The sequence below is a fragment of the Fusibacter sp. 3D3 genome, assembly GCF_001748365.1.
GTDB lineage: Bacteria > Bacillota > Clostridia > Peptostreptococcales > Acidaminobacteraceae > Fusibacter_A.
In genome coordinates, this window is the sequence record NZ_BDHH01000001.1 from 1 (window position 1) to 230,686 (window position 230,686).

Genomic DNA, 230,686 nt, shown 5'->3' on the forward strand with positions numbered 1-230,686 from the left:
GTTCACAAAATTATCGTTAAAAAAGACATCGATGCCGACAATGAAACGGCTAGCATCATCAATAAGGGCAATAATGAACACTTTGTGTTTCTTACCGTCTTGCGTTTTAAGATAAGGTCCCACACTGGTATCCCCACACCAAACTTCATTGATATGAGGGCGTTCATAACGTCGCATGTCTTGATTGGTAGTGGTCTTTTGATGGATCGCAAGGTGCTTTATAAAGCGATTGACCGTTGATTCTGATAATTCAGAGGGTTTTATACTCCCAGTTTCTCGAAGCTGCCTGAAAATTGCAGCAGAAGACATACGCGGGTAGTTGGATTTAAGGTATTTAATCTGTTCTTGAAGCTCATCATCAAGTTTGCGAGACTTTCCCGTATCCGATCTAGAGGCAGGTAGTAGTGCGTCGAAACCGCCACGTTGATAACTGTTATACCAATGTTTAATGGAAGCGGGTGCAAAATGCTTAATGGTGCCCTTTGGGGTACTGACACCTTTACTTGAGGCATCACGAAAGAAAGCCTCCTTAGATTCGTATTGATCAGATAGACCAGAAATAAGTGGAGCGATGATAGAATAGCGCATCAAAGCGATTGCATGAGTTTGATCGTGAGTCATAGTATGTTCCTCCTTTAGAATTATCTTCATTATAGGAGCAAATATAAAGTTGGTCGTGTTAGGTTATGTGGGTTTTAGAAAAAGGAGATTAGGCGTTCGTTTAATCTGCATAAACTGGCGATTGAAGTTTGAAAAAGAGCGCTTTACTAAATTGTTTGAAGGGCAAAGAGGTAAAGAAGCAGCAAGGAGGCGGTTTAACCAATGACAGAGATATTGTTTAATAACATACCGAATATTGCTCTCATCGATAGAGGGCGTGTCTTCCATGATAGGCGTAAAGTCATCAGAGCGTTTATGGCAGTTTATAATACGAACTTGGTCATGGAGAGAGATCTGAGAATAAGGGACTATGGAGGCTAATAGAATGGCATGAGTTGTTTTACAAAATGAACAGATGACACGTCTGATGCGTAAGGTTACTGAAGCATCTTCATACTTAATATCACGGTTATAGTAACCATGAATAGACATGCATCCCGAATGGCCACAAATACATCCCAACTGATGATTCTGAAGATTATTTAGGACATTATCGTATAAAATTTGAGAAATAGGATTGCAATTATCCGTTAAAATCGTTATCATATGAATTGTTATAGACGAGGTCTATCTCCTCTCTGTAATGAGTTTCAGCAGAAGTCAAACTTTGGTCGGGGAGACTTCTGTTGTATGAATGAAACTTAATGTATTCATGATAACATAAGAAGTTAGCGAATAAAATAATTTGATGCATCATGCAACAGATTAAAATGTCCACTAACTTCTTTTATTTTGACTGAGATAGGGTTATTCAAAAGTAAATAATGTGCGGGATAACATTAAATGAAGGTAGACAGTGGTCGTTGAAAGCTTAGAATGACCAAGCAGTTTTTGAATAACGACAACATTGGTTCCGGCAAGAAGCAGATGTGCCTGAAAGCTGTGTCTTAAACTGTGAATCGTGGCTTTTTTAGGAAATCCTAAGAGATCACACTTGGTCCTAAACACCATTTGAATGTTCCGCGTCGTCAATGGTTTGCCTTTTGAGAAGCTTTGAAAAAGGTAATCTTTAGGGTGATATTGCTTGTAGTAAATTCTTAAAAGATCAAGAGCACTTTTTGAAAGCAGTGTATAGCGTTCTTTGAGTCCTTTGCCATCTCTGACGCGAATGCGCATCGTATCTGAATGAATATCAGAGACTTTGAGGTTCATAAGTTCCCCAACGCGCAAACCCGAAGAGTAACAGACTACAAGCATGGTTTTATGCTTAAGATTTGTGACAGAGTCAAAAAGTGCGTGAATTTGTGCGGGTGTTAAAGCAATTGGAAGCTTAGACGGCTGTTTCACTCTAGGAATATCGACCATATTCCATTCACGACCAAGAGTAGTTTCGAAGAAGAATTTAATGGCACTGTAGTTTGAATTTACATAAGATCGACTGAGCTTTCTACTGGTAATTGCATCATGTAAAAATTCGCGCACATGATCATAGGTGAGATTCTCAGGTGGCAAGTTGTGAAATCCTGAAATTTTCTTAACCCCTTTAAGGTAGACAACAACGGTCTTTGGACTTAAACCTCTGAGTTCCATATCCATTTGCATTTTAGATAATAATTTAGACATAAAAAATAGCGCCTTTTCTTTTAGATTCAGAATAAGAATATCTAAAGAAAGCACTATATGTCTAGGGCAAAAAGATTTAAAAAGTCACCGCGGTAGCGGTTTCGTCCAACAGAGGATTCTCAAAATGCCTTTATTGGCATGCCTCATGCAAGCCTGAGGCAAGAGTCACGCCAATTCTCAGCTAATCGCTTGTCACCGTTTTTGTGAACTTGGATCAAAAACGTCGCCAAGCGAACGCCGAGACCGAGACACTTCGAGAATCCACGGGACGTTAGCTGAAATCAGTCCTGAAAGGGGGTAATGATTTGAAAAATACAGATTCAATAAAATTTGAAAAAGCTTTAATATCTCAAGACCTTGAAACAATAAGAACCGTTCCAAAATCAGATTTACATAATCATTTTGTATTAGGTGGAAATAGACAGTTTTTAAAAAATAAGACTGGTAAGCTGATACTTCCAATTAAAAAGACTCTAGGCTCTATGAATGAAATGCATCATTGGGTTTCAGAGAATTTAGGTGAAGATTATAATACTCCAGATATGAGAAAACTGCTTGTTGAAGCAACATTTGTACAAGCAAAAGAAGATGGAATAAAGATACTTGAAATAGGGGAAGATGTATGGGGACTAAATGAATTTTTTAATAATGATATTGATGAGCTTATATCAACATTCAAAGAAGCAAATAGAAGAATTTCTCCTGATACTGAACTTAGACTGCAAATTGGATTATCCCGTCACTGCAGCATATCCTATTTAGAGAAGGTACTTGAGCCATTTTGGGGAAGATCGGAGTTTTACTCCATCGATATATATGGAGATGAATTTTCTCAACCAATTGAGAATTTCAAAAATATATACAGAAAAGCAAAATTAAATGGATTAAGATTAAAGGCGCATGTTGGAGAATGGGGTACAGCCAGTGATGTGATTCAAGCAGTTGAACTGTTAGAGTTAGATGAGGTTCAACACGGAATATCTGTTGTAGAAGATGAATATGCAATAAAAATGATAAAAGAACGCAATATCCGAATGAATATAACCCCAACGAGCAATGTCAAATTGGGACGTGTAGGGAGCATAAAGGAACATCCAATTAGGAAAATGTTTGATAAAGGAATAGATTTAACAATAAATTCAGATGACATATTAATTTTTGATAGTGAAGTGAGTCAAGAATATTTGACATTATTCAGAGAAAAGGTATTCAGTGCTGATGAATTAGATGTAATCAGATTAAATGGATTGAAGAATATATAGACTGACTTCAGCTAACATATACTGATGTTTCTGATGCGCACAAAAAAATAACGCCTCAAGTCACACTTTTCAGCGCATCAGGAACGTCATGTTGAACGAAGCCGCGTACCATTACCTTTGGGTATTGAATATTTCCTTCTTTATATTATCTCAACACCCATGCAGCATTTTAGAGATATACAAGCGTGCCATTGCAGTAGAATCATCAAATTTTACGCCATAAGGACACAGTTTCCCCCTCCCCATTGTTAACTAAGATTTCAATATTAACTATAAATAACGAGGAGAAAGTATTATTGATTATATGTATTGGGTAGTTGAGTATGATGACAGTTCTATCAACTATATAAGATTCACTGATGGAGTTGAAGGTAATCCATTTTTGGACTAATGGATAGAATAAACTGTACAACAAAAGACCCCGGATGAGCTCTCATTATTTTATCTCCTGAGTTTTCAGGATAGATATCTTTTTTATTGTACTACATTTCTTTTTATTGTACTACATTTCTTGCAAAACTAACTTCCGTTTAAGCATCGTAAGCGGAACTTAATTTTTCATTTAAGATTTAAACTAAAGCCTTAAAAATCAATTGTTTTAGGCTTGACAATATAGGAAGAGAACGAATTTAAATTAACATTTAAGTAATTTTATAGTATGTGATAGCATGCTATTGTTCCAATTAGGACGTTTTTTGTTCCAATTAGGCCATATATGCTAAAAGCATTATGTTTAATGGTATAATGATCTTGCGATTCTTCGTAGATTTTCCTCTATTATGGATGTGAAATTTACTGGAATCTAGGTTATATGACGCACGCGTCATATGTGGAAAAAAAATAAGGAGAATATAAGTATGAAAAAAGTAATGTCATTTATGTTAATTCTAAGCATGTTAGTAGTAGGTTCATCTCTATCTTTTGCTCGAGCACAAAACGATTCAATACTCTCTGATGAATCAAATCAAAGTTTTCTGGATTCAATATTGGGTGGAAACTTGATGTATACACTTAGGTCAGAACTACCTTCAAATTTTGTATACTCAGGAACAGACAAAACATTTTATACTAAGAATATTTCTGATTATGGCGAAAGCGGAGGCCAACTGTATGAATCAGCAGAACGTGTTATAGGAAATAATATGTACTTAAAAACAGGAGCTACTGGTTTAAATAATGAAAATGAAAGCTGGATTTATATTGGAAATGAATTCATATTTTCTGGTGCAAGCTCATATGCAACTGTTTATGTTACAGGAAATTATAATGCGTATTTAGGCGTAACTGCTACAGGGTCAGCTACTGCACAATATAACCTAGTTGCAGAAGTCTATGATATGGAAAATGGTTCAAGGGTTGGAAGTAGAACGATTGATTCTTGTAGTATTGCTGGCATGGCAGATATTGAAATCCGATCTGGCTCGATCAATAAAGGAATCCCTGTTAATTTCATCAGTGGTCATGCATACAAAGTTATACTTAAAGCTGAAGCAGTCGCTAAAGCTGATATGCTAGCACGTGCATCCATAGATATATATGAAAGCCCTTACAAAATTACACTATCTTCAATTAAAGTTGGATTCTAATGAGGGTAATTGAAATGATTCAAAACTGGACCCGAAAAAATAGAAGATGGATTATAAAGCTATTCATCGCATCCATTATACTTACGATTATTTTTAATTTAGTTCTATTTATAATGTTCTTACAATCTGGCGCTGAGATAGGATTAGACTATTTAATAAAACCTTTTCCAGCATATTTTGATAGCTGGTTAATGATTTTTGTAACGCTCATAATTTACAGATATATCATACATTTTTTTACACACCTATGATGGTTAGAGCTTTTCAAATCTTAAATTTAAAAAAGACGCTCATCAGTTTTCTTACTGGTAAGCGTCTTTTAATTCATAACTGTTAAAATTTAGGGATTTTACGTCACATTAAAGTGTTATAATATATTGATAAATGCAATAACTTTAAATGAATCGAAAGAAAGTTCGGAAATAGAAAATATTTCCATATGCTTAAAGAAAAATCATTGCGACTTGAATTTTGAGCACAAATCAACTAACTTTGGAAAAAACCGTAGAATTGACCCACTTTTTCACTTAAATCTGACCCACCCTTGAATTATTAATGGGTGGATCAGGTTTCTTTATAAATTCTAATAAGCAAACCGTTACATAAAGCCCATAATATCATCACACAATTTACATGCAAATATACATGTAAATATGATATGATTGTATTAGAAGAGGTGAGAATTATGATTGCAAAAAAATTAGATTTAAGAAATGCCCTTGACCATATTATATCGGTATCGGACTTAGGAAGAGGAAAGGCTTCAAAAGTTATTCAAGACGTGGAAAGAAACAAAGATCAATACATTGTTGTAAAAAATAATAGACCACAAGCAGTGATATTATCAGTCGATGAATATAATAATTTGATGGAAACTCGTGAAGAATTGGAATTGTTATTGATAGCAACAAAACGAATTAGTGAAAATAATCATGATGAATATACGAGTTTAAAAGTAGTCATGGAAGAACTTGGAATAGCTGATTCTGAGATAGATGATCTTGTTGAAAGCGTGGATATTGAATAATGTGGGAAGTAAAATTTTGTGAAGAGGCGACAAAAGATTAAAGAAAATTGGATAATAGTATTGCAAAGCAAGTTTTAGCGGGAATAAAAAAAGTGAGCCAAAATCCATTACGACAAAGTGAAGGCGGATATGGAAAACCGCTAGGAAGCCATAATGCAACTGAATTGACAGGATTTTTTAAAATTAAATATAGAGGAATAGGGATTAGAGTCGTATATACAATAGTAAGGCAGAAAAATGTAATGAACATAATTGTTGTTTGGGAGTTTAGACCATGGATGGTTACTCCAATTTTTGCAACATCGAGTCGGGGACAAAAGAATCATAAGTTTAGTACAAAGATGGTTGAAAGCTGGAGTCATGGAAGATAATAACTTTACAGAAAGCGAAGCCGGGGTTCCGCAAGGTGGTTCCATAAGTGTTTTGCTTAGTAATCTTTATCTTCATTATGTATTAGACTTATGGTTTGAAAAGATTGTAAAACCCAAACTCAAAGGCGAAAGTTATTTGATACGGTATATAGACGATTTTATAATATGCTTTCAATACCGAGAAGATGCACTGCAATTCCCAAAATCACTTGAAATCCGATTAGCAAAATTTTCACTTACACTAGAACCTAGTAAAACGAGAATGGTTGAATTTGGACGATTTGCTACCAAGCAGTCAAAGCGATGGAAGGAAAAGTTACAAACTGTATATTTTCTAGGGTTCACACATTTCTGTACGAGAAACCAGAAAGGAAATTTTATGGTGGGTCGTAAAACAGAGAAAACAAGGTTAAGTAGAATCATCAGAAAAGTATGTGATAAAATAAAAGTAATACGTCATTGGAGCATAAAAGACCAGATGATTATAATAAACCAAATTTTGCAAGGACACTACAATTATTACGGAATGGGCGGTAATTATCAAGGGTTAAGAAAAGTGTATGACAAGGTCAAAATTTACTGGAGAAAAATGCTAAGTAAGCGGAGTTGGAAAGGCAAGATAACGTGGAAATTATTTGAAAAAAATCACGAAATATTCCCGCTATTGCAACCAAAAGTTAAGATATCATACAGGAATATGCAAACTTACGCGATGCTGTGAAGCAAGGTCATATTTTGAAGAGCTAGGTGCGGGAAATCCGCACGCCTGGTTCTGTGGGGGTCTGGGCTATGAATTGCATAGCCCTTCTACCCAGAGAAAGAGGGCGCAATCCCTCTGACTTACCCGACTTCAGAACATAAAAAAATGTCTCCATAAATTAAAGAGACAAATCTATAAAAGATTTAAAAAATCTTCTAATGAAATATTTACTTGTTCTAAGATACTTTTTAAAGTGCCTCTAGCAATTTCGGAATGAATTGGAATTATAACAACACGAACAGGGAATGACTGATTTTTATATTTGGTATGACTTCCTCTTTGAGAAACTTTTTGAAATCCGATTTTTTCTAAAGCTCGAATAATTTCTTTAGGAGCCAATATTGGATACTTTGAACCCATTAGATAGCAACCTCCAATGTAGTTATTAGTGTTTGATGATTTTCAATGATTGCATCATCATCTTCATAATATAGTTGGACAGCTTCAGTTAAATTTGAAATGGCATCTTCAATAGTTTTTCCCTGTGAAGCTACATTATTTTCAATACATTTAGCAACGTACCAATCTTCTTCTTTTTGAATTATAGCTGTTATTTTAACTAACATAATATCACCTCTTTATATGTGGTATGCTTATACACATTATATCATTAATATATGAGAAAATGAAGCTTGAGCAAAAAACTCACTGAAGAATATGGCAGGGGTTACAGCCGAAGTAATCTATGGTTAGAGTGTCAAAAAACAAAAAGTTCAGCAGCTAACACCATATGATGCGTTTACGGAAAATACGTGATGTCGCATATATTTGAGGGTTCGTGCGAAACTGTTTTTTGACACTCTAATTAGTTTTAGAGAATAAGAGTTTAAGCTTTTTTATATCACAGGGTCAAACCCTATGGAATTTATCAATAAATAGGGCTTATTTTTCAATCTTGTTGAGTAGGTTAATCGCAAATAAATTTTGTACTTTTTGTAAAAGATGCTTTGGTTTAGAAACTGCAGTTGTTATAATAAAGGGGTATAGTCCGCCTACTGCACAAACAAAGAACATAATTTCAGGAGGGTATAGAGTTAGGAATGACCAAGTTTTGGTGATTAAATTCTCTAGACGTTGTGCTGCATATACAGAAAACTGATTACTTTTTTCTGTAGTCGTATTGAAGTTTATAATGATAACAAAGGATGTGATTTTATGGCAATTCAATTTAGAAACTATACTACTGAAGTGGGTATTACAGGAGACAATTTTAAGGTAAGAAGTTTTTTATTACAATTAGGATATTCAGAGTTTAGCTATGCAAGATGGGATTGGATGACAACACATAGTTACCTGGACAAAAATGCTGTTGGTAAAATCGGGCTATGGGAGGATGAGGACAGACTTGTTGGTATTGCAACATTTGATACAAGACTTGGAAGTACATATTGTTTGGCCTTTCCTAATTACGCTTATTTAAAGAAAGATATGCTGATATATGCAAAAGAACATCTTACTGGCTCAGGTGAATTTGGCGTCGTAATTTCTTCAAATGATCTAGCTTTTCAAGATATTGCCGCTAGTCTTGGATTTACTGCAACAATGGACAAAGAAGAGGATGCAATTTTTTATTTTGATAAAACATCGGTAGAGTATCAACTTCCAAATGGGTTTCATATAACAACCATGAAAGAAACCTATGATGCTTATGAGTATTTAAGGGTATTATGGAAGGGGTTTAATCATGAACTTAATGGTGAAGGAAATTTCACTTTCACGGATGAAAAGAATCAAGGTGTTCATGCTGAAATGAAGCGTCCAAATGTTGACTTAAATCTTAAGGTAGCAGTTGTTGGGCCAGATGGTCATTTTGTTTCATATTGTGGCATGTGGTATGACGAAAAAGCTGGCTTTGCAGTCATAGAACCTGTTGCAACAGATCCTGAATATAGAAGAATGGGTTTAGGAAAGGCTGCGGTTTTTGAGGGGATTCGCCGCGTCGGAGAGTTAGGTGCAAAGAATGTTTTGGTTGGTTCATCACAGCAGTTTTATTACAGTATTGGTATGCGACCATTTGCGGTAGCATCGGTGTGGAAGTTACTGGCATGATGCAATGCTAGTGCCACTTTTCCCCTAAGGGTCAAAAGGAGCGACTTCGGTAATCACGGAAATGTTAATCAACATGCTATTGAAATAGGCATAATTTTTTGTCTTACAATTTAAAAATATAAATTCAAACGCTCTAATTCATTATTAAAATAGAGATTATTCACCATAAAATACTAATATAGCGAGGTCATTATGAAATTTATTAGAAACCCAGAGAATATTCATCCACCATTAGCAAAATATGTTCATCAAATTGAAATCAACGGAAATTACAGATGGCTTAATTTATCAGGTCAAGTTGGAATGGACCTGAACGGTATGCTTCCAGATGATCCAATGGAACAAATGGAGCTTGCATTTTTGAATATAAGAAGGAACTTAGAAGCTGCAAATATGGAGATTTGTGATTTAACAAAGCTTACGTTCTATATGGTAGGCGAATTTGAGGCTCAAAAACGTAGAGAAAGTATAAGTCGTTTTCTAAATGGAGTTGAAATCTGCATGACTATGATATATGTCGCTGGTTTGGCAAGTAAAGATATCAAAATAGAGATAGATGCTTGGGCTTGTAAAGCAGTTGATTAGGGAAAATGCTGAAATTGCCTAGTTGGCACAGTGTTTGCGGTGCGCAAGTCCAGCGCCAAGTTGCTCTAAGGAACAACAGGCAACTTCGTGAACACGCCTCTCATTATAGGAAAAATTTTTGCAAAAGATTTATGTAAAAAAAAGAAACTGAGAATTACTCGATTTCAACAATACCATAAATAATATCAAAAATTTCACGCATTAAACTAGAAGGCAATTGTTCATGAAAAGTGGCGTTACTAAAATTAATATCAAGGGCTTTAACTTGTTCACACATTATAAAACCAGAAGTTGAGGTTTTGGAATCTAACGGAACATGAAGAGGAAAATTTCTGTTAGTATTTGTTATTGGACAGACTAAAGCCATTTTTGTTAATTTATTATATGTTAGATTACTTACAACAAGTACTGGTCGTCTTCCTCGTTGCTCATGTCCAGCTTGTGGATCGAAATCTAAATATATGATATCGCCTTGATTAGGTATATAAGACATTATAGCACCTCTCTACCAATTGAATTTCCAGTATCCCACTCGGAGCATTGATAATTACCATCGTAATCTTTGAGTCGTTCTTTGAGTGTTTGATGTCTGTGAAAGGGTTCAAGGATAATGCATCCATCAACAACTTTAATGTCTAAGTCTTCATCAGAAGAAATATTTGCGTTTTCGAGAATAGATTTTGGAATTCTTATCCCTTGACTATTACCCCATTTTTGGACTTTAGCAAGCATAAAAAGTCTCCTTTCAAAGTTAATTATAGAGATAGTATATACTAAGTATATACCTGAAATCAAGTGAAAATATACAAAAAATAAAATGAATGCTAAAATTCATCCTATAACACGTCACTGGAAATCATTCTGATGTCACAGCCCTTTTCGAGGCAAGGGCAGAGCCACTTTTGCTCTAAGGGTCAAAAGGACTGATGGCTTTAGTCACGTCAGCTGTTGTTAAATGTAGGTAGACCATAGTTGTTGAAAGTTTAGAATGACTAAGCAGCTTCTGAATAACGAGGATATGGGTTCCAGAGAGCAGTAAATGAGCCTAAAAGTTATGTCTTAAACTGTGAATCGTGGCTTCTTTAGGAAATCCCAAGAGATCACACTTGGTCCTAAACACGATCTGAATGTTTCGAGTCGTCAATGGTTTGCCTTTTGAGAAGTTTTGAAAAAGGTAATCTTTAGGGTGATATTGCCTGTAGTAAATTCTTAAAAGATCAAGTGCACTTTTTGAAAGCAGTGTATAGCGTTCCTTATTGCCTTTGCCATCTTTAACGCGAATGCGCATTGTATCTGAATGAATATCAGAAATTTGGAGGTAAAAAATGTATAATAAAATATATGAATTTGGAAGAAATCATAAAAAGCTGAGTATTTTTATTCCTATGTACATAATATTTATATTTATCACTGGAATAGTTATGGGAATTTGTTTTGAGAACAACAATTTATGGGATGATGGTATTAAAAAATCAAAACAATAAAGAAAAGAAGCATAACAAAATTCAAAAGAATACTTTAAAAGCTGTGCAAATTAACTGCAAAAATATTATCCCTTTCGAGTAGCAATGAGTCGAGATTTTTGAGATGGATTTTGCTTAGCGATCTATCACATCTTCTAGATACAAAACCGGAAGGTTTTTATCCGATGCACGTTAACACAATTAGGAAATATATTACTCAATTTCAATAATGCGGTAGACAATATCAAAAAAATCACGCATTAACCCCGAAGGCAATTGCTCATGAATACTGATTTAAAAAATAAAATTGAAGGGTGGTAAATTATATGTTGAATAAGTCACCAAGCGGTAGTCTTTGCCCCTACTACTATATGGGAGGAGAACTACATCCGCTTAAATACGGGAGTTATTTCAATGAAAAAGAATTGTTGCTTTCGATAATGGAGGAAGAAGAGCAATTTATTTTAAATTCAACAGGAAGAAAGAATGGCGAATTTGGATTGATTTATATGAAACAAACCTTGATGACGAAATCATTGAGAAACTTGTTGTTCATTTGCAGAACATTAGCCACAAGATATTTAAGCTGTGTATTGTGGGATGCGTACCCAAGTACAAGCGGAATATTAACCGGTGGATCAAAACCATGGGTTTTGAGTTGTTCGATCAAGTAGGATACTTCAAAGATCCCGAAGAGGCAAAACATTGGCTTATTGGAGAAAAATGATCTTTAAGGTTTAAGACTCGGGGAAATATGACTGAAACCCGATGATCAAAAGGTACAAGGAACTTTCTAAACGACTGTTATCAAATGAAAAAAATAAAAAAAGGCGTGTGAATATGAATTTCAAAGAAAAAAACAAGCAAATTAATAAAGAAGCAAAAATAACAGTGGGACTATATGTATTCTTTTTCATATGGTGGTTCGGTTTTGCTTATGGTATAGGTTTAAAGGATGTATCAGAGTATAAATATATACTTGGTTTCCCTTCTTGGTTTTTCTACAGCTGTATACTGGGATATGTGATGATTTCAGTACTATTAGCATTCGTTGTGAAAAAATACTTCAAAGATATTGATTTTGAAGAAAATGAGAAGGAGACAAAATAATGGGTAATTCAATGATACTGATACCAATGATCATATATCTTGTATTAATGTTTGCGGTTGCTATTTACACCCATAAATGCTCTTCTGGTAGTGGCAAGTTTGTGGAAGAATACTTCATTGGCGGTAGATCAATGGGCGGATTTGTGCTTGCGATGACTCTTATCGCGACTTATTCTAGTGCAAGTAGTTTTGTTGGAGGTCCTGGAGTAGCCTATTCTTTAGGATATGGGTGGATACTTCTTGCCACGATTCAGGTGCCTACAGCATTTTTTACGCTTGGCGTTTTGGGAAAGAAATTTGCAATTATTTCGAGAAAAATTAATGCAGTAACTGTAACGGATTATCTAAAAGCGAGATATAACAATAAGTTTATAGTAATATCGACTTCAATAGCGATGATTATTTTCTTTGCGGCTGCAATGGTGGCTCAATTTATTGGTGGTGCAAAGCTATTTCAAGCGGTTACTGGATACTCATACTTTACGGGACTGGTGATATTTGGAGTTACAGTGGTTATTTATACAACAATAGGTGGTTTTAAAGCGGTTGCGATTACAGATGCAATTCAGGGTATTGTAATGGTTCTTGCAACCTTATTCTTGCTTGTTGCCATTATACATGCAGGTGGCGGTATGGAAGCGATTACAGCTAAAATGATTGTGGCTAATCCAAGTGCCCTTACGCCTACAGCAGGTGGGCAAATTCCAATTCCATTTATGTTGTCTTTCTGGGTGCTTGTTGGATTTGCAGTACTTGGATTACCGCAGACCACTGTAAGATGTATGGGATTTAAAGACTCCAAATCACTTCATAGAGCTATGGTAATCGGTACAGTAGTCGTAGGATTCTTAATGCTAGGGATGCATCTTGTTGGCACTTTAGGCGCCTATGTGGTACCAGGACTAGCTGGAGATGGCGCGATACCTGGAATTACTGTAAAAGTATTACCGCCAATTCTTGCAGGTATATTCATCGCAGGGCCATTAGCTGCAATCATGTCAACCGTTGACTCAATGCTTATACTGGCATCTGCTTCTATCATTAAGGACCTCTATTTGAACTATGGCAAGGGCAATATTAATGAAAAGAAACTCAATAGAATTAGTTTTATGACCACTGGCGTAATCGGTATAGTCGTCTTTATTTTTGCGATTAAACCACCATCCGTTATTGTATGGATAAATTTATTCGCATTTGGCGGTCTTGAAGCAGTCTTCTTTTGGCCTACAATTCTAGGCCTTTATTGGAGAAAAGCAAATACTGATGGTGCGATTATGTCAATACTTACAGGCCTTGCATCATTTTTTATCTTTACAATATATAAGATAAATCCATTTGGAATGCATCCGATCGTACCGACACTAGCAGTTGCCCTAGTTACTTTCATAATAGGATCCATGTTTGGTAGAAAAAATGATGAAGAGACCATAAAATTATTTTTTGGTGAGTAACTGAAGAGAGCATATTAGATAAAAAAGGTTTTATTATCTAGAATGCCGTTAACAACAACGTCCAACCTATCACTTTCTGGAAATCGTTCTAATGTCACTATTTTTGATAGGCGAGGATATGCGCCACTTTTGCCCTAAGGCTCAAAAGGATGAACTTCGCTAACAACGAAAACGTTAGCTAACATTCCAACGCGATTATTTGTATAAAAGAGGCATATATGTCAGGAACCAGATTTTTGTTTATTACTAAAGATTTACAAATTTATAAAGTGCCTATGCCAAGAAATTATATATATAAGGCGATCCCATCACTGCACAATCAAGATGTACTAAAAGTTATTTTGCATTATGAAACAGAGAATAGAAAACCTAGTAAATTAGTTTTAGTATCTTTTCAAAGACTCACTTTAGATCATAATGGGCAGTATGAGCTTACAAATGATGAAATTCGTGAGGGCTCAAGAAATTTTATTGAATTTGCTTATCATACTCCTGAGTCATTAAGTGAAACTGACCAACCTTTACCTATACCAACACCGGTAGCATTACCGACACAACTAGAAAAAGATTGTTTGAAAGCGTATATAAAAAAAAATATGCCTCAACTAGTGGGAGCGGGATTTTATATAATTGAAAGAGAAGTTGAATCTCGTAAAAAGATAAATTTAGAGCATAAGAATTTAGTCCTTAATGCTTCAAAATTAAGGCGTAAGAAGGGAATCAAAGCGTATACTCAGTCCGCTTCGCTACCTTCGTAACACTTGCACAATCCTATCGGATTGCATTCAGTGGGCGTTTGGACTCCCACTGAATTAGGAATATGAACCCCCACTTTGAGAAGTGGGGGGCATCTCCTCAAGGGTTATAATAAACCATTATTTTATAGGGGGTAAGCATTATGAATATAAGAAAAATCACAGGGGATAAAAAAGAGTATATGGACTTATTATTGCTGGCAGATGAGCAGGAAAGCATGATAGACGACTATCTTGAACGTGGCGAAATGTTTGTTCTGGATGACAATGGCGTAAAGGCTGAATGCGTGATTACCAGAGAATCGGATGGCATTTATGAGCTTAAGAATATTGCAGTCGTGCCTGATTGCCACCGAAAAGGCTATGGAAAAAGATTGATAGAGTTTTTATTTTCCCATTACCCTGATTGCAAAACCATGCTCGTGGGAACTGGTGACTGTCATTCTACTCTTTCTTTTTATAGTATCTGCGGTTTTACAGAATCTCATAGAATAAAGAATTTTTTTACAGATAACTATGACCACCCCATGTTTGAAGATGGAAAACAACTGGTTGATATGGTTTATCTGAAACGAGAACGATAAATTCCAATTTGTAGTTTGATTTTCATGTCACGAATTGAGTAATAATGTGTTATATTATAATAAAATAAATAAGGAGACTCACTATGAAAAAATTCGCGCAAGAATATACATTAAGCAATGGGAAAAAGCTTGTTTTGAGAACGCCCCAATTAGGCGATGAACAAGGTCTAATAGATCAAATGAAAATTGTGGACAAAGAAACTAAATTTTTGGCGCGTGGAGAAGGCGAGTTTAATTTCACATTGGAACAAGAGCGAGAATTTATAAGCGCATGTTTAGATGACGAGAATCGATTTTTTTTGGTGGCTGAAATTGAATCGAAAATTGTAGGGAATTGTTCAGTTGGGTTAATATCAAGTAATAAAAGGTATCTTCATAGAGCATCAATGGGAATTGCAATATGTAAGAATTATTGGAATAATGGGATTGGAACTAGGATGATGAATGAATGTATAAATTGGTGTAAGAGCCAAGGTCTTGAACAATTGGAATTAGAAGTAGTTACTGAAAATAGTCGAGCTATCCCAGTCTATGAAAAATTGGGATTCAAAATTTATGGAACAAAGAAGCACGCTATGAAATATGCTGAGGGGACCTATGCAGATGAATTTTTTATGATACTTTTTCTAAATGAATAGATGATTCAATGCGAAGGCTATTGATTCTTGGCTTAGATAAAAATGATGTGCCAATACAAAAAGCGTTAAAGTATATGGCATTATTTTTATTAGGCGAAACTGAACTCCGTGATCGAAAAGAGAAAAAACATGATTGGGAATTATTAACGAGGTTATTTGTTAGCACCTGGGTACGTATAATTGACAGTAATAATAGTATTGCAAATTTAGAAGCTCAAAAGTGGGCAAAAGTCATATCAGCTGGATTTGAAGGTGATATATTCAAGTTTTAAATTTATAAGGGCTCACAGTTTGTTAAGTGAGTATGATGGATATTCTTCAAAATCCTCTTTTGTTAAAGAGTGGCTAATAGAAAATATAGAAGAAGAGGGTCTGTGGGATTTTACATCTAAAACGAAAGATGGTATTTATTTTCCGTTATCTGACAGTTGGAGCGAAGCTGTAAACCGAAAATATGATAGTACATATATTGTATTGAAATTAATCGAAAACATGGAGATCAAAAAAGATTTTTCCACTCTATAATGCAAAGTAAATACAAGAGGTGAAATACATGAGAAAGACGCTTCAGGATGTAGCAATTTATTTAAAGGAAATTGTGGTGCCCGAAACGCACGAAGCATATGCGATCAATTCTGCATATACAAATGTTTCAGTTGAAGAAAGCATACATGAGGGCGTTTTGGCATTCAGAGCATTTTTGATTCAACTTTACGATGTTTTATACACCAAAGGCGATGTCTATGATAATAGCAAAAAAATTGCCCATGAATATGAAAATCGCACCACACTATCAATCTGCATTGCCAGTTCCGATGTGTTTCGGTTCCAATCTTTTCTCACATCGTAAGGCGGTTATGATGCAACCATTATCTTGGAGGTTATATGCGCACAGAACAAAAAATGGTAAATTTGATATTAAAAATCGCTAAAGAGGATAAAAGAATTCGTGCAGTGTTTATGAATGGTTCAAGAACAAATCCAAATGCTATAAAAGATATTTTTCAGGATTATGATATTGTATATGTTGTTGAGGAAACAAAGTCATTTCGTGAGGAGAAAGCGTGGATTGATCAATTTGGTGAGCGCTTATATATGCAGTATCCTGAAGAAAGCTCATATTATCAAAATGACATTGAAAACTGCTACGGATGGCTTATTCAGTTTACGGATGGCAATCGTTTGGACTTGCATGTATGCACATTAACTCATGTGCTTAAAAAAATTAAGGCGGACAGGCTTTGTAGAATACTGCTGGATAAAGACAAGTGCTTGCCGGATATGCCAGAAGCTACAGATGAGGATTTTTGGATAAAGAAACCGTCAGAAATTCAATTTAGGGATACATGTAATGAGTTTTGGTGGTGCCTTAATAATGTTGCAAAAGGTTTATGGCGAGAGGAAGTCCCCTATGTAATGGATATGTTAAACAATGTAGTCCGTCCACAATTAATCCGTTTGTTAGAATGGAAAATTGGATTTGAAACTCATTTTACAGTCAGTGTGGGAAAGTCTGGAAAGTATATGTACAGATGGTTGGAAGAGGATCAGTGGCTTTCATTTTTGAAAACCTATCCGGCTGGAGTTATAAAAGATATTTGGGAAGCCGTATTTATTATGTGTGATTTATTTGATGATGTTGCCAAAGAGGTATCTTGTACTATGGATATTGATTATAATAAAAATGAAGCGAGTAACAGCATGAAGTTTTTAAAAGATGTTTACTTATTACCTAAAGATGCTAAAGCAATATATTGAAAATGAGTAATAGTTTGGATTCTGTCTGTCAGAAAGAGGCTAAAGTGAAAAATAAATTTCAAAATATATCAACAATGTCATACCTATTAGATGATAAAAAAAAAACTGGATAGTAATCAGCTTAGGTGTATTGACTTCATTAGTTTTGGTAGTAATGATTTTTTAAGCAGCAATCCATTCGCAGGTAGATGTGTGAAGCGTGAATTAAGAGTAGGTAATGTATGTGTATGTTTTAAGTGTGTGGCATGATCGATTGATTATGAGCAGGGAGATTTTTTATGGAACTGGTTAAAAATAATTTTAAGGCTCTTATAATCCATCTTTGTAGTATTCCATTTTTCTTGATTGGAATATTTATATTCGTATTGGCATCACCACTTTATAAGGTGAAAAGTGTCAGTCTTATGATTATGATTCTTTTATATTTGATTATATTTATCCTTTATGAAGCGACGTTGATCCGATATTTAAAAATTTCAGTGATCAGAAGGCACGATTATTTATCGGGTATTTTGGTCGCTATTGTGGGCGTAATCATTTGGCTAATTTTGTATTTATATCATATAGATTACTTTGATGTATTTCAAGAAAATGAGATATGGATACCCTACAATATATATATTTTTTTATTATGGCCGATTAGATTTGGCATAAAAAATCCTCAAAATTTACTGATATTGGGGCTTTTAAATGGTTTATTTGCGCCATTAGCGTTATTAATTAAGAGAAATAGAGTAGATTGCTCAGAGGATAAAGCTGAAAAATATGGGGAAGATCAAATAGAACGTTAGAGTATCAAAACAAAAGGAGAGAAATTAGTTGAATAATAAAAGGTACTTACGCGCATTGGGAATACTCTTTTTATACTGTTTATTGATCATGCAATGGCCCTATACACAAAGATCTCTATTAACCTATATAGTGCCTCCGCTTCGCATTAATAGCAGCACTTTTTTCTTGTCGGGGCTTATTAGTTTGATTATAGTCATTTGGATATACAAGGAAATCGTAGCCAGTAAACAGTTTCAAACTTCAAACGGGGTTATATTTATCATATTCATTTTCATAGTATTGCCATTTTGCACTCGGACAATAAATTTTGTGAACGATCCAATTTATTATTTACATAATGATGTTGGGTCTATAGAGATTGAAGAAAGTGATATTCGTTTACTTCAAGTGGATGACAATGAGTATATCCATATCAATATTAGAATAAGAGGGCATCGTAGATTGGATGAAACTTTTAAAGTTAATATTGAATTGGACAAAGAATTGCTGGATTATATTGAGTTTATAGAGGCAGATGATGACGAGAAGCCTTACCGTATCATGGCTGGAGAGCGAAAACATTTTGAATTCAAACTGCCAGTTAAATTTAAAGGGGATCATAGCGATATACCTATCAAGAATAGATTGGATGACTTTGATTATGTGATTAATTTTGTCGGTGAAAATAGTACCCGAAAACATATAAGAAATGATCTGTATTAAATGTGGTATGGCTAAAATGATTGGGATGGTGGAGGAAATTAAAATGAAGGTATATTTTGAAACAGAAAGACTGATTATTAGAGAACCTATAGCGGAGGATTTCGATTCAATTTGGGCAATGAGAAACGACGAGGCTGTAACTGAATTCACGGGTGGCCTCACAAGATTATCTCGTGATGAAGCCTACCAAAAACATCTAAAAAGATGTGAGCAGTATGATGATACCGCAAAAGAATATTCAGTAGTTTTAACCTAAAAGCCGAGAAGTCTCCTTCCTCTTAGCCTTCCTTGCTCAGGGAGTGAGAGCGTAGGTGGGAGATGAATCGGTGGTTTTTGCCTTTGAAATATGCTGCAGAAAATGCTATAATGTAATCAGTAGTAGTATACAAAGGAGGTTGGAAATAAATGAAAATGGATAATAATAATCATTCAGTGTTTTTGATGTATTATCATCTTGTGCTAGTAATCAAATATAGACGAATGGTCCTTGACGATGCAGTATCTGAAAGAGCTAAAGAAATATTCGAATATATCGCAAAAAATTACAATATAACATTGCTAGAGTGGAATCACGAMAGTGACCATATTCATATACTGTTCAAGGCACACCCAAATAGTGAATTATCRAAGTTTATTAATGCTTATAAAAGTGCGAGCTCAAGGCTACTCAAAAATGAATTTCAGTCAATTCGTAAAAAAYTATGGAAAGCATATTTTTGGTCAAGAAGTTACTGTTTACTTACAACTGGTGGCGCGCCTATTGAAGTCATCAAGAAATATATAGAAAGTCAAGGTGAAAAGCATTGAATAAAGCGTTCAAATTTAGAATATATCCAAATTCAGAACAAGAAGTGCTCATAGGTAAGACTTTTGGTTGTGTGCGTTTTATCTACAATAAAATGCTAGGCGATAAAATAGAATATTACAAGAGGACAAATCAAAAACTGAAAAATACCCCCGCACAATATAAAGCAGAATTTGAATGGCTAAGAGAAGTCGACAGTCTAGCACTTGCTAATGCGCAAATGAATTTGCAAACAGCCTATAACAACTTTTTTAGAAAGCCTAAAACAGGATTTCCTAAATTCAAGTCAAAACGAAATAATAACAAAAGTTATACAACTAATTTTGTAAATGGAAATATCAAGTTAGAAAATGGTTGTATTGTTTTACCAAAGCTTAAAGCTGTGAAAATCAAACAGCACCGAGCTATTCCTAAAGAATACAAACTTAAAGCWGTAACGGTAAGTCAAACTGCAACTGGGAAGTATTTTGCAAGTATCTTATATGAATATGAAGTGACTATAGAAACAGTTCAGCCTAAAACATTCTTAGGGTTAGATTTTTCCATGAAAGCACTTTTTCTATCTTCCGATGGCATATCAGCAGAGTATCCTAGATATTACAGACAGTTGCTAGAACAACTCAAACGCGAACAAAAAAAGCTATCTCTGTGCCAAAAGGGCAGTAAAAATCGTAACAAGCAAAGAATAAAAGTAGCGAAAATTCATGAGAAAGTGACGAACCAACGAAAAGACTTTTTACACAAGCAGTCAAAGCAGATCGCCGATGCTGTTGATGCGGTGTGTATTGAAGAATTGGACATGAAGGTGATGTCACAAGCGTTGAATTTTGGTAAAAGTGTTATGGATAATGGGTTTGGGATGTTCGTGTCTATGCTTAATTACAAGTTGATGGAACAAGGAAAACACCTCGTCAAAATTGACAAATGGTTTCCAAGTTCTAAAAAGTGTAGTGTTTGCGGGATAGTGAAGAAAACATTATTGCTTTCAGAGCGGACATATCATTGCGAAGATTGTGGCATGACAATGGATAGGGATTACAATGCAAGTATAAATATCAAAACGGAAGGTATACGCTTATTATTAGGGTAAACGAACTCATCGAACCGTGGGGCACACGGGGATAGCTTGCTTATGCTGTAGCCGTTAGGCTACTCGAACAAGAAGCCCCCACTTCTTCAAGTGGTGGGAGTATGTCACTGGATATGATCTTTGAGGAAGCTTTTTTTATTGATTATGCCTTTATCACTATTGAACTGATGAGTTTTGAAGACAACATCAAAAGAAAACATCTCCAATTGAACGTTGGATCATTGAGAAAACGATAATAGATATCCTTTGAAACGATCTATTATTTTCGTTTAGAGTGCAAAAAACGATAAAGATTTTTATTTTGAAAGACCAACATAAAGAGAAATTTAAAGACTCCATAAGCACTAATGCCTATAGTTTTATCAATACTCTACTTCCAAAGAAACTGCGCTATTCGTAGCTTCTTGAATATGTGCAAACTTGTTATTTTGGTCTTTTCAGATGAGTCAACTTCTCTTAATAGTTCATTCTTTTCGTTATTCAAAGTGATCAACTTCTGTATGTTTTTCATTTTCTCGATCTTGTTCAAGTACTTTAACTCTTTTCTTTAATGCCCTTATACTCGTATTTAAGTACCCAATATACAAAATCGCTCCAATAAAAAAAATCACGCCCCACATACCTTCAATTTGACTTATATGGTATATAAGAAACGCACTTATAAACATTATTACTAAAACTTTAATAGCTATATAAATTGAATTAAAATTTTATAAAAATCATCCGATATATATCATAACCAAAACTACTATGTGAGGATGAACCCTATGAATAAACGCAAGCCACTAACTCAAGAACAAATAAAAGAACTTTTAGAAGCAATGAGGTCATCAAAAATAAAACGTGAATATCGTCGAATTCAAGCTATCTATTTATACGGAACAGGAAAAGAGGTCGGAGAAATCGCTGAAATAACACAGTTGACTCCTGTTACGATTTCAAGATTATATACAAAGTATCGTAGTATAGGTCTTAGTTCAATCCCAGATGCTCCACGCAAAGGTAGACCAAGTCGGTTAACCGAAGAGCAAGAGGCTACAATAAAAGACCTCATTTTAAACAAAACCCCCGCCGATGTTGGTTTTGTAGCTAATTTCAATTGGACAGCTGGAATTGTAGCAGAATATATTTTGAGAGAATTCAAAGTTCAATACAGCATCAAAGGTATCACGTTGATATTGTCTAGACTGAATTTATCATTCACACGTCCTACGTACACGTTAGCTAAAGCTGATCCCCTAAAGCAAGAGCAATTTCGCAAGGCATTTATTGATGTTAAAAAAAATTGATAAACGGTGAAATCCAACACATACTATTCGAGGATGAATCTATGATTCGAGATTACCAAGCGATCGGAGCTACATGGTTTGAACGCGGCAAACAAAAAATCATAAAGACGTATGGAAAGCATCGTGGCGTAAAACTAGTGGGCTGTTTAGATTATGAGAGTGGAGATATCTATTGTGAAGAGCACGAAACATACGATGCACAAACATTTCTTGGTTTTCTGAACAATGTACTTGAACGGTATTCTGGTAAAATTGTTATGGTTCTTGATAATGCAAGGATACACCACGCCAAGTTACTTCAGCCTTTTCTTTTAGAAAATTCCCATCGACTTGAGTTAATGTATCTACCTCCATATAGTCCAAATCTAAACTTGATAGAAGGTCTCTGGGGTTGGCTTAAAGAAAAAGTCATCAACAACGTTTTTTATAACAAGACATATGAGATTAGAAAGAATGTCTCTGCTTTTCTAACAGAAATTGCAAAACATCCACATATTATTATAGATCGGTTATGTGTCCAATTGTAAATTATTAAAATTTAATTCAACTTATATAGATAACTTTTATTCATTTTCAGCCTCCACAAGTTAATCACTATGTACATTTATTTATTAAAAGTTTCATCCAGCTTCATTGCTTTTTCGTCACTGTCTTCGGTATCCTTGATTACAAGTTCTATTTGTCTACCCTTGATCCCGCCGGAGTGATTTATTTCATCAATTGCGATATCAAGTCCATTTATACCTGAACTTGAAAGTTTAGAATTCTCTCCCGACAAAGTTGCATTTTAAGGTTATTGCGCTTCATTTTCACTCGCCCCTTTTCATACCTTTCTTAATTTGATAATATCCAACTTATACATAGTAAAAACCAGCTGATTGTAATCAATCAACTGGTTTTGTGAATGGTGATCCATCCGCGACTCGAACGCGGGACACCCTGATTAAAAGTCAGATGCTCTACCGACTGAGCTAATGGACCCTGATGGCTGGGGATACAGGATTTGAACCTGTGCATAACGGAGTCAAAGTCCGGTGCCTTACCGCTTGGCGAATCCCCAATAAAATGTGGGGCGACTGATGGGGTTCGAACCCACGCATGCAGGAGCCACAATCCTGTGTCTTAACCACTTGACTACAATCGCCATATTTAATGAGTTGCTTCACTTTTGCTTTTGAAAAGTGGTGCGTCCGAAGGGACTCGAACCCCTAACCCCCGCCTTAGAAGGGCGGTGCTCTATCCGGTTGAGCTACGAACGCATTAGTGGTCGGGGTGGCAGGATTTGAACCCGCGGCCCTTTGGTCCCAAACCAAATGCGCTACCAAACTGCGCTACACCCCGTCGGTCACTAACGAATTTTATTATACATGACTCTATATCAAACGTCAACACCTTTTCAAAACTTTTTTAATGTTGCATTAATCTGAAAATTACAATTACTTTACATGGCCTAAGAGATTCATTTCCCCTGTCATTCCAACGGATAGAACACCCCCGTATTAAAGCCATATATGCTCACACAAGACACTTTCTTCTCGAATGATTATTATCCCCATAGAAGGCCTTACATGTCCCCTTGGACTCGTAGGGCTACCAGGATTGAAGAGCACAATACCTTCCTCTTTTACATTCAAAGCCATATGCGTATGGCCAAAACAAACCAAATCTACTTCACTCGACTTTGCTTTGAGATAAATCGTCGTCAAAGTATTTTTGACGTTATAACGATGTCCATGTGTCAGCAAGACACGTTTACCTTCCACCACTAAAATTTGATCTTCGGGTTCGAGTGCATGCAAATCACAATTGCCCTTCACAATATAAATCTCTTTCTTTAAAAATTTTTTTAAAAGTTTTCCGTCCTTGGCATAATCCCCTAAAAACCAGAATGCATCCACCTCTTGATCGAGGTGGATTAATCTGTCCTTAATATGAGAAATATGCCCATGAGTATCGCTTAATACGCAAATTTTCATAGCATCACCTAAATTTGTCTCTCTTTTAAAAGTGCTTTTAGCTTTACAAGCGCATTGGCTCTATGGCTTAACTTATTTTTCTCCTCTGATGTGCACTCTGCGAAGGTCTTATTGATTTCAGGGACATAAAAAAGAGGATCATAGCCAAATCCGCCATTGCCTTTCAACGCTGTACCGATTATACCCGAGACTTCACCTCTGGCCACAAGTTGGTCACCATTTTCAAAGAGCATGGTAATCACAGTGACAAACCGCGCCGTTCTGCTTTCGCTAGGAACGTCCTCAAGCGCCTCTAACAGTTTTTTATTGTTATCTGCATAACTCACATGATCTCCAGCATAACGTGCCGAATAGACACCAGGAGCGCCATCCAGATAGTCCACTTCAAGTCCAGAGTCATCTGCGATGGTGATCATTTGTTTCAAATCCATTACCGCTTTCGCTTTTATATAGGAATTCGCCTCAAAAGTTTCACCGTCTTCAACGATTTCAAGATCACCAAGACCAACATCTGCCAATGTCAAAAGCTCGAAATCAAACGCTTTTAATATTTCTTGAATTTCTTCAAGTTTGTGCTTATTACTTGAAGCCAGTATTGCTTTCTGCCTCATCACGCAATCTCCTTGATTTTATTTGCCTAAAATTCAATATCATACTTGTTTTAACGCTTGTAACTGCAAGTCAGTCAATGCTCTAATACCCATTTCACCAAGCTCTAAAAGCTCAAACATCTGCGCTTTTGTAAAGGGCTTTTCTTCACCAGTGCCCTGAATTTCAATAAGCTCTCCCTCACCCGTCATGACGAGGTTCATATCCACATGTGCTTTAGAATCCTCTTCGTAACAAAGATCCAATACGATATTGGATTCATAAATCCCTACGCTGACAGCAGCCACACTTGTCTTTATCGGATTAGATTTAAGCACATCGTTATCCAAAAGGGTTTGAATGGCATCTTGAAGCGCCACGTACGCCCCTGTTATAGAAGCGGTTCGCGTCCCACCATCTGCCTGAATGACATCACAATCGATCCATATGGTCCGTTCCCCTAAAGCTTTTAAATCTACGACAGATCTCAGAGAGCGTCCAATCAGCCTTTGTATTTCTTGACTTCTCCCATCTATTCCTTTTGTATTTCTGGATTTTCTCGTCCCTGTGGCGCCTGGAAGCATCCCGTATTCTGCAGTGACCCACCCCTGCCCTGTTCCTTTTAAAAAATGGGGTACTTTTTCTTCTACGATCGCCGTACAAAGCACTTTGGTGTGCCCCATCTCCACAAGGACAGCGCCTTGTGGATGCATAACATAATGCCGAGTGAACTTGACGGGTCTCAATTGATCATTTCGTCTTGAATCTATTCTCAAAATTTCTGCCTCCTATTTTATAAACTGCTTAATACCCTCCACAATCGCTTTTGCCGCTTTTTCGAGATATGCTGTGGTCATCATTTTATCTTGCTCTTCTGGATTACTGATAAACCCGAGTTCACATAACACCGATGGCATTTTTGTCTCTCTGATCACAACTAAGTTTGGTCGCTTAACAATGCCTCTGTTTTTAGCCCCAAGCGTAGAAACCAATTGTTTTTGAATGAGGTCTGCAAGCCCCTTTCCACCGCTCATACTATCAGATGCATAGAGCACTTCCACACCTGATGCCGTCGAATTTGTTGTTGCATTGATGTGAATACTCACAAATAAATCTGCATTTAAATCATTGGCAATGTCTGCACGGTCATATAATCCAATGTACTCATCCGTCGATCGCGTTAAATATACTTTAAAACCAAGTGATTTTAATTGATTTTCAAGTAAAAGGGTTGCCTTGAGGGCTAAATCTTTTTCCTTGGCCTGCGTTCCAGTTGCGCCCGAATCATGACCACCGTGGCCTGCGTCAAGTACAATCAACATATCTTTATAAATTGAATTTTGAATCGCTGTATTCGAAAAGGCAAAAGAAATTTTACCATCCACTGTATTTTGCTGATAAGTCGTATTTGGAGATAGCGTGATATCCATTTGGTATTGATCCCCAGATACCTTCATTTCTATCGCTTCCAAAAGTTGATCTCTAACAGGGTATTCAAATGCCGATAAGTCCGAAAGTGCCTTTGGAATTTCCACTCTGAGGACGCGGGTTTCTTTATTATAGGCAATATCGTAGTTGCCCGCTTTAAGCAACCTTACATCCAGAGTAGATCTAGAATTGTTAAGTTTTACGTAATCAAAATTATTAAGTGGATTTTGGCTGACGAACACTAATATCTGAGTCCCGTCGTTCTCCACATAAATATCATCATGAGTGACCTTTTCATTGAGTTCAATAATGACCCTTGACACTTTATCCTCAGAAGTATAAAAATCCGAATCCGTATACTTGCTGGTGTCTAGCTGGCTATATCCCAAAGAGGCAATTTTGCCTTGATCGACAGGAACCACTTGCATTTGTCCCGCGTTGATCTTCATATAACTGTTGATGACATCTACCATAATTTGATTGCCAACAACATTGATATTGTAAATAGGGTCTTCACTGGTATCGATCACCACCGTATCTGTTGAATAAATTTTATCTACAGATACATTATTAACCGTATTGACAAGTTGAATCACCATCTCACCTGTCTTTTCGTCAAAGAAGATATTATGCCCTTTCTTTTGATCCAAATACACCACTACCCTTGTGGTTGGTGGATTAGAAGATTGACTGCTGATCTCTACTTTGTCGATCCCAAAGATGCCATCTGTCACACGATAGGTGCCAATGCCATCTTTCAACAATGATTTGTCTTTTAAATCAAACTTGGTGTTTTGAAGGTCAATGATGATTTTATCTTGCGCCCCAACATCCGCTCCTGAAATATTAAAGCTCGTTGCAACCACTTCACCCGTTACTTTCATTCTAATTTCAGGGAATTGTTTCATATAATCTAGATTAATGTCCGTCAAAGTCTGAACAGGTCTGTTAATTGCCACTGTTCTGGTCCCTGCAATCCAACTTACATCTAGCCCTAATTGTGAACTTATAAAATTAACAGGAACGTAAGTCTTTGTCTTGCCTTCGTACTGAAGCAATATGGGCGGAATACCATCTGGTAATTTCGTTTGTTTGCCATTTACAGTGGCATTGGCATTCCCAATCTGCATAACAATGGTTTTTTCAGCACTTACAATTGTGACTTCCTGCGTCTCTTGCTTCCAAGAAATCTGAGCACCTAGTTTCTCTGTAATAAAGCTAATGGGCACTATGGTTCTTGAACTTCCATTCTTCTCGTATACAATCGCGGGCACGTCTGTGATGACATCTTCACCAGCGAACATGATATTTACAGGATAATAAGACCCCGATGTCCCAGAAATCGGATCCACCAACTCCACTTGATCCGATTCAAAATATTTGTTGGCAAACGTAAGCGGCATCATACTGCCTAAGATGGCTACAACCAACATTAAAACACTCATTTTTTTTAATTTTAAATTTCTCATTATTTTCATTCGCATATCAACCCTCGTCTTCTGTCACAATTTTTGTAGTCTACCATTAAACTACAGCATAAAGTTCATCCCCTACAGGGGGTTCTATTACATCGCATATTGCTTCATCAGCTTCCTCACCAAATATCAATAAGCGATCGGTTGCCGCTGTTAGTATACCAATTTTAGAATAGGGTATTTCCGCCTCTATCATTGCCTGTTCAAAGGCAGGCGCAATTTCCTTGTTAATACTCATGAGCATAGACCCGCTAGAAATCAATTTTAACGGGTTTATGTTGAAAAACGCACAAATCTTTTGAGTGACCTCATGGATTGTAAATTTGTCATTATAAATCTTACAGCCCAATTTACTCGCTTCACACATTTCATATACAGCACCTAAAATGCCACCCTCTGTGACATCGTGCATTGCAGATACCTTTAGTTGTTTCCCAATCTCGCCTTCTCTCATCACACTGATCTGTTCTATAAAGGACTGCGCCAGTTGGATTTCATGTTTCGTTAGAACCTCTTTAAGAGTCGTTTCTTTTTCTCGCGCGATTATTGCAGCACCTTCTAATCCCACCGTCTTTGTCATATACAAATATTCACCCGAATTTGCACCGCTTGTCATAATGAGTTCCTCCGCCTTTGTACGTCCGAATGCTGTTACTGAAACAACGATTCGATTGACCGCATTCGTGATTTCAGTGTGACCACCTATAATTTCTATATTCATCGCATTAGCCGTTTTATTGGCATCTGCTACAATCTTTTGTATATCCTCCAGAGCCGTTCCCTCAGGACAAAGTAGTGTGAGTAACAATGCCACAGGCTCCGCACCACTGGATGCAATATCATTGACACTCACATGAACTGCAAGTTTACCGAGTTCCTCTGTGGCACCAGTAATCGGATCAGTCGTCACGACACAGGCATATTCTCCAAACTGAATTGCCGCACAATCCTCACCCACTCCAGGTCTAATTAATATGTCAGACCTTTTGGGTTTAATTTCATCTATTATAAAATGCTTTAAATCCTCATTTGTCAATTTCCCAATACTCATTATATACACCTCATTTTTTTGTCCTATTGCACTATGATAACCCCTATATTATATCACACTGGTTGCTAATGACGAATGAATGTCATGAATTTATAATACATTTTCAATCGAATTTCAGATGCAACCCTTTTGATATGCTGGACGCACTAAAAAAGAGTGCCTCAAAATGAATTGAGACACTCTTAATTTTAAATCATGATTTATTTGGATTACTCCGTAATTTCAGCAAATCCGAAGAACCAAGTCGATCTTGTTGTCATTTCCCATCCAACCACTTTTTCTTTTACCATCAAGGTATTTGTATAAGTGTAAACAGGGATATTTACATATTGCTCTTCCATTAAAGAAGCCGCTTTGTATAACATTTCAAATCTTTCTTGACCTGGAGCTGTTCTAGCAGATTCGATTAAAGCATCATATTCAGGACTTTTCCAACGTGGGTAGTTCATTGGTGATTCCGATAAGAACATACCAAGGTATGTCATTGGGTCAGAATAGTCGCCTAACCATCCAGCTCTGGCGATTTCGTAGTTACCTTCACGTCTTGTATCTTGGAATACAGCCCATTCTTGGTTTGTCAATGTGATGTCTATGTTTAAGTTTTGTTTCCACATCTCTTGAATAGCTTCTGCGATTTGCTTATGGCCTTCAGAAGTATTGTACATAAGTTCTACTTTTGGGAAACCTTCGCCATTAGGATAGCCAGCTTCAGCTAACAAGGCTTGAGCTTCTTCGATTTGAGCTGTTTCAGCTAAACCAAATCCGCCTAATTTTTCACTGAACAAGTTACCATCTGCATCATAAGAAGCAGGCGATACCATGTTTAAAGCAGGTACTTGACCGCCTTTAGTTACGGTTTCGCAGATTGCTTTTCTATCAATTGCAAGCGATAACGCTTTTCTCACATTGATATTATCCATAGGTACTTTTTCAGTATTTAAAGAATAGTAGTAAGTACCATCTTGAGGTAAGATATAGAACGTTGGATCTTCAGCAATTAATCTTGGGATCTCTTCTGTTGGAGGTGTTAAAAGCGCATCAATTGATCCACTTTCGTAAGCTGTCAAGTAAGTTGACGCCTCAACGATCATAAGAGCTTCGATTCTTTCAAGTTTCACTTTATCTGCTTGCCAGTAGTTCGGGTTTTTAACAAGAACTAATCTGTCTCCACCAATATAAGATTCAAGCATAAAAGGACCATTTACGATTGAAGCTGCTGGATCAATCGCCCACGCACCATCAGCACCTTTAGCTACTGCATCTTCTCTTACTGGGAAGAATGTGTAGAATGCTGTTAAACCTAAGAAATAAGGTGTTGGTGCTTTTAAAGTAACTTCAAAAGTTTTTTCATCGATTGCTTTGAATGAATCTACGTTTGCTTCGTCAAAGATCCAAGCGTATTCCGATGCTGTTTCTTCAGCTAAAACTCTGTTCCAAGACCACTCAAAATTTTGAGCTGTAATGGCTTGACCATCAGACCATTTTGCATCTCTTAATTTAAAGGTGTAAACCAAACCGTCTTCGCTCATAGTATAGCTTTCTGCTATAGCGGGTTCTAATTTACCGTTAATTTCTCTCATTAAACCTTCAAACATGTTATTGATAACATGTCCGCCGTCTGAAGCAGCATTTAAACCTGGGTCAATGGTTTTAGGTTCTCCACTGATATTCCAGTATAACACTTGCTCTACTTCAGCCGCTGGTGTTGCTGCTGGTTCTGCTGCTGGTGTAGCGTCTGTTGGTGTTGCTGCTGGTTCTGTTGGTTCTGCTGGCTTAGAGCCACAACCGATAAACATGCTTGCAACTAACATCACAACTAACAATAAAGCTAAATTTCTTTTAAACAAAATAATCCCCTCCAATGTCTTTTTGAGTTTTGCATAAGATAGGCGCCTTCTATAGCACGTCTTTATGATGCTCTGAGCAAATTCTCTCTGAGCATCTCCTCTCATACAATTTCTTAAAACTGTTAACATTCTATATAAACGTGCTTGGACTTAGCTCTAAGCAACATTTATACCACTTTTGTCTTTGTTACACATTTTTAATCCTATCGTTAACTTTTTTTAACATAACCATATTATAATATATATTTTTAGATTTTTCAAACTAAAAAACAGTTTGAACACAGTAAAAATTTTGTTAATTATTAAACAACTTCCATTTAAACTTTTTCATCCATTAAATGACAGGCCACAAAGTGTTCTGGCGACACTTCTTTGAGTTCTGGTTCAATCTCCTTACACTTATCAAAAGCATAAATACAACGCGTTCTAAATCTACAACCAGAAGGCGGATTGATCGGACTTGGCACATCGCCTTCGAGAATAATCCGTTGTTTCGCTCTTGTCACTTCTGGATCTGGGATCGGAATCGCCGATAATAAGGCTTGAGTATAAGGATGAAGCGGTTTTTCATAGAGTTCATTACTGCCTGCGATCTCTGCCATTTTTCCGAGGTACATAACGCCGATACGGTCAGAAATATGCTTAACCATGGAAAGGTCATGCGCAATGAAGAGATAAGTCAACCCAAATTCTGTCTGTAAGTCTTCAAGCATATTCACAACTTGAGCTTGAATTGAAACATCCAGCGCCGAAATAGGCTCATCACAGATGATAAAATCTGGATTTACAGCAAGTGCTCTGGCAATACCAATACGCTGTCTCTGTCCACCTGAAAATTCATGTGGATATCGACTCGCATGCATTTTACTAAGGCCTACGCGCTCAAGCAGTTCAAAAATTTTTTCTTGTCTATTATCCCCAGAAGCCAATCCGTGTATATCCAGTGGCTCGCCAATGATATCCGAAACCGTCATTCTCGTATTCAATGAAGCGTATGGATCTTGAAAGATCATTTGAATTCTCTTTCTAAAAGGCTTAAGTTCATGTTCGCTCATTTGACCAATTTCAGCACCATCGAAGATGACCTCGCCATCAGTGACATCATAAAGCCTGATGATGGTTCTACCCGTTGTGGATTTGCCACAGCCGGACTCACCTACCAAGCCAAGTGTTTCGCCTTTGTAGATTTTAAAACTGATATCATCAACCGCTTTGACATATTTGATATTTCTGCGAATAATGCCTTTATCTACTTTAAAATATTTTTTGAGGTTTTTGACCTCCAATAAGACTTCTCTTTCAGCCATTATTTGCCACCTCTCTTTACGCCACCAGTGGTTTCAACCGTTGGTGCCTCTGGATCTAATAACCAACATGCTGCACGGTGCCCCTCATTTGTCGTATAGAATTTTGGCAATTCTTTGATGCACACTTGCATTGCATATGGACATCTTGTGGCAAAAGGGCATCCTGTCGGTGGATTTAATAAATCTGGTGGTGTCCCAGGAATCGGAATCAATCGATGCTTTTCATTGAGATCTAGTCTTGGTATAGATTTGATGAGTCCCATGGTGTATGGATGACTTGGATTATAGAATACATCTTCAGCTGAGCCTTCTTCCATGATTAACCCACCGTACATAACAACAATTCGGCTACAAACATCCGCAACAACGCCTAAATCATGTGTGATTAAAATAATTGCGGTGTTCACTTTATCTTTCAGTTCTTTTAAAAGTTCTAAAATTTGTGCTTGGATCGTAACGTCAAGTGCCGTTGTAGGTTCATCTGCGATGAGTAGGTCTGGTTGGCACGAAAGTGCAATGGCAATCATTGCTCTCTGTCTCATGCCACCTGAAAATTCATGCGGAAAGTTATCTACCCTTTGATCAGGTGATGGAATGCCAACCAACGTAAGCATTTCTATCGCTTTTGCTCTCGCATCCGTTTTAGATAACCCTTGATGTTTGATTACAGCTTCCATAATTTGGTTTCCGATAGTGTAAACTGGATTAAGGGAAGTCATCGGATCTTGGAAAATCATTGCGATTTGATCGCCTCGAATCGCCATCATTTCTTTATTGGATTTAGGGACTATATCTTCCCCTTTGAAGATAATTTGTCCAGATTTAACTTTACCAGGATGTTGTAGCAATTTCATGACAGAAAGTGAGGTCACTGATTTTCCACTCCCTGACTCTCCAACGATGCCTAATGCTTCGCCTCTATTCAGGTGAAAACTCACCCCTCTGATCGCCTGTACTTCACCTAAATGCGTATAGAAAGAAGTATACAGGTCTTTTACGTCTAATAATTTTTCACTCATTGTAAGACTCCTTCCTATTTACGTAATCTCGGGTCAAGGGCATCTCTTAAGCCATCGCCTAAGAAGTTAAACGCAAGGACTGTTAAAGAGATAAATAACGATGGATACATTAATTGATAGGCATAAGATCTCAATCCAGGAACTGCATCATTTGCAAGTGTTCCCCAAGAAGCCATCGGTGCATTGACACCAAGACCGATAAAGCTTAGGAATGCCTCCGTAAAGATTGCACTTGGAATCATCATAGCAAGCGAAACGATAATTGGACCAAGCGCATTTGGAATAAGGTGTCTCACCATGATTCTCCAAGTACTCGCACCAATGGTTCTCGCTGCAAGCACGAATTCTTGCTCTTTAATACTGAGCACCTGTCCACGAACGATACGCGCCATATTGACCCAATAAACTGAACCCAGTGCGATACAAATGGTTTTAAGCCCCGGACCAATTACGACCATCAACATGATGACATATAGCAACAGCGGTACTGTGGAAATAATATCGACAATCCGCATCATGACGTTGTCTACTTTACCACCAATGTAGCCTGAAATACCACCGTATAAAACGCCGATGAAGAATTGGACCATGGTTGCAATAAAGGCAATGAGGAGTGAAATCCTTGCGCCATATACCAATCTTGCAAATAAATCTCTGCCGAGTCCGTCAGTGCCAAATCTGTAGACGCCGTTGCCGATTTTGCTCGTTGGCACGGTGTAGACTTTGTCATCTACAAGCAGTTGAAATTTAATGGCATTTGGATCGTTTGACTTTTTCGCTTTTGCTGCGAAACTGTAATCTACAGTGATATTTTTGCCCTCTAGCGTATAATGGTTTTGCTTTTTCAGCATATCTTTATTGGCTGTGGGCAATTCTAGCTTTTCGATGATTTTACCATTATCTTTAATTTGATAAAGCGTATATTCTTTATGAACATATAAAGTGATCCCATCACCAACATCAAACACTTCTAACTTAGGTGGTAAATTGGACATATCCAACTTTTGATCTGAATAACGCCAATCTGTAAAAGCATTTCCAAAACCTGCATATAAAATCAATAAAAGAATAACGCCAAGGCCTAACATCGATAAGACATTCTTTTTCAGACGTCTCCACGCATCTTGCCAGTAGGTCAAACTAGGGCGAATGCTTTCTTTCATGGTTTCTTGTTTTGAGAGTTTATCCCATTTATTCGACATTGCTGTTCCCTCCTAATCGCCTAATTTTATTCTTGGATCGATAATACCATATGCAATATCCACGATGAAGATCATAACGATTGCAAATGCTGCATAGAATATAGTGGTGCCCATGATCATCGTATAATCACGATTACCAACACTTTCTACGAAGAGTTTACCCATCCCAGGAATAGCAAATATCTTCTCAATAACAAATGAACCTGTTAAAATCGCTGCAATAGTAGGGCCCATGTAAGTGATAACAGGAATGAGAGAATTTTTAAGTGCATGCTTGAAAATAACTCTGAATTCGGATAGGCCTTTTGCTCTCGCAGTTCTGATATAATCTTGTTGCATCACTTCTAGAAGACTTGATCTCGAAAGTCTCGCTACAAAAGATAGTGAAAATCCAGCAAGTGCCAAGCATGGTCCGATATAGGCCGTTGGTTCTCCAAGACCATAAGCGGGTACCCACCCCAGTTTCTCGGCGAATACATAAATAAATATGGTGCCCACTACAAAGTTTGGCACAGCTACCCCCAAAGTCGCCAGTATCGTCACGATATAATCGGGGACTTTATTCTGATACAGAGCAGATATAATACCTGCCGGTACCCCAAACAGGATAACGAGTAAAGAAGCAACACCACCTATTTTGGCAGATATCGGAAAACCCTCTTTAATTTTATCGAATACAAAAATACCTGGTCTTGCAAATGATGGACCAAAGTCTAACACAACCACGCCTTGAAGATAGTCCACATACTGCTTCCACAAAGGATCATTTAGATGATATTTTTCGTTTAATGCCTCGAGTACTTTTTCAGGTAATGCTTTCTCTCTTGAGAATGGCCCCCCTGGAATCGAATGCATCAAGAAGAATGTGATTGTAATTACGAACCACAATGTAACAACCATAGATATTAATCTTCTTATAATGTATTTGCCCAAACCCTTACACTCCTTTCGAATTTTCAAAAAAAAATCACATGTTTTAAAATACAATGCCACCCTCTTCGCCAATCTTACTAATCCCATCTACTTTGACACGTTTTTTTTATTCAATTGCATTTTAAGTTGAATAAATAATAATAATTGCAGTTATCTGAGTAAAAAATGTCATCTCATTAGAATAGAAAAATATGAACAGTGTGTGAATAGAAAAGTATTTCTGTAATGTGTTTGTAATAATGATACCCTATATCGCTCTATTTTTCAATGTTTCTACGCATTTTCAAGTGTGAATATATTGTAACAAATCTGCCATACAAGTTTACATCTAGGGGATAGGACATTTAACATCCCATAAAAATTAATTTATACATTATTCAAATAAATGAATCTCAAGACAATGTCATTATTCATTTTCGAAAGATATTAATTTAATTTAATTTGCTGATTTCTTTTCCGAAATAAATACGATTAAAAAAAACCTCAGCACCATTCAAAAAAAACAAAATGCTTCACCTATGAGATCGGCTACAGATTGTTCTTTTTTTGAATGACGATGAGGTTCAATTAAGGGTTCAAATTAGGACTATTGCTCTATAATGCCTTTAAAATAGCATCAAATTCTGTTTCTGAGATGATTCTTATCCCCAGAGATTTGGCTTTTTCTGCTTTCGATCCTGCATTTTCTCCAGCGACGACAATATCGGTTTTTTTAGAAACGCTACCACTCGCTTTACCACCTTGAGATTCAATGATGCCTTTGATTTCATCTCTCGTGTATTTTTGCATCGTTCCGGTGACCACCACTGTCTTTCCTGCGAAGACACCTTCTTGATCTATTCTCTGCTCACTTTTCAGATCGACACCAAGTGCTCTCAATCGCTCGATTTGATTTCTAAATTCAGAATTCGAGAGTGTACTGAGCAAACTATTCGCCATTTTATCTCCAAAATCACTAATATGGGTAAGCGTCTCAAAATCTGCTTTAAGCAGTTCTTCTAGTGAACCAAAGTATTGAGCAAGTGATTTTGCCGCCTTTTCTCCAATTAGGGGAATCCCAAGACCATGAATTAAGCGATAAAGATCATTTTGTTTACTCTGTTCGATTGCTGCCAACATATTTTCAACGGATTTTTCGCCAAGGCGTTCGATTGCCACAAGTGCCGCTCTCTTCTGATCTAGGCAATAGATATCTGGAATGGTTTCAATCAAATCATTTTCAATGAGCAGATCGATGACAGACTCGCCCACACCGTCAATGTTCATAGCACTTCTTGAAACAAAATGTGTCAATTTGCGTTTAATTTTAGCTGGGCATTCCGCATTGGGACATCTCACCGCAGATTCGCCCTCGATCTGAATCACAGCGGTTTCACAAATCGGACATTGAGATGGAAATGCGTATGCCTTTGTATCATCAGGGCGTCGATCTAGCTTAACACTGACGACTGCGGGTATGACGTCACCCGCCTTTTGGATGTAAACCGTATCGCCTACTCGGATATCTTTCTCAGCAATATACGCTTTGTTGTGAAGTGTCGCTCTGCTGATCACAGAGCCCGCCACTTTTACGGGGTTGAATTCAGCAAGAGGCGTTAACACACCCGTTCGGCCAACTTGGACTCTGATCTCGTTGATGACGGTTTCTGCAAGTTCTGCTGGGAATTTATAAGCGATTGCCCATTTGGGACTTTTCACAGTGACACCAAGGTGCCTTCTCTGTTCAAAGTCGTCTACCTTGACCACTAAACCATCAATTTCATAAGACAACTGATGCCGTTCATCAATCATTTTGTCACAATACTGAATGACGGATTCCATATCGTCGAACTTAACTGGGGTCACCATTTTAAAACCCATCGCTTTAAGCTGCTCAAAACTTTCAAAATGAGAAGCAAGAGCAAGGTTCTCACTGCTTGCGATCACCTCAAATACAAATATATCCAGAGGTCTTGCCGCTGCTATTTTGGAATCTAGTTGCCTAAGCGATCCCGCCGCCGCATTTCTCGGATTTGCAAACGCCTCTTTGCCCAAGAGCGTCTGAGTTTCATTTAATTTCTGAAACCCACTTTTAGGCATGAAAACTTCACCTCTTACTACAAGGTCAACGGGTAAATCCGAATTGAGTTTCATCGGTATAGATTTTATCGTTTTTATATTATGGGTAACCTCTTCACCTTCTATACCGTTCCCTCTGGTTGCCCCCGTCACCAACGTACTGTTGACATATTTGAGTGCAACGGTCAACCCGTCTATCTTGAATTCGACAACATAGGAAACTGGACCTGAAACTTCCTTCTTCACACGCTTATCAAACGCTCTCAAATCTTCTGCATTAAAAGCATTGTCAAGACTGAGCAAAGGCGTGTCATGTATGATTTTAGTAAATCCCGCGAGGACTTCACCCCCTACACGCTTGGTCGGCGATAATGGCGAATCCAATTCTGGATATTCTGCTTCAAGTGCTTTAAGGGACTTCATAAGCACATCATATTCGCCATCCGTTATTTCAGGCTTATCTAGAACATAATAATTGTAATTGTGTTGCTCCAACTGTTTTCTCAAAGATTCAATTTCTCTTTGGATTTCTGAATGCTCTCTCATAAAAAATGCCTCAATTCATTTCCTTATTCTACTTTTCAGTTCGCTTTTTTTAATCCACTTTTCTAATAGGTGCTAGGCCAGAGTGAATTTTCTTGATGCCACAACTGTCAAATGCAATGGTAAGTGTCTCACCATCAGAACCCACAGTTATGACAAGACCCATGCCGAATATTTTATGGTTGACTTTCGCACCCGCAAAATAGGTCGAAGATTTGCTTTCACTTACAACGGGCTTTTCCGCACTTGACACACCAGAAGTTTTTCCAAAAAAACTCTGCTTGCTCTTTTGGACATTTTGACTAAAATAATTGTCTTTTTTGGGTTTTAGAGGGGTATCAAAAATGGGCATCTCGTTTTGCTCAGAGAGATTTTCAAGTATGCTTTGATCCATTTCGCTTAAAAAAGGACTGGGTTGTCTGGGTTCAAATCGACCATACTGATTTCGATTTCTGGCATGTGTCACGAATAAGCGCTCTTCAGCCCTCGTAATCCCCACATAACAAAGGCGTCTTTCTTCTTCAAGTTCTTCTGGATCGTCCATTGCTCTAAAAGAGGGAAATAAATTATCTTCAAGACCGACTAAAAAGACCACGGGAAACTCTAGACCTTTTGAAGCGTGCAAAGTCATCAACAAAACGCCATCTTCTTGTTCTTCGATGTTGTCTTGGTCACTCCTGAGCGATGTCTCGGCTAGAAAATCTCTTAAATTTGGGGATTCACTCCGTTTTTCGAACTCTTCTATGACGGTTTTAAATTCGTAAATATTGTCGATTCTCGCATCTGCTTCGATGCTTCTTTCACGTTCATAGAGCGAAATGATATCGAGTTTTTCTAAAAGCTCATCGAAAATTTGTGACACAAGTGCCGAATCAAGTTTGGCTTTTAGACTCGCTATAATCTCATAAAATTCCACTAAGCCCTTTTGCGCCTTGGCGCCAATGCCTTCAATTTGAGATAAGTGTGGTATACATTCAAGCAAAGAAAGTGTTCTATCCGCCTGAAACTCTTGTATCTTTTCGATGGTTTTGCCACCAATGCTGCGTTTGGGTTCATTGATGACCCTTACAAAACTCACATCATCACTCGGGTTGACGATGAGTTTCATATAAGCCAGCAAGTCCTTAATCTCTTTACGTTCATAGAACTTTAACCCGCCAATCACTTTATAGGACATGCCACTCAGGATCAATTGATCCTCAAAAGAGCGAGACTGTGCATTGGTTCTGTAGAGAATCGCAAAATCAGAGAGTTTATATTCTTTTTCTCTTACAAAGGTTCTAATGCGTTCGATGATGAATTTCGCTTCATCTTTCTCATCATAACCTCTAAAGTAGCCTACTTTTTCACCTGCATCCTGGTCTGTCCAAAGTGATTTATCTCTCCGGTTTGGATTTTTCACGATGACACTGTTCGCAAGGTCGAGTATATTTTTCTTCGATCTGTAATTCTGTTCAAGTTTAAAGATTTGTGCCCCAGGAAAGTCTTCTTCGAATTCTCTAATATTTCTAATATCAGCACCACGCCATTTGTAAATCGACTGATCCGCATCTCCCACGACAAAGAGATTTCTATTTTTGGCCGCAAGGTATTGAATCAACGTATACTGAGCTCTATTCGTATCTTGGTACTCATCCACATGAATGTACTTAAATTTATTTTGATAATAATTGAGCACATCTTGATTTTGCTTGAATAATTCGATTGTTTTCAGCATTAAATCATCGAAGTCCATCGCTTGATTTTGTTTGAGTTTCGCTTGATATAAATAATAGAGCTTAATAAAACCCTTTTCTCTATAATCACTTGCATTTTGCATGTCATAGAGCTCTGGTGTAAGCATATCATTTTTTGCAGCCGATATTTTAAATTGACTGGTCTTAAGTGGTGTCTGTTTATCATCAATATTAAGTTCCTTATAGCACACTTTTAAAAGCGCCTTTTGATCTTGCGTATCATAAATAACAAAATCACTTGTATAACCAATTCGCTCTGAATCTCGTCTGAGAATCCTAACACAGATTGAGTGAAAGGTGCCAACCCACATTTGAGAAGTCACTGGTCCTATAAGTGATCCAATTCTTGTTTTCATTTCACTTGCCGCTTTATTGGTAAAGGTTATGGCCATAATCCCTGATGGAAAAATGTCATGATTCTCTATTAAATTTGCAATCCGATGTGTCAGAACCCTTGTCTTTCCAGAACCAGCGCCCGCCACAACCAGTATGGGCCCATCCACGACCTCAACGGCTTTCCGCTGCACATCATTTAAGGTGCTTAAATCCATTTGTTACCTCCCTTGTTTCCTTTAGATTAGAAACCGTTCACAAGTGACTGCCTTAATTTCCAATCCTCATTTCGTAATTATGGTTATATGATTAAATTAATGAGCAGTCCCTGTATTTCACCCACTTTTTTTAATATGTTGATTTCTTTGTGTTCTCTCTTTAAGATCAAATCTGTAAGTTCTGTCAATTTAGCATCTACTTCGACTACGGTTCTCATGACTTTATTTCTACCCGTTCTTGAAAAGCCTCTTCTTTCCCTGATTTCAAAACCCTTATGGACGGTTTCCTCAATAAAATCTTTAATCATCTTTTTGTATTCAAATAAAGTCTCCACAGTCCTGTTTTCCACAAGGGCTTGGCCTTTGCGATCAATTTCATCAAGGGCTTTCTGAAGGGCTTCTTTTTGTCTGTCATAATCTTTATGGGCTAAAATTTCTGTGAAGCTGATTCTATTTACTGCATCAACAGACGTATTGTCCATTTTCTTCGATGCGCTGCTACTTGTCGATTTAGATGTTTTTGATGGTTTGCTTACTTTCATATGATCCTCACACTCTCTATAGTCTCATATATTATACAGGATTCTCAGCATAAACAAAAGGCTGTCCTTTAAAATGCAGTGAATAGATTGAAATGTAATTTTTCAACATACATCCACTATTCTTTATTTCTTAATAACCATAAAAAGTAAAGAGCAGGAATCTGTAAATCCCCGCCCCAACTATATACTTAGAACTCTATATGCCGATTGACAAAACAAATCTCATTCAAACTATATAAGCTTTCTTCTTAACCGTTGAACATCACTCTCATTAATTCCAATACTCTTAAGATAACTCAACACGTTCTTATAATGATTGTCAATATAATCTATCAATCCAAGCAAATCATTAGCATCAATATTAAAGTAATATTCAGGCATATTTGTATCTCTTTTCACTTCCATTGTATTCACAATTTTAGTTAGCCTTTCTTTACTATATATAAAGTCCTCTAATATTAACTCATTACTGACATCTAACAGTTTTAGAATCAGCATTGTAATTATGCCTGTTCTGTCTTTACCTGATGAACAATGATGAATAATTGTTCTGTATTTTTCATCTGCAAGGATTTTGAATATCTTTCTGATTGCAACACGATTATGGTCAATCATCCATATATACAATTTAACTTTAGTATCTGGAAAATCATCATTGAGTCCGTTTAAATAGATATCATGATAATAATCTTTCATAGGGATCGCATAGTAGTCAATGCCTTCATAACCAATAAAAGAATTTGGATCAAATTCCATTTCAGCCTTAGTCCTTATATCAATAATACAATCTACATTAAGATTTTTCACTGTTTCAAACCCTTTTTTTGTTATCCCACTTAACGAAGCTGATCTAATGAATTTTCTTTTAGAAAGAACATTATCATCCTTATTCATAACACCGCCAATATCACGAGTATTATAAGTCCCTTCTATTTCAATATCTTCATACGCTCTCAAAAAATCTATTCCCCTTCTCATCCCTCGACTTATCTGTAGACATTAACTGATTTCATCAATCATTCTTTTGTAAATATCATTAGTTCTATACAACTCGTGATGTTTTCCTTGTGCTATACATTCGCCATCGTGCATTACAATAATCTGATCTGCATTTAATATTGTAGACAGCCTATGAGCTATATAAATTGTGGTTTTATCCAGTCTATATTGATCAATCGTTTCGATTATTTTGGCTTCATTCTCAATATCTAGTGCCGACGTAGACTCATCAAACACCAAGAGTTCCGGTTTATGAAGCATTGCTCTTGTAATTGCAAGCCTTTGCCGTTGTCCACTTGAAATAGTTGAACCATTATCGCCTAATATTGTTTCAAACCCATTGGGTAAATTATCAATATAATCTAATATTCTCATATCTTGACTGATTGCTACGACATCTTGTATAGGAATATTAATATTGCCTAAGACGATATTATCATATATTGAATCTGGATAAATATGAGGTTCCTGAGCTACATATCTAACAACTGATATAAAGTCACTCTCTGAATAATTCTCTATCGCATTTCCATTTATCATAATTTCACCACTGCACGGATTCAGTAATCTAACAAGCAGTTTTGCAACTGTTGATTTACCACTCCCACTTTCTCCAATTATAGCAATTTTCTCTCTTCCCTTTAATTTGAAGCTCAAATTTTTAAGAGTGTCCTGTTCCGATCCACTATATCTGAAGTTGACATTTTTTAGAACAATATTCTCTATATTTTCTAGCGTGTAATGTCCATAGCCTTCTTGCTCTTCACCATGGATTTCATTCAATATTTCACTAGATGCATTGGCTGATCCTAATTTTACGATCGAATCATACACTGATTGTAGACTTGCCAGCAATAAACTCGTATATTGGTACAGTATAACAAATCCGCCTATGGATACACTTCCATCTATTATTCCAAATGCACCTATTGATAATATGATTAAACTTAAACTCCATTTTAAAGGTAATCCAACTAACATGGCGTTATTTATCACCTTACATTCTTTCATACTTGCTCTATAATAATTCTCAAATTTAATATCTATTAGATTTTTGATCCAAATACTTTTATTGAATGCAATTATTTCTTTAGTTCCTGATACACTCTCTTCAATAGAAGAGAGTAATTTATTATGTGATTCTCTGACTTGTCTCGACTCGTTTTTAATTGCACTTGAAAATTTAATCGAGATCCCGACATATACCATCGAAACCACTAAAGCCGTGATTAATGCCATAGGGCTGATTATGTACATAGCAACAGCGACAAATAGTATGCCCACAACACCTTCCACAAGAAAAGGTATGCCCGTATATGCCACACTAGATGAAACTTTCTCTATGTCATAATTTAGTATATTTGTGTATTCGCCAATTTTACGCATTTCATATCGCTCCTTTGGGAGCCGTAAAATATGCGTTAAAGTTTCTTTAACTAAGTTTTCATTCAATTCAAATGCTGCTTTATTACAAAACATAGAAAATCCAAAAAATAATAGACACGGTAAAAGCCAGACAAATGCTAATTCTATCATTATTGAAAAAAATAGGGCCTCTTGCTGGCCGACAAACAATACATCTATGGCCTTCTTTTGCACCCACTCTAAATATACTTTGCTGAAACTATCGAGGATAATTAATAATAAGCCTAGGATGTAATAAGCCTTTCCTTTTTTTAAAAATCTCATGCTCCAGGCAAGACTCATCAAACCACCCCCTCTTTAATCCACTGATAGAATTCACTTTTTTTTTCAATAAGTTCTTCGTATTTACTAGTTTCTACTATTTTCCCATTTTTAAGAAAAATAATTCTATCAGAATACCTAGCTGTTGATATTTTATGTGTTATCGTTAAAACTGTTTTTCCCTTTATATAATTTTTCAAAGATTTTAAAACATGTTTCTCAATAATATTATCAAGTGCAGATGTTGGCTCATCCATGAATATCACTTTAGGATTGTGTGCTATCATTCTGGCGATCGATAATCTTTGCTTTTGACCTCCTGAAAACGATATGCCATCTTTGCCTAAAATAGTGTCGTAACCATCTGAAAGTTTACTAATTTCATCATGAATATGCGCAACTTTACAAGCTTCTATTATGTCATCCATTTCAATTTTAAGATTTCCCATTCTTATATTTTCTTTAATTGATGTATTGAACATATAGGTATCGGAAAACACCACACCAACTATATTTCTAAATTCTTCTGGTGGTATATTAGAGACACACTCACCATCAAGCATCACTTTACCGCCGTAAGGCTCATAAAATGCTAAAGCAAGCGCAAACAGCGTCGACTTTCCGCTACCACTTGAACCAACAATAGCTATTTGTTCACCGGCTTCAATTTTCATACTAAACTTATTGAATATCGAGTTATTACCGTCATATCCAAAATCAACATCCTTAAATTCAATTTCACCAGATCGTAATTGATTTCTATTATCTGTGTACTTGTGATCTTTTTCAAGTTTAAGATAATCATATATCCTTTCAGCATGCTTGGATACATTTACCAAATCATTCATTCTACCCACTGCTATAACTGCATATCGATACAATATGATGAAGTAAAAGCTGTTCGCTACAAATGAGCCCAGAGTCATGCTTCCCTTCAGCAATGCAAAATAACAAACTACATAAAATAAAATATTAGCAAGTGCTCCAAAAACAATATTTGTTCCAATTGATAAAAATCTCCAAAACAGAAATGAAAGTTTGTATTTTTTATAAATTTTGAATTTATCAATAGTGCCACCAACGGACCAAATTCTATGACCATTTGTTTTAATATCATCGAATGCATGTAAAGTATCATAGACTTTTTGGTCAAAGTCATATTTTGATTTAGCTTGTTCTTCTAAATATTTAAGTATTTGCTTATTTATGGATGGTCTTATTGCAGAATATAATGCAAAGCAAATCATCACAATTATTATGAGCCTAAAATCTGACTTTAATAGCATTACAACGCAAATAGATATGATCACAACCACTTTCAGCAAGAAAGGCGCAATTTCGCCATAAGTACGTGTCGTTGCTTGGATATCTGTCGTAAACATAGAAAGAGTTCTCCCCACCGAGTTATCGGTGAAATATGCCACACCCAATTTGTAGTTCTGTTCTATCATCTCCTGAATAAGAACACTCGTAACGCTTTCTTTTATAATGCGTTCATATTTATTTTGTAAAAAGGTGGCTATCACAATCAAAACAACAAAAATGGACAAAAATATAATACAGCGAAAAAGTAGTTCCACATTTTTATCGGGAATCACATTATCAATTATAATGTTGATGAATTTTGGAATCACCAATTCGCTGACCGTTAAAAAGCACGTGACAAAAAAAAGTACTATAGATGTGACTTTAAACAATTTAAAATGATTAAATTGCCACCTTATTACTGATAATAATTTAGTCTTACTCATTTAAAATTCACATCCCTTCGCCTTTTACAATTCAACTGCTAAAGAAAGACCTGCATTTTCGATAACATTTTTTGCATAATCAAACTTCACTATATTTCTTTTCGAATTATATATCGGATAGGATTCTCGAAATACAGCCGGTGTCATATTGATTGTAATAACATTTGCACCTGCATTGAAAGCATCCAATTGTCCATTTTCTTTTAATAGCTCAAATGCACTTACGGATGGTATTAACGCAGATTCCAACTCTAGCCTCATTATTGCTAAATAATTAAGTACATTATTGATCTCGGCATTGTAAACACCCTCTAGCACAGATTGGGAAGGCACAATAAAAGGGGAAACACTCGCAAGATTACACTCGAGTTTTTTCATTAGCACAAGATCTTTATACAAATCCTCCTCTGACTGACCTGGAAGTCCATAAATATTTCCACTTCCAATATCATAGCCTACTTTCCTCAAGGTATTTAGGTGTTCTAATCTTGTGTTTATACTCTCACCATTTTTCATAGTTCTATAATTCTGTTTATTACTTGTCTCAAATTTCATGATATACTTGTTCGCACCAAGATCATAAAATTGTTGATAGTCCGTTCGCGAACGATACCCCATGCATAAAATTATGTTCTTTATCTCTTTTTGTTTGGCATATTTAATGATTTCGTAACTATTCAGTCGTCTAACCAAATATAATATTTTTCGACTGATTTGCTAATGCAGATTTAATCGCAGAATAAGCATGAATACCTCGCTTACTCGCAGTCCCTATATAAGAACATTATTGTTGCAAAAGTATCTGCTCCAGTCTTAGTTCTGAAACATCCAGCTACCTTTTGTTTTACTTTTATCATACGTATATCTTGTTCAGCTAAATTATTTGTAAATGGAATGCTGAAGTCATCTACAAATAGGCAGACTTCACCCTTGTATTCAACAAAGCGATTGATGAGTGCGCCTATCTTTCCTTGTTTAGGTCGACCGCGTTTTCCTGACTTTGATTTTATAGGATTTTGAATGATCGCTTTTTCAAAAATACGATCATATTTTTCRGAAAAATAATTTAGACAATCATCACTCAAGCTAATTTTAGCTCTTGAAATTGCAATGTCTTTAGCCTTCTTCATCTGAAGAAGCAGTTCAATTGCTTCCAAAGCCCACAATTGGCATGGATTATTTTCAAGAATTCCCGTTAGCTCGCGGATCAAATGCGCATTACACATTGCATGYGAAGCATCTGTGTATTTGAAGTAAGACTTCCAAAAATCATGTATTGCTATACCAGAAAAGTTAGGYAGAACACCACTGGAGTCCATACCAATAGTACCTCGTTTCTCTTCAACTGATAAATACGTGAACGATTCATTTGAAGCACCGTGAACCCAGTGTAATTCTTGGTTAACACGTAATCCAGTTTCGTCAAAGTGAACGTGAGGCAAATCGCAAATAGTCTGGCGTATTATCTCGACAGTATCCTTTAATTTCAGACCACACTCTTTAACCATTGAAAAGATAGTACCCGTACTGATTGGAATACCAAAAACTGCACTTAAAATGTCATGAGTACGTTTAACCCCCATCATGCCTGATGTGTTAAGTGCAATAACGAGTGCTTCTAAATTATCTCCGTACTGCATAGTGCTTTTTACATTACTAGGAAAGGTACCCGAAATCACACGATTACTTTTAACCTAGGTTCCCTAAATGTATAACGATAAAACACGAATAAAATCTAGTAAAATAAATGGTTTAAGCCATTTTTGTCTTGATATTTACCTCGTTATATATTATAATATATAACGAGGGCGGTGATTACGTTATGGGGATTATATATCAAACAAACAAGAAAACTGGCATAACATATGCCTATCAAAATGAATCGTATTGGGACAAGGAAAAACAACAGTCAAGAGCAAACAGAAAGCTTTTAGGCAAGGTAGATTCTGCATCTGGTACAATCATTCCTACTCGTGCCTACAAAAAGATGAGTCAATCAGTTGAATCGTCATCTGTTAAACCTGGGCCTGTTGCAATGACAAAGTATCAACGCTCTTTTTTTGGCGCTACTTATCTGTTTGACCAGATTGGAAAATCTCTCGGGATTACAACCGATCTCAAAAGTTGCTTTCCTAATGATTATAAAAAGATTCAATCCATTGCTTATTATCTTATACTAGAAGAAAATAACTCCATGAGTCGTTTTTCTCATTGGCAAAAACTCCACATACATCCATATGGTGAGGATATAGTTTCTCAGCGCAGCAGCGAATTATTTCAATCTATCAATGAAGAAAATAGAATGCGTTTTTTCGAGAAGCAAGGAAAACGACGTATTGAAAAGGAATACTGGGCTTTTGACACTACTTCAATATCTAGCTATTCTGAAACGCTCAGTCAAGTGAAGAAAGGACGAAACAARGAACATGATCGATTGCCCCAAATCAATCTTGCGCTATTGTTTGGTGAAGAATCTGGCTTGCCATTTTACTACCGAAAGCTGGCTGGTAACATCACAGATGTTAAAACTATCAAGCAATTGATGAGCGAATTTGATGTCATGGGATACAAAAAAGTTCGCATCGTTTTAGATAGAGGTTTCTATAGCAAGAAAAATGTTGACTTGCTCTACAAAAACCATCAAAAATTTCTTGTTGGTGTTAAACTTGGACTGAATTATATAAAAAGCGTTCTTGAAGAAGAACGTGCAAATTTGAGGCTTTGGTCAAATCTTAAAACCCAATTTGGTACTTATGGCATATGTCGTCAAATCGACTGGGACTATGAACAAGAACGTCCTTATAAGGGAGATACCATTAAGGATACCCGTCGTGCTTATCTATTGCTTTTCTATAATCCAGAAAAGGCAGCAAAAGATCAGTCTGATATGAATGATTATCTCACTCGTCTCTATAACGATCTGATAGATGGAACGCGCAAGGATTATTGCGGCAGGGATTATGACAAGTATTTCACCGTAACAGAAACGCCAAAACGAGGACGAAAGGTTGTTCCAAAAGAAGAAGCCATGAGAGAAGCCGCTAACAACTATGGTTACTTTGCATTACTCTCCAATGAAGTCAATGACCCGTTTGAAGCACTATCCATTTACCGAAGCAAAGATATCGTAGAGAAAGGGTTTGGCAACCTGAAAGAAAGACTAAATTTTAGAAGAATGCAGGTTTCATCCGAATTATCTTTAAATGGCAAGCTTTTTGTTGGATTTATAGCCCTTATTTATCTTTCCTATGTAAAAAAGAAAATGCAGGATGCAGGACTTTTTGATAAGTGGACACTTCAAGGCTTATTAGATGAACTCGATGTAATTGAACTGTTTGAGGCACCCACGCATGGTAGAGTCTTAGGTGAAGTTACTGAAAAACAGACGGAACTCTATCATGCATTAGGAGTTGAACCACCCTCGTTATAAATTTCGGGAATGTAGGTTTTAATTGGACATTCATAGGATAAAACCTGATGGGCAGTCACTTTAGTTTCAACGCAAATATCTACATCATATTTGGTTTCGGAAACGCCACATACTTTGCAAAAACCAAATCTGGGACATCCCTCACATTGGTCAGAGTGATATTGTATTGTTTCATCTGGTTCTTTCATAAGTTTAAAACCATTCCCTTGGTGCCCTTTCTGACCACCAGGTGATTTAACAGAAGGTTTTCTTAAACTCTTTGGCTTAGGCTTGTTAAGACCATCACTTGAAGGTGGTTTAGAGCTGTTGTTACTATTTTTATTCAACCGTTCTTGTTGAACTTTAATTTTTTCTTTAAGTTTATCATTAACAGTAGCTTGTTCTGAAATCGTTTCGCTTTGAGCGTTAAGTTTTTCAGTTTGAGCATTTAGCTTTTCAGTTTGCGATTTAATCATTTTACTTTGAGCCGCCACTGTAGTCGTGAGAGTGCTAATAATTGATGTTAAATCATCAATTTTCTCAATGAGCTCTTTAATTGTTTTAGAATGTAGATTTTCACTCATTTTCACGACTTTCCTTTCTGTTTTATCTACTATAATTATACCATTAATCAGCAGATAAATACAGTGTTTTCAATGGATTGAAGCCATTTTTTTATTAATAACGAATTGGGGTTCACAGTGTTATCAGTGTTGTTTTTTCTAGTTGTGATGTGACTTATTATGATGATTTTTACTTGATATTAGATCATGTGACTGAATAGTTACCAAAAATTTTTGACTTTGTCACCACTTATTTTTGCACGGAAACATTTAAGTATAAGTATACCGGTGTTGTGATTGCTGGATACGGTACAGGGAGTACATTTCCTGAGTTAACGTCTCTTGAACTGGAAGGCAGTATTAATGGCTTTATTAAATACCGAATCATTGAAAGAATTGCCATCAATAATTCAAGAAGTTTTGCCGCTGTCCCATTCGCTCAAAGCGATGCGATACTTTCAGTTTTCAATGGCGTCAGTCCCAAGTATCGGGAACGACTAGGCGATATTGTTGAAAGTGCAAATACTCACAACAGCTCTTCCTCCTTTTTATTTCGAAACACCTTACTCAATGATATTGATACATTTTCTATAAATGAGTATCGCAACCCTATACTTGAGCATGGTTCAAGTTTTCGACTTCACGAACTAGTAGAAATCAGTGAATTCTTATTAAAATTCGCTTGTTTCAGAAGCAAATACAGTAATTCTGATGAGCTTAGTACGGTATCTGAACCTATTAAGATTGCTTCGATTACTAAATTCTCTGGTGTCAAATGGGAAGTTCTTTAAGTTCTATTTGCGTGTCCTTCGAGTAATTTTAATATTTCTTTTCATAAAAAATCCTCAAATACTTATACTTGATTTTACAATATCAATTATAAGTATTTGAGGATTTTTAATTTCACACTGCTAAAAAGACGATCATTCTTATTTATTAGATTCTATTGTTTTTTAATCTGCCCCTGCTCCTTCTCGAGCTTTTCGACGGTTGAACTGATCAAGCCAATAAGCGCATAGATCTGAGGCGGTATGTTATCTCTGAGATCGTTTTTGATCATATGTTTGAGCTTCCCAGGATCTTCTTCGATATGTTTACCTTCTGCCTGAGCTTCTTTTATAAGCGCTTCAGAGACAGATGTAAAATCATCCATTTTATAATTGCGTTCATACGAATTTAACGGCTTGAACTTATTCATATTTTAAAATCAAATCCTTTCTTTTCATCGTATCGATAAGGTTCACTTGGTGCGATTTCACCGGTTAAAGCAAATGGTTTTTCTGCTTTATAAGACTCAAAATTGGCGATGTTAACTTCATAACCAATCGCGTTAACCTCTTGTTCAAGACCACTAAACGCCTTTGAAAACGCTTCAACATGGTCATTCATTACCGTGATGGCTACCTTTTCATCTTTAATCTGAATCTTAATGCCCGTCTCTCCAAGATGTTTCAGCGTCATGCCAAAGTAGAGTTCAGAATTTTTATAATCCAAGGTTTCATTGTTATTATTGCCTGTCATATAAACTTTCATATTATTAATTTCAAGGTCATCTTCAAAGGGTAAATTGAAAAATTGAAAACGTTGTCCACCTTGTTGGTTCTGACCAGAATCATTCATCATCTGTTGACCTGTAAGGCTCATAAGAGTCTCTTCAATATTCCGGTTTGAACTGTCTTCTTTCATGAGCTTGAGCAGGATTTCTTTAATGTTCTCATTAATATGATCCATTTTGGTCGCATCTGGTTTCTTAGAAAGTGCCTCTGCCGTTTCAACCTCATGATTTAGACCAAGGCTTCTTAACACCTCTAGGATATCACGTGCTGAGCGGTCACCACTTAAATCTTTTTGGGTATCTAAAATTTTAGTCACTTCATCTTTTATAGTCGTTGATTTAGATTGAGCTCTTTCCTCTTGCGGTTTTAATATTTCAAGGGCTTCTTTGACGCGTTCAGTGGCAAAGCTTTGAATTTTTTTAGGATTCATATTAATTTGTATCTTTTGGATTTGTTCGTGTGTCTCTTTCAGAATGCTCATGGCTTTATCCATATCACCACTTGCAAGATACTTCTGAGCATTCGCAAGTTGTCCTGACATCACCAACAGCTTCTTTTCTGTAGGCATATCTGTATATAAAGAAACTTCACTTTTCATAATCGTTTTTTCGAGGAGGTTGATTGCCTTTTGCACAGATTCTTGTGTAGGTACTTGGGCAGGATTTGTTAAATCAATCAAATCGTTTTTCGTAGCTTCGAAAGCAGCCTGTAATGCGGTTGATTTTTCTGTGATGGTCTCAACAATAAAGGTTTTGACATCAAATGACTGTAAAATGTCTTGACTTGTTTGTGAAATTGCGCCGAGCATTTGTTCTAAGGCAGAAATGATTGTCGCTTCATCCAATTCGGGTGTATCAACCTGAGCACTTACATCTGATTCAGAGGCACCCACATCATTTTTAGAGTCTCTATCAACACCATCCGGTGCGCTTTCATCTGTGACCTTGGTATTGCCAGATTGCACTTGATCGCCAAGTACGCCTTTTAAGAACTCGCTAATGACATTTTTAACCAATTGATCTCCATTCACGATTGTAGCTAACGCGTTTGAAACATTTGAATCTTTATTATTTTCTAATCCTGATACAAGCTTCTTTAAGGCAGAAAGTAGAGCATCTTGATCTACTGTTTCGCTACTGCCGCCCTTTTCAGATGATGTAATGGCATCAATAAGATCCTGAATACGCACTGCATCATTTTGAAGATTCAAAGTTCCGCTGCTTAACGCCATAGCTTGATCTGGGTTTACACCAATCGCCAAAATTGATTTGATTTGCGTAGGTGTTAACGCCGCATCCTTCACAAGTAAAGTCATGGCATCTGATAAATCTTTTAGACCACCAGATTCCAAAACACCTTTAAGTGTGTCTCTATATTGTTCGGGAAGTGTGTCAATGATCTGTTTAGCCACTGCTTTAACAGCATCCTCGATACTTGCCCCCCCTTTTATAGCAGCTTTAAGCGCCTCTTTTAGATTCTCCGGAAGTTTTAAATGGTCAATGACATCGTCTAGGTTTTTACCCTCCGTGCCACCAGCTTCCTCGCTTTTAGGGATTAAAATTTCTATGTCCATATCTGGATTTTCCGTGAGCGCACTGTGAATCGTCTCTAAATGCTCTTCATCTATGTCAATCCCTTTATAAAGGGCGATTTCAACGGTATTAAGTTTATCACTCAATGGTCCATCTGTTTTCTTTACAAAATCATCAATCGTTTTGACTTCTTTCTCAGATAAATCCACTTGATATTTGGATGCCAATTGATTGACGCCCGGTGTTTTACTTTTAAAGCCTTCTAATACTTTTTCACTGGTATTTTGTTCTTTTGACTTCAAGTCATATTTGGGATCTGATTTCAGTGACTGTAAAAGTTGATTTATTTTCATGGGAGTCTCCTTTTAGCCTTATAGGATTCCTACTATATTTTTCATTATTTTTTCCTATAAGGTTTATCGGCAAAAAAAGGGATTCTCATCAGTTCAAAATGGAGATTATATGAGCACAACACCATAAATGATTTTTAATTTTCATTCTCTTTAATCAATAACATTACTTTTTCCATATCACGATCGCGTTGATTGATGTAATCCCATATGTCATAATGCGTTTGATCATCTGGATATAAGGCATCTTCCTCATTTTTACTGGTATCAACTCTTTGAGCGAACTTAGTCGCTATATTATATTCTAATTGTGTGTTAGGGAGGACAAAGGCTTTAACTTCTCCGCTAGCAGTTGGCTTTCCTCCTGAGGGCTGACCTATTACTATGCCAATATGCCGATCTGAAATTAATGTTGCAAAATTCACTGCTCCTGAAAACGAGGCGTGATCTATCAAGACGTATACGTTGCCATCAAATACGGGCATTTGATCTTTAGAATCACTGAGATAGTCGAGGAAAGCATATGCAACCTGATTATCGCCCCCACCATTACCCCTTAAATCAACAACTATATTGTCTATTTTAGCTTGGTTTATGCTGTCAAACATTTTTTTGAGAAATAACGCATATTGCTCATCGTATAGGCATTCAATTAAAACAAAATGTGCTGTATTTGTATTTTTGTCAATGCTAAAACTATAACTATTTGCTCTCCCTGTCACCGTTTCATACGCATCATATTTAGGATATAAAACTTTAAATCTTTGCGCATCTGTAAATTGATCGTAAATATAATCCTCTTGAGATAACCTAATTGTTTTTATGCCCTTGTCATCTTTGACTTTTACTTCAATGCCCCCTTTGGAGGTCAATTCTGCACCTAGTTCTTGTAATTTTTCAAGTTCAATATAACGCCTTTCAAAACACTCATAGGTCCAATAAGTATTTTCAGCTGAAAATTGGGCCTTATAGGCATTGAAGATCGTTTGCATTGAAACACCGCCGATCTCTAAAATTTCTTTCCCATCATTTGCTTTTTTAGGACTTGTAAGTATATAGAACTTATCGTCTATTATTTTTATAACATAGGGGATTTCAGGTCCATGAGCCATATAGAAATGATACGTATGCCCATCATTAAGTTGAGACAACATTTGAGCAACGATAACACTGAACTTATACAACGGCATTGGTTTTGAGATCGTCTCTTTTGCTTCTTCAATGGCTTGCCTAATATATTCGGGCATCCTTCCAAGAGCCATTGGATAAGTATATTTTATACTTTCTTCTAATTGAATCAAATCCGCATTCATTTCTTCTGTGGTGAGCATTCTCTCAAAAGCAATTGCTTCCGGTGTGGCCTTAAAAACAAAAGAAGAACTCTTGTTGTCAAATCCTCTAAAAAATAGTGGTATTAACAAAACTAATACGAATAAAAAAATTACAATTCTACGCCAGTTCATTATTTTTGGCCTCCTCAATACGAGTATCTAGAATATTAAAGATCTATTTTTTTGTGTTCTACAATGCTTTTTCAAACATTTGATTAAGCGCATTTTCAAATTCCAGCTTGTACAGATATTTATCAGTTTGAGCATGAGATTATTGATGTATTTGTGGAGCAAGTTGCAGATGCGATGAATTTATTCAGTTAGACAGTGTGAACATATATTGAAACAGCATATTCAAAGATCTCAACAGATTAATACTCTATTGAGATCTTTTTTTATTACTATTTAGTTATTTAAAAGGATCTATTCCTCGATATCTTTGATAAGTAATAAAACATATCCAAATACAAACTGCCACTACCATTGCAATTAAAATATTGGCTCCCATATCTCGGTTTCCAGTTTTGTGACAGAATAGAAAAAGTGCTATACATGGAAAAACGATCAAATCAAGTACAAATGCCTTCATTTTCTTTGGCCTAAAAATCACACTAGGAGCATAGAGAAAAGGCGCCAGAAAGATACTGTTGATATTTAAATATCTAAAGATTGGGTACAAGATTACACCGATTACTAATATAACTCTAAGAATAATTAATTTTTTGTCCATAATGACCTCCAATATTTTGATTAAAACTTTTCCGAGGACTTGCCTTTCGGCTTTCCCTCAACGTAAACATAGAAAAACTGGACAGAATATTTTTTACTAAATGGTGACCTAACATATTATATATTTTCTTTCTATCACTACTAGAGTGCAAAGTTCTTTTTGTCTTTTGCACTTCAAGAGTATACCTTTATACCTCATTATTGTCAATATTTCCAAAAGAGTAAACAGCTTTTCTTCTTAGTTGCTTTGTTTATCAGCGATCTTATCAAGTGTAACAACACCTGTCAATTCAACCATCTGATCAAACGGAGAGATTTTTGCTTTCCGAAACCCCAATAAGCCCCGTTTGGTTAATCATATGTAATACCCGTTTTGTTGTTGTTTAATAAACAGCCCGTAAGGCTTTCACTTCTTTAAGTATATTTCGTCATATACAACAGAGAAGATATAAAAAAAAGCCCACACCCTGTGCAGACTTTATCTTTTCAATATATTACATTCTTCACTATTTGAATTCATCCCTCTAATTCCGTTTGAACAACTTGCTGCTCTTTCCTTCTCTGAACATGTTGTCCATGCAGTGTGGTTATGGTAACGGAGGCAAGTACAAGTGCACCACCGATAAATTGTCTCACTGAAATCACTGTTCCGAGGTAGAAATAACTGAAAATAATCGTAACAATCGGCAAAAAATTAATAAAGATCGAGGATTCTGTAACCCCCAGTAAATCCATCGCTTTGGCGTAACAATAAAACCCCAAAACTGAGGCAATAATACTTAAAAAAATCAAATGCGCAATCACTTCAAATCCAATCGCATGCCATCTATTCGACTCAAAAAATACCAACGGTATAAAAAATGGAATGCTGTATAGAAACTGATAGAAGATAATCGTCAGATAAGAATACTTTTCAAACAAAGGCTTAGAGGCAAGTGAATAGATCACCCACGCGAAAACCGCACCAACCATCATCAAGTAACCGATGCTTTCTTGCATCTTAAAGAATTCACTAAACTTAATATCCACAATAAAGACTACCCCAAAGACCGACAACAACACCGCAAACAAATCCAGTCCTTCAATTTTTCGTTTATAAATAAGCGCTTCAAATATCAAGGTAAATACAGGGATGGCAGCGATAATCAGTGCTGCCGGTGATGCTGAAATATATTTAATGCCCGTATTTTCAAAAAAGAAATAGAGACCTATGCCCACACCACCTGCAAGCAAAAAAAGAAATCGATCTTCAGATTTAATTTTAAGGGGCTGTTTAGTCACCTTCATCGCCACATACAAAAGTGCTGTAGCAATCACAAATCTAATCGCACCTATTGTCATAGGGCCTAGAACTGCTAATAAAAATTCGGTACTTACAAAAGAAATGCCCCACGCAACCACGGGGACTAAAATGCTGAGTAAACCTTTAGTTTTTCTTGTCATTAGCGTCACCTTCTCCGAGGTCAATTATATCACGAACATCGTGACAGTGACAATCCTCAGATTTAACCGAACAGCTCATACACTTCCCTGCTTTTATCTGCTTTACAGATTTGCGAATAATCTTAAATGCATAGAGCGCAATTAAAAGGCCAATGACTATGGTAATAAACGTTCCCATGACAACCTCCTGTCATAACTCAACACTGTGTTAAAAGAGCAACAAGCCCACTCTGTAAAATGCAAAAGCGACGACCCAAGCCACTACGAATTGGTAAACCACCGAAAATCCCGTCCACTTCCAAGAATTCGTCTCTCTTTTGATAACCCCTACCACAGCGATACAAGGCGTGTAAAGTAAGACGAAGACCATGAAAACATAAGCCGTAAGCGGTTCAAAAGTACTTGATAATGCGGTCAAAAAAGTAGCAGAGCCATCTGTTACGCCTAGAACAATCGCCATGTTGGAAATAATCATCTCCTTAGCAAGCATCCCAGTGAGTAACGATAGTGAAATTTGCCAAGAATCAAATCCAAGTGGCGCCATAATAGGAGCCATAGCCTTACCAATACTCGCACCAAAACTTTCATGAATAGGAACCATGCCTGTCATATTAAAATTAAGTGTGAACCAAAGGATCACTGACGCCGCAAAAATAATAGTCCCTGCTTTTACCAAATACCCTTTTACACGTTCCCAAACATGAATAAGGAGCGATTTAAAGTTTGGAAGCCTATATACAGGCAGCTCCATAATGAAATGGGATTCATTTTCCCTGAATATGGTTTTCCTAAAAATAACCGCGACCAACAGTGCGACCACAATGCCAAGTACATACAGCGAAAAAGTCACCAATGTCTCATAGCCTTTGAAGAACACAGAGGCAAAGAGCACATACACAGGAAATCTAGCGCCACAGGATACAAAAGGATTGATCAAAATACTCAAGAGTCGATCTTTTTCATTTTCAATAGTCCTTGTAGCCATAATCGCAGGCACGTTACATCCAAAGCCTAAAATCATAGGCACAAAAGTCCTACCGTTTAGACCGAATTTGGACATCCACTTGTCCATAATATAGGCCACTCTAGCCATATAGCCGCTATCTTCTAAAAGCGAGATGAAGAAAAATAAAATCGCGATGTTGGGCACAAAGGTCAAAACGCCACCTACACCACCGATAATACCGTCCACCACAAGTCTATTCATCCACTCCGCCACGCCGACACTGGATAATAAAGCATCGATCGCAGGCCCTAAACGATCTGAAAAAAACACATCAATTGAATCTAAAAAAATGCCACCCACTTTGAATGTCATATAAAAAACAAAAGCCATAATGGCTAAAAATACTGGAAATCCAATATATTCATTTAAAATCCAATTATCAAGTTTAGCCGTTTGGGTATCATAAACCACTGGTTCTTTCATCATGACGTCTTTTAAAAGTGCATCTATATACGCATAGCGCTTCGCTGAGACCAAGCCTTCAGCATAATGCCCTGCTTCAATCTCTTTTAAAAGGGGACTGCCATCTGAATATTTTACGGGCTTGGATTGAGCCATCACGATTGCTTGATCCAATAGAGCATCGATGTTGAGCTTATTTTGAGCAGAAATTAAAACAACCGGGAAACCCAATTGTTTACTCATTTTTTCAATATTAATTTGAATATCTTTTTTTTCGAGTTCATCCATCATATTAATCGCAAGTACCATCGGGGTACTCAGCGCCATTAATTGAGTGGTCAAATACAAGTTTCTTTCTAACAAAGTGCCATCAACTACATTGATGATCACATCTGGTTTTTCATCTAATATATATTTTCTAGCGACAATTTCTTCTATACTAAAGGGTTCCAAGCTGTAAATACCCGGCAAATCAACCAAGTTGCATTCATGCCCTTTATATTTCTTTTTGCCCTCTTTTTTTTCAACCGTCACACCTGGCCAGTTTCCCACATAGTGGTTCCCACCCGTTAGCGTATTGAATAAAGTGGTTTTTCCTGAATTCGGATTACCTGCTATTGCCACATTGATAGGCTTCATGACATCACGATCCTTCATTATACACTCGCAGGTGTAACATCTAACATGGCAGCAATTTGATCAGAAATTGCAAGTCTTGTGCCTCTTATTTCAACCACCATCGGACCATTTCTCGTCTTTAAAACAGGCATAAAACGCACGCCATCTGTCAAGCCCATATCTCTTAACTTGCGCTTTAATTTATCACTACCATTTATTGTATTTAATACAACGTGCTTACCAATCACCGCATTTGTTAAAGCCATAATATTCTCCTTTAAGCTGATAATGAATCTCATTCACACCTTAATTGTAGCACGAGTGATAATTACTGTCAATGTAAGTGTGCAAAAAAACACGCTATAAACATCTCTTTTCAATGGCCTGAACCGCAGCAACTGCACTTGAAAACGCCCATTGTAAATTATAACCGCCTGTGTCCCCGTCCACGTTAAGCACTTCACCTACAAAGTAGAGACCCTCAACGATTTTAGAAGCCATCGTCTTTGAATCTATCTCAGTAGTATCCACACCACCAACTGTGACCATCGCTTGTTTAAAGCCCTGTAGTGCATCTACTTTTACTTCAAACTGCGTCAGCCATTTGATGAGCGCTTTTCGATTCGGCTTTGAAAGAGTCCCCATTTTCTCTTGACCTGTCAATCCAAGTGCTTTGAGTAACTCAGATTTAAACCGATCCAAGAGTTTAATTTGATTGAGCCAAAATGCCAATGGTCGATCTCCTGCTGTCTCTAAAAATAATTTTTCAGCTGCATCAGAGGACATCCCAATCAAATTGAGATAGAGCAGATCATCCTTTTCAAGATAACGGCTCTTGTTCAAAACAACTGGGCCACTTATGCCAAAATGGGTAAATAACAAATCGCCTTTATAAACGGCTCTTTGAGTGTACATGCCATCACGCGCCTTTAACATGTTGTGTACGAGCTCAACTTCTTTGAGCGCAATACCTGACCACTCAAGCGCACTGATCTTGCCAGACACTACCCCTGTCAAACCTGGCCTCGGTTCAACCACAGTATGCCCAAGTTTACGCGCAAAAGCATAGCCGTCACCTTCGGTCCCAAGTGCGGGGTATGATCTCCCTCCCGTTGCAATCATAACATTTAACGCTTCATAAAGCTGACCCTCCGTTACGATTTTAAAAGTGCCCTCACTTTTATAAAGATCCAGCACAGGTGTCTTTTGAAGCATTTTTTTATGCCCCTTGCAGTCAATATCCTCTTTAAGTGCTTTGACAACCGCTTTGGCATCCAATGAAACTGGAAAAATCTTTCCATCTTCTCTTTCAAAGCACTCAATGCCAAGACTTTCAAAATAAGCGACGGTTTGCTTGTTGTCAAAACTTAAAAGTGCGGGCTTTACAAATTTTTTTTGATCACCATACATGGCTAAAAAATGGCTCATATAACCGCTATGCGTGAGATTACATTGTCCCCCACCGGATACCATTACCTTTAAGCCCGGTCTATCCTTTTTCTCTAGAAGCAAAATATTTATGTTTTCAGCTTTTGAAGCGGCAAACAAACCGGCTGCTCCAGCACCGATTATGATCAAATCATAAACCATTGATAAAATCTCCTCACTCTTTTTTAGATAATGCTTTTCTAATGCCCTTGTAACACGATATAATGGTAGCATTGGAGGTGTTGATTCTGAATATCCAAGCAACCGAAGCTTCTAAAATGATAAATGCTCTAAGAAACGGCGTAGCGCCCATAGGTTTAACAGACCATTTAATTTTCGGCAGAGAAAAAGAACTGAATGAATTTAAGCGTTGTTTTTCTGCTCTTAAAGAGGGCGAGAGCATTGTCAAAATCATTACGGGTGAATACGGCGTCGGCAAATCACACCTTGTTAATGCCGTTAAGAATTTAGCGCTAAAGGATGATTACCTCATTGCCTCATTCCAAGTCAATGATGGCTTTAGATTAAATAAAATTGACGATCTTTACTATGCCATTATGCACAATCTGTACATGAAAGGGACACAATTTGAAAAAACTTCATTTAGTGAAATTTTTGATCTGTGGATTGAAAATCTTCAAACAGCACCCTTTCCAGATCGAAAGAGAGTGGAAATAAACTTGGTCTGCCAAGAGCTCTCAAAGTACAATACAAACTTCGCACGCGCATTTTTGATGTTCATGCGCGGCCGAATTCAGCGCAACCAAGAAATGCAAAATATAACCACCGCTTGGCTCACAGGTGAAAAGAATATTCCCTATGAACTCAAACACAAATACGATTTGGTCGGCTATGTCGATAAGACAAATACCCTTGATTTTTTAAAAGCATTTTCAAAATTAATAAATCTCTTAGGTTATAAGGGTTTAATCATCTTTATTGATGAACTCGATCAGGTCATCTCCGAAAGAAGCGACCTCAGAACACTTGCTTATAATAATTTAAAGCATCTTATTGATTTAACAACTTCTGGTGAAATGACACACAGCATGTTTGTCTTTTCGGGAACGCCTAATTTATTAACCGATTCTGAAAAGGGCTTTATGTCCCTTGAATCGCTTGCTCAGCGTCTCAATCTTCCACTTGACCACACCCTAGAGGATCCAAGACAAACCCTTATCCATCTTGAAAAATTACCAGAAAGTGCACTCTTACTACTGACACATAAAATACTTGAACTCTATAAAATTCAAGAAGAGCCCATAAAAGAACTCCCCACTCCACACCAAGTGATTGAACAGACTGATGCCTTCAATCTAAAAACAACGCGTCATTTTGTAACAAAGAGCATACAATATCTAGACACCTTTTTAAAATAGAGAGCCCATGACCTCTCTATTTTTTTGCCTTCGCTTTAAACGGTTAAAAGTTAAAAACATCACTCTGGTATCCTGATTATGATTCTAGTGAACTGATTCAACTTTGATTCTATTTTGAGACTGCCCTCTTGCAGGCTAACTTCTTTTTTCACTTGGGTCAATCCCATGCCCAAGTGGGTTTCAACATCTGTTGTAATATTATTGTACTCAATGCCTCGTCCATCATCTTCAACCGTTATTTCGATAAAAGCACCTAAACTTTCAAATTTCACTTTTACAGTGCCATATTCACTTTTATTCTTTCTAAAGCGATCCCCTGGCTTTTCAATCCCATGAATAATGGCATTGTCCATCAGATAGACTACACTTTTAAGAATCTCTTTACAATTTGCATGATTTAAAACAGATTCATAACCTTCTACGACAATTGGATTCACTTTTTTACCTAATTTCCTAGCCAAATCCGAAATATACTGATCGTACTTTTTAATACGTTTTTGATTCTGTTCATGTTTCATCTTAAGCACTAATGCTGTCGCCTTTTCATGTCCTGGCAGGCCCAATAACATTTTTTCAAGCTCAATAAAATCGGATTCTTCAACTAAAATGAAGTGTTCTTGCTTCATAACATCTGCATTTAGAACCCCTTCAAGCAGTTCTAAATCACTTGATAAAATTTCATCCAAATCAAATGTTTCTTTCTCATCCAATACGCTTTGAAATTCAGTTTGGTCTACTAAAACCGCCACGAGATACTTGGGATCTTTGGTAATCTTGTATTTTAGGCTCAAAACACGCCCGTTTATGCTCACTTTACTTGACAGCAAATCTAGATAAAGTCGTTTGTCACTTTCAGTTTCCGCCTCAAAATACCGCCCTAAAATCGTTTCTGCATACAATTTATTTTCAAAATCATCTTGGTAGATCACATCAGTCATTTTTCTATGCTTGATATCGACATCAAAAAAAGCTTGCAGCGCCTCATTGTAGACATGATCTATATACAAATCCGATGTAAGCACCATCATGCCCTCTTCTACGGCATTTACCATCTCTTTGAATTGTATTTCGGTTTTATCCGATCCATAGGCTTCTTTTAAAGGCACTATATTATCCGATTTAGAGGTCTGTTCGCTACTACCAGTTCTGGAAAAGCTTCTATAAATCAATATAACAAGAATCGGAAGCATCCCCAAACTTGAAGTCATAATACCACTCAAATTCAAATAAGCCATTCCTAAAAAATATGCAAATATAAGATTCACTTTCCACTGGATCTTATACCGATTGCATATTAACGCAGAAGCTAAGATCAGAGCCAAATGGCCGTACCCAATAAAAGGCATATAATGAATCGGGACTATTGTCACGCCTGCTGCAAATAAGATCAAATATATTTTACCAAATGCTTTTGCAAATGACATAAATCGATCATTGCCTTTATATCCATAAGTTGCAAACAAAGTCGAAATATATGCAAGTAAAAAGATTTGAATACGCATATATTCAAAATGAGAGAAAGCAACCGTTTTCTCAATTTCAGATATTGTAAAATTAAGAATAAAAGCTAGAACCAACAATTCAAATAATATGCCTTTTACTTTAACTTGACCTGACACCCTTTGCCAAATCAGAAACATAAAAAAAACAAGTGCGAATGCCAATACAAGGCTATCCAATAGCCAAACTAAATATTGATTTCTTTCATAAGCCGTGAGCGCACCTAGATAAAGTTTTGATGCACTGGAAATCCGATTTGAATCTTGTTCAAAATATATAATAATTGTGATTTTCGAACTGTTAGGAATAAAGAGATAACCGTCTTTAACGCTTTGATGTTTTGAGATAGAGAGTGATTTTTCATAATGCATTTCATTAATATACAAGTCAAAACTTTCATCAAAAAACGCATTGTTAATTACCAGTGGTTTTCCCACAAAGGACTCTGGTATTGTAAAAGTCTTATAAAGCGTCCCTCTAACTTTACTTTTCGGATTACTTTCACCGAATTGATCCAATGAAAAATTGCTTTTCCCTGTGGTTGAATCGAAAGCATCTGGTTTAATCCAAAACGCATCCACGTAAGTCCATCCGTCAGACAAACTTATAATTTGATTTTCCCCAAATTCGAGTTTTTCAATCGTCGTATCACCAAAAGAAATCCATAGATTTAAAAAGATGAATACGAATAAAACGACCCCAACACTTTTTTTCATAATTTTTTTCCATTCTCTTTTTTATTTATTCTAACATAGTTTAACAATATTTTCGTCAAATTTGTGATAACAATTGCCTATTTCACTAAGGGTTTGGTATAATTGAACTGGTTACAATTACAAATCGTTTTAACAAAATATTTTTGGGGTATATATGCTTTGTTTTACCAGTCTATTCAATTATGAGAGAGGTGTTTTTATGAAAGGAACCGTAGTCAATATTTGGCTCAATACGATTTCATCTATGTTTGGAGAAAACCATAGAAATGAAATTATGAAAAAGGAAGGCTGGAATCCATCGAGAATGATTACGCCTTTAGAGGAAATTGAGGATGCCAAAGTATTTTCGCTTATGAAGGCTTTTGCCACGAGCAAGGGCATGAAAACAGAGGATATGTGGCGCAAACTCGGGCAAAACAACATCGAATCATTTTACAAATGGTTTCCCTCGTACTTTGATAAAAGCTCCGCTAAAAGCTTTATGATGCTCATGGATAAAGTGCATACTCAATTGACAAAGATGATTCCTGGTGCTAAGCCACCGAGATTAATGCCTGAAGAAATTGATGATAAAAACGTCATCATCACCTATAAATCCAAACGTGGACTTGTGGATTATCTCATGGGGCTTATTGAAGGCGCTGGTAAGCACTTTAACGAAAAAATAGAAGCCAAAATACTGGATAAATCCGTGGGTTCAGATGGTGTGCATACCGTTAGAGTTCACATAACCTTTGAAAAAGGGACAAAGACGGTTCGGCATTATGGCCTTTCCAAATTATTTTCGCTTGGATTTATAAAGAGCGCGCCTTTTAAAATTGCTTTGATGCCAACACTTTTGTCATTGGGATTGGTGCTTGGTCTAGATGGATTGTCTAATATCCCTCTTTTGATTGCAACCCCTCTTTCAGTGCTCATTTCAGGTGTTCTTATAGGCAGTGTCATTCTTAAACCTTCTATGGATATTTCCGAAGAACTTGAAAAAGTTGGTGATCTCAATTTGAGAGATGATCTAGTCGTTCGAACAAATGACTACCATGAAGCCATTTTCAGTGCGCTCTCCACTACAAAAGACAAACTCCGTGAAGAATTCACTTATTTTAAAGGTGGCATGGATGATGTCTATTCCTTTACAGATAAATTTGCACAAGTTGCAAAAAACATGGGGGAAGTATCCGATCTTATCTCTAGAGCTGTACAAGAAGTTGCAGAAGGCGCAATTCATCAAGCTACTGAAACCGAAAGTTCTGTCAGCATCTTAGCCGATAATATTGATATTTTAAATGAAATCAGCGCTAAAGAACTTGAAGGTAAGGAAAGTTTAGAATCTGCTGTGAAACAAATTGAAATTTCAGTGAATGACCTTGAAAAAGTATCTGAAAATCTCAATCAAGTTAAAAACAACTTTGCAGGTGTCAATGTCCAAGGCACTGAAATCAGCAAAAAAATCAAAGATATTATTGAAATTGTAAGCACGGTTGAAAGCATTGCGGAGCAAACAAACCTCTTGGCGCTCAATGCCTCTATCGAAGCTGCACGTGCTGGAGAAATGGGCAGAGGCTTCAGCGTTGTCGCCGAAGAAATCAGGAAACTTGCGGAAGATTCTAAAAATGCAGTCAACACCATAAACAGTAGTTTGCATGAATTTACAACGGGTGTTAACAACATGGTGAAGCAAGTCAACGATCAATTTATTGAACTGGAAAACGGCACTCAAACCATGGCTACTGTTGCTTCGGATAGTAAAGTGGCTTCAACCAGAATTCATACCGTATCCAGTTCTATTGCAGAAATTTCATCTAAGCTTTCACTGGAGACTGCTAAAATCAATAAAGTTTTTGAAAACATGCATACTTTAGCGGCTATTGCCGAAGAGAATTCAGCGACTTCACAAGAGATGAGTGCCAATGTCACAAACTTCTCTACTGAAATTGTAAGCTTATCTGAGAATATAGATGAACTTGAAAAAGTCGTCTTATTCCTTAAAGACGAACTCAAACGCTACAAGCTCTAGACTAAAGCACTCTAACAAAGGCCTCTGCAAAAGTCATATTTGATTTTCGCGGAGGCCCTTTATACATGTTTTGGATTGTTGTAAATATCTATTTTATAATAGAAGAAACTGCTCAAAATAAGTCTAATCGCCATATCCAGACCAATGGCTAGAAATACCATATTGACTGAAAAGTCAAAAACATATGCTGATAATAATGCCATGGGTACCCTTACACCATATAAGCCTATTGCAGCTGTATACATTGGAATTTTAGTGTAGCCTGCGCCTCTAAGTGCACCGCCCATAACACCCGCTAGGTTCTGAGGAATCTGCGCAAATCCGCATATAATCATGTAAATGATCGCAATCTGAATTAAGTTAGCATCAGAAGTCATCACCCCCAACAACGCACTTGGCAATAAGATTAAGATCCCCCCACCTAAAATTGAAATCAGTAATACACCCCATGTAATCTCTCTAAAGTAATTTCTAGCAGAGTCCATATCCTCTGCACCGATAAACCTTCCAACATAGGCTGTTGCTGCAATTCCAAATCCTGCGGCTGGCATATAGGCGATACTTTCCGCCTGTAATCCCAGCTGATAGGCTGCATAGACGTCGTCTCCATAGGTCAAAATAGCTCTTATGAGTAAAATAGAGCTCATTTGCCAAAAAAGAGATTCTAAAGCACTTGGAATTCCAGTTCTGTAGACACTTTTAAGAATATCTTTTGAAAACTTGAATATATTTTTATAATTTAAACCGTATAGAATGCCCGACTTTTTAAGTGCTAATACAATGCCTAAAACCGCTGCCCAAAATTGACCCAATACCATGGCATAAGCAGCGCCTTTTAACCCCAGCCTTGGCATGCCCAGCAAGCCATTCACTAATATAATGCCAAAGACGAGATTGAGCACATTCATAACACCGCTTATAATCAATGGCGTTATCGCATCGCCCTTTCCCTGCATAGCACCTGAAATGACAATGACAAGACCTAAAAATGGCAAGCCACAAGCCACAATTTTGAGAATTTCACTCCCCACTTTTAAGAGTGCATCTTTGGCGCCAAATATTTGAAGCCAAGATTCTGGAAAAGCCCACATGGATATGCTAAAGGCGATTGAGACGATAAAAATAGACACCAGTGTCTGTCTAGAAGCTTCTCGAATCCTCACATGGTCTTTGCGCCCTAAAGCCTGTGCGATAACCACTTGTGCGCCTATAGCAATTCCTTTATAGATCGCCCAGACGATCCCACGAACTCTTGTACTCAACCCCATTGCACCAATGGCGATGAATCCTAAATTTCCAATCAACGCCATAGAAACAAGTCCCACCAACATCTCTAAGATATTCGCCATCATAATGGGTAAGATCATCTTGGCAATGTCAACTCTTATCGATTTTCTCATTTTTTTATTTTCTACAATTTCCACGGATATACCCTCACATTTAATTCGCCTCACTAAATAGTAACGCTTTTTCATGCAAACATAAAGCAAAAAATAAAAAATGCTCTGCATTATGTCTAAAATTTAATACATCATGCAAAGCATTTTATAGCTCTCGGGTTTTATAATCTCATTCATTTCATTCTATAAAACTCACACCGTTTTTGCAGGCATCCACTTCTAAAAAATCAGCAATGGAAGCCGCCATATCGGAAAGTGTTTTTCGGTCTCCTAAATTTCGAGCACTACGTCCTTTTTGGTAAGCGAGTAAAAAAGTATTTTCTCTTGTGTGTTGACTGTGTAAGGCACAAGGATCGTTGCCGTGATCTGCACTTATTATGAGTAAATCCTCACAGGTCATTTTCTCTATAATCTTTCCAATGCCTTCATCTACTTGCTCTATCAGATTGGCGTACAAATTCACATCTTGAGCATGTCCAGCCAAATCGGTTTCTTGTACAGTTGCTGCGATTAAACCTGATGAAGTGGTCTCCAAAGCCTCTAAAATACTTGTCAATACCAAAGAAGTCTCAATTGCCACAATCCGCTTTGCCCTTTCACCAATAATCACATCTTGCATTTTACCGATTAAAACGACCTCTTTTCCTGCACGAATGGCAGCACTTTGAACTTGTTCTTCCGGATTGAGCCCCAACCCCAGATGTCTTACTTGGTAACCCTGATGGTAAACACCTGATTTTGGTGAATTAACACCAATCAACCCATCTGCTCTGCGCTCAACACAGGACAATATCCACTCCACTGAAATACCTTCTCCACCCAGCGCAATCACGCGATTTACTTTCGTGAGTTCACGTACGATTTTGCCGATCGCCTGAATTTTTTCAAATGAAATCACATCAATTGCACCTGTCACATTATAAATCTGACCATAATCCGTTTCAATATTGTCCGCCACAATGACAGCATCCTCTACTAAAAGAAATGGCATCGTTTGATCTGGAATGACCACTTTATACCCTGAATCCTCTAATCCCTGTTTAACCGCCTCAATGACACCTACAAAGGGCATTTTTTTTGCGGGCAGAGGTTTCGTTCCCATAATTTCTTGGTGACCTAAATAACTATCTGCCCCTTCATGAAGCAATGCACAGCGTCCGTAGCTTGCAATAGGGTGCGTTTCAATGATAGCGTCATGTGAAAGCACAGAGCCTATGCCCATTTTCTTTAAATTTGGTATTTTAAGATTCGGCCTATAATCCAGAATATGGCCAAATGTATTGGCACCTAAATCCTGAGGTCTCACATCTGCCACATCTGCCATGGCTCCTATGCCTAAACTATCTATAATTAATAAGATCGCACGTTTCTTCATTTTGCATCAATCCTTTTTTCTGCCGAGCGCATCGTAAATGCCAATAAGTTTAGGGGCGCCACTCTGAATGCCTTCAACTAAAGCGACGTTACTCCGCGTCATAAAAATTTGTGTTCTAAAAGCATAAATAACCGCATCTCCTATATGACTCTGAATATCTTTTACATCTACCTCTGCATAGTAATCAATCATTAAAGGTGAGGGCTCTTTTGCCTTAACCACTATTCCTTTTGATAAATCGTCTCTAGGAACCACATAAGCTTGATTGACACCCGATCTTTGGTAAAATCCACCCCCAAATACATACGCCGATTGGTCCACATAATGCGATATTTCAGTGAGATAAATCATCGCTGGTTTTTCAGGTAAATCCATAATAGCATGTAAAGGTGTGGTGCCCGTCAAAGCATGACCCGGTTCAGCATGTGTGCCGCCTAGTTTTGCGAGCATTTCGAGGGTATTAACTGAATTTGCACTGGGTAAGTTAATCTGCTCGAGTTTTATGGATAGATGCGTTTGAATTAAATTTGCCGCTTTTAGTACTGTCTTTACATTTTCTGTTGCCACCACTTCCCCTTCACTGTATAAAAAACAGGGAAATGCCGTTAGACCAACCAGTGACACATTTGACATTTCACCAATGGCTTTAGCACTGCTCAGCCACTCTGCCTCTAAAAAACCACCCTTTTGGCCTTCGTAAAGGTGATCCTTATTGCCAACAACTCTCATGAGCAATTTTTGAGTAATACCTATCTTTTCAGCTTCCCTAGAAATACTTCTGGCCTTCTCGAGTGAAAATACAGTAATCACCTCAGGTCTATAATTTAAAATTTCAGCAATCATGTCCTCTGGAATTTGAACCAGATGCCCCACATGGCCAAGTGGTATCCCTTCCTTCGCCAATGCCAATGCTTCCCAAGCATCAACGGCAACGATATGATCAATGCCCTGAGCCATTACTCTTCTTGCTATTTCTGAATTGCGCCCAATTTGCTTTGTCATCAAATAAAGGTGAACACCTTGTTTTTTAGCTTCTTCAACTAATAATCTCGCATTGTTTTCCACAGTATCCAGATCAATTACATAAGTATCTGGTGTAATTTGCTTTTCTTTGCGAAGCATTAAAGCAGCATCAATCAAGGCTTTATTTCTGGCAATTGTCTTCTCTAAAAACATATGACCTCCTATTTTTCTGCCTGTTCAATTGCTTTTTTTAATACATTTATCACAGAATCCGCCCCTGCTCTCATTGGATTTATACGAATCATGGAATGTTCAAGTGCAGGGTCCGCATTTCTAAAAGTTGCCGAAACCCTATAAAATTGAGCAACCACTTCATATTTAGATTCAGCCCCTACTGGATAGGGTGCACCTCCTAATTGCTCGCATTGCTTCAACACTGCTTTTGCAATAGGCTTTTCAAACTCAACGAGCAATACCCGAGATTGTGCATTGGCAATATAGACATTTTTAATGCCTTCAATTTCACCTTTGAATAATCTCTGATAGATCTTGTCGACCTGTTCCGCTTGAATCGCCAGCGCTACGGGTGTATATACCAACGCCCTAAGTGCTTCTAAAGCTTCATGTCCCTGAACCTGACTGCCACCTGAATAATTTATCTTTCTAATGCTTTCGATAAGCGTTTTCTGCCCCAAAACACAACCAACACCCTCAGGCCCTAATAATTTGAACATCGAAAAAGCACTGGCATCAGCGCCCACTTGTATCCCGATCTTAGGTGCTTTCATTACAGCATAATTGTCATCTACAAGAATATTGATTTCTGGATTGATTTGCTTTAGTTTCTCGACAACTGCTTGAAGCTCATAAGAATCTTCTATGCGCTGTCTCGAATGCTGAACCAGTGCAAAGGACGCATCCTTACATGACTGCCACTGATCTTCATTCTCCAAATTAAAATCGATCACGACGGGCGTCAAGCCCATACTTTCAATGATGACTTTTGTGGTCGGGTAAATTGGGGCATCGTGTATGACTATCTTATCAAGAGGTTTATTTAAGACATTAAAAACATTTCTGATAGCACCCGTCCCTGAACCCCGAACTAAAATTGCGGCTTCTGCATCAAAGCATTTTGCAAGAACAGCCTCCACTTTTCGAGTCATCTTCGGAGCACCTTCTTCTAGAGAAACCCCTAAATCTCCCTGTGTTAACATCTCGCTTCCTGGAATCGTCTCCTGAATACAACTGACAAGGTGAAATTGCATTTCCATAGCTTGATCGATTGTCATAGGCACAATGGGATATGTCTTCATATTATTATCATTCCTTTCGCATCAATATTCTCTTTGGATTCTCCACTAACATTTTCCTAACGGCTTCATCATCAACACCTTCAGCCATCAATAAAGGTAAAAATACCTCCACCAAATAGCCGTATCCAATGCCGCCATTAGCCTTTAAATGAGATTTTCTCGTCATATCTTGGGACAAAACAATCTGATCGACATGTCCCCGCTCTATCAAATGGGCGATGTGTTTAGCTCTGATTTCATCTGAACCATAATTCAACTTTCCGATCGTATCAAATGCCAAAACAGCGCCCTTATCTGCAATTTTTAAATGGTATGCCTTTTCACAATTTAAATCCACATGGCCAATGACCACTTTTGATAAATCAACACCAAATTGACTCAAATACTCTAATTGCTCAACGCCATAGGTGCCAAGTGTGGTATGTGTTGCAATGGGAGCACCTGTCTCCAAATGCGTTCTTGCTGCAATTTCAAAGACTTTCTCCTCTAGAGGCATCATCTGATCCTTACTCGTACCGATTTCACCGATAACCTGAGCCCTCACAGAGGTGTCCTCTATGCCCGTTATTATTTCACGAACCAACTGCTTAACAAGTTCTGTGACTGTGCTTTGGGTTACACGCTCTGGCAAGAAGGGCTCCTTATAAAACCCCGTGCTCATGATAATCTGCATTTCAGATGCATTGGAAATACGCATGATCTGCATGAGATCTCTGCCCATCCCGTGATTAGTCATCTCTACAAGGGTCGAAATCCCTAATTCCTTTAAAGTTTTCATCTCATCGATAACTTGATCTACAGCATTGTACTGGGTATCTGGATCGCCTTTGACCCTTGATAAGTCCAAGTACAAATGCTCATGAAAATAAGTTTTTCCTAAATTTTCAGGTGTGATTATACCCTGAACACCGTAAATTGACATATCATACCTCCCTTCCAAAAGCATTATCCCTAGACTGCTCATGCCCTAGAAAATAGTTTTCATACAGCGCTGGTCTCTTAAAACACGCCGCAATCTGCATACCGAGTTTCATCAATCTTATGCCAGTTGCTCTGCCCGTTTTGCTGAGCATTACAAGTCCTGTTGCGAGTTCACCGGTTGGAATCGTAATCGCTGTGGCGTTTATCATATTTGCAGATTTAACCAAATACTTGCCCGATTTAGAAACTTCATTTTGCCCTGTTTCTCCCCACACCCCCATGATTGAATCCCCATAACCATATAGATCTATTGGACCTTCAAGCGTCATCATAACATCGACCCCATCCTCAAACAATTGATTCATAAAAGAAATGCTTTCATGACGATTTTGAAGATTTGGAACCCTTACCTTTTCAATCGAAATATACTCTGAAAAATTACGGATGAGAGGTTCAAGGGAATCTGTCATATCTCTTCCATTTGGCAAAATAATACTGCCTTCAACTGGAATGGCTACGCGCAGGGGCATGAGTGCTGAAACTGAAACTGAGGCTGAAACTGAGATTGAGGCTAGCTCATCAGCCCATTCCGCATCAGTGATATCGCATAAAATTCGAATGGCCTGAACGCATTGTGAATAAGTATGCGAAATGACTCCAATCCCAGGTACAAAAGATAAACCCTCTGTGGATACTTTCTTATCATGGCCCATAAGACCAAGGCCTTTTCCCATAATGGAATAGAGTTGAGTACTAATGGCAGGTGCCAATACAGAGCCACCGCCGTCCGTGCCAATCGCCAAATCATTTATACCTTTCAATATATTAATGCAGCCACCACTTGAAGAACCCGTCATCAATTTCCCAGTCAAAGGATTGATACAACTTATATCCACTGCACGTCCTCGATCTGACATCGAGTCCACTGTATGAAAAATAAACTGTTTTTCTTTAGTCAATTTTTTCACCAAATCTCTAGAAATTTGATTCGTATTTTTTACACCAAATAAGGTGACAGGCTCCTGCCCTTCAATTAAAGCACTTGCCACAGCCTCTATCATGTTCTTTTGAAAAGAGACAACCGTTCCCCCCTCTTCTTCCTTTGCTCTTATCATGGCATTCATAATGCGATTTAATTCGCTTTTTTGCACATGCTCACCTCCTAAATTTCAAGCTTTTTTCAATCACAAGCTTGCATTTGAATTCTCCTTTGACGCTATAAACACATTTATGGATGACTTTAAAATCTTGAAGGAAGCTGGGATCACTTCCTTCAAGGCTCTAAACTACGCAACAACAAACAATCCTATCAGTGCCAATAGATTTACAAAAATACCGACTAAAATCGCTGCAATAGGTCCTACTGCCATTCGAACAAAAGGCTTTCCTGCAATTTCATTTAATATATAAAGGCCTACTACTAGGAAATATCCAATTCCTGGTGCCATGGCATTTGCAGCATTCATACCACCAACTAACAAGGCAATTTCAAGTAATTTAGTCATTGCCATTCGAATATTATCACCTGATTTTCTAATGCCAGGGAATTTATCGATAAAATGTGCGATTCGATCTAATAATAAAACTTCACAGCCGATAACCACAGCGCCTATTAAACCTGCTAAAATCGGATTTCTAACAAATAGACCCACAGCAAATACAAAAGTCATTCCAACAGGTCCATAGACCCCTGTGACGATTGCAGTGGATGCTACCAGTGGAATAAAACCAATACCACGTGCAAGTGAAGCAAATCCGGCATCAATGAATTGACTTTCTTTCATAAGATTTAATGAAATCGGATCTCCTGCAATCAGATTGGAAGCAGTTGCTGCGGCAACCAAGCCCCCCATAAGCATCAATATCGGCAGATTTTTTCGAATACGCTTGACGCGCTCTGCAAAAATCGAGACCAAATCAACGGTTTCTCCTTCCTGTTTTTCTCGCATTGCGAAAATCAGCAGAATGGTCATACCGATAATTAAAGCACTTCCTTGAGGGTTTAATTTGATTGTAGCAGTGCCAAGGCTAATACTTCCAAATAAAGCCGCGGCCTGATAAGCCATAACAGAAACGAATAGATTTATAATGCCTTTTTTTACACCGTATTGATACGCAGTTGCAAGCGCTGGAAACGCTGCGAATGCAACAACTACAGGCGTTCCGACTTCGCCTAAGCTTCCCAAGAAATTCACTGGTAACAATTCAAAAGCCTTAACGACGCTTTCAAGCCCAAGTAAAATGCCAATGCCATATAAAGCACCTATTACACCCGAAATGATTAAGCCTTTTTTCCCATCTGGTGATGATGCGCCTATGATATCTGTGCCAAGTAAAATGCAGTGAATTAGAATAATATTTGCTGCCAATGAAAATGGAATTCCAAAACCGATTACCAAACCAAAACTCATTGCAAAGGTAGTGGCAGCTAACTCTTTTCTGGTCATCCTACCTTCAATGTGCTCAGGCATAATCGGTCTGAGACCATCATTAAATACCGCAATCCCTTTGTTTGCCATGATTGATGCCAATGCACCTAATAAAGCCATTAAAATGATGTTCATTTTTGTTCCCCCTTTTACGATTATTTTTTCTTGAGAATTTCTCTCACAATTACAGCCAATGCTGCTTCTGCATGATCTCCTGTGAAACCAAATGCAACTTTGCCCTCTTCCACCGCCTTTACAATATCAGCTTCCTTTGGCGGTCGCCCTGGCATAGAAACCGTTGCACATTTGTTGACTGTCAACAGGGCTATCGCCATACTCAATGCGCCTCCGCCACCGGTGTGACAAGCGCCGACATAGAAATCGGCTTTTTTAGTCTGAATGGCTAAAGCGGCCTGCATATCCGACATAACGCTTACTTCTACAGCATCACCTCCCATTTCTTTGATGATCTTGGAAATATCATCCTTGCGAATTGCACCACCCACTACAAATCGAATCATTTCATACCTCCTTTTTCAATTACTGTACAAAAATGCGCTGCAATATAGCCAATTTCTGCTTCGGGAATGCACCATCCCATATGAGCCTCTACGACTTCAAGATACTTGGATAACGCTTTATAACTTGGTGTTTGAGCAATCTGCTCCAACAGAAAATCATCCATTTTTTCAACGGTTTCGCCTCTTTCAATTCTCGAAAGTGCTGTTGCAAAATGCGTCACTAACATAGCACCATTCTCTTCATCAAAGTTTAAATGGTATTCAGATTCCATTTTCTTTGCAAACGCCACAATAGCACTTTCCATTTTTCCTGTGATCTGCCCCGCATTCTTTAAAATTTCAAGTCTTTCATAAATTGAATTTTCCATAACGCCCCTTTCAATATACGTTTTTCCGTATATTCGTTTTAAAAAAATTAATAGATCGGTATCATATCATTATTCATCACTTTTTTTTGAACCTCTTCTACCATTTCTAGATCAAGCAATCTTTCCATGATTCTTCCGATCACTTTTGTTTCATTGCTTACAACGATAACTGCAACATTTCCTTTTTTATCCATCTCAATCGCCACAGGATTTTTTAAAGGCTGAATGTACACCTCTAATTTTTTTTCGAAAATTTCATCTCCATTCCAAATGGCTGCATCAATTTCATTCATTTCAAGCTTTTGTATGATTTGATTATAAGGTGTTGCCACATAAGTTACCTTTAGGGATTTGCACTCTACTTCAGTCAATTTAGATTGATCTAGAGAAACACTGTCAAATCCTACTCGCATACCATTTGTAATGCGCTTGTGTTTTGGATCTCTAAAAATCACCACATGTTTCCCCACATAACTTTCCGATTTAAACTCATGGACAATCGATAAGTTCGGATTTTCATTTTGATGAATCTCAGCAGCGAGCTTAGAGATAATAGCAAAGCTGTACTTCCCAAAGTTAAGTGCTTGAATTCTTTTCTCTGCACCCCTCATAAAAGATAAACTAAAGGGAATTTCTTTATTTTCAAAGACCTTGTAAAGTCCCGTTGCCAATCCTTCATATCGCTTAGAATACGGTAATGGCATTGCGCCTATAATAACACCAAAGTCAGAGTACTCCCAAAGTTTTTTGTGATTCGTTTTAACGAGAAAAGTGCCTAAATGTCCTCTAGATTCCAGTGAAATACAGCCGTCATCTTGTAAAAACTTCATAGCCGATTGAACAGTGCCACGCGAGCTCTCTAATAGATCCACATATTCCGTAATCGTACGAATGCGATCCCCTACCTCATAAGAAAAAAGCTCTTGTGAAAGCATCTTTATCGCTAACCCATTCTTTGACATTAATCTGTTTGTACTTAAATCCACTGATTCACCCTCCAAATTACATTATACAATATATTGTACATTGACTTTATCATATTTTTTCCTGTGATGCAAGAGGTAAAATAAAAAATCTCTGAAATGAGATCGGCTATGAGCCCTTCTTATTTCAGAGATTTACGACTTACTAAACAAGTATTCTGTAGATTAACGTGTTAAAATCGGTGATATACGTTTGTAAAGCATCATGGTCACCAGTGAAACAACCAATCCTTTAAAGAGGTTAAAAGGAACAATCCCATATAACACCAATGTCAATATGCTGTTGATATTAGGATTTATAATTGTGCCCATACCAACGATCGCATCAATCGGCATAAAGTTGGTGTAAAAAGGGATCAAGACGAAGTAATTGGCAAATGCGCCCATAATGGCCATTGCTAGTGTGCCCACAAGCAATCCAATCACAGCACCCGCTTTTGATTTCGCTTTTTTATAAATAAGCGCTGCTGGTATCACCATGGCAATACCAATTAAAAAGTTAGCGATTTCACCCACACCACCAGTAGATGTTCTGAGTAAATGCAAGGTGTTTTTAATCGCTTCGATTGCAATTCCAGCCACTGGGCCAAGTGCAAAAGCACCAATAAGCGCGGGTAGATCACTGAGATCTATCTTTAAAAACCCTGGGAAAATTGGAACTTGAATCTCTATAAAATAGAGAATAAAAGAAATAACACTGAGCATTGCAATTTTGGTCATCATTTTAACAGATATTCTTTTTGCTGTCGTTGTCGTCATATATAGACCTCCCATAAATATTATTGGCTTTACGGGCATAAAAAAACCCTAAAGCATGCACTTCAGGGTAAAATAGCATTATAATAATAAACCTCTTCTTTCATCCAGACTATACTGTCGGCTCTGGAATCTAACCAGATCAACCTTTCGGCTCGCGGGCTTTACCGCCGGTGGGGACTTACACCCCGCCCTGAAGATTATTACATGTTTAGTATAGCACCACTGAGGGGGGGATGTCAATATGGCTTTTGAGGCAACAAATTTTAATTTTCACTAATATATTTTGAAAACAACTCGTATTAGTGTTTAAATTCATAAATCGTGGTAATATATAGCATATGTATTTCATTACAGTGTAGAGCAGTTTATACATCACATAACAATTAAAGCTACATACTTTAAAGATTACATGTTTAGACTTTAATTGAAATCAATTTTAAATATCTTCCCTAATTAATTGTTGCTTCTTCATACTTATCACAATCTTCGTTTAATTGATTACATGATTCGTTTTGTATGTATGAACTTTACCCTGCACCATCCACTTAAATGATTAAGAAGGGGTGTAACATGTGGGATAGTTCGATGGATTGGAAAGAACATTTTAAGAAAAAACCGGTTACCACAGCAAAAACCGATGAAATTGGACAGAGTGATCAGGTAAAAACTCTTCCTAAATCAACTGAATGGAAAAAACCTAAAGAAAAAGAAGCAGAAGAAAATGATGTGAAATTTGGACAACAAGGTGTTTCTAAATTTTTTAGCACTCAAGGAAAGTTTAAAGGTGTTGAACTAACCCTTGTTGCAGAAGAATTAAAATCAAAAAAACGTTCTCCTGATGAGCTCCCCATTGAATACATTCTACGTGATGGTGTAAAAATAACATTAAATAATCGCTCATTAACAGCCTTAACACTTGCAGGCTTAAAACCAACAAATCTAATTGACAGAACCGGGAATGTTTATTTAGAAAAACAGTTAACTGAAAGATTAGCTGAAATGGGTGGAATACCGGGTGAATCGATGCAAATTAGAAAGACAGGAACAATCGCATATTTACAATAAAAAAATGGAGGTTATATGAAACCAATACAATTACCGAGGCCTGTTAGTCAATGCGATGAATCTCCTCGTGTTGAAATGATAAATGGGGATGTGATATTAAAGTATGAAAATAGTGAATATGAAGAACAAATTGTTATTAATTTTAAGGACGTATATGGATTTAAGTATACTGAAACAGAATATATTGATACTTTAGAATATATTTTTGGTTGTGTAGAAATTGAGAACTCTTTATGGATAGAATCTTTTTTAAATGCATGGGAACTTAGAGAAAGAAGTAGAGATGATGCTTTCGGAGGAGAACCCTCAAAAATCATCCATTATAGACTGTGTTTTGACGAATATGGTATGTATGATATACTGTGTAAACATATGGAGTCAGAAAAGTCGTAACCTAACTAAGCAATGGTGAGAATCTTCTTACCATTGCTTTTCATTTTTGAAGACCTCTTTTACTGGATGTCCATTTATAATTTTCTGACCTCAGATATTACATGAATGCTTTTGAACCTTCTAGGTCAAGTAAAAGCTATTTTAAAGATACTCTTAAATCTAATTTTAGTGTTGCTCCAATATTCAGAAAAAGGGCATATAAGGTTTAGTTCAACTAAAATGGTTTTTAAAATGTTTATCATATATCCCCACCCACGATATGATATACTATATCATTATGATCATTATTCGGAGGTAAAACATGACATTTAACTACAAACGCATCGCCTTGCTGTTTATTCTAACGCTTTCAGTCATTTTATATACGGGTTGCGCCACAGACACAAGCGATTCTCCAAAACTTAAAATTTCCACAGGAATCTTACCCATTAAAGCTTTTACAGCAGCGATTGGTGGATCATATGTGGAAGTTGAAGCACTGATCCCAGTGGGCGCCAATCCGCATAATTATCAGCCTTCTCCAAGCGCCATGAAATTTTTATCCGACGCTAAACTTTATATCTATGTGGGCGTGCCTACAGAAAATGAGAACATCATGCCTAAAATTAAGGATTTTAACACTCAAATCGAAGTCCTCAATTTACAAGAAGCACTTGCAGAGGTTCATCCCTTTTTAACAGGCGAAGCGCATGACCACGAAGCTGAAGATGAAGCCCATGTTGAAGATCACCCCGAAATGATTGAATTTGAATCTCAAATGTTAGACCCTAGTTCAGAAATTGGCGCGTATGCTGATTACGATCCTCATACTTGGGTATCCCCTAAAAGAGCGATTACAATGGCTGGTAGCATTAGAGATACCTTGATCCAAATGGATCCCGATCATGAAGCCGATTATCAAGCCAATGCCGATGCATTGATTCAAAAATTATCTGAACTTGATCAGACCATTCTGGATAAAGTTTCAACGCTTGATCAAAAGACCTACCTGATCTATCATTCTTCCTATAATTATTTTGCATTTGATTATGGTCTATCTTTTATTTCAATAGAAAATGAAGGTAAATCGCCTACAATTCAAGACATTCAAAATGCCATAGACATTGCAAAGGAGAATCGCATCAGTACGCTTTTTTATCAAAACGAATTCTCGGTAGAACAAGCAAAATCTATCTCCGAAGAAATAGAGGGCAATGCAGTTCCCCTTGAGCCATTATCTGAAAAATACTTTGATTCAATGGCGCTCTTAATTGAACACTTAAACTAGAGAGGTTTAAAATGCCAAACGAACGCGTCACAAAAGACTTACAACTAAAACTCCAAGATATCAGTGTCTCCTATGGGCGCAATGTGATTTTGAACCATATTTCAATTGATATCTTTAAAGGGGATTATATCGGCATCATCGGTCCAAATGGTGCTGGGAAATCCACCTTGATTAAAGCCATTTTGGGCTTAATCCCTCTTCAAAAAGGGGCTATTCAAAAATCGAACACCTTACGCATTGGCTACGTGCCTCAATATTCTCAGTTTGAAAAGAATTTCCCCATCACTGTTATGGACACTATTTTGATGGGTTCCATTACACCAAATTCCGAATTTTTCCATAGACATTCCAAATCAGAAAAAGAAAAGGCTGTCGCTCTTGCCGAATTTTTGCATATTGAAGATTGCCTTCACAAGAATATCAACAATGTCTCTGGCGGGCAAATGCAAAAATCAATGATTGCACGTGCTATGATACAGTCTCCAGATATTCTGATTTTAGACGAACCCACTTCTAACGTAGACAATAATTCACGAAATGAAATCTATGATATTTTACGTGATATCAACAAAACTCAAGACACAACCGTTTTGCTGATCAGTCACGATATCGGTGCTATTTCTGCGTATGTAAAATCTGTGGCTTGCTTAAATCAAACCCTTCATTATCACCCCGAACGTGCATTTACAGGACCAGAAATTGAGCGTACTTTTGATTGCCCAATCGATTTAATTGCTCACGGAGCGCCGCATCGCGTTTTAGAACAACATGATATTGTAGACTTAACCACTGGGAGGCCTCAATGATCTTAGCAGATTTTATCCAGTATGACTTTTTGAGAAATGCTTTGTTAGGGGGCATTTTAGCCAGTATTTTATGCGGTATTATCGGAACGATTATTATAGAGAAGAAACTGGTTATGATGAGTGGCGGTATCGCTCATGCCAGTCTAGGCGGTATTGGCATTGCCCATTTTTTTAATTTTGATTATTTAATAGGGGCTTTGTCCTTTTCCTTTTTGTCCTCACTGGTCATATCGGCTTCTAGGAAAAAAGAAAAAGCCTATACGGACACGATCATCGGGATGATTTGGTCCTTTAGTATGGCCGTCGGCTTGCTCTTCATCTATTTAAAGCCAGGATTTCCGCCAGACATAAACGGTTTTTTATTTGGCGACATATTAACGGTGTCCAATAGCAATTTAAAATTTATTGCTTTTGCACTTGTGGTAACTTTAGTGGTGATTCTTTCACAATTTAACTACTGGAAGTATTTCTTGTTTGATGAAGAATATGCCTCTGTTTTAGGCATCAACGTTGATCGTTATACGATTGTACTCTTTGCACTGATTTCACTTGCCATTGTCTCGTTGATTAAACTTGCGGGTATTATTCTGATCATCGCCCTTTTGACAATCCCACCCATGCTTGCTAAACTGTTTTTTAAAAAGTTCAATCAGGTCATGATCGCTGCTGTGATCATCAGTATTGGCTTTATTATTTCGGGATTATTAATCTCCTACAGTTTGAATATACCCTCAGGTATTACCATTATTATTGTCAGCAGCTCTTGCTTTTTCTTTGCAAAACTCATTAAAACAAAGTCACTTTTTTAAGCCATAGCAAAGCCCGCTTCTCTACCTTCATAACCCTTGCGCAAGAAAGCCCTTTCAAAATAGAGGATTTGCTATTTTGAAAGGGCTCTTTTTTGGGTTTATAAATCCACGGATACTTGTGGTTTAGTCTTGATGATTTGATGTTGCCAGTTGCCTGTAAGATAAATGCCGTAGCCAATCAAACATATCAGTAAGTTGCTTGAAACCATTGCATACCAAATAGAGGAAGGTCCAAATCCAGGGCATATTCTGAGAAAAAACACCATTGGAATCCGAATGCCCCACAGCCTTCCCATCATAATGATCATCGCTGAAAGGGTATGCCCTGACCCTTGAAATGTCCCTACAAGTATTTGGAATACACCCATAAGTGGGACTGACATAATAAGAATTCTTAAGTATTCCGTACTATTTTGAATGATGGCCTCATTAGTGGCAAAAGCTTCAACGATATTTCTGGCAAACGGCCACATGATCAACCCACTGGTCACCAAAATAAACGTGGATAGAATTGCACTTGTTCGAACCGCCTCTTTCGCCCTCTGCTTATTATCTGCCCCCAAGTTTTGGCCCACCACAGTGGCAAGTGCGCTGCCTATCCCCATTGCAGGCATCATGATCAATGAATTAATACGGTTACCAATGGCAAATGCTGTTAGCGTCACTTCTCCAAAGGAAATGAGAAAGACATTTAAAATTGCAAAACCAAAAGCCGTTGTGGCCTGGCCAATTGAAGAAGGCAGTCCTACGCTTATAATTTTCCATATAATCTCCATATCCCATTTGAGCTCTTTCAGCGTAATTTTAATGCCTTTATCTTTTACAAAGAGCGTGCTCACCGCATAAAGTGCAAAAACAGTTTGCGCAATAATCGTTGCAAGAGCAGCTCCGGAAATCCCCATTTGAAACTTGAATATAAAAATCGGATCCAGTATCATGTTTAAAAGAACCGCACTCCCTCCGATAATCATTGGTGAAATGGTGTCCCCCTGCCCCTGCTTGATACTGTTATAGGCTTGTAATAAAAAAATCGCAGGCATCCCTAAAAATGTAATCGAAAGGTAGGTGGTTGCATTATCATAAAGCGATCCAGTAGCCCCCATCCACTTTACAATATGACCACTAAGTCCAACGCCTATCATAGCAAGAATCACTGCCATAGCAAATAAAAAGCTCACCACTTGCCCTGAAATAAGCCTTGCTTTTTCATGCTTATCCGCTCCAATATATTGGGAAATTAAAGCACTTGCTGCAATGGACATCCCTATTCCAAATGCCATTACCATAAAATTAATCGGCCATACCAACTGTATGGCAGCCACCTCATTGCCCCCTAATCGGCCGACAAAAAATGTGTCCGTAAGATTATAAACCGTTTGGATGAAATTGTTGATCATAACAGGCACAGACAAAGCCCATATGACTTTTTTCATATCACCTTTTAAGATCAATTCTCTTTTTTCTGAATAGTTCATAGCGTCCCTCCGTCATATACAAATAGTATAGCACAGGATCATTCGCGACTCAAACATTTCGTGTCACTAATTATTTTCAAATTATTAATAGATACGCTCTTTAAACCTATTAAATTTCTGTTATAATATCTATAACTAGCTTTTGACACTATAACTCAAAACTCAAGATAAAAAGGAGGGTCCAATGATTGTTGGAAATTTTAAGGATTTAACAGCTTCAGAAATCACAAGTAATGAAGCAAAAAATGCTGCTATGAAGGTTTTAGTATCACCTTCTGAAGGTTGGGAAGACCATGTTATGCGTGTTATCGAGCTCGAAGCAGAAGGTTTTTCGCCAAAGCATCAACACGATTGGCCTCATATCAATTACGTCATTGAAGGTGAAGGTACGTTACTGATAGAAGATACCTTACATGAACTAAAAGCTGGAAGTTATGCTTTCGTCCCTTCCAATACGTTACATCAGTTTTCTAATACAGGTCCAAGTCCGTTAAAATTTATCTGCATTGTTCCTGTCAAAGGTCATAAATAGTGTTTATTTGAGACACTAATATGACTAAGGCGACTCTAGTATCGAACCTACAGTTGCTTGTCCGAGTCCTATGGAAATGACATCAAAAGGAGCCTATGATTATATGAAATATATTAAGAAATCGATTGAAAGACCCGCCACAGATTTAAAAGATCTTAAGATGAATGTCGCAAACATTATCGAGCAAGTCAAGCAAGATGGCGATGATGCTCTATTGAGATACAATGCCAAATTTGATTTAAACACAAGAAAATCACTTAAAGTAACAGCCGCTGAAATCCAAAATGCTTATGAGCAAGTTTCAGAGGTTCTCATTAACGATCTTAAAATTGCCAGTGATCACATAACCCGTTTTGCCAAAGCTCAGAAATCTACGATCAGTGATCTGCCTACTTTTACTGTGGCGCCTGGTATAGAACTTGGACATCGTGTCGTGCCTATTGAGTCTTGTCTCTGTTACGTCCCTGGAGGCAATTATCCCTTGTTTTCATCGGCACTGATGCTGGTTATTCCAGCTAAAGTCGCTGGTGTAAAACGTGTCGTTGCCTGTTCTCCCGCTGTAAAAGGAACCGAACAAATCGCACCTGAAACACTTGTTGCACTGGATATTGCAGGTGTTGATGAAATTTACGTGGTGGGCGGCGCACATGCCATAGCTGCGTTTTCCTATGGCACAGAGCGTATCAAACCCGTTGACCTCATCGTGGGTCCTGGTAACCAGTATGTCACAGAGGCCAAGCGTCAATGCTATGGTCAAATCGGTATTGATTTTGTGGCGGGTCCCAGCGAAGTCATGATTTTGGCAGATGAACATGCTGATCCAGAAATTCTTGCAGCTGACCTATTGGGCCAGTCCGAGCATGACCTTTTGGCGAAGGGCATCTTAGTCACTACAAGTGAAACAATTGCCGTACAGACCTTGCAAGCTGTTGAAAGTCAACTCGAAACACTGGAAACGGCTGATATAGCACGAAAGTCTTGGGAAGTTTTCGGTGAAATCATAGTGATCGATCGTTTAGAAGAGGGCATACAGCTCTGTAACCAACTCGCACCAGAACATCTCGAACTTGTCATCCAGACGCCAGAAGCCATTATAGATCAGCTCTATAATTATGGTTCCCTCTTTATTGGAGAATGGTCTGCTGAAGTCCTAGGCGATTACATTTCTGGTACAAATCACACTTTACCGACCTTAAAAGCCGCAAGGTATACAGGGGGTGTCTATGTGGGCACTTTTCTTAAAACATTGACACATCAGACGATTAAGCCAGATGCACTGAGGAAGATTGGCCCTTCTGCCTATCGAATGGCGAAATCCGAAGGCCTTCATGCACATGCGAACGCAGTGGACATCAGACTAAAAAAATTATAGAATTTCATTTTAAAACTATTAAAGGCGTAGTGTAGAGATATAATCATCCCCACACTACGCCTTTAATGGTTTTTACCATTAATACAAAGTTTTTATCCCTCTATTTTACTCTAATGACTTCATCTCTGATGGCTCTATAAAGTAAGAACATCCTCTTCCTATTAACTTTTTATCGCGAACAATATGACTCAATCTTGCTATTGTATTAAAATCAGCATGAATCGTTTTAAAAACTAATCTAGTCATTGTGAAATCTTTGTTTTCTAAAAACTGATCAATCTTAGATGTTAAATCGTACGGACTAATTAGAAAGAACTCATCAGCCCATTGAAAAACACAATCTTTATATGGCGAGATCGAAAACAGTTCAAAAGATGTTTCAAAATCATACCTATCAATGAATTTATTATTTTTCCAATTATCTCTTTCTTTCCAATTATCCCCATCTAGGAAATGAATATAAAACGATTTATCTTTATTGCTAAATATCCTTAAAATTTCCTTTACGCTTTCATTATTTGTTCTCAGTATTCCAATAGATTCTCCAACTCTAACTTTTCTTTTAAGGTATTTTGGATTAGTCAGTGTCTTATATGATTTATTACTCATACTCAGTCCTCTTCTGTTTTAATCATTTTTTACTGTAATAACTGCTGATCATATACTTTATACTTGCAGCATCATGATCAATAGCATCAGACCATGAAATTCCATTTTTATTTGAATAAGTTGACATCACTTCAATCAATTTTTCTATGTTACTACTATTTATTGACATCCCATCATTAAGTTGAATTTCTGATAGCTTCGCATTGCTATCACTAAACCAAGAGCTCACTGTAACTTTATCGCCTGTTCCAAATGTGGATATGATCAAATCTGAATTAGCACGTCTAAACATGATCCTATCCATATATTCATTAAAAACAGCCACATCATTTCCGCTAACATCATAGATCAGGTCGCGTCCATCTTTTCTATCAAATAAATATCGGTCATCACCTGTCCCGCCATAAAGTACATCATCACCAAGACTTCCTGATAAAGTATCATTGCCTTCTCCGCCCATCAGCACATCATCTGCTCTAGTTCCATATAATATATCGTTTGTATTTTTTCCCAAAATGCCATTTTTATAATTTTGAGATGCAATATCAAAGGTTCCGTGTTCAAGTTCCAATTTTTCTATGGCATTAGATTTCGAATTAAATTGTGATTGAATTGTGATCATGTCATTAGATTTATTATCTGTTATTATCAAGTCGTTACTTTGTTCATTTAAAAGACCATCAAAACATAATTCTGCATTTGCATTTTTGAACATCACGCCATTTGCACTTGTCGTTTCTGCATAAAGGTTAACTGATAAATTTGAATAATATATATTCCCATACTTCTTAGCTAATGCGCTCAAATCTGCACCTAGTTCAATAATTCTATCTCTTTGACGATTACCTTTGTAGGTGATAGAATCTAAAACTTCATTACCATACACTAAATCTGCTCTAAATGAACTTTTACCTTCAGCATCAGTATCAAGGCATTCAAGTGTAAATTGAACCTTTGATGGATCTTTACTAGAAAATTTACCAGTATCATAGACCATTGCTATCTTTGCATGTCCTCTTGTCATAACTTCACTAGAGCTAATACTTTGGACAACTTCAACATCCCCGTCACTTGTTTCAACTGTCCACTTATTTATCTCAGTATCAACAAGGGGATCATATCCTGATGAACTTACCACTGAATTACCATCGTTTGCAGATATATATAAACAATTGTCTGGATGCCCTCCTGATAAAGCACTTTTGGTGTTCAATGCACTTACTCTAAAAGTGTTGGCAACAACATTTATCTCAGATGAAGCCACTTTGGAAAGTTGTCCATACTTTTTTTCTCTAACTAAACTTACCTCATTTAAATCTCGTTGTGCTATTATTATAGCATCTGAAGTTCTACTCGAATCCGTTAGATCCACATTGTTATCTGAGATGATATCCTTTCCGAATCCATCTTGAAAATAATATCTATCAGCCCCTGTACCACCCTCAAGAATATCATTTCCAGATTCTCCGAATAGATGATCATTCCCTGATTCTCCATATAATACATCATCACCAAAACCACCATAAAGATAGTCATCACCTATACCGCCAGCAAGTCTGTCATTGCCATCACCAGCATGTAATGTGTCATTTCCCCATTCACCAGCTAACGTATCGTTATCTTCTCCACCATATAGTAAGTCGTCACCAGCTCCACCTCTTAATATATCCTCTCCAGAGTTACCGTATAACACATCGTTGCCAGCTTCACCACAAAGTTCATCATCTCCTGAATCACCATGTAATTCATCTGATCCTTCTTCTCCAAAAAGAATATCATCATTAGAACCACCATAAAGGTGATCATCACCAAATCCTCCATAAAGACCATCTCTATCATTTCCACCATAAAGGTGATCATTGCCACTTCCTCCGTATAGTTGATCTCTACCATCTCCACCATCAATTTCGTCATAATCTGCGCCACCATAAATTATATCATTTCCAGCTCCCGCAGTGATTTCATCATAATCATTTCCACCATATATTTGATCATCTCCATCTCCACCATGAATTTCATTTTCACCATCTCCGCACTCAATATAATCATTTCCAGATCCACCGTCAAAATAACCGCCCCCGCCTTCTCCATAAATTTTATCATCGCCTGCACCACTCTCAATATAATCATTCCCTGTTCCACCATAGAGTTGATCATCGCCTTCATCTCCATAAAGATAGTCATCGCCTTCATCTCCATAAAGATAATCATTTCCTTGAAGACCATGAACGACATCATTGCCACCTTTACCATGAATTTCATCAACTATTGATAAATCCGAACTACCTGTCAATTGATTATTAAACGCATCGCCTTTCAAAATTTTAGAAATTGATTTTCTCAACAATACATCTTTTCCCCAAGTCTCAACAACTGTAGCTCCATTCTTAAATACAACTGAATCTAGATTCCCATTATTTAAAAAATCTTTTAATATAATCTGATTCGCCGTCTTTAACTGCTTCATAATTATTGAGCCATTTTCTCTCGTCACCTCTAAATCTTCGGATGAAATATCAATAAGTTCAATAACGTCCATCTCTTGATTGATATTAAAATCAATTATAGTATCTTTCCCAAAATCACCCACAAACTTATAGGTATCGGCACCCGCACCTCCTACTAAATAATCATCACCTTTGCTTGCATGTATGATATCGTTACCATTTCCTGCATAAATTCGATCCACATTTTCTGTTCCGAAAATTGTATCAGCTGATCCTGTCCCATATATCATAATTTTATCCAATATTTGTTGCAAACCAAAATTTTCTTGATTTCTAAATATTATTGACCCGATCGTACCAGAAGTCTTAAAATAATCTTTTATAAAAACTTGATTTGGGGTATTTTTTTGTTTTATATATAAATCCCCATTATTGTGCATTTTTTCAAATGTAAAATCTGAAGATAAATTATCTTTAAACCAAATCGTATTATTATGATCATTATCAATTACTGAATTTTGCCCGAAATCGGATCCAAATACGTAGACATCATTCCCATTTCCACCATATAAAGTGTCGTTTCCGCCAAAACCAGTTATCAAATCATCTTCTGAAGTTCCGACAAGCATTTCTGATCTGTCAGTACCACCACCAAAATTGATGATATTTTCAAAATTTTCTTTTTTCAAAATTTCATATTGACCGTTGCTTTTCAGAAAATTGATCTCTTCAATTGTATTTTTATTTGAGAAATAATCTCTGATACAAGTTACAGACTCTAAATTTCTATGCGAAATAATCAAATCAAAATTATCTCTGCTTATTGTGGCATCCTCATAAAGAAAATCAATTTTTACAATGTCCTTTTCAGCGAGTGAAGTGCCATCTTCAACGATGATTGAATTAGAATTTTCTGACCCGATTACATATAAATCCGATCCTTGATTACCCTCAAGATAATTGTCTCCACTATCACCGACTAAAGTATCCTCTCCCAGTCCACCATATAGATAATCATTACCAGAACCGCCATATAATCGATCGTTTCCAGAATTTCCTCTTAGAACATCATCAGATGTTTCACCATATAGAACGTCTGAATCGGATCCACCAATTAAAGTATCTTGACCAGAGCCTCCATATATTTGAGTAGCCCTATTTGAAGCGATTACAGTATCATTACCCCCATACGCCTTAAATTCGGTTTCATTTACCTTTAAAGAAACCCTGTCAAAAGAATCTGATCCTGTTCTCAACACCATTGATGAAACCTGTTGTCGATTAAAAATTACATTGTTCTGGAATTGCATATAACCAGGCTCAATAGATGCCTTAAAGTAATCTTTAATGGTTATCATATCTTGACTGTTTTTCAATTTAATTTGCAAATCATCGTTATTTATTTCTCTTATGAAATTGAATGCATCTGAAGTGTGATTATTAAATTTGAATTGACTGTTTCCATTTACATCAGCAACTGTATCCCTTCCAAAATTAGTGTTAAATTCATAAACATCGCTTCCTTGACCACCGCTGAGATAATCACTTCCAGTACCGCCGTTTAATAAATCGTTCGAATCTCCACCATAAATTGAATCATCTCCATCATCACCATAAAGATTATTATTGCCACTACCGCCATCTAAAACGTCATTTCCTGACCCTCCATACAATTGGTCTGCACCATTTTCGCCATATAGACTATCATTACCACTACCTCCAAATAAGGTATCGTTTTCACTACCGCCATGAAGGATATCGTTATCAAAGCCACCTTGAAGAACATCATCTCCAGAGTCACCGTATATTACATCGCTACCATTACCACCATCGAATGTATCATTTCCCTCATTACCATAGAGATAATCTATACCATCTCCACCAGTCAACATATCATTACCGCTACCACCATATAATTGATCATTGCCGCTATCTCCATATAGCAAGTCATTTTCTGAACCACCATAAATCATATCATCATCTGTTCCGCCAAAGATTGTATCTCTTCCAGCCTCTCCGATAATAATATCTTTTCCATTGTTTCCGTATAAAAAATCATTACCATCCCTACCTGCAATTCTATCGTTTTGACTAGAGCCAAAAATGATATCATCCCCAGATTCACCGACACCTATAGAATTATAATTATTTAGATTTAAAACAATACTGTTTCGATCAGATCCGTTTCTCGATAAAAATTCGACTTGTTGACCATCACTATACCATCTAAGTGCATAACCAAATATATCAGCCGCAAATTGAGCCCCAATATAAGTTTTAGATTCATCCTTTTGGAGAGATCCACTATATCCAATTGTCCATGTGGTTTTTTGATATTTTCGGATATTTGTTCCAGGCCAATATTCCATAGGCGTAGAACTCTCATTTGAATAACTGCCCTTTCTTAAAATACCTTCATAACCTTCAATGTCCTTGAAACTAATTTCTGATGGTAAAATACTGCCACTATATCCAGGAAAGTTAAAATTGGATTCAACATGCCATTTGGTATTTGCTTCTACACCATATCGATCAAAATAGCGCTCTCTTACATTGCTTACAACGTTATTGAAAGATTTAAAGAAAGAAAATCTTTTGACATCTATCTCATCCTCTGCAACTGAAGTTGATACTTGAGCGACTTTACCATTGGATTCAAGAATTTGATACCAAGATACTCTTTGATTCGTAAAATCTGCACAATATTCTAATCTTTTACCGTTAGGTAGACCAAAAACACCTATGTTAGATGTGTCATTCCAAGCAACTGTACCATTCCCCATGTATCTCAATAAATCATTTATTTGAACTCTTGCTCTACCATAAACAATATCTGTTTTACTATTATCCACAATTGTATTTCCGTTTTTAATAATAACAGGATTGCCTACTGTGCCTGTTTTTGCACCATAATATACTGTTGGCGCGTTTATTACAGGCACATTTTGATCCGATGCAAAGACTTCCCCTAGATTATAATAATCACTTTTAAAACTTGCGGTGTAAGTTGACGCGTTCCAAGATAAATTTGCATCCAACGCATCTGTAAAAAATTTTAAAGGAACCATCATTTCTCCATTTTTAAGTTCTGGCGCTGTTTCTAAAGAATTGGATAATACGCTTTTAAGTGTATAAGTACTATTTCCAACTACTGCAGTGCTTGTTTTTCCATTAGGATAAGTGATTATAATCGTATTTCGATTCGGCATACTATAACTTAATTTAATTTGACTTTTGCTGTTAAATATATCCATAAATTCTTTGGCACATACCATCGCTCTATTCGTCTCTGGTTTGATATAAGCATCTTTTTGCATATCAAATTTAGCACCATTAAAATCGATTATAACGTTATTTGCATTTCCAATTTCAACAACTTCATTTGAATTATTTATACTTCCAGAACCTGAATCATATGAGCTTGCGGTCTCCAGTAAAGCTGTATTATTTATAGCATCCCAACTGACATTGAGATTAAATATTTGTGCCAACACTTTTAAAGATGCCATCATGGTATTGTCACTTTTATTAGCAATTTCAATAATTTCAGGTTCAACTGGCATTGTAATCAGATTTCCATGAATAGATGCATCTTTAATACCAGTCCCTTTTTTATGATCATTATAATCTATCCAACTCGTCTTTCCATTCCACGTAATATATGCTCTTTTTTCAGCCGTATTCCAAGTGATGTTTGCACCTTCCCCCATGGTGTTTACAAATTCTTTAACCGAAACCATAGTATTTCCATTTTTATTATATGCATTATAAAGTGCATCAAAATTTCTGCCATTTATTTTAACATGCACAGAGGGATAATCTAAAAGTCTCTTCATCCCATTCTCTTCTATGATGTAGTATTTTAAATTTTCAGAATCAACGACTGGTTTTACGCCTTGATTTCCAAGAAGCAAATCGCTGATTAGATAGTCCCCCCCTGCAGTCTGATCTGAACTCATTAGGCTAATACGTTCAACTTTATTATCATCACTTTCAAAATAACCTTCTATAGTAACCTTGTCATACCATATACCATCACCGTCATGAGCTCTTATAATCAAGTTAACGCCTGATTGTTGCGTTTTAATCTGAGTGAGATCATAATCTCTCATTAGAATTGTATCTTCTTGCTTAGAAATTGGTCCCGCCGACATCTTTACAGTTTGGTTGTAGACTGGTTGAGACATCATCATGCTTCCACCTTCTACAGGCATATCTTCTTTGCCGCTACCAGATTCAAAAGCTCTACGGATTGCATCATCGACTGTTTCAGTATTTGTACCCTTTGAAATTATAACTGCTGTGCCCCGATCTCTACCTACATCCACTTTTTCTGTAACATTAATTCTCTGCAGATAGCGCACAGGGGTGTCTTTTAAATTGATTACAGAATCTTTGAATATAATTCTTTTAATATTGTTCACAACTTTATCGTCAAAATAATCTTTTATGACAATTTTTCCAATTTTATTTTGATTCATCATGGCAATAACCAAACTGTTTGTTGAATTGCCATTTTGATCGATCTCTCTAAACTGACGCACATCACTACGATTGAGTCCTTCTAAATAGAGCGCTTCATATCCATCTGAACTGTAAATTGCATCATTAACCAACGTTTCTTTACTATAATATCCAAATGAATCAACATCTGGCAGTATTTTTTCTAATCCTCTGCGGACATCATACTCCTTATTACCAACAATAATTTTTTCCACAGAATTTTGTTTATAGATTTCATTTCCCTTTCCATTTTCACTCATTCCTCTAAAGTATTTTGATATTCTTAATGAATCATCTGGTTTTCCTATGAATTTCAAAAGTAAATCAGCGCCTGATTTTAATAATAAAATATCTTCTGCATTAATATCATTTAGATTAACCACATCATTATTAACAAGTCCCAAAATCGTGTCTCTTGGATAGTTTTCCTCGATGATTGTATCATTTCCATCACCTGATTTATATATGTAGGTATCGTTTCCTAAACCACCTATTAGAGTATCCTCTCCAGAGCCACCATATAATTGATCATTTCCTAAACCACCGTCAAGAGTATCATCTCCATCATAATAAATTTTAGTTGAGTCATTACCGCTTGAACTCCCTCTATCGCTTCCCGTTAAAGTATCATTTCCATCAAGCCCATAAAGTTCGTTCTTCGAACCACCTCTTGCTGTGATTCTATTATCAGCATTATTGCCCTTAATTATGTTTTGTGTGTAGCTGTCTGCTATCACATTATTCATGTTATAATCTAATGTGCCTTCGATCTTTTCAATTCTATCAACAAAAATATTGATTTCTTTATCTTTAGTTAACAGCTTATACTTGTCCAATTCTATGTTTGCAATTTGTTTAGATGTTTGAGCTACAACTAAGCGGCAAAAAAAATCCATTCCCCCTGCAATTGCCATACTAGCAGGTATGCTTGGCGGAAATGCTATCGTCAACAGACCCACTGCTGCTTTAAGCATATTCATTGCATTTTTTTCATCTTCTGTTGCACCATTCAATAATGCCTCACCATATAAATTTTTAATATTTTCATTTAACATGTGCTTATCTGCTTCAAAATTCAGCACTATACCCGTTCCGCCTGTTGTTGTATCCACTAAATTTCCAGCTATTTTGTCATAAATGCCTAAACAAGACTGAGCACTTGATTTCACTAAATTTCGCATTTCCTTTGATAAACCCTTAAATGGCATCCCATGTAGCCTCTCCGCTATACCCGAAAGACCACCAGCAAGTAATGCCGTTTTAGCCGATTCTAAAATATCAATGGGGAAATCAATCTCATTTTGAGGTACATATGCAAAACCAATTAGATTTTCGGGCACTTTATCGCCGTCTGAGACAACACTGTGGCTTTCACCATTGTTCTTATAGATGCCTACTAGTTTTCCTGTAGTAGCATCAAAATCTATTTGAGCTGTTTTGTATTCTTTGTAGTAGTCATTGTAAAAATCAGTAATTGTGTCTACAGCTATCTTATTTTCGTATGCCATCTTTATTTGATTTGCTTTTTCTTTATCCGTATACGATGTATTTCTCATGATTGGGTCTACTATATCCTGCATCATTTCTTTTATTGTCAACATCGCATCTTCAGAAGAATGTCCATATGTGTTTTTTAGCGCTTGAACTAAAGCATTATCTGAGTCTCTTACTTTTTCTTCATATAATGCAAATTTAGCGTCACGATACGCCTCAATAAATAGACCACTTTCTTTGTAGTCTTTATTTCTCGCATCTAAATCTGTGTAGCCTTCCTCATACACTATGATGCTTATACTTTGGCTGTCGTATGTGTTTATGTTATTAGGGTTATTTTTCAGTTCTAAATTAATCTCATTTAATGCATCCTCTAATTTTCCTAATTTTACACTCATGACTTTATTCTCCTTATTCTATAAGTTTATTTTGCTTTGCTTTTTCAAAGAAACTCTCTACAGTCGCATTTATAATACTTTTATAGTCACCTGTAACCCATAATAGGAAATCCTTTTTTTTAGCTCTTGTATCTAAATAGTGAAATCCTTCCGTCTCTTCTCTTACGTAATACATATCTGAGTATATATTGGATAAAGTAGTGCGCTCTCTAAAATACGTTTCAGTGATCATATCTCTTTGAAAAAGGTCTATAACTATCTTTTGTTCTGCTTCTGGCAACACATAAAAGAAAACAAATAATCGTTCTCTCTCCCAAGGTTCATCCCCTTCTACATAATTCATTTTGAGTAGATCTGTTATTCTAGCCGTTATTTTTTGAAGTTTTTCATAATCTATTTCTTCTCCTTCTTCAAGTAACAGATTTAAAGTTATGTCATAGCAACCTTTATAACCCTCATTTATAATGCTCATATTATCTGGATTTAGAGACAGATCAAAATCAAAGACATCTGGATCGCGCCCCCTTCCATTTTCATCATAAATAACGACATCTCTATTCCTAGGAATAGCAATATGGACAATCTTTCCGCCATACCCTTCTTCATCTACTATCTTTTCAATTTCCTCATATAATGCTCTCTGGGCATATATTTGAATACATCTACTTTCTATCTCTGTTGCTGGAAATTTCATTGTTGGATCATTTTCAGGTGCATAATAAGTACATGATCGTTCTTTTAAACTATAATCTAGATCTGCTTTTACAAGGGCTACGTTATATTTCTTTTCAAGCTGTTTCACCCGCTCGTCTTCCTTATCCCAACGTGTAGAGTTTGATCCTAAATCACTCATAAAATTTCGTCTTTTAATCACATTTTTGTCCTTAATTTTTTCAAAAGGATTATCAAAATGCCTTAATTTACTGAGTTCAATTTCGGTTATTTCAGAAGTCTTTAACTGAATTTCTTGATACATAAAATGCTTCACACCATTTTCCTCTAAATAACTCACATAATCTAATAACTGATTTCCAGTTTCTCCATTATAATTTTCTGATACCATTGTATAAATATCAAATTTCAATACTCTAATATACTCCGCTGGATCATCTGCAACCTCTGAGACACTTATCTCACCATCTCTAAATTTCTTAAGTGTTGGTAAATAATATTGATTATAGGACTTTGTAAAATAAGGAATCTCAATCTTATCTGAAAAATAGGCTTCTAGACTTTTATTGCAAGCTACATCTAGTACTGCAATTTCTTCACTGAAATCTTCAAAGTAAAGACTTGGATCACTGTATTCCTTATCAAACTCGGCTTTCATAGTTGCAACGACATTTTCAACATTTGCCTTTGCTTGCTCATCAGCATGATCTATCAAGTCACTTGCAGCGATAACTGTTCCAGCGGAATTTGGACGATTTGACCCTAGATAGAAAAATGTGCCGATGACTACGAATAGTATGATGATTAATTGAACTTTACTCTTTGTACTTAAATAACTCTTTTGTGACATGTATACCTCCTGATTTTATGGTTTAAATCTTTGCTACCTTAATTCAAAACTCTCTTTGATGTAATCTGCCGCTGGAAGAAAAAACTCAATAATCCGTCTTTTACCTGTTTTCACCTCCACTGTGACAGTCATCCCTGAACTGATTTTCATCTCTTTCCCTTGAATATTAAGTGTTTCCTTTGAGGGTTCTACCTTAATTTTATAAAAAGAACCTTGATTTTCGTCTTGATAAGCATCTGGACTCACAAAAGTGATAACGCCTTCTATAACACCGTATTTTTGAAATGGAAAAGTATCTACTTTAATATCTACAGGTTGTCCTTCATTGATAAATCCAATATCCATGTTTGCCACGCTGGCTTCTATCACCATTGGCGTATTACTTGGTACAAGGGTCATTATGGGCGTTGATGCCGAGACGACACTTCCAATTGCATTACCTCCAAGTCCATTAACTTGACCACTCACAGGAGCAATAATCGTATTCATTTTTGAGATGTTCTTAGCTTTATTCATTCTGCCTTCAGCTTCTAAAATATCTTTTTCTTTTTGAACAATAAGATTTAGCAATTCTTCTCTGTATTTTTTCCTTTCAGAAATGATATTTTGTTCAATTTGCTCGGTTCTTTCAAGTGTGCCATCCATGTTATACTTTAACCCAGCTAATTCATCTTGAGTCATTTCCAATTCATCTTTTTTAAGCTGCAAATCATTATTAGGAATACTGCCTGATGCACATAATACTTCAAGGTTGCTAACATCCCTTTTTAATATACTTATTTTTTTTACCGTGATATTATAGTTTGAGTTAGAAGCATCATAGGTGCTTTCTAAAGATGCTTTTTCAAGTTCAAGAATTTTTATTCTATTGTCTAGATTATTAATCGCTTGCATTCTAAAATCAATTAAATATCCTAAAAAGGGCTCATAAACTGCTTCTGCCACAATGTCCATCTCGGCAGGTGTTTCTCCATTTAGCTCTCTTTCAAGGACCATTTTCTCAAGTTTCAAATTATCATAGGATTGTACTGAAATTTCTTGATCAATATTTGAAAGGGTATTGTCAAGTTCTATCAATATTTGTCCTTCTTCTACTTGATCACCTTCATCAACAGTTATATTTACGATAATCCCACTTTCTGGTGTTTGAATAATTTTCACTTTACCATCTGGAATGACTTGACCTCTTGCTATGGCTACTTCATCAACTTTTCCAATAATTGACCATCCAATTGCCAGAACAATTATAGCGAATATAATCCAAATGGTTAGCCAGCCTATAGGGGAAGATGGAGTTTCAATAATTTCTATGGCAGAGGGTAAAAAAGCTCTATGCAATTGTGCTTCCCTTTTTTTCACAAAGTGGTACCTCCTTTTCTTCTATTGATTGCTGACTAAATAAATAATGATATAAACCTTGCTTCCTCATAAGATTTTTGTGATTGCCCATCTCTATGATTTTGCCTTTATCCATGACCATAATACCATCAGCACCTTGAATTGTTGATAGTCTATGGGCAATAATAAGCACTGTACGCCCCTTGCATATACGGGTTAAGTTCTTTTGAATAATCCGTTCTGATTCATAATCAAGTGCTGATGTTGCCTCATCAAATATCAATATTCTTGGATTTGTCAGCAACGCTCTTGCTATGGCGATTCTCTGTCGTTGACCGCCTGAAAGTGAGGTCCCTTTTTCTCCTACTTGTGCATCGTAACCTTCTTGTAATTCCAATATAAACTCATGAGCCCCTGCAATTTTAGCAGCTTCTATAATCGATTCCATTGAAGCTGTTGGATGGTGAATACAAATATTGTCTTTTACTGTTCCTGAAAACAGAAAGTTCTCTTGTAAAACAACACCTATTTGTCTTCTAAGCCAAGAGGGATCTGCCATAGCAATGTCTACGCCATCTATAAGTATTTTTCCGCGTTCAGGAATGTAGAGTCTCTGTACTAACTTTGATAGAGTACTCTTCCCTGAGCCACTTCTACCAACAATTCCAACTGTAGTTCCAGCTTTTATATCTACAGATAAATCTCTAATAATTTCTGAACCATCCAGTCTATATCTAAAGCACACATTTTGAAAGCTAATCTCACCAATGATTGCTGGCAATTTAATTTTTTGCCCGTCAGTACTCGGTTCTGGTTTAGTGTTAAATATATCGCCTAGTCTCTCTAACGATACACTCGTTTGCTGAAAATCTTGCCACATCTGTACAATTCTAAGAATTGGACCACTTACATGACTTGACAACATTCTAAAGGCTATTAATTGTCCTATACTAATCGCATTTGCCATCACCAAATGTGCACCTGTCCAAAGTATCGCTAAATCCATAGAGCGTTGAATAAATTGACCAATAGCATTTGCATTTCCACCCAGTATAGAAGTCTTGAACGAAGCTGTAGTATACTCAGAAATTTTATCTTCCCATCTTTTTTGCGATAAAGGCTCCAGAGCAAACGACTTTATAGTCTGAACGCCAGATACGGCTTCCACTAGAAATGACTGGGATTCAGCACCATATGTAAATTTATCCTCAAGTCTCGCTTTGAAAAGTGGCGTAACAATAAGAGAAAGTAATACAAACAGCGGTAAAACAAACAAAACAATTTTAGTCAATGCTGAGCTATACAGCCACATAACCGCTAAATAGACCACTATAAACATAATATCTAAGACACTCGATAACGGTGCTCCCGTTAAAAATCTTCTAATATTTTCGACTTCTCTTACTCTTGCAATAGTATCTCCAACACGTCTACTTTCAAAATATCTAAGTGGTAACCTAAATAAGTGATCAAATAACCTTGAGCTAAGTATGACATCAATCCGATTGGTGGTATGTGTAAAAACATAATTTTTTGCCATCCCCAAAATCATTTCAAAAAATGCGATAATCATTAACCCTATCATTAGCACATTCAAAGTTGAAAAACTTTTATGCATAAGGACTTTATCCACAATAACTTGCGTTACCAAAGGAGCACCAAGTCCTAACAATTGTAATGCTAATGCACCCACTAAAACTTCAATAAACGCTTTTTTAAATTTAACAATTGAAGGAATAAACCACTTCAATCCAAAGGTTACCTCTTTGCTAATGAATTTTCTGTCAACTGCTAAAAGTGTTATCCCAGTATACTCATTTCTAAATTCTTCCATCAACATCAATTTGGGGATTTGCTCATCTGGGTCCATATAGAGTATCTTATCTTCTCTAATTTGAGCAAGGACCATAAAATACCCTTCTTTCATTTGAACCATCGCAGGTAACGGTATTTTTTCTAGTCTAGTGGTCTTATATTGATGAATTTTAGCTTTTAGTCCATATTTTTTACAGATCAATAATAAATCCTTTTCACTGACTTCACCTTCAAGTCCAAATTGATGTGATATCTGATCTAAATCCATGTTAACCTTGTTTAAGTTTCCTAAGACTAATAAACTTTTTAGAGTTTTTAACGCTGTACTTTTTTCTTCAAATTTCATATAATAGTTTGAGTCCTTTCTAAAATGTATTGAATTATTTGTGCTCAACTCTATTTGTACACTTGTATACATTCGTATAAAATTTTATTGACAAATAAGAAACCAACATTAATAATAATATCATATATAGGATAAAATTCCTTGTAACTTTTCAACAAAATAACACGAATTTAACAATTCGTTTTTGTTAAATTAATTTAACGCCTATAGAGTCTTGAAACCCCACTGCACAAGTAATACAATGGATGGGTGGAGGTGTCAAATGAATACCAATGATAAACTTAGATTAATACGAGCGGAAATGGTGCAATCGGGTATAGATGCATACATTATCCCCTCCAACGATCCGCATAACAGCGAGTATTTACCTGAATACTATAAGACCAGACAGTGGTTATCGGGATTTACGGGATCTGCAGGAACAATCGTCATCACCCAAACACATTGTGGTTTATGGACGGATGGGCGCTATTTTTTACAAGCTGAAGATGAACTTAAAGGTTCCGAAATTGTACTTTACAAAATGCGCATGCCAAATGTCCCAACCATTCACGAATGGCTAAATCAAACCATATCACATGGATCAACGGTTGGTTTCAATGGATTTCAATATTCTGCTTATGATGCCGAACTGATAAAAAGTGAACTTAAGGATAAAAAGATCAAACTTGATTTCAGAACGAACATTGTGGATAAAATTTGGCTCAACAGACCTTATCTCCCCAGTGAAAAAGTGTTCATACATGATGAGCTCTATGCGGGTGAGTCAGCAAAGCAAAAAATAGAGCACATACGTGCAAATATGCTGAAAAATGACTGTGAATATCATTTGATCAACAAATTAGATGACATCGCATGGTTACTCAACTTGAGAGGCAGTGATATCAAAAACAATCCCTATTTCTTGTCCTACGTTCTGATTGACAAAGAAACAACGTACCTGTACATCGACATCTTGAAGCTAAATGATAAGATTATCCACTATTTACACGAAAATAATGTGAGAGTCAAAATATATGAAGATATTTGGGATGATCTTCAAGAATTAAAAGAGGGCAAGCGCATTGCTTTGGATAAAAAAGCAATTCCGTATCAGTTTTATCACGATATTGATAGACGCTGTCAAGTTTTAGATCAGCCCAATCACAGTACCGCTTTAAAGTCTATTAAAAATGAAATTGAGTGCAATCATCTTAGGACATGTCATATCCACGACGGTGTCGCAATGCTTCGTTTTATGAAATGGCTTGAAGAAACAGTGCCCACGGGTGCAGTAACCGAAACACTTGCTGATGAAAAACTCACACAATACAGAATGGACATCTCTACATTTTTCAGCCAGAGTTTCGATACCATTGCAGGCTATAAAGATCATGCCGCATTGATGCATTACAAAGCAAAAAAAGAAACCGAATATACCCTTGAGCCGAGTGCTCTTTTCTTGGTGGACTCTGGAGGCCAATACTTCAACGGCACCACTGATATCACAAGAACATTTGCACTGGGCCCCCTAACCGATGAAGAAAGAACAGACTATACTTTGGTTTTAAAGGGCATGATTCAGCTCAGTAAAGCCATCTTCCTCGAAGGCACTACTGGTACAAATCTAGATATTCTCGCTCGAAAACCCATGTGGGATCGTGGCATAGACTATAAATGTGGCACAGGACATGGTGTTGGCTTCTTCATGGGGGTTCATGAGGGTCCACAGGGACTTTCTATGGTTTCAAATACAATCCCATTAAAACCTGGCATGATTCTTACAAATGAGCCTGGCATCTACAAATCAGGTCGTCATGGCATTCGTATAGAAAACACTTTGTTGATCGTACCCTTTACGACGACTGAATTCGGGGCATTTTATCAATTTGAGACTTTGACGAAGACACCTATAGATACACGCCCAATTCTAAAAGAACTTTTAACGGAAGCAGAAATCAATTGGTTAAACGATTATCATCAGGAAGTTCATCATGCATTGCGTGCACATCTCTCTATAAAATCTGAAATCAGTTATCTTGAAAAAGTGACGCAGAGGATTTAACCTCAGAGCATTTTTTCTGACTAAAAAGGCCCCCTATATGAGATGGTTCGACAATCCGCAGGCAAAGCCTAGAACTTCTTGTCGCACCATCTCATATAGGGGGCTGATTTTATTTGAAATTTTATCTGAAATTACAGCTCTATTTTATCGCCAATATCAGTCCTGTAAAATGACTTAGGAAAATCAATGCATTTTGCAGCTTCATAAGCACTCTTTTGGGCTTGCTCTAAGGTATTGCCCAGTGCTGTAACACCCAAAACACGCCCGCCATTAGAAAGCAGTTTATCCTCACTCGACTTTGTTCCACAATGATAAACCGTTGCATTTTCAACCTCATGCGTGCCTTTTATTTCAATGCCCTTCTCATAAGCATCTGGGTAGCCTTCAGAAGCTATGATCACGCATACCGCATGTTCTGGCTTCCATTTGAGTTCAATTTGATCTAATCGTCCCGCCACAACAGCCTCAAAGACTTCCATCAAATCATTTTCAAGTCTCGGTAGAGTGACCTCTGTTTCAGGATCCCCAAACCTCACATTGTACTCAATGACGTTGATCTCATCGCCTTTGATCATAATGCCTATAAATAAAATACCCTTGAAATCAATCCCATCTTCATGAATCCCCTTGATGAACGGGTCCAGTAATCTCGTTTTGATTTTAAGCATCATTTCATCATCAATAATCTGACTTGGTGAATAAGTGCCCATACCGCCTGTGTTAGGGCCTAAATCATGGTTAAAAGCCTTTTTATAGTCTTGTGCGGGTGCCATAGGTAAAATCGTCTCTCCATCAACAAAGCAAAGAATAGAGGCTTCTATACCTGTTAAAAAGGCTTCGAGGACCACTTTATTGCCTGAATCTCCAAAAATTTTATCTGACATAATTTCTCGAAGTGCCTTTTGAGCTTCCGCTTTGTTTTGTGCGATGATCACACCTTTACCTGCGGCGAGTCCATCCGCTTTAATGACAACTGGAAATCCAAATTGGTCCAGTTCCTCAATCGCCTTTTCCACATCGAGGTATTCTTTATAAGGTGCTGTTGGAATCCCGTGTCTGATCAAAAAATCCTTCGTAAAAGCTTTACTGCCTTCGAATTGCGCCGCTTTTTTATTAGGGCCAAAAATCTTTAACCCTTCAGCTTCAAAAGCATCCACAATACCTGCAACAAGCGGTGCTTCCGGTCCAACAATGGTCAAATCAATCTGCTCTTTTTGAGCAAAAGCCAAGAGTGACCTCGTATCTTCCATATGAATATTGACACATTCGGCGATTTCCGAAATTCCTGCATTCCCTGGCGCTACAAATATTTTTTCAACCTTTGGGCTCTCTAAAATTTTATGACAAATGGCATGTTCTCTGCCACCACTGCCGATAATGAATACCTTCATGTGATCACCTACTTTCAATTTACTAAAGCCTCTTTTTTTAGTGTTTAAAATGACGCATGCCTGTGAAGACCATTGCGATCCCATATTGATTCGCCATATCAATCACTTCTTGGTCTCTTATGGACCCCCCAGGTTGAATAATCGCTGAAATACCTGCTTTCGCAGCCGCAACAATGGAATCTCCAAATGGGAAATAGGCATCTGATGCAAGAACCGCCGCTTTGGTTGGAAAATTGGATTGTCTTATGGCATTTTCCGCTGCCCATACGCGACTGACTTGTCCCTGTCCTATTCCAAGGGTTTGACCATCTCTCGTAATCACAATCCCGTTTGATTTAGCATGTTTACAGACTTTCATTGCAAATTTTAGTTCTTCAATTTCTTTTTTGGTTGGAATGCGATCGGTTACAATTTCAAGGTCTCCATCGAACATCGAACGGTCTGAATCCTGTATGATCATGCCACCATGAATTTTTTTCATATCGAAACTGAATTCAGAAATGGGCTTGCTGATATTTTCAAGTTTTAAAAGTCGAATGTTTTTCTTCGTCGTGAGCACTTTGATGGCTTCTTCATCAAAATCGGGTGCAATGACAATCTCAACAAAGATTTCATTAATTTTAACCGCTGTTTTATGATCAATCGGTCTATTCGCTGCAACGATACCGCCATAAATAGACTGAGGATCACAGTCATATGCTTTTTGATAAGCGTGTAAGATGTCAAACCCAACACCTACACCGCAAGGGTTTGAATGCTTCACTGCCACTACCGCAGGTTGTTCAAATTCTTTTAAGAGTGCTAGTGCGCCATTTGTATCATTTATGTTGTTAAACGAGAGTTCTTTGCCATGCAATTGAACCGCCTGTGCTAAAGTACCTCCTGTTGAAATAGCCTCTTTATAAAATGCACCTTGCTGATGCGGATTTTCGCCATATCGAAGATCTTGTACTTTTTCAAAAGTAACGGTTAATGTCTCAGGAAATTTCTCGCGATTGCCTTTTTTTCTCAAGTATTCTGCAATCATCGCATCATAATGTGCCGTATGCGCAAAAACTTTAAGGGCTAAATCATACTTAGTCTCATAGTCTGCGTCCCCATTGGCTTTTATCGCTTCTATAGCTTTGTCATAATCACTTGGATCAACGAGAACCACCACATCTTGATGATTTTTAGCCGCTGATCTGAGCATGGTCGGTCCACCGATATCGATGTGCTCTATAGCGTCTTTAAGCGCAACATGAGGCTTTGAAATTGTCTCTTTGAACGGGTAGAGATTAATCGCCACTAAATCTATCGTTTGAATGTCCAGTGATGCCAGTTGCTTCATATGATCTGGATTATCTCTCATGGCCAAGATGCCACCATGAACCACAGGATGTAAAGTCTTCACTCTGCCATCTAAACACTCTGGAAAATTTGTAATCTCACTGATATTTTTAACGGGGATGCCAGCATCTTTAATGGCTTTTTCAGTGCCACCTGTTGAAATAAGCTCTATGCCCAGTGCATCAAGCGCTCTCGCAAACTCTATAATACCGGTTTTATCCGAAACGCTTAAAAGTGCTCTCTTAATCATTTTTTGCCTCCTCAAGACCAATTTTCACTTGTCCCATTTGTATTGCTTTAATTGTACTCACAAGAAGATGATGTTCCACTTTCAGAATGCGCGCTGCTAACGTTTTAGCTGTGTCCTCTTTGAAAACAGCGACACGTTCTTGCTTAATAATCTCACCTGTATCGACACCTTCATCTACAAAGTGTGTCGTTGCACCCGATTCCTTTTCTTGATTGAGCATTACGGCCTCATGCACATGCTCGCCATAAAACCCCTCACCGCAATATTTGGGAATCAGTGAAGGGTGAATGTTGATAATCCTCTTTTCAAATTGCTTGATTATTTCAGGTGATAAGATGCTCAAATAGCCTGCTAAAACAATGAGATCAATCGATTCACTTACAAGGACTTCTAGCAGTGCACGATGCCTCAATGAGATCTCTTTATAATTCCCCACGCCAATATAAGCTGTTTTAATATTGTGCTTTTGGGCACGTTCAAGACCAAATGCATTTTTGCGATTGGAAACAACCACTTTGATTTCTGCATCAAGTTCACGACTTTCAATGGCATCTATAATCGCTTGGAGATTTGAACCCCCACCGGATATCAAAACCGCTATTTTTAGCCTTGACATAACAGAACGCCTTCATGACTGTCTGTGACGGTTCCGATTGAATAGCCTGTTTCTCCAAGCGATTCTAAAAGCGCTAGAGTAGACGCTTCATCTTCTTTTGAAACCACCAAGATATAGCCAATGCCCATATTGAAAGTGGCAAACATTTCTTCCAAATCGATATTGCCTTGTGTCATCATATAATCGAAGACAGGTAAAATTGGCCAAGTGCCCAGATGGATGTCAACACCCAATCCTTTTGGGATTATTCTAGGAATATTTTCAAAGAAACCGCCGCCTGTCATGTGAACCATGCCTTTGACAGTTGCTTTTTCAAGGACTTTCAAGATACTTTTAACATATATTTTTGTAGGTTTGATCAACACATTGCCAAGTGTGTCGCCTAATGCTTCTATGGGGTCTTCTAATTTTAAATTCAGTTTATCAAAGAAGAGCTTTCTCACAAGACTGTAGCCATTGGAATGAATACCCGATGAAGCTAAGCCAATGAGAACATCATCCGATTTAATATGGGCACCTGTGATGATTTTAGCTTCGTCCACAACACCCACTGCAAAGCCTGCCATATCATATTCGCCAGCTTGATAGAATCCAGGCATTTCAGCCGTTTCACCACCCAGTAAAGGCATCGCCGATAATTTGCAACCATCGGTAATCCCTTTTACAATCGCAGCCGCTTTTTCAGCATCCAAATGGCCCGTTGCCAAATAATCGAGGAAAAATAAGGGCGTCGCGCCTTGACATAAGATATCATTCACGCACATCGCCACTAAATCTTGACCTACCGTGTCGTGCTTGTCCATCATAAACGCAATTTTAAGTTTAGTTCCCACACCATCCGTCCCCGCCACGAGCACGGGGCTTTCAAATTGACCACTTAATCGGAGCAATCCCCCGAAGCTTCCGAGATCCCCTATGACATCTGCGTTAAAGGTCTCTTTAACATGTTTCTTCATCAATTCTACAGCTCTTGCGCCTTCTTTTACATCAACGCCCGCCTCTTGATAAGTTAATTTATTATGACTCATCACAAACTCCTTCATTTATCCGTTATTTCTCACTAGCATTTTTCAAACATGTTTTTGTCGCCTTCTTTTGGGACATCCATCGGATAGTCGCCATTAAAACAAGCTGTACAAAGTTCGTCTTTTCTCATGCCAATGGATTCTACAAGGCCTTCAACGCTTAGATATGCCAAACTATCTGCCTCAGTCATTTCTCTAATGCCTTCGACTGTATGTGTTGCGCCGATAAGCTGGGCACGGTTTGGTGTATCGATTCCAAAATAGCATGAATGTGAAACTGGTGGTGAACTCACTCTAATATGAACTTCTGTAGCCCCTGCTTCCTTGAGCATATTGACAAGTCTTCTGCTCGTTGTACCTCTCACGATGGAATCATCAATGAGGATCAATCTTTTGCCTTCTATATTTTCGCGCATGGTATTGAGTTTTAATCTCACGGCGAGTTCTCTAGATTTTTGATCGGGTTGAATGAAGGTTCTCCCCATATATTTGTTCTTAATTAATCCAATATCAAAGGGAATTCCTGATTCCTCTGCATAGCCAATGGCAGCGGCAATCCCTGAATCTGGTACGGCGATAACCATATCAGCTTCAACTGGGCTTTCCTGAGCTAAAATCTTGCCCGCTTTTTTACGCGTGATGAACACATTTTTCCCATCGATAATGCTGTCGGGTCTTGCAAAGTAAACGTATTCAAAACAGCAAACCGCTTTGCGTTTGGTCACATCATACATAATAGACTCTATTCCATTTTCATCGATTACTACGATTTCACCCGGTTCAATGTCCCTTACAAATTCAGCACCAACGACGTCATGTGCGCAGGTTTCTGATGCAAGCACATAACCGCCATCCATTTTAGCAAGTGAAAGCGGACGCAAACCATACGGATCTCTTACGCCAACGAGCATATTATCTATAATAATCACAAGGGCAAAGGAACCCTTTATTTCTTTTACAGCTTCTATAACAGCTTCTTTCATGCCTAAATGATAATTCTTAGCAATTAAATTTGCAATGACTTCAGAGTCAATCGACGTTTGAAAAATAGACCCTTCGTCTTCAAGACGATCTCTTATTTCGCCTGCATTCACCAAGTTGCCATTATGTGCAAGCGCAATACTGCCCCCTTTGTATCTCACCACAAGAGGCTGTGCATTTGAGACATAACTTTCACCCGTCGTTGAATACCTGACATGACCAATCCCAATATCCGCTGGCAATCGATCTAATATCTCACTGGAAAAAACTTCTTGGACAAGGCCCATTTCTTTATAATACTGCATCTTTCTATCTTTAAGCACTGCAATTCCAGCACTTTCTTGACCTCTATGTTGAAGTGCAATCAGCCCAAAACACAACATCTGTGAAATGTTTTCCATGCCGGGCGCATACACGCCAATAACACCACACTCTTCTTTCAATTTATCCAGCTCTAAAAAATCAGTCATTTCATCCTCCTCATGACAGGTATTACTTTTCAAGTCTACCTAATACTTGCTGATAGGTATCTTCAACATTGCCTAAATCTCTTCTAAAACGATCTTTATCCATCTTCTCGTTCGTATGAACATCCCATAGACGGCAAGTATCAGGACTGATCTCATCTGCCAATATAACTTCACCTTTGAAAACACCAAATTCGAGTTTAAAATCGATGAGTTTAAGGTCTCTTTCAAAGAAAAATGCTTTTAAGATCTCATTAATCTTAAATGAATACGCTTTTATCACTTCAACTTGCGCTTCTGTTGCAAGTTCAATCGCAGCGATGTGGTATTCATTGATCATCGGATCACCAAGTGCATCATCTTTATAGCAAAATTCTAAAACAGTTTGTTTCATTGGAACGCCTTCTTCAAGGCCTAATCGCTTAGAAAGTGAACCTGCTGCAACATTTCTCACAATAACTTCAAGTGGCAATATTTTGACTGCTTTTACATACTGCTCACGCTCATTCATCAAGGTTTCAAAATGTGTTGGGATTCCTTTTTCTTCAAGCATTTTAAAGAGCAATGCACTCATTTTATTATTGACGATTCCTTTGTCGTGAATTGTGCCTTTTTTTACCCCATTAAAAGCCGTCGCATCGTCTTTGTATTCTACTATATAGTAATCTGGATTTTCTGTTTTATAAACTTTCTTTGCTTTACCTTCGTATAACATTTCTAACTTTTCCATCTTCATCCTCCTAATTGATCCATCGATCTTATTTATATATCCATATTATCTGATTATATGCCTTATATTCATGTGTTATATATCTTTATGTTGATCTCCAAATGTTGATCTCCAAATGTTGATCTCCAAATGTAGTTCACTGTTAAGTTTCTAGTAAAGTGACTGAATGCCTGCATCTTTTTCGATGACTTGATCTGCCATAGTGAGTCTATAAGCTTTCATTTTCGCCCTTAATTCTGGGTATTTAATGGATAGCATTTGAATTGCTAAAAGCGCTGCGTTCTCTGCGCCGTTGATGGCAACTGTTGCCACCGGTATGCCACTCGGCATCTGCACGATAGACAGTAGAGAATCAAGACCGTCCATTGTAGAAGATTTAATTGGTAATCCAATGACAGGTAACGGCGTTACACCTGCTATAACGCCTGGTAGATGTGCCGCTTTTCCAGCTGCACCAATGATAACTTCAAAACCATTTGCCTCAGCTTCCATCGCAAATGACACGGCCAAATGCGGTGTTCTATGAGCGGATAAAACTCTCGCCACAACTTCAACATCAAACGCCTTTAAAACTTGAATGCTCTTTTCAACCACTTGAAAATCTGAGTCGCTACCCATTAAAATTGCTACTTTCATATTCGCCTCCAACGCTTAAACTTTTTATGATTAAAAAAACCTTCTAACTTTCGTTAAAAGGTTTTAGACATACTAAATGAAACCATCTTGGAATTGGCATTGAACACTAATTGGATTCACTTTACCGAATTGATTTAAAGTTTTCACGTTCTTTGCCTCCTAAAAACCGATACTCAGTCCGCTTCGCTACCTTCGTAACCCTCGCCTCAATGATACAGAGACTATGCCGCAACAGTGTACTCAGTCCGCTTCGCTACCTTCGTAACCCTCGCCTCAATGATACAGAGACCTATGCCGCAACAGTGTACTCAGTCCGCTTCGCTACCTTCGTAACCCTCGCCTCAATGATACAGAGACCTATGCCGCAACAGTGTACTCAGTCCGCTTCGCTACCTTCGTAACCCTCGCCTCAATGATACAGAGACCTATGCCGCAACAGTGTACTCAGTCCGCTTCGCTACCTTCGTAACCCTCGCACAAGCCGCTGGCTTGCAACTCAACGGAAGAAACTCCGTTGAGTTAGGAAGAGGATCCCCCACTTTGAAAAAGTGGGGGCCATCTTCCCTCGGGTTAGATTCATCATATAAAAATATCCCCTTGGCGTCAAGGGGATAACGAATTATTTTCTTGTAAATTTTCTTAATATTCACGTTTGATATTAGGAACGCTAATATTTACTATTAGTTCTTCTACTTTATACGTCTTTTTGCGAGTTTTCACAAACATTTAACACTAAAGTCACTTTAAACAAATCACCGTCAACGACGATGTCAAGGCGGCCTTTTTGAAGTTTCATAAGATCACCTGCTATGGCGAGTCCAAGTCCGAAGCCTTCCTGTGTTCTGGAAACATCTCCTCTCACAAATCTTTCCATCAGTTCATTGTTCCCAGTCAAAAGCATGTCTTTTGAAATGTTTTTAAATTCTGCAACCGCATGTTTGTCTGTATTTTTAACCAGAATGAAAACTCTAGAATCGGGCAATGCGTACTTAGCGATGTTCGACACCAAATTTTGAACCACACGCCAAAGCTTTAAAGAATCTGCTTCCACATAGAGGGGTACAGTAAGTTCAGTGGTAATTAAATTTAATCGATGATTTTTAAGTTCTTCTTCAAACTCGCCAAGAACCTGTTGAATCAATTGATTGATATCTAATACTTCCATATTGATCTCAACATTGCCAGAACTTACTTTGCTCACCTCGAGGACGTCATCGATTAACCGTTTCAAAACACCCGCTTTTTCATCAATCACTTGAATGTATTTTACTGTTTCTGCATCTTCAATCTCCTTATTTTTAAGAAGAGATGTGTAATTTACAATTGCAGTGAGTGGCGTTTTTAAATCGTGCGATACATTCGTGATGAGCTCTGTTTTCAAGCGTTCACCTTTTATCGCTTCTTGAATTGCCTTTTTTAAATTTTGTTGAAGGCCATTGATTTGATTTGCAAAATTATAAAATAAGGGCGAAATGGATTCTGACTCCATCGGCTCTGAAACATCACCGTCGGAAACATACCGCATTATAATTTGAAGACTTTGAAGATTTCTATAGACTAAATAGAAACACAAAGCATTGAACAGAATCCATAAAAATAGACTTAGAATCTCATAATCTAGGGCAAAAATCATCCCCAATACATAATTGCCAAACCCATAAACAAAAGCATAAACAATTACACGTCGCCTAAACGTTTTACTGCGCGATAAACGCTTTAAAATTCTCGTAACACCCTGAAAACCTTTTTGAAAAATCATATAGACCATTGTATTTTTTAACAAACTGCCTTCTGATAAGGCCCTTATTAGAGAAAGCGTAAACTGTAATCCTATAAATACCCAGAGGAAAACCATCGCTATATTTGCGATTTCTATCCATTGTTCTCTTTGATGCGCCACCATGATAAAAGGATCAAAAGTAAAAAATTCTAAAACTTCAATCATAATAGGAAATGAGCCTAAAATCATAACGCTCTTTATATCATTTGGAATATGATCTGAAATACTTTTCTTTGAGTTTTGGCTTTTAATCGCGCTTATGACCAAATAAATGAACAGGAAAATGCCTAAAATAATCACACCCATTATCCCTGCGTAAAGACTGCTTCTACTCTCAAGAAAAGGGACAATTGCTTTGTATTGATCCGTCAATTCTTTAAAGACATCATTGGATTCAACAGGCACTTGTAGAACAAATACCCCTTCCCAATTTCCAATAGCTTTCGCATTGTCTAAAATAGTACTTCTGGAATAGCTTTCAAGATAGATAATCTTCCCATTCCTGATCTCTGTAGCCTCTATCTTATTGCGATCTATTGTCAACCGAAAAGCGTAATCAGATAAGCTTTCCTTATTTTTAAGAGCACTTAAATTGCTATATTGTTCCCCTGTACTATTGTTTTCAATATAATATCTGAAGCTGGACGCGTCCAATAAATTGCTCTGAATCTGATACCATCTTGAAATTAAATCATTGTAATCATATGATTGATTTTCTGCGGCCATTTTTTCTATGGCTTCAGTAGACTTTAAAACCAGTTCTTTTTCAATCACATTATGGACACGTCTTTGAAATTCATAACTAAAATCCTCCGATTCATATAACCCCGAATAATAAAGGTCTTCATAATGCCCAATAAACAAGAAACTAAGGCTTACCACAAGTACCAATATGGTCAATATAATTTTAACCACTGTTTGCGTAAGCGAACTTCTAACCAATGTCTTCAATTTTGTAGCCAATGCCCCACACCACCTTTAAGTATTTTGGATTTTTAGGATCAATTTCTATTTTTTCTCTGATACGCCTAATGTGAACCGCTATCGTATTGTCTGCAGCAATTGCATGATCTTTCCAAACCTTTTCGTAGATTTCATTTATGGTATATACTCTCCCCTTATTTTTGAGTAAGAGTTCTAGAATACCGAATTCTGTGGCCGTCAGTGAGATGATGTCGCCATCCACTGTGACTTCCCTCTTGATTGGATTTAGAATTAATTCTCCTGTTTTGTAAATATTCCCGTAAGTTTCTATCGTTTGACTTTGTCCGCCGAGTTTCGTATAACGCCTCACTTGAGAGCGCACCCTAGCGATGAGCTCTAAAGGGTTATAGGGTTTGGTTAAATAATCATCCGCCCCCAAGTTAAGACCCATAATCTTATCTAAATCCTCTGATTTTGCAGTGACCATGATAATCGGGAAATTGTAGTCCATCCGCATTTTTCTCATAACCTCAAATCCATCCATTTCAGGCATCATAATATCAAGAAGAAGCAAGTGAATTTCACTTGACTCTATGTATTTTAGAGCTTCCCTCCCATTATATGCCTTTAAAACATGATAACCTTCATTTTCTAAAAAAATCTCTACTGAGTTGACAATGGCCATGTCGTCATCACAGATCAATATGGTATGCTTCACTTTATTTCCCCCTTCATTTATTAAGATTGCGCACTCTAGAGATATCATACCAAAATATTATGACAAACTGCTTCACAATATTCTTACAAATTTCTTAAGATCACGATCTGCCAAACTATTAAAAAAAGAGTGTCAAAATCCAGTTTCGCTCGAATAATCTACCCTTATGTTCTATCGTATACATTCCGTAAACGCATCATAGGGGAGATTGTTGCTCAACTTTTGGTTTTGACACTCTAATCTAAAATTCTACTTTAAATCTTTGGGTTTACGCCAGCACACTTTACACCTGCTCGCCTTACGCCTCCACACCAAATGCAATGCTTGTCTCATTTAAGTAAGCTTCATCAGCATCCAAAACATAAATTTGATTTGGATAGCCTTGCGTTTCAAAACAAATGGCTTTATGTGTCCTGTATGGGCCGTTATTGGAATAGATCACCACAGCTTCTTGATTCGTCGTAATGCTCATAACACGACCAGACTTTGGATCTTTATAAACCACATCGGGCATCTCTTCATCCACTTTAAACTCTATACAAAACGGGTGATCTAAACCCTTTTCAAGTGCTTTTTCAAGGGTTGCACTGTGCGTAAAGTCAAAGTCAGAATCTAAACAACTCACTAAATCTTCGATAGGCAGACCATGTGCGTCTATTGCTTTATAGTATTCCGCATTGACAAAGAGTTCATGTTGTCCAATCTCATCTAACACGGCTCCAGACAAGTTGTAATAATTATGATTGGTAAGGTTCAGGGTACAACTTCTATCCGTCTCCGCTTCATAGATGATCTTTAAGGTGTCCTCATTGCTCAATCGATAAATCGCTCTTATGTTAATATTGCCTGGAAAACCATCTTCGAGATGACAATGGTGTGTTTTGAGAATAACTTCTTCAAACTCGCAAGTGGCCCTAAAAGATTCAAGTTTCCAAATCTTTGCGTGAAGACCATTGGGCCCGCCATGAAGACAGTTGATATCATTATTGACTGGCACTTTATATGAAATGTCATCCATTATAAATGCCCCATCTCTTATACGTCCAGCTGTCAGTCCAATACTGGCATTTAAATAATATGGATTTTCGATATAGTCTTCAATATGATCATAAGTCAACAAAATATTCTCGAGTTTTCCAGTTCGATCTGGTGTCACAATACTCAGTAGAGTCCCCCCGAGCGTCAATAATTCCACAGAAATATCATTTTGATTTTTAAGTTTTATGCGATGGATTTCTTTTCCAAAATGTTCACTTAATTGCGCCTCTTTTATCACTTCAACACTCATACTGTCACCTCCGTTTATTCATATGATACAACCCTTTAGCGCTATAGGCCACAGCCTCTTTTCAAGAAAGTTAACATGCCCTCAGATTTTGATTTATACACACCTGCATCCCTTAAAACCAAAGCAAATTTATGGCCAATCTGATCTTTTAAGTACAACTCCATTGCAATGCGCTTTTCAGATATGTTTTTAGTCTGATCGGCAAGGATCGCATCTATTTCAGGCCTTAACTGCATAAGCCAAACCACATGCTTTTCAATTTCAGAATGCGCCGTACACGCCTCAATATCCAATTGACCCGCCTTTATAGCCATGTTTATAATCTCGTCCATTTCCTGAACCAATCGACTTGGCAATACGGCAAGTCCCATGACCTCAATCAGACCAATGTTCTCTCTCTTTATGTGGTGATGTGCTCTATGCGGGTGAAAAAGGCCCTCTGGATGCGCCTCTGTCTTTCTATTATTTCTAAGTGCGAGATACATTTCATATATCTCGCCATTTTTTCTAAGAATCGGCGTAATGGTGTTATGGCGTTCGTCTGTATATGCGAAAAGCGCTACACTTTCGTCACTGTAATCGATCCATGATTTTAAAATAAGATCCGAGATTTCAATAATTTGTGCTCTAGACTTCGAGCAAACTTTTAATACAGAAAGTGGCCAATTGAGGACTTCAATCACTACATTTTCATAAGTTTTGGGTTTATGGACATGCAGTGTTTGGGCACGCATCATAGGCATTTCATAGCATCCCGCTTGATAGTGATCATGTGTGAGAATAGATCCCCCAACGGTGTGTAAGTCCGCATTTGAACCAATAAAGTAATGCGGCATGACGTCCACAAAATCACAGAGTCTTATAAACGTATGTCGATCAATTTTCATGCTTCGATGTTCGTGACAGAGCACAATTGCATGTTCGTTATAATACACATATGGTGAATATTGGAGGTACCAAGGTTCGTGATCAAGTGCCATCTCAACAACACGGTGATTTTGCCTAGCGGGATGGTTGATATTGCCTTGATAGCCTGCATTTTCAACGCACAATAAGCACTTCGGATATTTAGAGGCCTTTACATTTTTTTGCAGTGCAATTTCTTTGGGATCTTTTTCGGGTTTCGATAAATTGATCGTGATATCTAAGGCACCATACGGAGAGGTTGCCTTCCAGTTTACATTTTTGGATACTCGATCCATTCTGATGTAAGTTGACGCATTCGATAGCGCATAAAAATACTTTGATGCAGCTTGAGGAGACTGCCTATGCTTTTCATAAAATAGCCTGTTGACTTCTGACATTCTCGGCATGAGCTTTGACATGATTTCAGCTTGAAAACTCTCGACTTCATACAAAAACTCCAATGAACGACCGAGTGCTTTCGCATCTTCTGTAATCAAATCCAAAAGTTTATAAATTTCAAATAAATCTTCAAAGTGCCATGGTTCTTTATCTTGTGATGCCGCAAGAACGGCATCCAAATCAGCCTCTATGCCGAGTAACTTCCACAGCTCATTCCGAGCCACAAAAATATCTGTCTTTTGAATCAATTCGTGAGCAACGCCATAATCCAACAGCGTCTCAATATGCTTAAAAACTTTCATGTATTGCTCCTGTTCCATCCGAAATTTCAGCTATATAAAAGTCAGCTTTTAACCCAGTCTTATCATTATAAGATCTACCCACTTTCTCAATATAATAATCACATTTGTCTTTTTCAACAAGTGCGATGGCACAGCCTCCAAATCCAGCACCTGTCATTCTTGCGCCTAAAACACCCCTAATGTTCCGACTAAGGTCTACGATGATGTCAAGCTCTTTACAGCTCACCTGAAAATAATTTTTAAGGGATTCGTGAGAACTGTACATCCACTCGCCAAACTCTATGAGATTCCCACTGCTCAGCGCTTTTTTACTTTCATGCGTTCTAAAATTCTCCACGACCGAATGATACGCGCGCTTGTAAACTGCATCATCACTCAAAAGCTCTGCAACTTCTAAAAATTCGATGGGGGTAAGATCACAAAGATATTTGATGGGTCTTTTATGGAATCCTTTTTGAATTAACTTAAACGCAATTTCGCATTCTTTTCTTCTTGTATTATATTCTGAATCCACAAGACCGCGTTTTTTATTGGTGTTGATAATCATCAAACAATAGTCCTTTAATGCCGCTGGCACGAGTTCATAGGTCAAGGTGTCACAATTCAAGAAAACCGCGTGATCTTTTGCCCCTTGAGCAATCGAAAACTGATCCATAATCCCACAGTTGACGCCGTTGAATTCATTTTCAGATTTCTGACACAAAAGTGCAATTTCAGTTTTAGTGAGCCCAAAAGATAAGTAATCATTGATCAGAGTCGCCGTCAAAACTTCAATTGAAGCAGAGGATGAAAGTCCTGCCCCGTTTGGTAAATCACCATAAAATAGTATATTGAACCCGTTTTCGATCGCATGACCCCGTTTTATAAATTCATTGAATATCCCCATAGGATAATTTGCCCAATCCATTGCGGGTTCATTTTCAATTTGATCAAGTTCAAAAGATAGAATCCCCATCTCTTCAAAGTTCATCGACATGACTTTAACGCTTGAATCCTGTCTTCTAGAAACCACAGCGTATGTCCCCAAATTAATCGCACAAGGTAAAACCATCCCCCCATTATAATCGATATGCTCACCAATCAGATTCACGCGTCCTGGTGAAAAATAAGTCTTAACGGCTACTTGTGTTTTAGACTGCGAAAGATCTTCTTTATAAATATTATAAAACTTATATTTTAATGTGCTCAATTCCATTCAATCACCTCTATTTTGGATAGCCATTTGGCTTGCTGACATGAAAACGCCAAGCGTCTTCAATTATTTCTCTGACATTTGTGTGCTTTGGTGCCCATTTCAAAATAGTCTTCGCTTTATCGGGCGATGCAATAAGGACTGATGGATCCCCAGTTCTTCTAGGTGCTATTATGGTTTTAATGGGTTTTCCCGTAACTTCCATCGCGACTTCAATGACTTCTTTTACTGAGAAGCCCTCTCCGCTGCCAAGATTAAAAATATTGCTCTCATGCCCTGCTCTGAGATAATTTAGTGCCAATAAATGTGCATGAACTAAGTCAATCACATGAATATAGTCCCTAATACAAGTCCCATCCTTTGTGGGATAATCATCTCCATAAATGGAAATTGCCTCTCTCTTGCCTAAAGGTACTTGCAAAACAAGCGGAATGAGATGTGTTTCAACGGTATGTGCTTCGCCAATATCACCTGATTTATCGGCTCCAGCAACATTGAAATACCGTAGCGAAACAAATTTTATACCGTGAGCAATATCTGCCCATTTGAACATTTTTTCCATCATAAGCTTGGATTCCCCATATGGATTAGTAGGAAGCGTTTCATTGGCTTCCGTGATCGGTACGATTTGAGGTTCTCCGTAAACTGCAGCCGTAGATGAAAAAATGATTTTTTTTACATTATAATCTCTCATAACCTTTAATAAAACATTTGCACCATAAACATTGTTTTCAAAGTACTTAAGCGGATTTTCACAGGATTCTCCCACCAGTGAATTGGCACTAAAATGCATGACAGCCTCTATTTCATGTGCTTTAAATACTGCGGCAAGTGCCTCTTCGTTTCTAATATCCACCTGATGAAAAAGCGCATTTTCATTAACAGATCCCAAATGTCCGGTCTCCAAATTGTCCACCACCACAACGGACTCGCCATTTTCAATTAACATTTTTACCGCATGGCTTCCAATATAGCCTGCGCCACCTAAAACTAGTATCATCACAGTCTCCTTTTTTAAATCAAAGCGTATTTCTAAAAATATCATATCACAACCAAAAATTATTTCAATATCGTCAAGTAAATATTTATCTGGAATTTAATAAATATTTACTTAAATAAAACAAAAGCCATTTGACTCTAAATTCAAGTCAGATGGCTTTTAATAGCTTTTAATCGTTTTTAAACGTCTTTTCAGTTAAAAATTTCCAATACTTTTTCGGCATAAAATTCATTTGGCATTTTGGGTTCTTTCTCTCCGTTATGGCAATATGATCAAAGTATCGCTTCCAAAGTTCCTGATACTTTGCTTCCTCTTCTGAAAATTTGAGCTGCTCATAAGCCTCTATTGACTGTAAGAACCATTTGATACCATCATAGAAAGCCCCTATTCCCCTCTTGGTGTCATGAATGACCCACAGTTGGTCCTTAAGGCGTTCGGCGAAATGTGGCGCGAGTATCCCCGTCAAATCGTAGGTAGGCTCATACTGCGCGTAGTAGATGTCTTGATCGAGCTGTGCAAATCTCAAAAGTCCAAGCATCAAGTGTGATTCTCTTGCAACGGCTCTATAGCATTTATAGAGATTAAAAATAGCTTCATCACTTAAACACTCTATGGCGTTACACCCAAGTTTATAAGCTCTTTTTAAAAATTTAAACAGTAGGGTGCCATAATCAGGCGATTCATAAAGATAACTGTAAAGCACCACTTTGAAGCCCTCTTCTCCAAAAGTATCCATGATTGATCTTGCTACTTTATATGCTTGATCGCGGTCACAGATCACCATTTGATAGGAACACCAGAGTTTCATTTGGTATGTCTTAGCGTACAAGAGCTGATCCTTTTCAACACTGGCTTTATTGTGAAACATCAGGTAGATTCCAGTCAAAACGCCCTCGAAGCTGCCATCATGTAAGTAATCCATAAGTGTCACCCCCAGTTGTGATTATGGGTGTCTTTATGCCAAATGCCTCTGGATATAAGTCACTGAGGCTCATCTGGCTCTGCTTAGGTTTATCCAGTAATATTTGTTTGAGCCTAAAAGGTTCTAAATCCCCAGCACCGAAATATTGCCCTTTGCATGTAATAAAGTACTTTGCACGTTTTAAAACGACACCCATTTTTTTAAGCGACTCATAGGAAACAAATCCAAAACGCCTCGCCGCCATAATGCGTCTTGCAGAAGTATTCCCAATGCCTGGTATTCTTAATAATTCTAGAAAGCTCACTTGATTTACTTCCATCGGAAACAAGTGCATATTTCGGAGCGCCCACTGACATTTGGGATCCACCAGCATATCTAAATTTGGATGTGCTTCATTCACGATTTCATCCGCTTTAAAGCCATAATATCTCAAGAGCCAATCCGCTTGATAAATACGATGTTCTCTTTGAAGTGGTGGCACTTTATGAGGCACTATATCGGGATGGTTGTTCACAGGAACATAAGCTGAATAATAGACCCTTTTGAGTGCCATCTTATCGTATAGCGCTTCTGAGAGCTTGACGATGTGATAGTCTGTCTCATTTGTAGAACCTACGATAAGCTGCGTCGATTGACCTGCTGGTACAAACAATTCTTTATGACGCTTTTCAAATTTATGCTGATCAATCTGATTTTTTATGAGTTTCATCGGCCCCAGTATGGATTGACGATCCTTTTGAGGGGCTAATAATTTAAGTCCACTGGTTGTAGGTAATTCGATGTTAATGCTCATACGATCTACATAGAGTCCCGCTTCTTTGATCAGTTTATCATCAGCGCCAGGAATGCCTTTTAAATGGATATAGCCTTGAAAATTTTCCTCTGTTCGCAACCGCTTCACGACCATTAAAAGCCTTTCCATGGTATAGTTGGGATTCCGTGTTACGGCTGAACTCAAAAATAAACCTTCTATGTAATTCCGTCTGTAGAAGTTAATGGTTAAAGCCACAATTTCTTCTGGTTCAAATTCAGCACGTGGAAAGTCATTTGACAACCGATTGACGCAATAGGCACAATCGTAGGCACATTTATTGGACATCAAAATTTTTAGAAGTGAAATACATCTTCCATCATCACCCCAACTATGGCAAATGCCCGCTTTAGTGGCATTGCCAAGGCCACCCGTATTGGCCCTTTCACTGCCACTAGATGAACATGATACATCATACTTGGCAGCATCGGCTAATATTTCAAGTTTTTCATAAATTTCCATGACATCCTCCAAATAGAACGTGTGTTCTTGTTCGATTATATCATATCTGTTTCATATTGCAAGTATAGAGTGTCAAAAACCAAGTACTGAATTCATACATAAAAAAAACAAGTGCTTTAACCATTGAAAGCACTTGTTTTTTTATTTCATTTGTATTTTTGGATTCCATTGTAAAATGCTTTACTTGTAAAAATATTCTCCGTCAATGATGGTATACAGATCATCTGCTTTGCTTGAAAACGGTCTGTTGTTGAAGTAGAGACAATCTCCGACATTGTTCTCACCTGTCAAAGCTTTCTTTGCTGCAACAATACTGGATTTTGAAGGCTCAAGCGTTAAAAAACTACTCTTGTGCGCAGGGGGGAATTGTTTGTAATTACCTTCCTGATAAATAACGTCGTACACTGTAGCGGGAAAACTAGCGCTCTTTACACGATTTAAAACCACATTTGCTATGGCAAGTTTCATCGCTGGTGAAGTCGAACGCCCTTCAACATCAATGATTCTAGACAACCAAAGCAAATCCTCATCGGTATAAGTCAAAACCACTTTATCTGCCTCATCTAGCTTAAACTGATCACTTTGAATCGTAAGCGTTAAATTGCGATCATTCCAAATAAAAGTACCTGACAGCTGCTCAATCAGAAAATTTAAAGGGGCATAAACGCGATTGTTTACATTAATTGTTGGTGCTTCCATCGTCAAAGTTTCATTGTTGATAATCACTTGAGAGGACTCTAATTCAAAACTCATATATTTTTCTTGATAGTTTACCACCGCTAATTTTGCATTATCGAACCAATGGGTTTCGCCTCCATACCGCAAGGAAAAATCTGCTACACATGCATACAACTGATCATTTTGGACAATAATCAAATCATCATTGCCAATCGGTTGATCATTAATGATCAAAGTCACTTCACTTGCAAATGTCACCGAAGAAAGTAACATTATACACAACAGCAACATGGTCATCTGCCATTTCAACCTCATAAGACCTCCTGAATTGTTTTTTTGAATATGACCTATTTTATCACATTCGGGGTTTAATTCAACCCTTTGGTCTTTATCTCAGTTTTCATGATCAATCAAACGCTTCTCATATCAATGCACACAGCTTTTATTACAATTTGAAGTAGTTGACGCCTGCTTCGAATATTTTCAGATCTGACTGCCCATAGATATTCTTGTAAAGATGTTTTCCCACACGTTCAACATGTCCCATTTTACCTAGAATACGACCATCTGCCGAAGTAATGCCTTCTATCGCCATGACAGATCCATTGATGTTAAAATTGCCGTCATAAGTGGCTTGATGCTTCGAATCCACATATTGAGTCGCGATTTGACCGTTTTGTTTAAGGGTCTCCAGTGTTTTTTCATCCGCATAGAATCTGCCCTCTCCATGAGAAAACGCCGTTTCAAAGACATCGCCCGCTTCTACATTTGCAAACCAAGGTGATTTGACAGAGGATACTCTCACATGAGCCATTCTCGCCACGTGACGCCCGATTTTATTAAAAGTCAATGTCGGCGCGTTCTCATCTAAAGTCCTGATTTCACCGTATGGTAAGAGGCCAAGCTTCACAAGTGCTTGAAAGCCATTGCAAATACCGATTACTAGGCCATCACGCTCATTTAAGAGTTTCATAAGTGCTTCTGCAACTTTTGGATTTCTGAAAACCGATGCGATAAATTTACCAGAGCCTTCTGGCTCATCCCCAGCACTAAATCCACCCGGAATTGCAAGCATTTGACTCTTATTGATTTTTTCAACCAGTTCATCAATGGATGCCATTGTCGCCTCTGGTGTCAAATTTCTGAATAAAAATGGGTCTGCCACTGCGCCAGCTTTTTCAAAAGCACGTTGTGTATCCCATTCGCAATTTGTGCCTGGGAATGCAGGGACGAGCACTCTTGGTTTTGAAAATTGTGCTTTAGGCACATATATAGAGCGCTCTAAACAAGTAATGGTCTCGCAGTTGCCTTGATCCTCATGAATTTTAGGGAATATTGCCTCCAGTGGTCTTTCCCACTCTGCCATGAGTCTATCCAGCTCCAGTGCCACTTCATTGACGGTAATGGTTGGCGTTTCAGTGGTTTTTCCAATGATTTTTGCAAATGATAATCCGCTTAAAACCGTCCCTTCTTTGATCTCAAAAACAATACTGCCATAGGCCTCTTCAAACAAATCCAAATCCGTTTCAAGCGTAAACCCAATTTCGTTTCCAAAGGCCATTTTGGTGAGCGCAAGTGCAATGCCACCCTTGCCAACTGCATATGCAGATATAATTTGTCCTTCTAAAATGGCTTTATGAATTTCGCTGTAAGCCTTTTTCAAGTTGCTAAAATCCACGATTTCAGTTGCATCTCTCTCTGCGTAAAAATACCCGATCGCATTGCCACCAGATTTTAATTCTGGTGATATAATTTCACAGCCTTCTGCTGTATTCACTGCAAATGAGATCAGAGTAGGCGGGACATTGATGTCTTTAAAAGTGCCTGACATAGAATCTTTACCACCGATAGCTGCTGTGCCCATTTGGCTCTGTGCATAACTTGCACCCAGTAGTGCAGAAAACGGCTTGCCCCATTTGACAGGGTCATTCCCTAATTTTTCAAAGTACTCTTGTAAGGAAAGTCTTACCTTCTCATAAGCCCCACCACTTGCAACCAGTTTTGCAATGGAATCCACCACAGAATAAATGCCACCATGGAAAGGAGACCACTTCCCAATGCGCGGATCATAACCATGAGCCATCATAGAAACCGTATCGGTTTCACCCGAAAGCACTGGAAATTTTGCCACCATGGTTTGAATTGGCGTATTGTAAGTTCTACCGCCAAAAGGCATTAACACTGTGCCCGCACCAATCGTGTTGTCAAAACGCTCTACCAAGCCCTTTTGTGAACAGTTGTTGAGGTCTTTTACGGTTTCAATCCACTTGTTTTTAAGCTCTACTGTCTTATGAGATAAATCCGCTCTATTGGCATTAAAAAAGGTCTCATCCGAAGGCGCAGACACGATCACTGAAGTCTTGCCTTTTACACCATTTGTATCTAGAAAAGCTCTCGATAGGTTTAAAACTTCCTGCCCGCTCCATGTCATAACGAGTCTGCCATCATCGGTAACCTTGGCAACCTCTGAAACTTCTAGATTTTCATGATCACAATAAATGATAAAAGTTTCAACATTTTCAGGTGAGACGACCACAGCCATACGCTCTTGAGATTCAGAAATTGCAAGTTCAGTACCATCAAGACCGTCATATTTTTTCTTAACTGCATCCAAGTTAATCCTTAAACTGTCTGCCAATTCTCCAATGGCAACAGATACGCCGCCTGCTCCAAAATCATTGCATCTTTTAATGAGCCTAGAAAGCTTCGGATTTCTAAAAAGTCTTTGAATTTTGCGTTCTACAGGTGGATTGCCCTTTTGCACTTCTGCCCCACAGGTGAGTAAGCTCTCCTCGTCGTGCTCCTTAGAAGATCCCGTAGCGCCGCCTATACCATCTCTTCCCGTTCTACCCCCAACTAATAATATGATGTCGCCCTCAACTGGCTTTTCTCTAACCACATTTGCTTTTGGGACAGCACCAACCACTGCGCCAACTTCCATGCGCTTTGCTAAAAAACCATCATCATAGACTTCGGATACCATCCCCGTTGCAAGTCCAATTTGATTGCCATAAGCGCTGAAACCTGCTGCTGCTTTTTGAGTGATGATCTTCTGCGGCAGTTTGCCTTCAAGCGTGGCTTCAAAAGGTACCGTAGGATCAGCTGCACCCGTTACACGCATTGAGTGATAGACATAGCTTCGCCCTGAAAGAGGGTCTCTAATCGCTCCTCCAAGGCAAGTTGCGGCACCCCCAAAAGGTTCAATTTCAGTCGGGTGATTATGCGTTTCATTTTTAAACATCAAGAGCCATGGTTCTTTTTTGTCGTCTATTTTAACATCTACTTCTATGCTACAGGCGTTGATTTCATCGGATACATCCAAATCTTCAAGGCCCCCTACTTTTCTAAGCGTTTTCATATTGATCGTGGCAAGGTCCATCAGTGTGATGTCTCTTTTACGATCTTCATAAACCACTTTGCGCGCTTCAAGATAAGCTTTGTAAGCCTTATTCAAAACAGGTGCAAATGCACCTTCTTCAAATTCAACCGACTCAATTTCAGTTAAAAAAGTGGTATGTCTACAGTGATCTGACCAGTAAGTGTCAATCACTCTAAGTTCCGTAATCGTTGGATTTCGATGTTCAGTCTCTCTAAAATAATTTTGAATAAAGGCCACATCTGCCACAGTCATTGCAAATCCCATTGTGCTTTTAAACACTACAATTTCCTCAAATGACATCTCTATAAAATTTTCAACTGTTTTAACCGGTTGTGGTTCTTGTGTTTTCATTTTAACGGTTTCTGGGCGTGTAAGTGGCACTTCTCTAGATTCCACAGGATTGATAAGGTACGTTTTAATCCTTTCGAATTCAGCGTCTGATATTATACCTTCTAAAACGATAATGCGTGAAGTCACAATTTCGGGTCTATTCTCAAGTGTCACGATCTCTATGCATTGCGCAGCGGAATCTGCTCTTTGATCATATTGTCCTGGAAGAAGTTCAATCCTAAAAGCCCTACTGTTTTCAGGCAATTTGAAAGTTGTTTCAGTGACATTATCCACATTTGGCTCCGACAAGATTAAGGCTTTGATTTCTGCAAGTTTATTTGCGTTGACGCCTTCCATATCATAGACATTGATGATGCTTACCTTTTCGAGTGTATTGACATGAAGTGTCTGTTTAAGATCATGCCCGATTGCCTGTGCTTCTACATCAAAATTCACCTTTTTTTGAACCAAAATCCGCTTTACTAAACTCATATTGTCCCCCTTGGTATGCATCATAATCACATTTTCTTGCTCTCTCATTTTATCACAGGGCTATTTATAAATAAAATTAATATTATTAATGACTTTAATTAGCAGTGCTAATCATGAATTAACTCATTCTTTTTAGGTATAAAAAAAGGGCCCAGAAGTAGGAACCCTTTTGCTTCATACTCTAAACTCAATCTCAAAAACAGCCCCTTTTACACCATTGTAAGCCTTTATTGTGCCCTCATTTAAATGAACTGCACTCTTAACAATAGCAAGTCCCAATCCATGATTGCCCTCACTGCCTTTAAAAAAACGATCAAAGAGAAATTCAATTTCACTCGCTTTAAACCCCTTGCCATCATCTGATATACTGATTTTTACAACTTCCGTCATTTTTTCAACCTTGATTTCAATCCAATACTGGGCATGTCTTATGGCATTGCTCAAAAGATTTGAAATGGTTTTTTCAAGTAAGGCTTCGTCTAGGTATAGCTTTAGAGAATCTTCACAGACTAACTTGACTTGTTTATGGGCTTTAAGCGCAGCACCCGCAGCTCTCTCTACAACATCAAGCAAGAATTGCTTAAGCTCGACATCAGACTTTTGAACACTGACTGAGGTACTCTCAAGCCTTGAAAGCGTAATGAGCTCATCTACTAACCCTTTTAATCGAATACTCTCATCTGCAATAATCTGAGCAGGATGTGTAACCTCTTTAAAGACACCCCCTACAAGGCCTTCTGCATAGCCCTGTATCGACATGAGTGGTGTCCTGAGTTCATGTGAAACGTTTTGTAGAAAATTACGTTGAGTTTGATCTTGTACTTCTAACTTAAGGCTCATTTGATTAAGGCTGTGCATCAGTTGATAAATCTCTGCTGTATCTTGATGTACAGAAAGCTTGTCGTATTTGCCACTGGATATTGCGTCCGCATAAGAAGAGGCTTCCATGATGGGTTTGGAAATACTCGCTGCTATTTTTTTAAAAAGGATACTACTGATCAAGAGCGTTACACCGACAATACTCAATAAGATTAAGTTAATACGCCTTAACAAAAGATTTGCAGCGTTAAGGGAAGACACGTAAACGGCATGGAATGTTTTACTCGTAGGCCTAATTGCAGATAAATTCCCTGATGTATTTTTAGGTGCGTTATCTGGCGTACTTTCAGATGTGGGTTGATTAATCTCAATTTTTGCGCCTGCGATTAAATACGTCATTTGATTGACCGTTACACGCTGAATACCGTCAATTTCCTGCATGAGCACGGCCTCTTTCGCCGCTAAAATGACGGGGTCCGTTTCTGCTCTATTTGAAGGGAATATTAACTCACCTGTTTTGGAGAAGATAAAAATATCCGTATTGTTGGCCATCCTTGAAACCTTAAAAATTTCATTGACAAAATCGATCTGGTCACTGAAACGCTTTCGATCCGTCTCATCCGAAAAGTCTAATGGCCGCTTTATCAGTTGTTGTTTAAGCATCAAATTTGTCGCCACAAGTGTATTGCGAATCTCATCGCGTGCATTTTTCTCCGTATACAGCCGCATGGCAATATTAAATACGATTAAAATGACTAAGGGCAATGCGATCATAAACCCAATATAAGGCATCATAATTTTGCGTTCAATAGTCCATAGTTTTTTAGTTTTATTCATATGAGCCTACTCTCCTTTGACCTGACGCTCTAACTCAAGCTTAAATCCAAACCCCCATACCGCACCAATTTTCACATTTGAAAAACTGAGTTTTTTTCTAAGCCTCTTGACCACGTCATCGGTGGCACGTGTATCCACATCAAAATCAAATTTCCAGACATTTTTAAGCAGTTCATCTCTAGAGATAGCACGCTCTTGGTTTTCAAATAAATAGACCATAAGTGCAAATTCAGTTGGCGTTAAATCCAAAGGCGCTTCTTTACAATAGACGACTCTCTGATCTACAGAAATCGTTAAATCGCCATAACTTAACAGCGGATTGGCTTCATAATGCCCCTGATCAAACTGCATGCGCCTAAAGATGGCATTAACGCGTGCCACAAGTTCTATTGGTGAAAAGGGTTTTACCAAATAATCGTCACTTCCTATGGTGATCCCAGTAATGCGATCCAGCTCACTATCCCTTGCAGACACTATAATAATAGGGACATTGTGTTTTTCTCTAATCTTACTACATAAAGAGAGGCCATCCATTTTGGGCATCATAATATCAATTATGATCATATCTGCGGGTTCTATCATAAAGGCATCATAGAGCGCTTCTCCATCTTCGAAGGTCTTTACTTCAAAGCCGTCATTTTTTAGAAAACTCATGATCAGCTCTCTAATGTTTTTTTCATCATCTGCCACATAGATTTTTTTTTGCATGAAACTCACTCCATTCTTTAGATTTATCATACCATAACGCGACTTTAGTAAAAATATTGAAATGTGCTTTACCTCTAATTTGCCACAGTTTCACCTTTGATATGACCATACGCCTCTGTTAAACTATCCCTATAGAGCAGCTAAAATCAGTTTGCTTAACAACCGAGATGAAAGGAGAACTTAAAATGAAAAAAGAATTTATAAAAAAAATAGCCGTATTTGCTTTAATTGGTGCAATGCTCATGCCAACAATGGCTTTTGCTGATAATACGGCAAATACCGTCACAGCGGTTCCCGCAGACACCACCACTACTGAACGTCCAGTTAAAGGCGATTTAAAAGACAGACCTGAAACTGATAATAAGTATATGCCAAGAAATGGCGAAAGAGGCTCACAAATGGGTGACCGTTCACTTGAGCTTGTCATCTTATACGCTCCAGAGCTTTTAGACAGCTTCGAAGCCGCTTCTGACTTACAAAAATCAATTCGAGATTCTATAATGGCACTTCAGAAATCTAAAAACGAAGTCAAAGAAGCGGATTATAAAGCATTATTAAATACACTTAAATCCCGTCTTGAAGCCGGTACGTTGACAAGAACAGAAGCTCAAACTCAAATTGAAACATTTAAAGCAAACGATCCAACAGATCGAGAAGCTCTAAAAGCCGAACGAGATGCTCTTAAAACAACTTATGGCATTGACAGAGATTCTCAAAAGACATTGATGACAACACTTAAAACGGCTATAGCCGATGAAGATGAAGCTGCTATCAAAACAGCTTTAGCAACTATGATCACTCAACTTCAAAAACGAGCTGAATACGATCAAGCTTATTACAACTTGCTTTCAGCTCAATAATTGTATCGCGTTTGAATAAAAATAGCCAAGGCCATCTCTTAACTTTTAAGAGGACCTTGGCTATTTTATTCATGATGATCTTATCTTAATCACTCTATTGTGACGATCGCTTTGTAAGCTTCAAGGACTCCAAATTTTTTATTGACGATCCTTTCAAAATGATCTATCGCTAAATAGCTATTGGCCTCATAGATCGCCATCCCAGTCGAATCGTCTATAAACCCCTTTACATCCCCTTTCGTGTAAAGGACACGTCTGTTTACAGCATCCCAAGAAATGGCATACCCATAATGCAGCATCGTCGCTTTAAACGGCAAGTAATAAGTGCCTTTGTCATTGATAATTGTTTTATCAAGGTTAACCTTTTGCTTTGCTTCCCAGAACGTCCACACTTCAGAGGATTGACTTGGATCAATGAGTGCTTTTAAATCTGCCTCAGAATATCCAAAACTCACATCATTGTAATCAATGGGTATTTCTTTGATTTCATTATTCCACATATCTGAAACGATCAAAGTATTGTTCTTAATCGTCAGTCCCGTTGGCGTATTATACCTTGCGGTTTTTATATCGCCATTGACATTCCCACTAAAGAGCACGCCTGAGTAAGTTCTAACCATGCCATCATCTGTAATCACTCTAATTACGTGATTCCAGGAATCGGCCACAAATAGGTTGCCTTTCTCATCTAGAGCAAATCCCTTTGGAAAATTAAACTTTGCCTCGCCGGCCATGCCGTTGACAAGTCCAGTATTGACGTATCCTGTTTCTAAATTGAAATCGCCCACGCTGCCTGCAACGAGAGAGATGACTCCATCCTTAACGCGTTTAACGGCTTGATTGCCACTATCTAATATATAGAGCACGCCTTGAGCATCAAATAACAAATCGCTCGGTTCATTGAGCTTGCCTGAAGTCAACGTCTTTCCATCTGGCGTAAATGAAAGCGTTTCAACAGAACCCTCTTTACGGATAACCCGTATGCAACTGTTTAAAGTGTCCGCCACATAAAGTTTGCCCTCCGAACTCATCGCCAAAGCTGAAGGCAAGTTAAACTGTGCGACACTGGCAGCGCCATCTGTAAAGCCAGCTGTTCCAGTCCCAGCGATTGTGGACACCGCACTGGCTTCAATCTTTCGAATGACATGATTGCCTGTATCCGCCACATAGATGACGCCCGATTGGGTGACCAAAAGACCTCTGGGTTTATTAAATCGCGCCTCAAGTGCCTTTCCATCTAAGAGGCCTCCCCTAGGTAAATCCATATTGTTCTTCCCATCGAAGCCACCTGCCACCAGTTCAAGACCAGTGGCCGTTACTTTCTTTATCATATTATTATAGGTGTCGGCCACATATACATTGCCGAGATAATCCGTCGCCAATCCATAAGGCTGATTTAGACCCAAGGTTAAATCACTTTTTATTTCTGGATCCACTGGCGTAATCGGTTTTACGTCCACTGCAAACACAAGGGAAAACTGTGTCGCGACGATCATGATCATCATAAAAAGTGCTGTTTTTCTAATCGCTTTCATCGTTTCCTCCTTTAAGGTAGCTCAATTACCCATTCAATACCATCAAATACAAGAATTACCTCTTGAGCATATATTGGCGCTGTATGGGCATCATCACCATAACTGTTCGTTATGTTTCTCACATGGCTAATTGTAATTTTATCCTCTATTTGAGGCGGGCTATTCAATACAAGTTCCAATGATTTGTGATCGGTGCCAACGGCCTCTGATATGACTGTAATATTACCACTCAAAACGTCAATTTGTGCAGGCTTATAAGCATTATCGAGATGATTCCAAGACTCTATATAGTCTGTATAGGTTATCTTAACGCTCGTGCTGGATGTCGTCTCCACACAGGAAACGCTTGTTGTGCTATTTATTCTCACAATGGAACTCAGTGCAATCGCATCATAAGGGTATGAATGCTCCGCTGGTAATACATAATTTTCTCCATGATCCGATGAAATTGCGAAGCCACTTTCTACCCTTAACGCAGCAATACCACTTTCTGGAGTAGCCGAATTGTAGAGGTATTTAGATAGCCTGCTGATAAAAGAAGGTATTGTATCTTCTACATCGCCAAGTTCCAAAGGTTTAATAAAGATTTGATCTCCTAAAACACTTGTCGTCCCATATAGATCCATAGGGACACTTGCATAGATCCCAGAACTCATGAGTTTCAATTTAGATACATCGACTACATCACTTTCATTCATCGGCTCTGAAAACTTCACTGAAATGAATTTTTCGTCATAAGGCAGTGATAAATCCAGTGTGGAATCCATCAAAACTGGTCCTGCTTTATCGTTGACATGAATGCCATTCGTCGCTGAAAGCGAATGGTCATAAAGACTTTTGATCATTCCAGAAGAGAGTATGTCAAGTGTCCCTTCTGCCGCTGTGTTTCCAATATCACCTTCAGCAACAGCAAAATAAACAGTTGCATCATCTGTCAAATCTAGTCCAACAGGGCTTATGAGCATACTGGTATCCACAGCACTTGGCGAAATTAGAGTTGAATTTACGATTGCCCCTACATCCACAAAGGAAGCATCTTTAACCGCTTTGTCAAAGACCAATTGAATGAAATCGATTTTTCCATTTTCATCATAATCCACCGTGTTAGCCTCTAATAGATTTAAATAAGGCGAATCCATAGTCCAACCCGAATCGTAAACGAGATTAAATTGAGTTCTCTCTACACTTTCATTTGTAACCAAAGTTTGGATACTTTGATAATCCAATAAACTTAAAATGTCGATTACAAACATATCAGTCGTAAGCAAAGGGGCCTGCATTTGAACGACAAAGCTCAGAGAGATCTCATCGAAGACACCCGCGTTATAGCTATAGCTCATAATTGTTCTATTGTTATTGCCACCAACGAAGCCTACCATATCACTAAGCATTCCCATATAATCTGTCGCACTACTGTTATCTAAATAGTCGTCAAATATGAGGCTAATGCGGTATTGATTGGATCCAAGGTCTGTCAAATCAACCGTCTTAAGGGTTGTTTTAACCGAATCCAATATATTGCCCTGCAAAGCTATCTTTTGACCCGTTAAAACCGTTTGATTGCCAATTTCATCTGCAATCGTCAAGCCATCACTGTAATAGAGATAAGTGCTCTCTTCTGCAACGACATACTGCGTGATATTTTGGATCGTATTATAATCTAGCCGCTCTATTCTGAGTTCATTTCCGAGATCACCCGCATTCATATTCATCATGCCAAATGCGATTGGATTTGCATCATTATGCGTACTCGCACTGGCATTGATGATTCTCAAATCAGGCGTTTCAAAACTGCTTGAATCAAGTGGTTCTGATGCGATGAGTTTGATCATTTTATCATCCGCTGTCCCAGCAAACGAATGGATTCCAGCAACAATCACAGGTGCTGCATGATCTGTTGTCGCCAAGTTTATGATAGCATCATTTGAAAAACCGTCTAAATCTTTGATCGTTCCAGAAGGAATTGTCAGTGTCCCTACCCCACCTGTGTTATATGAAATACTGCTAGAAGTGTGGTCCAGTTTTAAATAGATCACGGTATCATCCACAACGTCAGCATAAGTGCCTGTGAGATTGGTGACAATCGCCGAATCATCTACTGGGTCTAATGACGCGCCTGATTGTAAAACAATCCCATTTTCTGCTGTGAAAGTCGAATCATCCACAGGATTATTGAATGTCACTTCTAGATGATCCACCAAGCCATCACCATCTGCATCTAGGGTTGCAGCCCGCGTTGCATAAAAATCACCTACAGGTGCCATATCCATCGTCCAAGCATCTGCCGAAGCATCGTATTGGTAAGTTCGTGTGGTTTGCTCTGCACTATCAAAATAATCCGTTACAGGATATCCGAACAGATCGTAGAGATGACTGTAGCTAATGGTTACTGCGTCATTGTTCGCAAGTGCACCTCCGAAAACAGTCACATGGAAATTGATATTGATTTGACCTGTACTTCCGAATAAATATTGAACGTCAACAAACTCTGCGTTTGCGTTTGAAAAAGAGCCATGCAAGAAAATTTCAGGCGTGCTGGTCAACGTCTCCATTTGTGCCGCAGATAAATAATCATCCAATTTAACCGTGAATAAATAATCTGTATTTGGCGTTAAGGTTTGTACCGTTACATCTGAAACCATCGTTTTCTGACTATCCGTCTCAAGTCCTAAGAGACTGATGTCATTTTGAAGCACTCTTTGATTTCCATTTATATCTGAGACGTAGGTAGACACTTCACTGTTCATCTTCAAGCGAATGCTTTCGTGACCGTCTAAAGCTGCATTTTTTACATAGTGAACCGTTGGATAATTCAACTTCTGAGCTTCAACATAAAGCGCTGCAGTTGAGCTCTTTTCATAGCCAATTGCCTGTGCTTCACCATAAGAAGTCCCCGTAGTGGCTGCAATTCTAACGTTTTCCCAAAGATTTGAACTCAAATTAGAAATAGGCTCTGAATAGACCAGTCTAATATATTTATCTTTTGCAGTACCTTCCAAAGAAATCATTGCACCTAAAACCACTGGTGCGATCTTATCTGTTGTGATCAAGTTAGTGACAGTTCCAAGGGATTCACCTGTCTTTGATTGAATCATGCCCACATGAGGTACATTAAAATAGCCCATTGGAATTGTATTAATTGATTTCCCAGTTGTATCAAGGTTGAACACAAGAACGGAATCATTGCTTACATGGGGTATGCCAGAAATGTGATCTGTCGAAATTTTTGACAAATCAATGGCGCCCAGCGTCCCGCCTGATTCTATATAAGCGCCACTTGATGAGACATAAGTTGAATCACTCACATCTTGATTAAAAGTCACGACAATATGATCTGCGATGCCATCACTTAAAGTTGCATCGACGATTTCAACTTTTGTCACTTCCAGCGCTAAGGTTTCAACACCACCGTTATCAGCATCACCATCATCATTGCCTCCGGAACCATTGCCACCACCTGAACCTGGAAGTTGAGGTATTTGAGGCACTTGAGGTATTTGAGGCACTTGAGGTACTCGAGGCACCACCGCGTTACCACCTGCACCCCCTGCACCCCCTGCATCTGATATTAAATCATAAATAATGCTTGGAGGTTTTTCTCCTAAATCCACATCATTTTGAGGTTCTTGTCTTTTCTGTTCAATGAGTTGGTCTAAGCCATCCGTGATGCTTGGATCGTAAGCATCGGGTTCGTCCGCTACAATTTCAAGTACAAACAAATCCAAGTTTTTCACTTCAATTTTTTGAGCTTTTCCGACTTTGCTGACCACTTCTTGAATATTAATTTGCTCAATCGCTTCACCCGCATTTAATCTACTCGTAATTTCATCAGAAATACCTTGGATGAATGCTGGATCAAGTAACAACGTTTCGTTTGCATTTGCAAAGAGTTCAACATCTTGTGTAGCAGGTGTCTCACCTGATTCACCTTGCTTTGCCACTTGTGTCTTCATGCTGACTTTACCTTCTAGAACCACCAGTTCAGTACTGCTTTTTTCCTTTTGCTCTGGTGTGGGTGAAATCACATATTTGACATAGAATTTTGTGCCTTTTGCCCCCATAACAGCCGTAGGTGTTTCGATTTCAAAGGAATCATCACCTGCAAGTGGTTTGCTAAGAGATGCCCAAACTTTTCCTGTGAATAGCTTGATGTTGGTCGAATCGCCTCCAGACTCAGCTTCTGACATGAGTTCACTTAAACTCATATATGTTTTTTCGCCGACCTTTATATACTTGTCCTTGTCAATTTGAAGTGCTATAGAAGCACCCTTTCCCGTTATAATGCGATCGCCATGTTCTAGTACCGTATTCACTTCAGGCGTAAAAGCCTTCTCGCCTCCTGCTTTTAAAACGGAAACGATTCCCGTTACTTCCACAACTGAAGCTGTTTTGTATTTCACCGCAAAATCAAGTGGTATGCCCACAAAGATTATCAGCATTGCCAAAGTAACTGCAAAAACTTTTTGTTTCATTCTTTTGCCCCCCTTATTTTATTGTCTACCTTTCCAGTACCCTTTGAGTGGTGCTTTGATTATTACCTACCCTTAACATCCAATTCCGCTCATTGATCACCGTGGGTTTATACCCAATTCCTGTGATATTTCTCTCTAAATATTTTTGTTTTGCTTTCATTATATTCTATTTTACGCATTATGCATTCTATTTTAAATAAAAAATACATTTTCATCATGAAAATATTACATTTTCAAAAATATTTGATATAATATTCATAAGTCCTACTAATCAATTTTTAAATAAACATAACTTAAACTTCTCATTCGTTTTACATAATCATAACCTGATTATAATATAGAAAAAGGAGTATTTGAATGGAGCTCTATCCCAATATCAACTTCGAACTCTACAAATTTTTTTACTTTGCCGCAGATGAACTCAATTTTTCTAAAGCTGCACAAAATCTCCATGTCACTCAGTCTGCGGTCAGCCAATCTATAAAGTCTTTAGAATCGCAACTTGAAGTGACTTTATTTTTTAGGCAGGGTCGTAATATTCGTTTGACCTTTGAAGGGGAAGTGCTCTTCAAACACATTGAAAAAGCCTTTAACTTTATCAGATCTGCAGAAAATTCTCTTAATAGCATCAAATCACTCGATGAAGGCACCGTTTTTATCGGTGCCAGCGATACCATTACACGTTATTTACTCCTCTCGAAAATCAAAAGTTTCAATGCAATTTATCCAAAGGTAAAACTATCCATTAACAACAGACCTTCTCCAAGATCCGTGGAACGCTTAAAAAATGGTGAAATTGATATCGCCATTATCAATCTCAATCCAAATGTAGACTATGAGGGCCTTGAGGTTACACCTTTTAGTACCATCGACAATATATTCATCGCAACGCATACTTATCTTCCCATGATACCCTTTACTAAACTTTCATTAAAGGAGGTCAGCGCACACCCACTTATTTGTCTTGAAGAAAAATCAACGACGCGAAAAATTCTTGAAGAATTTTATAAAGCGAATCAACTCAAAGTTCATCCATCGTTTGAATTTGGTTCTTTAGAGGTCATCTTAGAAGCTGTAAAATCCAATATGGGCATTGGTTTTGTTTCAAAAAATGTAGCAGAACAGGACTTGAACACGGCAATCATTAGAGAAGTTCAGATTATAGAAGAGATTCCTCAGATAAATGTGGGTATATTAACCAACAAGAGTAAACCCCTTTCCTTAGCCACTCAAAAGTTTTTGAATATACTCCTTGAAAAAGAAAGTTAGGTGATCAAATGCAGCCACATGAAATCAATCAATACATTCAAGAAAAAGGTTTTTTTTATTTGAATGAGGGTGAATTAGATGTCCATCTTTTTCACGAAGGCACATTTTACAAAAGCTACGAATTCTTAGGTGCACATGCCATCAATCGATTTGATGTAAGTGCCGTGCGTTTCGTCGTCTGGGCACCTAACGCGCATCAAGTGAATCTCATAGGCGATTTCAACGATTGGGATACATCTAGACACCCTATGCAACGCATCCAAAAAAGTGGTCTATGGCAAATCTGTGTGGTAAACGTTCAACCTTTTGACAGTTATAAATACCATATCATTGGTCCTGATCACAGCATTCACTACAAGGCAGATCCCTATGCATTCCATGCTGAAGAACGCCCAAAGACTGCTTCTAAATACTATGATCTGTCCGGTTATCAATGGCATGATGACGCTTGGCTCAGTAACCGCGACCAAGTAGATCATTATCACGGTCCTCTGAACATTTATGAAGTCAATTTTTTATCTTGGCGTCAAAAACACGATGGCAAACAATACGCTTACCAAGACCTCGCACACGAATTAATCCCCTATGTTAAAGAGATGGGGTACACACATATTGAACTCATGCCTATTATGGAACATCCGTATGATGGTTCTTGGGGATATCAGCTAACGGGTTACTTTGCCCCAACTTCCAGATATGGAACGCCTAAAGACCTCATGTTCTTCATTGACCAATGTCATCAAAACGATATTGGCGTCATTTTAGACTGGGTTCCAGGACACTTTTGCAAGGATGCGCATGGACTTTATCACTTCGATGGGGGCTCATGCTTCGAATCCAGTGATTACGAGCGTGCGCACAATGATCAATGGGGCACTGTAAACTTTGATTACAGCAAACCTGAAGTAAATACCTTTCTAATCTCGAATATATTCTACTGGCATGAATTTTACCATGTGGATGGCATCCGAATTGATGCAGTTGCCTATATGCTCTACCTCAACTTCGGGGGACAACTTCTCAAAAACAAATATGGAGGCGTTGAAAATTTAGAAGCCCTTGACTTTATCAAAAAAATGAATCAAATTGTATTTCAATACTTCCCAAACACCTTGATGATGGCAGAAGAATCCACTTCATGGCCTATGGTTTCACGCCCTATTTCAGATGGCGGTTTAGGCTTCAATTACAAATGGAATATGGGCTGGATGAACGATATCCTTGAATATATGAAGCTTGATCCGGTCTTTAGAAAAGGATTCCACAAGGCACTGACTTTTTCACTCACTTATGCCTTTTCAGAAAACTTCGTCTTACCTCTGAGCCACGATGAAGTTGTTCATGGTAAAAAATCTCTGCTCAACAAAATGCCGGGTAGCTATGAAGAAAAATTCGCGGGGTTAAGATTGCTCTATACCTATATGATGGCACATCCTGGTAAGAAATTGCTCTTTATGGGAGGTGAATTTGGTCAATTTATAGAATGGAATGAATGGCAAGCACTTGATTTTCACCTGCTTGATTATGAGTTGCATCAAAAATTAAAACATTTCGTGAAAGACCTCAACTGGACCTATCGTCATAATAATTGCTTTTACGAACTGGATACCAGTTATGACGGCTATGACTGGATTGAAGCTGATAATTCAAACGAGAGTATTATTTCCTTTGAGCGTGTTAACAGACAAGGGGAACGATTAGTCATCGTCCTCAACTTTACGCCAATTGAACGTAAAAATTATCCTGTTGGCGTTACCATTCCTGGGCAATATGAAGTCATTTTAAACTCTGCTTCTGCTAAATATGGTGGTACGGCCTCTAACAGTTCCAAAACGTACACTTCTAAAGAAGAACTTATGCATCACCGATTCCACGCACTGAGAATCACACTCCCCCCTTATGGTGGCTTATATTTTAAATTAAAGGAGGACTAACTTATGAAAGAAGGCAAAATGATTGCAATGCTCCTTGCAGGTGGTCAAGGATCAAGACTAAAACTGTTGACAAAAGAAGTCGCTAAACCTGCAGTTCCCTTTGGTGGCAAATATCGGATTATCGATTTTCCGCTCAGCAATTGTTCCAATTCAGGCATATTTGATGTGGGTATTTTAACACAGTATAAACCTTATCAGTTAAATTCTCACATAGGCATCGGTAGTTCATGGGATTTAGATAGAAGAACTGGTGGCGTCAGAGTACTGCCCCCTTACACCAATGAACAAGGTGGCCGTTGGTATAAAGGCACTGCCAATGCTATCTATGAAAATATTTCCTTTATCGATGAACTCAGCCCTGAATTTGTACTCATTCTCTCAGGAGACCATATCTACAAAATGGATTACTCCGTGATGCTCGAATATCACCAAGAAAAAAAAGCGGATGTTACCATTTCGGTTGTGGAAGTGCCTTGGGATGAAGCTTCGCGCTTTGGGCTCATGCATGTCAATCCAGATATGTCCGTCATAGAATTTGAAGAAAAACCCAAAAAACCCAAATCCAACCTAGCTTCAATGGGTATTTATATTTTCGACTGGAAGGCACTTAGAAAATATTTGGTTGCGGATGAAAAAGACTCTAATTCAAGCAATGACTTCGGACATGATATCATCCCTAAAATGATGAACGATGGTAAAAAACTTTTTGCTTATCAATTTGAAGGATACTGGAAAGATGTGGGCACCATTAAAAGCTACTGGGAATCTAACATGGATCTCTTGGCTGAAAGCAATACGTTAGACCTCTACGATCGCGATTGGAAAATATATTCTAAAAATAGACATTTGCCACCTCATTATATCTCCAAAGACGCCTCTGTTGTGAACTCACTCATAAATGAAGGTTGTCGCATAGAAGGCAGCTTATATAATACGATCCTTTTTAACGAAATTAGGGTTGGTAAAAACGCTAAAATTGTCAATAGTGTTATCTTGTCAGGTGCTGTCATTGAGGAGGGTGCTGAAGTTTATAATGCTGTTGTCATGGAAAACGTCATCGTTAAATCGGGCACTAAAATAGGCACAAAAGACGATACAATCGTCTATCTTGTTTCCAAAAATAAAATTATCGAATCTTAGAAAGAGGTGACAACATGAAAAACTGTTTAGGAATTGTAAATTTAAGTGAAATAGATAATAATTTTGGCGTATTGTGCCAAAGCAGACCCACTTCAATGCTCCCCTTCGCTGGCAGATATCGTGTGATCGACTTCATTCTATCCAACATGGTTAACAGTGGCATTACAGGTATTGGCATTTTTACAGGGAATAAAGTGCGCTCTGTCATGGATCATCTAGGGTCAGGAAGTTCTTGGGATCTCGACCGTAAAATAAACGGCCTGTTTTTATTCACACCTACTTATGATTATACTGCCACTTATAAACGCGTAGGGGACCTCGACTTATTTTATCAAAACAATTCTTTTATTAAATATGCTAAGCAAGAGCATTTGTTTTTATCCAAAACTTATATGTTGGCCAATATCGATCTCAATGAGGCCTATGAAGAATTTGTGGAATCGGGGGCAGATATTTGTATGATCTACAAGCCTGTTGAAGATATCAATCAGGCTTATATCGGCTGTGATATGATTCATCTTGATCAAAAGGGGCACTTTGAAAGTGTGGGTACAAATCTTGGGAAGAACAAAAAATTCAATTTATCTCTTGAGATGTATTTTATAAAAAAAGAGATCTACTTTGACATCTTGTTTGATGCCATTGAAAAAGGGTCAGCAAATTTTTTAAAACAAGCACTTTTCAATAATCTCCATAAATACAGTGTAAGCACCTATCAATTTGATGGACATGTCTCCTGTATCAACAACATTAAAAATTATGCGGATGCAAATTTTGCAATTTTGGATTCTGAAGTATCCAATGATCTCTTTTTTAAACACGGACAAATCTTCACAAAAGTTAAAGATGAGCCCTCCACGTATTATAAGTCACACGCAAAAGTTAAAAACTCTTTTATCGCAAATGGTTGCCAAATTGATGGCTATGTTGAAAATTCCATCATTTTCCGTGGTGTCAAAATCGAAAAAGGCGCCATCGTCAAAAACTCAATCATCATGCAAAAGGCTGATATTCAAAAGAATGCTCATCTGAATCATGTCATTCTCGATAAGCGTGCCAAGATCGGTGCAGGTGTCACATTAATTGGTGAACCCAATAATCCTTATATGGCAGGCAAAAAAGCCTCTATTGATAAGGAGGTCCTCTAAATGAAAGTTATCTTCGTGGCTTCTGAAGCTGCCCCCTTTGCTAAAACAGGGGGACTCGCTGACGTCGCTGGGTCATTGCCCAAAGCACTTTGTTCTACAGATGTTACCGTGGACGTTTTCTTGCCGCTTCACGCTAAAATCAGTACTGAATTCAGAAAGGAAATGTCATTTGTCGGCGAAACCGAAGTCACGCTGGGATGGCGTCACCAATACGTCGGCATCTTTAAGATGCATTATGACAGCGTGACCTATTACTTTATAGACAATGAATTCTATTTCAAAAGACACATGCTCTATGGCGATGGGGATGATGCAGAGCGCTATATCTATTTTTCCAAAGCAGTCTTAGCGGCATTAAAACTGATGGATATTAAACCCGACATCATACACACGCATGACTGGCATACGGCTGCGGTCAACGTCTTGCTTGATTATTATAAAAAGCATGATCCCTTTTACGATCATATCAAAACGGTTTTTACAATTCACAACTTAAGATATCAAGGTGTCTTTGATCCCTTTGTACTTGGGGACATGCTCAACTTGCCACAAGAATACTTTCATGAAGATGCGTTAAAATTCTATGATGGCATCAACCTTTTAAAAGGCGGTATTGTATATGCCGATCACATCACTACAGTGTCTAAGAGTTACGCGCAGGAAATAACCTATCCCTACTTTGGTGAAAATCTGGATGGCATTATCCAGAAGTATCAACATAAATTGACTGGCATTGTCAATGGGATTGATTACGAGGTTTATAATCCCAGTACAGATCCCAATATCGTCATTCATTTTGATAAACGTTCTCTCAAAAGAAAAAACGAACTCAAAATGCATCTCCAAATAAAATTTGGGCTTCCTGTTGATCCTAACATTCCTATGATTGCAATTGTTTCAAGATTAGTAGATATGAAAGGGCTTGATTTAGTGGACCATATTTTAGAAGAACTCTTGCAAGAGGACATCCAATTAGTCGTCCTAGGTACTGGCGAGAAAAAATATGAAGATCTGTTTAAATACTATCAATATCGCTATCCACACAAGCTATCTGCGCGTATTTACTTTGATCAATATGAGTCTCATGCAATCTATGCAGGCACCGATTTATTTCTGATGCCGTCACTCTTTGAACCCTGTGGCCTCAGTCAACTTATAGCCCTGCGATACGGTTCTATTCCTGTAGTGCGTCAAATTGGAGGCTTAAAAGATACCGTAATTCCTTATAACAAGTTTACGGGCGAAGGCAATGGTTTTTGCTTTGTCAATTATAATGCACATGAATTCTTATTCACCATAAAAGAAGCGCTCCAACACTATAAGGATAAGTCCAATTGGCATTTGATGATGAAACACGCTATGTCTGCAGATCATAGCTGGAAAACCTCATCTAAAGAATACCTTGAGATATATTATAAAATATTGGGTATAAGGCATTCATAATTTAAATTTATGGGGTGAGAAAATGAAACTTACAGAAGATAACTTTAAAATGGATTACATGGCGGCTATAAAGGCCACAACAGCAAGACAGATTGAAGATACTTCCTCGCTTGAACGATATAATGCGCTTGGTCAAATGATCAAAGACTATATAGGCAGTTTGTGGGCAAATACCAATGCCACCTATCGTGCCGATGAAGTTAAGCAAGTCTACTATTTTTCAATGGAATTCTTGACGGGGAAATTTTTAGCAAACAATCTACACTATCTCGGCATTTATGATGTCACCCGAACGGGTTTAAAGGCATTAGGCATTGATTTAGAGGATCTCATAGAAGTGGAAATGGATCAAGGTCTTGGGAATGGAGGCCTCGGCAGGCTAGCGGCGTGCTTTTTAGACGCGATGAGTTCGATTTCTATTCCTGGACACGGTTGCGGTATTCGTTATAAAAACGGTCTCTTTGAGCAAAAAATCATCGATGGCAACCAAGTAGAATTCCCAGATAGATGGCTTGTCAACAACAACGTTTGGGAATACAAACGCCCTAACAAAGCCGTCGAGGTGAAATTTAACGGACACGTTGAAACCTACATGGAAGAAGACAAACTCTGTTTTAAGCACACGGGTTATGATGCCGTGAGAGCGGTTCCCTATGATACGCCTATTTTAGGTTATGGAAATAACACCGTAAACACCTTGCGATTGTGGTCCGCAGAAGAAATCGAAGATATTTTCAACTTTGAATATTTCTCTAGGGGTAATTATTTAAGTGCTTTTGAGAAGAAGCACTCCGTGGAAATCATCACACAAATTCTATACCCTAACGATGCCTACGACGAAGGCAAACTCCTCAGGCTCAAACAAGAATATTTCTTTGTATCTGCAGGCATTCAAAGCATTTTTACTTCTTTTAAAAAATTAAAATTGCCAATCACAGAATTCAGCAATCGGGTTGCAATTCATATTAACGATACGCATCCCGCACTTGCCGTCCCAGAACTCATGAGAATCCTCATAGATGAGGAATCTATAGACTGGGATACAGCATGGCGGATCACAACCAACTGTATTTCTTACACCAACCATACCATTATGGCCGAAGCACTGGAAAAATGGCCCCTATACATGATGAAAGATTTATTACCTCGTGTGACCATGGTCATAGAAGAGATCAACCATCGCTTTGTGGATTCACTTAGAAATATCTATCAGTATACAGATGAGTATAAAATAAACCAAATGGCTATTATTAATGACGGCATTGTTAAAATGGCACATCTTGCCATCGTTGGTTCACATAGTGTAAACGGCGTGGCGAAACTTCACACAGAAATTCTAAAAACAAGAGAGCTGAAAGATTTTAACAACATTTATCCGACGAAATTTAACAACAAAACCAACGGCATTATGCATCGCCATTGGCTTCTCAATGCCAATCCTAAACTTACAGACTTAATTGAAGAAACTATTGGTGATGGCTTTAAAAAGAATCCGATTGTCCTGAGAGACTTGTTAAAACATAGAGATGATAAAGCCTTTTTAGATAAGCTCTACGATATCAAACATCAAAACAAGGAAAACCTCACTAAATTTATTAAAGAAAAATTGGATATCGCCGTGGATCCCTACTCTATATTCGACATGCAAGCGAAGAGAATTCATGAGTATAAAAGACAACATATGAACATACTTCATGTAATGCATCTCTATAACCAACTTAAAGAGAATCCAAATTTAGATATGCCTCCAAGAACCTTCATCTTTGCAGGCAAATCAGCTCCAAGCTATTATGTGGCGAAACAAATCATTAAACTCATAAACACCGTCGGCAATGTAATCAACAACGATAAAACCATCAAGAATAAACTCAAAGTTGTCTTCTTGCCCAATTACGGTGTCTCTCTGGCAGGCAGAATGATCCCTGCTGCAGATATCAGCGAGCAGATTTCAACAGCATCCAAAGAAGCCTCAGGCACAGGTAACATGAAATTCATGATGAATGGGGCAATAACGCTTGCCACGCTTGATGGTGCCAATATCGAGATCATGAAAGAAGTCGGTGAAAACAATATCGTCATTTTTGGCCTGCGTGATGAAGATGTCTACAACTACTACAAAAACGGTAACTATAATGCTTTTGAAGTATACAATACGGACCCTGCTCTTAAAAAAGTCATCGATCAATTGGTGAATCATTTTTTACCCGTGCCTAGAGATGAATTCATTCCAATTGTCGATCGCCTATTGAGATTCAATGATGAGTACTTTATTTTAAAAGATTTTGAAGCGTATCGCGATGCGCAAGAACGCATTGGACTCTACTATCGCAATAAACCACACTGGATGAAAATGTCACTTACCAATATTGCCTGCTCCGGCGCATTTTCGGCAGATTATACCATTGACAAGTATGCTTCAGGCATATGGAATGTCAACCGCAAACCCTTAGACTTTAAATTATAATAAACTAAATGAAGGTGATTCTATGGAATATCCAGTAACAGGACGAAAACTGGGGTATCAATATGCCTCGGCCGAAACCGAATTTAATGTTTGGGCTCCTACACGCAATCATATAGAGGTGGCCCTTTACGATCATCCTAATGCACTTAATAGAACCTTGTATACTATGACCAAGTTAGAGGATGGCGTTCATACAGTGAAGATACCTGGTGATTTGCATGGGAACTTTTACACTTATATTATTGAACACGAACTTGAAGTCACAGACCCCTACGGCGTTTCAGCATGCGCCAACAGTTTGAGAACAGCTGTTATTGATTTAAAGCAAACAGACCCCGAGAATTTCGCGCATCATGCTATTCCACGCGGTAACCAAAACTGCGATGCCATTTTATATGAACTGCATATAAAAGATTTTACGGGCGATCAAAGCTCTGGTGTTCAGCATAAAGGCAAGTTTTTAGGACTTACTGAAAAAGGAAGTCAACTAGACGGTTACGTCACTGGACTAGATCATCTTGTGGATCTTGGGATTACACATGTACATCTCATGCCTATAAATGATTATTTATCGGTGGATGAACTCTCAAATGCCCCAGATGAATACAACTGGGGTTATGATCCCGAACATTTTAACATCCCTGAAGGCAGCTATGCAACAAACCCTAACGACCCTGTAACTCGCGTTAAAGAACTTAAACTAGCGATTCAAGCCCTCCATGAAAAGGGGTTAAAGGTCATTTTAGATGTGGTCTATAACCATACTTTTAGAGGGGCACAATCCAATTTTAACGCTCTTGTTCCGAACTATTATTATCGCGTCACTGACGACGGCATATTTTCCAATGGCTCTGGGTGTGGCAATGAATTCGCGTCTGAAAGACCCATGGCAAGAAAATTTATCATAGACTCCTTATGCTATTGGGTAAGAGAATACAAAGTGGATGGGTTCAGATTTGATCTCATGGCGCTGATTGATATTGATACGATTAAAATTGCGATTAGCGAACTTAAAAAAATAAATCCTGAAATCATGATTTACGGTGAACCTTGGACCGGAGGCCTGTCACTACTTCCCGATATCAAGCGTGTTTATAAGGGGGTTCAGTGCAACCAATGTTTTTCACTTTTTAACGATGATTTTAGAAACGCAATTAAAGGTGATAACGATGGTACTGGTCATGGTTTCATTCAAGGCAACAAAGATGCGGAGCATGGGGTCAAAGTCGGTATTTTGGGTTCTGTTCCCTATGATCAAGCTTATATTGGCTTTGCCATGAATCCCTGCGAAACCGTGAACTACTTTAATGCGCACGATAATTTAATCATATTCGATAAAATTTCCAAATCCATGTCCGGAAACGCTTATGAAGACTGGATTAAGATGAACAAACTCTGTTTTAACATTATGATGTTGTCTCAGGGGATTCCCTTTTTTCATGCTGGGAATGAGTTCCTAAGGAGTAAAAAAGGCAATCATAATTCGTATAATGCACCGCTTTCAATAAACGGCATCAACTGGCAGGATAAAAAAAATCACTACGCTTTTTTTCTCTATGTAAAGGATCTTATTGAGCTCAGAAAAACCTACGGCTGTTTCAGATTAAAAGATACTGAGCAGATCAAAAATAATATTCACTTTGTAGATATAGAAGGTCCTGGACACAATGCAATCGTGTATACCATCCATGTGGATAATGAGATGGCTTATGATTGCCTGTTGATCGTTCACAATGCACATTACGAAATTTTCAAACTGTCTATCTCCGATGTTCTTAGATCTATGTGCTGCGAACTTGAACTGGATGTCACTTACAAGACCACCGATGTCGAAATTAAACAAATCTTCAATGAAAGTGGTCTACTTCATAATCCACTTGTCATTCCAGATGTGGCAAAACATGTCGTTGGTGTAAATCCATACAGTTCCGCAATTTACACTTTTAAAAAATTAAAATAACACAATGCCTTCTCATAAGCGACTTAGAATGCATTGCTTTACTGATGATGACGATTTCTATATTCTAAAGGCGCTATGCCCGCATATTTTTTAAAAACAGATGCAAAGTGATTTTGATAGTTAAATCCAACAGCGATTGAGATATCATACACAGATGCATCTGTTTTTATTAGAAGCTGTCTTGCTTCATCAATCCTAAGCTTGAGAACATGCTCTGATAGCGTCTTCCCCGTTTCCTGCTTGAGACATCTTGAAAGGTAGCTTTCTGAGATCGATAGTTCTTGGGCCAAAGATTTTAAACTTATTTTCCTTCTGAATTGCCGCTGTATGATCGTCAATGCCTCTTGCACTAAAATACCATGTCTCACGGATGATTTAATTTCATTTTGGTTTCTGATCATCTCTGCCATCTCATCTAGAACTAATGTTTTTAACACTTCACAGCCATCATTATCTTCTATCTTTGCAATTACATTGCTAAAATTAACGATTTGATTCTCTCTATTGCCATACACTTCAATCATCACATTGAGAAAGAGTGTCATAAAAACAATCAACGCATTTTTAAATTCTCTTAAGTCAGACTTGCCGACAATTTTTTTTAAGGGTATCTCATAAATCACTACCAGCAAAGTGCGGACAGCGGGTGCATTTTGACGCCCTAAAAAAAACTTTAAATCCACAAAATAATCATAAGGAAATCTGATATAGTTGATGTCCTTTTTACGATCATATATATCAATGTTGCCGTATTTTCTTTTTAAAGTTTCCACGATATAGGCGTTATCTTCCGCATGAGCCCGTAAGCATGCTTTCATGTTTTTTATCCTCTGCATTTTCAGATTCTCCTGGGTGTCTCTATATTTCTAAAATCCTAGCTAATTACAATTCTATCATAAATTCAATATATTTCAATTTAGTACGGTTTTTTATCTAAAAGTACTTTCTTTTATCCACTACAGTCTCGAATAAGCGTTATAATATAGGTATGCATTTAATGATGCGATGAGAACGCGTTGCGTGGGGCGCTTACGCGAAGTTCGAATGGATTTGACTCATATAGCTGTAAACTAATTTTTTCGGGGAGATTATAATGAAATTAAACTTATCAGCAAAAATAATTTTAAATGCAATGCTGCTTGTCCTAGTAATGGTCCTAGGCATTAGCGGTATTGCCATTACCAAGAGCAAGCATGCCGTTGTCACAGAAGTTGAAAAAGCAATGCTTGAATACGCCAAAGAGAGTGCGGCACATTTAAAAACAAATATGGATCTTCGATTGACATCCCTTGTAGAACTTGCAATGCGCGATAACGTTCAACCGATGCTCTTTAGCATTCAAAAAAACGAGATAAAAGATGAAATAGAGCGCCTCGGTTATCTAGATATGGCTGTTGTCACACCAAACGGCGAAGCCCATTATATATTAAGCGATGAAACGACGAGCCTTGCAGATCGAGATTATGTAAAATCAGCGCTTTCTGGTGTCCCTACGATCTCTAAAGTCTTAGTCAGTAAAGTCACTGGCGGTCTTGTGGTTATGGAAGCCGTTCCAATTATGGATAAAGAAAAAATAGTCGGTGCTCTAATTGGCCGCAGAGATGGGGTCTCTCTATCAGAATTTACAAATGGCATCAAATTTGGTGAGACGGGTTATGCCTTTATTCTGGGACCAGATTCAACGATTTATGCCCATCCAAACCTAGACTTTGTAACAGATCAGCGCAATGCCTTTGCTGAAATTGATTCCAATGGTGATCTTAAGCCCTTTGGAGAAGCCCTTAAAAAACTAGGAGAATCTCCCTACGGTATGGCCAACTACGAGCTCAGTGGAAGTCATCGTCTTACTGCCATTACAACCATTCCAGGAACGGATTGGATCTTGGGAATTGGTACACTTAGAGATAGCGTCTTGTCTGGTGTCGATACGCTAACACTGTTTCTAGTGCTCATAGGTGCACTATTCATCGTTTTGGGCATCGTGGCATCCTATATGCTTGGGAAAAGCATTGCAACGCCTATTGTAACACTGTCCGTTCTCATTACTGAGTTCGCACATTATCGACTTAGCCTAGATGAAAACCATAAGGTGCACCATCTCAAGAAAAGAACAGATGAAATCGGTCAAATTGCCAATGCCTTGATTGAAATGCAGAGCAATTTAGTCCATCTGATAAAAGAAGTGTCCACCGCCTCACAGCAAGTAGCAGCATCTTCTGAGGAACTCTCCTCCACAAGTCAACTCTCTGCCGATACGGCGAGCGAAATTTCCAAAACCATAGAAGAAATTGCGCTTGGTGCTACAGATCAAGCTATGGAAACCGAAAAAGGCGCTCTCAATATAAACGATATGGGCATACTTCTTGAAAAAGACTTTACACAGATGCATGAACTCAATGAAGCTGCAAGAGTCGTCAATCAATTGAAGGAAGAAGGTACGATTACTGTAAATGCACTTCTCTTAAAAGCTGAAGAAACTAAACACGCAACCTTATCGATTGAAAGTATTATCAAGTTAACCCATGAAAGTGCTACCAAGATTGATCAAGCCAGCAGTATGATTGAAAATATTGCGGGGCAGACGAATCTATTGGCACTCAATGCTGCTATTGAAGCTGCAAGAGCGGGCGAGAGCGGGCGTGGCTTTGCTGTTGTCGCAGATGAGATCAGACACCTCGCTGAACAATCAAATGCTTTTACAAAGGAGATTTCAGCGATTATAGGGCAATTGACTGAAATGATTACGCAGGCAGTTAATACAGTCCAAACGGTCAAGGTAAGTGTAGAAGAACAAAACATAGGGGTCAATGATACCAAATCCAAATTTGAAGGGATCTCCATTGCCATTGAAAAAATGCGTGCCGTTATTCTCAATTTAGACCATTCATCCAAAGGAATTTCCATCAAGAAAGATGAGATCATCGGTATTATCAATAACCTGTCTGCTATTTCAGAAGAAAACGCTGCCAGCACTCAGCAAGCTTCTGCTTCTGTAGAACAACAAACGGCATCACTTGCAGAGATCGCAGATGCATGTGATGCATTGGCTCATTTAGCAGAAGATATGCAAGCCAGTATTACTAAATTTTCATATTGATAGAAAGTTTGAGTGTCAAAAGTTAGTGCATCTCTCAATTAAAAAAACAGGTTCATTTATCGCGTTTTAATGCGATAGATAAACCTGTTTTTAATTCACTTTGCATTTAACCACAATTCGATGCCCCTATTCCTGTCGCATAGACAGAGTAGCTATACCCATTCCAGCTCACAGAAATTTCACCCATGGATTCATATAAGTACTTCTCTATGATAAAAGTAACCCCATGAACCGTTTCTTTTAAATCTTCTTCTGTTGCTTGGTCTAAACCTAGACCAAATGTGGGGCCACCTCAGCCCATACCTGCAATATAGATTCTTACTGCTTGAGGTTTATCCGCCTGTTTTTTCAAAACCTCTTGAATCCTTTCACAGGTGTCTTGATTTACTTTAAAAATCATAACACGCCTCCGTAAAATAGAATTGTTCTTCTCTCTTATTATACCTTAAGTCAGATCACATAAAAAGAAAAACCCCCTAAGCAGGGGGTTAATTTTTTGTGAACAAAACGACTCATCTGAGTCGTTTATAAGTCAATGCTATTATTTAACCACAGCTTGAGCATGAACCACAAGCAGAAGGTTGAACGTTAACGGGTTGAACTGAATAACCATTTCCTACCCACTCTACTTTGACTTCTCCAACTGAATCAAATACAGATTTCTCAAGAACAAAGTTAATGCCGCTGATTTCTTCAACTAAATCACCTTCATTTTGATTATCTAAACCAAGACCAAAACTTGGACCACTGCATCCCATCCCAGCAATAAAGATTCTGATGTTTTGTGGCTTATCTGCTTGAGCTGCTAAAACTTCTTGAATTTTTACGCAAGTCTCATCATTTGTAGCAATATACATTATAATCACCTCCATTAATGACATTATATTATAATTCCGAGTAAATTAGTATAGATAAATTAAAAATTAAAACATTATTTACAATTTGTTAGATTTTAAGGTCAATTTTTATCATAATATGAATCCAATTGGCCTGAAGATTTCAATTTATGGAAGGCTTGATTGAACCGAACAACAAAAGATTCTGCTCTTGGATCTGCTTTATTAATCATCAGATGATCGCCATACGAAGGCTCAGAAAACGAAAATTCACTTCTTTTAAAGGCGTTCATATCTTCTGAAAAATATCTGTTTATAAGGGCTGAGGCCACTACGGGATCTATCGGTACCGTTTGAATTCTACCCTCTTTTAGCTTTCTAAAGCACTCGAGTTCATCTATAGACAGGTCATATTCAAGCCCGAGTTCATCATATATCTGGGTATAATAATAGCCGTATATGGCTCCGACTTTATATTGTTTTAAATCTTCATCACTGTTGAGTTCAAAGGGTGCATCCTCCTTTTGATAATAATAGAAATACAGTTTTCTGTTGGTCGCATCAATCAGGCTATCTGAGAAAAAATACTGTTCTTCTCTTTCTGCCGTTTTAAAATAGGGGAATATGCCAAAAGCACTCCCTGAGTTTAAAGCGTATACCCCTCTTGACCATGACATAATCTGCACTTCATAATCAACTTCCATCTCCTCTAAGATCTTAACCATGATCTCATATTCGAAACCTTTAGTCTCGCCATTTTCTGTATAAACATACGGTTCATAATCTCCCGTTACAATGGTATAATGATCCAGATTAGGCTCAAACTCCACTTTATCCGCTAAACTATATTGAATCGTTTTTATGGGAATTATAGTATGAGCAACCTCTTCTGCTGTGTTCAGCCATAACCCTATGACGATCGTCATCAAGCTCAAAATTATGAGGAGCATATTAGGCGCTACGTTTAAGTGCTTTCTATTGTTCAAAAGTGAGCACCTCCAAAAAAGCTTCGACGAGCTTGCTGTCAAATTGAGTCCCTTTTCCTAGGATGATTTCATCGATAGCCTGTTGACGCGTTAGGGGTGTTTTTCGATATGCTCTTGAACTGGTCATTGCATCATAGGCATCCGCTATGCCAATAATGCGTGCAGATAGTAAAATAGACTCTCCAGATACGCCATTATTATAGCCCTTGCCATCATAACGTTCGTGGTGTTGAAGGACGATTTGAGCACTTTCTGATAAAAACTCAATATCTTTCATAATCTGATAACCGATATCGCTGTGACGCTTAATATAATCAAACTCATCTGCAGTTAATGGCGTCTCTTTGTTTAAAATTTCCATAGGAACGCCAATCTTACCAATATCGTGAAGAATCGCTGCCATATGCAGATTTCTTTTATCACGCACGCTCATACCTATTTTGTCCGCAATGAGTATTGCATATTTTTGAACGCGATCACAGTGCCCTCTTGTATAAGAATCACTTGCTTCTATGGCATTGGCAAGTGCCATGATCGTCTCTTGATAGTTCTGGTCTAATGTACTGACCAAATTTTCAAGTTCCTCATTCATAGCCGTTGTTTCTTCATAGAGTGCTTGAATCTCATCATGATTCAATTCAATCTCATTGATATGAGCTTTGAGCTGATTTTGCATACTCAATATTGTGTTTTCCAGTGTTCCTATTTCATCTGTAGTATTGATCCTCAACTGATTATCCAGATTTCCGCTCGCTATATTATCCGCAACTTGAGCCAAATTTAATAGTGGTTTGGTAATCATTGAAGAAAGCCATAACACAATCCATCCCAAAACCGAGATTTCTAAAAAGCCCAGAAAAATTTCATACAAAATAGCCTCATACTTTTGCTGTTTGTAAAACTGATCTGTGAAAGATATCGTGATATCCCCAATATATTGATCATTGAAAAAGATTTGTCTTGAACGGCTCAGAAAGGTTTTTGTTTGCTCTGCATAAAGCTTTGTCTTTTGAACAATCACCGTTCCATTTTGATCTTTAATGGCAACCTCTGCAACATTTATATCTAATATCAAAGTCCCTGCAATATCTTCAATGTTGCCAATATCAAAATCCCAAAGAGGTCTTTTGACTGCACTTGAGCCGATATCTACCAAGGCATTTATATTATTAGTCATCTCTGCGATCATATTCTGACTTTTTACAAAATAGATCATCCCTATTCTCAATGAAGTCACTATTAAAATAACAATTACAATATAAAATGTTAATCTACCCCTAATACTTTTAAATTTCATAGTTTCCCTCTATTACAAATATTAATTTTTTATAACATTTAAGTCTATTGTAACTCACTTCCTTTTATATTTCAATGCTATAAACCCTATTGAACCACGATAAAAAAGAACAGCAAATCCAATACTTGCTGTTCTTTTAGAAGTCCAATCCATGGTTAGGGTGTCAAAAGTCAGTTTTGCATTAACCCTCTACCCTATGCTGTATCGCGTGCTTCTCGTAAACGACATCATAGGGTAGAGGGTTGCTCAACTTTTGGATTTGACACCCTAACCATCCCTGTTACATTTTAAATTTGCTAATTTCTTGGTTGAGTTCAATCGAAATTTGATTTAACTCTTGAGCTGCTTTCGCCACCTCTTCAACTGCAAAGGTCTGTTGATCCATGGATGCCGTAACCTCTTCAGAAGCAGCCGCAGTTTCTTCTGAAACTGCTGAAATATTTTCGATGCTGTTGACGATTTGTTCTTTGTCTTCATTGACACCATCGACAGAAGTGCCAATCGCCTTAATGTTGTGGTTGATCAATTCATAAGCTTGTCTAATCGTCTCAAAGGCATCAATTACTTTCACAACGGCATCATTTTGTTTTGTTGAAATAGCTTTTAAAGAAGTCATGCTCTCAACAGATTTCGAACCATCTGCCTGTATATTGAGTACGATGCCCTTAACTTGATCTGCAGCATTTGCAGATTGTTCTGCCAGTTTTCGGATTTCTTCTGCAACAACTGCGAACCCTCTACCGTGTTCTCCTGCACGTGCCGCTTCTATTGAAGCGTTAAGTGCTAATAAATTGGTCTGAACAGATATCGCAGAAATTGAGTCTAGAATCGCGCCGATTTCAATGGTTCTCTCATTTAATTGCAAAATCACCTTTTCAATATCATTATTTGCATTAATCGAATCGTTATTGCGCTTTCCAAGTTCATTTACTGAAGCAACGCCATCATCATAAGCCTCACCTGTTTTTTGTGCCGATTTAACCATATCCGCAGTGTACTTGTTCAGCTCTTCAAATTTCTCAGATAAAGATCTGGCAATCGTTGCACTGTTCTCAGCATCTCTCGCCTGGTCTTGCGCCCCTTTGGCGATATCTTCGACGGTTTTAGCCACTTCATCAGCAGAGGCACTGACCTCTTCACTTGTAGCCGCAAGACTTTGAGAAGAAATGGTCAAATGTCCTGAAACATTTTGAATATTTTGAACCAGTTTTCCTAAATCTTCTAGTGTTTCGTCGAAATATTGGCTCAAAATACCCATTTCATCCTTAGAAGTCACTTTAGAAAGTGATCCCAAATCTCCCGTTCTGGCTTTCTGCATTGACTGGATTAATTTTTTAATATTTTTATTGATTTTAGAGGTGAAAAATATAATAATGACAATTGCAATGACAATTGCCACCACAGATACAATTATAATAAGCAATATAATCATCAAAATATCAGCTTGAATTTCGTCATAATAAAGTGTCGACACTACGGACCAGTTTACATCCTTAAGCCTATAAATGGCAGCATATTTTTTCTTTTGAACGCCATTTTCATCATAACTATATTCAACTCCAGTGCTATTCAGATCCTTTAAAGATTCCTTGATTTCGGTAGTCACAAGTTCTGTTCCTATTTTTTCGACAGCTTGGTGTGTCATAATAATATTATTCGATGCGATAATAATAGGGTATCCCTTATCACCGATTTTGATATTTTTGGTCTGTTCATTTAGAGTGCTCAGCGCAATATCTGCCGCCACAACGCCTATAAACTTATTGCTATTATCGTAAATAGGTTGACATGCCGTTACCATCATTTTGTCCACCGTATCGTCAAAATAAGGATCTGTCCACATAAATTTCCCCGCCGCTTTCGCTGCGATATACCAATCCCTAGTTCTCGGATCATAGTCTGCGCCAAGATCACCATCAGGTCTCATGATTGTCCGGTTGTCTTCTGTGCCTAAGTAAATAAATAAAATATCCGGATTGGCATCCACATAAGTTTCCAGTATCTTTAATAAATCCCGCTCTGCTGTTGGTGAGGACATCATCTCTTTCGCAATGGGTTGATCTGCCAGTGCTCTGATAATAGTCTCGTAACCTTTAAGATAGTTTTCAACTGAAATACCAATTTGCTTTCCAAGATTATTGACCGAGTCCTTTTGTTTTTCCATGAACATCGATTTCACCTTTAGAGCTGTTCCTGTTCCTACAATCACCTGTGATAATACAATCACAAATACAAAAATCATCAAAATGGATTTTCTCAAACTGCGTTTTACTTTGATCTCATTCATAAAACAGCCCCCTCTTCTCACGTAGCATCGTTGTCATTCTCTAAACCGTCCTTATTTGTCCTAAATGCCCTATTCATAAAATACCCTTCTACGATTATATCAATCAAAGGTCCCTCCCGTCAATTCAATGCTCTTACAGGTTTAAAAACTAGTTCTAATGCTCTACACATCTGGGACGTTATCTCTGTGCAGATGAGCCGTTATAGCGTTATAGCGCTATACTAATTTTTGTTTACATTTCAAAACATTTTGCCTTGACATGGATCTCTTTCGATTATATAATGGACGTAAATTAAACATAAAACAAGTACTATTAGACATGTGACTGGTTGAGCAGGCAGGATCTAATCGATGAATGATGAATATCATTTATTGGTTTAGGTCCTTTTTTTGTTTAAAAAATTGAAGGGGGAAAGACTATGAATTACAAAAGTACTGCAAAAGAAATACTTGAAAACATTGGTGGAAAGGCTAACATTGCTCATTTAGAGCATTGTTCCACAAGACTTAGATTTTCACTGCTAGATACCTCTAAAGCCAATGTGAAAATGCTCGAAAAAATCGACGGTGTTATTGCTGTTAAAATGACCGGTCAATGCCAAGTGGTCGTTGGCAATGAAGTTGTAGAAGTCTATGACGAAATCATGAACTTGGTAGGTCATTCGCTTTCTGCATCAAATACGTCTAAAGCATCTGGAGAAAAGCTCAAACCGGGTGCTTATATATTAGATTTTATTGTTGGTATTTTTCAGCCATTAGTGCCCGCAATTGCTGGTGGTGGTATATTAAAATCTCTATTACTGCTCTTATCTTTGCTTGGCATCATGGATGCCACAGGTCAAACCTATATGCTCCTCTCCTTTATTGGAGATGCGCCTCTTTATTTTTTACCTATTTTGGTCGCTGCCACAACAGCAAATAAACTCAAAGTCAATTATCTCGTGGCCATTTCTGCCGCAGGTGCATTGCTCTTACCTAAGATGCTATCTACCTTGGGTGAAGGTGCTGTGCTCTTTGGGATCACACTTCAAAACATTTCATATCCCTATCAAGTTTTGCCTGCAATCCTTGCAATCATCTTGTATTCATTTGCAGAAAAATTCTTTACTAAAGTATCTCCAAAACCCATTCGAATTTTCTTTGTCCCTATGATGTCTCTACTGGTTACAGTCCCATTGACTCTACTCTTTTTAGGCCCTTTAGGATTTAATCTTGGACAAGGCTTTACACACATTATTCTCTTCTTGTTTGCTAAAGTAGGTTGGATTGCAACTGCACTTCTTGCCGCAGTCTTACCTTTCATGGTTGCAACAGGTATGCATAAAGCTATGATTCCATATGCTGTAACCACTATGGGTGAACTGGGCAAAGAAATTCTCTATTTACCGGCTTCACTTGCTCACAACATCTCAGAAAGTGGCGCTTGTTTCGCTGTTGCCATTAGAACAAAAGACAAAACAAAAAAATCTGTCGCCATTTCTGCTGGTATCTCTGCACTCTTTGGCATCACTGAACCCGCACTCTACGGTATTACACTCCTAAATAAAAAAGTTTTAGGCAGCGTTATTGCTGGGTCCTTTATCGGAGGCGCATATATCGGCATCACTGCTGTAGAATCATTTGTTCTTGTAGGGCCTGGTCTTGCAAGTATGTCCATGTTTATTTCTGAAACAGCACCAAAAAACTTTGTTCACGCTGTTATTGGTATGATTATCTCCTTTGTTGTTGCTTTTATCAGCTCATTTGTGCTCGGCAAAGAAGAGGATACTGTAAGCGCTAAAACGATCGAAGACGTCCTCTTTAACAGTCCAATTATTGGTCAAATGATTTCACTTTCAAAAGTCAACGATGACATTTTTTCTTCAAAAGTCGTTGGAGATGGCATCGCTGTGATGCCTCATAAAGGTGAGTTATACGCACCTCTTGACGGTAGAATCGAAACGGTTTTGGATACTCAACATGCCATTGGCTTAAAAGCGGATAACGGCGCAGAAATTTTATTTCACGTGGGCATTGATACGGTTAGACTTAAAGGCCAATATTTCGAATCTAAAGTCAAAGTAGGCGATAGGGTTAAAAAAGGTGATCTTCTTTTAAAATTTGACCTTGAGAAAATTAAAGAAGCTGGATTTGATCCTGTAACCATTGCTGTTGTAACGAATCAAGAAGTTTATAAATTGGATATAAAATCAAAAGACACCGTCAATCCAACAGATCATATTATGACGATTGCTCTGGCATGATATGATAAAATAGATATGATCACAAGAGGAGTGTAATTTATGAATCCTAAATTTCCAGAAAATTTTCTATGGGGTGGCGCGCTTGCTGCCAATCAAGTAGAAGGGGCATGGAATGCCGATGGTAAGGGCATGTCCGTGGCCGATGTGGCAATGTATCGCTCAAAAGTAAGTGTAGATGACTATAAAGGTCATTTAGAAATCTCAAAAGCGCTCATTGAAAATGCCATGCAAGATGATGACATTAAGAAATATCCCAAGCGCAGAGGGGTTAATTTCTACGAATACTACAAAGAAGACTTGGCTCTATTTGCCGAGATGGGTTTTAAAGTCCTTCGGATTTCAATCGCATGGACACGGCTTTTCCCAACGGGTGAGGAAACTGAACCCAACGTTGCTGGTGTAAAGTATTATAGAGATTTGCTCACTGAAATGAAACGCCTTCATATTGAACCCATTGTCACCCTTTCGCATTATGAGATGCCGCTAGCACTCAGTATGAAATACAACGGCTGGGTGGCGCGTAAAGTCATGGATCACTTTGTTAGATTTTGTAAGGTTTGCTTTAATGCCTATAAAGATTTGGTCAAATACTGGCTTACCTTCAACGAAATCGACAGCATAGACAGACATCCCTTTATCACAGCGGGAATCATTCCCGAATTATGTGACGGCGGCAATGAAGAACAGGCTATTTATCAAGCGCTTCATCACCAGTTTGTGGCATCTGCTCTAGTGACTAAAGACTGTCATGAAATGATTCCCGGTAGCCAAGTGGGCTGTATGCTCACTAAATTGACCACTTATCCGAACACCTGTAATCCTCTGGATGTGGAAGCCACGCTCAAGAAAAACCTTCACAATTATTTTTATGCGGATGTTCAGATCTTTGGCGAATACCCTGTCATGATTGAAAAATGGTTTGAGCGCAAAGGCATTCAAATCGTTATGGCACCTGAGGACAAAGCCATTTTAAAAGAAAATACTGTCGACTACCTGTCCTTTAGCTATTATATGTCCCTTACAGAGTCTGTGGATCCAGAACTTGAAAAAGCGTCTGGCAACACCATTATGGGCGTTAAAAACCCCTATCTGCCCTCTTCTGAATGGGGATGGCAAATTGATCCACTCGGTATTAAAATTTCACTGATTGAACTCTATGACCGCTATAAAAAGCCCATGATCATCGTGGAAAACGGCGTTGGCGCCAAGGATGTGGTTGAAGCCGATGGGTCTATTCACGATCCGTACCGAATTAAGTATTTTAGTGCACATTTTAAGCAAATGAAAGCCGCAATAGACGAAGGCGTTGAACTCTTTGGCTATACGAGCTGGGGGCCGATTGATATCATCAGTGCAGGGACTTCTCAGATGTCTAAAAGATACGGTTTTATCTATGTGGATCAAGATGATGATGGCGATGGCACTCTAAAGCGAAGCCGTAAAGATTCTTTCTATTGGTATAAAAAAGTCATTGAAAGTAACGGGGCCGACTTGGATTAACGCTTCTTCTTTCAAGCAGAAAGGGGTATGTAGTGATTAAGATTAAGAAAGTTTTGAATTCAAGTGTTGTCTTAGGCGTTGATGACCAAGGCAAAGAATTTGTGCTCTTTGGAAAAGGGATCGGATACGGGCAAAAAATTGGCGCACTCATAGCAGATCACCAAGCAGATCAAATATTTATGCCTGTGGATAATTTTAAAGCAAAAGAATTGCTGGATTTATTAGATGCCATGCCACCTGAATTTATAGATTTAACTCAGAAAATTGTCAGTCACGCAGAAAAGAAGCTCAACACAAAACTCATTTCAGGCATCTACTTTACCTTAATGGACCATATGAATTTTGCAGTTGAACGTTACAGAAAAAACATCAACATCACCAATAGAGTCTACTGGGAAATTAAAAATTATTATACAGAGGAATTTGAAATTGGTCTTTATGCCATTGAGCTTATGAATCAAACTTTTGATATTCGCTTGCCAAAAGAGGAAGCGGCAAACATTGCATTCCATATCGTCAACTCTCAAACTGAAAAAAGCGAATCTCGTGACGGTATGAAATATGCCAAGATGATCGGCAGTATCGTGAATTTAGTAAGGTACACGCTCAACATCAATCTGGATACGGAAAATGTCCATTATACACGGTTCATCACACATGTTAAGTTTTTTGTAGAACGCTATTTTGATGATCAAATGATCGATGATAAGGATGACGCCCTCTTTGAACAGATTGCAAATCTATACCCTCAAGCCATGAATGGTGCTTTTAAAATCAAAGAGTACATCCAACAAGTATACGGCAAGTACATTCCAAACGAAGAGCTCACTTATTTGGCAGTCCATATTCATCGGCTTATTAGTTATAATCAACTTGGGTAATGTGCTCGATTTATAAACTGGTTTTCCCACTCCAACAGTAACTAAATGCTCAAAAAAGCACTCTCCTTATGCTGTATCGGAGAGTGCTTTTCTATAATAATGCCCTTTTCTTTACTGACTATGGTTTAAATCATTCCCTGATGCTAAAAACGCTATCTTTAATTTATATCTCTATCTCTAATATAGAAGAACTCAAACATTTGCCATGCTTATCTATGGCAAGTGATCTTGTAACGCCACCACCAAGCGCTTCATACATCACAAAGTTAAGTGCACCTATATTTGGAAGCTCATAACGCACCACTTTACCCTTAACCACATGCTTAAAATGTGCTTTGACCACTTCTGCAGTAACCTTCTCTTTAATAAGCGCATAATCTTTTTCATCATATGCAATTAATGAAATGTTAGAAATGTTGCCTTTATCGCCTGTTCTTGAATGTGCAATCTCCCAAAGTTTCATGACATCACCTCCTTGAGCACGATCTCTACAGCGATGTCTTTCTTTGGTACCAAGATAGAAGCGACTGAAACAACCTCGGATACTTTTTTAGTCGCACCACCGCCACCAGCAGGGCCATTGGTATAGAGGGTCTCCACTTCATTCGCCACTCTCTCAGCCTCTCCTTTTGTCTTTGTTCTTGCAGCAACTCTTAGCCTAACTTCATTTGGACTTGATGGCGCATTTGAAACAGGTCCTGCAAATAAAGCATTTATACCGATGATATCAAATCTGATTTCATCGTATTGAACCGCCGTCATTTCGAGTCTTTTTTTCACAATTTCAAGTGCGAGTTCAGCACGCGCTACACAGTTAGGGCCGCCATAACTCATTTCGCCTTCACCTATAAAACAGTCTTTATAGCCTAAGCTGACTTTGTATGTGTCTGTCTTTGCCTTGCCTTTACCGCCTTTAACGGCAACTAAATCTGGCGCAATTTCTTGAATAGAAACTTGTGAAAAATCTGCAACACAATCCGGTGTAAAATAATTTTCTGGATCGTGAATCTCATAAATCATCTGCTCTTTACAAGTATCCACGGTCACCATGCCACCCGTACCTTCGAGTTTAGAAATCGTTACATCTCCAAGTTCATCTACTTCTGCAATTGGAAAACCAATATTCCAAGGTTCAAAAACATCTTTTTTACCAGGGTCAGCATAATACCCCCCTGTAACTTGAGCACCGCATTCTAGCAAATGTCCCACAAGTGTACCTTTACCCATTTTTTCAAAATCTTCAAGATTCCAACCAAATTCATGCACAAGTGGTGCAAGGTAGAGTGCTGGGTCGGATACCCTTCCAGTGATAACCACGTCTGCACCTTGCTCTAAAGCTTTTAAAATACCCGCTATTCCTAAATAAGCATTTGCCGATATCACAGTGCCATCAAGCTCTTTAAGCGGTTTTCCCGTCTCCCATACCACTGCCTCTTGATATCGGTCTAAGTGATCCATAACATCATCTCCGATAACTGCAGCGATCTTGAGCCCTTTAAGGTTCTTTTCTTCTGCAATTCTTTTGACCACTTCTAAAGCACCAATTGGATTTGCAGCGCCCATGTTGGTGATAATCTTAACTTTGTTCTTATATGCTACAGGTAATGCCCTTTCCATTCTATATTCCAAAAGACCATCATAGCCCTTTGAAGGATCTGACATCTTAATTTGTTGAGCAATCGCAATGGTTCTCTCAGCCAAGCATTCATAAGCAATATAATCTAATTGACCTTTTTCTAAAAGTTCAATAGAAGGTTCAACTCTATCGCCTGAATAGCCTGCGCCGCCGCCGATTCTTATTTTCTTCACTATTTTTACGCCTCCTTGATTCTGTTTAAAAGAAGATACTCAGTCCGCTTCGCTTCCTTCGTAACCCGACTGCAAGCCTTAGACTTTCCGTCTGACTAACGGGGATACTCAGTCCGCTTCGCTTCCTTCGTAACCCGACTGCAAGCCTTGGACTTTCCGTCTGACTAACAGAGATACTCAGTCCGCTTCGCTTCCTTCGTAACCCGACTGCAAGCCTAAAGGCTTGCAAGCCTTGGGAAAATGACCCCAAGGCTTTAGGAAGTGGTAACCACTTCCTTCGGGTTATATCCCGATAACCCCTGTGATGATTGCAACGAAAAGCATGACCAGTGTTGTTAAAAATGCATATGGAATCGTCTTCTTTTGATGATCCCCTAGGTCAATGCCTGTTAATCCAATTAAAAGGAATGTTGATCCTGTAAGTGGACTCACTGGGAATCCTGTCGTCATTTGTCCTAAAATAGCCGCTCTACCAACGCTTATAGGGTCCGCACCAAACTGAGCAGCCGTCGATGAAAGCACAGGCATAACGCCAAAGTAAAATGAATCTGGATCAAATAGCAAACTGGCTGGCATAGCAATTATACCTGTGAGTAGTGGAATTCTTGCGCCTAATGCTTCTGGAATAGCAGATACTGCAACTGTTGCCATCGCTGTAATCATCCCAGTACCCTTTAAGATTCCTGTAAAAGTGCCCGCTGCAAATAGGATTGAGGCCATCATCAAGGCTTCCTTTGCATGTGCATCAACTCTATCTCTTTGATCTTTCACGTTAGGATAGTTCACGATGAGTGCCACTGTAAACGCCAACATAAATACAATGTGTGGTGGCAATTTGCCTGTAATCAAAACCGCAATGGCCACAACGATAGAAAGTATATTGAAAATGAATAATTTAGGTCTTTCAAGTGCTAATTTTTGAGCATCTACTTCAAATCCAACTTCAATTTCACCATTAACTTCTTTCATGTGTTTGCGTTCTTGTTTCCCTAGAAGATAAGCCACAAAAATAACGAAAACCAAACCACAAGCCACAGGCAACAATAAAGGTTTAAAGAGCATCATAACATCAATATTAAGTGCAGATGCAGCTCTTAACGTTGGTCCTCCCCAAGGTAAGATGTTCATAGTCCCAGCTGATAACGCCACAATGGTCGCAAGCGTCGTCCGTCTCATGCCAAGTGCATCATAAAGCGGCAGCATCGCAGGTATGGTCACTAAGAACGTCACCGCACCTGATCCATCTAAGTGGACAAGCATGGCTAGAATCGCTGTCCCAATTGCAATTTTTACAGGATCCTTACCCACCAGTTTTAATATCTTGTTGATGATGGGTTTAAAAGTACCTGCATCTGTTAAAATTCCAAAAAATAAGATTGCAAAAATAAACATGACCCCTGTTGGTGCAATCGACTTGATACCATCGGTCATAAACGTACCGACATCAGCAGAAAAACCTCCAATAATCGCTGCCAATACAGGTACAACAATCAAAGCCACTACTGGTGATGCCTTTTTCGTCATAACCAAAGCTAACAAAACGACGATGGTTAAAAAACCTAAAAGTGCTAACATAAAAACCTCCCAAATATTTATTCATCTAGACACTTTTTTATTAACGCAATTTACATGCCAAAGAAAAAATCCCTAAATTATAGGGATTCATCAAGAGCGTTTCTAATATTTTAGAATATTAATCCAATATCATCTAAGGGGACGTCAATACCCGCTATCATTAGAGTTATCCTCTGGTTTCTAAATAATTAGAAACCAGAGCAAGACGTTTCTAATTATTTAGAAACATCTTTTAATTTATTATATAAGGTCGCTAAGGATATGTCTAAAGCTTCTGCTGCAAGCCTTTTTCCATCCATATCATGTCCAAACAGGTCAAGTGCATTATGGATACTTTGAATCTCAATGTTTTTTAATGTAACTGAAAGTTTTTCGAATTTTACAGTTTCAGGATGATTCTCTAAATAGTATTTTTGTATTCTGCTTGGAAGATGTGTGTAGTCAATTTGATAATCCGTCATCATGTTATAGGCAAATTCAACTGCGTTGACGAGTTCGCGGATATTCCCCGGCCAATTATAACCACAAAGCATTTTCTGAGCTTCTTCCGTCAAATCAATTCTTCTCTTTGCCTCATTTTCTTTACGCTTTAAAGTCATTCTAATCAAAGGCTCAATATCGCCTTTACGCTCTCTTAAAGGCATTAATTCTATCGGGAAAACAGCAATTCTATAGTAAAGGTCTTCTTTAAACAAGCCTTTCTGCACAAGTATCTCTAGCTCTTTATTCGTCGCCACAATCACTCTGACATCAATGGGTATTTCTTTAACGCTTCCAATACGTCTCACCGTACTTTCCTGCAAAGTTCTGAGAAGTTTGGACTGCAAACTGATGTCCATCTCCGAGATTTCATCTAAGAAAATGGTCCCTGTATTGGCCGCCTCAAACAGTCCAATTTTACCTTCTCTAGTCGCCCCAGTAAACGCACCTTCTGAATAACCAAAGAGTTCACTTTCCAGCAAACTATGACTCATCGTCGCACAATTAATGACGATAAAAGGCCCTTCTTTTCTGAGGGAATCGTTGTGAATCGCCTGTGCATAGAGTTCTTTTCCAGTGCCACTCTCACCGCTAATCAGAACAGTCGTCTCTTTCTTTGCTATTTTTTTAGCCAAATTCTTGATCATTTGTGATTTAGGATCTTCTGAAATAATATCGTCATAGGTATACTTCGCTCTTTGAATGGCATTCATTTGTTTTCTCAGAATATCGATTTCCTTTTTATAATGGCTGATCTCATTTGAGAGCTCATAGACATCTCCAATGGCTTTCACCAGAGAAATCCCTCCAATCACTTCGCCATTTGACATTATAGGCGACATATTGACCATATACTCCACGCCATCTTCCATCCTCAAAGCTCTCAGAATTTTTTCACCACTGGCTATGACATTAGGCAGTCTTGCACCTGGTCTTACGGATAAAATATCATTCCCTACGATCTCGTCATATTTGACGCCAGTTATACGGGTATACGCGGGATTGATATACTGAACAATGGCATTTTTATCTATAATCAATACACCATCATAAATCGCATCTAAAATCACACGACTGATGTCTCCATGCCCAAGTATATGTCCATGAGTGTCATTTAAATCAACCGTCTCCATCTTCGAATTCCTTCCTCATTGTCTATAATCTGCTTTTAGTTAGCATTATTATAACATAAAAGAAACACAAAATGATTACGCCATCCATCCCTCTCGCATAATATACCCGCCATTATGCCCACCTTCTGGGCCTAGTTCCACAATATAATCTGAAGCTGAAATCAACAGTGGATTGTGCTCAATGGCAATAATCGTCGCCCCATGATCCGTCATTTCTTTAAAAATAGGAAGTAACCGTTTGACATCCGTATCCTGTAGTCCAGTGGTTGGCTCATCTAGTATATAGACAGCGCCTTTAAGTTTGCCTTCAACCAAAGTCTTCGCAAGTCTTATTCTTTGAGCCTCTCCGCCTGAAAGTGTAGAAGCACTTTGCCCCAATTTCAAATAACCTAGACCTACTCTATCAAGCATTTTCAAAATACTAAAGATTTGAGGTACATCTTCAAAGGCTATTTTCGCATCTCCAATCTCCATATCCAGCACATCTGCAATCGAATGCCCTTTATAAAATACCTCGAGAATCTCTGGCTTATAGCGCTTTCCATGACAGCTCTCACACACGCTATAGAGATCGGGCATAAAATGCATCGGTGTTATAATCTCGCCAATCCCCTTACATTTATCGCATTGTCCCTTTGAGCTGTTAAAGCTAAAATGTTCCTTTGTTAATTGCATCGCCTTGGCATGATCTAATTTGGCATAAAAGACTCTCATCAAATCCAATACCCCCGTATAAGTCGCTGGTGTTGATCTCGAGTTCCTGCCAATGGCTTGTTGGTTCATAAGGTCCACCGACTCAATATGGTCCACCCCTTTTAAAGCGTTGAACTGCCCCTGCTCCACATCCATTATACCTATTTTTTTACACAATGCAGGGTAAAGTGTTTTAGACACTAAGCTGCTCTTGCCTGAACCGCTCACCCCGATAACAGCAGTCATTTTAGAGCGTGGTATTTGGAAATCCACCGATTTAAGATTATACGTTTTAGCGCCGTTCATTTCAATCCAGTCTATTTTTGCCTTTTGCTCATGAGGGGTGGCTACTGTAAGTTCGAATTTAAACTCATTTTCAGATTCAACCAAACCTTCAACCGATCCTTCAACCGATCCTTCAACCGATCCTTGAACCGCTTCTTCAATTGCGCCTTCATCTGATACGCGTTCACGATTTTGAGATTCCGCCCTTATCAGCTCGCCACCATAATGTCCAGCCCCTGGTCCGATCTCCACAATATAATCTGCCCGATCTATAAATGCTTTTTTATGCTCCACTATGACCACTGTATTTCCAGAAGCTTTGAGTGATTCTATCGACTCTATAAGGAACTTGTAATCCTTTGGATGAAGCCCTTTTGAAGGTTCATCCATGATATACAAAATATTGGAAAGATCCGATCCAAATTGGCTTGCAATTTTCAATCTTTGCAGTTCACCCCCTGATAGAGTGACTACACTTCTATCAAGGCCTAAATAACCCAGCCCTACCTCTTCAAGTCGCTTTAGCTTCTGAAGCAATTCTATAAAAATGGATTTCGTTTTAATTTTTTTTTCTTCAGAGAGATTAAAATAGACCGCATGACACCAACGCTTTAAATCAGCCACAGACAAATTTAAAGCTTGAGGGTATCTGATGTGCTCAATATTCACAAGTCTTGATGCCTCAATAAGCTTTTCACCATGACATCTTTTACAGGTCTCCTTTTTCAAAAAACGCTCCATATGACGCATGGTATTATCTAGGGTACTATCCTTTAACAACCGCCATATCGTATTGAAAACACCCTCTACCGGTCTTGAAATCGTGCCCTTTCTGCCATTTGAATTCTCATAAGTCAAACTCACGACCCGCCCATTGCTCCCATAAAACAGCTGTGCTTTATATGCCTCTGATAAATCTTTAAAAGGCACTTCGAGATCTTCATTCATATCTGCTGCCAAGGCCAAAGCTTCACCGCGCATCCAATTGGCATTGGGTTTTTCGCGATGCTTTCTTAAATTGCCCCACCACTCCGAAGCACCCTCTAAAATAGACCGTTCTGGGTGCGTTATGATCCGTTCCACATCGATTTGAAAATCATAACCTAGCCCTTTGCAGTTTGGACACATATACTCTGGATTATTGGCACTGAAATCGGAAGGTGTCATTGAAAAAAATACACTGCCACAGGTTTCACAAATTAAATCCTCTGGAATCACTCTTTGGCACTGCGGACAAACGCGTTCTCCAATGGTCACATAGAGTTGTTTTAGAAAATCACTGGCTTTAGAAACACTTCCCACTGTGGATCTGGGATTTCTCCCTATACTCTTTTGCTCAATGGCGATTGCTGGCTGCAAGCCATGAATTTTAGAAACATGGGAGTGAATCTTTGCCAATTGTGACGGCGCATTTGACATTAATAGATCCATGTACTGTTTTTGACTTTCTGCAAATAGCGTATCAAAGGCTAAGCTCGATTTACCACTGCCACTCACACCTGTTATTGTGGTGATCTTTTCCTTAGGGATGCTGAGTGATATCCCTTTTAGATTATGGGTTTTAACCCCTTCTAGTACAATTTGATTCAAAGGATAATCACTTGCTTTCATTTCATTTAGCAGCACTTTGGGTTCAAGTGCTTCAACGTAGAGATCCGATGCCACTAGAGTGCTCAGTGTATCCAAATTTTCTTGAGCACTCTCCAGAGAAATCTGCACCGCTTCATAGGTTTGGAACACCTTATAGGGCGTCCAGTGGTCCACCCATTTTGGGACTCTATTTTCTAAAAAATCACAGGCGACATACGGCGAAATCTGTAAAATATGAGAATTATCAAAGCCATCAAATCCCAACACATCTATCTTTTGTCCTTCTACATCCACAGCCACGACTTTTACCACTGTAGATGCAATTGGATTCGGTCTAACAGGTGATCTCGTGGCAAATATTCCGCATCTGGGACTGTTGGGATACGGTGGATTACACATTGTCAGCTTTCTGTACTCAGACTTATCAAATCGATCAAACCACCAAATCACGCTCAAATGATCCCCTCGACGCACTTTTTTTTCTATAGTCTTAAAATCTACCGCACCTATGCTACAGATCTTTAATGACTCCACATTGTCATGCCTTACGAACTTTCCGATGGGTTCATGAGTAAAGCGGATATACGCAGAGGGATTTTGAATGATATGGGGTAAATTAGAATCATTTTTGCCGGAATTAGGCTCTCTAATCTGATCTTCACATGGAAAATAAGGTTTAATATCAATTAGTAGACCTTCTGGCATCCATGCCGTATTGAGTGCCACATTTAAAGAACCCCTTTTGGGTGCACACGCTAGAACTTCAGCACCTTCCATGTGAATGCCATCATCCGTCATCCAAAATATCAAACAATTGCTAAAAAGATCCAGATGATTTAATGCCATCTTATAGCCTTCCTCAATTTCTATTTTCAATTGTCTTTTGGCCTTCAATGGCGATAACACGCTTTCACGAACAACACCTATTGGTAATAACTCAATTTTTTTCATACACACTCCCGCCTTTAGCATCAAGCTATTGGTACATAAATTTCAACAACCCTGCTTTCATTTTGGATTTCATCATGAGGTGGATAGTGTTCAAAGTTCATGCGATCATCTGGTGTTAAGTGATGATCCGGAATACATCTCAGCAACATCGTGTTCCATGCAGCTTGATATGCATCTGGTTTGACATTAAAACGTCCTATTGCATATTTCCCGCCTTCAATTTGCATCAATCCAAATTTACCATCGGGCTTGATTTCTTGTTCAATAGAAACACAAATGCTCATCCTCAGTTTTTCGTCCTCAGTGAGTTCGCTGAAATCATGATACAGTACAAACCATCGGTTTTTACCATCGAGCACCCCCAGATGCTTCGCATAAGTATACAATTCATTAAACAAATTCCCGAACAACCTGCTGTCGCCTTTATAGCGCCCTACATGTCTGATATATAAGACCCGAACAGGGCTCATAACCTCAATTCTGAAATCCATGGGCTCATTATATGACAACTCTGAGTTTAACACTTTTCCATTATTGCGCATTTCATCGACGGTTTCTAATTCAGAACTTTTTCTCATTGCAGAGGCACTCATCCCATAACATTCTTTCAGTGCTTTTGCAAATGAAGCTTGGTTGGAAAAGCCACTTGTAAGAGCGATATCCTGAATGGTTCTTTTGAGATCTGTCTTAAGCAAAAACACGGCTTTTTCAAGCCTTAACCGCTTTATATAACCATAGAGACTTTCACCCGTGACAAGCCTGAATAGCCTCTGAAAGTGAAACTTTGAAAAAGAGGCTATTTCTGCCAACATTGCAACGGTAAGTTCAGCCTCTAAATGTGTCTCGATATAATCCTGCACGAGGTTAATACGCTCTGTATAGACTTCTATAGAACGCTCATTGAACCGATTGATTCGGCTGGGGCGTTGAAATACCATATCCAAATATCGATTGATCTCTAAAGCCCTATTTAAAGGGAGTTGCATCGTCCCATAGATCGCCAATCCATCAATCAACGCCATATATTGCAGTGCATCCCCTTGGCATGCATTCCAATCACTGTTTGGCAACCCCTTCTTAAAAATGGCCGATATCGCAGAATGGTAAACTTGGTAAACCTCTTTTAAAAGGTTTTTAAAATCCGGATTGGTCCCCATCCTGCCGAACATCTGCATCATAATGCTTTGGCTCTCTGCAATCGAAAATGAATCCATATATTCAAGCTCATTTTCACCTTCAGGTAATTCTGCACACAGTTCATAGGCCTCTTCTAAGTGCCCAATACTGGTCAAACCAATCACGCTCAGGATTGTATACGCATCCATTTCACGCTCTATCAGTTGTGTTATCCCACTAGAAAACTGCACCAAAAAAGCTTTACAGGATTCATTGATGAGCATCTCTTTGTTTTTAAAATAATACGCAACTACCCCTTTAGAGACCCCTGCACGCAAAGCAACTTTATCCAGTGTGACCTCTTCAAACCCTTTATTGGCTATAATCCAAAGCACTGCACGGATCAGTTCCCTTCTCCGTATGGGTTCCATTCCTACTTTTGGCATTGATTTCTCCTTTACTTAACTCACATCGTATCCTCTTTGAGATAGGCCCTAAAGTGTTTTGAATTGCCATTTAATTTGGTTTCAATAAGAGGCTCATCTTTGATCTCACTACAATTATACACCCTTGAGCTTTAGCCATTTCTTTTGTCAGTAGTTCTGAAACAATTTTACTATTACCTGTTCCAGAAAAATAGTACAGGGTTGTTCTTTGAGTTTTCACTGGGCACCTCTTTGATTCTGTATTTATTCTGACCGGTCGGTATAAATAAATTTTAATCCATTTTTTTTGTAAAATCAATAACAAGATGATTTTGTTGTCTAAAGAAAGGGGCTGTCGAGAAATAGATAGCCAAAAAATTAAAAATTTTGAAATTCAAAAAGGAAATCCTCCCACCAATGCCGAATAAAAATAGTGGGAGGATTTTTGTACGAAAAAAAGAGGGTCTAGACACCCCCTTAATCTCGTTGAACTTTGTCTTGCGACATTTGTACAAATAACCAAAAATTGTATGATTATTATAACCCTTGAGGAGATGTCCCCGACTTCTCAAAGTGGGGGGGTACATATTCCTAATTCAGAGGGAGTCCAAACTCCTTCTAAATGCAATCCGATAGGATTGTTCAAGTGTTACGAAGGTCGTGAAGCGGACTGAGTATACGCTTTGATCGAATTTTTCAAATTAGGGCAACAGGTAATTCATTTTAATTTATATCAATTAAAGATTCCCAATGTCGGCCCTGTTCATACAGCAAAAAAAATGATAGGAGAATTAGATTTTTCAAGGCTTTTAGAACGTTATCATCATGTTTGTTAACGAAAACTGGGATAGTCTCAAGAGCGAGTCGCATGAAAACATCCATAGTGAAAAAGGGATACTCAACAGTCAAAAAAGAATTATGAAATCCTTGCTTCTTCAGGTTTTTGTTAGTTTACATTTTTAGTGGCTAAATCGCGATTTATCCGATTGCCCCTTTTTGATAACATGTGTATTCTAAAATTATGCGTTAATCTTATCTGCAATACATTAAGTTTATTTCATCTTTGAACTCTGCCAGAACCATCCCCAGCCATTAAAGTTTCAACATCTTTTATACTCACTTGATTGAAATCACCTTCAATCGTATGTTTAAGGCAACTTGCTGCTACTGCAAACTCAACTTGCTCTTGAGGCGTTTCTCTTTCCATCAAAGCATAGAGCAAAGCACCTACGAAGCTATCGCCCCCACCTACACGGTCCACCAGTTGAATCTCATATTTTTTAGAGAAATAACTTTTTTGATCCGTATATAGAAGCGCTGACCAGCCATTTAGACTTGCCGAGTAACTCTCTCTCAAAGTGATCGCCACTGTATGACAACCATATTTTTCACTGATTTCTCTTGCTACTGCTTCGTATCCTGACTTATTCAATTCTCCAGCTGTAACATTTGTATTCTTTGCCACTATACCAAGCACTTTTTCAGCATCCTCTTCATTGGCAATACAGACATCTACATACTGCATAAATTCAGTCATGACAACCTTTGCTTTTTCAGTTGACCATAAATTCTTTCTATAATTGAGATCACAACTCACCGAAATATTTTTTTCTTTGCATTTCTTTAAGGCTTCTCTTGTTATTGCGATACATTGCTCTGATAATGCTGGGGTTATTCCCGTTGTATGAAACCAAGTGGCCCCCTCAAGAATCCGATCCCAATCGAATTCTTTTGGATTAGCCATTGAAATCGCACTGTACATTCGATCATAGATGACTTTTGAAGGTCTTTGCGAAGCGCCCTTTTCCAAATAGTACATCCCTAATCGTTCGCCACCAATAACGATATCAGAAGTCTCAACATCATAGCCTTTTAAGACCCGCAAAACAGATTTTCCGAGATCATTATCTGGCAATTTTGAAACAAACCCCGTTCTGATACCATAATTCGCGAGAGAAACTGCTACATTAGCTTCTCCACCTGCATAGGTCACTTCGAAATGAGTGGCTTGAACAACTTTTTTATACCCCACAGGGCATAATCTCCCCATGATTTCACCGAAACAAATCACTTTCTTCATAATGAGCTACTCCTATTTTTCACAAATACTTTCGACTTCTCCATCAATGCTTTCAACAAGCCGAACAGCCAGTGCTTTCAATGCATCAAATTGCTTATCTTTGATCAATTCTTTATTAACTAAACTTGAGCCAATACCCACACCAAGACAGCCAGCTTCTATAAAAGATTTAGCGTTTTTTTCATCAATACCGCCAACAGCCAGTAACGGAATATGACTCATTGGCGATTTGATCGCTTTGATATAATCTGCACCAAAATTACCTGCTGGGAAAACCTTTGCAAATGATGCTCCCGCCTGATATGCATTTGTAATCTCTGAGGGTGTCATCACACCAGGAATTGCAACCACGCCTAACTCGACGCTTCTCTCCACAACACTCTTGTCAAAATTAGGTGATATGATATATTTTGCCCCTGCTTTAACCGCTAAATCTACTTGTTCTAGGGTCATCACTGTACCTGCACCAATACAAACTTTATTGCCTAAAGCTTGATCTAACATTTTTATAGACTCATAAGTCTCCTCTTTGCCATTTTCACTGGACTGATTGAAAGTGATCTCCATCAACCTGATACCGCCTTCATAAAGTGCCTTACAGGTTTCAATCAAATTTGATCGGTCAACATCTCTAAATATAGCAATTATTTTATACTTTTCTACCCAATTTATTACATTCATTAGAACACCTCTCTCGAGTGAATTCATGAATCATAAATGCTCATCTTTGCGCGTCCAATTTTTGATTTAAAAGCTCCAGTGTATTAAAATCAGCTTTAATAAAAGTTTCAAATTCTGATTTTGATTTATAGTCATAGTTTAAATTCAATACTTTTAACGTCGCTATAAATTCTTCATCCTGAGATACTTTTTGAGCAATATCCAGTAGCTTTCCTTTTATATTCTCATCCACATGCTTCGGAATACCCAGTCCACGCCATGTTCCGATGCTAAAATCATAACCCGCTTCACTAAAAGTCTCAACCTCTGGAAACTCAGATAATCTTGAATCCGAAAGAACGGATAAAACTTTCACCTCGCCTGCATCAATATGCGCTTTGACTTCTGAAAGTCCTGCGATCACAATATCCGTTTTGCCACCTAAAAGATCTACTAAAGCAATTGAAGTTCCATCATAGTATTTATAGTCAAATTGAATCTGTGCGCTGTTTTCAATCCCTTTGGCTGCAAGATGCCATACGCTACCTTCTCCAGCACTCCCAATAGAATACTTTTTTTTAGAATCTCTAGCACTTTCTATAAGTTCATCAATTGTATGCACCAGAGAATCTTTGGATACAACAACTATGCCCTGCTCTGAATTGAGCAAGGTTAACGGGTCAACATCTTCATAACTAAAATCTATGAAGTCAAATACAGCAAGTGTATTGAGTTCAGAGGTCACCATTGTAAGCGTGTACCCATCATTTAAAGCAAAAATGCCTTCTCGCATGCCACGACCACCGCCCTCACCGACTTTATTGACGATGATGATCGGGTAATCTAAATATTTCTTAGCAACTCTGGCAAATGCTCTTGCAATACTATCGGTACCTCCACCTGGTGCATAAGGTACTACTAAATAAATAGATTTACTTGGGAAAACGACTTCATCTGCTTGAGGGCTTAAAGGTCCTTCTAAACCAATCCGTGAAGTATTCTCCTCCACATCCAGTTTAATGCGACTCTCGGTTGTAGACTTAGAGCATGAACACAAGAAGATTGTTAGTGCTACTAACATACTTATATGAGCAATTCTGAGCCATTTACTTTTCATACTATTATCCTCATCATTTAAGACTTTTGTTCACCTTTATCGTAGCAAACCTTAATCTCAAAGTAAAGATGATCCATTATTCACTCATTTTCATTTTCTCATCTAATTTCCTTTGTTTAATAACAGATGTTGCTATTGATATGACTGCTGCTAAAAGTAGTATGGCACTAATAGGTCTCATAAAAAATATGTCCATACTGCCTTTAGAGATAACTAAAGCTCTTCTCAAATTACCTTCTGCCATAGGCCCTAATATAAGCGCTAGAAGAATAGGGGATACGGGAAATTCAAAACGTTGTAAAAAGTATCCCAAGACTCCAAATCCAATCGCTAAGCCTACATCGAACATACTATTTCTCATAGAATATGCGCCTACCAAAGAAAGTAAAAAGATCACAGGTAATAAAATGTTTCGATTAATTGTAATCACTTTTGCAAAAAATTTTACACCAAATGTCCCAACGATGAACATCACTACATTTGCCACCATCATAGATGCAAATACACTATAAACCACATCTAAATGATCTCTATAAAGCAATGGCCCTGGTCTTAACCCTTGCATGATAAATGCACCGAGTAAAACCGCGGTAACTGCATCTCCAGGAACCCCAAGTGATAAAAGTGGGATCATAGCACCACCTGTACAGGCATTGTTAGAAGCTTCTGCTGCTGCAATACCTTCAATGGCACCTTTTCCAAATTCTTCAGGGTGTTTTGAGGTTCTCTTTGCCTCTCCATACCCAACAAAAGCCGCTATATCACTCCCTGCACCTGGAATTGCACCAATAAAAGTTCCCATAATGCTAGATTTTATAATGGTTTTCGCAGATATTTTTATATCAGCTCTACTTGGTAACAGCTGCGTGATTTTAGATTCAATTTTAGGCTGTGTAACGATGTTCTCCACACCTTTAAATACTTCTGCAAGTGCAAATAAGCCAATTAAAGTGGGAATAAAACTTGGGCCTTCAAAAAGATCCATTATTCCAAATGTAAATCTAGGATAAGCACTAATTGGATCAAGTCCTACTGTGGCAATAAGCAAGCCAAACACACCCGCAATCAATCCTTTTAGAATAGAGCCTCCCGAAACAGAAATGATAATGCTAAGTCCAAATATTGAAAGCGCAAAATATTCTGCAGGACCGAATTCGAGTGCTAGCTTAGAAATTTGAGGCGATAAAAAAGTCATGATTAAAGCCCCTGTAAAACCGCCTACAAACGAAGAAAAAACAGACATGCTCAGCGCTCTTCCTGCTTCACCTCTCAGTGTCAATGGATATCCATCCAAAAGTGTTGCAGCAGCAGCTGGTGTGCCTGGGGTCCGGATCAGTATTGCTGATATAGACCCCCCATAGATGGCGCCACTGAAGATCCCCAGTAGCATTGCCATGCTACTTTCTATAGGCATTCCAAATGTAAAGGGAATCAACAAGGCAATGCCCATTGTCGCTGTTAAACCTGGTAAAGAACCTACCATGATCCCACCTGTCACACCTAAAAAAACAAGTATTAGGACTGATGGTTGTAATATATTTGCAAATCCATTTAGTAATAAATCAAAATTCATACAACCTCCTAGAAGAATATACCTGTCGGTAATGTAATGTGTAAAACAGACTTAAATATAAAGTACACCGCAACGGATACCACTACAGATATGATTGACATTTTTACGTATTCTTTATTCTTTAGAAGCAACATCAAAAAGAATAAATAGAGCACGGATGAGATCATAAATCCTAAAATCTGCAGTAAAGACACGTACACAATTGTTGCAAGGAATGAAGCAAACGAACGCATAATACCAGGTGATTTTAAATCTATGGATTCTGTTTTATCTTCAGTTTTACTCACCAATGACTGAATAATTAATATAATACACAACGCAAACAGTCCTAACGAGAGTATAATCGGAAAATAGCTTGGCCCCACTAATGTAGAGGGTGATTCGGGAAATAATCGTGCAGTAAAAAATACATAACTACTCAGTATTAGGCCTATTATGCCCATGGCGAAGTCGTTTTTTTTCATATAGCCTCCAAAAAGGGTTGAAGCTGCTCGTCTCTCTAGACCAGCAGCTTATATTTTTTACTTTGCCGCCAATCCAAGGCTTTTCATTACGGTTGCAACCTCTTCAGCATTTGTTGCAATAAATGCTTTAAAATCGTCAGAATTTTGGTAAGCAACCACTAAACCTGAGTTTTTAGCATACGCAACAAATTCTTCTGATTCTAAACCTTTTTTAAAAGCCTCCGCTAAAATTGTCTTTATGCTTTCTGGGGTTCCTGTTGGAATAGCTATACCTCTCCAAGTTCCAAAAGAAACCGCATAACCTTGTTCTTTCATAGTTGGTACATCAGGGAAAAGTTCTAACCGTTCATCTGACATAACCCCTAGAATTTTAAGATCTCCAGCCTGTACTTGACCTTGAACTTCCGCTGCACTTACAGATACAGCATCGATGTGTCCGCCTACTAAAGCTGTGATAGCAGGTGCTGCGCCTTCAAAAGGTACATATGAAAATTCTACATCAGCTTGTTCTGCTAATAAACCCGCAGCGATGTGCCATACTGCACCAGCGCCAGAGTTCCCAATATTGAGTTCCGCAGGGTGTGCCTTTGCATATTCTATAAACTCATCCATTGTATTATAGGGTGCATCTGCTTTAACTGTAACCGCCGCAGCATCCATATTCACTCTCAAAAGCGGATCAAGATCTGCACTTGTAAATGGCACCAATCCTTGTGGTGGCAATGAATTCAACTCGAAAGTAATCATTCCAACTGTATAACCATCATTTGGTGCTGATATAATAGCCGCATGCCCTATAGCACCACCACCACCTGTTTGATTAGCTACCGTGATCGTTTGACCAAGTTCCTTTTCCGTTGCTTGTGTTAAGCCTCTTAAAACAGTATCTGTTCCCCCACCTGCTGACCAAGGACAAATCGCTGTAATGCCTTTTTCAGGGAAATTTGCAGCTGACTCTGCGTTTTCATTTGTGCCTTTGTCCGTTACTGATTTGCCACACCCTGCCAATAGTGATAACATTAGTACCAACATTAACCCCACACTCATTAATCTCTTCAACATAAACGCCTCCTACAATAATCATTTTTTTAGTGTTCGCCTTCATTTGTTCTAAAGCCATGCCCTCGATAAATCTTTGCGAATATTCATTAGATCTTGTAGGTATGATTATATTAAAAATGTCCCGCCTATTCATAGGCATAATATTGACATGAAAAGTTTGACACCTTCACTATTCTTATGTCAAATTTAACCCAATGTTATTTTTAGGTTTGTAAAATGTAATTTTTTTTACCTTTTAATGATTTTTTTTACCTTTTCAATCAATATAATTTAACCTAAGTGAATTTTGTTCTATAATTAATATAATCCTTTGGCGACATCTCCCCAGTTCCATGGGCGTCCAAACTCCCACGAAATGCAATCCTAACGTTTTGCGCAAGGGTTCAAAGCGGACTGAGTATACGCTTTGATAATGCTTTACTTTTCATAAGAGGTTAAAATGTCTGTTTTAAAAAAGAACCCGCATTTTTTGAAATTTCAAAGGCAAAGACAATATTTGAGGACGCGCATTATCGTCATCGTTCTTATTGCTATCCTAATCCCATCCATCATGTTTATGTTCTATACTTACTCCATTTTTAAGGATTATTTTTATTCTATTTATGTGGAAGGTTCTATTAAGCAAACATTGAATCACCTCGGAGACAGTGTTATTAACAATCTCAGAACACTGGATAACACACAGCATATTTTACTCTCAAGCCAGACGATTCGAACAAGTTTGTATGAATTAAATCACGCCGAAAAGTCATACTATTTGACCCAAAAAGTGAAACTTAATATCGAAAACGAATTAAAATACATTCTCAGTAACGACTATGCTTTTAACCATGATCTCATTGATTCTGTGTTTGTCTGCTCTAGTCATACTTACTTTTATTTGTTGAGTGACTATTTGCCTAATGATACCATTTTAAAAGAAGCACAGGAGTTCCACACAAACTATACTAATGATAGCAAAGAAGTCATTCGCTATTACCCAACCCATGGCAAAATCTACTTTTCCAAGACAATCACCGATTATGTTACGGATTCTGTTCTTGGAATGCTGATCATCGGCGTAGATTATAAGGCACTCAAAGGTTTTTTTGATCAAAGCGACCATAAAGAATGGACAACTGCCATATTTGATAATCAAAATATTTACAGATTTCATACAGATCCAAATCAAATTGGCATCACAATCCCCGATGATATTTTCACGCTTTCTAAAATGTCAAGTATCAATCAACTCATTGATTTGGAAGGCGATTATCTCGCCATCACCGAAGAAATTAGGGATTTAAACTTTAAAGCGATTACTTATGTGCCAAAATCACTATTTCAATCCGAAATTTGGAGAGCACTCCCTGATTATATTTACTTTGTTTTATTCAGCATCCTTATCGCCGTCATCGTAGGCATCTATGCTGTAAGCTATATGACCGTGCCACTAAAAAAAATAACTGAACATATAGAAGAAACGATTTCAAGTCATTTCAAGACAAAAATGCCAACTTACAAATACAAGGAACTAAATGAACTGAGCTGCGCTTACAACGATATGATTGACCAAATCCAGTATCTTTTCAGCGAAGTCTATGAAAAACAAATACTGGTCCGCGAGAGCGAATTAAAAGCACTTCACGCGCAAATTAATCCGCACTTTATGTTCAACGTCCTAGAATCCATCATTTGGGAAGCTCGCCAAAGTGAAAATGAAAAGATTGAGCAAATGATCACTGCTTTAAGTCAACTATTGCGCAATAATTTAACGTTCAGCAATCAAGATAAAGTCACACTTGAACAAGAATTAGATTATGTCAATTTCTATCTTTATCTACAGACCCTTCGCTTTAGCAATCGATTGAAAACTAAAACTAATTTGTGTTCGGATGACTTACTCAAATATAAACTTCCAAAGTTTTCGATCCAAACGCTCATTGAAAATGCTATTATTCATGGTATTGAGTGTAAGATGACGTCCAGTTTTATTTCAATTAATGTCAAAGAAAACGACAGTGATCTTATCATTACGGTTCAAGATGATGGTGTTGGTTTTGACGTAAGTCAGCTTAACTGGCTTTCTTTTAAAGAAGCTAAAACCTCTGTTGGAAGCCATGTGGGGCTTAACAATATTAACAACAGAATCCGATTACTTTACGGTAGCCCATATGGCATTACCATCACTAGTGAAGCGGGTGTTGGTACACTCGCCAGAATAATCATCCCAAAAGATATGGAGGTTTGATTTATGTACAAGCTCATTGTTATTGATGATGAAGAGACCATTCGAAAAGGCCTTATAGAGTTTATCGATTGGCAAGCACTTAAAATTGAGGTTGTTGCAGATTTTGAAAATGGACTAGAGGCCATTGAATATATAAAAAATAGCCAAGTAGATCTTATCTTCAGCGATATCAGGATGCCTGGTGCCGATGGCATTGATGTTGCCAAATATATTTCTATAAATGCGCCTCAAATAAAAATCATCTTATATTCTGGTTATTCTGATTTTAAATATGCACAGTCTGCCATTAGGTATAATGTTTCTGATTTTATTGTGAAACCATCTTCTATAGAAAATATCACTCAGGCAATCCAAGAAACGATTCTAAAACTAGAATCACTTACTCAAAACAAATTGCATTTACAAAAGCTTGAATCTAAGCTTAAAATCATCAATTTGCAAGAGCATAACGATTTGATCAAAAATGTATTAATGGGCCAAATTAATCCTGAAGAATCTAGCAAAAAACCGCACCTCCTTGTTTTTTTTGCATCCAATTATCGCATTATGCTCTTTAAAATTCAAAGCCAGCATGAATCTACCTATGCACAATCATGTAGTTTTATAGAACAATTGCTCGATGATTTTTCACAAGATTTTATTTCATTTGATGTGCGCCTATATGGTGCTTTACTAAAAAAAGACAATGTTCATGAGATCGAGACGTTACAGCGTAAATGCGAAGAAATTTATGATTTTGTACATAAATTTGTCGGTGTAGAAATCTCTATTGGTATCAGCAATGTACATCATGCTCTTATTCAGGCCCCCATAGCCTTTCAAGAAGCTCAAAGATGTCTGAGTTACACATTCTATGATAAAAGCCCCCTTGTGCTTTTTAGCACCATTGAGGACTTCAAAATTAAACCTTCATACGTTGACCTTAACCTTGATAATATAAAGTGCTATCTTTCAAAAGATAAACAGGTTCAAGCGCTTCAATCTATTCAAACTTTATTCCAAACTTTAAAAGAAAATACAGAGCCCATCGACTATATTCGTTCTATTGCCGTAGCGATTTACTCTATTTGTATGGATACGGTGAACAAGAATTCTTTGAATATAGATGATATTTTCTTAGATACTAAACCCTATCAAGAAATAATATCGGCACATTCTGTGGATGATTTATCTTCTATATTATGTATTTTAATAGAGAAGATCATCGCTTATCTCTCCGAAAGCAACAACAACTATATTATCATTAAGGCCAATAAGTATATCGATAAACATTATAATCACCCCATAAAACTCATGGACATCGCAAAACATATTCATGTAAACAGCTCTTATTTAAGCCGTGTCTATAAAAATAAGACCACCAAGACCATTTCCCAACATTTGAGAGAAGTCCGAATTGATCAGGCCAAAAAATTATTGAGTGAAACAACAACCAAAACTTACACCATAGCAGAAGATGTTGGCTTTGAAGATTCCGCTTATTTCTCTTTTGTTTTTAAGCAACATACAGGGTTATCCCCAAGCCAATATAGGAATGAAAATTCAGGTCTATAGATGTCCCTTAACATTCAGGTCTGTAGTCTATCCAGCTTCTATGGCTGCATAAACGTCTTTTTTCTCCTCAATCAGTCTCCGCGCAAATTCTATTTTACTGTTTAAATAATACCCATAGGGTGAAATACCAGTTGCTTCTTTAAATGCTCTGATAAACTGGAATTTGGACATGTTAAATTCATTACTTAACACTTCTAATTTCAAAACATGATTATAACCCTCAGGGAGATGTCCCCCACTTCTCAAAATGGGGGTTCATATTCCTAATTCAGTGGGAGTCCGAACTCCCACTGAATGCAATCCTAACGGATTGCGCAAGGGTTACGAAGGTAGCATAGCGAACTGAGTATACGCTTTGATTTTGACGCAATGATTTCTTTAGATTTTTTTATCCTCAATGGATCTTTCTTTTATTTATAACACATTTCTGTCTAAGAGACACTCTCTGCAACTTGTATGCGCAATTCACTGCAAAGCACATCGTCTTCATGATTGAGAATGGCCTTTGAAAGATTAAGAATGTTTCTTTTCAATTGCGAATTGTAACCGATCAGCTCTTTAAATAAAATGAGTTCTTTTTTCCCCAATATTTGAACTGGCCTACTATAATACAGCAAAACAAAATTTGGAATCACTGTCAATGTGAATAAAGTAACTTTAGGATTAACAAATTGCCTGATAAACCCTGATTTGAGAGAAACTACTTCCGAATTTTCTGTTGTATTTGAATTCATATGATAAACTTTATACGCCAAATAAAACATATAAAAACTTCCAACAATCTTCATAGTATATTATTGCAGGTAGATCAAGGCAAGTTAGTCGCCATAGTACATTTCTGTAACTTCGTCAAAGTATTCTTGCATGAGTCCAAAATACACGCCAAACTCTACGGCATTTTCTTCTCTTACATATACGATTTCTGAATTTTCTGGATGTGCGGCTTCAATAATTCTCAGAGCAGCTTTCTCGCTTTTTTCTGGAATCGGTTCTAGCGTAACCATTGTCCCTTTTTGCAAAGTACCGAGTGTTTTTGACAACGTGTAATTTGGGTAAGTGATCTCTTTTAAAATGAGCTCTCCCTGCTTGTATTCATATAAGCCCGTCGCAAAAATGTCATACTGCAAAACCTCTAGTTCAATGTGCCCCTTACCCTCTGACTCGTGATCAAAATATTGTGAGGTCTGAATGCTTATACATGTCCAGTCTTGGGTTTTAGGATTATAGCGACATAACGCACTGGTAAAATCTGCACTGGGACCAGCATCGTAGAGAATCAATTCTCTTTCACCATCGGTGATATCAATATCTGTTACAAGTGCCCCCATGTAAGAATCGTCCCAAGGTGCCCATTTGCTTTCTCTGTCAATTATTTGAGTCAATATGGACTCATCCACTGTTATGTTTTCCTTAATGCCATCCCCATCAAAATCTACATGGATCTCTCCTATGGATAACATCGCCTTTTGTTTCTTTAGAAACTCTATGTTCGCTTTTTCAATATCCGAAAAGTTATTTTCACTAAAGTGCTCATCGGCTTTATACCAGGATTGACTTTCAAAATACCGTTTCCAATATGCATCGTTAAAGGTATAGCCTCTTCGTGCATAGATTTCGTTAACGCCAACGCGTAACATGAGATGATCATAGCCAGCAACGTCTTCTAATTTCAACTTGATCTGATCGCTGTTTTCAAATAAATAGCCCGAAGGTGGAGCAAGCGAAGACGAATTTGCTGTGGTTGAAGCGTCTTCAAGCGTTGTTGTTTCAGTTTCTTGTGGTGCCTGTGAATCTGTCTGTTCAGATGCATTTGAGGGCACCTCTGGCGCCGGCGATGTCTTATCCACTGTTGTTAGTTTTCCACAAGCTGTAATCGATAGCAAACAGATTAAAAGTGCTATAGAGGTTAGATAATGTTTTGGTTTCATGTGACCTCCTGATTTTGTTAAGTCGAATTTCTAATGATGTCAATTTTAACTCAGTGCTTGGAACTCTTTTAAGTTTTATTTACTTGTACATAATTATACCGTACAAGAGTTGATGCGGCCACTGCTTTCTTCAAACAACATTAATGCATTTATAGTCAATTTTTCTAAAGACTTTAAACTATATTTATGCTATATTCTAGTAGACAACTCCGATCATTATTTGCACCATTTTTCGCACTTCATCTTTAGATTGATTCAATCTGCTGATATAAATACTATTTCAAAGGAGAATGAAAATGATTGATTTTAACAGTAACACTATATTTAAGCTATCTCCCGTTAAAGATGGCAAAATATTACCTACAATAAACGAATTTTTAATTGATGGAGAATCTGTTCTGTCTGTATTTCAAACCATAAGAGATCAAGTCGTATTTACAAACAAACGTGTTATTGCCGCTAATGTACAGGGCCTTACTGGTAAAAAAGTAGATTACACTTCAATTCCTTACAGTAAAATTCAAACTTTTTCGGTTGAAACGGCTGGCACTTTAGACCTTGACTGTGAAATAGAGCTTTATATAAGTGCAGTGGGGAAAGTTAAATTTGAAATCAAAGGTAATTTTGATATTGTTAAATTTAATAAAATCATCAGTTCATACGTATTGTAAAAAAATTTAAAAAACCTTACAGACTTCTAATGCAAAGTTTGTAAGGTTTTTCTATTTATTTAACCCGCTATGAATAGAAAAAGCATTTTAGATCAGTGCTCACCACGTGACATACTCCCACCACTTGAAGTGTGGGGGCTTCTTGTTCGAGTAGCCTAACGGCTACAGCATAAGCAAGCTATCCCCGTGTGCCCCACGGTTCGATGAGTTCGTTTACCCTAATAATAAGCGTATACCTTCAGTTTTGATATTTATACTTGCATTGTAATCCCTATCCATTGTCATGCCACAATCTTCGCAATGATATGTCCGCTCTGAAAGCAATAATGTTTTCTTCACTATCCCGCAAACACTACACTTTTTAGAACTTGGAAACCATTTGTCAATTTTGACGAGGTGTTTYCCTTGTTCCATCAACTTGTAATTAAGCATAGACACGAACATCCCAAACCCATTATCCATAACACTTTTACCAAAATTCAACGCTTGTGACATCACCTTCATGTCCAAATCTTCAATACACACCGCATCAACAGCATCGGCGATCTGCTTTGACTGCTTGTGTAAAAAGTCTTTTCGTTGGTTCGTCACTTTCTCATGAATTTTCGCTACTTTTATTCTTTGTTTGTTACGATTTTTACTGCCCTTTTGGCACAGAGATAGCTTTTTTTGTTCGCGTTTGAGTTGTTCTAGCAACTGTCTGTAATATCTAGGATACTCTGCTGATATGCCATCGGAAGATAGAAAAAGTGCTTTCATGGAAAAATCTAACCCTAAGAATGTTTTAGGCTGAACTGTTTCTATAGTCACTTCATATTCATATAAGATACTTGCAAAATACTTCCCAGTTGCAGTTTGACTTACCGTTACAGCTTTAAGTTTGTATTCTTTAGGAATAGCTCGGTGCTGTTTGATTTTCACAGCTTTAAGCTTTGGTAAAACAATACAACCATTTTCTAACTTGATATTTCCATTTACAAAATTAGTTGTATAACTTTTGTTATTATTTCGTTTTGACTTGAATTTAGGAAATCCTGTTTTAGGCTTTCTAAAAAAGTTGTTATAGGCTGTTTGCAAATTCATTTGCGCATTAGCAAGTGCTAGACTGTCGACTTCTCTTAGCCATTCAAATTCTGCTTTATATTGTGCGGGGGTATTTTTCAGTTTTTGATTTGTCCTCTTGTAATATTCTATTTTATCGCCTAGCATTTTATTGTAGATAAAACGCACACAACCAAAAGTCTTACCTATGAGCACTTCTTGTTCTGAATTTGGATATATTCTAAATTTGAACGCTTTATTCAATGCTTTTCACCTTGACTTTCTATATATTTCTTGATGACTTCAAGGGGTGCGCCACCAGTTGTAAGTAAACAATAACTTCTTGACCAAAAATATTCTTTCCATAATTTTTTACGAATTGACTGAAATTCATTTTTGAGTAGYCTTGARCTCGCACTTTTATAAGCATTAATAAACTTCGATAATTCACTATTTGGGTGTGCCTTGAACAGTATGTGAATATGGTCACTGTCGTGATTCCACTCTAACAATGTTATATTGTAATTTTTTGCGATATATTCGAATATTTCTTTAGCTCTTTCAGATACTGCATCGTCAAGGACCATTCGTCTATATTTGATTACTAGCACAAGATGATAATACATCAAAAACACTGAATGATTATTATTATCCATTTTCATTTATTTCCAGCCTCCTTTGTATACTACTACTGATTACATTATAGCATTTTCTGCAGCATATTTCAAAGGCAAAAACCACCGATTCATCTCCCACCTACGCTCTCACTCCCTGAGCAAGGAAGGCTAAGAGGAAGGAGACTTCTCGGCTTTTAGGTTAAAATAGGATTAAAAATACCCTCAACAACTTTTGATGCCGATAAAAGATGTTCATCATACTCAAATTCAATTTCCAGTTCTTCGAGAATTGGAAAAATAAATTGAATCACTTCTTGATTCTTAAAAAAGATGTTTTTAGGTTTCTTTTCTAATGTCATTAAGAGTTCATAAAAGTAAGTTTGAAATTCGAGTTCAGATGCCATAGGCTCCGAAATATGATGCCCGATGATTTGTTCACTTTCTCGATCAACAACCACCAGAACAGAAGGAAAATAGCCTAAGTAATCGCTATCTTCTTCAAAAATAGGATTTGGCAAATAGAACTGGTCGACTTCCCAGTGTGCTTGACTCAATTTGACTTTTTTCTTGAGTTTTCTCATAGAAAGCTCGTCATAATAACACGCAATATATAGGGACTGATTTAACAGTGCTTCTATCTGCTTGAACTCATAATTTACTTTGCCATTTTCAGAAATCGACATCGAAAAAAGTTGATCTTTCTCAAGCCAATCTCTCAATTGTTTATTTTTCTTCAAATATTTAAACATACCAAGTGCCGCATCAAGGAGTTCCGTCATGTCAATGAGTTCAATCACTTCAAGTGGACATGGCAACATACCTGAATCTTGAACTCTTAAATAAGGCAGTTCTTTAACCCCCTTAAAAGAAACCCCAGACCTCGTAACAAATGTCATATCAATTTCATTTAATTGATCCTCTTGATCAAAATGAAGTGCAATATAAGATTGGCTCGTAGCGATCTGATGAATGTCTTCATTGGGTTCAACAAACATTTTGAAAGAAGCTTGAAGTCCCTGAAGCCCTTGATAAAATATCACCCCTCGACTTATCTCTCCGTGGCCCATAACGCTGACATAATAATTGTCTTTATCCTTATGCCCAAAACTTTCCAGTGCAAGTTCGAAAATATCAGTCTCTGAGAGATATGACCATGGTTTTTCCTTGTAAACAGCCGCTGCTTTTTTGTAAAATTCATTTAGAATAGCATCACATTCATCTTCATCAAGCATATCCACGCCAAGAAAGTAATCATGATCACTCATGGTTTCCAGAAGTTCATCCATATCAGAATCCTCTAATTCTAAGGTGTCAATAATTTTGAACCCATTTTTATCCATTGAATAGCCTCCATTCCTATCGTCTAACTTTTATATACTTATACTGTCATCGTGATATATACTTCTTATTCCAGTCCAAATAACTCAGATAAATCTGCTTCAGCAATTTCACGGTCGCTTTTCTTGCCTGCATTTTTAAGCATATTTTCAAGCCTGCTCTCCATGGATTTCTGGATGAGTGCTTGTCCGTCTAAGTTTCTGAGTTCAAAAAAGAGCATGGGGTCTTGATCTAATTTGGCGCCAATGCCATACAGTACCGCTGCCACATGCTTGCACATGTAAGCCCAATCGGGACAACTGCAATTAAAGTGAATTTCATTAGGGGATGGAAACATGCCATATTGTTTATCGATAAATAGGACCTCTAACGCTTTTGGAAACTTGCCCTCAAAGAGTTGTTCCAGAGAATCTATTCTGTGATTGCAGAGTTCTACCACACGCGCCCACTTTTGACTGCTGAGCGCATCAATGGTTATGTTCACCTCATAAGGTTTTGAACCACTGCCTTGAACTTTTGCCTTCACAATGCCCTTGGTTATTTTTAAGTCTAAAACACTATTGTTGCGCACATAACTTTTGCCTCTTGCAATTCGATTGCTGTAATCGGCATAACTTTCAAGATTCGAGTTCCAGGATTTGCCCCACCAGTTTTTAGCAATCGTTCTCCCCTCGATGATAATAGGCTCAATATCTGGATTTTTCTTTTTTAATTTTTCATAAGCCCGAATGGCTTTTTCTTTCTTTTCTGCCACAGATTCATATTTTGGAAATCCATAGTATCCCATTATACATCACCACCTAGCGCAAACATCTGCATCAATTCGGCATTACTATACTCTGTAAGCCATTGTTCCCCATTTGAACTCAAGATGTCTCCCGATAATTTTTGTTTTTCTTCAATGATTGCATCAATTTTTTCTTCAATCGTGCCCTTAGTGACAAATTTGTGAACCATGACATTTTTAGTCTGCCCAATTCGAAAAGCTCTATCTGTTGCTTGATTTTCAACTGCTGGATTCCACCAACGGTCAAAGTGTATCACATGATTTGCCGCTGTTAAATTGAGGCCTACCCCACCTGCTTTAAGCGAAAGCACCATGTAAGGGATGTAATGTTCACTGTTGAACTTTGCCACCATTTCATTGCGTTTTTTTACGGGTGTCCCTCCGTGAAGTACAAATCCCTCTTTTGAAAAGATTTCACTTAATAAGTCTGCAATAGGTTCTGTCATTTCTCTAAACTGTGTAAAGACAAGAACGCGTTCTCTTTTTTCATGTATGGTTTCACAGATGGCTCTCAATTGCTCAAACTTACCACTATACGCCTCTTTGTACTCTTCTCTGCCCAAATACTGATCTGGATGATTGCAAATCTGTTTAAACTTCATAATACTAGATAAAACAAGTCCCTTTCGCTCAATGCCTTCCGCTTCTTCAAGTTTCTCAGAAATTTGTTCTAATAACTGTTTATAAAGTGCAATCTGCTTTTTAGATAAAGTCGTATATGCATTCATTTCCAGTTTATCTGGTAAATCTGCTATGATGCGCTTATCCGTTTTTAACCGCCTCAATATAAAGGGTTGAATCATTTTGCGAAGCTTTGCATAACCTGTCATATTATCCGCAAGTTCTTTCGTAAAGTTTGTGAACTCTTTCGTGGTACCCAGTAACCCTTGATTTAAAAAATCAAACAGGGACCAAAGATCACCTAATTTATTTTCAATCGGAGTGCCCGTCATCGCGATTCTCATTTTAGATGGAATTGCTTTAATCGCTTTTGTCTGTTTGGTTCCTGGATTCTTTATGGCTTGCGCTTCATCTAAAATCAAATAGTCCCACTGTATCTCCTTGAGCGCTTCTAATCGAACCGCCATCCCATAAGTGGTGATATATAAAAAAGCTTCTTCTCTAATTTGAATCGTTTCAGCGTTTTTCAAATCACTTTTATGAAGGATCTGATATGGCATTTCAGGTGCAAATTTCTCAATTTCATTCTTCCAATTGCCGATTAATGATGCGGGTAACACAAGAAGTGCGGATTTGGCATTACGATTTCTTTGATACTCTAAAAACGCAATCATTTGGACGGTTTTTCCAAGTCCCATATCATCTGCTAAACAAGCCCCAAATCCAAGCTGTGACATCTGATTAAGCCAGTGATAACCTGTTTCTTGATACGCTCTTAAATCCGCATGAAATGAGGGTGCCGTAGCGACTTTTTCGATTTTAGTGGGATTGTTAAGCCCCTCCTTCACCGATCTGAGCCATTGTCCGTTGGATACTGTGATATCGAGTTCATCTTCTGGAATCTCCAAAAGCGCGTGTACATTTAATTCCAGTCTCATGGCTTCACCAAGAGATAAAAACTTATCCTGTTTTAAACCCTTTATTTTATTAAAAGCATGAAGTACAGCTTCCAGTTTACTTTTATTGATTTCAACCCATTTGCCTTTATATTGAACAAGACCTTCGCCCATTTCTAAAAAGGCACGTAATTCTTGCGCCGTGATCTGCTCATCACCCATGCGAAGCGTGGGTTCAAAATCCATAATGGCATCGAGTCCGACCTTTGAAGGTTCTTTAGCACCTACTGCAACGGATACCCCAACTGCATTGTATTTCTTCTTCCACCAATCTGGAACTCTACACATGATGCCCGCTTCTTCGTAAATTTCTATTTCTTTCAAAAGGGTATAGGCCTCTTCCGCTGTGATTTTTAAAGGTGAAAACAACTCGCCACTTTCGAGCAAATTTGAAATATAAGCACTTTTTTCAGCAGCCTTAATTACCGTTGAAATAAGCGAAAACAATTTTTTTTCATCACCATCGAATTCTGCTAATGCATTTTTAAGAGGCGTATGTACCGCACGCTTGCTTTTAACAGGCTTTGTCGAATAAGTGGCCATAAAGGCAAACGGATAGTCACCTTCTTTATTTTCCACCAGATGAAAAAAGATTCTTCCCGCCACATTTATATTAGCATTGTGTTCTGCAAAATAACGGGCTACAGTCCCTTCATATGTTTTAATTTCTACTTTAAAAACATCCAGCAAGTGTTCCCATAAGCCTTTAATCCAGTGCTCATCCACATATTCCATGCCAATTACAAAGGGGATTTCCTCTTTTAATTTTTCTAGCTCATCTGCCATGAGCTCAACTTGAACCAAATCTCTATTGAACTCAATTTCCGATTGCTGACTGAGTTTTTTGATCAAAAGTGCTGTAATATGGTAAAGATATTCAATTGAAGGTGAAAACCAACTCTCTTTTTCTAAAAATCCCAAGTGAAATAAGGCACTGTATTTATCATTTTCAAATGCATCAGTCCATTTTTTAATGTTTTCATCTGATTGATTTTCAATTTCATCCATTACAAAAGCTTCTGGTAAAAAGTAAGCTTTCAGCAAATGCATCTCTTGTGCTTTTAAACGTGTCATTTGTATTAATCTCCCATTTATTTAATCATTATCTGCTAATAACTTGGTTATTCAAATTCAGCCATCCAACACTTCACAGCATCTGATGTCATGCGCAGATTATTAATCAATCTATAACTTATGATACTCGGCGGACTGCTCTCAAGCAAGCGTTTTCTTTGGGCTATGATATTTTAATTCCTAGGGGGACAACTACGACTTTTGATAATGACTATTTATCTAGTGAAAAACTCTATGAGTTTTATCATGAGAGCATTTGGGATAAGCGGTTTGGGAAGGTTTTAGATGTTGAGGTGGTTAAGGGGATTTTGGTTCAAAATTAGAAACTGTCTTTCAGCATAGTATCATTCTACATCTCGATTATACGTCCCTTTTTCCTTTCATCTATCCCACAATTGCAACACTTACAATAATAATCCCCCAACAATCTCGCGAATAGTTGGGATTTCCCCAAGTATCAGAAAAGCCAGTACAATCCCATAGACGGTCTCTAATGATGAAACGATATCCGTTAAGATGGGCTTTACTTGAATAAAAAGCAGAAACGTCATAATCACGTTTCTGCTTTTTAACTGCTCTTTAAAAAAAAGCGGCTTAAGAAATGTAATAAATAGAGGAAAGATCGCAATTGCAGGCAATATGATAAATTTAGCAAACAGCCCTGCCATACCAAACAGGAAAACAGATTATAGCATTTGACTGCTTGAATTATAATGCCCTATTTGAGTTGATCACTTAAGCTTATAACTAAAGTTAATTATTCTTATCACCTAAAAATAAAATCTAAGCAATCTTGTCTTAGAATACGCCCCAGCACTTTCCATGCTCTTTTTCGAGTTGTGATTGTAGTACCAACACCCTGAACGTGCCTTTCGGCCATTATTTTCAACAATCCCTTGCAAGTGCTTTAAGTTAATGGTTTATCTGTATAAACTGAAAAGTAGGCTTGTTTTTCTACTTTGGTAAAATGGTCGATACAGTGACTCAAGAAGAATTCATCCCCTGTTACTACGAAAGCATTCGTCACCTGTTCAAAATGTTTAATCCTTTCAAAGAGTTCTTGTCCCTGATTGGCATATGCTTCTACCACATGGAAAAGCGTAATCATGGATTCGTTATGAATGGCGAAAAAGCCCACGGGCTGATCTTCACTCACAAACTGATAATGGCGACTCGCCAATATGTGATCTTCCCAATAAGAGTCAATCGTAATATTATTTTGCGATATATACGCTCTTACCTCTAGTTCAATATCCGACCATTCACACTTTTTACATTGAATCATTTTAATAGTCCTCCCTTGCACGTTTTATAATCGTATTTTTATGTTCTTTCTTGGTATGATAGTGACTCTGCGCTTTATCCATTGCCCTTGTCTTTTGTTTAAGCTTTTGATCCAGATGCTTTTGTTCGTTTTGGAGTTTTTTCCAACTTTCCCAATGCGCCTGCTTCAGTTGACCTGATTTTAAAGCCTCTTGAATCGCACAGCCCGGTTCATGTCTATGACCACAGTTGCTAAAACGACATGACATTAACAACTGCTCTATGTCTCCAAAAAAATGAGACATCCCCTCTTCTGCATCCCAAAGCGCCAATGACCGCATTCCAGGCGTATCCAGTATCAGACCCCCCTCCGGCAGAAGAACCAACTCTCGATGAGTGGTGGTGTGACGGCCCTTGCTATCGTATTCGCGGATATCTTGTGTCTCTAAAATTTCAGAGCCCATTAGAGTATTTACCAGTGTTGATTTTCCAACGCCGGATGATCCTAAGAGTGCCACTGTGACCCCCGCTTTAAAATAAGGTCTTATGGCAGCGATACCCTCACCTGTGAGGGCGCTGATCGCATGGACATCCACACCCACCGCAATCTCGTTGACCTTCTGAATATTTTCAGCAAAGTCATCGCAAAGATCACTCTTTGTCAAAACAACAACGGGTGTTGCACCGCTTTCCCATGTGGCGATCAAATAGCGTTCAAGTCTTCTAGGATTAAAGTCTTTGTTGAGCGACTGCACTAAAAATACAATATCCACATTTGTTGCCACGATTTGTTCTTTAACCTCGACGCCAGCAGCCATCCTCGAAAACTTTGTCTTTCGATTCATAAGACTTTCAAAATGGGCTTCGTCTTCCTGATAATCATCTGCCGTCATTAAAACCCAATCGCCAACAGCGAGCTGGACATCACTTTGTGTAGGTCGCCCTAACCATTTCTCCCCGTGTTCTGTGATGACTTTAAAGCGTTGACCATAATCCAGTAGAATTCGCCCACGGTGTAATTTTTTTTGTGAATTTTGAGACTTATTTAAGATTTCTGTCCATCGTGATTCCAATTGCATGTTCCAGCCATATGCGTTTAAAGTCATTATTTCTATATCATTTTGTTTTTTCAAATTTGCCTCCTTGGCAGTATAAATAATTTTCCAAAATATGGATTGTTGTAGGTGTAAAAAACCCGCAGAACGCTCTTCTGCGGGTTGTACGGATCAATTACTTTTTCGGCTAAAAAAGGGCATAAAAAAACACGCCTTCTTCGCGCGCACATTTTCCACGTTATAGATTGCTCAATTTTTGGTACTGCACCCCTCTGTAGGACACAGAACCCTTTATTCAGTTAATGTTTTAAGACCTCAATTAACGATTTTCTCATAATAATGCTCCTTTCTTCGTGTTCATAGCAACACACTAGAATAATGCTACTTCTTCATCATAAAATACACTTAAAGTTTTGTCAAGTATCCGTTTTATTACGAAATACAGATGAGAAAAAGGCGTCTATAAAATCACGAACATTTTTTTATATTTTTTTTGCTTCGTTCTATTGACTAACGGACATTAAATCATTAAAATATTTTACTGTAAGGTATTATAAAAAATACGATTCATTTTCAATCGCTTTGAATTGATGAATTTAACCCTAGGAGGCAAAATGAAAAAAGATGCTCAGATCTATGATATCGACGGTATACCCCCGTTAAGGACGGCGATCCCACTCGGTTTGCAACATGTATTGGCCATGTTTACAGGAAATGTGGCACCCCTTATTATCCTTGCTAACGTGCTCGGGTTACCCGTCGAGGAAAGATCATTTCTCATCCAAGCGGCTATGTTCGTGGCAGGCCTTACCACTTTGATACAGCTCTATCCTATAGGTCCAATTGGCGCACGTCTGCCAATCGTTCAAGGCACTAGTTTTGGTTTCTTGCCTACCTGTATTGCCATTTCAGCGAAATACGGTCTTGCGGGTATCTTAGGGGCAACTTTTATCGGTGGATTTTTTGAAATGGGCCTAGGTGTTTTTTTAAAGCCACTTAGAAAGTACTTTCCACCCGTTGTTACAGGCACTGTTCTATTATCCATCGGTCTTTCTTTACTGCCTACTGGTATCAAATACTTTGCGGGTGGTGCTGGCGCACCCGATTTTGGTTCGCTTTCTAATCTGCTACTGGGCACTATTGTGCTCGTTACGATCTTATTTTTTAAACAATTTACTAAGGGCATCACGAGTATGTCTTCTATACTCATCGGCTTATTCGTCGGCTATCTTGTGGCAATTCCCATGGGAAAAATAGATTTTACTGCTGTTAGTACTGCTGCATGGTTTGCATTTCCAACGCCTCTTAAGTTTGGGATGACCTTTCATTTAGATGCGATTATTGCGATGCTCTTGATGTATATTGTAACTGCTGTTGAAACGGTGGGCGATATTTCTGGGATCACCATGGGGGGCGACAATCGTGAGGCCACTGACAAAGAACTTTCTGGCGGGGTTATGGCAGATGGTCTTGCGAGTTCTATTGCCGCTGTTTTTAATGTGCTCCCCAATACTTCTTACAGCCAAAACGTCGGGATCGTTACTTTAACAGGTATCATGAGTCGTTTCGTCGTTGCGATGGGTGCCGTTTTCTTAATTGTTGCAGGTTTGTTCCCTAAAATTGGTGCGGTTGTTGCGATTATGCCTTCAAGTGTTTTAGGTGGCGCAGGAATCGTCATGTTCTCTATGATTGCCATCAGTGGGATCAACTTGATTACTAAAGATGCGCTTAAGGGTAAAAACAGCATCGTTGTTGCGGTTGCACTTGGCCTTGGATTTGGTTTAGGTTCCGTTCCAGAAGCACTGGTCAATTTACCTGAGACATTAAAATTGATTTTTGGTGGTTCAGGCATCGTGGTTACAGGTCTTATCGCCATTTTTCTAAACATCATCTTACCTGAAGATGAGAGTGTATCCGCCGAAAGTTTAAAGGAAAATGCGGCTTAAAGCGTAAATTTGTAAATTTTATTCATATCTCAAAGCATCAATCGTGTTCAGCTTAGCCGCTTTATTGGCTGGATAAAGGCCAAAGAAAATGCCAATTAGAGCTGAGAAGAGGAATGCGCCACAGACGACTTTGATGTCAATGACTAAAGGCACATTCATGAGTTTTGTGCCTATAAATGCAAACCCAATACCCAGTACGATGCCGATTAACCCGCCGATACCAGATACGATAATGGATTCAATCATAAATTGAGCTAAAATTGCCTTCTTTTTAGCGCCTATGGCTTTCCTTATGCCAATTTCTCGTGTTCTTTCTGTCACCGAGACGAGCATGATGTTCATAATGCCAATACCGCCAACGATTAGGGATATCCCTGCAATTGCAGCCACAAAAGTCGTGATCGTGCCAGTAAACTTGTTCATCATCTTCATCTGGCTTTCCATCGTTTGAACCTGATAATATCGCTTGCCAACGGCATCGTGCTTTTTCTCTAAAATGTTGGCAATCCCCTCAACGGTATTCTGGACATTGGCCTCTTTTTTCACATTGAGTTCTAGACTGGTAAAACTTTCATTTTCGTTGATTCTAGCCCCAATGGGCAACAAAGTATAGGCATCGAATGTACTTTCCGAAGCTCTCGATAACGCTTTTGAATCTTTTGAAAATACACCAATAACTCTAAAGGGTTCCGTTTGACCATTTACATCGACTAACAGCATCTGGCCTAACGGGTCTTCATTACCAAAATAGTTTTTAACCATCTTTTGAGCAATGACAATTTGTTGACTCTCATTCGCGATGTCTTTCTGATTAAAGAATCTACCTTGAACGATGTTCATATTTTCAATATGTTGATAAGTTTCATTCACAGCGGAAAACGAGATTTTATAGGTGTTTTTTCCTTTTACAATAGAACCGTTAAAACTTTCTACAGGAGAAATACCTTCCAGCTTATCGCCATATATCCGTCTGATCATTTGGATATCTTCAGCAGTTATATAATAAGTGCTATAATCTACGTCATTGCTTTCATCTTCATAGCTGCTGCCCACGTAGATCATTGCACGGTTGGTCCCATAGCTTGAAAATTCTTTAGTCATCATCGCTTTATTGCCATTCCCTAGAGTGACCAGTGCAATCACTGAGGATATCCCTATGATGATCCCTAGCATGGTCAGTAAAGTTCTCATTTTGTTCGCTTTAATGGCGGCAAAGGCCATTTTCATACTTGCTTTTATATTCACGTTTTCACCGTCTTTTCATCTTTAATAATGAGTCCGTCTTTCACTGTGATGACTCGATCCGTTTGTGCTGCGATTTCTGGCTCATGGGTGACGACGACAATCGTATGCCCCATTGCATTTAAATCTTTCAGAATGGACATCACTTCATCTGTTGTTTTAGAATCCAAGTTACCCGTTGGCTCATCCGCTAAAATAATTGCAGGGTCGCACACTAAGGCTCTTGCGATGGCAACCCGTTGCCTTTGCCCCCCAGAGATCTCATTGGGTCTATGCCCCGTTCTATTGGAAAGTCCTACCAGTCTCAACGTTTCAAGCGCTTTCTCTCTTTTGTTTGCATCTGAATATTTGCTGTAGATTAAAGGCAGCTCTACATTTTCAACGACAGTCAATTTAGGTAGCAAGTTAAAGGATTGATAAATAAAGCCGATCTTTTCGTTTCTGAGCTCAGATAGAGCATCATCTGAAAGGTCCTTTGTCATTTCACCCTCTAGTTCATAAAAACCATCCGATGCGTTGTCCAAGCAGCCTAAAATATTCATTAAAGTAGACTTTCCAGATCCAGAGGGCCCTATAATTGAAACAAATTCCCCTTTTTCAATGTGCAGATCAACACCCTTTAAGGCTTCAAATACGATATCACCCGTTTGATAAACTTTCCTCAAGTTTTTGATTTTAATCATACCCGCCTCCTAATCTTAATACAGCCCCATACTGCTCGTGTCTTCAGATACAGAATCTGATTGCTTTATTTCAACCTCATCGCCTGTGTTAACTTCATCGCTGATAATTTCCACAACAACATCGTTGGTGATGCCTGTTTTTATGGTGATCTCCTTTGTGGTGCCATCTGCTTGTTTCACAGTGACATACTCTTCACCGTTTTGCCTTTGATTAACAGCTTCAATGCCCACTGCTTTTACAGCACTTTTTTCTGAAGTGATCAACTGCACATTTACCGAAAAATTGGGTCTCAATTCAGGTGCTACTTGATCCAGTGTAATTTTAATTTCTACATAAGCTTGCTTTTTACCCTCAAGAGTCTTAGATCCAGGTGAGATAAAAGTCACTGTGCCATGATATTGTTTTCCTTTTGAAGAATTTGCTGTAACCACTGCTTGTTGGCCGATCTGAACTTTGTTAAAATTGGCTTCTGGAATATTCGCCGATATCACATTTTTTTCAAAATCAGAGATCACCATGATATTGGTTTTAACCGCTTCACCCTCTGTCGCTATAATTTCAGTGACCACACCGTCAATGGGTGCTTTTATGTTTGTATCTTCTATTTTTTTCTCTATTGATCCAATTTCATTTGTTAAGGTCTCAATTGCCTTTTTTTGAATAAACAAATCTTCTTTTCTATTGGAATTATTGACTTGATAAAGCGCATTTTCATGTGTTACTTTAGCGTTTTCATAAGCCGTTTGACTACTCTCATATTGACTTTTACTGATAATGCCAGAATCCAATAAAGCTTTGTCCTCATCCAATTTCTTTTTCGCAGTTTCCAGAGCTTGTTCTGCCGTCTTTGCAGTATTAATCAAAGTGATATCACTGCCCTTTTCAAGTTGCTTCAATTTAGCCTGATCGATTTCCAGTTGTATTTTCTTAGCCTTTAGCTGATCTGTTAACGACACTTTATCCATTTCTGCGATCACATCGCCCTTTTGCACCCGATCGCCAACTTTTACACAAATACGCTCTAAGACTTCCTCTCCAAGTGGTTTGACATTGCGCGTTGATTCAGTGACAATTTTTCCGTTTACATAAATGATATCTTGTATATCTTGCGCCTTCACTATAGTCGTAGGCACATTAAACTGTGCATCGCTGTTTCCACTACTGGAATTCTTTAAAATTAAAAAACCGCCTACTAAGATTATAGGCGCTAATAATAGAATCAATTTCTTCATGTTGCCTCCTCATTTACTTTATCGATACGTTAAGTCTAACCTTATTTTGTATCCAAACGATATCCAAGAAGTATAGATGCTGTAATCAATCTATATATAAGATGAACTGTTGGCTTTTAGTTGCTATAATAGAATCAGGAGGTGCTTATGTATCAGATACTGGTCGTTGAGGATGAAGCGCGCTTAAGAGAATTCATCAGTTTATACTATAAAGCAGAAGGTTATCACGTCACTGAAGCAGAAAATGGCGAAGTGGCACTGGCCCTTTTTAAAAAAAACACCTATGATTTAGTGGTTCTGGATATTATGATGCCTAAGATCGATGGTTATGAAGTCTGTCATCAAATCAGAAACAAGTCAGATGTCCCCGTTATCATTTTGACGGCCATCACCACAGAAGAAAGTGAATTGAGGTGCTATGACCTCGGTGCTGATGACTATGTGACAAAACCCCTAAAAGGTAAAACGCTCGTGGCAAAGTCAAAGCGCCTACTGGAAAGATATTTGAAATCTGAAGTATTCGCCTATGAACACTTGTCTTTGGATTTCAAAAGTAGACTCTTAAAAGTGAAAAATGAAATTATTGATTTAACGCCCAAGGAATATGAGCTTTTACATCATTTGATCGCCCATAAAAATATAGCACTCTCAAGAGAAAGCCTTTTGGATGCGGTGTGGGGCTACACTTTTTATGGTCAAACTAGAGTTGTTGACAACCACATTAAGAAAGTGCGCCAAAAATTGGGGGCCTATTCTTTTTTAATTCAAACTGTATCGAAGGTAGGGTATCGATTCTATGTTCAATAAATGGATAGACAAAATCACCTCTAAAATCTCCACAAAGATTTTTTTATTAACCGTCTCTATTGTCATCGTCATTTTGCTCATTCAAAGCTTCCTGTATATATTTGTTATTGATGAAGCTCACTATTTTACTAAGAAGAACGTTCTTGAAAAAGGATTCAAGACCTTCTTGAATGATATCAAAGATAAGCATTATGATTTGGAGTATATTAATCTTGCCACAAGGGATTACATAAAAGCCACTGGCAATCCCATTATCATCATGCAGGGCAAAACGAAAATCTATACCGAAGCACCTATAGAATCCTTCACAAATATAATCACGGTTACAAAGGAGACTCAATCATACAAAATAGTATTCGATGAAGACATCCTTTCCAATATTTCAAGTGATCAGGTTAATATTGCTGCCACGAAAATTTCAGATCATTATTATTTTGCATTTGTGATTACAAGTGATGATTTGAGCTTCGACGCCATGGCGTATGATGATGATGATGAAAATATAATCGTTTTAACCCAAGCCAAAATTGTCGATTATCAATTTGCACCCTCTGATATAAATATGAATTATATGAATTTGTATCAAGAATTTTTATATTTTGATAATCAGTATGAAGAAACTCCAATCGAAGTGATTCAAAGCTTTAACTACGATCATTATGACGTGAATGCAACTACCCTTTATAACGGGACCCATTATTTTAACAATGGTGAAATTTTTTACGTTTTAACTTCTAGTACGATTATCGACTTACGTGACCAACTTAAGTTCATCGCTTCGTTTAATTACTTTTTATTTTTCATAGGATTGGCACTGGCCATTCTACTCTCAAAAGTGATTTCTAACACTCTATCAAAACCCGTAATCCAGTTAACTGAAAATGCAAAGAAGATGGCGCATTTAGATTTTTCACAGAAAACGGCGATCCATACCCATGATGAAATTGGCTCTTTAGGAACAAGTTTAAACACCTTATCCGATCAATTAAAAGCAAATATTTTAGCACTTCAGTCTAAAAATGAAGAGCTCGAAATCAACTACAGGCTCAAAACTATAGAAGAGCAACGCGCTAAAGACTTAATCCTTCATCTGTCCCATGAACTCAATACCCCTTTGGGGATCGTGTCTGGCTTCAACGAAATTTTAGCAGATGGCATTAACGATAAAGAACCCCTTTACTATCATGATGCCATCGCAAACGAACTGGAAAGGATGAATACCTTGATTGGCGATATGCTGGAACTATCCGTTCTTGAAAGTGGACAGTATCCATTGACATTCGAAGAAGTTGACGTGCCTGCCATCATTCACGAACGCATATCGCATTTCGAAGAAATTTTCAATGCCAAAGGCATCAAGCTGACCCTTGACTTATCTCAAGAAATTGTTATGGCCAATTTTAAAAAAATGCATCAAGTGATCAACAATTTTATTTCAAATGCATCAAAATACACCGATGCCGATGGCAAATATCATATATATGATACGCTTTCAGGGGATAAGGTCTATTATTACTTCGTCAATACCACTTCTATAGATGTGGAAAATGTGTCGATTTTATGGGAAAAATTCTACCGTACTCAAAAAACGAATGCTCGAAGTGAAACGGGTAGTGGTATTGGTCTATCCATAGCCAAAGAGATTCTGAGCCTTCACGAGAGCGATTTTGGGATCATCCAAGGGGAAAAGACTTTGTCATTTTATTTTTCACTGAATCGAATTCCCAAATCATGCTGAATGCGTTTTATGATATAATAGAAGAAAATACCATTTGGAGGACCTTATGAGACCCAGTGCTAAAGTGACTATCATGAATACCTTTAGACAGCTCATTCAAAATAAATCTATCGATAAAATAACGGTTACCGAAATCTGTGAGAAAGCCGAAATCAATCGTCAAACTTTTTACAATCATTTCAGTGATCTGTTTGATATTTTTAAGCACCTTTTTCAAGCCGAAATTTTTGAAGAAATTGCTCAAAATAAAACCTTCGAGACTTGGTGCGGCGGCTTCCTAGCGACACTTAACTATTTAAAACTAAATTCTCGCATGATTCTCAATGCCTATGAATCTTCCTACCGCTCTGAGGCGGATGTCTTCTTTGTCGGCATCTGCAATCAGCTTTTGGATCGCGTGGTGGCAGAATGCATGGCAAAACTGAATATTGATCTTATCGAACAAGATTTGCGTTTTATTGTCAATTTCTATAGACATGTCTTTACGGGTCTTATGATGGATTGGGTAAATGAAGGTATGAAAGAAGTGCCTGAAGACCTCCTTAAAAAACTTCAAATTATGATTGATGGCAGCATTCCAAGATCTGTTGAGGCTTTTGCTGAAGAAGAAAAATATTATTGGGGAACACGCTGTGCCCCTAAACTTTAGACAAATAAAATGGCGTGTCCATAAAAAGTGTCGATATAAGCTGAACTCTATTTTGTTCAACATCAAAGCGTATACTCAGTCCGCTTCGCTACCTTCGTAACACTTGCACAATCCTATCGGATTGCATTCAGTGGGAGTTCGGACTCCCACTGAATTAGGAAATGAACCCCCACTTTGAGAAGTGGGGGTTCATTTCCTCAAGGGTTATATCGACACTTTCATTTTTTTGTCTATTGAATGCCCTTTGATAAAAAATATACAATACACATGTGGCATAATACTATTTTTTATGGAGGTTTAAATCATGTTTACATTTAATTATGCAGAGGGGGCCACGCTTTTAGGGGTGTGGGGTGTTTGGCTTGTTGTTTTTGCTTTACTCTTTGGCTTTAATGAAGTGGCGAGAAGATCTAAATGGATTGGCCTATTTAGTTTTGTAGCGCTTCCAGCGTTTTTATCAATACTCTGGTTTACGTCAATGAAGGATACGACTTATACAGACTGGTTCCACTTGGCTAAAGTTTATTCTTCAACCGCAGGCTGTATTGGCTTTTGGTGTATTCGTCATGTCCGTTTTACTTCAAAACGCACTGGTAAAGCATGGCGCTTATCGGATAAGAAATGGGCACTTTGTTTTCCACCACTTATCTTAGCGATCAATATCTTGGAAGCCGTTCTGAGAGACTTTGAAGTGGGGATGCACTATGCTGGCGGTGGCATTTTAGCCGATGAAGCGATGTACGTTTTAGGGGGCCCTTGGAACTATATGAACGGTATTGCAGGTCTTTTAAACATCATTGCCATCACAGGATGGTTTGGCATCGTCATCCGCAAAAAAACAAAAGAAGACAGCAGTATGGATATGCTCTGGCCAGATATGCTTTGGTTCTGGATCATCGCATATGACATCTGGAATTTTGCTTACACCTACAACTGTCTTCCAGGTCATTCTTGGTACTGTGGATTTGCACTTCTTTTGGCCCCAACGCTTTGTGCCTTCACAGTCGGCAAAGGCGCTTGGCTACAACACAGAGCGCAAACTTTAGCGATTTGGTGTATGTTTGCACAAACGTTCCCTTCCTTTATAGACAAAGGACAGTTTGTCGTTTCATCCACTTATAACCCAACCATTATGTTCGTTGTTAGCTTTATAGCACTTGCATGTAATGTCGTTCTCATTAGCTATATGGTTTATAAAGCAAGTAAAACTAACCGTAACCCATATCTTGGTGAGCTTTATACAGATCTTGCTAAGTACAAAGAAATCGCTGCAATGGCAGAATAATTGGACTTCAATTTTAAAAAATAAAACATAAAAAGAGTTGGATTATTAGCCCTAACTCTTTTTATATTTATTCGTTTCGCCCAGATTAGTGGCAGCAATGGTCAACCTATTTTAAGCGATAAGACCATAATGTCTATATTATCTAAGAAGGATCTTTTACAATCGTCTTTTATAATACCCATTTTATTAGGAATACTCCCTTAAAATCATATAAAATCTGCCCGCATTGGCGTAAAGATATCTAAAAGAATCCCAGCTTTAAGACACACACAACCATGGATAACCGCATCCGTCTTAAGCATAGAATCGCCTGCTTGAACAACCTTTTTTACACCCTCAATTTCAAACTCAAATTCGCCACTGATAACATAAGTAATTTGAGTATGAGGATGAGAATGAAGACTGCCAACGGCACCTTCCTCAAATTTATTTTCAACACACATAAGGCCATCATTATAGGCTAAGACACGTCTCTCCACACCTTCTGTCGCTTTAAACGGCTCTATTTCACTATGAAATACCCACCTTTTATCTTTCATCCCTTATCATCCCTTCTGAGTTCTCATCTTATTCCTCTAAAAAATTATAACGGCTTCACACCAATGTGGCTATATATATTTTTTTAAAGTTTCTCTAACGGCACCTTTTCCAGAAACCATTTCTCTAAAGTAGCCTTCTACAAGCTCTCCAAGACCAACTTCATAAAGGTCTATACCGAAAATACTTGCATTAGATAAAATAGGTTTTAGTGACCCATGAAATGAGCCTTGATCGCCCAGTTTAATCAATGAGATATGAGCAGTCACGTCTTCAAGAAGTGGGTCAGAACTCAGTGGCATTTCATTGCCAAAATCATCAACCCCCATCAAGTATCGGCACCATCCCGCAAACACAAGTGGTATCAATTTTAAATCTTTTATGCTCAAGGACTCGCTTTTAATATAGGCTTTAATGGTTTCTCCAAATCGAATGCCTAACTTTTGTGAAGTATCTGTGGCAATTCTTTGCGGTGTATCAGGCATAAATGGATTTGGTATCCTTACATTGAGCACTTCATCAATAAATTGTTTTGGATCAATAATGCCTGGATTAACCACAACAGGCAATCCTTCTACATAGCCAATTTGATCTACTAACGCTCTTAATTCAGAGTCCTTCATTTCTTCTGACACCAATTTAAAATCTAACAAACACCCAAATATAGCAAGTGTCGTATGAAGCGGATTAAGGCAAGTACAGACCTTCATTTTTTCCACTTTATCTACGGTTTCTCTGTCCGTGAAAATCACACCACCAACCTCAAGATTTGGTCTACCGTTTGGAAATTGATCTTCAATGACTAAGTACTCCATCTCCTCAGCATTTACAAAAGGCGCTACAAAAGTATTTTTGCTTGTCACAACATCCTCAACATCTTCGAATCCATCTTTTAAGAGCATTGCTCTGACGCTTTGATCTGGCCTTGGCGTGATTTTATCAATCATACTCCAAGGGAAACCCACTGATTTAGGATCGTTAACATAGGTTTCAAATCCACTTTCAGCAAATCCCTTCTCCACCCATTTTTGAGCAAATGTATGAACTGCATTATATAATTTTGTGCCATTGTGTGCCATATTATCCATACTTACCAGTGCAATAGGGGCTTTATCACATAAATAGCGTTCATAAAGTAACGCAACCAACTTACCTATATAGCTTATAGGCGCTTTAGGTCCATTACTGAAATCTTGGGCCACTGATGTGACATAATCGCCTTTTGAATCCACCAAACTATAACCCTTTTCTGTTATTGTAAAGCTCACCATTTGAAGCGATTTATTGGTGAAAATCGCTTTTAACCGATGCCACTGCGCTGTGTTTTGGGTATCTACGATTAAGGATTCTACAATGCTGCCAACTACTGTTTTTTCTATGCTACCATCTGACTTCAGCGTCACAAGGACACTTAAGTTATCATGAGGTTTATACATCTTATCGACAATTTCATAATCAAACCCCTCTGCTACAATGATGCCTTTGTCACTTTTACCTTGGTTTAATATATTTTGCTGAACATTTGCAGTAAAAGCCCTAAAAATATTGCCTGCACCAAAGTGAATCCAAACTGGGTTTGCAATCGTATTTACCTTAACTTTTTCTATATCAAACTTTGGGAGGTTAAATCCAGCACGTTGCCAAATCTCCCGATCTGCTAAATTCTCTAGGTCCAATTTCATTTCATCCACCTCTTTCCAAAGTTATATGCTGACCTCGTTATGAATCCATATCTACAAAATTGACTTCGATGACTTTTCTATCGCTTCCCATAACCCGTTGAGATACGTCGCTCCAAGTGCTCTATCATAGAGCCCATAACCCGGCATTGATTTTTCACCCCAAATCATTCTGCCATGATCGGGTCTTATAGGACCAGTCATAGCAATTTCATAAAATGCTTTCATAATTTCAAACATGTCCAGCGAACCATCGGAAGACAAATGCGCAGCTTCATCAAACTTCCTTGGACCTAGATGAATTAGATTTCTCATATGTCCAAAGTGGATTCTACCCTTGAAACTTCTAATCATATCTGGAATATCATTAAGAGGATTAGAGCCTAAAGATCCTGTACAGAGTGTAAGACCATTATTCTTTATCGGAACTGCATCGAGGAGTCTTTGAATGTTCTCTTTGTTATTTATAATTCTAGGAAGACCAAAAACCTTCCATGCTGGATCATCCATGTGAATTGCCATCTTGATGTCATATTGCTCGCAGGTTGGCATAATTGCTTTTAAGAAATATACCAGATTTTGAAATAATTTTTCCTCGTCAACTTCACTGTACATCTCAAATAATTCTTTTACACGCGTTAGTCTCTCTGGTTCCCATCCCGGCAAAATAAATCCACCTGAGCTATGTTCCATTTCATCAAACATCTTGGATGGATCAATCTTATCAATGATGTCCTGATCATATGAAAGCACTGTGGAACCATCAGCTCTCACTTTTGAAAGATCCGATCTTGTCCAGTCAAATATGGGCATGAAATTGTAACAAACTAAATCAATGCCCTCCTTACCTAAGTGCTCAAGTGTTTCTATATAATTTGCTATATAAGCATCTCTTGTTTCAAGACCGATCTTAATATCATCATGGATATTAACACTTTCAATACCGCTGACTTCAAGACCTGCAGCTTCTACCTCTGCTTTCATAGCTTTAATTGCCTCTACAGACCATACTTCACCTGGTTTTGTGTCGTAAAGTGTCGTAATAACGCCAACACATCCTGGGATCTGTCTAATTTGTTCCAAAGTTACGGTATCATATTTACTACCAAACCATCTTAATGTCATTTTCACGCTTTCTTCCTCCCTTATACTTTCATCCTCTAAAATAGGTTGCATTTTTATCTAAACAAAGATGGTAACCATAAACTAATCGCAGGTACAAAAGTAATCAACATCAATGTAATGATCATACAAATATAAAAAGGGAGAGTTGCTTTTACAAGGCGCTCCATTTTTACTTTCCCAACTGCAGAACCAATAAAGAGTACAGAGCCAACAGGTGGTGTTAAAAGACCTATACCACAGTTTAAGATCACGATAATACCAAATTGAATTGGATCGATACCAATAGAAGTTGCAATCGGCAACAAAATTGGTGTCGCAATTAAAATAATCGGAGCCATATCCATAATACAGCCAAGGATTAAAAGAATAAGATTGAGAAGAAGTGCTAAAATAATCGGATTATCTGTAAAATTTGTGATGGCATTTGCCGCCAGTGCTGGCACATGAAGACGCGTTAACAAATAGCCAAATATACTGGATGTTGCAATCAATATAAGAACGATAGAGAGTGTATCAATGCAGTACTCAAGTACCTTCCAAACGCCTTTCCAGGTAAGGCCTTTATAAATGAATACACTTACGAATAAGCTATAAATAACTGCAATTGCAGCTGATTCAGTAGCTGTAAATTTACCACCTACAACTCCCACAACAACAATCATAATTGCCGCCAGTGCCCAAAATGATCTAAAGAGTTGTTTAAACAAGGTAATCAAATTAAAGGCTTCACCTTTTGGATAATTTCTTTTAACCGAAATAATATATGAACCAATCATAAGAGAGATTGCAAGAATCGCTGCTGGCATATATCCCGCAAGAAAAAGACTTCCCACAGAAATACCACCTGCAGTGGTTGCATATATGATCATATTATGACTTGGAGGTACTAAAAGCCCTTCAACAGATGACGTAATCGTAACTGCTGTTGAAAAATCATCATCATACCCTTGCTCAACCATCATTGGAATCAAAATGCTCCCCAGTGATGCTGTATCCGCTGCTGCAGAACCAGAAATACCACCAAAGAAATATGAGGCAACGATGTTCACCATCGCCATGCCACCACGCATCCATCCAACACAAGCCCTTGCCAGTGCAATCAATTTTTCAGAAATACCACCGCTTCCCATGATGACACCCATCGTGATAAAGAAAGGAACTGCCATAAGACTGAACGAACTGATCCCCTTTACCATCTGTTGAACGATGGTCGTAAGCGGAAGCCCCTGATATAAAAGTGTGAACAAAGATGAGAGTGCCACTGCATAAGCAATAGGGAATCTTAAAAAGATCATTATAAAAAAGCTCCCTATTAAAATTAATATCGCCATACTTTCTGGACTCATCAGATCGCCCCCTCTTTCACAAAAATACTTTTAATATGATTGTACAGTATCTCAATTTCAAAAATAAGCATGGCCACTCCAGCCACCGGAACAGGAAAATACATCCAAAATCTCGAAACACTCGGCATGCTCACATAAGATCCCTTTGAACCTATTTGCATGGCATATTTCCAACCTACAACGATCATAATAACTGCAAGTGCTAAAACTGCAAAATCAGAAATAATATCTGAAACTAAGAGCAATCTCTTCGGTATAAATCGATCAAATGCAGTCATACGAATATGTGTATTTTTACGGATTGCAAGAGCTGCTGATAGTACGGCCATATACACCATACACGTCAAAACAACTTCCTCGCTCCATGATGGATCTGGAATAAATGAAACATACCTGCCGGTTACTGCCATAGTCGTGATGAGAATATCCACAACCAGAAGCAACTTACATAAAAATAGTACGATCTTATAAGCCACATCATATGCCGGTTTAATTTTATCTATTCTATCAAATATTTTTGGCATATCTTATCTCCCCCTTTTTTTATAATAGCGAATGCTCTATAAAAAATTAGACACAGAGGTAGTACCTCCTCTGTGTCTAAAATACGCATTAAATGAACTCTAATCTTATTTCATATCCAAAATTTGTTGGTAAAGCTCTGCATTGTCAGCAGTTGATTTTTCAATAATGTCTTTACAAGCATCTTGCCAAGGTGCTTTGTCTTGAACATCAACAATAGTAACACCTGAAGCCTTTAATTCTTCTAACACTTTGTTTTCAGCATCTTCTGAAATTTTTCGGTTAAACTCTGATGCATATTTACCAGCTTCTGTTAAAATTGCTTGTTGATCAGCCGTAAGACTATCCCAAGCTTCATCTGTAATGATTACTTGAATTGCGCCAAGTGTATGACCATCAAGAATCATATTAGGTGCTACTTCAGGAAATGCATTTGACTTGTAATTAGCAATTGGTTGCTCTGCAGCATCTACAACACCTGTTTGTAATGCAGAATAGAGTTCGCCAAACGATACAACTGTAGGTGATGCCCCAAGACCTTCAACCATTCCGTTCATAACTGGATCATTTGATACTCTAATTTTTAAGCCTTTTAGATCTGCCATACTGTTAAGTGGTTTTGCTGAGAAGAAATGACGGAATCCTTCTTCTCCATAAAATAAACCTCTTACACCGCTGCCATTTTCATGTGGTTCTAATAGAAATACAGGTGCTAAATCTGAAGTTGCAAAATTCCAGAAATGCTCACGATTTGCAAAAGTATAAGGAATAGAAAGCAATTTTGATTTTTCACCACCATAGCTTGTTAATGCGAATGCAGAGATACGTGACATATCAATCGTACCACCACCACCTAGCATTGTATCTAGGACATCGTTTTCAGATCCCAAAACACCACTTGGTTGAATATCGATCTTGATCATGCCATTAGAAAGTTCTTCAACTTTTTCTTTAAATGCACTATCGGTTTGACCAACGATTGTATCTAGTGGATTCACTTCTGCGAAAACAAAAGTAATCGCCTCTGCTGCTGGTTCAACAGCTGCAGGTTCAGTTGCTGCTGGTGTCACTTCTGGTGCTGGTGCTGCCTCTGGTGTAGGCGTCTTAGCACCACAACCTGCTAGCGTTGCCACAATTAGCACGAGCACTAAACTTAGTGATAATAATCTTAAACTCTTCTTCATTTTTGTCCCCTCCTATAATCTTCACTTGCTATTTGCATTGCAAATATTTCCTAAATAATCTTTATATTTTTGTCCCCTCATTCAAGAAATTTTGCATTAATGCCAACACTTTCATCAAAAAATAGAACTTACTTGAAATATTCTGGGTACTTTTCCTTTAACTCCACCTGTTCAAATACAAGTTTCTTAACATGATTGCTAATAACCTCTTGTCCCATTTTTTCATCCTGATTTATAATACTGTCCAAAATCTGAACATGTTGTTCAACGATACTTTTCCAGATTGCATCTGAAAAAAAGGTAAGTACACGTACACGCTTGTATTCTGAATTTATTTGCTCAATAAACGACCACAATCTTGCCTTGTTACAACCTGCAAATATAGTCTTATGAAACTCTTCGTCTAATTGAAGAAATTTAAAGAAAGATTTTTGTTCTATGAGCTTTTTTTGCATATTAATATTTGCCTTAAGAACCTCAATCAATTCCAACGGAAATTTATCCGTGGCAATCTTGAGAACAGATTTCTCTAAACTCTCACGAATAAACCGAACGTCTTCAACAATATCTAGATCAATAAAAGCAATATAAGTGCCTCTTTGTGGAACAATGTTCAGTAATCCCTCTTTAGACAATTTTATAAAAGCTTCTCTAACAGGCGTTCTACTCACATTAAATAAATCTGAAATTTCTTTTTCACTGATCTTGTTCCCCGGCGCTAACTTAAAACTGATGATATTGGTCTTGATCGTTTCATAGACATAATCACCGACTGTAAGGCCATCTCTTAATGCTTCTATTTCTAAATTCATCTATTCACTTCCTTAAAAAATTGATTCATGTTTAGATTTTAGTACTAACATACTACCATGGTACTCCAAAAAATTATGAATGTCAATCCTAATTGCTCTCTTACTGCAGTCATCTTATTTTCAAGTTTTTGAACACCTTTAATAAGAAATGCTGTAGCTGTTGGCATGTAAAGATCTATTGACGTATTACAAAATTATGTATAAATGGGTGTTTTAGTTACAACGACTGACAAGTCTTCAAAGCTGATACAAAGATAAAATTGCAAAACCATCATGAGTATGAATACTAGGACCGAAACGTTTGATCCTGAAGTCCCGCAGAATTATCGCTATCAAATCGCATAGCCTTGAAGGTAAATTATTCGTCCAATTTATTGCTCTCATCTTTATGTCCTACATCAAAAAAGCGATGGATACCGCAAATCTGTTCATAGCCCATTGCTTTTAAATAAGGCTGTGCACAAGGATAGCCGCTTCATCCCTTTTTTTAATAGATTACAGTCTTTTATACCTTCATCTAAATGATCTATAATCGCTTTAAAGTGGTTTACCATAATCAGTCATTCTGGTGTTATTTGAATTTCTTTATTGTTTCGTATAAACAATTCTAATCCTAACGCTTCCTCGAGTAATCGAATTTGTCTACTGACATTTGGTTGAGTCATATAAAATTCTTTTGCAACTTTAGTGAAATTTAAATACTTTGCTGCTTTTAAAAAAATTCTCACCTGTTGAAAATTCATGAAACACCTCTAAAAAACATTATGTTTATACTCTGTATTACTTTGGATATCTCAAAGAAAAGCGACAAAATTCCACTCATTTTGTCGCCTTTCTAAAATCCCCTATAATGATACTTTTCAAATAAAATCTTCACGCATTGGCGAAAAAAGTTCAAGGCATACCCCACTTTAAGACATACACAGCCATGAATCACCGCATCTGTCTTTAACATTGTATCTGCATCTAAGTGTTTTTTTCCATAAATTTTTTTTTCGCATTAATGATATCAACAGCTTCGATATGCATAAGCTTTTCCTGGACTTCTTTTCCATCAAAAATACGAACTGACTGCATCCTAATCATATAATCTAAGAATTGTTTTGCCAATAGCCCATTTTTAAGCACCATATATTTATTTTGACAGAGCTCATCAAGTGCTTCTTTTAATATCTCATCACAACCGGCTTCCAACACATACTTTCTCAGCTCTAATTCATTGCTAATCAGCGCCTGTAATGCCTCTGATGAATAGTTTTCAAAATGGATATGCATTGGAAAGCGGTAAGCCAATGACGGATAACTGGCAAAGAGAGTCGAAAGCCCTTCCTGAGAACAGTTCAAAATAAAATACGTCCGTTGCTTATTCTTATCTATAAATTTGATAAATGATGACATTAAACTTTGAAATTTTTCGAAAAATATGAGTCTATCGGCATTGTCGATCAAGATAATACGACCTATGCCTTTATTGAAGATATCTTCTAGGGCATTGCCATGTTCAAGGTTGACTAGAATCTCTTCGTAATTGAGTTCATAAGGTTTTTTAGATTTGATGAAGCCTAAATTTGTCAGTAACTCTCCCATTAAATCAATCATCTTGTGTTTACCTGTACCCATTTCACCCGTAAAAACCATGTTATTATACTTGTTAAGATCAACCGCATAGCCTCTTTTTTTTCTTAAATCATTGATTTTTAACATTTTGTAGAAATCAAGCAAGTATTGCTTTGATTCTGAATTCCCTGTGTACGTTTCAAGACGGGCATTGAAATTATAATCTTGATTACGATCCGAAAAAATATAGCGTTCAATGTCTGTTGCGGTGATGACATTCATCTCATTTGCACTGGTGTGCTCTTCGGCAATTCTGATGCTCTGGATACGGATAAGATTTTCTACATAATTTCTTACAAGCCTTCCGTTTCCAGATTGCATATCGGCATTTTCATAGATATCAATGAAGTTTTTCGCCATTTCAGACTCTGCTTTTTTTGAAATTCGAAAACCTTTGCTTTTAAAAAGTTTTTTTGCCATAGCAAAGAGCTCACCAGGTACATAATCTTTAAAAATGGTCCAAAGTGGAAAGCGTGATCGAAGGCCAATATTAACATCAAAAAAAGCTTCCATTTCGTCTGTATACCCTGCTAAAATAACAATGACCTCTTTAGAATAATCTTCAATGAGTTTTAGTAGAGTTTCGATGGCTTCACGACCAATAGCATCACTTGCAAGCGTGTAGGCTTCATCTATAAATAAAATACCACCAAGAGCTTCTTTGAATTTAAGTTCTGTTTTTTTAGAAGTTTCCCCTGGCATATCTGAAACAAATCCAGAACGATCGGCCTCTATGAGTTGACCATTTTTCAAAAATCCCATGGCACTGAGCATTTCAGCTACCAGTCTTGCGATACTTGTCTTTCCAGTTCCTGGATTACCTGCAAAGACCATGTTGAGATTTTGTTCTATTTCTGTGTATACGCCAACAGAGCGTCTTTTTTCCTGTGCAATCAAAAGTTTGTATTGTGCACGTAATAAATTTTTAACATCATCAAGACCAATGATATTTGAAAGTCTGGATTCTAAATCAAAATCAATGCTGAATTTAAAATTAAAATGTTGCTTCGTCAGAGTATCAAATACTTGATCTGGATTGTACAAATATTGCTTTCTAAGCTCAGCAATGGCACGATCAACAATATTTCTAACGAATCTTGCATTACCCAGTCCTTTCTTTTCTTTGATCTGCGTTTTGTCAAACAGATCAATAAGTTCATCTTTTAGACTTGGAGCAATCGCATAACCTTTTTGCCCCGCATAAGTGACCGCTTTTTCATACATTTCACTTGGCGTATAATCCGTAAAATGGACTCGATTTGGAAAAACGGCTTCTAGTCCATGTGATTCAATCATCGCAAGCATCTCATCATCTTTTCCTGAAAGAATCATCACCAATTCATTGCCGTACTCTCGGTATTCCTCACTTAAAGCACGAATAAACGCCTCACTTGCTTTGTTTTTTTCACTGTCAAAAATAGAGGATATTTCGTCAATAAAAAGCATCCCACCAAGAGCTTTTTTAAAGAGTTCTCTCACATTTTCACGAAGCTTATTCAGATTCTCAGCCATAAAGTCAGATTGACTAACGCTAATAAAGCATTCGCTTTGTAGCACTCCCAGTGCCAAAAGATAGTCGTACATCAATTGAGCGGATTCACTTTTGCCAGTCCCTGCATTTCCAGTAAATACAGTATTCAGATTTACAACTGTTGTTTTGAGCCCCATCTGCTTTCTAATATTCTGAACTTTAAAATTATTTTCAATTTGTGCCATAAACGTCTTAAATGCTATTAGACCTGTTCTCGTTTGCAACCTATATTTGACCTCTGATAAGCTTGCTGTCACGTAGTCTTTTAGATTATAGCGTTCTTCATCAAGCCTACAAAAGATCTCATTATCCATCACATAAAGATACATGGCATCACTGTGATTGCGCTTTTCTCTCAGTAATTTATCAAGTGGGGCACTGATTTTATAACGCGTATACTCCATTAAAGAGAATTTTTCATGTTCTTCAAAACTTGCAATATATTTATAAAGGCTCCTGATTTGTGCGTCACCATGTTGCCCTTTCGGATTAAACTTAATTTTAATCTGATGTGCTTCCTCTATATCATTTAGAACTTTATATAGAATGTATTGCATCATAGATAGTTTTTCGTCTTTTGTCAGTTCTCGTGTATAAAGCACTTGATCACACTGAGTTAAGTGATCCTCTAAAAATTGTGATAATTGATCATTAGTACGTCTATTAAAACTAAAAATATAATATTTATCAGGGCACTCAATGGTTTCAATGTAGCTTTCGTCTACAATATTTTGTTCAGCTTCTTCAATTTCAACTAAAAACATATCTCGAATGGTATATGGCTTTTCAAGCTGAATCTTGCCTAAGGGTTCAATCGCAGTGAGAATCTGGAGCATTTGTGCCGATGCACGTTCAATATTTTTAAAAATGAGCCCCTTTACATCGCTTTTTAACAAATGGATTAAATCTGTTAAAAATACATTGAATCCCAATTTGAACTCATAGTTTTCCATGTCCATTTCAGCAAGTTCGTAAGGTCCAAGTAACTCTGATTGATTAAGATGTCTAAAAATGGAATTCACACTGTTTTTCTTAAACGTATTGGGTTCACCTACTAATAATAAGCTCCCATAAGTTTCTGTTTCAATTTTCTTGCGAAAGTATTGACATAACGCTTCAAAATAAGTTTCTTGTCCTATGAATTCACTATTAAGCTCTTCTAACACTATATTAAAAATTTGATCTACCTTTTCATTTATCATAAGCAACTCCATCTATTTTTTATGTATTGTACCATTATTTTAAGGTGTTTTAAAGGACATATTCCCATATTATAAATTAACACAAAAAGAAGGATCGACTAAAATCCTCCTTTTGCTATGAAAGAATCCTTTATTGCTTTTGTGACTTGCCAATTTCAAGTCCTCTTTCAAATGCTTGCTTGTTTAAAGGCAATAAAGATGCCTTACTCGCCAGTTTCTTTTCAATGGTATGCCATACAATTTCAGGTGCCACAACGCCTGTATAGCCAATATAGACCCCGAGCATGATAATATTCAAGACTTTGACATTCCCCATTTCCAGCGCCATCTCAGTTGCTCGTACCTTCACAAGAGAAATGTCATCGCGCCCAACATTCTCCCTTACAATTGAGCTGTTGACAAACAGCGTCCCACCTGATTTGAGCTGATTTAAAAACTTATCCAGTGAAGGTCCATTCATAACGATGAGATCATCCATTGTATCCATTAAAGGCGCACCTATGAAATCATCTGAAATCACCACAAAGCAATTTGCTGTTCCACCTCGTTGCTCAGCGCCATAAGAGGGGAAGAACGTCACATTTTTATCTGTTGAATCACAAGTCGCCTCTGCCAAGAACTTCCCCATGGTCATAACGCCTTGGCCTCCGAAACCGGCAACGCATAAATTTGTTTCCATGTCTTACCTCCTATTTATCTCTGTACACGCCAAGTGGATATTGCGGAATCATCTTTTCTTCAATAAATTCAAGTGATTTAAGCGAATCCATACCCCAGTTTGTTGGGCAGTTAGAAACGATCTCGATTAACGAGAACCCTTTGCCTTCCAATTGGTTTTGAAATGCTTTTTGAATGGCTTTCTTCGTTTTAATAACATTTTGAGGTGTGTTACAGCTTGTTCTTTCAATGTACACTGGTGCCGTCAATTTATTAATGACTTCACACATGTCCATTGGATAACCATGCTCTTCAACTTGTCTGCCTATTGGTGCTGTTGAAGCTTTCATACCCACTAAAGTAGTCGGTGACATCTGACCACCTGTCATCCCATAGATACCATTGTTTACATGAATAATCGTGATATTTTCTCCACGATTTGCCGCTGAAACCGATTCAGCAAGACCGATTGAGGCAAAGTCGCCATCACCTTGATAAGTGTAAACCAAGGTCTCTTTATTTGTTCTCTTAAGACCAGAAGCTACTGCTGCTGCACGCCCATGGGGTGCCGTAATGTTGTCGTAAGCTATATAGTTCATGTGAAGCCCACAGCAACCAATACCAAGCACGCATGCTGTTTTATCCACGATAGCCATTTCTTCTAAGACTTCTCCGATTAATTTCATAATCGTACCATGAAAGCAACCTGGACAAAAGCCTGATACTTTATCCTCTTGAATTGTTTTTGTTCTCGCATACACTTGCTTCATTTTTATCGCTCCTCCTCAAATCCTTTGACCGTTTGGATGATCAAATCACGTGTCATGATGTTTCCGCCAGAACGTAAACAGGCTCTCACTGGAATGCGTTCTTTTACCACAGCATTCACGTCATGGATCATTTGTGCTGGAATCGACATTTCTACATCTAGGATATACTTAACCTTGTCATAATCAATTGCTTCAAAGGCTTTATTCGGGAAGGGATGAACTGTAATAGGTCTGATAAGGCCTACTTTAAATCCTTCTTTTCTTAAATGATCTACAGCTGACTTCGCAATACGCGCTGAGATCCCGTAAGCTGTCAAGATAACCTCTGCATCATCCACCTTATAATTTTCCACCATGGTATCTTTTTCCCACGATTTATAAAGTGCCTCCGCCTCTTTATTCACACACTCCATTTCTGAGGTTTGCCACTGTCCGGGTTGTATCCAAGCACGCTTTTCATCAAGTGCATGACCGATACAAGCCCAAGGCCGTTTTTCAGCTTTAAGTGTCGCGATCTCTTCTGCAGATTTTAGCTCTGGTAATTCAACAGGCTCCATCATGGCCCCGATGACACCATCTGATAAAATAAGAACTGGATTTCTATCTCTATCTGCAAAGTCAAACGCCTTATAAGTTAAATCTACGGCTTCTTGAACCGATGCAGGTGCAAAGACCATCATTTGAAAACCACCGTTTCCGGATGCCTTTGTAGCTTGAAGGTAATCCATTTGTGCAGGTTGAATAGAACCAACGCCTGGGCCTCCTCTTGAGATATTGGCATATACCATTGGAATTCTAGCTGCTGCACAATAGGAAATACCTTCACTTTTAAGCGCAATGCCTGGACTTGACGATGACGTCATAGACCTTGTACCACCTGATGCTGCACCATATACCATGTTCACAGCAGCAACTTCTGATTCCGCTTGAAGGAACACACCATCAACTTCTGGCATTCTTCTGGCAAAGTACTCTGGGATTTCATTTTGTGGTGTGATTGGATAACCAGAAAAAAAACGACAACCTGCTCTAACCGCTGACTCAGCTATAGCTTCACAGCCTTTCATAAATATTCTTGACATTGTATTCCTCCTATTTATAGATTTCGATTGCGCCATCTGGGCAGATTCTACCACACATCAAGCAAGCAATACAATCCGCCATTCTTGCTGGCGTCACATATTCATAACCCTTTGAATTTACTTCTGTTCCGATTTCAAGGACGTTCTTAGGGCAAAACTTCACACAGTAACCACAGCTTTTGCATCTCTCCGAAATGATTTTAACTTCAGCCATTTTGGACTCCTTTCTACATAAAAATTAGGTGACATTGATTTAAACATTTTTTTCAAACGGTTGCTTCAAATAGTTGACTTAAAACTCACTACTCAACCATGGATAGGTTAAATATAAGTGAAGAGACATCAAATCGGTATCCACCAACAGATGCGCTTTATCATATAAAGACTCATTGACACATGTAAAATCAATCGTTTTATAAGGCGCTACAATTTCATTCATTTTTCGGCAACCTTCAATAAAATCCTCTATTGTCGTTGAAATTCCTAGATTTGGATTATCAATTAATCTTATATTATCCAGTTGCACTCGTGATGCACCAAGCACAGCTGCAAGCGTCTGGTCAATCCGCTCAAGATCTGTTGACCACGGTCTAAACGCATTGAGCACATAATAGACAAGGGTATACGCTTTGTTGAGTTCACCTGAAAAACCACCCACAGCCCTTGCGCCAATATGATCGCCTCCAACATCCATCACCACAAGACATGTATCATCTCTTAATAACCTATTGACACCCCCAACCAACGTTGGCGCATCCATAAACTGCTCTTCAAAATGAAATACAATGCCCGCATTTTCAAGTTCAAAAATCGCTTCCCTAGATCTAAACAAAGGCTTCGTCATATCCATATCGAAGAAATGAACCGTTTTATCAGTCATTTGACTTAATAGCATTGCAAAATTAAGTGCAATTTCACTTTTGCCACTACCGGCCTCGCCTAAAAAAATAAAATTTGTTTTTTTCTGTTCTATTAGTAATTTTAAAACTTCCAATTTTAGCTCCAATCTATTAAGGCTTTACAAATGCTCAGCGCCAACCTTATTGGGGTTTTTTCACTTTCAACCCTTTGCTATTTCATTTTTTGATTTCTTAGCGATTGTCAAAATAAGGCCTAATGCCATTGACAACAATGCTGCAACCAAAATTCTATAGTCTCCAGGTAATAAAAAGGTAAAGGTATGCGCTGGTATCCAGAAGAAAGGCACAGTCTTGACGACGACAAAGTTCCAGAATCCAACCGTATCAATATTTTGAATGATATTTGTCAACGATAGATCCGTTTTTCCTTCAGCTTTTAAATCCAAATACTTATCCGAAATCCGATGTGCATACATAAAAGTAGGTGCAAATGTGGCATTCATAAGAAATGATGTAAAGAAAGCAAACGCCAACTTGGATTCCCCACCAGGCAATAGCCCCTTTGATAACAAGGCAGTTGTACCTGTTGAATATATGGTGAAAATCATGGTTATCAATATTCCAAATAAACCCCAAATAATCGCTCGTACAAAAAAGAATGTGGCAAATGTCCATTTACCAGATCCAACGCGCACAGCAAGTAGCTCACCCATTGAAGCGAGTATACCAAATTTTACAAAACCGCCCAATAGCGGATGCGCTGATGTAAAGCTAATAAATATTTCTCGTGAATCTGGAAGTGCAAAAATAGCCACGATCACCAGCATAATTGCCCCCCAAATAAAATCGCCTTTTTTCATAACCCATCTCCTTGTATAATTTTTTACATAGCATATAATTACTTATATATTGTAACAATTTTATAACCTCTGGTCAATAAATTTTTATATATAATATAATTATTTATACGATGTGGTTTTTTCTGTTTTATAGTATAATAAATTAAAACAAAACTTTCAACGGAGGTAATATGACCCAAATAGAAATCATTATTACGATTTTAGATTTTTTTTCCAAAGTTTTGGGCAATGACACCGAAATTGTTGTGCATGACTTAATCAATAGTAAAATAAAGTGGATTAGCAATGGGCACATCACTGGTCGAGTTGAAAATGATTCTGATGATCCTACAACGATGAACATCACTAGGCGACATGCCATGGACTCGCCACTTGCTGATATGCTTATTGGCGGAAGCTCCTATACCAAAGGGACAACGCACATTCGAAGTTCCACGTTTTTCTTAAAAGATTCTAAGGGCAAATATCAGTATGCGATCTGCATTAATCAAGATTTAACACATATTGATGTCATGCAAAAATATCTAGAAAACTTTACAGGAGCCTCTATAAAGACAATCGAATCCACTTCCAAAGTGGATGACTCCATCGAAACATTGACAAAGCAACTTATTTTTGGCGAAATCGAAAGAGAAAAACCATTCTCAAGCGATTCTCGCGAGGCCAAACTTGCCATCATTCAGCGTTTAGAAGACAAGGGTGTCTTCGAAGTCAAAGGCTCAATCCCAATCGTCTGTGAATTTTTACAGATCGCACAAGCCACTCTGTATAAATACCTTAAAGAAATTAAGCAGTCCAAGTATTTATATGTCGATTCACCGAATTTTGAAAAAGAGTTGTCCTAATCACAATATAGGACAACTTTTTTTATAAAATAAGGGGCTGTTTAAAAATAGCCCTAAAATAGATAATGACTATAGCAATTCAGAAGTGAGTTGATATAGTCATTTTTATTTTCAAAAAAAGTTTTGGACTAGTTCAAAGAACTAGCCCATTGAGTTATACTTAATTTATGATTAAAATTTCCAACTGATTTACTGACTCAATTTACAGAATATCCATTGCAGCGCAAAAACCTTCATAGGTTGCTTGCTTGACAGTTCTCGCTTTGCGAGCATCTCCAGTTACTATAAATTTAGGACTGATCTCACGATATTTTTCTACTATATCCGTATTTGATCTCGAACCAGTGGCAAATAGAACGACATCCGCTTCTTCTAAGCGTTCATTTCCAAACGCATCAATGTAGAGAACACCACTATCTTTAATTTCTAATATTTTTGTATTGCAATCCCATGTCATGCCTGCCTCTTTCATTCTAGGGAATAATGCCATCCTCTGCGATTCATTGGAATCCTTACTGATATCATCTCTTGCTTCTAATATTTTAACCTTAGTGTTATGAATATCTGCTAGAAAATAACCCGTTTCACAACCAATCGCTCCACCGCCAATAATCACCACTTTCTTGTTAAAGTAGCTTTCTGGATTTTTATAAACCGCTACTGCATAAGTTGCATGTTCTATCCCTTTAATAGGAGGTGTAAACGGCTGTGCACCCACAGCACAAATCACTACGTCAGGTTTCAACTCATCAGCAAACGCCATTGTAGCTTCAGTTCCAAGATGAATATTTACACCTGTAGATTTACATCTTTCAATCAAAGAATCTTTATATCGTTTTAGAGATTCCTTGTGTTCATCTATTTCTGTAAACCAGAGTTGACCGCCTAGTTCAGACTCTTTTTCACATAAAGTTACATCATGCCCTCTTTCTGCAGCAGTTAAAGCGGCATACATACCCGATACACCACCACCAATGATTAAAACCTTTCTCTTGCCCAACGGTTTTGGCGCGGATCTCCACCGCAACTCCCTTGAAGCCCATGGGTTAACCGCACAATGCCACAGTTCCGGAATAGGTCTCTCCTCTGGGTTTCCAGATAGCGGATTAAAACAAGAACATCTTAAACAAGGCGCAATTTGATTTTCACAACCTGCCAACGTTTTGTTTACAAAAGCAGGATCTGCAAACTGTTGTCTTCCCAATGCTACAAAATCACACTTTCCCGTCGCAATAGCATCTTCAATTTGCTCTGGACTGTTGAATCCTCCCACGGCTACAACAGGTACATTCACATTCTTTTTAATTGCTTCTGCGAGATCTAAATTACAGCCATGCTTATCAAACATAGATGAAAATGCTTTTGTATTGACATGATCTTGATAAACACCTGATGTTACATGAATCAAATCCACATGGTGTTGTATAATTTTTGCAAACTCAATGCCATCCGTTAGCGTCATGCCACCTTCTATACGTTCAGAACCTGACATTCTGTATTCAATCAGAAAATCGTCTCCACAAACTTCTTTGATACGCTTACATACCATAATCGGGAAACGTGCACGGTTTTCCATACTGCCACCATATTCATCTAATCTCTTGTTAAAACGTGGGGATATAAATTGATTAAGCAACCATCCGTGACCACCGTGAAGATTGACCATTTCAAAACCCATGGCCTTACAATTCCAAGCTGCTTCAGCCCAGTTATTAGCAACTTCTTCCATCATTTCAACTGTCATTTCATCTACTTGGACCCCATCTTCTCTCAAAAATGCTGAAGGACCAATCGGATTTTTTTTCCCTTTAATCTCTTCAGGATGATTCATTGCGCCGACATGATTGAGCTGAATTGAGGCAACAGCACCATGTGCTTTGATGGCTTCCGTTAAAGTTAAGATACTCTCTATGTGTATGGTTGACATCTGTTTTTTATACACATTTAAGCCGTGTTCATGCCTACTAGAGTAGTCATCATCAATGAAGGATTCCGTTAATGTAACCACCGCAAATCCACCTCTTGATCTATTCTCATATTCATCAATGCCCTCTGCTGTCGGATATCCATGTTCTACTATCCGATTGGTTGTCAGTGGAGAAGCAAAAACTCTATTTTTGAATGTAACATTTTTTATCTGCATTGGCGAAAACATATTTATATATTTTTTTCTAGTCATATCAATCTCCATTCGTTATTATATTTATAATCCAACTTTGCGATAATCCCAGATAAAGAGCTAAATTTACCGCCCTCATGTCCTAAAATACATTATTAGATTAATATTTACTTAACACGTTAAGTGTATCACGGTAATTCTATAAATATAATTACGAATAAGTTTATCTGTAACTAACATTTAAGTAAGTGTCATACGTTTTGCTTAGGTGACCTATTTTTTGATTAAATCTTTTATTTTCAAATTGCTTTTATGTAAAAACACATTTATTTCCAATACCATTTAAACCACCTTTTGATGCTTCAAACCAATTTTCGCTGACGCTGTTTGAGGTTGAACATGCCTCATCACAGCTTTAGGCTCAAATTTTATTGTTTTAAAAAAAAATATGGATTGTCAACCAATCCATAACATGTAATCATTTAAACGGCTCCCGCATAAGCTCTTCATCTTTTTCTCTGTAACCATGCCACATCTCACCCAGTGGATCGACTTCAATGTTCTTTCGTTTCATATCTTCCCAGCCCCATTTATACATACTATCTAAAATAGGACACAATGTCTTACCGAGTTCTGTCAATTTGTACTCCACTCGAACGGGTACTTCAGCAAAGACTTCTTTAATAATAATACCATCAGACTGAAGTGCCTTTAAATTCATAGCTAAAACTCTTTCGCTAATTGGGAGTCTTTTCTTAAATGTTGAAAACCGCATACCCTCTTCGTCTTCAAAATCCATAGCTCGTATCAAATAAGGCTTCCATCGATTACACATAATATGCATAATATGATTATAAGGATCCTTTGCCACACAAAAAAATAGATTTTCAGAATTATCATTCATTTAAACACTCCTTAAACCTTCATTTAATTCATTATAACGATAAACGTTTCACAAATCAAATTTCTATTTCAAAAATTTGCTTCTTCCAGGTTTTCAGCAATTCTGAAACCAATATCGTCAACTTAAGAAATTCATGCTAGAAACTTGAATTTCTTTAAAAAAATACTTGACAACAGGGAAAGCACCCCAATAATCGCGAGAGTACAGGTTAACTGTATATCTTAGTGATGGTTGGTGGTAATGATGAATAAAGTAGAAGCGTTCCCAGAGTTGATTTCCTTCATAATAACCTCACTTTGCCACAATCAATCCGTATACAATTGATACTCGCTATTATTTTTGACTATTAAACCTTAAATATGCTCATTTTTTCTTGAAGGCTTTCAGCAATATGTGCAAGTCCTGATGTGGCAGAAGTTTGTTCTTCCACAGAAGCAAGCTGCTCTTCAGTAGCTGCCGCAATGGAAGCTGCTTCCTCAGCCGATTTATTTGTAAGTGCTTTTAACTCACTTGCAGAGGCTTTAGCTTGATTTGACTGAGTACTAATTATTTTTGCTAGGTGGTCCGCAGATTCAATTAAATTTACTATTTTAGAAATACTAGTTACAATATTTTCAAAGCTCTTGTTTACATTTGATAAATCTTCTTGTCCGTCCCCTATTGATTTAACAACATGAGTTGTAGATGTGTTTGCGTGAAGTGTTGCGCTACTGATTTCAGAAACAATTGTAGAAATTGAATTTGCTGATCCAGAAGACTGTTCTGCTAATTTTCTTATCTCTTCAGCTACCACTGCAAAGCCTCTTCCAGCATCTCCTGCTCTTGCAGCTTCAATCGATGCATTAAGTGCAAGTAAGTTCGTTTGGGAAGAAATCCCTTGAATAGTATCAACTATTGAATTTATTTGACCTGATTTTTCAGTAAGGACATTCATTACTTTTGAAAGCGCATTTACATCTTGAAACGCTAACGTCATGGATTGAATCAGTGCTTTAACAGACTCATTACTCTCTGATGACATGTCATCAATTGAAGCAAGTGCTTTCGTTACATGATTCATTTGATCCTCAATTTCAACAGACTTCTGATTAACAATTTCTATTAATTGATCTAAATCTGACGTAACTTTGGAAATCTCCGCATTTGAACCAGATATTTCTGTTGCTGCAACAGCTACTTGCTCGACAGCTTGTCCATTTTGCGATGCAGACGCTTCTAATTCTTCTGCAGTAGCAGCTACAAGCCTAGAACTATCTGTAACATCCTGCATGATTGTTCGTAGTGAAGTCACCATAGTATTCATAGAATTTGCAATTTGACCAATTTCATCTTTTGATAATTGGTCAATTGTTCTTGTAAAGTCACCATTTGAGATTGTTTCAATTTCCAGTTTTAATGGTTTTAGTGGCGCTGTAATGTTCTTAGCAACAAACACCAGTATTAAACTTAGAAAAGACAATGCTATAACTGTTATCACAACAACTTTTAAGATAATGCTCATTATTGGATTTATTATTTCTTTCTCCGGTAAAGCAAGAATAATAATCCAACCTGTATTTGGCATTTCCGTTATAAAAGCCTTAAATCTCTCATTATTATGTTCAAAGTAACCTGTACCAGTTTTCTTTTCGACAGCCATTTTCCCTAACTCACTTAAAGATGTATTTTCATCCGTAGTAATATTAGGGAATATGCCATTATCGTCAGCTTTAATCGTTTCTGATCCTTTACTTAAAAAAGCACCTTCCTTAGTTAAGAGCATCGCATAACCATTTTGACCGACTTTAATTGAAGAAACAATTTTCTGAACACTTGTAAAATCCATATCTCCTGTGGCTACTCCAATTAATTTTCCTGCGCTATCTCTTATCGGAGAAGTCGCAGTAATCATAGTAATACTAGATACTGGATCAAAATAAGGGTCAGACCATGCTACATTATTTTGAGTTTCACCAATAACATACCAACCCTCTTTAGTATTATCAACAAAATAATCTTCTGTATAGGTTACTGCACCCTCAACTTTATAAGCATATGGGCAAAAATATTCACCATCGTATTTGGATGCCATAAAAATACCTGTTCCTAGAGTATCTTCATTTGTCAAAGGCATTTCTTTTATTACGTTAACATAACCGGCTTTGTTATCAGGTGATATACCCAATCCTTCTACCGTTTTAGAAAGACCAATCGGAAGTTTTTCATGTGTTTGCATATGAGAATTAATATCAGATATCGCTTTTCCAACTTGTGTTTCAACCTTTTGGTTAATCTCAACCTCAATAATATTTTTAGAGCTAATTGTAATTATAAAAGCAAGAATTAAAAAAGTAATGACTACAACCGGAATAACTATCAAAAGTAACTTGCTTTGTATAGACTTAATGTTTTTAAACAATAGCCGTGTCCTCCTTAGAAATTTTATAGATACATTGTTTCAAATATAACATACCATACTTTGAAAATGAGTTGATAATAAATGCTGAGATATAACAGAAGCATAACTTATAACTAACTTAATGAGACCGAATTCGATACCCAGATATGTCTTTTTAAACAGTGAATTTATCAAAGCGTATACTCAGTCCGCTATGCTACCTTCGTAACCCTTGCGCAATCCTTTAGGATTGCATTCAGTGGGCGTTTGGACTCCCACTGAATTAGGAATATGTCCCCCCGCTGCTCACGACAATACTTAGCATTTATCCGCCGATATTTATTGGAGCTATGCCATATGTAAAAAAATAAAAGAGGCGTTAAATGCTCAAAAAACAGATTGCTTAATAGCACCTCCTTATTATTGGGGCATCAACCAACTGTACAGGTTCATTTTCTGGCACATTTTCTGTCAAACTTGAAACGATGACAATGGTTTAAACCAATATATTTGAAAATTTGAATCAATTTGGTTTTAAGCAGATGTACTGCATGAATTCTCATGGTGATCCTCTGCATGTTAACACTATTCTCAAATCTATAAAGAATGTAAATGAAAAATTTGATATGAATATTCGATTGTTTATGGAACCTTATGATTGGGATTAGTATGGTTTATCTGGCAAAGAAGATTGTCATGAATAATTTAAGTTAAAGTAAATTTCTCTATAAAGTATTGAATGTATTTTTCTTTTGGTTTGCTTTGATATGCGATACCATACTCAGCGGTCACCTGTTCCTGTATTGGTATTATCACGATATCCTTTGTATCTATAGGTATACAAAATTCTGGCAAAATCGCTATCCCATAATCTGCCTTTGCTAGCAATATCGCTACTTGATCATTTTCGCAAATAAAACCTAATTCATCTTGAAAATCAAGTATTAAATTCTCATGTGGTTTTGCTTTGTATTGATTAGGAATTAATCTAGGCGATAATCTAATTAGGCAATTGTCTTTTAAATCATTAAAAGTCAACTTTTGATAGTGACTCAAAGGTGAATTCTTAGACATGACTGCATATTTGGTAAGAATTTTTATTTTTTTAAAAGTACAATGCTTAATATCCTTAATCATATCTTTTGGTGTAAATATAATATCTATTTGTTTGTCATTAAATAGTGTAATAAGCTGTGAATAATTTTTTACTAGAACATCTGGATAAACTCTTGGATATTCTTTTTGTAAATTTGATAACACTTCAAATACACTGTTCAACTCTGCATTACTACTACAACCTATACGCAAAAAACTAATATTTCTAGTGGAAGCTTTTTTTACATGTTCTTTAGATATATCTATTTTCATTAATATCTCTCTTGCATCATTATAAAATGAGATTCCTGCTTCTGTTAATTCTACCACCTTCGGCGTACGGAAAAATAATTTTGCATTTAGTTCTGTTTCAAGAGTTTGAATATGATGAGTCACCGTTGGTGGTGATAAATAAAGTTCTTCTGCAGCCTTTGTAAAATTCAATTTATCTGCGACACATATGAAACATTGTAACTGTTGTGTATTCACCCACTCTCTCTCCTTTATCTTTTATTTATCATTTTATTATAAAACAATTAATGAAGTATCTCAATATATAATTAGATTAAATCTAATGATGTATTAGAATTCATCTAATACTATTAGTTTTTTTGAAATTCACTTTTCCTAATGATACTGTTAGAATGAAGTAGATAAATCAGCTTATTCACAATATCTTATCGAATACAAAAGGAGACTATATTATGCGTTATATTGTAACAGGTACAGACGGAAAACTTGCAGGTAGAATTGCAGAAAATATGTTAAAAGAAGTAAACCCAGTGGATTTAATATTTACATGCCCAAGTATTGAAAACTTAGACCCAGAAAAAAAAGCAACATGGGAAAAACTTGGCGTAACCGTAAAACAAGGCAATTATAACAACGTTGAAGAAATGACACAAGCGTTTGAAGGTGGCGATAGAATTTATATTGTTTCTGGAGTGCTTCTCGGAGAAGCAAGAGTGCAGCAACATAAAAATGTTGTTGATGCAGCAATTGCAGCCGGAGTAAAACATATTACCTACACTTCTTGTGTTGGTGCAAGTGATCCAGCATATGCTCATGTATATGTAACACCAGATCATACAGCAACAGAAACATACATTAAAGAAAAAACAGCTGAAACAGGCATTTACTACAATTTCATGAGAAATAATTTATATTTAGAAAATTACCTTACAGTAGGTGTTGTTTTTGCAATGATGTCTGGTAATAAATGGTATACTACGGCAGGTGAAGGAAAAGCTACTTTTATTCCAAAAGATGATAGTGCACGTGTAGGGACTGCTTTGTTGCTAGGAAAAGGAGAGAATAATACAGCTTATAATATATGTGGTCATGAATCCATTTCTCAGAGAGAACTTGCTGAAATAATATCTGAATTGTCAGGTATCCAAATTGAATACTGTCCAGTAAACCACGAAGCATTTTATGAGCACTTAGACTCGCTAAATATTCCAAGAGATTGGAATGGCGATTTTTCAAAGTCTCCTGTTCCATGGTGCTCAAATGATATGGTAACCAATGAAGCTAGTATTGCTGAAGGATTGATGAATGTAATAAGTGATGATGTAGAAAAATTAACAGGAGAAAAGCCTAAAGGTGTAAAAGAAATTGCTAATAATTTTAGTTATATTTGGGAACAAAGAATTACAAACTGGAAAGATATGAAATAGTACTGTAAGATGCTCACGGTAACTTTTCAGACTTCCAGATTCTAGTAAAACACTGATTAATACCGTTGCACTGTAAAAAGCATCTGCCAAAAGACTTTATTATTCTCTTTTGGCAGATGCTTTTCTCGGCTGGAATCGAATAGATCAGTGTTTTTCTTGGTTGGGCTCGATGTACCGACTAGATTGCGCCCATGCTGGGCACACCTAAAAAACAGCCGGTACAAGTAAAACTTTGTCAGACTGTTTCAAATACTAAACGATTGCTCTGTTTAGCTATTTCATATTTACAAAGCTATTTGCACTCTAAATTAAGCCCATTTCTTTACCGACTTTTTCAAAAGCTTCAACTGCTTTTTGGAGTTGTTCTTTTGTGTGACCTGCAGTTACCATGCATCTTACTCTTCCAGTGCCTTTTGGTACTGTTGGGAAGACAATCGGCGATACAAAGACACCATTCTCAATTAATTGCTTAGAGAACGCCATTGCTTTAGCTTCATCGCCTATGATAACAGGTGTGATTGGTGTTTCACTCTTACCTGTATTAAAGCCAAGTTTACCAAGGTTTTCTTTAAAATATTTTGCATTGTCCCAAAGTTTTATAGAGAACTCATCTGTTTCAATAAGCATGTTAACGCCTTCGATTAAAGCGCCTAAAGCAGCTGGTGGTAAAGAAGTACTGAATAAAATTGGACGTCCTCTGTGACTGAGCCATTCTTTCATGGTTTGACTGCCCGCAACATAACCACCGATCACACCAAGGGCTTTTGATAAAGTCCCGATTGAGAAATCTACTCTGCCGTGTAATCCAAAGTGATCTACTGTACCTCTACCGTGTTCCCCTAAAACACCAGAACCATGTGCATCGTCCACATAAGTCATTGCACTGTACTGTTCTGCAAGTGCCACGATTTCTGGCAATTTAGCGATGTCACCATCCATGCTGAAGACGCCATCTGTGATGATCAAAACATTCTCGTAATGATCTCTTTTTTCTTTTAAAATGCGCTCTAGATCCGCCATATCGCTGTGTTTGAAGACCGCTTTATCCGCCTTTGAAAGTTTCACGCCGTCTATAATAGACGCATGATTGAGTTCATCTGATATGATCAAATCGCCTTTGTCTGTGATCGCTTGAATCGTTCCCGCATTACAGTTAAAGCCCGATTGGAATACCATAACCGCTTCTTCTCGTTTAAACTTCGCAAGAACCGTTTCAAGTTCTTCATGAATGTCCATGTTGCCGACGATCGTTCTAACCGCACCAGCACCAACGCCATACTTTTCAACCGCTTTAATTGCAGCCTCTTTCATTCTTGGATTATTGGCAAGTCCAAGGTAATTGTTTGATGAAAGATTGATGACTTTTTTTCCATTTAAATTAATTTCAGCTTCGTTAGCGCCATCAAAAACTGGAAGTGATCTATACACGCCGTCCGCTTTAAGCCCTTCGATTTTTTCCTTTAAATACTTGAGTTCATGTACATTAGACATTTTCAGTTCTCCCTTCTAGTCCCATTCCAAAATAACTTTGCCAGATTGTCCGCTTTTCATGATTTGAAAACCTTCTTCAAACTTTGTGTAGTGCATTTTATGTGTAATAACCTTGGATACATCTAAACCCGATTGAAGCATTGCCGTCATTTTATACCAAGTTTCAAACATTTCACGTCCGTAGATGCCTTTGATAAACAAGCCGCCAAATACGATTTTATTCCAGTCTATCTGAGTATCAGGTGCTTGAATACCAAGCATTGCTATTTTACCACCGTGGAGCATGTTTTCGATCATGTCATTTAATGCGGCTCCATTTCCAGACATCTCTAGCCCAATATCGAAGCCTTCAGTCATCCCCAGTTCTGCCATAACATCCGTTAATTTTTCTTTCGCTGTGTTGACCGTTCTCGTTGCACCAAGTTCCTTTGCAAGGCCAAGTCTGTAATCGTTAATATCTGTAATGACGACGTTTCTCGCGCCGCAATGTTTCGCCACAGCGGCTGCCATCATGCCTATTGGGCCAGCACCTGTAATGAGTACATCTTCACCGATTAAATCAAACGATAGCGTTGTATGAACTGCATTTCCAAGTGGGTCCATGATGCTTAAAACATCTTCTGAAATGCGCTTATCACACATCCACACGTTACTTTCAGGAATCGAAGCATATTCTGCAAAAATACCTGTTCTATTGACACCAATTCCAACCGTATCTTTGCACAAGTGTCTCTTGCCAGCGAGACAATTTCTACAAACGCCACAGACGATATGCCCTTCTCCGGAAACAAGATCACCTACTTTAAAGGCTTTTACAAGTGAGCCCACTTCCACGACTTCCCCGACAAACTCATGACCAATGGTCATCGGTACTGGAATGGTGTCTTGCGACCACTTATCCCAATTATAAATATGCACATCTGTGCCACAGATTGCAGTTTTTTTCATTTTTACAAGTACATCTTTATCGCCGATTATTGGCATTTCAACATCTTCTAACCAAAGGCCCTCTTTAGGAAATTTTTTGACAAGTGCTTTCATTTTCGTGTTCATGACACCCTCCAAAACAAAAATATCGTACAATATAAAGTGACGTTCGTCCTCTATATTGTACGATGTTTTAGAAAGTTATGCAACACTATTCTGAATAATATAGGACGATAACGGCCTTCGTTTGATCTTCACTGACGTTCCTGTAAACGTGCGGCTTATCCGGTACAAATATAGCGGCATCGTCTGTTTCCAGAACGTTTACCATGTTCCCCATTTGTACTTCAAGTTTACCTTTTGTGACCACCACATATTCTTCTACGCCTTTAAAATGGGCATCTGATTTGTGTTCACTTTTACTGTCCAGTTCAATGACATAAATTTCAAACTTTCTCATAGGATCATATGGAAAATAGGTAAACAGTCTGTATTTGCCATCTTCTTGATCCACTTCGTATGAATCACTTTTTCGGACGATTCTCATTTGATCTCTCTCTTCATTGATGAGAGACGTAAAAGAGACCTTTAGCCCATCTGCAATTTTCCAAATAGTGCCCACTGAAGGGTTTGCTTCACCTTTCTCTATCTGAGAAAGCATGCTTTTACTAACCCCTGTTAGATTAGACAGATCATTTAAAGAAAGATGGCGATCTTCTCTTAACAGTTTCAAATTGCCTGCGATTAAACTATTGATTTCCTTCATTTCAGATCTCCTGTTAAAATGCTCAATATATTGAATCCATCAAGACATTTCATATTTTAACACATTCTTCTTATTTTATATTAACCATATGTGGACGTAATGTCAACTTTGATGCGATATTTGGATGTTGTGGCTTATATTTGTACAAGACACATATACAACAATGTTTCTAATTACCATTAACCTATAAATTTGCATGTCAATTTAATCAAGTTTTCATCAAGTTTCTTTATATTAGGAATTGTTTTTGATAGATGTAATCGTCCCATTATTTGCTTTACCTGTGACTGTATGCCATAATCATCGTCACCAATCTCATCCCAAGCACAGATATACGGATGTAATTTTGCAATATAGAGCTGTTGTCTAGGATTACCACGTTGAATATATGCCATCACCTGCATTGTAGATGCTTGATCCCAACCACGTGTTAACATAAATGCGTTCCATCTCTCATGCTCCATTTGCGATGCCTTTAACAACCGTTGATTATCTATATCCATTGCGCCTGCAGTGAGCCAGTTATGATATGCATCTGCGAGCCCTATTTCTTGCTCTAAATCACCATAGTAATACCATTCACTGAGCCTAATCCCAACTGCATATACGCGGTAAATTAAGTGAATTGCACACAATAATGAGCTATCTCGATTATATTGACGACTAAAAAATTCTTTATAAGCCCTTTTATAGGATTGAACATTTTCACTATCTGAATAATATGAAAGATGAATTGTTCTGGCCCGCTTTTCAAGCAGACCATTTACTAGTTCTTGATAAGTGTATAATTGTGAAAATGCTCCAAAGCAATGGATATTATAGTTACTAAACCAGTCATATCCCAAATCCTCATTCACCACTGCTAATTTCTTCGCTTGCCAGGCTAAATGTGAATCCTTACAATAAGCTGTTATGAATGGATTTCTTTTAAATGTAGGATCGTATTTCAAATACCATGTTCGTAAATCTGTTGCCAATTTTAAATTATAATGTTCATTATCCGTCCCAACTACAATATAATTTGCGGCTTTTAGTAACACGGAAATTTTTTTTTCGTCTTCCGACATCTCCAAATAGGAATAGGAAAACAATTCGTTAAAAAGATCACTGTTGAAATCGAATTTATAAAAAACAGGTATCACTCGTTTAATGGATTCATGAGCCTTATAAATACCTTGACACTCCCTACGAAAACGCGACTCTATACTTTTCACATTGGTATCTATAACTGTAATGGATAGAGATATGCCTTCCATATATGCAACCGATATTGCATCCTTAATCAACCATAAAACGCTCTCAGAACTCCCAAATAAAACCAATCCTATATTTTTAGGGGCCCCTTCTTTTAGACAGGGTAAGAACAATGGTGCTATTGATAATAATTTTTCTGCAGCATCTTTCGCTGGATCACAAATTCGAACTGCGAAGAAGCAATCGCGCATTCCACTCAGGACACTATCTAATATTAATGTTGCAAATTCTATTTCTGATTTTACAAAAAATCGAGATCGATTACTTAACCCAACAGCATCCATTTGCTCATAAACTTCTTCCTTTTTCAATTTATATAGATATTCTAAAAGGCTTACCGTTTCACTTAAATTCTGATCTTGATTTGGGTTAAATAAGAAAAAAAGCAGATCAGGTTCATACTCATTTAAATCACTTCCTAAATCCCCTACAACATAACGATTGAAAGAATTTGTTAAAAAAAACAATTCCCCTATAGCTAAGTAGTATTCAAATGCTTCGACCATTGGACCTTCATATATTTCAAAAATCCCCCCACTTTTTTCAACTTTTGATTTCAATGTTTTAGACTTTCGTCTTTGAATATTTTCTTTTTCTTCACAATCACATAAAATCACTTTCCAATCACTGCCTGGTAAAGTTTCGACAAATATCAGACTTTCTTGACTAATTGTATTTATAAAACATACCCGTGGAGATGGCACATACAAATTGTCAACAGCTCTCTCTTTCTGGGGTTTTAGGATCTCTTTTGGAAGTGTCTCATTCCAATTTAAATCCCATAAACGCTGTTTTGCATCTATACTTCCGTTTCTGGCAGCATTTTCATACCATCCTAAAGCCGTTGGGGGACAAAATCCTGATTCCTTAGTCTCCTTCTCTATGATAGTAGCTAACATATATTGACATGTCATATCCCCTTCTTTGGGGTTATCTAAGCATCCGCCACGTTCAAAATACTGCTTTGCAATATGAACATCTTTTGGATATCCAATATCCCCATTATAATAGGCACTTCCAATATCACGCAATGCTAGATTAAAATTATGCTCAGCTGAGCGCTCTAAATAATGACGTGCTTTATCTATTTGGCGCTCACACCCTATACCATTACGATAACATTGTGCTATTTCATAACAACCTTCAGCTGAGTTAACTGCACTTCTCTTAAAATAATAGATGGCTCCTTTTTCATCGATATTACAGCCATCCCCTATCTGCAACATTTTCCCAATACGACAAAAAATAATTGGATCACATATATCTTCTGCTACCTTGGTAAATAATATTAGAGCCTGATCACGATGACCTTCCTTATAAAGTAATTCTGCATATTTGCAAATACTTTCTGGTTCTTCAGCAGAATTTGAATTCAAATATATTGAATACTCTGGAAGCAATCTCGAATCTTCTTCTGGTAATATTAATTCCATAACTCCAGGAGCATATGGCCCTAATGCGACAAAAATAATTAGTCGTGATAATGCCCTAGATGGATTGATATCACAACAAAATTCAAGACGATTTAGGTACTTTGGATTTTGGATAAATACTGAAAATTTAATCACCAGCTCTTCTATTATAAATATCTTTAATTTATCATTTTCAAATTGAGGTTCCTCCTTTATATAAAGCTGTTTGTATACTTTTTCCTCCATAGCACTTAAGAGTTCATTTGTTGAATCTTTTAACATGCCACAAAGTTTTTTCATCAGTGGATTAGCATCTTTTTCACAATTTAAAAACCAACTTAAATAGGAACGTGATCTCTGTTTTATTTCTGCTGCGAGCTCTTCAGTAAAAAAAGTCTCAATTCTCTGGACTCGATCTAGTGACCTTTTGTCTTTATCAAAATTTAGAATTATATCTTCGTCATATAGCTTATCAAATATGGTATTTAAGGTTGGTAGATGCTTGCATTGATTCCAATATAACTTATCATTTTGCTTTCTCATTCATACGCCCCCCTTTTTTTAATCTTCAATATGCTATTCAATTCAATATAATCGAAACGGCATAATTGAGTTAATCAAGTTAACTGTTTTTGATAAAGTGTTAATGTATAAATTGTATCATGTTAATCTAACTTGAGCTATATTTATGTTACAAACAAACTCAAACAAATTAAAAAGGAGGAAAACAATGACGAACAGACAAAAACGCATTAGAGTATGGACATCCTATATTTCCCTCATGGATACAAAGACAAAAATCATATTACTAATTTTAATTCTCAATTCAAGTTTAAATGCTGGAATGTATGCTCTTTGTCCAATCTATTTAAGCGAAGCATGCGTCCTTATTTCTACCCAATCTACAGAAACATCCAAACAAGTTGTGAAATTAGTACTACTTCTATTCTCTTCTGAAATTCTAAGTCAACTTCGTCGAGTTACTGCTGACTGTATGATTTCAAGGCAGGAACGCCTTCTGAGAATTGAAAGTATGCATAAATTACTTCGATTGCCCGTTAGCTTTTATAGTCAATCGATGAGTGGTGAGCTTACCGCTCAGGTAAATCAGGCAACTGCCGGTTTCAGCCAGTTGCTCAGATTATTTTCAAACGACATCGTTCCAGCTGTTCTGACCTGTATCATGGTTATTATTGAGGTTTTGAATCACGCACCTAAAGTTTTTTCTATTGTCATGATTCTTTATTTGTTCTTATCAATTCTAATCAGCAACTTTCAGATAAAATCACAAAATGGGATTCGAGAGCAAATAATATCGAAGAAAGCTTCATTAGACGGTT

At 37.7% G+C, this 230,686-nt stretch carries 194 protein-coding genes, 5 tRNA genes and 1 riboswitch (1 of these 200 cut by a window edge); of the genes, 61 read left to right on the top strand and 138 right to left on the bottom strand.

Annotated elements, in window-relative coordinates:
- The 3 genes from F3D3_RS00005 to F3D3_RS00010 form a co-directional block, all read right to left on the bottom strand.
- Positions 1–621: helix-turn-helix domain-containing protein (locus F3D3_RS00005; RefSeq protein ID WP_139131972.1), on the bottom strand; the 621-nt coding region annotated here is incomplete at its 3' end.
- Positions 622–684: 63 nt separating this feature from the next.
- Positions 685–1,206, bottom strand: coding sequence for a DUF6431 domain-containing protein (locus F3D3_RS23895; RefSeq protein ID WP_175438246.1), 522 nt, complete (start codon positions 1,204–1,206; stop codon positions 685–687).
- A gap of 201 nt (positions 1,207–1,407) precedes the next feature.
- Entirely contained in the window at positions 1,408–2,223 is an 816-nt protein-coding gene (locus F3D3_RS00010; RefSeq protein ID WP_069869979.1) for a site-specific integrase, read from the bottom strand.
- Positions 2,224–2,528: 305 nt separating this feature from the next.
- Here F3D3_RS00010 and F3D3_RS00015 point away from each other — a divergent pair, with 305 nt between their 5' ends.
- From F3D3_RS00015 to F3D3_RS00040, 5 genes are all read left to right on the top strand, one after another.
- Positions 2,529–3,485 (top strand): adenosine deaminase, encoded by a 957-nt coding sequence (locus F3D3_RS00015; protein ID WP_084388717.1) that lies wholly within the window; start codon positions 2,529–2,531, stop codon positions 3,483–3,485.
- A gap of 857 nt (positions 3,486–4,342) precedes the next feature.
- Complete coding sequence (locus F3D3_RS00020) at positions 4,343–5,071, top strand: hypothetical protein (RefSeq protein WP_069869981.1); 729 nt, start codon at positions 4,343–4,345, stop codon at positions 5,069–5,071.
- Between the two features lie 685 nt (positions 5,072–5,756).
- Positions 5,757–6,098: a type II toxin-antitoxin system Phd/YefM family antitoxin gene (locus F3D3_RS00030; protein WP_084388718.1), complete on the top strand. Its 342-nt coding sequence runs from the start codon at positions 5,757–5,759 to the stop codon at positions 6,096–6,098.
- 47 nt (positions 6,099–6,145) lie between these two features.
- A complete protein-coding gene (locus F3D3_RS00035) occupies positions 6,146–6,469 on the top strand; it encodes a type II toxin-antitoxin system RelE/ParE family toxin (protein ID WP_069869987.1) in 324 nt (107 codons plus the stop codon).
- Positions 6,393–7,190, top strand: a complete 798-nt coding sequence (locus tag F3D3_RS00040; RefSeq protein ID WP_207645326.1) for a reverse transcriptase domain-containing protein — start codon at positions 6,393–6,395, stop codon at positions 7,188–7,190. The genes F3D3_RS00035 and F3D3_RS00040 overlap by 77 nt, the downstream gene beginning before the upstream one ends.
- Before the next feature lie 171 nt (positions 7,191–7,361).
- Here the strand turns inward: F3D3_RS00040 and F3D3_RS00045 are convergent, their stop codons facing one another.
- Positions 7,362–7,589, bottom strand: coding sequence for a type II toxin-antitoxin system HicA family toxin (locus F3D3_RS00045; protein WP_069869991.1), 228 nt, complete (start codon positions 7,587–7,589; stop codon positions 7,362–7,364).
- Positions 7,589–7,795: a type II toxin-antitoxin system HicB family antitoxin gene (locus F3D3_RS00050; RefSeq protein ID WP_069869993.1), complete on the bottom strand. Its 207-nt coding sequence runs from the start codon at positions 7,793–7,795 to the stop codon at positions 7,589–7,591. Before F3D3_RS00050 ends, F3D3_RS00045 begins: the two co-directional genes overlap by 1 nt.
- A gap of 589 nt (positions 7,796–8,384) precedes the next feature.
- Here F3D3_RS00050 and F3D3_RS00055 point away from each other — a divergent pair.
- Both F3D3_RS00055 and F3D3_RS00060 read left to right on the top strand, forming a co-directional pair.
- Positions 8,385–9,278 (top strand): GNAT family N-acetyltransferase, encoded by an 894-nt coding sequence (locus F3D3_RS00055; RefSeq protein WP_069869995.1) that lies wholly within the window; start codon positions 8,385–8,387, stop codon positions 9,276–9,278.
- Between the two features lie 192 nt (positions 9,279–9,470).
- A complete protein-coding gene (locus F3D3_RS00060; RefSeq protein WP_069869996.1) occupies positions 9,471–9,863 on the top strand; it encodes a RidA family protein in 393 nt (130 codons plus the stop codon).
- Between the two features lie 154 nt (positions 9,864–10,017).
- On the opposite strand, the gene F3D3_RS00065 is transcribed toward F3D3_RS00060, so the two are convergent.
- The 3 genes from F3D3_RS00065 to F3D3_RS00075 form a co-directional block, all read right to left on the bottom strand.
- On the bottom strand, positions 10,018–10,356 hold the full coding sequence (locus F3D3_RS00065) for a type II toxin-antitoxin system PemK/MazF family toxin (protein ID WP_069869998.1): 339 nt from the start codon (positions 10,354–10,356) through the stop codon (positions 10,018–10,020).
- On the bottom strand, positions 10,356–10,595 hold the full coding sequence (locus F3D3_RS00070; RefSeq protein ID WP_069870000.1) for an AbrB/MazE/SpoVT family DNA-binding domain-containing protein: 240 nt from the start codon (positions 10,593–10,595) through the stop codon (positions 10,356–10,358). Before F3D3_RS00070 ends, F3D3_RS00065 begins: the two co-directional genes overlap by 1 nt.
- Positions 10,596–10,908: 313 nt before the next feature.
- Positions 10,909–11,202, bottom strand: coding sequence for a tyrosine-type recombinase/integrase (locus F3D3_RS00075; protein WP_306455901.1), 294 nt, complete (start codon positions 11,200–11,202; stop codon positions 10,909–10,911).
- Between F3D3_RS00075 and F3D3_RS23900 the strand changes: the two genes are divergently transcribed.
- From F3D3_RS23900 to F3D3_RS24835, 17 genes are all read left to right on the top strand, one after another.
- Positions 11,189–11,347: a hypothetical protein gene (locus F3D3_RS23900; protein WP_175438247.1), complete on the top strand. Its 159-nt coding sequence runs from the start codon at positions 11,189–11,191 to the stop codon at positions 11,345–11,347. The two genes, F3D3_RS00075 and F3D3_RS23900, sit on opposite strands and share 14 nt — an antisense overlap.
- Before the next feature lie 305 nt (positions 11,348–11,652).
- Positions 11,653–12,000 carry a hypothetical protein gene (locus F3D3_RS00080; protein WP_084388720.1) on the top strand — a complete coding sequence of 116 codons (348 nt, stop codon included), beginning with the start codon at positions 11,653–11,655 and terminating at the stop codon, positions 11,998–12,000.
- Between the two features lie 166 nt (positions 12,001–12,166).
- The gene (locus F3D3_RS00085; RefSeq protein ID WP_069870004.1) at positions 12,167–12,436 is read left to right on the top strand and encodes a YhdT family protein; all 270 of its coding nucleotides are present in this window, start codon (positions 12,167–12,169) and stop codon (positions 12,434–12,436) included.
- Entirely contained in the window at positions 12,436–13,887 is a 1,452-nt protein-coding gene (panF, locus tag F3D3_RS00090) for a sodium/pantothenate symporter (protein ID WP_069870006.1), read from the top strand. The genes F3D3_RS00085 and panF overlap by 1 nt, the downstream gene beginning before the upstream one ends.
- A 218-nt stretch (positions 13,888–14,105) precedes the next feature.
- Positions 14,106–14,645: a hypothetical protein gene (locus F3D3_RS00095; protein ID WP_069870008.1), complete on the top strand. Its 540-nt coding sequence runs from the start codon at positions 14,106–14,108 to the stop codon at positions 14,643–14,645.
- Positions 14,646–14,785: 140 nt separating this feature from the next.
- Positions 14,786–15,226 (top strand): GNAT family N-acetyltransferase, encoded by a 441-nt coding sequence (locus F3D3_RS00100; protein ID WP_069870010.1) that lies wholly within the window; start codon positions 14,786–14,788, stop codon positions 15,224–15,226.
- Between the two features lie 83 nt (positions 15,227–15,309).
- Complete coding sequence (locus F3D3_RS00105; RefSeq protein WP_069870012.1) at positions 15,310–15,864, top strand: GNAT family N-acetyltransferase; 555 nt, start codon at positions 15,310–15,312, stop codon at positions 15,862–15,864.
- Positions 15,865–15,938: 74 nt separating this feature from the next.
- Positions 15,939–16,136, top strand: coding sequence for a hypothetical protein (locus tag F3D3_RS00110; protein WP_175438248.1), 198 nt, complete (start codon positions 15,939–15,941; stop codon positions 16,134–16,136).
- A gap of 19 nt (positions 16,137–16,155) precedes the next feature.
- Positions 16,156–16,389 carry a hypothetical protein gene (locus F3D3_RS00115; protein ID WP_069870016.1) on the top strand — a complete coding sequence of 78 codons (234 nt, stop codon included), beginning with the start codon at positions 16,156–16,158 and terminating at the stop codon, positions 16,387–16,389.
- A gap of 28 nt (positions 16,390–16,417) precedes the next feature.
- A complete protein-coding gene (locus tag F3D3_RS00120) occupies positions 16,418–16,714 on the top strand; it encodes a hypothetical protein (protein WP_069870018.1) in 297 nt (98 codons plus the stop codon).
- A 35-nt stretch (positions 16,715–16,749) separates the two neighbouring features.
- Positions 16,750–17,622, top strand: a complete 873-nt coding sequence (locus F3D3_RS00125) for an aminoglycoside 6-adenylyltransferase (protein WP_069870019.1) — start codon at positions 16,750–16,752, stop codon at positions 17,620–17,622.
- A 278-nt stretch (positions 17,623–17,900) separates the two neighbouring features.
- Complete coding sequence (locus tag F3D3_RS00130; RefSeq protein WP_069870021.1) at positions 17,901–18,413, top strand: hypothetical protein; 513 nt, start codon at positions 17,901–17,903, stop codon at positions 18,411–18,413.
- Between the two features lie 310 nt (positions 18,414–18,723).
- Entirely contained in the window at positions 18,724–19,116 is a 393-nt protein-coding gene (locus F3D3_RS23615; RefSeq protein ID WP_139131973.1) for a hypothetical protein, read from the top strand.
- Positions 19,117–19,159: 43 nt separating this feature from the next.
- Complete coding sequence (locus F3D3_RS00140; protein ID WP_069870025.1) at positions 19,160–19,372, top strand: hypothetical protein; 213 nt, start codon at positions 19,160–19,162, stop codon at positions 19,370–19,372.
- A gap of 149 nt (positions 19,373–19,521) precedes the next feature.
- Positions 19,522–19,923, top strand: coding sequence for an IS200/IS605 family transposase (tnpA, locus tag F3D3_RS00145; protein ID WP_069870028.1), 402 nt, complete (start codon positions 19,522–19,524; stop codon positions 19,921–19,923).
- Complete coding sequence (locus F3D3_RS00150) at positions 19,920–21,011, top strand: RNA-guided endonuclease TnpB family protein (RefSeq protein WP_069870032.1); 1,092 nt, start codon at positions 19,920–19,922, stop codon at positions 21,009–21,011. The genes tnpA (F3D3_RS00145) and F3D3_RS00150 overlap by 4 nt, the downstream gene beginning before the upstream one ends.
- 101 nt (positions 21,012–21,112) lie before the next feature.
- A complete protein-coding gene (locus tag F3D3_RS24835; protein ID WP_255364356.1) occupies positions 21,113–21,247 on the top strand; it encodes a hypothetical protein in 135 nt (44 codons plus the stop codon).
- Between the two features lie 240 nt (positions 21,248–21,487).
- Here the strand turns inward: F3D3_RS24835 and F3D3_RS23905 are convergent, their stop codons facing one another.
- Positions 21,488–21,679 carry a hypothetical protein gene (locus F3D3_RS23905; RefSeq protein WP_175438249.1) on the bottom strand — a complete coding sequence of 64 codons (192 nt, stop codon included), beginning with the start codon at positions 21,677–21,679 and terminating at the stop codon, positions 21,488–21,490.
- A 99-nt stretch (positions 21,680–21,778) separates the two neighbouring features.
- Here F3D3_RS23905 and F3D3_RS23170 point away from each other — a divergent pair.
- A protein-coding gene (locus tag F3D3_RS23170; RefSeq protein WP_139131974.1) for an IS630 family transposase occupies positions 21,779–22,827 on the top strand; the annotation gives its coding sequence in 2 pieces (ribosomal slippage) (positions 21,779–22,288 and positions 22,291–22,827; 1,047 coding nt in all).
- A gap of 77 nt (positions 22,828–22,904) precedes the next feature.
- Here the strand turns inward: F3D3_RS23170 and F3D3_RS23620 are convergent.
- The 24 genes from F3D3_RS23620 to F3D3_RS00275 form a co-directional block, all read right to left on the bottom strand.
- A complete protein-coding gene (locus tag F3D3_RS23620; RefSeq protein WP_139131975.1) occupies positions 22,905–23,078 on the bottom strand; it encodes an ABC transporter substrate-binding protein in 174 nt (57 codons plus the stop codon).
- A gap of 127 nt (positions 23,079–23,205) precedes the next feature.
- A tRNA-Lys gene (locus tag F3D3_RS00165) sits at positions 23,206–23,281 on the bottom strand.
- A gap of 4 nt (positions 23,282–23,285) precedes the next feature.
- Positions 23,286–23,360: transfer RNA gene (locus F3D3_RS00170), tRNA-Gln, on the bottom strand.
- Positions 23,361–23,368: 8 nt separating this feature from the next.
- A tRNA-His gene (locus tag F3D3_RS00175) sits at positions 23,369–23,444 on the bottom strand.
- Positions 23,445–23,482: 38 nt separating this feature from the next.
- Positions 23,483–23,559: transfer RNA gene (locus tag F3D3_RS00180), tRNA-Arg, on the bottom strand.
- Positions 23,560–23,564: 5 nt separating this feature from the next.
- A tRNA-Pro gene (locus F3D3_RS00185) sits at positions 23,565–23,641 on the bottom strand.
- A 158-nt stretch (positions 23,642–23,799) separates the two neighbouring features.
- Positions 23,800–24,276 carry a YfcE family phosphodiesterase gene (locus tag F3D3_RS00190; protein WP_069870040.1) on the bottom strand — a complete coding sequence of 159 codons (477 nt, stop codon included), beginning with the start codon at positions 24,274–24,276 and terminating at the stop codon, positions 23,800–23,802.
- 8 nt (positions 24,277–24,284) lie between these two features.
- Entirely contained in the window at positions 24,285–24,887 is a 603-nt protein-coding gene (locus F3D3_RS00195; RefSeq protein ID WP_069870042.1) for an XTP/dITP diphosphatase, read from the bottom strand.
- Positions 24,888–24,926: 39 nt separating this feature from the next.
- On the bottom strand, positions 24,927–25,640 hold the full coding sequence (gene rph / locus F3D3_RS00200; RefSeq protein ID WP_069870044.1) for a ribonuclease PH: 714 nt from the start codon (positions 25,638–25,640) through the stop codon (positions 24,927–24,929).
- A gap of 12 nt (positions 25,641–25,652) precedes the next feature.
- Positions 25,653–27,761 carry an N-acetylmuramoyl-L-alanine amidase gene (locus F3D3_RS00205; protein WP_175438250.1) on the bottom strand — a complete coding sequence of 703 codons (2,109 nt, stop codon included), beginning with the start codon at positions 27,759–27,761 and terminating at the stop codon, positions 25,653–25,655.
- A 55-nt stretch (positions 27,762–27,816) separates the two neighbouring features.
- Entirely contained in the window at positions 27,817–28,818 is a 1,002-nt protein-coding gene (locus F3D3_RS00210; protein ID WP_069870048.1) for an AIR synthase family protein, read from the bottom strand.
- A 209-nt stretch (positions 28,819–29,027) separates the two neighbouring features.
- Positions 29,028–30,665 (bottom strand): peptide ABC transporter substrate-binding protein, encoded by a 1,638-nt coding sequence (locus F3D3_RS00215; protein ID WP_242877052.1) that lies wholly within the window; start codon positions 30,663–30,665, stop codon positions 29,028–29,030.
- Positions 30,666–30,982: 317 nt separating this feature from the next.
- A complete protein-coding gene (locus F3D3_RS00220) occupies positions 30,983–31,972 on the bottom strand; it encodes an ABC transporter ATP-binding protein (protein ID WP_069870050.1) in 990 nt (329 codons plus the stop codon).
- Positions 31,972–32,991, bottom strand: coding sequence for an ABC transporter ATP-binding protein (locus F3D3_RS00225; RefSeq protein ID WP_069870052.1), 1,020 nt, complete (start codon positions 32,989–32,991; stop codon positions 31,972–31,974). Before F3D3_RS00225 ends, F3D3_RS00220 begins: the two co-directional genes overlap by 1 nt.
- 14 nt (positions 32,992–33,005) lie before the next feature.
- A complete protein-coding gene (locus F3D3_RS00230; protein ID WP_069870055.1) occupies positions 33,006–34,193 on the bottom strand; it encodes an ABC transporter permease subunit in 1,188 nt (395 codons plus the stop codon).
- A gap of 12 nt (positions 34,194–34,205) precedes the next feature.
- Positions 34,206–35,186: an ABC transporter permease gene (locus tag F3D3_RS00235; protein WP_306455902.1), complete on the bottom strand. Its 981-nt coding sequence runs from the start codon at positions 35,184–35,186 to the stop codon at positions 34,206–34,208.
- A 534-nt stretch (positions 35,187–35,720) separates the two neighbouring features.
- Positions 35,721–37,730: an NAD-dependent DNA ligase LigA gene (gene ligA, locus F3D3_RS00240; protein WP_069870057.1), complete on the bottom strand. Its 2,010-nt coding sequence runs from the start codon at positions 37,728–37,730 to the stop codon at positions 35,721–35,723.
- A 49-nt stretch (positions 37,731–37,779) separates the two neighbouring features.
- Positions 37,780–40,014, bottom strand: a complete 2,235-nt coding sequence (pcrA, locus tag F3D3_RS00245) for a DNA helicase PcrA (RefSeq protein WP_069870058.1) — start codon at positions 40,012–40,014, stop codon at positions 37,780–37,782.
- An 83-nt stretch (positions 40,015–40,097) separates the two neighbouring features.
- Positions 40,098–40,556, bottom strand: a complete 459-nt coding sequence (locus F3D3_RS00250; protein WP_069870060.1) for a YaaR family protein — start codon at positions 40,554–40,556, stop codon at positions 40,098–40,100.
- 231 nt (positions 40,557–40,787) lie between these two features.
- Entirely contained in the window at positions 40,788–41,513 is a 726-nt protein-coding gene (locus F3D3_RS00255; RefSeq protein WP_069870062.1) for a tyrosine-protein phosphatase, read from the bottom strand.
- 42 nt (positions 41,514–41,555) lie between these two features.
- Complete coding sequence (locus F3D3_RS00260; RefSeq protein WP_069870064.1) at positions 41,556–43,262, bottom strand: ABC transporter ATP-binding protein; 1,707 nt, start codon at positions 43,260–43,262, stop codon at positions 41,556–41,558.
- Positions 43,262–44,992: an ABC transporter ATP-binding protein gene (locus tag F3D3_RS00265; protein WP_069870066.1), complete on the bottom strand. Its 1,731-nt coding sequence runs from the start codon at positions 44,990–44,992 to the stop codon at positions 43,262–43,264. Before F3D3_RS00265 ends, F3D3_RS00260 begins: the two co-directional genes overlap by 1 nt.
- A 24-nt stretch (positions 44,993–45,016) precedes the next feature.
- Positions 45,017–45,685, bottom strand: a complete 669-nt coding sequence (locus F3D3_RS00270; protein ID WP_374700054.1) for a radical SAM protein — start codon at positions 45,683–45,685, stop codon at positions 45,017–45,019.
- 65 nt (positions 45,686–45,750) lie between these two features.
- The gene (locus F3D3_RS00275) at positions 45,751–46,671 is read right to left on the bottom strand and encodes an IS66 family transposase (protein ID WP_069870070.1); all 921 of its coding nucleotides are present in this window, start codon (positions 46,669–46,671) and stop codon (positions 45,751–45,753) included.
- Between the two features lie 143 nt (positions 46,672–46,814).
- Here F3D3_RS00275 and F3D3_RS00280 point away from each other — a divergent pair, with 143 nt between their 5' ends.
- Complete coding sequence (locus F3D3_RS00280; RefSeq protein WP_069870072.1) at positions 46,815–48,422, top strand: IS1634 family transposase; 1,608 nt, start codon at positions 46,815–46,817, stop codon at positions 48,420–48,422.
- On the opposite strand, the gene F3D3_RS25075 is transcribed toward F3D3_RS00280, so the two are convergent.
- A complete protein-coding gene (locus F3D3_RS25075) occupies positions 48,389–48,985 on the bottom strand; it encodes a DUF6444 domain-containing protein (RefSeq protein ID WP_069870075.1) in 597 nt (198 codons plus the stop codon). The two genes, F3D3_RS00280 and F3D3_RS25075, sit on opposite strands and share 34 nt — an antisense overlap.
- 272 nt (positions 48,986–49,257) lie before the next feature.
- On the opposite strand from F3D3_RS25075, the gene F3D3_RS00290 reads away from it, so the two are divergent.
- Entirely contained in the window at positions 49,258–49,755 is a 498-nt protein-coding gene (locus tag F3D3_RS00290; RefSeq protein WP_069870076.1) for a hypothetical protein, read from the top strand.
- A 152-nt stretch (positions 49,756–49,907) separates the two neighbouring features.
- Here F3D3_RS00290 and F3D3_RS00295 read toward each other — a convergent pair whose 3' ends face one another.
- The 9 genes from F3D3_RS00295 to F3D3_RS00335 form a co-directional block, all read right to left on the bottom strand.
- Positions 49,908–50,162, bottom strand: coding sequence for a hypothetical protein (locus F3D3_RS00295; RefSeq protein WP_069870078.1), 255 nt, complete (start codon positions 50,160–50,162; stop codon positions 49,908–49,910).
- Positions 50,159–52,405: a hypothetical protein gene (locus F3D3_RS00300; protein WP_069870080.1), complete on the bottom strand. Its 2,247-nt coding sequence runs from the start codon at positions 52,403–52,405 to the stop codon at positions 50,159–50,161. The genes F3D3_RS00295 and F3D3_RS00300 overlap by 4 nt, the downstream gene beginning before the upstream one ends.
- Positions 52,406–52,539: 134 nt before the next feature.
- Entirely contained in the window at positions 52,540–53,865 is a 1,326-nt protein-coding gene (locus F3D3_RS00305) for a S41 family peptidase (protein WP_069870082.1), read from the bottom strand.
- Between the two features lie 277 nt (positions 53,866–54,142).
- Positions 54,143–54,463: a hypothetical protein gene (locus F3D3_RS00310; RefSeq protein WP_069870084.1), complete on the bottom strand. Its 321-nt coding sequence runs from the start codon at positions 54,461–54,463 to the stop codon at positions 54,143–54,145.
- A 515-nt stretch (positions 54,464–54,978) separates the two neighbouring features.
- Positions 54,979–55,905: a DMT family transporter gene (locus F3D3_RS00315; RefSeq protein ID WP_069870086.1), complete on the bottom strand. Its 927-nt coding sequence runs from the start codon at positions 55,903–55,905 to the stop codon at positions 54,979–54,981.
- A complete protein-coding gene (locus F3D3_RS00320; protein ID WP_069870088.1) occupies positions 55,889–56,083 on the bottom strand; it encodes a FeoB-associated Cys-rich membrane protein in 195 nt (64 codons plus the stop codon). The genes F3D3_RS00315 and F3D3_RS00320 overlap by 17 nt, the downstream gene beginning before the upstream one ends.
- A gap of 30 nt (positions 56,084–56,113) precedes the next feature.
- Positions 56,114–57,970 (bottom strand): ferrous iron transport protein B, encoded by a 1,857-nt coding sequence (gene feoB / locus F3D3_RS00325; protein WP_069870090.1) that lies wholly within the window; start codon positions 57,968–57,970, stop codon positions 56,114–56,116.
- On the bottom strand, positions 57,970–58,197 hold the full coding sequence (locus F3D3_RS00330) for a FeoA family protein (RefSeq protein ID WP_069870092.1): 228 nt from the start codon (positions 58,195–58,197) through the stop codon (positions 57,970–57,972). Before F3D3_RS00330 ends, feoB begins: the two co-directional genes overlap by 1 nt.
- A 94-nt stretch (positions 58,198–58,291) precedes the next feature.
- On the bottom strand, positions 58,292–59,521 hold the full coding sequence (locus F3D3_RS00335) for an aminoacetone oxidase family FAD-binding enzyme (protein WP_069870094.1): 1,230 nt from the start codon (positions 59,519–59,521) through the stop codon (positions 58,292–58,294).
- Positions 59,522–59,583: 62 nt separating this feature from the next.
- Here F3D3_RS00335 and F3D3_RS00340 point away from each other — a divergent pair, with 62 nt between their 5' ends.
- Positions 59,584–60,738 carry a BREX system ATP-binding domain-containing protein gene (locus F3D3_RS00340; RefSeq protein ID WP_084388725.1) on the top strand — a complete coding sequence of 385 codons (1,155 nt, stop codon included), beginning with the start codon at positions 59,584–59,586 and terminating at the stop codon, positions 60,736–60,738.
- 59 nt (positions 60,739–60,797) lie between these two features.
- Here the strand turns inward: F3D3_RS00340 and F3D3_RS00345 are convergent, their stop codons facing one another.
- Positions 60,798–62,954 carry an ATP-binding protein gene (locus F3D3_RS00345; RefSeq protein ID WP_069870098.1) on the bottom strand — a complete coding sequence of 719 codons (2,157 nt, stop codon included), beginning with the start codon at positions 62,952–62,954 and terminating at the stop codon, positions 60,798–60,800.
- 199 nt (positions 62,955–63,153) lie between these two features.
- Here F3D3_RS00345 and F3D3_RS00350 point away from each other — a divergent pair, with 199 nt between their 5' ends.
- Positions 63,154–64,968, top strand: coding sequence for a heme NO-binding domain-containing protein (locus F3D3_RS00350; protein ID WP_069870100.1), 1,815 nt, complete (start codon positions 63,154–63,156; stop codon positions 64,966–64,968).
- A 59-nt stretch (positions 64,969–65,027) separates the two neighbouring features.
- On the opposite strand, the gene F3D3_RS00355 is transcribed toward F3D3_RS00350, so the two are convergent.
- From F3D3_RS00355 to F3D3_RS00405, 11 genes are all read right to left on the bottom strand, one after another.
- A complete protein-coding gene (locus F3D3_RS00355; RefSeq protein ID WP_175438251.1) occupies positions 65,028–66,368 on the bottom strand; it encodes an MATE family efflux transporter in 1,341 nt (446 codons plus the stop codon).
- Positions 66,369–66,546: 178 nt separating this feature from the next.
- Positions 66,547–67,743, bottom strand: coding sequence for a phosphopentomutase (locus F3D3_RS00360; protein ID WP_069870102.1), 1,197 nt, complete (start codon positions 67,741–67,743; stop codon positions 66,547–66,549).
- A 6-nt stretch (positions 67,744–67,749) separates the two neighbouring features.
- On the bottom strand, positions 67,750–68,919 hold the full coding sequence (locus F3D3_RS00365; protein ID WP_069870104.1) for an alanine racemase: 1,170 nt from the start codon (positions 68,917–68,919) through the stop codon (positions 67,750–67,752).
- A gap of 8 nt (positions 68,920–68,927) precedes the next feature.
- Positions 68,928–70,022, bottom strand: coding sequence for an aminotransferase class V-fold PLP-dependent enzyme (locus F3D3_RS00370; protein WP_069870106.1), 1,095 nt, complete (start codon positions 70,020–70,022; stop codon positions 68,928–68,930).
- 7 nt (positions 70,023–70,029) lie between these two features.
- Positions 70,030–70,944 (bottom strand): phosphotriesterase, encoded by a 915-nt coding sequence (locus F3D3_RS00375; RefSeq protein ID WP_069870108.1) that lies wholly within the window; start codon positions 70,942–70,944, stop codon positions 70,030–70,032.
- A gap of 1 nt (position 70,945) precedes the next feature.
- Positions 70,946–72,094, bottom strand: coding sequence for an amidase family protein (locus tag F3D3_RS00380; protein WP_084388728.1), 1,149 nt, complete (start codon positions 72,092–72,094; stop codon positions 70,946–70,948).
- A gap of 135 nt (positions 72,095–72,229) precedes the next feature.
- On the bottom strand, positions 72,230–73,507 hold the full coding sequence (locus F3D3_RS00385; protein WP_069870110.1) for a YhfT family protein: 1,278 nt from the start codon (positions 73,505–73,507) through the stop codon (positions 72,230–72,232).
- 20 nt (positions 73,508–73,527) lie between these two features.
- Entirely contained in the window at positions 73,528–73,893 is a 366-nt protein-coding gene (locus F3D3_RS00390) for a DUF2620 domain-containing protein (RefSeq protein ID WP_069870112.1), read from the bottom strand.
- On the bottom strand, positions 73,890–74,261 hold the full coding sequence (locus F3D3_RS00395; protein ID WP_069870114.1) for a PRD domain-containing protein: 372 nt from the start codon (positions 74,259–74,261) through the stop codon (positions 73,890–73,892). Before F3D3_RS00395 ends, F3D3_RS00390 begins: the two co-directional genes overlap by 4 nt.
- Before the next feature lie 47 nt (positions 74,262–74,308).
- On the bottom strand, positions 74,309–75,247 hold the full coding sequence (yhfZ, locus tag F3D3_RS00400) for a GntR family transcriptional regulator YhfZ (protein ID WP_207645327.1): 939 nt from the start codon (positions 75,245–75,247) through the stop codon (positions 74,309–74,311).
- A 162-nt stretch (positions 75,248–75,409) separates the two neighbouring features.
- Positions 75,410–76,003, bottom strand: coding sequence for an ECF transporter S component (locus tag F3D3_RS00405; protein ID WP_069870116.1), 594 nt, complete (start codon positions 76,001–76,003; stop codon positions 75,410–75,412).
- Positions 76,004–76,091: 88 nt separating this feature from the next.
- Positions 76,092–76,205: riboswitch (FMN riboswitch) on the bottom strand.
- A 383-nt stretch (positions 76,206–76,588) separates the two neighbouring features.
- Between F3D3_RS00405 and F3D3_RS00410 the strand changes: the two genes are divergently transcribed.
- The 5 genes from F3D3_RS00410 (at position 76,589) to F3D3_RS00430 (ending at position 80,343) form a co-directional block, all read left to right on the top strand.
- Complete coding sequence (locus F3D3_RS00410; RefSeq protein ID WP_139131978.1) at positions 76,589–77,068, top strand: hypothetical protein; 480 nt, start codon at positions 76,589–76,591, stop codon at positions 77,066–77,068.
- Positions 77,069–77,083: 15 nt separating this feature from the next.
- The gene (locus F3D3_RS00415; RefSeq protein WP_069870120.1) at positions 77,084–77,461 is read left to right on the top strand and encodes a hypothetical protein; all 378 of its coding nucleotides are present in this window, start codon (positions 77,084–77,086) and stop codon (positions 77,459–77,461) included.
- A gap of 301 nt (positions 77,462–77,762) precedes the next feature.
- Entirely contained in the window at positions 77,763–78,728 is a 966-nt protein-coding gene (locus tag F3D3_RS00420; protein WP_069870122.1) for a metal ABC transporter solute-binding protein, Zn/Mn family, read from the top strand.
- Between the two features lie 11 nt (positions 78,729–78,739).
- Positions 78,740–79,534, top strand: coding sequence for a metal ABC transporter ATP-binding protein (locus tag F3D3_RS00425; protein WP_069870125.1), 795 nt, complete (start codon positions 78,740–78,742; stop codon positions 79,532–79,534).
- Positions 79,531–80,343 carry a metal ABC transporter permease gene (locus tag F3D3_RS00430; protein ID WP_084388729.1) on the top strand — a complete coding sequence of 271 codons (813 nt, stop codon included), beginning with the start codon at positions 79,531–79,533 and terminating at the stop codon, positions 80,341–80,343. Before F3D3_RS00425 ends, F3D3_RS00430 begins: the two co-directional genes overlap by 4 nt.
- A gap of 98 nt (positions 80,344–80,441) precedes the next feature.
- On the opposite strand, the gene F3D3_RS00435 is transcribed toward F3D3_RS00430, so the two are convergent.
- Positions 80,442–81,818 carry an MATE family efflux transporter gene (locus tag F3D3_RS00435; RefSeq protein ID WP_069870127.1) on the bottom strand — a complete coding sequence of 459 codons (1,377 nt, stop codon included), beginning with the start codon at positions 81,816–81,818 and terminating at the stop codon, positions 80,442–80,444.
- A gap of 184 nt (positions 81,819–82,002) precedes the next feature.
- Here F3D3_RS00435 and F3D3_RS00440 point away from each other — a divergent pair, with 184 nt between their 5' ends.
- Together F3D3_RS00440 and hisD are read left to right on the top strand one after the other, a co-directional pair.
- Entirely contained in the window at positions 82,003–82,350 is a 348-nt protein-coding gene (locus F3D3_RS00440) for a cupin domain-containing protein (protein WP_069870129.1), read from the top strand.
- A gap of 103 nt (positions 82,351–82,453) precedes the next feature.
- Positions 82,454–83,722 carry a histidinol dehydrogenase gene (gene hisD / locus F3D3_RS00445; protein ID WP_069870132.1) on the top strand — a complete coding sequence of 423 codons (1,269 nt, stop codon included), beginning with the start codon at positions 82,454–82,456 and terminating at the stop codon, positions 83,720–83,722.
- A gap of 105 nt (positions 83,723–83,827) precedes the next feature.
- Here hisD and F3D3_RS00450 read toward each other — a convergent pair whose 3' ends face one another.
- Genes F3D3_RS00450 through F3D3_RS00470 form a run of 5 tightly spaced genes read right to left on the bottom strand, consistent with a single transcriptional unit; the run spans position 83,828 to position 98,194 of the window.
- Positions 83,828–84,331: a hypothetical protein gene (locus F3D3_RS00450; protein ID WP_069870134.1), complete on the bottom strand. Its 504-nt coding sequence runs from the start codon at positions 84,329–84,331 to the stop codon at positions 83,828–83,830.
- A gap of 22 nt (positions 84,332–84,353) precedes the next feature.
- Positions 84,354–93,173: a calcium-binding protein gene (locus F3D3_RS24970; protein ID WP_069870136.1), complete on the bottom strand. Its 8,820-nt coding sequence runs from the start codon at positions 93,171–93,173 to the stop codon at positions 84,354–84,356.
- A gap of 13 nt (positions 93,174–93,186) precedes the next feature.
- Positions 93,187–94,695, bottom strand: coding sequence for a hypothetical protein (locus F3D3_RS00460; protein ID WP_069870138.1), 1,509 nt, complete (start codon positions 94,693–94,695; stop codon positions 93,187–93,189).
- Between the two features lie 33 nt (positions 94,696–94,728).
- Positions 94,729–96,054 carry an HlyD family type I secretion periplasmic adaptor subunit gene (locus tag F3D3_RS00465; RefSeq protein ID WP_069870140.1) on the bottom strand — a complete coding sequence of 442 codons (1,326 nt, stop codon included), beginning with the start codon at positions 96,052–96,054 and terminating at the stop codon, positions 94,729–94,731.
- Entirely contained in the window at positions 96,026–98,194 is a 2,169-nt protein-coding gene (locus F3D3_RS00470) for a type I secretion system permease/ATPase (protein ID WP_069870142.1), read from the bottom strand. The genes F3D3_RS00465 and F3D3_RS00470 overlap by 29 nt, the downstream gene beginning before the upstream one ends.
- Positions 98,195–98,456: 262 nt before the next feature.
- Between F3D3_RS00470 and F3D3_RS00475 the strand changes: the two genes are divergently transcribed.
- Positions 98,457–100,238, top strand: a complete 1,782-nt coding sequence (locus F3D3_RS00475) for an aminopeptidase P family protein (protein ID WP_069870144.1) — start codon at positions 98,457–98,459, stop codon at positions 100,236–100,238.
- Positions 100,239–100,369: 131 nt separating this feature from the next.
- Here the strand turns inward: F3D3_RS00475 and purD are convergent, their stop codons facing one another.
- The 20 genes from purD to F3D3_RS00570 form a co-directional block, all read right to left on the bottom strand.
- The gene (purD, locus tag F3D3_RS00480; RefSeq protein ID WP_069870687.1) at positions 100,370–101,629 is read right to left on the bottom strand and encodes a phosphoribosylamine--glycine ligase; all 1,260 of its coding nucleotides are present in this window, start codon (positions 101,627–101,629) and stop codon (positions 100,370–100,372) included.
- 37 nt (positions 101,630–101,666) lie between these two features.
- Complete coding sequence (gene purH, locus F3D3_RS00485; RefSeq protein ID WP_069870146.1) at positions 101,667–103,208, bottom strand: bifunctional phosphoribosylaminoimidazolecarboxamide formyltransferase/IMP cyclohydrolase; 1,542 nt, start codon at positions 103,206–103,208, stop codon at positions 101,667–101,669.
- The gene (purN, locus tag F3D3_RS00490; protein ID WP_069870148.1) at positions 103,201–103,824 is read right to left on the bottom strand and encodes a phosphoribosylglycinamide formyltransferase; all 624 of its coding nucleotides are present in this window, start codon (positions 103,822–103,824) and stop codon (positions 103,201–103,203) included. Before purN ends, purH begins: the two co-directional genes overlap by 8 nt.
- Positions 103,812–104,852: a phosphoribosylformylglycinamidine cyclo-ligase gene (gene purM / locus F3D3_RS00495; RefSeq protein ID WP_069870150.1), complete on the bottom strand. Its 1,041-nt coding sequence runs from the start codon at positions 104,850–104,852 to the stop codon at positions 103,812–103,814. Before purM ends, purN begins: the two co-directional genes overlap by 13 nt.
- Before the next feature lie 32 nt (positions 104,853–104,884).
- The gene (gene purF / locus F3D3_RS00500) at positions 104,885–106,300 is read right to left on the bottom strand and encodes an amidophosphoribosyltransferase (RefSeq protein WP_069870152.1); all 1,416 of its coding nucleotides are present in this window, start codon (positions 106,298–106,300) and stop codon (positions 104,885–104,887) included.
- 22 nt (positions 106,301–106,322) lie between these two features.
- Positions 106,323–107,027: a phosphoribosylaminoimidazolesuccinocarboxamide synthase gene (purC, locus tag F3D3_RS00505; RefSeq protein WP_069870154.1), complete on the bottom strand. Its 705-nt coding sequence runs from the start codon at positions 107,025–107,027 to the stop codon at positions 106,323–106,325.
- A gap of 150 nt (positions 107,028–107,177) precedes the next feature.
- A complete protein-coding gene (gene purE, locus F3D3_RS00510; RefSeq protein ID WP_069870156.1) occupies positions 107,178–107,663 on the bottom strand; it encodes a 5-(carboxyamino)imidazole ribonucleotide mutase in 486 nt (161 codons plus the stop codon).
- A gap of 694 nt (positions 107,664–108,357) precedes the next feature.
- A complete protein-coding gene (locus F3D3_RS00515; RefSeq protein ID WP_069870158.1) occupies positions 108,358–110,406 on the bottom strand; it encodes a sensor histidine kinase KdpD in 2,049 nt (682 codons plus the stop codon).
- Complete coding sequence (locus F3D3_RS00520) at positions 110,378–111,085, bottom strand: response regulator transcription factor (RefSeq protein ID WP_374700055.1); 708 nt, start codon at positions 111,083–111,085, stop codon at positions 110,378–110,380. The genes F3D3_RS00515 and F3D3_RS00520 overlap by 29 nt, the downstream gene beginning before the upstream one ends.
- Before the next feature lie 298 nt (positions 111,086–111,383).
- Positions 111,384–112,373 (bottom strand): aldose epimerase family protein, encoded by a 990-nt coding sequence (locus tag F3D3_RS00525; RefSeq protein ID WP_069870161.1) that lies wholly within the window; start codon positions 112,371–112,373, stop codon positions 111,384–111,386.
- Between the two features lie 41 nt (positions 112,374–112,414).
- Positions 112,415–113,980: a UDP-glucose--hexose-1-phosphate uridylyltransferase gene (locus F3D3_RS00530; protein WP_069870163.1), complete on the bottom strand. Its 1,566-nt coding sequence runs from the start codon at positions 113,978–113,980 to the stop codon at positions 112,415–112,417.
- Complete coding sequence (locus tag F3D3_RS00535; protein ID WP_084388731.1) at positions 113,967–115,175, bottom strand: galactokinase; 1,209 nt, start codon at positions 115,173–115,175, stop codon at positions 113,967–113,969. The genes F3D3_RS00530 and F3D3_RS00535 overlap by 14 nt, the downstream gene beginning before the upstream one ends.
- Before the next feature lie 10 nt (positions 115,176–115,185).
- Entirely contained in the window at positions 115,186–116,175 is a 990-nt protein-coding gene (galE, locus tag F3D3_RS00540; protein ID WP_069870691.1) for a UDP-glucose 4-epimerase GalE, read from the bottom strand.
- A gap of 166 nt (positions 116,176–116,341) precedes the next feature.
- On the bottom strand, positions 116,342–117,094 hold the full coding sequence (locus tag F3D3_RS00545) for a TIGR03915 family putative DNA repair protein (protein ID WP_069870165.1): 753 nt from the start codon (positions 117,092–117,094) through the stop codon (positions 116,342–116,344).
- Positions 117,078–118,367, bottom strand: a complete 1,290-nt coding sequence (locus F3D3_RS00550) for a putative DNA modification/repair radical SAM protein (RefSeq protein WP_069870167.1) — start codon at positions 118,365–118,367, stop codon at positions 117,078–117,080. Before F3D3_RS00550 ends, F3D3_RS00545 begins: the two co-directional genes overlap by 17 nt.
- 40 nt (positions 118,368–118,407) lie before the next feature.
- On the bottom strand, positions 118,408–118,536 hold the full coding sequence (locus F3D3_RS24850) for a hypothetical protein (RefSeq protein WP_255364357.1): 129 nt from the start codon (positions 118,534–118,536) through the stop codon (positions 118,408–118,410).
- Positions 118,537–118,547: 11 nt separating this feature from the next.
- On the bottom strand, positions 118,548–119,360 hold the full coding sequence (locus tag F3D3_RS24525; RefSeq protein ID WP_069870169.1) for a cell wall hydrolase: 813 nt from the start codon (positions 119,358–119,360) through the stop codon (positions 118,548–118,550).
- A gap of 130 nt (positions 119,361–119,490) precedes the next feature.
- On the bottom strand, positions 119,491–123,246 hold the full coding sequence (locus tag F3D3_RS00560; RefSeq protein WP_069870171.1) for a phosphoribosylformylglycinamidine synthase: 3,756 nt from the start codon (positions 123,244–123,246) through the stop codon (positions 119,491–119,493).
- Between the two features lie 174 nt (positions 123,247–123,420).
- Positions 123,421–124,902 carry a cell wall metabolism sensor histidine kinase WalK gene (locus tag F3D3_RS00565; RefSeq protein ID WP_069870173.1) on the bottom strand — a complete coding sequence of 494 codons (1,482 nt, stop codon included), beginning with the start codon at positions 124,900–124,902 and terminating at the stop codon, positions 123,421–123,423.
- Positions 124,903–124,908: 6 nt separating this feature from the next.
- The gene (locus F3D3_RS00570; RefSeq protein WP_069870175.1) at positions 124,909–125,610 is read right to left on the bottom strand and encodes a response regulator transcription factor; all 702 of its coding nucleotides are present in this window, start codon (positions 125,608–125,610) and stop codon (positions 124,909–124,911) included.
- A gap of 185 nt (positions 125,611–125,795) precedes the next feature.
- Between F3D3_RS00570 and F3D3_RS00575 the strand changes: the two genes are divergently transcribed.
- Positions 125,796–126,470 carry a hypothetical protein gene (locus tag F3D3_RS00575; protein ID WP_069870177.1) on the top strand — a complete coding sequence of 225 codons (675 nt, stop codon included), beginning with the start codon at positions 125,796–125,798 and terminating at the stop codon, positions 126,468–126,470.
- Positions 126,471–126,559: 89 nt separating this feature from the next.
- On the opposite strand, the gene F3D3_RS00580 is transcribed toward F3D3_RS00575, so the two are convergent.
- On the bottom strand, positions 126,560–128,005 hold the full coding sequence (locus F3D3_RS00580; protein ID WP_069870179.1) for a hypothetical protein: 1,446 nt from the start codon (positions 128,003–128,005) through the stop codon (positions 126,560–126,562).
- Between the two features lie 11 nt (positions 128,006–128,016).
- Positions 128,017–132,477 carry a FecR domain-containing protein gene (locus tag F3D3_RS00585; protein ID WP_069870181.1) on the bottom strand — a complete coding sequence of 1,487 codons (4,461 nt, stop codon included), beginning with the start codon at positions 132,475–132,477 and terminating at the stop codon, positions 128,017–128,019.
- A 357-nt stretch (positions 132,478–132,834) separates the two neighbouring features.
- Between F3D3_RS00585 and F3D3_RS00590 the strand changes: the two genes are divergently transcribed.
- The 7 genes from F3D3_RS00590 to pulA are packed head-to-tail and all read left to right on the top strand — an operon-like array spanning position 132,835 to position 143,835.
- Positions 132,835–133,746 carry a LysR family transcriptional regulator gene (locus F3D3_RS00590; protein WP_069870183.1) on the top strand — a complete coding sequence of 304 codons (912 nt, stop codon included), beginning with the start codon at positions 132,835–132,837 and terminating at the stop codon, positions 133,744–133,746.
- An 8-nt stretch (positions 133,747–133,754) separates the two neighbouring features.
- Entirely contained in the window at positions 133,755–135,680 is a 1,926-nt protein-coding gene (gene glgB / locus F3D3_RS00595; protein ID WP_084388732.1) for a 1,4-alpha-glucan branching protein GlgB, read from the top strand.
- A gap of 3 nt (positions 135,681–135,683) precedes the next feature.
- Positions 135,684–136,820 (top strand): glucose-1-phosphate adenylyltransferase, encoded by a 1,137-nt coding sequence (locus F3D3_RS00600; RefSeq protein WP_069870185.1) that lies wholly within the window; start codon positions 135,684–135,686, stop codon positions 136,818–136,820.
- A 14-nt stretch (positions 136,821–136,834) separates the two neighbouring features.
- Positions 136,835–137,968: a glucose-1-phosphate adenylyltransferase subunit GlgD gene (glgD, locus tag F3D3_RS00605; protein WP_069870187.1), complete on the top strand. Its 1,134-nt coding sequence runs from the start codon at positions 136,835–136,837 to the stop codon at positions 137,966–137,968.
- Positions 137,969–139,411, top strand: a complete 1,443-nt coding sequence (gene glgA / locus F3D3_RS00610) for a glycogen synthase GlgA (protein WP_069870189.1) — start codon at positions 137,969–137,971, stop codon at positions 139,409–139,411.
- A gap of 22 nt (positions 139,412–139,433) precedes the next feature.
- Positions 139,434–141,875, top strand: coding sequence for a glycogen/starch/alpha-glucan phosphorylase (locus F3D3_RS00615; RefSeq protein WP_069870191.1), 2,442 nt, complete (start codon positions 139,434–139,436; stop codon positions 141,873–141,875).
- Positions 141,876–141,897: 22 nt separating this feature from the next.
- Positions 141,898–143,835, top strand: coding sequence for a type I pullulanase (gene pulA / locus F3D3_RS00620; protein WP_069870193.1), 1,938 nt, complete (start codon positions 141,898–141,900; stop codon positions 143,833–143,835).
- Positions 143,836–143,873: 38 nt separating this feature from the next.
- Here the strand turns inward: pulA and F3D3_RS00625 are convergent, their stop codons facing one another.
- A complete protein-coding gene (locus F3D3_RS00625; protein WP_069870195.1) occupies positions 143,874–144,671 on the bottom strand; it encodes a helix-turn-helix transcriptional regulator in 798 nt (265 codons plus the stop codon).
- A 257-nt stretch (positions 144,672–144,928) separates the two neighbouring features.
- Here F3D3_RS00625 and F3D3_RS00630 point away from each other — a divergent pair, with 257 nt between their 5' ends.
- On the top strand, positions 144,929–146,932 hold the full coding sequence (locus F3D3_RS00630; RefSeq protein ID WP_069870197.1) for a methyl-accepting chemotaxis protein: 2,004 nt from the start codon (positions 144,929–144,931) through the stop codon (positions 146,930–146,932).
- 545 nt (positions 146,933–147,477) lie between these two features.
- Here F3D3_RS00630 and F3D3_RS00635 read toward each other — a convergent pair.
- The 4 genes from F3D3_RS00635 to F3D3_RS00650 all read right to left on the bottom strand — a co-directional run bounded on the left by F3D3_RS00635 (position 147,478) and on the right by F3D3_RS00650 (position 152,338).
- Positions 147,478–147,789: a hypothetical protein gene (locus tag F3D3_RS00635; RefSeq protein WP_069870199.1), complete on the bottom strand. Its 312-nt coding sequence runs from the start codon at positions 147,787–147,789 to the stop codon at positions 147,478–147,480.
- 101 nt (positions 147,790–147,890) lie between these two features.
- Complete coding sequence (locus F3D3_RS00640; RefSeq protein WP_069870200.1) at positions 147,891–148,754, bottom strand: ABC transporter substrate-binding protein; 864 nt, start codon at positions 148,752–148,754, stop codon at positions 147,891–147,893.
- The gene (locus F3D3_RS00645; protein WP_069870202.1) at positions 148,744–150,051 is read right to left on the bottom strand and encodes an HD-GYP domain-containing protein; all 1,308 of its coding nucleotides are present in this window, start codon (positions 150,049–150,051) and stop codon (positions 148,744–148,746) included. The genes F3D3_RS00640 and F3D3_RS00645 overlap by 11 nt, the downstream gene beginning before the upstream one ends.
- Before the next feature lie 280 nt (positions 150,052–150,331).
- Positions 150,332–152,338, bottom strand: a complete 2,007-nt coding sequence (locus tag F3D3_RS00650; protein WP_069870205.1) for a methyl-accepting chemotaxis protein — start codon at positions 152,336–152,338, stop codon at positions 150,332–150,334.
- A 419-nt stretch (positions 152,339–152,757) separates the two neighbouring features.
- Here F3D3_RS00650 and F3D3_RS00655 point away from each other — a divergent pair, with 419 nt between their 5' ends.
- The 3 genes from F3D3_RS00655 to F3D3_RS00665 are packed head-to-tail and all read left to right on the top strand — an operon-like array spanning position 152,758 to position 156,962.
- The gene (locus tag F3D3_RS00655) at positions 152,758–154,581 is read left to right on the top strand and encodes a beta-glucoside-specific PTS transporter subunit IIABC (RefSeq protein ID WP_069870207.1); all 1,824 of its coding nucleotides are present in this window, start codon (positions 152,758–152,760) and stop codon (positions 154,579–154,581) included.
- 39 nt (positions 154,582–154,620) lie between these two features.
- Positions 154,621–156,081, top strand: a complete 1,461-nt coding sequence (locus tag F3D3_RS00660) for a glycoside hydrolase family 1 protein (protein ID WP_069870209.1) — start codon at positions 154,621–154,623, stop codon at positions 156,079–156,081.
- A gap of 32 nt (positions 156,082–156,113) precedes the next feature.
- On the top strand, positions 156,114–156,962 hold the full coding sequence (locus F3D3_RS00665; RefSeq protein ID WP_069870211.1) for a PRD domain-containing protein: 849 nt from the start codon (positions 156,114–156,116) through the stop codon (positions 156,960–156,962).
- Between the two features lie 163 nt (positions 156,963–157,125).
- Here the strand turns inward: F3D3_RS00665 and F3D3_RS00670 are convergent, their stop codons facing one another.
- The 13 genes from F3D3_RS00670 to F3D3_RS00730 all read right to left on the bottom strand — a co-directional run bounded on the left by F3D3_RS00670 (position 157,126) and on the right by F3D3_RS00730 (position 173,975).
- Positions 157,126–157,425: a hypothetical protein gene (locus F3D3_RS00670; protein ID WP_069870213.1), complete on the bottom strand. Its 300-nt coding sequence runs from the start codon at positions 157,423–157,425 to the stop codon at positions 157,126–157,128.
- The gene (locus F3D3_RS00675; protein ID WP_069870215.1) at positions 157,422–158,771 is read right to left on the bottom strand and encodes an acyclic terpene utilization AtuA family protein; all 1,350 of its coding nucleotides are present in this window, start codon (positions 158,769–158,771) and stop codon (positions 157,422–157,424) included. Before F3D3_RS00675 ends, F3D3_RS00670 begins: the two co-directional genes overlap by 4 nt.
- A gap of 282 nt (positions 158,772–159,053) precedes the next feature.
- Positions 159,054–160,346, bottom strand: coding sequence for a CitMHS family transporter (locus tag F3D3_RS00680; protein ID WP_069870217.1), 1,293 nt, complete (start codon positions 160,344–160,346; stop codon positions 159,054–159,056).
- A 215-nt stretch (positions 160,347–160,561) separates the two neighbouring features.
- Positions 160,562–161,959, bottom strand: coding sequence for a sigma-54-dependent Fis family transcriptional regulator (locus F3D3_RS00685; protein ID WP_069870219.1), 1,398 nt, complete (start codon positions 161,957–161,959; stop codon positions 160,562–160,564).
- A gap of 75 nt (positions 161,960–162,034) precedes the next feature.
- Complete coding sequence (locus tag F3D3_RS00690; protein ID WP_069870220.1) at positions 162,035–165,478, bottom strand: TrmO family methyltransferase; 3,444 nt, start codon at positions 165,476–165,478, stop codon at positions 162,035–162,037.
- Positions 165,479–165,498: 20 nt separating this feature from the next.
- Complete coding sequence (locus F3D3_RS00695; protein ID WP_069870222.1) at positions 165,499–167,040, bottom strand: GyrI-like domain-containing protein; 1,542 nt, start codon at positions 167,038–167,040, stop codon at positions 165,499–165,501.
- A 70-nt stretch (positions 167,041–167,110) separates the two neighbouring features.
- Positions 167,111–167,260 (bottom strand): hypothetical protein, encoded by a 150-nt coding sequence (locus tag F3D3_RS23950; RefSeq protein WP_175438252.1) that lies wholly within the window; start codon positions 167,258–167,260, stop codon positions 167,111–167,113.
- Between the two features lie 816 nt (positions 167,261–168,076).
- Positions 168,077–169,099 carry a sugar kinase gene (locus F3D3_RS00705; RefSeq protein WP_139131979.1) on the bottom strand — a complete coding sequence of 341 codons (1,023 nt, stop codon included), beginning with the start codon at positions 169,097–169,099 and terminating at the stop codon, positions 168,077–168,079.
- A gap of 12 nt (positions 169,100–169,111) precedes the next feature.
- Entirely contained in the window at positions 169,112–169,780 is a 669-nt protein-coding gene (locus F3D3_RS00710) for a bifunctional 4-hydroxy-2-oxoglutarate aldolase/2-dehydro-3-deoxy-phosphogluconate aldolase (RefSeq protein ID WP_069870228.1), read from the bottom strand.
- Between the two features lie 40 nt (positions 169,781–169,820).
- Positions 169,821–170,876, bottom strand: a complete 1,056-nt coding sequence (locus F3D3_RS00715) for a tripartite tricarboxylate transporter substrate binding protein (RefSeq protein WP_069870230.1) — start codon at positions 170,874–170,876, stop codon at positions 169,821–169,823.
- 76 nt (positions 170,877–170,952) lie between these two features.
- A complete protein-coding gene (locus F3D3_RS00720) occupies positions 170,953–172,449 on the bottom strand; it encodes a tripartite tricarboxylate transporter permease (protein WP_069870232.1) in 1,497 nt (498 codons plus the stop codon).
- Positions 172,450–172,457: 8 nt separating this feature from the next.
- Positions 172,458–172,913, bottom strand: a complete 456-nt coding sequence (locus F3D3_RS00725; RefSeq protein WP_069870234.1) for a tripartite tricarboxylate transporter TctB family protein — start codon at positions 172,911–172,913, stop codon at positions 172,458–172,460.
- A gap of 57 nt (positions 172,914–172,970) precedes the next feature.
- Complete coding sequence (locus tag F3D3_RS00730; RefSeq protein ID WP_069870235.1) at positions 172,971–173,975, bottom strand: tripartite tricarboxylate transporter substrate binding protein; 1,005 nt, start codon at positions 173,973–173,975, stop codon at positions 172,971–172,973.
- A gap of 439 nt (positions 173,976–174,414) precedes the next feature.
- Between F3D3_RS00730 and F3D3_RS00735 the strand changes: the two genes are divergently transcribed.
- Both F3D3_RS00735 and F3D3_RS00740 read left to right on the top strand, forming a co-directional pair.
- The gene (locus tag F3D3_RS00735; RefSeq protein WP_069870237.1) at positions 174,415–176,205 is read left to right on the top strand and encodes a sensor histidine kinase; all 1,791 of its coding nucleotides are present in this window, start codon (positions 174,415–174,417) and stop codon (positions 176,203–176,205) included.
- A gap of 3 nt (positions 176,206–176,208) precedes the next feature.
- The gene (locus F3D3_RS00740; protein WP_069870239.1) at positions 176,209–177,759 is read left to right on the top strand and encodes a response regulator; all 1,551 of its coding nucleotides are present in this window, start codon (positions 176,209–176,211) and stop codon (positions 177,757–177,759) included.
- A gap of 27 nt (positions 177,760–177,786) precedes the next feature.
- On the opposite strand, the gene F3D3_RS23955 is transcribed toward F3D3_RS00740, so the two are convergent.
- The 3 genes from F3D3_RS23955 to F3D3_RS00750 form a co-directional block, all read right to left on the bottom strand.
- Positions 177,787–177,963, bottom strand: a complete 177-nt coding sequence (locus F3D3_RS23955) for a hypothetical protein (protein ID WP_175438253.1) — start codon at positions 177,961–177,963, stop codon at positions 177,787–177,789.
- A 227-nt stretch (positions 177,964–178,190) separates the two neighbouring features.
- Entirely contained in the window at positions 178,191–178,493 is a 303-nt protein-coding gene (locus F3D3_RS00745; RefSeq protein ID WP_207645328.1) for a hypothetical protein, read from the bottom strand.
- An 84-nt stretch (positions 178,494–178,577) separates the two neighbouring features.
- Entirely contained in the window at positions 178,578–179,687 is a 1,110-nt protein-coding gene (locus F3D3_RS00750; protein ID WP_069870243.1) for a YARHG domain-containing protein, read from the bottom strand.
- A 296-nt stretch (positions 179,688–179,983) separates the two neighbouring features.
- Here F3D3_RS00750 and F3D3_RS00755 point away from each other — a divergent pair, with 296 nt between their 5' ends.
- Positions 179,984–180,358, top strand: coding sequence for a PH domain-containing protein (locus F3D3_RS00755; protein WP_069870245.1), 375 nt, complete (start codon positions 179,984–179,986; stop codon positions 180,356–180,358).
- A gap of 213 nt (positions 180,359–180,571) precedes the next feature.
- Here the strand turns inward: F3D3_RS00755 and F3D3_RS00760 are convergent, their stop codons facing one another.
- From F3D3_RS00760 to F3D3_RS00780, 5 genes are all read right to left on the bottom strand, one after another.
- Positions 180,572–181,663, bottom strand: a complete 1,092-nt coding sequence (locus F3D3_RS00760) for an RNA-guided endonuclease TnpB family protein (protein WP_069870248.1) — start codon at positions 181,661–181,663, stop codon at positions 180,572–180,574.
- Complete coding sequence (tnpA, locus tag F3D3_RS00765; protein ID WP_069870250.1) at positions 181,660–182,061, bottom strand: IS200/IS605 family transposase; 402 nt, start codon at positions 182,059–182,061, stop codon at positions 181,660–181,662. The genes F3D3_RS00760 and tnpA (F3D3_RS00765) overlap by 4 nt, the downstream gene beginning before the upstream one ends.
- Positions 182,062–182,210: 149 nt before the next feature.
- Positions 182,211–183,356 carry a hypothetical protein gene (locus tag F3D3_RS00770; protein ID WP_069870252.1) on the bottom strand — a complete coding sequence of 382 codons (1,146 nt, stop codon included), beginning with the start codon at positions 183,354–183,356 and terminating at the stop codon, positions 182,211–182,213.
- A gap of 65 nt (positions 183,357–183,421) precedes the next feature.
- Complete coding sequence (locus F3D3_RS00775) at positions 183,422–184,141, bottom strand: SWIM zinc finger family protein (RefSeq protein WP_069870254.1); 720 nt, start codon at positions 184,139–184,141, stop codon at positions 183,422–183,424.
- Positions 184,141–186,792: a DEAD/DEAH box helicase gene (locus F3D3_RS00780; RefSeq protein ID WP_069870256.1), complete on the bottom strand. Its 2,652-nt coding sequence runs from the start codon at positions 186,790–186,792 to the stop codon at positions 184,141–184,143. Before F3D3_RS00780 ends, F3D3_RS00775 begins: the two co-directional genes overlap by 1 nt.
- 158 nt (positions 186,793–186,950) lie before the next feature.
- Between F3D3_RS00780 and F3D3_RS23960 the strand changes: the two genes are divergently transcribed.
- Entirely contained in the window at positions 186,951–187,115 is a 165-nt protein-coding gene (locus F3D3_RS23960) for an isochorismatase (protein ID WP_175438254.1), read from the top strand.
- 81 nt (positions 187,116–187,196) lie between these two features.
- Here F3D3_RS23960 and F3D3_RS23965 read toward each other — a convergent pair whose 3' ends face one another.
- The 3 genes from F3D3_RS23965 to rsgA form a co-directional block, all read right to left on the bottom strand.
- Positions 187,197–187,460: a hypothetical protein gene (locus tag F3D3_RS23965; RefSeq protein ID WP_069870258.1), complete on the bottom strand. Its 264-nt coding sequence runs from the start codon at positions 187,458–187,460 to the stop codon at positions 187,197–187,199.
- Positions 187,461–187,699: 239 nt separating this feature from the next.
- On the bottom strand, positions 187,700–188,077 hold the full coding sequence (locus tag F3D3_RS00790) for a hypothetical protein (RefSeq protein WP_069870260.1): 378 nt from the start codon (positions 188,075–188,077) through the stop codon (positions 187,700–187,702).
- Position 188,078: 1 nt separating this feature from the next.
- Positions 188,079–189,188 carry a ribosome small subunit-dependent GTPase A gene (gene rsgA / locus F3D3_RS00795; RefSeq protein ID WP_069870262.1) on the bottom strand — a complete coding sequence of 370 codons (1,110 nt, stop codon included), beginning with the start codon at positions 189,186–189,188 and terminating at the stop codon, positions 188,079–188,081.
- 536 nt (positions 189,189–189,724) lie between these two features.
- On the opposite strand from rsgA, the gene F3D3_RS00800 reads away from it, so the two are divergent.
- Positions 189,725–191,056, top strand: a complete 1,332-nt coding sequence (locus F3D3_RS00800; protein WP_069870265.1) for a uracil-xanthine permease family protein — start codon at positions 189,725–189,727, stop codon at positions 191,054–191,056.
- 18 nt (positions 191,057–191,074) lie between these two features.
- Here the strand turns inward: F3D3_RS00800 and F3D3_RS00805 are convergent, their stop codons facing one another.
- Genes F3D3_RS00805 through F3D3_RS00815 form a run of 3 tightly spaced genes read right to left on the bottom strand, consistent with a single transcriptional unit; the run spans position 191,075 to position 194,214 of the window.
- Positions 191,075–192,247: an ABC transporter permease gene (locus F3D3_RS00805; protein ID WP_207645329.1), complete on the bottom strand. Its 1,173-nt coding sequence runs from the start codon at positions 192,245–192,247 to the stop codon at positions 191,075–191,077.
- Positions 192,248–192,297: 50 nt separating this feature from the next.
- Positions 192,298–192,981, bottom strand: a complete 684-nt coding sequence (locus tag F3D3_RS00810; protein WP_069870267.1) for an ABC transporter ATP-binding protein — start codon at positions 192,979–192,981, stop codon at positions 192,298–192,300.
- Between the two features lie 15 nt (positions 192,982–192,996).
- Positions 192,997–194,214 carry an efflux RND transporter periplasmic adaptor subunit gene (locus F3D3_RS00815; RefSeq protein WP_069870269.1) on the bottom strand — a complete coding sequence of 406 codons (1,218 nt, stop codon included), beginning with the start codon at positions 194,212–194,214 and terminating at the stop codon, positions 192,997–192,999.
- Between the two features lie 147 nt (positions 194,215–194,361).
- On the opposite strand from F3D3_RS00815, the gene F3D3_RS00820 reads away from it, so the two are divergent.
- From F3D3_RS00820 to F3D3_RS00835, 4 genes are all read left to right on the top strand, one after another.
- Positions 194,362–195,021: a response regulator transcription factor gene (locus tag F3D3_RS00820; protein WP_069870271.1), complete on the top strand. Its 660-nt coding sequence runs from the start codon at positions 194,362–194,364 to the stop codon at positions 195,019–195,021.
- Positions 195,011–196,759, top strand: coding sequence for a HAMP domain-containing sensor histidine kinase (locus F3D3_RS00825; RefSeq protein ID WP_069870273.1), 1,749 nt, complete (start codon positions 195,011–195,013; stop codon positions 196,757–196,759). The genes F3D3_RS00820 and F3D3_RS00825 overlap by 11 nt, the downstream gene beginning before the upstream one ends.
- 46 nt (positions 196,760–196,805) lie before the next feature.
- Positions 196,806–197,408 carry a TetR/AcrR family transcriptional regulator gene (locus tag F3D3_RS00830; protein WP_069870274.1) on the top strand — a complete coding sequence of 201 codons (603 nt, stop codon included), beginning with the start codon at positions 196,806–196,808 and terminating at the stop codon, positions 197,406–197,408.
- Positions 197,409–197,712: 304 nt separating this feature from the next.
- Positions 197,713–198,693 (top strand): DUF5692 family protein, encoded by a 981-nt coding sequence (locus F3D3_RS00835; protein ID WP_069870276.1) that lies wholly within the window; start codon positions 197,713–197,715, stop codon positions 198,691–198,693.
- A 206-nt stretch (positions 198,694–198,899) separates the two neighbouring features.
- On the opposite strand, the gene F3D3_RS00840 is transcribed toward F3D3_RS00835, so the two are convergent.
- From F3D3_RS00840 to F3D3_RS00910, 15 genes are all read right to left on the bottom strand, one after another.
- Positions 198,900–199,232 (bottom strand): cupin domain-containing protein, encoded by a 333-nt coding sequence (locus F3D3_RS00840; protein ID WP_069870278.1) that lies wholly within the window; start codon positions 199,230–199,232, stop codon positions 198,900–198,902.
- Between the two features lie 69 nt (positions 199,233–199,301).
- Positions 199,302–200,912, bottom strand: coding sequence for a mannitol dehydrogenase family protein (locus F3D3_RS00845; RefSeq protein WP_069870280.1), 1,611 nt, complete (start codon positions 200,910–200,912; stop codon positions 199,302–199,304).
- A gap of 51 nt (positions 200,913–200,963) precedes the next feature.
- Positions 200,964–202,040: a mannonate dehydratase gene (gene uxuA, locus F3D3_RS00850; RefSeq protein WP_069870282.1), complete on the bottom strand. Its 1,077-nt coding sequence runs from the start codon at positions 202,038–202,040 to the stop codon at positions 200,964–200,966.
- A 47-nt stretch (positions 202,041–202,087) separates the two neighbouring features.
- Positions 202,088–203,380, bottom strand: a complete 1,293-nt coding sequence (locus F3D3_RS00855) for a TRAP transporter large permease (protein ID WP_069870284.1) — start codon at positions 203,378–203,380, stop codon at positions 202,088–202,090.
- Positions 203,380–203,904 (bottom strand): TRAP transporter small permease, encoded by a 525-nt coding sequence (locus F3D3_RS00860; protein WP_069870286.1) that lies wholly within the window; start codon positions 203,902–203,904, stop codon positions 203,380–203,382. The genes F3D3_RS00855 and F3D3_RS00860 overlap by 1 nt, the downstream gene beginning before the upstream one ends.
- A 105-nt stretch (positions 203,905–204,009) precedes the next feature.
- The gene (locus F3D3_RS00865) at positions 204,010–205,086 is read right to left on the bottom strand and encodes a TRAP transporter substrate-binding protein (protein WP_069870288.1); all 1,077 of its coding nucleotides are present in this window, start codon (positions 205,084–205,086) and stop codon (positions 204,010–204,012) included.
- Between the two features lie 128 nt (positions 205,087–205,214).
- Positions 205,215–205,898 carry a GntR family transcriptional regulator gene (locus tag F3D3_RS00870; protein ID WP_069870290.1) on the bottom strand — a complete coding sequence of 228 codons (684 nt, stop codon included), beginning with the start codon at positions 205,896–205,898 and terminating at the stop codon, positions 205,215–205,217.
- 560 nt (positions 205,899–206,458) lie between these two features.
- On the bottom strand, positions 206,459–206,641 hold the full coding sequence (locus F3D3_RS00875; protein WP_069870293.1) for a LysR family transcriptional regulator: 183 nt from the start codon (positions 206,639–206,641) through the stop codon (positions 206,459–206,461).
- A 223-nt stretch (positions 206,642–206,864) separates the two neighbouring features.
- Complete coding sequence (locus F3D3_RS00880) at positions 206,865–210,248, bottom strand: AAA family ATPase (protein WP_069870295.1); 3,384 nt, start codon at positions 210,246–210,248, stop codon at positions 206,865–206,867.
- 130 nt (positions 210,249–210,378) lie between these two features.
- Positions 210,379–210,927 carry a 2-oxoacid:acceptor oxidoreductase family protein gene (locus F3D3_RS00885; RefSeq protein ID WP_069870297.1) on the bottom strand — a complete coding sequence of 183 codons (549 nt, stop codon included), beginning with the start codon at positions 210,925–210,927 and terminating at the stop codon, positions 210,379–210,381.
- A 10-nt stretch (positions 210,928–210,937) separates the two neighbouring features.
- Positions 210,938–211,675 carry a thiamine pyrophosphate-dependent enzyme gene (locus tag F3D3_RS00890; protein WP_069870299.1) on the bottom strand — a complete coding sequence of 246 codons (738 nt, stop codon included), beginning with the start codon at positions 211,673–211,675 and terminating at the stop codon, positions 210,938–210,940.
- 2 nt (positions 211,676–211,677) lie between these two features.
- Complete coding sequence (vorB, locus tag F3D3_RS00895; protein WP_069870301.1) at positions 211,678–212,757, bottom strand: 3-methyl-2-oxobutanoate dehydrogenase subunit VorB; 1,080 nt, start codon at positions 212,755–212,757, stop codon at positions 211,678–211,680.
- 10 nt (positions 212,758–212,767) lie between these two features.
- Positions 212,768–212,971: a ferredoxin family protein gene (locus tag F3D3_RS00900; protein ID WP_069870303.1), complete on the bottom strand. Its 204-nt coding sequence runs from the start codon at positions 212,969–212,971 to the stop codon at positions 212,768–212,770.
- Positions 212,972–213,049: 78 nt separating this feature from the next.
- Positions 213,050–213,751: a hypothetical protein gene (locus F3D3_RS00905; RefSeq protein ID WP_069870305.1), complete on the bottom strand. Its 702-nt coding sequence runs from the start codon at positions 213,749–213,751 to the stop codon at positions 213,050–213,052.
- Positions 213,752–213,817: 66 nt separating this feature from the next.
- The gene (locus F3D3_RS00910; protein ID WP_069870307.1) at positions 213,818–214,477 is read right to left on the bottom strand and encodes a hypothetical protein; all 660 of its coding nucleotides are present in this window, start codon (positions 214,475–214,477) and stop codon (positions 213,818–213,820) included.
- 170 nt (positions 214,478–214,647) lie between these two features.
- Here F3D3_RS00910 and F3D3_RS00915 point away from each other — a divergent pair, with 170 nt between their 5' ends.
- Positions 214,648–215,322: a transcriptional regulator gene (locus F3D3_RS00915; RefSeq protein WP_069870309.1), complete on the top strand. Its 675-nt coding sequence runs from the start codon at positions 214,648–214,650 to the stop codon at positions 215,320–215,322.
- Between the two features lie 202 nt (positions 215,323–215,524).
- On the opposite strand, the gene F3D3_RS00920 is transcribed toward F3D3_RS00915, so the two are convergent.
- The 4 genes from F3D3_RS00920 to F3D3_RS00935 form a co-directional block, all read right to left on the bottom strand.
- The gene (locus F3D3_RS00920; RefSeq protein ID WP_069870310.1) at positions 215,525–217,501 is read right to left on the bottom strand and encodes an NAD(P)/FAD-dependent oxidoreductase; all 1,977 of its coding nucleotides are present in this window, start codon (positions 217,499–217,501) and stop codon (positions 215,525–215,527) included.
- Positions 217,502–217,919: 418 nt separating this feature from the next.
- Positions 217,920–218,345, bottom strand: a complete 426-nt coding sequence (locus F3D3_RS00925) for a helix-turn-helix domain-containing protein (RefSeq protein ID WP_069870312.1) — start codon at positions 218,343–218,345, stop codon at positions 217,920–217,922.
- 346 nt (positions 218,346–218,691) lie between these two features.
- On the bottom strand, positions 218,692–220,743 hold the full coding sequence (locus tag F3D3_RS00930) for a methyl-accepting chemotaxis protein (RefSeq protein WP_069870314.1): 2,052 nt from the start codon (positions 220,741–220,743) through the stop codon (positions 218,692–218,694).
- Between the two features lie 684 nt (positions 220,744–221,427).
- On the bottom strand, positions 221,428–222,306 hold the full coding sequence (locus F3D3_RS00935) for a LysR family transcriptional regulator (RefSeq protein ID WP_069870316.1): 879 nt from the start codon (positions 222,304–222,306) through the stop codon (positions 221,428–221,430).
- A 215-nt stretch (positions 222,307–222,521) separates the two neighbouring features.
- Between F3D3_RS00935 and F3D3_RS00940 the strand changes: the two genes are divergently transcribed.
- Positions 222,522–223,496, top strand: coding sequence for an NmrA family NAD(P)-binding protein (locus F3D3_RS00940; protein ID WP_069870318.1), 975 nt, complete (start codon positions 222,522–222,524; stop codon positions 223,494–223,496).
- Positions 223,497–223,799: 303 nt separating this feature from the next.
- Here F3D3_RS00940 and F3D3_RS00945 read toward each other — a convergent pair whose 3' ends face one another.
- The 4 genes from F3D3_RS00945 to F3D3_RS00960 form a co-directional block, all read right to left on the bottom strand.
- Positions 223,800–224,987 carry a glycine C-acetyltransferase gene (locus tag F3D3_RS00945; RefSeq protein WP_069870320.1) on the bottom strand — a complete coding sequence of 396 codons (1,188 nt, stop codon included), beginning with the start codon at positions 224,985–224,987 and terminating at the stop codon, positions 223,800–223,802.
- 15 nt (positions 224,988–225,002) lie between these two features.
- Positions 225,003–226,028 carry an L-threonine 3-dehydrogenase gene (gene tdh / locus F3D3_RS00950; protein ID WP_069870696.1) on the bottom strand — a complete coding sequence of 342 codons (1,026 nt, stop codon included), beginning with the start codon at positions 226,026–226,028 and terminating at the stop codon, positions 225,003–225,005.
- Between the two features lie 97 nt (positions 226,029–226,125).
- Positions 226,126–226,680: a helix-turn-helix domain-containing protein gene (locus F3D3_RS00955; protein ID WP_069870322.1), complete on the bottom strand. Its 555-nt coding sequence runs from the start codon at positions 226,678–226,680 to the stop codon at positions 226,126–226,128.
- A 179-nt stretch (positions 226,681–226,859) separates the two neighbouring features.
- Positions 226,860–229,889 (bottom strand): tetratricopeptide repeat protein, encoded by a 3,030-nt coding sequence (locus F3D3_RS00960; protein ID WP_069870324.1) that lies wholly within the window; start codon positions 229,887–229,889, stop codon positions 226,860–226,862.
- A 238-nt stretch (positions 229,890–230,127) separates the two neighbouring features.
- On the opposite strand from F3D3_RS00960, the gene F3D3_RS00965 reads away from it, so the two are divergent.
- Positions 230,128–230,686, top strand: the beginning of a protein-coding gene (locus F3D3_RS00965; protein ID WP_207645330.1) for an ABC transporter ATP-binding protein. It continues 1,088 nt past the right edge of the window; the window shows 559 of its 1,647 coding nt (coding positions 1–559); its start codon is at positions 230,128–230,130; the stop codon falls past the right edge of the window.

Coding starts and splice junctions, on each gene's coding strand:
- purC (WP_069870154.1), bottom strand. CDS start 107,027: ATGGAAAAGTTAGAAATGTTATACGAAGGTAAAGCAAAGAAAGTTTAT.
- F3D3_RS00120 (WP_069870018.1), top strand. CDS start 16,418: ATGAGAAAGACGCTTCAGGATGTAGCAATTTATTTAAAGGAAATTGTG.
- panF (WP_069870006.1), top strand. CDS start 12,436: ATGGGTAATTCAATGATACTGATACCAATGATCATATATCTTGTATTA.
- F3D3_RS00250 (WP_069870060.1), bottom strand. CDS start 40,556: ATGAAAGTAAGCAAACCATCAAAAACATCTAAATCGACAAGTAGCAGC.
- F3D3_RS00820 (WP_069870271.1), top strand. CDS start 194,362: ATGTATCAGATACTGGTCGTTGAGGATGAAGCGCGCTTAAGAGAATTC.
- F3D3_RS00295 (WP_069870078.1), bottom strand. CDS start 50,162: ATGAATAAGTTCAAGCCGTTAAATTCGTATGAACGCAATTATAAAATG.
- purD (WP_069870687.1), bottom strand. CDS start 101,629: ATGAAGGTATTCATTATCGGCAGTGGTGGCAGAGAACATGCCATTTGT.
- F3D3_RS00070 (WP_069870000.1), bottom strand. CDS start 10,595: ATGCTTGCTAAAGTCCAAAAATGGGGTAATAGTCAAGGGATAAGAATT.
- F3D3_RS00190 (WP_069870040.1), bottom strand. CDS start 24,276: ATGAAAATTTGCGTATTAAGCGATACTCATGGGCATATTTCTCATATT.
- feoB (WP_069870090.1), bottom strand. CDS start 57,970: ATGAAGGATCGTGATGTCATGAAGCCTATCAATGTGGCAATAGCAGGT.
- F3D3_RS00230 (WP_069870055.1), bottom strand. CDS start 34,193: ATGTCGAATAAATGGGATAAACTCTCAAAACAAGAAACCATGAAAGAA.
- F3D3_RS00890 (WP_069870299.1), bottom strand. CDS start 211,675: ATGAAGCAAGTGTATGCGAGAACAAAAACAATTCAAGAGGATAAAGTA.
- F3D3_RS24970 (WP_069870136.1), bottom strand. CDS start 93,173: ATGAGTGTAAAATTAGGAAAATTAGAGGATGCATTAAATGAGATTAAT.
- glgB (WP_084388732.1), top strand. CDS start 133,755: ATGCAGCCACATGAAATCAATCAATACATTCAAGAAAAAGGTTTTTTT.
- F3D3_RS00900 (WP_069870303.1), bottom strand. CDS start 212,971: ATGGCTGAAGTTAAAATCATTTCGGAGAGATGCAAAAGCTGTGGTTAC.
- F3D3_RS00775 (WP_069870254.1), bottom strand. CDS start 184,141: ATGGGATACTATGGATTTCCAAAATATGAATCTGTGGCAGAAAAGAAA.
- F3D3_RS00405 (WP_069870116.1), bottom strand. CDS start 76,003: ATGACGACAACGACAGCAAAAAGAATATCTGTTAAAATGATGACCAAA.
- F3D3_RS00720 (WP_069870232.1), bottom strand. CDS start 172,449: ATGAATTTTGATTTATTACTAAATGGATTTGCAAATATATTACAACCA.
- F3D3_RS00660 (WP_069870209.1), top strand. CDS start 154,621: ATGAATCCTAAATTTCCAGAAAATTTTCTATGGGGTGGCGCGCTTGCT.
- F3D3_RS00780 (WP_069870256.1), bottom strand. CDS start 186,792: ATGACACGTTTAAAAGCACAAGAGATGCATTTGCTGAAAGCTTACTTT.
- F3D3_RS00575 (WP_069870177.1), top strand. CDS start 125,796: ATGAAAAAAGAATTTATAAAAAAAATAGCCGTATTTGCTTTAATTGGT.
- F3D3_RS00960 (WP_069870324.1), bottom strand. CDS start 229,889: ATGAGAAAGCAAAATGATAAGTTATATTGGAATCAATGCAAGCATCTA.
- F3D3_RS00425 (WP_069870125.1), top strand. CDS start 78,740: ATGCCAAACGAACGCGTCACAAAAGACTTACAACTAAAACTCCAAGAT.
- F3D3_RS00730 (WP_069870235.1), bottom strand. CDS start 173,975: ATGTTGAAGAGATTAATGAGTGTGGGGTTAATGTTGGTACTAATGTTA.
- F3D3_RS00440 (WP_069870129.1), top strand. CDS start 82,003: ATGATTGTTGGAAATTTTAAGGATTTAACAGCTTCAGAAATCACAAGT.
- F3D3_RS00695 (WP_069870222.1), bottom strand. CDS start 167,040: ATGCCAAAAGTAGGAATGGAACCCATACGGAGAAGGGAACTGATCCGT.
- F3D3_RS00205 (WP_175438250.1), bottom strand. CDS start 27,761: ATGAGAAATTTAAAATTAAAAAAAATGAGTGTTTTAATGTTGGTTGTA.
- F3D3_RS00635 (WP_069870199.1), bottom strand. CDS start 147,789: ATGTATATTGCTACAAATGATGAGACTTGCGTAAAAATTCAAGAAGTT.
- F3D3_RS00925 (WP_069870312.1), bottom strand. CDS start 218,345: ATGAATGATAATTCTGAAAATCTATTTTTTTGTGTGGCAAAGGATCCT.
- F3D3_RS00860 (WP_069870286.1), bottom strand. CDS start 203,904: ATGCCAAAAATATTTGATAGAATAGATAAAATTAAACCGGCATATGAT.
- F3D3_RS23895 (WP_175438246.1), bottom strand. CDS start 1,206: ATGATAACGATTTTAACGGATAATTGCAATCCTATTTCTCAAATTTTA.
- F3D3_RS00740 (WP_069870239.1), top strand. CDS start 176,209: ATGTACAAGCTCATTGTTATTGATGATGAAGAGACCATTCGAAAAGGC.
- purM (WP_069870150.1), bottom strand. CDS start 104,852: ATGAGTCATAATAAATTAACTTATCAAGAGGCGGGCGTTGATGTAAAA.
- hisD (WP_069870132.1), top strand. CDS start 82,454: ATGAAATATATTAAGAAATCGATTGAAAGACCCGCCACAGATTTAAAA.
- F3D3_RS00855 (WP_069870284.1), bottom strand. CDS start 203,380: ATGAGTCCAGAAAGTATGGCGATATTAATTTTAATAGGGAGCTTTTTT.
- F3D3_RS00050 (WP_069869993.1), bottom strand. CDS start 7,795: ATGTTAGTTAAAATAACAGCTATAATTCAAAAAGAAGAAGATTGGTAC.
- F3D3_RS00815 (WP_069870269.1), bottom strand. CDS start 194,214: ATGAAGAAATTGATTCTATTATTAGCGCCTATAATCTTAGTAGGCGGT.
- purH (WP_069870146.1), bottom strand. CDS start 103,208: ATGATTAAGAGAGCACTTTTAAGCGTTTCGGATAAAACCGGTATTATA.
- F3D3_RS00680 (WP_069870217.1), bottom strand. CDS start 160,346: ATGTTAGCACTTTTAGGTTTTTTAACCATCGTCGTTTTGTTAGCTTTG.
- tdh (WP_069870696.1), bottom strand. CDS start 226,028: ATGAAAGCACTTGTCAAAAAATTTCCTAAAGAGGGCCTTTGGTTAGAA.
- F3D3_RS00080 (WP_084388720.1), top strand. CDS start 11,653: ATGTTGAATAAGTCACCAAGCGGTAGTCTTTGCCCCTACTACTATATG.
- F3D3_RS23965 (WP_069870258.1), bottom strand. CDS start 187,460: ATGGCAGGGCTGTTTGCTAAATTTATCATATTGCCTGCAATTGCGATC.
- F3D3_RS00415 (WP_069870120.1), top strand. CDS start 77,084: ATGAAACCAATACAATTACCGAGGCCTGTTAGTCAATGCGATGAATCT.
- F3D3_RS00045 (WP_069869991.1), bottom strand. CDS start 7,589: ATGGGTTCAAAGTATCCAATATTGGCTCCTAAAGAAATTATTCGAGCT.
- F3D3_RS00710 (WP_069870228.1), bottom strand. CDS start 169,780: ATGAATGTAATAAATTGGGTAGAAAAGTATAAAATAATTGCTATATTT.
- F3D3_RS00915 (WP_069870309.1), top strand. CDS start 214,648: ATGACCCAAATAGAAATCATTATTACGATTTTAGATTTTTTTTCCAAA.
- F3D3_RS00225 (WP_069870052.1), bottom strand. CDS start 32,991: ATGAGTGAAAAATTATTAGACGTAAAAGACCTGTATACTTCTTTCTAT.
- F3D3_RS00530 (WP_069870163.1), bottom strand. CDS start 113,980: ATGAAAGTTTTTAAGCATATTGAGACGCTGTTGGATTATGGCGTTGCT.
- F3D3_RS00750 (WP_069870243.1), bottom strand. CDS start 179,687: ATGAAACCAAAACATTATCTAACCTCTATAGCACTTTTAATCTGTTTG.
- F3D3_RS00470 (WP_069870142.1), bottom strand. CDS start 98,194: ATGAAATTTGAAGAAAAAAGTACAGCGTTAAAAACTCTAAAAAGTTTA.
- F3D3_RS00645 (WP_069870202.1), bottom strand. CDS start 150,051: ATGAAATTTAAAAGTATTAGGGGTAGATTAACATTTTATATTGTAATT.
- F3D3_RS00020 (WP_069869981.1), top strand. CDS start 4,343: ATGAAAAAAGTAATGTCATTTATGTTAATTCTAAGCATGTTAGTAGTA.
- F3D3_RS24835 (WP_255364356.1), top strand. CDS start 21,113: ATGTCACTGGATATGATCTTTGAGGAAGCTTTTTTTATTGATTATGCC.
- F3D3_RS00130 (WP_069870021.1), top strand. CDS start 17,901: ATGGAACTGGTTAAAAATAATTTTAAGGCTCTTATAATCCATCTTTGT.
- F3D3_RS00340 (WP_084388725.1), top strand. CDS start 59,584: ATGGTAGCATTGGAGGTGTTGATTCTGAATATCCAAGCAACCGAAGCT.
- F3D3_RS00880 (WP_069870295.1), bottom strand. CDS start 210,248: ATGATAAATGAAAAGGTAGATCAAATTTTTAATATAGTGTTAGAAGAG.
- F3D3_RS00060 (WP_069869996.1), top strand. CDS start 9,471: ATGAAATTTATTAGAAACCCAGAGAATATTCATCCACCATTAGCAAAA.
- F3D3_RS00220 (WP_069870050.1), bottom strand. CDS start 31,972: ATGGCTGAAAGAGAAGTCTTATTGGAGGTCAAAAACCTCAAAAAATAT.
- F3D3_RS00330 (WP_069870092.1), bottom strand. CDS start 58,197: ATGGCTTTAACAAATGCGGTGATTGGTAAGCACGTTGTATTAAATACA.
- F3D3_RS00065 (WP_069869998.1), bottom strand. CDS start 10,356: ATGTCTTATATACCTAATCAAGGCGATATCATATATTTAGATTTCGAT.
- F3D3_RS00105 (WP_069870012.1), top strand. CDS start 15,310: ATGAAAAAATTCGCGCAAGAATATACATTAAGCAATGGGAAAAAGCTT.
- F3D3_RS00585 (WP_069870181.1), bottom strand. CDS start 132,477: ATGAAACAAAAAGTTTTTGCAGTTACTTTGGCAATGCTGATAATCTTT.
- F3D3_RS00260 (WP_069870064.1), bottom strand. CDS start 43,262: ATGAGTCTTGCCTGGAGCATGAGATTTTTAAAAAAAGGAAAGGCTTAT.
- purN (WP_069870148.1), bottom strand. CDS start 103,824: ATGTCAAGGCTAAAAATAGCGGTTTTGATATCCGGTGGGGGTTCAAAT.
- pulA (WP_069870193.1), top strand. CDS start 141,898: ATGGAATATCCAGTAACAGGACGAAAACTGGGGTATCAATATGCCTCG.
- F3D3_RS00210 (WP_069870048.1), bottom strand. CDS start 28,818: ATGAGTATTGGGAAATTGACAAATGAGGATTTAAAGCATTTTATAATA.
- F3D3_RS00920 (WP_069870310.1), bottom strand. CDS start 217,501: ATGACTAGAAAAAAATATATAAATATGTTTTCGCCAATGCAGATAAAA.
- F3D3_RS00265 (WP_069870066.1), bottom strand. CDS start 44,992: ATGAGTAAGACTAAATTATTATCAGTAATAAGGTGGCAATTTAATCAT.
- F3D3_RS00940 (WP_069870318.1), top strand. CDS start 222,522: ATGCGTTATATTGTAACAGGTACAGACGGAAAACTTGCAGGTAGAATT.
- F3D3_RS00840 (WP_069870278.1), bottom strand. CDS start 199,232: ATGAAAGATAAAAGGTGGGTATTTCATAGTGAAATAGAGCCGTTTAAA.
- F3D3_RS24525 (WP_069870169.1), bottom strand. CDS start 119,360: ATGAGGTTGAAATGGCAGATGACCATGTTGCTGTTGTGTATAATGTTA.
- F3D3_RS00955 (WP_069870322.1), bottom strand. CDS start 226,680: ATGAAGGAAATCAATAGTTTAATCGCAGGCAATTTGAAACTGTTAAGA.
- F3D3_RS00345 (WP_069870098.1), bottom strand. CDS start 62,954: ATGAAAAAAAGTGTTGGGGTCGTTTTATTCGTATTCATCTTTTTAAAT.
- F3D3_RS00570 (WP_069870175.1), bottom strand. CDS start 125,610: ATGCAAAAAAAAATCTATGTGGCAGATGATGAAAAAAACATTAGAGAG.
- F3D3_RS00110 (WP_175438248.1), top strand. CDS start 15,939: ATGGCATTATTTTTATTAGGCGAAACTGAACTCCGTGATCGAAAAGAG.
- F3D3_RS00670 (WP_069870213.1), bottom strand. CDS start 157,425: ATGAAACTTTGGGAGATTGCACATTCAAGAACAGGCGATAAAGGCAAC.
- F3D3_RS00390 (WP_069870112.1), bottom strand. CDS start 73,893: ATGATTCGATTTGTAGTGGGTGGTGCAATTCGCAAGGATGATATTTCC.
- F3D3_RS00475 (WP_069870144.1), top strand. CDS start 98,457: ATGAATACCAATGATAAACTTAGATTAATACGAGCGGAAATGGTGCAA.
- F3D3_RS23905 (WP_175438249.1), bottom strand. CDS start 21,679: ATGTTTATAAGTGCGTTTCTTATATACCATATAAGTCAAATTGAAGGT.
- F3D3_RS00095 (WP_069870008.1), top strand. CDS start 14,106: ATGTCAGGAACCAGATTTTTGTTTATTACTAAAGATTTACAAATTTAT.
- F3D3_RS00655 (WP_069870207.1), top strand. CDS start 152,758: ATGAATTACAAAAGTACTGCAAAAGAAATACTTGAAAACATTGGTGGA.
- F3D3_RS23900 (WP_175438247.1), top strand. CDS start 11,189: ATGTATAATAAAATATATGAATTTGGAAGAAATCATAAAAAGCTGAGT.
- F3D3_RS00030 (WP_084388718.1), top strand. CDS start 5,757: ATGATTGCAAAAAAATTAGATTTAAGAAATGCCCTTGACCATATTATA.
- F3D3_RS00410 (WP_139131978.1), top strand. CDS start 76,589: ATGGATTGGAAAGAACATTTTAAGAAAAAACCGGTTACCACAGCAAAA.
- F3D3_RS00590 (WP_069870183.1), top strand. CDS start 132,835: ATGGAGCTCTATCCCAATATCAACTTCGAACTCTACAAATTTTTTTAC.
- F3D3_RS00800 (WP_069870265.1), top strand. CDS start 189,725: ATGAAAAAAGATGCTCAGATCTATGATATCGACGGTATACCCCCGTTA.
- F3D3_RS00335 (WP_069870094.1), bottom strand. CDS start 59,521: ATGGTTTATGATTTGATCATAATCGGTGCTGGAGCAGCCGGTTTGTTT.
- F3D3_RS00435 (WP_069870127.1), bottom strand. CDS start 81,818: ATGAACTATTCAGAAAAAAGAGAATTGATCTTAAAAGGTGATATGAAA.
- F3D3_RS00625 (WP_069870195.1), bottom strand. CDS start 144,671: ATGCAGAGGATAAAAAACATGAAAGCATGCTTACGGGCTCATGCGGAA.
- F3D3_RS00360 (WP_069870102.1), bottom strand. CDS start 67,743: ATGAAGAAACGTGCGATCTTATTAATTATAGATAGTTTAGGCATAGGA.
- F3D3_RS00845 (WP_069870280.1), bottom strand. CDS start 200,912: ATGAAATTGGACCTAGAGAATTTAGCAGATCGGGAGATTTGGCAACGT.
- F3D3_RS00315 (WP_069870086.1), bottom strand. CDS start 55,905: ATGACAAGAAAAACTAAAGGTTTACTCAGCATTTTAGTCCCCGTGGTT.
- F3D3_RS00195 (WP_069870042.1), bottom strand. CDS start 24,887: ATGAGGCAGAAAGCAATACTGGCTTCAAGTAATAAGCACAAACTTGAA.
- purE (WP_069870156.1), bottom strand. CDS start 107,663: ATGAAAGTAGCAATTTTAATGGGTAGCGACTCAGATTTTCAAGTGGTT.
- F3D3_RS00365 (WP_069870104.1), bottom strand. CDS start 68,919: ATGTTTTTAGAGAAGACAATTGCCAGAAATAAAGCCTTGATTGATGCT.
- F3D3_RS00320 (WP_069870088.1), bottom strand. CDS start 56,083: ATGGGAACGTTTATTACCATAGTCATTGGCCTTTTAATTGCGCTCTAT.
- F3D3_RS00560 (WP_069870171.1), bottom strand. CDS start 123,246: ATGAGTTTAGTAAAGCGGATTTTGGTTCAAAAAAAGGTGAATTTTGAT.
- F3D3_RS00600 (WP_069870185.1), top strand. CDS start 135,684: ATGAAAGAAGGCAAAATGATTGCAATGCTCCTTGCAGGTGGTCAAGGA.
- F3D3_RS00125 (WP_069870019.1), top strand. CDS start 16,750: ATGCGCACAGAACAAAAAATGGTAAATTTGATATTAAAAATCGCTAAA.
- F3D3_RS00450 (WP_069870134.1), bottom strand. CDS start 84,331: ATGAGTAATAAATCATATAAGACACTGACTAATCCAAAATACCTTAAA.
- F3D3_RS00525 (WP_069870161.1), bottom strand. CDS start 112,373: ATGAGTGTTGAAGTGATAAAAGAGGCGCAATTAAGTGAACATTTTGGA.
- F3D3_RS00550 (WP_069870167.1), bottom strand. CDS start 118,367: ATGGAAATTTATGAAAAACTTGAAATATTAGCCGATGCTGCCAAGTAT.
- F3D3_RS00835 (WP_069870276.1), top strand. CDS start 197,713: ATGTTTACATTTAATTATGCAGAGGGGGCCACGCTTTTAGGGGTGTGG.
- F3D3_RS00865 (WP_069870288.1), bottom strand. CDS start 205,086: ATGAAGAAGAGTTTAAGATTATTATCACTAAGTTTAGTGCTCGTGCTA.
- F3D3_RS00355 (WP_175438251.1), bottom strand. CDS start 66,368: ATGAGAAAATCGATAAGAGTTGACATTGCCAAGATGATCTTACCCATT.
- F3D3_RS00350 (WP_069870100.1), top strand. CDS start 63,154: ATGAAAGGAACCGTAGTCAATATTTGGCTCAATACGATTTCATCTATG.
- F3D3_RS00085 (WP_069870004.1), top strand. CDS start 12,167: ATGAATTTCAAAGAAAAAAACAAGCAAATTAATAAAGAAGCAAAAATA.
- F3D3_RS00830 (WP_069870274.1), top strand. CDS start 196,806: ATGAGACCCAGTGCTAAAGTGACTATCATGAATACCTTTAGACAGCTC.
- F3D3_RS00810 (WP_069870267.1), bottom strand. CDS start 192,981: ATGATTAAAATCAAAAACTTGAGGAAAGTTTATCAAACGGGTGATATC.
- F3D3_RS00310 (WP_069870084.1), bottom strand. CDS start 54,463: ATGGACAAAAAATTAATTATTCTTAGAGTTATATTAGTAATCGGTGTA.
- F3D3_RS00100 (WP_069870010.1), top strand. CDS start 14,786: ATGAATATAAGAAAAATCACAGGGGATAAAAAAGAGTATATGGACTTA.
- F3D3_RS00385 (WP_069870110.1), bottom strand. CDS start 73,507: ATGAACATCATTTTAATGGCTTTATTAGGTGCATTGGCATCAATCATG.
- F3D3_RS00945 (WP_069870320.1), bottom strand. CDS start 224,987: ATGTCTAATGTACATGAACTCAAGTATTTAAAGGAAAAAATCGAAGGG.
- F3D3_RS00305 (WP_069870082.1), bottom strand. CDS start 53,865: ATGAACTGGCGTAGAATTGTAATTTTTTTATTCGTATTAGTTTTGTTA.
- F3D3_RS00010 (WP_069869979.1), bottom strand. CDS start 2,223: ATGTCTAAATTATTATCTAAAATGCAAATGGATATGGAACTCAGAGGT.
- F3D3_RS00300 (WP_069870080.1), bottom strand. CDS start 52,405: ATGAAAATAAATCAACTTTTACAGTCACTGAAATCAGATCCCAAATAT.
- pcrA (WP_069870058.1), bottom strand. CDS start 40,014: ATGGATTTAAGCACCTTAAATGATGTGCAGCGGAAAGCCGTTGAGGTC.
- F3D3_RS00755 (WP_069870245.1), top strand. CDS start 179,984: ATGATTGATTTTAACAGTAACACTATATTTAAGCTATCTCCCGTTAAA.
- F3D3_RS00875 (WP_069870293.1), bottom strand. CDS start 206,641: ATGAATTTTCAACAGGTGAGAATTTTTTTAAAAGCAGCAAAGTATTTA.
- F3D3_RS00545 (WP_069870165.1), bottom strand. CDS start 117,094: ATGGATTACTTACATGATGGCAGCTTCGAGGGCGTTTTGACTGGAATC.
- glgA (WP_069870189.1), top strand. CDS start 137,969: ATGAAAGTTATCTTCGTGGCTTCTGAAGCTGCCCCCTTTGCTAAAACA.
- F3D3_RS00690 (WP_069870220.1), bottom strand. CDS start 165,478: ATGAAAAAAATTGAGTTATTACCAATAGGTGTTGTTCGTGAAAGCGTG.
- F3D3_RS00460 (WP_069870138.1), bottom strand. CDS start 94,695: ATGTCACAAAAGAGTTATTTAAGTACAAAGAGTAAAGTTCAATTAATC.
- F3D3_RS00805 (WP_207645329.1), bottom strand. CDS start 192,247: ATGAGAACTTTACTGACCATGCTAGGGATCATCATAGGGATATCCTCA.
- F3D3_RS00705 (WP_139131979.1), bottom strand. CDS start 169,099: ATGAAGAAAGTGATTTGTTTCGGTGAAATCATGGGGAGATTATGCCCT.
- F3D3_RS00615 (WP_069870191.1), top strand. CDS start 139,434: ATGAAACTTACAGAAGATAACTTTAAAATGGATTACATGGCGGCTATA.
- F3D3_RS00870 (WP_069870290.1), bottom strand. CDS start 205,898: ATGAATTTAGAAATAGAAGCATTAAGAGATGGCCTTACAGTCGGTGAT.
- F3D3_RS00885 (WP_069870297.1), bottom strand. CDS start 210,927: ATGGAAACAAATTTATGCGTTGCCGGTTTCGGAGGCCAAGGCGTTATG.
- F3D3_RS00825 (WP_069870273.1), top strand. CDS start 195,011: ATGTTCAATAAATGGATAGACAAAATCACCTCTAAAATCTCCACAAAG.
- F3D3_RS00650 (WP_069870205.1), bottom strand. CDS start 152,338: ATGAATGAGATCAAAGTAAAACGCAGTTTGAGAAAATCCATTTTGATG.
- F3D3_RS00715 (WP_069870230.1), bottom strand. CDS start 170,876: ATGAAAAGTAAATGGCTCAGAATTGCTCATATAAGTATGTTAGTAGCA.
- F3D3_RS00725 (WP_069870234.1), bottom strand. CDS start 172,913: ATGAAAAAAAACGACTTCGCCATGGGCATAATAGGCCTAATACTGAGT.
- F3D3_RS00420 (WP_069870122.1), top strand. CDS start 77,763: ATGACATTTAACTACAAACGCATCGCCTTGCTGTTTATTCTAACGCTT.
- ligA (WP_069870057.1), bottom strand. CDS start 37,730: ATGAGAGAGCATTCAGAAATCCAAAGAGAAATTGAATCTTTGAGAAAA.
- F3D3_RS00685 (WP_069870219.1), bottom strand. CDS start 161,959: ATGGAGACGGTTGATTTAAATGACACTCATGGACATATACTTGGGCAT.
- F3D3_RS00630 (WP_069870197.1), top strand. CDS start 144,929: ATGAAATTAAACTTATCAGCAAAAATAATTTTAAATGCAATGCTGCTT.
- F3D3_RS00370 (WP_069870106.1), bottom strand. CDS start 70,022: ATGAAGACATATCCCATTGTGCCTATGACAATCGATCAAGCTATGGAA.
- F3D3_RS00430 (WP_084388729.1), top strand. CDS start 79,531: ATGATCTTAGCAGATTTTATCCAGTATGACTTTTTGAGAAATGCTTTG.
- F3D3_RS00375 (WP_069870108.1), bottom strand. CDS start 70,944: ATGTCAATTTACGGTGTTCAGGGTATAATCACACCTGAAAATTTAGGA.
- F3D3_RS00745 (WP_207645328.1), bottom strand. CDS start 178,493: ATGAATTCAAATACAACAGAAAATTCGGAAGTAGTTTCTCTCAAATCA.
- F3D3_RS00140 (WP_069870025.1), top strand. CDS start 19,160: ATGAAGGTATATTTTGAAACAGAAAGACTGATTATTAGAGAACCTATA.
- F3D3_RS00910 (WP_069870307.1), bottom strand. CDS start 214,477: ATGAAAAAAGGCGATTTTATTTGGGGGGCAATTATGCTGGTGATCGTG.
- F3D3_RS25075 (WP_069870075.1), bottom strand. CDS start 48,985: ATGAGTGAAAATCTACATTCTAAAACAATTAAAGAGCTCATTGAGAAA.
- F3D3_RS00735 (WP_069870237.1), top strand. CDS start 174,415: ATGTCTGTTTTAAAAAAGAACCCGCATTTTTTGAAATTTCAAAGGCAA.
- F3D3_RS00535 (WP_084388731.1), bottom strand. CDS start 115,175: ATGGAATTGAGCACATTAAAATATAAGTTTTATAATATTTATAAAGAA.
- vorB (WP_069870301.1), bottom strand. CDS start 212,757: ATGTCAAGAATATTTATGAAAGGCTGTGAAGCTATAGCTGAGTCAGCG.
- F3D3_RS00055 (WP_069869995.1), top strand. CDS start 8,385: ATGGCAATTCAATTTAGAAACTATACTACTGAAGTGGGTATTACAGGA.
- F3D3_RS00790 (WP_069870260.1), bottom strand. CDS start 188,077: ATGATTCAATGTAAAAAGTGTGAATGGTCGGATATTGAACTAGAGGTA.
- F3D3_RS00770 (WP_069870252.1), bottom strand. CDS start 183,356: ATGGATAAAAATGGGTTCAAAATTATTGACACCTTAGAATTAGAGGAT.
- glgD (WP_069870187.1), top strand. CDS start 136,835: ATGAAAAACTGTTTAGGAATTGTAAATTTAAGTGAAATAGATAATAAT.
- purF (WP_069870152.1), bottom strand. CDS start 106,300: ATGACTGATTTTTTAGAGCTGGATAAATTGAAAGAAGAGTGTGGTGTT.
- F3D3_RS00395 (WP_069870114.1), bottom strand. CDS start 74,261: ATGGAAAATTCAATTTATGAAAGACTTGAAATTTTAAAGAATGCGGGG.
- F3D3_RS24850 (WP_255364357.1), bottom strand. CDS start 118,536: ATGGAATCCAAAAATACAAATGAAATAAAAAAACAAGTGCTTTCAATG.
- F3D3_RS00565 (WP_069870173.1), bottom strand. CDS start 124,902: ATGAATAAAACTAAAAAACTATGGACTATTGAACGCAAAATTATGATG.
- F3D3_RS00580 (WP_069870179.1), bottom strand. CDS start 128,005: ATGAAAGCGATTAGAAAAACAGCACTTTTTATGATGATCATGATCGTC.